A 183,550-nucleotide genomic window follows, 5' to 3' on the forward strand; every position below is an offset into this window, starting at 1 on the left:
GGGGGCTCCAGCCCGTAGCGGCTCTTGCCCAGGAACACGGTCAGCAGATGGGCCGCGCCGTCCTGGCGGCGCAGCTTCTCCGCCGCGCGCGACGCGAACGCGCTCACGGCCCCCGTCACGTCGGGAAAGGCGCTCAGGGGCCGGCCGAACGTGCGCGAGCAGCATAGGCTGCGGCGGGCGAGCGTGCCGTCCTCGCTGGGAGCCAGCCCGAGGCACGGGTAGCCCCGCAGCTCGCGCACCAGCCGGGCCCCGACCACCCCGCCCAGGTGCCGGCGGGCGTAGGCCTCCGTGCACCCGGCCAGCGCCGCCGCGGTGGTGATGCCCGCCGCGTGCAGCTGGGTGGCGTACTGCCGGCCGATGCCCCACACGTCCTCGACGGCCACCTGCTCCAGCGCCCAGCGGCGGCGGTCCTCCGAGTCGAGGTGCAGCACCCCGCCCAGGGCCGGCAGTTTCTTGGCCAGCCGGTTGGCCAGCTTGGCCAGGGTTTTGGTGGGCGCAATGCCCACGCAGGTGGGGATGCCCGTGCGGGCCAGTACGTTGGCGCGCACGGTGCGGGCGTAGGCATCCAAACTCTCGACCACGAAGGGCACCAGCCCGTGCAGGTCCAGGAAGGCCTCGTCGATGGAGTACACCTCCACCGCCGGGGCAACCTGCCCCAGGTACCACATCACCCGGCGCGACATGTCGCCGTAGAGGGCGTAGTTGCTGGAGAATACGGTGACGTGGTGTTGCTCGAGCAAGGGCTTGACCTGGAAGTAGGGGTCGCCCATGCGCAGGCCCAGGGCCTTGGCCTCGGCGCTGCGCGCAATCAGGCAGCCGTCGTTGTTGCTGAGCACCACCACGGGCCGGCCGTCGAGCCGGGGCTGGAAGACCCGCTCGCAGGACACGTAGAAATTGTTGCAGTCGACCAGGGCGTACACGGGGCAGGGGAGGGGGAGAGAACCGGAGAAAATTAGTCGCGGGTGCGCAGCAGGGCGGCCAGCTTGCCGGGAATCAGCTCGTGCAGGACGTGGGTGACCACGCCCCAGATTTTCACGTCGCCGGCGTCGTGGATTTCCCAGGGCTGGTAGGCCGGGTTCTCGGGCTTGAGCCACCAGGTGCCGTGCTCGCAGACCAGGCGCTTGACGGTGCACTCGCCCTCCACCACCGCGACCACGATGTGGTTATGGTCGGCTTCGAGCTGCTTGTCGACGGCCAGCAGGTCGCCCTCGTGAATCTCGGCGTCTTTCATGCTCTCCCCGCTGACGCGCACCAGGTACGTGGCGTCGGGGTGGCGCAGCAGCAGGCGGTTGAGGTCAAAGACTTCGTCCGTGTAATCGGAGGCCGGCGAGGGGAAGCCGGCGGAGACCGTGCAGCTGAAGAGTGGGAGCAAAAAGGGCGTTTGGTGGGCGTGAACGGGAATTAACTGGACGCTTCGCATAGGGGTACTGAATAGGGCAACTCCACAATAATACGCGCTACTAATAAATTTAGTATGAAAAATGGCTAAAATAAATAGTTAGCACAGTGGCCGTTCGATAAAAAAGGATGGATAAGATGCGGGAACGGCGGCGCCGGATGGCCTGGCGAGCACGACCCCACGGCCGGGTAGCGCGTATGGCAGTAACTTGATTCTCAATTCGCCCCCTCTCGCATGATTCCTTCTCTTACTCTTCGCCGCTGGCTGGTCAGTGGCCTGGCACTCCTGGCCCCGACCGCCGTTTTAGCGCAAGCCCCGGCTCCCACCTTGCTGGATGATTTTAACCGGCCAGATAGCCCCACGGTGGGTGCGGGCTGGCTGGAAACCGAAACCACGGCCGGCACGGGCGCTTCCATTGTGAGCAACCAACTCAAGCTCAGCAGCGGCGTGCAGGGCAAGGATTTTGTTTCGCGGGACGTGTCGAGTCGCTACAGTCCGGTGCTGCGCCAGAACGCCGACCAGCTGACCTGGCTTTTTAACATGCAGCAGTCGCGGCCGAACCCCTCGGGGTTCGGGCCCAACAACTACGGGGCGGCCTTCGTGCTGGCCGGCAGCGCGGCGGATTTCACGACCGGCAACGGGTACGCCGTGGTGTACGGCAATTCGGGCGCGCCCGACAGCCTGAAGCTGGTGCGCTACACCGGCGGGCTGGTGGGCCCCACCAACCTGCGCACGCTGGCGGCGGTGAGCGTGCCGGTGGCGGCCGGGGCGACGACCGGCCCGGCCCATACGGTGCGGGTGCTCTACGCCCCAGACGAGGACAACTGGACGCTGGAAGTGAGCGCCAACACGGCCACGTTCGACGACCCCACCACGGCCACGTTCGTGCGCATTGGCGTGCGCAAGGACTCGGCCTTTGCTACCACGCCCCTGCCCTGGGTGGGCTGCTTCTGGAACCATGCCACCACGGCGACGGAGAATGCCGTGTTTGACAACCTCTACGTGACGGCCCCCTGTACGCTGGGACCGGAGCCCACGCAGGGCGCGACGGCCGCGGCGGCCGCCAACCTGACCACCACGGGCGTCACGCTCAGCTGGACGGCGGGCAACGGCACGGGGCGACTCGTGGTCGTGCGGCGGGCCAGCGCGGCGGCCACCGCGCCGACGGACGGCAGTGTGTACAACGGCAACACGGCGTTTGGCAGCGGCTCGCCGCTGGGCACGGGCGGCTTCGTGGTGTATGCCGGGACGGGCACGACGGTGAACGTGACCAACCTGCAGCCCAATACGGCCTACGCCTACCAGGTGTACGAGCTGCTGGGTACGGGCTGCACGACCAACTACCGGCAGGCGGCGCCGGCGAGTGGCACGTTTACTACGGCGCCGTGCGTGCTGGCCAGCCCCCCGACGCAGGACGCGACCAATGCCACGGCCGTGGCGGCGGGGCGCACGGCGGCCACCGTGAGCTGGACGCCGGGCAACGGCACCAATCACCTGGTGGTGGTGCGGCCGAGTTCCTCGACGCTGACGCTGCCGAGCTCGGGCACGGGTTACACGGGCAACGCGGCCTATGGCGGCGGGAGTGCGCTGGGCGGCGGCTTCGTGGTGTACGCGGGGGCCGGGGCCAGCAGTGTGACGGTGACCAATCTGGTGCCCGGGCAGTCGTACCGCATCGAGGTGTATACCTACAACGGCACCGGCTGCTCGGCGGCATATACCACGTCCTTCTTTGCCAATACAACTTACACCGTGCCGGTGCCGCCGGTGGGCACGCTGCTGCCCTTCCGTGGCAACATTCACGCGCACAGCAGCTACTCGGACGGCAACCAGGACGGGCTGGCCACCACGCCGCTGCAGGACTTCCAGTACGCCGACGCCTCGCTCCACACCGACTTTCTGGGCATCTCGGAGCACAACCACGCCGGGGCGGGCATGAGCCTGCCCAACTACGCGCGCGGCCTGCAGCAGGCCGACCAGGCGACGACGGGCAGCTTCGTGGCGCTGTACGGGATGGAGTGGGGCGTCATCTCCGGCGGGGGCCACGTGGTGGTGTACGGCGTGAACCAGCTGCTGGGCTGGGAGCCGGGCAACTACGACGTGCTCACGCCCCGCAACGACTACCAGGCCCTGTTCCGGGAAATCAACCGGCGGCCAGGCGCCTTTGCCACGCTGGCCCACCCCAACCGGACGGACTACGGCAACCTGGCCGGCACGGCGTTCAGCCCGCGGGCCGACTCGGCCATCGTGGGCACGGTCCTGCGCTCGGGGCCGGCCACGTCGACCAACACCAGCTACACCAACCCCTCGCGGGGCAGCTACACGCCCTACTTCCAGACGCTATTGGCCAAGGGGTACCACGCCGGCATCAGCATCGACCACGACAACCACAACACGACCTTCCTGCGCACGACCCAGGCCCGGCTGGTGGTGCTGGCCCCGGCGCTGACCAAGGCCGACATCATGGACGCGCTGCGGCAGCGGCACTTTTATGCCTCGGACGACTGGAACGCGGAGGTGAGCTTCACCCTCAATAGCCAGCCCATGGGCTCGATTTACGCCGACCAGGCGCCGGCCTCGATGAGCGTGAGCGTGAGCGATGCGGATAACGAGCCGGTCAGCTCGGTGCAGGTGCTGCGCGGGGTGCCCGGCAACGGGGCCAAGCCGGTAGTGGTGGCCACGGCCGCGGCCGGCGCCACGGCGCTGAGCTACGTGGACCCGCAGAGGGTGAACACCACGGCGTATTACTACGCGGTGGTGGCGCAGGCCGATGGCGATAGCATCGTTACTTCGCCCATCTGGTACACGCGGCGCATTATCACGGCCACGACGCCAGGAGCCGAGGAAGTGGCATTGACGGTGTTCCCGAATCCGACGGCGGGCACGGCAACATTGTCCTACTACCTACCGGCGGCCAGTGCAGTGCATGCAGAAGTAGTGGACGCAATAGGCCGAAAGGTGGTGAGCCTAGCAACTGGCCAGCAGCAGGTGGCTGGGCCACACACGTTGGCAGTGCCAGCGCTGGCACCAGGGCTTTATACGGTGCAGCTTACCTACAACGCCGGCACCGCTCACCGCAAGCTGATAGTGGAATAACGTTTCTGGTCAAAACTGAACAGCCCCGTCTTCTATGGTGAAGCCGGGGCTGTGTGTTTTACGACCAAGACATACCGCCCGCTTTTGCGGCTTGCAACGCCATATGAGGTATGAGCGCTGTCCTATATTCGCCTTCCTTCGTAAACCAAGCACACTGGCAGTCTTGTGTATTGCCGTAGGCAGCGTTTAGCACAACTAAAGCCGGCCCGCCGGTTGTTAATTGAACTTTGTCTCCTGCTAAGTGTAGGATTGCGCTGGCCATACAAGAACGAGTTGGTAAAGTGAGCCGCCAAGCTACGAAAAAGCCCCGGCTGGTGGTCCGGGCCCTTTTGGTTGGCAGAGGGGATATTAGTAAATCAGTGAGAAATTGGGCAAATGGTCCAGATTATCCGTCAAACTACTGTCTGGTTTTGAACGCAAATACTTGCTACTCCCACTACCAACAACGTGGACGATTTCCCCATGGTACCAAGCCTTGTTTGTAGAATTCCATACCAATGTTGTTACTGTATTGCTGGCCTGCTCTACAAGCCGAATAGCATCCGCTTTAGACGTTTTGCTCGCCAGCGTGACAGTGTTCTTAGTAGTGTCTGCTACTGTATGAACAGCGTAATGTGTAATTACACCACCTGAGCCTGTCCAAACGCCGGATATTCTGTATGTAGCCACGATTTTGGTTTTTTAAGCGAAAAAATGAGTTGAAGTGAGTGCGTTGCGCAGAATGAACACCGCGGCTAGTATGTCTCGGTTTCCGACAGGTAGGCCCGCGATAAGTACCCTTCTACTTCGCCCTCGGCCGTCGTCGTGCTCACCTTCACCCACTTCGCGTTGGTGAGTTCCTGCACCGTCACCACATCGTTGCGTTCCAGGACGCGAACAACCGCAGAATCAGCAGATGGCGCTGCCCGCAGGTTAAGCGTCGTAGCGGCCACGTAGTAGTCTCCACTCACTCCGAACTCTGCCTTGGAGGGCGCCGGCGCTGATACATGGCCTGAGCCCCCACCTCGGTAAGAGCGGCTTGTCTTGGTGGCTGTTCGGGAAGGAGAGCGATACATACGCCGCGGTGTTGAAGGAGCGCACACGCCGCAGGTCCCCCCGCCACCAGCGCAGTGGCCACAGTAGTTGCAATTGGAGCAAGCACGGCAGGAGGCGTCGCCAGAGCATCGGGCCAGTTTGGCTAATGGATTCGCAAGACGGAACGAGGCCTTACGAGGAGTGGAGTGGCTTGCTTTTCCACCGCCATCGTTCGATGGTATGGCCCCGGTGAAGAGCAGAGAAAGGAACAGTAAGAGCAGTTTCATTCGGTAGAACCTGTTAAAAGATGAATTAGTCGATAGCCGTCGCGCCAGCAATGCCAATGCTTACGGTGGCCACTTCGTTGGGCGCAGCCGTTTTCAGCTTGTAATGCGTCATGCCTTGCGGGCGCACGAACTCGTAGATGGGGTACTGCTGGGTGCCCAATTCGGTCTGGGTTTGGGAGTACCAGGTGACCGATAAGACCGGGTCTTTGAATCGGGCCAGCGTGGCCTGGTTCGTGATGTCGCCTTCGAGCACGAGCTGGTTGATGAAGTTGCGGTGGTGCGTGCCCTGTACTTGCAAGTACTCCTGCGGTGCCGACTGCTCGCGCTGGAGTAATTCGGCGCGTAACTCCGCGGCGGTTTTGGGACGGGCTGCTGGCACTTCAACGGTGTAGTCGTTGCCGTGGGAGTTGGCTTGGGAGCAGGATTGAGTTAGCGCGAGAAAGATAAGCGCAGAGATAGGCAGTAGCGGTTTGAGCATTAGATGTCGAATGATTAGTGACTGCGACGCTGAAAATTGATGATAGCCTCCTTGTCTCGGAGGTGGCCTTCCAATTCTTGAATCCGGACGTGTGCGGCCTCAAGAGGTTGGCGGGCATTTTTATGCCCTTTGCGGATGCCGCTGGTGTAGGCAATAATGAGCAGTGCGGCCAATGTTAGCAGCAGCAGGCCGCTAACTATGATTGGGGAGTAGAACATGTCGCGTAAAGTGAATTAGACTGCCTGTGCCTCGCTCAGCAGTGCCATGGTCTTGCGGTATTCCTGCGCTTCGGCTTCGTGCAGAAAGTCTATCTCCCCGTGATTCGCGTTCACGGCTTCCGCAATCTCGGTCAGCGTCACCCGGAAGAATTCCTTCCGCTCGTTGATGCGATTCAACCGGCGGTGATGAAACAGCCGGTGCAGGGTATTTTCCAGCTTCGGGGCATCGTCGCAGTAGATGACGGCATGCACATCAAACTGAAACGGAACCGACGCATCACCGAGCTCCTTGACCCGGTCGAGCGGCTCCAAGCGGCGCGTCATGCCGATTTTGTACACGTCTTCGCCGAACGAGCCGATGTTGGAAATGACGTAGACGTGGCCAGAGCGCGTCAATTGCGCTTGCGAGATGGCCCGTTGCTTCACTTGCTGGGCCTGGGTGAGTTGTTGCTGGAGTTGCGCAATCTGCGCCAAGAGCTTCTGCTGCTTTTCGCCGGTCGCCTGCTCTACCTCTATTTGGGCTTTGCGCAAGGCATCGGCGTAGCGCTTTTCCTCCTTCTCGGCATCGGTGCGGGCTTTCTCCAACTCGCGCTGCGCAATTTCCTCCTCGCGCATCTGCTCCCGGACTTGCCGCTGCACCTCTTTCTCCTCCTGAATCTTTTCCTGGACCTCGTGAATGAGATACAGTTCCCGCAAGCGCAGGTCTAAATAGCTCTCCGAAAGGCTGCTGTGTTGAGACTTGCTAATCTTGTTGATGGCCTCGTACGACTTGCGAATGCGGGACTCCATCACCCCCACGTTGTTGAACTTTACCCGCGCAATGGCGGCATCGCACTCGCCATTAAAGGCCCGTAAGATGAGTTTGAGGTACTGTGCGGTATTCTTGCGTCCCTCCACGACACTGCCGTTGACGGTCCATTCGGTGGAACAGGTAGCCGCCGTGCCCGCCGTGATGAGGTTCTTCTGGGCGATGCGCGTGTGCTCCAGCTTCTGCTGGTACTCGACCGAGGTCACGAAGTCGAACTTGGGCTTGTAGAAGCCAAACGACTGCAGATTGGATTGTTCATCCAACGCGGCAAACTCGGCCTGCAATTCGTTGATGCGTTTTTGTAAGTCACGCTGCTCCTGCTGCTGGATTTCCTGCTGGTCGGCCAGGGTCGAGATGTTTTGCGTTAACCGGTCGCGGGTATCGGCTAACTCTTGGGTGATGCGCGCCCGCTCGGCAGTCGCTTCGCGAACGATTCGCTGGCCTTCGGCATCCGCATCGACAACCGGCCGGAACCGTTCCTCCAGCGCGCCAATTTGCGCCCGGGCCGCGTCACGCTCCTGGCGAGCCGCATCGCGGTCAGCGACATGCAACTTCCCTTTTTTCCAGATGAGATAAAGCCCAATGGCTAAGGCCGCGCAAACGAGGCCTAGGATGAGTGCGGTGTTCATTGCTTCGCCGCTTACCCTTTATTCTTGAGGAGGATGACGCCAAGAATGTTGGTGCTTTCCTGCTCATCCAAACCTAACGCTTGCGCAATCTGCTCGAGGATAACTTGCTCGGCGGTGCCTACGATGCCATCGGAAGCAGCGAAGTCCACACAGTTCGCAAAGAGGGTTGCGCGCAAGTCAACGGGTACATGAGGTGCTGCCAGGGTCACAGTTTCTTTACGGGCGCCCAAGGCCAGTACTTTGGGCGCAAGGCGGCGATACATATCCAACACGTTAACGCCCCGGAACAATGCCTTCTGTTGGGTTAGCGCCACCAAGGCATTAATTTCTTCATCGTCCACGTTTCCATCGGCCGACATACAGGCATAGAGAACCGCAAAGAAGGCTTCGCGTGGGTCAGTAAAAGGGTTAGTCTGAACAGCATTGCTGCTGAATACTTTGTCAAAGAGGCCCATAGGTTGCGGGGAGATTTTGATAATGTGAGAACTGTAAGTAGGTATTCAATAGAAAAGAAATACACTCTTTTACTATATCAGCGAAACCTACACATATTCCATTGTAGTACCAAATTATCTCAAAATAGGACAATATCTCATTGTGGGATAATGAGAATTATTCTGATATTAAGCTCATTGCAACGGCACCGATACGACACGCCGGGAGCCGTCCTCTTAATGGCAACCCCAACGTTGTCGTAGCATGGTAGCCGCTCATGGCCTTTATCGTATTTACTTGATTCCCGCAGGTGCACAGCGCGACGTGGTTTTGGCGCAGCGCCCGGCAAGGATAGGTATGGGCACCGGTGGTGGTAAGTCTGACAGGCTTTGCCCTGTTCTGCGTGTATGCGGGCATTCACGGCGGCAATTCGACTGACCATTACGCCACGCAAGTCCACAACGCGACTAAGCTTAATCATTGAGCGAAACGGCCCGAATAGGATGAGCGTGTCTAGAAAAGACAAAGCCCTGACCACTGAGCCCGGGCTTTGTTGATGCTTCTGGGGTTTCCGCAGCTTGGCCAGCAGCTGGTGAACGCATTCGCGGGGGCAAGGAGCAATTCGGCGACGGCATTCGCAAATGAGGCTATTGTGACGGTTTCGGAAAACCTGTCCGTCGGCAGCGTTCAAACGCCACCGTTACAGCGGCGTTAGGGCCGCACCTTAGCCGTTCGGAATTAGGTAGAATTTCGAATAGCAATCAGTAAGATAACAGGAAGAATTTACCATTTGGTAAATTAGCCTTGCGTCGGCTCCAACAGGATTTGGTAGTGACGTCCCTTGAAATTTATTGGACCTGCTTATGCTTTGCTATCTATCTCGTCCACAGATTGTGATTGCTGCCATAGTGAAGGTTGATATGTATTCGCAGTGCACAATTAAATAAATAGATGGAATAAAGAGGACATTATTTCAGCAATCCTTTTGCGACGGCTTGCTCATAGATTGCCTCCAATTCAGACCGATATTGGTGCGCTTCCTCTAAGTAATCGGTTACGACAACCACGTATTCCTCGAAATCCAATTCCTCCAATACCCATGTTCTACGAGCGCATAAATCGGGAGCTTTGGTAAGGAAGTGCCGGTAATGCTCATAGAAAACGCCCGCGCTGGGCAGGGGCGTCATGCGCCCATATAGCCGTGACCGTAACCAATCCCGCACGGCTTTTATCATTCCCTTTTCCGTATTGCCGTGGATACTGGGGTCCTCGCCGCCGAGGTCGGTGATGTGTTTTTTGTAGCGATGCGGCTTACTGTCCAGCACCAGATAGTCTTTTTCGTAGTCATACTCGGTCCCGAAATGGCGGCAGCCAATGAACACGCCCAACTCTAGGGGCATGTTATTGCGGGGCATCTTGCCCGGTTCAATGCGGGAGAGGTCGTGGATGCCATAGCGGCACTCGCCGATGATATCTAAAATACGGGAAAACCGGAGGTTCTGGTCGCTATCCTCCAGCGCACACCGCGCAATGAGCCCGCAGGTGTGGATAGTAAAAATAGCAGCGTGCAGCAATGGCTGGAACGTGGCATCGAAAGGGCAGTTGATGAAAACGTTGAAATCGTAGTCCACATGCTTTACGCGCTCGGGACGGGGCGGGCGAACAGCTTTCATGGGCTACGCTTTTCGACTTTTTTTAGGTACCACCTTTGTGGCAGTGGATTTGGCAGCAGTCGCCTTTTTCGGCGCTTTTGGCTTTGCTTTGCTCGCCGACGCTTTTGCTTTAGGGGCCGCGGGAGTTGCCTTCTTAGCTGCTGGTTTGGCGGGCGAATTGGTCTTAATAGAGCTGGTTTTTTTAGGGGACAGAGCGGCGGCAATGATGGCGGAATTCTTGCGGACGGGGGCCCCGTACATAGACTGATATTCCGCCCGGAGCTTCCCCAACCGCTTGTCGCTGCGCGCATCCGTGCCATCCGGGTTGCGAATGGCTCCCTTGTCGAGGCCGAGTCGCTTTTCCAGCGTGCCAATTTTTATATCGGAACGTACTTTCCGTGGAGGCATGTGACAATCAGAAACGAAAGAGGTATTTCTCAGTGATAATCAGTCAAGAAGACGTACCCTGTTGTGGCAGTCTGCGAAGGTAAGATTTATATTAGGAAGCGTTGCTAGTGACATTGGGAAAGATTAAAGAGTAATCGAGTGGCTGCTTGAAAACGCCTGAGTTGGCCGAAAGCTCTCTTACTTGCTATCTGGTATTACCAGCCCACTACCATGACTGACTCTTTACAGCCCGCAGAATTCCTTACCTCCACGAATTCACCGGATGCCTTTATTCTGTTCAATGAACAGGAAATCGAGGTTAAACAGGTGGTCGAGGCCTTAGAAGCGCTAGGTGTGCGAACATTTTTCTGGCGGCGCGACATTCCCTACGGCAAATCGTGGCAAGATGTGGAGGCGCAACACTTAAGTGCCGCGCGTGTGGTACTGCTGTTTCTGGGCAAGGCGGGCTGGGGACCTACCCATATGCGGCTGGCCCGGGAGGCGGAAAGATTGGATAAACGCATCATCCCGGTTCTGCTGGCCGAGCTTCCCCCAGGAGCGAAAACAGATACCGACGGGTTATTCAACCGCCTTCGCTACTTCGACCTACGGAACCGAAACGCTGAAACGATTGGCCATTTGGCGCAGGCCATCTTACGTGCCGATGAGCAAACTAATAGCGTTTTGGTTGCCCCCCAAGTATCCGAAATTTCGACTCCACCGGTTGGGGCGCAGCTTTCCGCTGACCCACCAAGTAGTCCGCCCAACGCATTGTCGTCGCTGAATTCAGCGGCAGATGGCCGCTTTGACTACATTGTTGACGTTTTCGTCAACGGCGACCAACCTGCGCAATTCCGGGAACTGGAAGTGATTCGCACCTCTCCATCCCTGGATCGGCAAGCATTAGCCCGTCGATTGCGGGAAGAAATCGAAGGGCGTTTCAGTCCGAACCGTGAAGTAGAATTCAGCTCGGCCATCCGGGCACCAAATGAAATTCCCCTTATCCGCTCTTGGCTGCTGAGTGCCCTGGTGTGGTGCGATGCGGAAGGGGCCGATAGCCGAGTGCTATTGATGAAGCACCTAGATGTGCTAGTGGAAGCGTATTCGAATGCCCGGTTCTGGACCTTAGGTGGACTGTACGAACGCGGGGCCAGCTACGTGGGTGAAGCTGCAGTCCAATGTCTCCGGGACCCGGAAGCCCAAGTTGCAACCCTGGCCCAGGTTATTCACTTGCCCCCCGACGCCGAAAAGGCGGATGCCTTTGCCCAACTCCTGCAACGGCTCGAATCGCCTGATGCCGTTACGGCTTGGCCGGTCCTGCGGGCCTTGCGGGTGGTGCCCGTGCCCGCACTGGCAGCCGCCGTCTGCCAGCAGTTTGTGCGGATGGAAGCCGGCTCCGCGCACGGCTACGATGCGCTGTACGCGTTGGCTTCCCCGTCGATGGCACAACCTGCTGCCGCTTTGTTGCTAGGGCCATTCAAGCTGACCCTGGAACAGGTCGTGCAACGCGTGGTATCGCACACGCGCAGTGCGAACGCCACGGCTATTGAAAATTTTGCCGGATTCCTGGCTGTCTTTGACCGGGCCGAGGTGGAACGCCTGTTGGCCCAAACCCAGCGCGACCCCAATACAGGTCCCGCGGCGCGCGAATTACAACGTTTTTTACGCGACCACCGCCCCACATTAGCGACGCCAGTGTCCTCGTACTTGCCCGGCTACCAAGCCGATACCAACGATACCGCCAATGACCAGTTAAATATTCAGGAAGACGTCCAAACTCTAACCGCAGTGATGTTGGCCCGGGATATTCAGCCCCCGCTGGCCATTGGTCTGTTTGGCGACTGGGGCTCGGGCAAAAGCTTCTTCATGAAGTCTATGCGGCAGGTAACCCAGCAACTGACGCAACAGGCAACCTTAGACCCGAACTCGCCCTTCTGCGCCGATGTGGTCTCGATAGAATTCAATGCTTGGCATTACGTCGACACCAATCTGTGGGCGAGCTTGGTCAGTTTCATTCTGGAAAAACTCGATGCCCATGTCTCACCGGTGTTATCCGCCGGGGAGGAAATGGCGGCGACCAGCCTAGAATTAGAATTAGCGAAAGGGGCGGTCACCAAGGCAGAAGGGGAAAAGGAACGGGTAGAGGAACAGATTACAGAGCGTCGGCACAAGCTTGTTCAGTTGCAGCAAGACCGGGAAAGCAAGCAGATAGCATTAAGCGAACTACGCTGGCAGGATTTTAAAAAAGTTTTATCAGCGGAAGACAAGCAAACCATCGAAAGTGCTTCGGAACGATTGGGTATACCTAGTGCGCTCACCAGCTTAGATAAGCTGACCCAAGCTGTGGCGGAATCGGCGACACTTTGGGCACGGATACAAGCCTTATTACGCGCAATTATTAGCTTTCGCAGCATGTGGTGGCTCCTCGGCCTGCTGGTGGGGGTGCTAGTCGTGATTCCCATACTGCTTCATAAAATACAGGAGCATCTGCCAGTGGGCAGCCTGCTGGATTGGGGTGCTGCCCGAATAGCGAATTGGATTGCATTCGTGGCGGGCTTGACCGGCATTGTACAAAGTGCAATCAAAAAAGTAGGGGCGTATGTGCGAACAGTAGTGGGTGCCAAAGAACGCGTCGAGCGGTTTTTGACCAACAGAAATCAAGTACCCAACCCGGAGGCGTTGGCTTTGCAACAGAAAATCGAAGTGCTAGTCACGCAGGAACAAACGGCGGCCGCTGGGTTGTCGGCGGCAGAAGCGCGCGTTGTTGCCTTGGAAGAGCGAATCCGGGCGCTACAGGAACGCCAGAGCTTAGCACACTTCCTAACTGAACGGTCCCATTCCGACGATTACCGCAAGCACTTAGGGCTTATCTCCACCATCCGGCGGGACTTTGAGCACCTCGCGGACCGGCTGAAGAAGGGCAGCCGGTCCGAGCACTCTGCGGGAAGCGTTGACCGCATTGTGTTATACATCGATGACCTTGACCGGTGCCCCACGCACAAAGTCATTGAAGTACTACAGGCCATTCACTTGCTGCTAGCGCACGAGTTGTTTGTGGTCGTCGTAGGGGTAGACCCCCGCTGGCTGCTTCATTCGTTGCACCGGAATTTCACCCCATTCCAATCCGAAGAAGAACATCCAGCCTCTCCCCTTGATGATTGGCAGACGACGCCGCAGAATTATTTGGAAAAGATATTTCAGATTCCCTTCAGCCTGCGGCCAATGGCCCAAGGCGGATACCGCCAACTGATGAGCAGCCTGTTTGAGCCTTCCGGATTAGAGCCCGTAACTGCAACCCTCACAAGCCCTGTTGGCCCGGCCACCAGCATACCGCCAACTGTCGACAAAGCAGCGGGGGGCACCGCGCAACCAACGACGACGCCGGCGTTAGATGCTGCTGTAGCGCCCTTGCTACCCCCAACGCCAGCGCGCGAGACCCTGGTCGAGCCCCAGACTGCGTCAGCAATGCGTATTCCCAGTATTGCTTTGGCTATTCGTTCGTGGGAAACCCAGTTTGCTGGTGAATTATTTGAGTTAATTCCTACCCCACGCGCCGCCAAGCGCTTTACTAACATCTACCGACTGCTAAAAGCACAGGTGCGTCCAATCCAGCTTCTTCAATTTGAGGGCAGTGCGGCCCAGCCAGGCGACTTTCAGGTGGCAATGCTATTACTAGCCATTCTAATCGGCTGCCCCGGCGAGGCTGCTACTATTTTTCTGCAGCTACAGGAATGTGCAAGGGCGCAAAGCACGATGAACGAGGTCTGGACAGGGATAAGTCAAACAGCAATAAAACCAAATGAGCTCCAGCGAATAACAGCGTGTATGGACTCTCTAATGGCGATGCCGCATTTTCCGCAAAATTCAGTCACTTATCAAGAGTGGTTGCCCAGGGTTGCGCGGTTTTCCTTTGAATTAGGTCGTTTAATCCTACCCTTACCGGTTGCACATCATTCTATTGACGCGACACTATCAGTGAGGGTGGCGAATAGGACATTCTGAGCTAGTTCAGTACTCTTTTTGAAATGCACTATTAAATTGACGCCGTTCGATAGCTCGTTAGCTAACGTCCGGTGATTCGCTTTCCAGTCGTCTAATTCTTCGCGTAAGTTCGTCTCCCGTACGGTGGCTGCAGCTTTCCAGTTAGCGACCACCCTGGGCAAGGTGCTCCCTTTTATATGCTCCACTTTCATAAATGGCAACTATGTCACCTTCAGTCCGATATAAGATAGTGATTAGTGGAGAGTAGTTCCCTTAACTCAGTAGTGTGAGTTCTTAAAAATAAGAGCGTCTGCTTTGCTAGTGCTAAAGACGCTTTACAATGAGGGGAACACGGTAAGTGGCTAATCAAGGAGTCACCTACCAGGTAGCCACTAGGATTGATAAGTTGATAATCGCCGGTAAATTGCCAATGTGCGACCACGGCTGCATAAGCATCAATGCCCGCCTCGGTCATTTGAGCTACTTGCTGACAACAACAGTACGGATAACCTAATACCTGCCCGAACTCCAACTCATGCTGTTCGAATTGAAGGTCTAGGTCTAGGATGACCTGAGCCTGACCCTTTAATGGTGTTACACAGAAATAGCGGTCAGTATCAACGGCAAAATCATAATCTGCTTCCCGGCACCAAGTATGCATACTGGTTACCCCGGCCGGTGTGTCCAATACAGAGCGAATAGCCGGCTTCGTGCCGGCGAAGAGTTGCAAGAAATCTACGGTAGCACTGGCCCGAAGTACTGACACCGGTAATGTGCGTATCCTAGTTAGTAGGCGTTGTTGAGCCAAGAGGGAATTCAACGATGCCATACCATTGCGAACTGTATAAGACCCTCATCAATTGGCCGAAAACCGGCTTCTTCAGCAGCTCGCTGCGAAGCAATGTTTTTCCTGCTCATGTGCGCATATATGACCGGATGAGAACACTGCTCACAGGCCAATCGGTAAGCAGTCCGGCCGATTTGCTTTCCACGCTCTATAACATTAAGGTGAATCTGGATGGATGGATGCTCGCCAAAATGTGCATCGCGAATCACATTAATAAAAATGTAACCGGCGCGCTTCCCTTTCACTTCAATGTGCCAGTAATGGCCGCCTGGCCCTCCTCCCCGCTCAGCGTTGCCGCGAGCCGTCCGCAGCGAGATGTCAGCAGTAGATACAGGTGTCTGCTTCTTTAAGATTCCTGTCCGACTTCCAGCGGATTTCGGCCTTTTTGATGGCTTATTCTTGCTCGTCATGACCTAGAAGACGGTATAGCGCTGGTATTTACTGGCCGAAGTGTGGTGCCACGCAGTCGATAAATGTGAGCCAGCACACGTTCGGCGGCAACGGCCCACATGCTGGCCGGAAAGAAGCCCGGTGAAATAGCTACCGTGTAGTCTACAATGCGCTGCGCAATGTTCGCCGCTTCAAGATTTTCAAATACCTCATCAATACGAACAAGCACGGAGGAGAGCGGGGGATTAAAATCCGGTGTTGTAAGCTTCCAATCAGGATTACCCTCGTAACGATTATTGAAGTAATCTAAGTCAATATGCAGCAGAATGGGGCCCGGGGGCAAATCGGCTAACCAATCAGCAGTATTAGTAGCACACCTGTAAGTGTGCTGTCCAGGTAAAATAATATCAAGACATTCATCCCCTAGCTCCAAAGCCGGACGGGCACATCCTGGGGCAAGCAACGTATCCTCATGCCAGGTAGCGTGTAGTGAGCTTGGGCCTGCATCGTTTGTAGCCCCTGGACTTTGGCGTAGGTGGCGAATATGTAACTCAGGCAGCCAGTGCCCAAGTGGGGCGATGAAGTTTCCGATGCTGATAGCCCCGCTCCGAATAGCGGCTGCGATGGAATCAGGCTCCTGCATGTCTACGGCCGCGCCCGTAATGGCATCTTGCCATTTCTCGTCGGCGACCACCAGCCGCGGCGCCATTAAGTCGTCGTGTTCATCGAGGTGTAGGAGCGTTACGCATGTGGGTACTTGGCCGTCCGACGATACACGGGTAAGCCAACTGCTCCATGCATAGAGCGTCCACGAATCTTCTAGGGCAATTTGTAGGGAACTGTCTCGGTAAACAGCGGCAAAAATATCCTCTACCCCAATGGTACTGAAAGTCTTTGACCACCAATCCAGGCCCTCCGCCAACTCGGGGTCAAGGAAAGCCGAGGCAGTAACCGGGCGGCTTAGGGTGAGTTGCCACCCAGACGGCAGTTGGCGACTTTGCACCGTGAGCTGACCAAAATAGCGGGCAAGGTGCTGAGCGCGGGTTAAGTCGTCCTCGGCCAGCAATTCAGATGCAACGATGAGTTCCATGTCCAATAGTCAGTCATGGGTGGAGGATAATATTCTGTCTACTAACTCAACTCCCTGCTCCCAAAACTCGGCGGGAAAAAAACCGGGCGACAAGGCCACTGTAATGTCTTCCAACCGAGCGCACGGCACAGCCGTAATAATCCGCGAGAATACTTCACTAATGCGCTCGTATACGACCCGCGCGGGCGGATTGTGCACAGCTGGCTGGTGGTACCACTCAGAGTCGCCATCGTAGCGGTTGTTAAAGTAGTCCATGTCTACGTGAAGCAACACGGCCGCATGAGGCGGTATCTCGGCCAGAAACTCATCCAACTCGGCGGTGGGAAAGTAGCGACGGCCCGATGGATGCGTCGAGCTAAATTCGACTGCTGGCCGCTGGCCGGTAGGGCACAGTAGCGCGTCGGTTTCGTCGACCGCAGCCACGTAGCCGGCGGGAAACGCGGTGGCTAGGCGGTGCGACGGTATCAGGTGACGCAGCTGCACCTGGGGCAGTTGGTGCAGGAACGGCGGCATAAAGCTGCCCACTGCAATGGCTCCCGACTCGATGGCTTGCTGAACAGTTGCGGGTTCTAATAGATTGACTGGTTTGCTGCTCAGCGCATCGGTATACTGGTTCCCCTGCTTTCGAAACAGCAAGGGCGACATACAGTCCCGATGGTCGTCAACGTGCAGGATGACTACTTCTTCGGGCAGGCCAGGCCCTTGCAGACGGCGCGTTAGCCATTGGCTCCAAGCGTACAGAGTCCAGTTGTCGTTCAGGGAAAGCTGGTAATTATTCCGCCGCACCCACTCCAAAGGAAGCTGGCGGACAGGCATCTCATGACGCCACCAAGCCAGTCCCTGCTCTAAATCCGGGTCGACGTAGCAAGCGGCGTAGTCGGGCCAACTTAAGTGCAGCTGCAAGCCTTCCGGGCCCGGCTCAATATCTACCAACCGTCCCGCAAAGTACTGCTCGACAGCAGTATAGTTCGTTCTGGTGTTTAAGGGTAAGTGGTGATAAGGAATGAATATTTTCATGCCAACAGCAGTTGATAGCGCCGGTGTAGCAAGCCCAGCAGCTGCCGGCCGGCCTCGGTAAGGTTGCAGTCGGCTACTGCCGTGAAGCCAGTTTGCAACTGCCCGCCGATACGCTCGCATTCCCGGTAGGCACGTTGCTGCCAGTTGCTGGCTGAGTCGTTCTTCAAAAAGGACCAAAAATCGAGTAGCTCCACGAAAACAAACAGGGCGTGAAACAAGCCCGTGGGCGGTCGCAACTCTTCGCGCCAGGGCGAAACCACTAACGGAAAATCGGCGTGCACAATGTCGCAGACGCGCTGCAGCAAATAGAGCTTTTGGTGACGGTGCTCGTGGATGAGCGAATCGGCCAAGTCACAGGCTTCAACAAAGCCTGTGCCGTAGGTGAGCTGCACGTAGAGCGCCCCTGGAACACTGTTGTCGCTGAAGGAAACTGTTTTGCCGGGGTCGGCACTCGGGTCGCGGATAAACTGCACCTCGGGTGATATAAGCTGCATCTCCTCTAAAAATGGAGCCTTCCAGCGCGCAATTAAAGTAAGAGCATCGGCCATCACTGTTTCCCCCGCCGTGACAGTTACCGCGTTTTCAAACAGAATCTTGTCCCCAAAGGGTAATCGCAGCCAAGCATCCTCGCGCTGAATACGGGGCCAGCTCATGTCCTGTTCGGCCAGTGAGGCAGCTTGGCGAGCATACTGTGGGGATGGTGCTATGGGCTCGCCATTGATGGAATGCACCGTAATGCCAGCTGCACTCTTTTGTAGCACATCGGCCCAAGCGACAAGCGATGGCTGAATGGCCAAGCGCTGCAACCGCTCTGGTGGCAAAGCTTGAATGGAAGCCACAAACTCACGGGCTGCTGGCTCTTGAGCGGCAATAATCAGGGCCCTAGCCAAACTATTGACCTGCTGTGCCTCAAAGGCGGCCATAACGGCTAGGAAAGCGCTGGAGGCACCCGGCACCTGTTCGAATTGGTCGATGAGCGCCGGGGCTAGCCCGGGAAGCTTGGGCTGGTGCTGGTCAAGCTCGGCCCGTAGCTGCTCAGTTGCCCGGGCATCGGCATGGGTTATCAGTTGCTTCAACTCGGTACAGTAGATACTGGGATTGGCGTAGCCCTCGGCGCTGTAACGGTGGGCCACTGCGCCGCCGCCGCATACGTCCACGACCGCACAGCGCTGACACTGCGCGCTCAGGCCCTCCTTGCGCAACCGCTGCCGGTGTGCCCGCACTGGCTCAGAAGCTGCTGCCATCTGCAGCGGAGCGGAATAAACGCTCTGGCCCGCTAAGCCTGTGCCTTGGCCAGTGATTTTCAGCACATCCAAGTCGTGGTAACTGCCATCGGTTTCAACGATGAGCAAGCTGATATCCCCCAAGCCAAGGCCATCCGTTTCGCTGGGTATACCCATCAGCGATGCCAATATCGTGTCGAAGGTTCGAAGCTTGAGGTGCGGATATTGGTCAAACCATACGTCAAAGCATGTTGTCAGCCAACGACTGTAGCTGTCAGGGTCGGTGTCGCGACCGGGCGGAAGCGTGAGGTAGTTCGCATCAGGCAGCAGAAAATCCAACTGCGGAATAGCATGGCTTGCAAAGTACTCCAGCAGTTCAGCGGGGTCATTAGCTACATCGACAACGGCTATTACACCGGAGAACACATCCGGATAGCGTTCCAGCAGGTGCAAGGCCTGTTCAGTGACGGCAAAGCTTGAGCGGCCTTTGTGGTCCAGTCGGTGACGGTCGTGCGCGGCGGCCGGTCCATCCAAGCTTAGCGACACTTGGATACCATGTTTCTGGAACGCCAGCACATCGGCTTCTCGTAGTAATACGCCGTTCGTTTGCAATGAAAAATCTACCTGCACCGTTGGCAGCAGTTCCTTGAGCAAGGCAGCATGTGCCACCAACCGGTCGGTGCCCAGCAGCAAGGGCTCGCCCCCGTGGTAGACCACGACAATGTGGTCGAGCTGCTGTTGTTGTACGTACTCCTGAATGCGCGCTGCCGCCGCCAGCAGAGTGGCTTCAGACATCAGCTTGGGCTGCGACTTCCAGCTTTGGTCCAAATGGTTGTACATATAACAGTAGTCGCAGTTGATGTTGCAGCGCGAAGCTACTTTCAGTAGGAAACAACGGATAACGGGCGCTTCGGAGAAGTCAGACACAGTGGAGAGAATGAAAATAAGCCTATAAAAAAAGGTGCGCAGTCAATCGTCGACTGCGCACCTTTGCTCAAAGGGTCGGAGGGCTACGACCGGTTATGCCGGTGATACATACGGTCGTAAGCCGATATCACCTGTGTGCCGGAGGATTGCATCAGCTTCGCTCGCATGCGGCTAAGCGCGGGATGCTCCGGGGCATACTGCCGCAGAGAGGGCATCAGCTCTTGGTTGGTGGGGGTAATGGCCTGTTGGGGCGTAGCCCCGGCGAACGTAGTATCCATGTGTGCTGAAAAAATGAAGTTGTGTTTTCGTGGTAGGTGTTGTCACATCTCGGTTGGGAGAAATGCTGGCTAGCGCGCAATATAAGCAAGGAATATTTTCGACACACAAGTTTTTGCAGGCATTATATCTATTATATATAAGCATGTCAGTAATCTACAGACATTAGGGCGCTTAAGGAGTCTTGGATAGCAAATTCGCGGAGGCATTCATATGTCATGTTGTGCACGACGGGAACGAGTAACTAATGATGGGCCAGCAGCACATCAAAAAAAAGCCTCGCTAAAGCAGGTGCTTTTCTTGTCAAATGAAACAGGTGTGTAGAGAGGACGAGGTTAACCTTAGCTATGTTACTTTCTTCGTTCCAGAATAGCAGGGCTGTATACTAACCATTCTTTAAGATGGGTATATTCGATGGGAGAGGCTAAAAAAGTTGTGCCGTTATTGTTCTGCTTTATGGCAAAAACGATGTACCCATCTATCTCCGTTGGCATAGCCGTGACATAAACGCGTCCATCCCCCTCCCAAGAGGTATGCTCAGCAAAAAGATGTTTAGCATAATCTAGCTTCTTCAAGAACTCAGCTATGATTTCTGCTATATCCATGCTAGTTGAGTTGCCCATTATCATGTACTTCCCAGGTTTAGCAAGAGCATCTTCGAGGGGAATCCAGCCAGCCCAAATATCAATAGGGCTCATTTCGTAGATATACATTAGCAGAGATGGTTTTTAGTTACAATATTTTTCGACAAAATACTGCGCTGCTTTCGCGCTTACATGTGCCCCATAAGCTTGATGGGCATCGCCCTTGTGGCCGTTGCCAAAATCTACCACGGATTTAATGCACATACAGACTGGCTTAGGCTGGGGTGCATCCGACACCGCTGTAAAGACACCATAAGCCTCCATCTCAATGCCTAGTAACTTGCGGTGCTGTTCTTTCACGCGTTCCAATGCTCCTTGGCTAGCCAATACCGAGGCACCCGACGCTACAGCCCCAATTTTTAGCTTTAAATCATGCTGCGGTGCATTGGGTCCGAAACTGCGCCGGATACGATACAACTCCTGACCATCGTCTTCCAGCAGCAAAGCCATGCGTTCGAGGCCTTTATCTAACGTAAATTGGAAGGGGTCTGCCTCGAAACTGGCCCCGTCAGCTTCGTTGTTGGGGTCAGCAGACCATTTGCCACTGCCCCAGTCCCATACGGGGCTGGCTACCACCAAATCGCCGAGATTTACGCGGCCCTCTACCCCACCCATGATGCCGGTCATAAATACGTATCGGGGTTTAAAGTGCAGAATTAGTTTCATAGTGGCTGCCGCTGCGGCTGGCATACCCATGCGGGCAGCTACTGCTACGACTGCTTTGCCCAGACGACCATCGGCTTTGGTGTAACCTGCTTGATAATACAGGCTATCATCGCCAACTACCTGTAGTGGAGCCCATTCCCAGCCATTGTTTCGTACGCCTACGCATTCGCTGCGAAGCGCGCAAATGAAGGCGACATCGAAGTCATAATCAGGCGGTGAGGCACTAGCTGATTGCTTGGCTGCCATACGCTGTTCTACTCCGGCCCGCAGTTGCCGCTGCCAAGCGGTCGTACCAACTTGATAGTGAATCAGCGACAGCGCCTGCTCAGCCAGCTTTGGTCCGGCGATAGAGGCAATATCGGCGTGCGCCGTTAATGCTAGAATATGAGTCGGCTTCCGGTACTGGTTCCTCTCCTGAATTTCCTGGAGTAATTGCAGGCCACCTTCGGGCTGAGCTTCAGCAGATTTGCGTGGAGGAATGGATATGTCCAGAATCATCAGGTCGTAAGCCTGACGAAGCAGTCGCAACTTGGCACTGTGTGCATCTAACTCTGTAGTAATATCCTCTTCGGTCAAACCAGGTACCTGCTCAAGCGCCTGCATGATATCGCGGAGCTTGTCGGTATTGTCTTCGACGATTAAAATAGAAAAGCGCATGTAATTACCTTATTCCCGAAAACCTGCTTGTTGCACCACGGACCGCAGGTTTTCGCGCCAGCCAGCATATCCCACGTTATAATAGATGGCCCCTACATAGGTGTCTGGAAATGCTGCTTCCAGCTGCGCATCCAGCACTGGCAACGTAACCTCATCCTCGGCCGGACCAAACCGGTCAAATTGCGTAACCACTACCGCTTTCGTGTGAATACCGCGCCGCTCCATCTGCTGCAGTATATCCCGCCCCGCGTACGCCTGTGACCGGCCACCATCTTCGGTAGGAGTCACATCGTAAGTTGGCATGGTCATGTCCAAAATTATCAAATCGTATTGGTCGCGCAAGAGGGCGCCTACTCCGCTCTGCCTGGAGCGGGCCTCCGTTACTTGTGCTCCAAACTCTTCCTGCATGAAAAGGCTTAGCTGCTGGCGCTTTTCCTCATCGTCTTCAACAAGTAAAATTTTCATGCTATAGGTTGAGTAAAGCATCTATGTGGTCGTAACTAGTTTCTGTGTCGTCCTCTACCACATGGGTACGCCACCTGAGCGGTAATTGAACGTCGACAAAAAACTCATCTTCCTCAATGCCGAAAGTCAGCGTTGCCTCTGGCTCCTTATCGGAAGCCCGTAGGTCTCGCAAGCTACGGTGTATCTTAAAAAAACCGCTGCCACCCTCCTTAGCGATGGACGAGGCATACTTGCCTTCGTCCAGTTCACGATGCTTTTGCGCGAGTTGCTCGCGAAGTTCATCGCGATTGATGGACGGACCCAATGCGTTGCGCGTGATGATGCTAATAACCGAATGTTCAGGCGAGATAGGCTTATTTACCAGTTCTATTCGCGCGATGGGTGTTTCCAGCCCCGAGCGGCGAATCACATTTTCAAAGACATTTACGAATATATCAACCAGCGTCGTAAGGCCATGCCGCAAAATTACTTGGCTAAACTCATCGTCAGCAGGGGCCATCAGCGGGGCTTGGAAAGTTGGGGCAGCTTCCCGTACCAATGCCTCAGCCACGCTTAACACGTCCTCCAGAAAATAAGGAGAGTTACCTACTTCCTGAGTTGGCCGAAACCAAGCCGCAACACGCTCGAATACCGCCGCCGTTTCGGTGCGGGCTAAATTAATAGCTGCATCCAATTCACTGAACATGTAAGACAGATTGAGTGCTTGCACGTTGTGCTGTAAGCTACTAAGTAGTTCTCTAGCAGCCGGCAAGGCCTCTGTGCGCAAGCGCTGCCGAATCAGGCTCAAACTAGTCGTCAGCCGCTGGCCAAGATGGTCAACCACAATATCTATAAACTCCTTGAACGAAGTGTCGGGCGTTACCTGGGCTGCCAACCAGGCAATTTCTCCACCGGCTAACGCAAAGTGGAACATTCCATCTTGTTCAGGGCGGCTCCGAATCTGCACCCATTCCGTTCGAATAGTGGTAATAAGCTGGTCATAAGCTGCAGAGAAGTCGGCGAAAACGTCGTTCAGCGCTATGCTTTCAGCGGGGCCGAGGCCTAGTTGGTTAGGCCAGTAGGTAGTTTGCTGGTATGGTCCATTTTCGCTTTCCCGCTGCGTAATAAGATGGTGGGCTGTAACTGGCCACCGAAGCTGGGTTTCGAGCGTGCCGTGCCGGATTCGAGTGCTCAAATATCGGTTAAGACCAAATTCGGCGCTGGAAGTATAAGCGGTGCTGATTTCCAGAACTAGATTACTGAACAGGTCAAGCGTTTCGTTACTAGGCACACTCATCGCCAACAAGCCATCAAAATCCTGCTCACTGGCTCTGGCTGCCGCTTCGGCTCGGATGGCGGTCGTTTCAGCGTCTAGTCCCGCCCGAATGAAGGTGATGTAACGGTTGAATGCCTCCTGAAGCTGGTCGGCGGCCCAGTGATGCAGCTTGGGTAGTTCAATGTGGATGCGGCTTTGTTCAACTTCGCGTTTGCGGTTGCTAATGACCTGCCGACGCACCAAATCTCGAATTTCTAAGCGATAATCTGCTTCGTTCTCAGGGTCAAGTTCTACTAACAGACGACATACTTTCAGCCGCTCTTCGGATACTTCGTGCGAGCCCTGGTAAGCAATGGATGCATCCATGATAGCCTCTACACACACGTAGCGTAAATAATAGACAAGTTGGGGTAAGTCGAACCGGTCGCGCAGTGTTTTAAGTTGAGAAGGGCGCTCCAGCCCGTTAGCTGTCAAAAAGTCTTCATAAGCATAGCCGCATAGCTGTTCGGTAGCCCGGTTGATATATTTGGTATGGGCATCTAATAGAATTGGCAGTGCCAAAGATGCTTGTAATGCTCGCCACTGTGCTTGGCTGGGGCGCAAATCACCCACAACCTCTACAATGGGTAAGAGTGGATGCAATTCTGTATCCCGGACATACATTTCAGCGATATAAGTGCAGGTTGCCAGTAGGTCGCCTGCTTTTAGTAGACTATTGGCAATCAGTCGATGCCCGCGTCGCTGGAAATAGGAATGACTAGAAGTCGTTAGGCTGCGTCCAGCCATCTCGGCTTCCGCATACTGCTGCGCAAGAAAACGCTGCTGGCCGATTAACAATTGTCCTGCTTCAGCGCTGAGGCTCTTTACGGGCACAGGTCGTTTATCGAGGCTAGCGAGGGCATATTCTAGGCTCAGTGAGCCGTTGCTCCAAGCCGTTACAGCAGATATGTAAGCGGCTGTAGCATAGTTATGACCAATTGAAGCCAACAGTAGCGGATGCCAAGTCGGCACACGCAGTGCAGCGGCGGCGGGCTCCACGGTGGGCTGCGAAGAGGTTTCATCAGCAACCAACAACTGAAACGCTGCTGTCCATTCCAATGAGGCAAAGTTGGCGGTCAACTTACTCAATTCGCGGATTTCCTGGTGTGCAGCAGTTCCACTTCGGACGATTGCCTGTAAACCTTTCTGAACTGTTGCCTGCACAGTAGGTGGTATGGTTGCTGAGTTATCAGATTCAACTACTAACTCCATACTAGGTGCGGTGTTAGGGCCAGCTAAGCCACTGCTCAATGCGCTTATGGCTAGGGAAGTTGCATCATCGGGAGCAGCAGTCAAGTTACGCTGTGCATTAGCATAGGCGGACAAATAATTGCCGCTGCACCAAGCATCATAACTATCGGTTAATGCAACGACTGGTTCGTTGTTAAATATCGGTTGGCCTAGGGCCGTTAAAAGGACCGGAAGCCGAGAATCGGAAAGGCGAGCCAATAATTTGCGCAGTGCATAAAGAAGCGAATTCCGTTGCGTTACCGAACCAAGTAATGCGACAGCCCGGCCATAAGCAACGAATGCTTCGTAAAAGTCGATTAAAGCCCGCGCTGACTCCACGCGAAGCACGTGCAAGGCTGCTTCTGGAGAAACAGTTGCGGGGGCGAGAATATGATGACGTAGGTAATCAGGGAGGACTTCAGGAATATGCGGTGCAATACGCGCCAAAAATTGCTCGAAGTCGGCTTCAAAACGTGGTAACGTAACAGTGCTCTCGTTCCTAACGCTTACCCATTGCGTAACAACCGCGATGGGACCAATATATTCTACGGCCTCTTTTAGTTGTTGGGCATACCGTTTTTGTGGCTCTAAACCTTGCGAAAGCTGCAGAAGGGCCAACCGGTTTTTGATGAGCCAGAACGACTGGCCAAAGTTGGCCTCTACACGGTCCAAGCTAGACTTGGCCTCAACATATTCCCCCACTAGGATAGCTTGAGAGAAGGACTGCTTCAACGCTAGAAATGCCGTTATTTCCGGTGCGTAGCGAATAAGCACGGCTCTCGTCCACTTCAATTCCCGCTCAGGCTCTAGCATCTTGGAGTAGGTGATGCGGCCAAGTTGAGCCAGCGTGGGAGCCAGTAATGTTGCCGCTACACGCACAGTACCTCGCTGTACCCGCCGAAGCTCATCTTGAAAGGGGCCATATGCGCTAGGGTCCAGTGTTTCACGAATTGTAGCCAAGTCACCCTCTACCGTACGACTGCGGACAAGTTGAAGTGCAAGTTGTCGGCTAAGTATACCATTATTGGAAGAAAAAAACATATCGCTCAGGCCGTTATATGGCCAATATTCCTACATTATTAGATAACACGAATTTAGTGTTGTTTAGCTAAAAAATTTAGGGTACATCATCTTAACACATCGTTCGCGAACGATTATTTGGGATGAGGGCAGCTAACTAACTTGGAAGTATTTGGACTTTGTCAGTAAGTCGTCTTTAAAATGATAGGTCAAGGTGCCTTGAAAATGAACAATTGATAGCACTTGATATCGTATGAGGTGGTCAGCTTGGAAAATAGACTGCTCTAAAAGGCATGAGTCCGATGGGATATAATCTAATTAAGTGAATGGTTTAGCAACCTTTTGAGAACTGATAAAGCATATTTTACATATTGTAAAGGAACGTCAGCATAACGTTACAAGCCCAGTTTCTGGGCCGCATTGTGTTGCTGCACGTTGTCAAGGCGAGTGTAACGGCGAATCATCTCGCTTGTCTTGTGCTTGGTTTGGTTCATGATTTCGCTGTCATCGGCCCCGTTAAGCTTGGCCACGGTTACGAAGGAGGCCCGTAGAGAGTGGGCTGTGTAGCCTGGCCCCAGGTAGCGTTGCACCAGGATATTGACGCTCTGGTCAGAAAGGCGATTCCCCGTAATCCGGCTGCCCTTGCGTAGCATCACGAATACCGGGCCCTCGGCACGCTCCAGTTGTTCCAGCCAAGCCCGCAGGGAGCGTATAGGGCACACCGCCGGCTCGGGCGAGTAGAAAATGGCCTTTTCCTCGTAGTAGCCCAGCTGGTTGGTTTTGCTCTTGCCCAGCGAGACAATGAGGCAGTCTTCGGTAAAGCGCAGGTCCTGCACGTTGAGCGCCGTGAGCTCGGAGCGGCGAAATGCCCCCGTGAAGCCCAGCAGCAAAATGGCCCGGTCGCGCAGGCCGGCCACGGTTTTGGTGTCCAGGCCCCGCACCAGCCGCTTGAGCTGGGCCAGCGAAAATGCCGGGGCCTGCTTCTGGCGCACGCCGTGCACGCGCCGCACGCCGTCCATAAAAATCTTGAACTGCTTGTCGTCCGTGGGCGAGGTGACGCCGCGTACGGCGTGGGCCTTGCTGATGGCTGCGTAATGCCGTTCGATGGTGGCCACTTTCTTGCCGGCTTCGGCCAGGTGGGTAACGAAGCCCACGAGCGCATCCACCGACGCGGGCAACACCTCGAAGCCCTGGTCGGCGCACCAGGCCCCGAACCGCCGCAGGTCAGCGGCGTACGCCCGGGCCGTGTTGGCCGCCCCGGACAGGCCGGCCTCGACGTAACGGGCGGCCGCGCCGGTGTGGTGGGCGAGGCCGTGGCCGACGGAATGCAGAGTTACCGTGTCGGGCTTTTTCATGTAGCATATATATAAGGAGTAAACGACTTTTTTTCGTTTCAACAGCAAGATAGTGCATAGGTAGTGATAATTCTTACTTATCGCTACCTATGGGATGAAATTCAAATTCGGCTTATCGGAAGGACATCTGGAAAATCAGGCCGACGGATTACGTGGCGGCTTGGTGGGGCTAAACCGATGCAGACATCAAAATAAGCTTACTTATGATGTCTGTTCAATCGAATGGGAAATTGGTGAGGCCTAAAATCGAGCAAACATTAAAACAAGGCCTGTATTAATGTTTGCTTGCAAAGCGGTACGTTTGTGCTACCCAATCGTCCTAGCCCAACTCCAAGTAAAGCCCCGATGAGCTATCCAATCAACCCGGACCGGAACAAGCCCTGGAATGCGCTGCCGGAATTACCCCTGGCGCCGGAGCTGGTGGAAACCGTCGAGATTTTAAGCCAGCTGGTCAAGGCCCGCGCCGCGCTGGGCCGGCTGCAGGGCCGCAGCGCAGTGATTCCCAATCAGGGCCTACTCATCAATAGCATCAGCCTGCAGGAGGCCAAAGCTTCCAGCGCCATTGAGAACATCTTCACCACCGACGACGAACTCTACAAAGCCTACAGCGAGCAGGCCGCCGGTGCGGGAGAAGGTGCGCCGAAGGAAGTGCTGCGCTACCGGGAGGCCCTCTGGCACGGGCACGAATACCTGCGGGACCGGCCCGCCTTTGACCTGGAGTATTTCCCGCAGATTTACCGGCAAATCACGCAGGCTACCGATGGCATTCGGCCGCCGGTAGCGCAGATTTACATCAAGCAGGGCGGCTCTGGACCCAACGCCGGCAAAGCGGCCTACACGCCGCCCCGGGGTGCGGGCCTGCTGGAATCGAAGCTGGCCAACCTGCTCGACTTCATGAACGACGACGAGCGCTACCCGCTGGACCCGGTGCTGAAGATGGCCATCGGCCATTTTCAGTTCGAAGCCATTCACCCGTTTCGGGACGGCAACGGCCGCACGGGCCGGGTATTCAACATCCATTACCTGACCCAGAAAGGACTGCTGGATTATCCCATCCTGTTTCTGAGCCGCTACATCATGGACCACAAGGCGGACTACTACGCCTTGCTGGCCGGCGTATCGCAGCGGGGCGACTGGAAGTCCTGGGTGTTGTACATGCTCCGAGCCGTCGAGGCCACGGCGAACCTCACCTACGATAAAATCAACGACGTAATGGCCGCCAAGGATGCTATTCTGCAGGCTATTGTAGCGGATACCCAGATGGAGCGCCCGGAGCAGCTGGTCAACAGCCTGTTCACGCAGCCCTTCACCAAGGTGAAGCACCTGACCGATGAGCGCCTGTACGTCGAGAATACCGCCCGCAAATACCTCAACCAGCTAGTTGACATGGGAATTTTAGCCAAGAAGGTCATCTCCGGTCACCACTACTATCAGAATCTGGAGCTGCACCGCATCTTGAGTGAATAGCCGGTAGCCGGAAGTGGTTACATGCGCTTCGGCCAGGGATGGTAAAACGGGCTACTGCAGGACTTCGCAAATTGCCAGGTACTCCACGCGGAGTTGAGGGGCGGGTGTGACTAGCCGTTAACTACCCGGTGTGCTATAAACCGGCGGCCTCTTTAAATGAGGCACTACGGGAGGGGCCGCGGCGTACGGGCGAATGGACTCATCAAGAGCTCAATTCCGGTTGCTGCTTTGGTGGGCAAAAGTCAGTAAAGGCTACTGACGAGCTGGAAATGGCTTCTTTGGTAATTGCCTGCGCAGGGATAAAGGGTTCATAATGAACGATTATGGAACCTAATTCGTGATTAATGTTGAAAGAAAAAACCTTAATGCTGCATAAACCAAAATGCAGTCCCGCACTTTGCTTTGAGCGCGGGACTGCATCCACAGAAAGAATCTATATTTATTGAATCGGTTTAGCGGAGCAGCGTCAGGCGCTGGTGCTGGCCATTCAATTCGGCAACGTACACGCCAGCAGCAAGGGACTGGCCTTGGTTGTCGCACCCATTCCACTCCACCGAACTCCGGCCGGCGGCCGAGGCTACCACAGTACGGGTAGCTACGAGTTGGCCGGTTGCCGAGAAGATGTGCAGAGCGTACGTCCCCGGCCGGGCTGCCTCATAGCCCAGCGTAAAGCCGGTTAAGGAAGGGTTCGGATAAGCAGCCAGCGGCGCATCAGTCTGCGCGTTGCGGGTGGCCGTAGTAGTGCCGTTGGCCACGGTCACAAACTGATTGCCGGCCACGGTGGTAAAGTCTACCACGGCCACGGCGAAGGTGGAGGTGCCGGCCGGAGCACCGGCCAGAATCTGGTTGGAAATATAGTCGTGGCCACCGCCGTTGATGAAGGCCATTACTTTGATATCGCCCCCGCCTGCGGTGGTGCCGAGGGCAGTAAGTGGAATCATGTACTCGATGCCCGTGCTGACAGCAGTAGCGGCCGCCGTGTTAGCGGCTGCGGTGCCGCCGGTCACGCCGGCAGTGTTCGAATCGTCAATCGACACCGAGCCCGTGCCAGCCCCGGCTACGACGGCACTGAAGTTCAGGGAGGCGCTGAAATTGGTGCTGCTGCTGCCGATGCCGGTTGCGGTGATGGTACTGCCCGCCGGGATGGGCGCGTAGTCGGCATATAGCTTGAGGGCCCCGGTGCCACAGGCCAGCGAAAGCGCGTAGTCGGCCGTGAAACCAGCATCGAACTTGATGCCGTTCATGGTGGTGAGGTAGTTGGTGTTGCCGGCCAACTGGTTCTGGCCCCCGGTCTTCGAATCGAAGAAGATATCCAGCTTGTTGTAGTTGCTTTCCAGGTTGCCCCCAATGAAGAGGTAGAGGTTAGCCCCCACAATTCGCGCGTGGATGTTATCCAGTTCCGAACCGTTTGCGGCCGTGGGCGAGCCGGTGGTTGCGTCGCCAAAACCAGTCTGGACGGTTTGGACAGCCAGTGCGGTGGGATACGAGGCATCACGGGTGCCGTCGATGGTGGGAGCTTGCGCCTGCGCGGCAGCGCCAGCCAGGCAAAGTGCGGCCGACAGGCCCAGACGAGTAAAAAATGTGTTCATGTGGGGTTAGGGAAAAAAGTGAGAATTGAAAAATGGCCGCCGTAGCCCAAGCGTTGGTCGACCGGGAAAATCTGTTGCGGTGAACCCTAATCCGTTTGGGCGCGGCTGCCAACCAAGCCGTACCAGCCGATGTAAGCGTAGCAGCACAGCGGCAGCAGAAAGGCCCAGCGCAGAGAGCTGGCATCGGCCACCGCGCCGAAGAGCAAGGGCACCACGGCCCCGCCCACGATGGCCACGTTCAGCAGCCCGGATGCCTCTTCGGTGCGGCGGCCCAGACCGGCCACGGCCAGCGTGAAAATGGTGGCGAACATGAGGGAGTTCATCAGGCCCACGGCCAGCAGGCTCCACACGGCCACTGCGCCGGTGGTGCTCACCGACAGCAGCACCAGCAGCACCGCGCCCACGGCATTGCCTGCCAGCAGCCGGCCGGGATTGAAGCGGCTCAGGAGGTAGGCGCCGAGGAACCGCCCCACCATGGCTCCACCCCAGTAAAAAGCGACTTTTTCGCCCGCCACTTTGGGTACCAGGCCGGCCACCTCGGGCAGGCCCAGGTAGTTCACAATGTGCGAGCCGATGGCGACCTCGCCCCCTACGTAAGCAAAGATTCCCACCATGCCCAGTACCAGGTGGCGGTAATGCCAGGCCCGACGGCCGACGTGTTCGGCCTGTTCGGCCGGGTGCTCAACGCGCGGCAGCCGCAGCCGCGTCAGCAGCCCGCTGATGAGCAGCAGCAGTCCGCCGATAACCAGGTAGGGTACCTGCACGGCCCGCACGTCAATGGCGGCACCGGAAGTCGTTTGCAGGTCCGGCAGGTGGGAGAGAATCAGGGCAGAGCCCACAAAGGGAGCCACAAAAGTGCCCAGGGAGTTGAAGGCCTGCGTGAGCGAGAGCCGGGCCGATGCCGACCGGGCGGGCCCCAGAATCGCCACGTAAGGATTGCCCGATACCTGCAGCAGCACCACCCCCGTGGCCAGCACAAACAGCGCCCCCAGAAACAGCGGGTAGCTGCGGCTGCTGGCCGCCGGGTAGAACAACAAGCAGCCCACGGCGGCCACCAGAAAGCCCACCAGCATCCCGCCTTTGTAGCCGGCGCGCTGCACCAGCTTGCTGGCCGGAACGCCCATCACGAAGTAAGCCCCGAAAAAGCAGAGATTGATGAGGTTGGCTTGCGTGTAGCTCAAGCCAAAGATGGCTTTCAGGAAAGGTATCAGGATGTCATTCAGACAGGTAATAAACCCCATCATGAAAAACAGCACCGTGAGCGAGGACAGCGCCGACGTGTAGCGCGGTGCTTCCGTCAGGTCGCCGGTCGGGTGCGGGGCAAAGGAAGGAAGGACGGGAGCAGCCACGGGAAAAGTCTGAAAAGGGGATAATGGAATACTATTGCAGGGGGCGTAGGCGCACGCAGTCCAGCATGGCTTGGTTGACTTCGCCGTTCATGTTCTCATTGGCCGGGTCCAGCGCCAGCGTAAGCGCTTGGCGACCCTGGTCGAGGCGCACCAGCACGGGGTTGGAATACCCCCAGTTCGACCACTCGCCCGTGCCGCGCTGCGGCAATACCACGGTGCCCAGCAGTTGCTGCTTGGTATCACGCAGCGTGCGGATGGCGCATTTGTTCTGCGTGTTGGTGGGGCCGTTGCCATTGGCGTAGCGGAAGTCCACCGCGTACAAGCCGGGCTTGGTCACGGTGATGGGAATGGTCAGGCGGGTGTTGCGGGTGCGGCTGATTTCCACGAAGCCGGCTCCCGTGAAACCCTGATAAGCCAGAGTGGCTTTGGGGACGACCGTTTCCAGCTGCACCTGCTGACCCGCGGCGGTTGAGCCGACCAGCAGCGGCTCGCTGGCGAAGGATTCCAAGCCGGCCGCATCCACGGCAATTACCTGATAGGCGGCGGCCTCGTTGGGCACGGCCGCTGCCAGCTGCGTGGTGGCGGTGAGACGCTTGCCGTTGCGCAGCAGTTGGTACGACTGCGCCCCACTCACGGCCGGCCAGTTTAGGCGGCCATCCTGGTAGGTGACGGCGGGCGTTTCGGGCGCGAAGGAATTAGCCACTCGATTCACCGGTTGGGTCGCCGGAGCCTGGCTCTTCAGCTGAATCAGTACCTCGTGCCGGCCGGTGAGGCTAGCTGGCACAGTCGCCCCGGCCAGCGGCTGGCCGTCGAGGGTGATGCTGCTGACTTCATTGCCGAAGCCTTCCAGCGCAATGTCCAGCACGGCCCTGCGGTAGCGAAAGCCGGTGAGCCGGCGCGAGCCCTGCAACGCCTGCGGCACGAACGGCCGGAACACCAGCTGGTCGGCTTCAAACTGCATCCCAAACAATACTTTATACACTAGGCTCAGACTGCCCGACAGGCTCCAGAGCATGTTGCTGCTGTTGATTTGGGTGCCGGCGTAGTCACCGGTTTCGGCCACGAAATTCTCCTTATTGGTCAGGAACAGCGCCGCCGGCCGATAGATGGCGGCCATGCTTTCCAGTACCGATTGCTCGTTGCCAGCCTTAGCCGCAGCCAGCGCCCAGTAGCTCTGCACGAAGGGCCACACGGCATTGTTATGATAAGGCGGCAGGCCCGAAATCTGCGGATAAAGGCAAGTAATGCCGTAGGGCGTGGTGGGCGTGTGGCTAACCACCTGGCTGGCCCGCTCGCCCTCGGCCACGTCAAAAAGCACACTCAGCGCTTCGCCCAAAGCCTCGGCTTTGGGCGAGCGCGTGAGGGCCGTGCGGCCGTAGAGGTACTGGCCGTAGTAGCCCTTGTCGGCCTGCCACAGCTGGGCGTTCAGGCCCTGCTTGATTCGCTGAGCCAGCTGCTCGTGTCGCGTAGCAACGGCATTTTCGCCCAGGCGGCGGGCCATTTGCGCCAGCACCACGTTGGCCTGAAAGTGCACGGCGTTGGTGCCCAGGTTTTCCGACTGGTAGATGTCCACCGGCTGCATCCAGCGCGGGTAAGTTTGCTCGCGCCAGTCGAGGAACGACGACTCGCCGCGCACCAAGCCGGTAGCCGGGTCGTAGGCATTCTGCACGTCGTCGGCAATGCTTTGCTTGATGATGGGGTACACCTGGCGCAGCCAGGCCTCGTCGCCGGTCACCTTATAGATTTCCCAGGCCGCCACGGCCCACACAATGCGGTCGGTGGAGCACGGGTAGGCGCCACCCGTGCCGGTATCCTGGATGATGCGGCCGCTCGGGCTCACCTTGCGCAGCAGGCTTTTCATGGCCACGCGGGGCTGCAGGCTGGCCTGGGCCAGTATGATGCTGTAGCTGATGTCACGGGTCCAGACGCCGGCCCACTCTTTGCCGGTGCGGAACGTGCTGTCGGGCTCCACGGCGCGGCGAGCCTCTTCCAGCGCCAGGTTGTAGAGCGCGTCGGTCAGCGGATAGGGCGAGGTGTACTGTGGAAAGTCCGTCGTATTGATGGACTGCTCCCAGCGGCCGGCGGTGTTTTTGGCAGCCTGGGGCTGGTTCAGCATCAGCGTCACTTCGTAAATCCCGTCGCCGTCGGCATCCTTTAGCTCCAGCTCGGGCTTGTTCACCAGGTTGTCAAAATCCCAGCTGAGGGGTGCCGTACCGCCGGCTACGAACACCTGCTTAAAATCCTGCTGGTAAATCTTCTCCCCTTTGAAGGTGGTGTAAAAGCCTTGCTTTTTGAACGCCGCCAGCACCGGCCGGAGGTCCACCCGGATTTTTAGCCGCGTGTTGGGGGCCAGGTAGGTATTGGCCAGCACCGGGCGCGGGTCCACGTAGCGCTGCCCAAATACCAGCACGGGCGTTTCCAGCGGCTCGCCGGCGGCCGTGGGCACGGCCAGGAACAGGTTGTCCTGGCCTGGAGCCACGCTGTTGTCCTTGCCATTGATGCTGAATTTGAACCCAATGCGCGGGTCCTGAAAGGCGTTGGCGGGGCTTTGGTAGTTCGACGTCAGCTGGGTGCGCGACAAGGCGCGGGCCACGTACTGGCCCTGCACGATGCTGTCGGGATACACGGTGTAAGCTGCCGATTGCCAGATGGGCGTGGCTGGACGGGCAGGCCCGGCAACGGGGGCTGTGGGCACTGCTACCGCGCTGCCCGCCGCTGGTTTAGGCGTTTGGTAGGCCGTGAATTCGGCCAGGCTTAGCGCCAACCTGACCGTTAGAATAGGGTATTTCATGAAAAAGCTAGGGCGTAGCAGTCCCGGGATTGCCGTTGAAGGCAACCTAAAGACTTGTTTCAAAGAAGAAATAGCGGCGCTTAGTCGAGCTTCACCAGCCGCTGCACGGCGGTGCCCGAAGCCGATTGCAGGCGGCACAGGTACACGCCGGGGGCCACGGCTTGCTCCGGCAGTTCCACCGCGTGCGGGCCGGCCGGCAACACCCCTTGCCGGAGCGTGGTGACGAGGCGGCCGCTCAGGTCATACACTCCCAGGTCCACTGCCTCGCGCACGGGCAGGGTGAAGTGGATGGTCGTAGCGCCGTGGAAGGGGTTGGGTGCGTTGCTGAAAGCAAATGCCGCCTTGGCCGCTGCCGCGGTGGCCGTGATGTTGCCGGTTTCGGCCACCACCATCGTCCAGTAGTTCAACTCCGGCAGCTGGAACGTCACCGTGCCCCCTGATTGTGTGAAGGTGAGCTGCTGGGGCAGGCCGCGGTTGATGTCGGGCGAGGCCATCCACAGCTTGGTGACGGGGGTGCCCAGCGGAAAGCTCAGGTTGAGATTGGTGACGGGGTTTGGGATGGGCTGCACCTGGCCGTTGTCGCGCCAGTTCAAGGTGCGGGCATTGCGGAAGTTAAGCAGGTGAAACACCTGACTGCTGCCCACGCTGGTACTCAGCGTTGTCACTTTGCCCAGGGCCGGCGGCCAGGCCTGCACGTTGGGGCCCGTCATGGCCACGTTGGTGAACGTGCGGTTCTGGTCGCGCAGCACGTTTTCGTAGGCTGTCAGGAAGTCGTAATAAGAAGTCAGGTTGTATTGCAGCAAGGCCGACATCTGCAGGTTACTGTTGGGGAAATACTCGTTGCCGAGCATGTGTTCGCCCAACTCGATGTGCGAGCCACCATTGGCAAAAATTACGGCATCGGCCATCAGCACGCTGGCATCGTTGAAGTAGCCCGTACTGTTTGACAGGCCCTTGTTGACGTAGGCGGCCAGTACGTTGCGCTTGCCGGGCGCGGTGGCTTCATTGTCACGAATCACCTGCCCGAGCTGGATGTAATCCTCGTTGCCAGTCCACATTTCCGTGTACACGATGTCCACCGGCCCGGGGGCAATCTGACTCTGACCAAACTGGTTCACCGCATTCATCACCACCGACTTGGTGGGCCGGGCCGCTTTGGCGGCATTCACCATGCTGCGAAAGCCCGTGGGCAGGTTAGCCACCGCTCCGCCGTAGGCGTACACCGTGCCGGGGTCGCCCACCTGGTCCATGTGCCAGCCATCGAAATTCAGCCCGGTGGCGTTGTATACCTTGTTGTTTTCGGCCAGCAGGTAGTTCTGCCAGGACGTATTGGCAGGGTCCAGTACGCTGAGGCTGCTGGCCTCCCAGCTGCTGGGCAGCCCGCCGATGGTGTAGCGGTTGTTATGATTAGCATCCAGGTAGAGGCCCCAACTGTCGCTCACGCCGTCGGCCGAAGCATTCGGATAAGCCCCGTACACGAGGTTGTAGAACAGGGACTTCATGTTGCGGTCGTGGCCGCGGTCGATATAACCGGCCAGGGTCGCCAGCGAAGTCGGCCGGTTGGCCAGGTCGTTCCAAGTAGCGGCCGGGGCCTGCGCCGTACCGGGCAGCGGCTGGTGGTGCTTGTCCATCCAGTCGTAGAATTGCAAACCGTTCAGGTGGTAGCGGTTCAACTGCTGCATCATGGCATCGAGCTGCGCGCTGGTCTTGGGGCCGAATTCAGACAGGAATCCGTAGCGCGGAAAGCGCGCCCAGTCCGATGAAACGTCCACGCCCAGCGTGGCCTCGTCGAGCACGTTCGTGCCGCTTTTCAAGGTCAGGCCCACCAGGTAGCCCTGATAGTCGGTCGACGGCGGCGTCCAGGTCCAGGTAGCGGCCGTGGTGTTGGCGGCTACCGTTTGCTGGCTTACCAGGGCGTGGGTGTGGTAGTACTTCACTTCCAGCGTCAGGCCGGCCTGCGGCTGGTCGATGGCGACAGAGAAGGTAACCGGCTGACCCGGGGCATACCGGGCTTTGTCTGACTGCACCAGCCCCAGGTTCTGGGCCTTGCTGGCCGGAACGGCCGCCAGCAGCAGCCCGGCGCTCAACAGTGTCAGCGGCCAGCGGCGGGCCAGCGTTTTTTTACGGAGAGGAAGGAAATAGGACATCACAACGGTGGGAATTGAAAAGGTGGGCAACAACTGGCTGGCGGCTCCCTTGCACGGGATGCCGCCAGCGCTCAGCTTATTGGATGCTAATGGTTTTGCTGAACGTATCCAGTGTGATGGTGTAATTGCGCGCCACCGTCACCTGCCATTTCTTGTCGGGGCTGCCGCCGCGCACGAAGTCTACGCCGGTATCAGTCAGGGGCTGGTGGTCCACCACGGGCATATAGTAGTCGGTGCCCCAGTTGCCGGTGGCCACCGGAAACTTGAACTCGCCGGGGGTCAGCGGGCCGGTGTAGGTGAAAACGTTCGGGTTGGTGGTGCTGCGCGTCATGGGCGTGGGCGCGTTGATGTTCCAGCCGGCGGGCGTAGCATCGCCCACCATCCAGAGTGCCGCCGGTGGCGTGAAGGCTACGATGGAAATGGTCATCGTGCGAACATTCAGCGTGATGGTGTAGGCCCCCGCCGTGGTGATGCGCCATTTGTTGTCGGGGGTACCAGCCGAGAGCTGCACCGTGGTAGCTGTCAGGGGCGGGTTGTTGGTCGTGGGGCGGTAGAACGGCGCGTTGAAGTCCTTAACCGTGGCAATCTTAAACTCCCCGGCCGTCAGCAAGCCCGTGTAAGTGAACACCGAAGCATCAGTGGCGCTGCGCACCAGCGGCGTGGCGTTATTGATATCCCAGCCGTTAGGCGTGGCATCGCCTACCAGCCACAGGTTGGTCAGCGGCTGGTAAGGCGTGGCTGTCACTGTCACCACGTTCGAATAGGTCGGGGCTTTCTGGTTGGTGGCCTCCTGGCCCTTCACGCGCACCTCAATATCCTTGCTCGTACCAACAGGCAAATTCAGCTGGTTCAGCAGCAAGGTCGTGAAGGCGTTGCTGGTGTAGGTCTGCGAGGTGGTGCCCCGCGCCATGGTCACGTTCACCGGGGTGGCGAAATTGGTGCCCTTCACGGCCAGTTGCAAGGTGTAGTCGATGGCCGCTTGGGTGCCTTCGTTGGTGCCGATAGTCCAGGTGAAGGCAATGGCCTGGTTGTCGGCATTGGCTTGGTTAAGCGTCGGGGTGGTGGTCGAGGCGCTCAGCGTCTGCACCGTGGCGGGCGTGGGCACATAGTCGTCGTATTTCTGGCAGCCCGCCAGCAGCCCGGTGGAAAATAAGGTCAGTAGGGCCAGGCAGCAGGTGTACACCAGGCGGGGCAAGCCCGCGCGGGAAAAAGTATTCGTGTTCATGATAAATAAGCTTGAGGTTGAGTGGGAAATCGTGAGAAGGCTTATTCCAGGACCAGCATGGTCCAGTAGTGAAGCGCGGGCACAGTGAGCGTCACTTGCCCATTTTTTTGCGTGAAGGGAAGTTCCTGGGGAGCACCCTGCGCCACATCGGGCGAGGCCACCCAGGCTTTGGTGATTTTGGTTGGGGCGGCCAGCTGCACCGCCACGTTGCGGCGCACGGTGGGCACGGGCTGCCGGGACTGGTTGTCGCGCCATTCCAGCGTTTTGGCGTCGGCGAAGTTGAGCAGGTGCACGATGCGGCGGCTTTCTGCCGTGGTGCCCAGGGCCGCCACGCGCCCCAGCTGCGGCGGCCAGGTAGCCAGCGCGGCATCACCGCCAATGGTGACCGGGGTAAACGTGCGGTCGGGCCCGCGCAGTAGGTTCTCGTAGGCCACCGCAAAGTCGTAGTAAGCCTGCACCTGCCGTTGCAGCTCGGGGGTGAGCTGCAACTTGCCGTTGGGGAAATATTCGGTGTCAAGCATGTGCTCGCCCAACTCGATGTGCGCCCCGCCGAAGGCAAAAATCACGGCGTCGGCCATCAGCACGCTGGCCGGGTTGAACTGACCGGGCTGCTTGGATTTGTCGCGGTTGATATAGGCCGCCAAGACTGTGCGCTTGCCCGGCGCCAGCGACTCGTTGTACCGAATGGCCTGCCCCAGGCTGCTGTACTGCTCGTTATCTGTCCACAGCTCGGCGTAGAGAAAGTCCACCGGGGCCTTCGCAATTTGCTCCTGGCCCCATTGGTTTACGGCGTTCATCACCAGCGGGCGCGTGGGCTGGGATTTCTTGGCTTCCGTGACAAAGGTGCCAAAGGCTTTACTGGGGTCAGTGCGCTGGCCAGCGTAGGTGTAGAGCTTGCCGGGGTCGCCCACCTGGTCGATGTGCCAGCCGTCGAAATCCAGGCCTTTGGCGGCGTACACGTCGTTCACTCCCTGGGACAGGTAGTTGCGCCACTCAGGGTTACCGGGGTCTTCCATGTCGAGGCCGGGCGCTTCCCAGCTCGCTGGAAAGCCGTCGAAGGCGTAGCGCTTCTGGTGCAGGCTGTCGCGGTAGAGGCCCCATTCGGGCTTCACGCCGGGGGTATTGGGGTAGGCCCCGTAAAGCAGGTTGTAAAACATGGCCTTCATGCCGTGCTGATGGGCGCGGCTGATGTAGCCCTGCACGGTGGCGAAGTAGCTGGGCCGGTTGGCCAAATCGCGCCATTCGGCGGCGGGCTGGGCGGGTGTGCCGGCCAGCGAGCGGTGGTGCGTGTCGCCCCAGTCGTAGAACTGCAGGCCGTTGAGGTGGTAGCGGTTGAGCTGCTGCATCACCCCGTCCATCTCCGCGCCCGAGAGCTTGCCGAACTTCGACAGGAAGCCGTAGCGCGGAAACTGCTTCCAGTCCGAGGACACGTCCACGGCCGTGGTGGCTTCGTCCAGCAGCTGCTGGCCGGCCCGCACCTCCACCCTCACCAGGTAGCCCTGGTAGTCGGCTTTGGGCGGTTGCCAGGTCCAGCGGGCCGCCGTGCCGGTCACGGCCACGGTCTGCTGGCTGAGCTTTTTCGCCAGGTGGTAGTAGCTCACCACCAGTTGCGTACCGGGCCGGGCTTGCCGCAGGGTAGTAGTAAAATGTACCGGCGCCCCGGGCCCGTAGGCCGCCCGGTCAGTATCCAGCCGGCCGAGCACGTCGCCGGGGGCAGCCCAGGCCGGTGCCGCCAGTAGCAGGCCGCCCAGCAACCCACAAATGAAACGCAGCGCAGTTGTCATGAGTAAAGTGGCTAAGCCAGCCGGCGCATTCCTGTTTTCCAATATTCCCACCACTAGAAAACTGTCGGAATGGCCGGACTGACCGCCTTTATCGTTAATAGCCAGGGTTCTGGTCGATGACCGAGTTGTTGTCGCGCTCGTTTTGGGGCACGGGCAGCAGCAGGTATTTCTCGCTGATGTTGCCGCGGCCCACGCCGTACTGGTCGTTGGGCGAGCCCAGGGCGCGCAGGAAAGACAAGGCCCGGATGGTGCCGCTGTTGTCTTTGGTCCGAATCAGGTCAAACCACCGCTCGCCGTTCTCAAACGCCAGCTCGATGCGGCGCTCCTTCATGATGGCGTCGCGCATGGTCGTCTGGCTGGAGGTATTGACCGGCAGCAGGCCGGCGCGGGCGCGCACCAGGTTGAGCGGGCCGCGGGCATCGGTGGTCCGACCTTGCTCGTTGAGGGCTTCGGCCTGCATGAGTAACACATCAGCGTAGCGCAGCACCACGGTATTGAGTGGGTCGTTGGCGAAACCGGTTTGCAGGCCAGCGCTCAGCGGCACGATGAATTTGCGGGTATTGAAGCCCGTAATTGAGCTGTTCGACGAATAGGTATAGCCGCCCAGCTGGTCGCCGTTGGAGAAGACGGTGAGGGCCTTACGGCGGTCGCCAGCCTCAAACTGACCCACAAACTCGGCCGTGGGCTGGTTCCAGCCAAAGCCGCCGCCCGAGGTGATGTTGGAGCTGCGCGGGGCCATGAACTCGCTGCGCAGGTTGCACACCGCATCGCCGCCAAAGCCGTTGTTGTTGGGGTCGTAGGCGTACTGTATCTCAAACAGCGATTCCGAGCCGTTTTCGGCGTTGGGGTCGAAGTTGCCGCTGAAAGAGCCCAGCGAATATTTGCCCAAACCGGTTACTTCCTGCGCTTTGGTGGCGGCATCGGCCCACTTATTCTGGGTGAGGTACACTTTGGCCAGCAGGCCTTTGGCTGCGCCCTTGGTGGCGTGGCCCGCGATGGCCGCCGTTTCCGGCAGCACCAGCTCGGCGCTCGTGAGGTCCTGCTCAATCTGGCGGTACACGTCGGCGACGGGATTGCGGGCCACGTTCAGGCTTTCGCGGGTAGTCTGTGGCGTGAGAATGAGGGGCACTTTGCCGAACAGACGCACCAAGTTAAAGTAGCTCAGCGCCCGGATAAAGTGGGCCTCGCCGAGAATGATGTCGCGCTTGGTGGCGTCCATGTTAATGGCGGGTACGCGGTTCAACACCACGTTCACGGCCAGAATGGTTTGGTAGTGCGTGCTCCAGATGTCGGCCACGCCGGGGTTGGCCGTGGTGGTCGAGAAGTTGGCCAGCTGCTGGGTTTCGAGGCCGTCGCTGGCGCCGCCCGCACCCACGATGCTGTTGCCGGCCATGATGTCGAGCGTCCACATCCGCAGGCGGTAGCAGCCCGACTTCTGCAGGCCGTGGTAGGCCCCGTTTAGGGCGCGCTGGGCATCGGCTTCGTCCTTGTAAAAATTCTCTGCCGCCAAATCATTGCTTGGCTGCTTCTCCAAAAACTCCTTATTGCAGCCCGTGCCGAGCGTCAGCAGCAGGCCCAACCCGAAAAGGGAAACTATCTTTTTCATGTGAATACGAGAATGCAGGGTGGGAATTGGCAGCATTAGAAGCCCACGTTCAGGCCCAGAGTGAGGACGCGCGACACCGGGTAAGCGCCGTTGTCGATGCCGGTGCTCAGGCTGCTTTGCCCAAACGAGCCGATTTCGGGGTCAAAGCCCTTGTATTTGGTGAACGTGACTAGGTTTTGGGCCGTGGCGTAGAGGCGTAGGCTCTGGGCGTGCACGTTAGTGGTGCCCAGCCATTTGGCCGGCAGCGTGTAGCCCAGCGACACGTTTTTGATGCGTAGGAATGAGCCGTCTTCGATGTAGCGGTCGGACACGCGGGCGTTGATGTTGGGGTCGCCAAATACGGCGCGGGGCGTTACGCCATCGCCCGGCTCAGCAGCGGATTTCCAGCGGTTGAGCGTCTCGGTGGTTTGGTTGGCCGCCCCCGACATGGCTTCCGTGAAAATGCGGTTGGCGTTGAAAATCTTGTTGCCGTACACCGCGTACAGGAATACGCTCAAATCGAAGCCCTTGTAGGCGAAGGTGTTGGTCAGGCCGGCCGTGAACTTCGGGATGGGGCTACCGATGTAGGCGCGGTCCTGGTCGTTGATGACACCGTCATTGTTCAGGTCTTTGTAGCGGATGTCGCCGGCGGCCGTACCCGGCTGCTGCGTGGCGTGGGTCCGTACCTCGTCGCCGGTCTGGAAAATGCCATCGGTCACGTAGCCGAAGAAGGCCCCAATGGGCTGGCCCACCGCCGTGCGCGTCACCGACTGTGTGAGGATGCCGCCGGAAATAATCGGCCGGTCATTAATCAATTCCAGCACCTTGTTACGGGTGAAGCTGATGTTGAAGTTGGTGTTCCAGGTGAACGCGCCCGTGAAGTTGCGGGTGTTCAGGGCCAGCTCCAGGCCCTGGTTGCGCACCTGGCCGGCGTTCACCGTGGCCGCGCCCAGGTAGCCGCTTGAGGGCGTCACGGGAGGGCTCAGCAGCATTTTGGTGGTGAGGCGGTCGTAGATGTCGGCCGTGAAGACGAGGCGGTTATCCAGCAGGCCCAGGTCGAGACCGAAGTCCAGCTGCTTGTTGGGCTCCCACTGCACGGCCGGGTTGGGCAGTGAGGTCGGCACTACGCCCGGCACGATGCTGTTGCCCTGCACGTAGCGCTGGGTGCCGCTGAGCAACGTCGCGTACTCATACAGCCCGATGTTCTGGTTGCCGGTGATGCCGTAGCTGGCGCGCAGCTTCAGGTCGCTCACCTGGCTCACATCCTTCAGGAAGGATTCCTGATTCACGCGCCAGGCGACCGAGCCCGACGGGAATACGCCGTACTTGTTTTCCGGGCCGAAGCGCGAGGAGCCATCGGTCCGCACCGTGCCCGTAAACAGGTACTTGTCGGCAAAGCTGTAGTTCACGCGCCCGATGTAGGATACCAGCGACCAGCCAAACTCGCCCGACGTGGCCGAGTACGTGCCGCTGCCCGAACTGAGCGCCTGTAGCGTGTTGTAGGGATAGGCGTTGTCGCTGCCGCCCAGGTAGCGGTTCTGCGAGTTCTGGGCCGACTGGCCCACCAATACCGTCAGGGCGTGGTTCTCGCCAAACGTGCGGTTGTACGTCAGGGTATTTTCCGTCAGCCACACAAGCTCCCGGGCCTGGCCCTGGCCGAGCGAGGCCGTAGGATGCACGATGCTGCCCCAGGTGTAGGAAGGCTCGAAGAAGGAGTTTTCGCGGAACGAGGCATCCAAACCCAGATTGGTGCGGAAGCGCAGTCCTTTTATAATTTCTACTTCCGCATAAGTGCTGCTCAGCAACCGATTGCGGTAGAGGTGATTATCAAGCGTCATGGCTCGGCCCACGGGATTCGACCGGTCGCCCACGAACTGGATGCGTCCCACCGGCCCGGCAAACGTGCCGGTGCGGTACACCGGTAGCGTCGGCAGTTGGGTCTGGGCCAGAAAGACGAGGCCGCTCTGCGTGTCCTCGTCCGTCGTCACGATGCGCGACTCCGTGCGGCTCAGGCCCGTGCTGGTGCCAATTTTGATGCGGCTGTTGAGCTGGTGGTCCAGGTTCAGGCGCAGCGAGTAGCGCTTAAAGTTGGAGCCGATGATGGTGCCGTCCTGTTGGAAAAAGCCGCCGGAGAGCGAAAACTGCGTTTTCTCGCTCCCGCCGTTCACGTTCAGGTTGTAGTTCTGAATGGGCGCGGTGCGGAAAATCTCCTTGAGCCAGTCGGTGCCCTGGCCCAAAGCGGCGGGGTTGCTGTAGTCGGGCGTCGTCGCCGCCGAGCCGGCCGAGGCCACGCTGTTCACCTGCTGCCCGCCGTTGGCCAGCAGCTCGTTGCTGAGCTGCGCGAACTGCGAGGCGTTCAGCAGATTTACTTTGTGCGCCACCTGCTGCACCCCATAATAAGTATCAAACCCAATGTTTGAGCGGCCCGATTTCCCGCGCTTGGTGGTGATGATGACCACGCCATTGGCCCCGCGCGAGCCGTAAATGGCCGTCGCCGAGGCATCCTTCAGAATGTCAATCGAGGCAATGTCGCTGGGGTTAATCAGGTTCAGGTAGTTGCCGTTCTGCCCGTCGCCGTCGCTGTAGAAGGGCACGCCATCTACCACGTACAATGGCTCGGCATTGCCCACGGTACCCACGCCGCGCACCCGGATGGACACGCCACCGCCCGGCGCGCCGCTGTTCTGCGATACCTGCACGCCGGCCGCCCGGCCCTGCATGGCCTGGTCGAGGCCCGTGACGGGTTGGGTTTTGATTTCCTGCTCCGTAACCGAGGCAATGGCCCCCGTCACGTCTTCGCGGCGCTGGGTGCCGTAGCCCACTACGACTACTTCATTCAGGGCTTGCGTATCCCCGCGCAGTACTACTGCGAGCGGGGCAGCCGTGGCCGCCACTTCCTGGGTCGTGAAGCCCACGAAGCTGAACACCAGCGTGCTGCCTTCCGGGGCCGTCAGCGTAAAGTTTCCGTTGATGTCCGTGCTGGTGCCCGTGGTAGAACCTTTCACCACCACCGTCACGCCGGGCAAGCCTTCGCCGTTGGCCTGGGTTACCCGGCCGGAAACGGGGATGGGCGCAGCTGCCGTAACAACCGGACCACTCACCGCCTGCGGCTGCGCGGGCGCAGCGGGCACGGGGGATATGACGTAGGTGTTGTCGGCTACCTTCTCATAGCGTAGCTGGCTCTGCGTTAGTACGTACTGCAGCTCTTCCTGCCAGGTGCTGAACGTGGGGCGCGCCGCGGGCAGCGACTTGCCTTCTACCAGTTGGTCGCTGTAGAAGAACTGGATGCCGTGCGTGGCTTTCAGCTCTTCCAGTACACTTTTCAGCGATTGCGAAGCGGGCTGAGCGGGGGCACTTTGGGGCGACTGGGAGGCGCCAGCGGCTTGCTGAGGCGCAAGGGAAGCGTATGCCGCCTGCGCGGTCACCGGGCCGGAATAAGTGCCCAGCAGCAGCAACAAACCCATTGCTTTTGTAGAGTTTGACATGTGGGAATTGTGGTGGGAGTTGAAAAACAGGTGACGTGGAGCCGGGCCCAGCTCCGGTTGAAAAGCTAGTTGAGGGGCAGCAGGTGCACCTGGTTGCCGTGGCGTTCGGTTCGGATGCCCATCGATTTAGACAGGGCCTTTAGCAGCACATCGGCGCTTTTATTTGGCAGGGTGCCCGTCACCGTCTGGCGCAGCAGGGCGGGGTCGGCCACCACTACTTCCAGCCCGTAGGTGTCGCGGAACAGGCGAATGATTTCCGGCATGGGCGTATGGTCAAACACCAGGGTGCCGCTGGCCCAGGCCGAAAAGGCTTCCGGCGCGACGGCGTGTTTTGCCAGCGTATGCCGGACTGGGGTAAACTCCACCAACTCCCCGGGAGCCATCAGCAACGCATCGTGGCTGAGCAGGGACGTATGTTCTACCAGAACCTTGCCTGAGTTCAGGGTAACCTTGTTGAACCCGTCGGGCCGGTTGATGACGTTGAACGTGGTGCCCAGCACCGACACATTCAGCTCGCCGGCGTGTACCACGAATTTGGCGTTGCCCGTGGCCTGGGCCACCGGCAGGTTCGGCACGCGGGTCAGGTGGCTTACCCGGAAGAAGGCCTCGCCTTCCAGCCACACTTCGCGGGGGCTTTGCGCATCCCAGTTGGCGGCCGTGGTCAGGCGTGAGTTGCCATTGAGCACCACTACCGAGCCATCGGGCAGCTGCACCGCGCGCTGCTCGCCGCCCAGCGTGGCGTATTGTACCCGCTGCAAGCCGGCCGCTGGCCACAGCCAGAATCCGGCTCCCAGTACGAGCAGAAAGAGCAGCGCGCCCGCAACCAAACGTTTGCGGCGTAGGCCCTGCGTCCGCAGCATGGGGGCTGGCTGCGGCTGGCGGATGGCGCGGCGCAGCCGCTGCAAGTCCTGTGCCTTGCGCTGCGCCGAGGTCACGGGTTGCCGGGCCTGGCCCAGCATCAGTACCAGTTGTTGAGCCTGCTCGGCTGCCGGCTGCTGAGCGGGGTGCTCGGCCAGCCAGCGCTGCCAGAATTGCACCGCCGCTGCATCGGAGCCGGCTACGAATGCCTGAAAGGATTCGTCGAGAACAAAATCCTCAGTTTGAAAAGTAGTATAGTCAGGAGCCATGGCGGCAGAAGAGTCAAATGGGAGTACTTACTCACCTATCACGACGACCCCCGCTATTTGTACCCACGTACTGAAAAATATTTTCAAACTTTTTTTCGTCCGCACCGTAAGGGCGCGTCTGTGTAGTCAGGAGACGGCCCTTTCTGAGCCATTCGCCGCCGATAAGAGAGACTATAGACTTGGCTGTGTGAACCTACCAGTAGCGGACCTGCGCTTGAAACAGCAGGTATGCCAGCATCATCAGCAGCAGCTCTTTCAACGCTTTGATAGCCCGGTAAATAAGGTTGCGCACCGATTGCGCCGTCAGGCTCATTACCTCGGAAATCTTCTCGTAGGAAAAGCCGTCGAAGTATTTCAGGTAGAGTACTTCCCGCTGCCGCTGCGGCAGCTGATTCAGCACGGCCAGTAGCTGTGCGTGCTGCTCGCTGCTGAGCTGTTCAGCCGTCAAAAAATCATCGGGAACATACACGACCTCAAACTCCTCCTCGTGGTACGACTGCTGTCGGGCGCTGCGGCGGCTGGCCATCTTAAGGTTGTCGCTGATGCGGTTGCGCAGGACCTTGAACAGGTAAGGTTTGATGGTTTCGACTGCTTCCAGGACCGCCCGCCGCTCCCACAGCTTCTGAAATAGCTCCTGAATGCTGTCGCGCACCAGCTCTTCGTCGCCCACCAGCTTCATCCCATAGTTGTAGAGCGCCTCGTAGTGCTCCACGAAAATGGTGGTAAACGCCTGCTCGTCGCCTTGACGAAACGCGTCCCAAAGTGGCTGGGCTGGCAAGGAATGAGGAAATTAGATGGAATGCAGGAAATAGCTGCGTTTACGCAAGTGACGACGAAACGGGGCAAAAGTACTCGTCTTCATGATAGTAGATTTTTCAGAATTTAGTGTAAAATCTATTCGATTAATTCAGCATAGCACTTGTAGATATCAGGCAAGTTATTTTCTGGTAATAAGTAATAATTGGTATTCAATTTCATCAATTGAGCTCCGCCAGACTCTATTGCTTTTCGTCACGGGCGAGCCCTCTGGGCCAGGCTATGCAGAGGTCCGCTACACTACTGTGCTGCGCACCTCTCCCGCTGGTCGCACCCTTCCTATCCTGCTCGCAAAAGCCTGCCGCGCCGGCCCGGCCCAGGCAGCGGCGCTTACTTGGGGAAGGGACCGGCTCTCTTCTGCTCCCGCTGGTCGCGCCGGAATGCCGGTTCCTTCACCGGTGCGCTTTGCAGCCCTGGCCGGGCCTCCCCCTGCACAGCGGCTGCTGGCCGAACCGGCAAGGGCCGGTACCGCCAGCGGAGTGTTTGAGCTGGCGTACCGCCGGCAGTCTTTTTATAAGGAACAAGGGGGAAGAAGGGGTTGGCGCGGTCAAAACGGCAAGATTATTTTAATTAAATATTGTTGTCTTTTTAGCAACAAAAAAGCCTAAAATTGCGTTTAATAGGATAAGCAAGTGGTTGTTCACTATCACCTTATCCCCCGTAAGCGTCATGCTAAATCCTGAATTCTTTCCTACCCCGGCCGCCGTCATTCAGCGCATGCTCGACCCGTTTTTCAACCCCGCTCCCACTGGTGACGAAACTACGGGCAGCGACCGGTACCGCCGCTACAACCCGGCCGCGGCAGCCCTGCGCAAGCTTACCATTCTGGAGCCCAGCGCCGGCAGCGGGGCTATCGTGGACGAGCTGACGGCCTGGCTGGACCGGGAGGACTATCACAGCCGCAGCGGCAAGCAAAGCGTGTACTGCTGCGAGGCCGACCCCGAACTGCGGGCCGTGCTGCATGACAAGGGCTATAAGGTCATTGCCAACGACTTTCTGAATTACCGGGGCGACCATTTTTTCGACCTTATCGTGATGAATCCGCCCTTCTCCAACGGTGACCGGCATCTGCTAAAGGCCTGGGACGTGATAGCCGCCGGCGGCGACGTGGTGTGCCTGCTCAACACCGAAACGCTGGCCAATCCCTACACCGAAACCCGGCAGCTGCTGGCCCGCCTCATCGAGGACCACGGCACCAGTGAGGAGCTGGGGGCTGTTTTTGCTGAGGCCGAGCGCCCCACCAACGTAGGGGTGAGTATGGTTCGGCTGCACAAGCCCGCCAAGGCCGACCGCCTCACGTTTGAGTTCACCAGCCGGGGCCGCCGGGGGCCGGAGCTAAACGAAAACCTCTTCGCTAATGCCGTGACCACCCGCGACGTTATCGGCAACATGGCGGCCGAATATGAGGGCCTGAAAGCGCAGTACGCCGCCTATTTGCAGGCCCGCGAAGGGATGAAGTTCTACGCCAAAAGTCTGCTGCGCAACGACTACCAGGACGTGCTTAAACTGGCCGAGGCCAGCTTGGAGCGCGGCAGCTTGCGCACGAGCTACAACAACTTCGCCGACGAGATGAACCAGCAAATCTGGGGGCTGGTACTCGATAAGGTGAACATTCAGAAGCTGATGACGGCTGACGTGCGCCGCAACTTCGCGGCCTTCAGCAAGGCCCAAGGCTACCAAGAGTTCACCCATGAGGCAGTGGCTGAGCTGGTGGCGCTGGTGCTCGACAACTGCGAAACCATCATGGAACAGGCCGTGGAATCGGTATTCGACACCTTTACCAAGTACCACAAGGAAAACCGCCTGCACGTCGAGGGCTGGGTAACCAACTCGCAATGGAAAGTGAACCGCAAGGTGATTCTGCCCTACGCGGTGGAAGAAAGCTTCTCCGGCAAGGGCTTTCGGGTGAACTGGAGCCACCGCGACGACTACGCCGACATCGACCGGGTGATGTGCTACCTGACGGGTGAGAACTACGATACCTGCGTGGGCATCGATACCGCCCTTGACCGCTACGGCAATCAGAACCCCAACCCGAACGGCGTGTACACGGTCTACAGCCGGTTCTTTGAAATCCGGGCCTTTAAGAAGGGCACGGTGCACCTGATTTTCCGCGAGGAATTTCTCTGGCAGGAGTTCAACCTTTGGGCCTGCGCCGGCAAGCAGTGGCTGCCCGGCCCCGAAATGGCCGCCTACCGCGCTCGGCAGGCCAAAGCCGCCACCGCCAAGACGCACCCCCTGTTGCCCGAGGCGGAGCAGCTGGCCGCGCCCGGCACCCAAATGCACCTGCAGCTTGCGGCCTGAGCACCGTTGCCAGCGGGTGGGTTGCCGCCCGCTGGCAACGGTGGGGGCAGTAGCGCATTATCCTGCTGCTGCTGCTGCTCCCGTAATGCCGGGAAGCGTTATACTGCCTGCATGAAAACCCCACCTCCCTCTTCTCCGCCCGGTGCTACCGCGCCGGTGGGCCAGCAATTCAGCTACCTGCTGCGGCACGGCCGCTTCTCCTTCACCGAGCGCGAACTACAGGAACACCTGCAAATGACCTATCGCACCATCAAGCAGCGTGAAGCCGACCCCTCCGGCCTGACCGTGGCCGAGGCGCTCCGGGTGGCCGAGCTGCTGGCCGTGCCCGTGCAGACAGTGCTGGCTGCGGCCCTGGCCGATGCGCAGGTGGCCGGAGCGAAGCAGTAGCCCGGTTTGGCACATTTTTGCCTAACTTTCGTTTGCCATAGTAGACCACTCAGGCGAAACAGCATGGATACCCTCGTAAAATTTGGCCCCAAGGAAGCAACCCGCGAGCAGCGCCAGACGCTGTCGGACCGGGCGGCCGCGCTGAACGCGACCCAGGACCGCCAGCTGAGCCCCTTTGCCGAGCAGCTGAGCCAGCGCTACATCAACGGCGAGCTGAGCCTGGCCGAGGTAAATACCCAGCTTGATGCCTATTACCAAGCCCAGAGCCAGACGCCGGTCCCCACGCGGGGTGCCGATGGCATCCTGGCAGTGGCGCCCCGGCCGGCTCCCGCCGTGACCAAGACCCGCTCTTTATCGCACTAGCCCTTCGCTTCTTAATCTATTCGCTAACGCCCTGCCGGTTGGTGGGGCGTTTTGCTTGCTTACCCAGTTCCCGCGCGGCTTTTTTTTATGACTGACGGTTTAACCGACCCCCACACCGGTGTCCTGATTAACAAGCTCAACATCACCGATGAGGACAAGCTGGCCGAGGTCGAAGGTAACCGCTTCCACTTCCGCCTGCTGGAGGTGCTCGCCGGCCACGTGGAAGTAGCGCCTCACAACGCCCAGGGCTTGCAGGCATTGCACCGCCACCTTTTTCAGGATGTTTACCAGTGGGCTGGCGAAACGCGCGTCTGGGGCGAGTTCCAGGCCACCAAGTCAACTTCGGCCGACAAGGAGGGCCCCGGTTTGTACACCATGTACTTTGGCAGCTACCAGCAACTGCCCGCGCACCTGGATGCCATCGGGCAGCAGCTGGCCGCTGAGCGCTTTCTGAAGGGGCTGGACAAAGACCAGTTCGTGGCGCGGGCCGCCTACTACTTCGACCAGTACAACTACGCCCACGCCTTTCGGGAGGGTAATGGCCGGACCCTGGGCGCGGCATTTCAAGTGCTGGCGGAAAATGCCGGCTACGACGTGAACCTTGTTGCGCAGTCGCACCCCAAGCAATACAACCAGGCCCGGGACTACGCTATTCTACGGCCTGCCGGGAACCCGGAAACGGATTTGCAGCCGCTCCGCACCTTCTTTGGCCAGATTACCACGTCCCTCCCGGAGCTAGTGTTAGCCCCTGCCGCGCCCGTGGCAGTGTCTGATTTTCTGCAGCGCGTGGATGCTATGCGCGAGATACAGCAGAGCCAGGAGCTTATCTGGCGGGCGCTGCTGGGAGGGCGCCACACCGCAATAGCCCGGCAGATTATGCAGGGCACCCGCGGCGTGGTGCACCCCGACGCGCAGCAGCCGGCGCGGCTGGCCATCCTAATAACCGGAGCCGAGCTATTGGAGCAAATGCCGGCCAAGATGGAAGATGCCCGCCTGCGCCAGCGCGTGGCGCGTTTGCTAAAGGCGTTGCCCCTGGTTACGGTGGTGCTGCTGGTAGTCGGGCCCCCGCTGCAGGCCGCGCCATCCGCCGGCCCGGAACCATCGAAAATACCGGTAGCCAGCAAAGATGAGCCAGTGCAAAAAGCACCGGAGTTGAAGCGTCGAGGCCCAAAGTTGTGAGTTCGAAAGCGAGATGATTCAGGGCCGCTCAGGTCGGCCGATGCAAGCTTTTATACGTATCTTGTAATGGTGGAACAGGCCCTCTATTTCTCCGAAAACGAGCAAACCAAGCAGCAGCGTCGCGAGGTGGTGAAGTTTGCGGTTGGCGTGTCAATGAGCCAAAATCGCCCGCCCTCAGCGTTCTTGGTGGAACTGCAGGACCAATACATTGCTGGGCAGATTGACCTGGAGCAGTTGTCGGCCGCGCTCGACGCAGAGTACCAGCCAGCCCCTGGCCCTGACCCCTTCGCCAGGTATGCGCTGGGAGCCGGTCCGCAAGGGGAGTCGGCCCATCGGTACGAGCCATATCTGCACTTTGATGAATCGAGCGTAGGCCCTCACCTGCCGTAATGGTAGCTTTACTAAATCCGGCTGATTCAGCGCAACTATAGGCCCTGAAAAGGTGTTTAAATAGACTAGGGACTGCTATTGGCTTTCTCCCTCTGGTTAATCCAGCTTTCGGGAATATGCTTCCCGGTCACACGAAAGGCGAATAGCCCCGGCTCACACATCCTGTACTCATGGAAAAGCTCACCCCTTCTGCTACGGTTGCAACGCCCGAGCCACAGGTCGTACCGGCCCCCCTGGCCGAGCACCTGCCCACGCTATTGTGGGACGTAGACCCCGACACCATCGACCCGCAGGCCATGGCGCGTACCATCGTGCAGCGCGTCATTCAGCGCGGGAGCAAAGAAGACTGGGCCGCTATGCTGGAATACTACGGCCGGCCCCGCGTGCAGGAAATCGTTGAAACGGTACCCTATATGTCGGATGCCGCCATTGCGGCCGTATGCCAGTTCTTCCACATCGAAAAGGAAACGCTTAGATGCTACCAGCGCAAGCAGTCGATACCGCAAACCTTCAACTCCTAGCGCAGCTCATGCAGGAGCCCTTGCTGAAGCCGTTCGTCCTGGTAGGGGGAACGGCTTTGGCGTTACATCTGGGGCACCGTCGCAGCCGCGACCTCGACCTTTTTTCGGACGGCCCGACGCCGATTGACGGAGAAATCAAGGACCTGCTGATAAGCAAATATGAGATGCGGGCCGACGGCGCGCTCCAGCGAATGCGGGCCCAGGAGCCGGAATGGGACAAAGCCGCCATCCAGGGCGTCATCGGCCAGGTCAAAACCGATGTGGTGAATTATGGCTTCCCGTTGTTACGACCGCCCGTGCTCTATCCCGACTCCAACATTCGCTTGGCCTCGCTCGAAGACCTGGGCGCTATGAAGCTGGCCGGTGTGGTGATGAGCGGCGAAAGGCTCCGCGACTTCGTGGACGTGGCCGCGCTGAGCGAAAAGCTCACTCTGAACCAGATGCGCCAAGCCTATGAAGGCCGCTTTAATACATCATCATCCGAAGTGCCCCGCGCCCTGGCCTTCCACGGCGACATCGACTTTAACATGAAGCCCGAAATGCAGGGTTACCGCTGGCCGGCCATTGCCGCGCGCCTGGAGCAGATGCAGCGCAGCCCCGACCGCCTGTTTCCACCCATCGTGGAGCAGCGGCTAGTGATGCCGGTGCTGGGGCCAATGGCAGAGAAAAATGCCAAAGCCTTACTGCCAGACCAGCAAAAAGCCCCCGAGCCGAAGCGCCGGGGGCTTAAGTTATAAGCAGCAGATATAGCCTAGAAAGGCTTGTACCGCTCGTAGGGATTGTACGGATTGCGGTTGGGCGGCGTGACCTTACTGGAAAGTCCCCAGAACTTGCTTAGGCCAAAGAGCACCAGCCCCCAGGTGGCGGCAGTGCTGCCCCAACTGGGAGCCCAAGACGAATACAGAAAGGCGATAATCGCCGCGAAAATCAGGAAGCTACGCATACCAACACGGGTTAAATCTTCACGCTAACTAGGCAGGCAACGCAGTGTGGGCACTTTTCGTTGCTTCTGCCCAGCTGCTGAGCTTGACAATGCCTATTTGAAAGTCCGGGCTTTGAGCAGGTCGGCGTTGGTAAGCTTGAGCTTGACGTTGCGCCCGCCGCCCTTTTCGTACACCTCGATGATGAGCTGCTTTTGCTCGGGGATGGTGAATTTCTTGAAGATGTAGACCTGTTCGAGCTGGCCTTTGGCGTCAATCTTTTTCAGGCCCCCATTGAAGACGTAAATGGGCGTGATTTCTAAGGCCTGCTCGGCCGTGCGCTTGGCCACCTGCTTATCCTGAATGTAGAATTTGACGAAGTCCACGTCGTAAGTCACGTTCGATTTGTTGGCAACGTGCAGCGGAAAAAACAGGGTTTCCTGCTTGTAGCCCACGTTGCCGGCGCGCACGCTGAGTTGGTTGGCACTCTCGCTGGCCGAGGTACCGCCCGCCGCCAGCGCTTGCCGGGAGTAGGCATCCAGATTGCCCTGCGGGATGGGCGAGTTCGATAAAATGGCTTCCCCTTGCGCCGACGAAGCCGAGCCGGCCGCGCCCAGGTCGAGGCTGAGCACCTTAGGGTCGTGCTGGTAGTTCACCACGAAGGAGTACAGCTTTCCATCCGAGGTGAGCACCGTCATGTTCGATTCCGGAAAGCCGGCCGAAGCGGCTTTCACCCGCACGATATTTTCCGCGCCGGTGGCCTTGGCCGCAATCAGGCCCGAGCTGCCCAGGTCGACGTAAGTGACAGGAAAAGGGAACACTAGATGAGTTGTTTTCTGGTCGCTGATATAGAGCGGATAGGTCGGCAGCTTATTGGCTTCCGAGTATTGCAGCATCCGGGCGGCCGAGGTCTGGGCCTGCACCGGAACAGCCGCTAGGCCGAGTAAAAGGGCGCTGGTAGCAAATAGGGTGGTTTTCATGGGAAGGAGTCGTTAGTCTTTATCTACTTTGAGCATCACGTTGTAGCCGGCCTTCAGGCGGACTTTGACCAAGCGGATTTTCTTCTGGCCAATGCCTTTCACGGCGCTAACCGCCACGCCTGCCGCGGCCATGGCTGGGTCGGCGCTCATCGTCATCATGTCGGCCGCACCGAGTCCTTCGGCACCAGCCTGTTTTGCGGCATCGCGGGTAATGGCGCCGGGAATGTGCAGGCCTTCCAGCCCATCCACGTCGTACACTTCCAGCGCCGCCGGAAACACACTGTTGCCCGATTTGAGGGTTTCAATGGCAATGCTGAGCCGCTCGCCAGCCAGGCTGCACTTGCCATAGATAAAGGTGTTGGCTGGCAGAGAGTGGCCATTGATGACGGCCGACTCGGTGAGGCGCATTTTCACCAGTGAGCCACTGACCACTTCCTGCGATTCGTGGATGACGGCCGGTAGGGTGTTTCCGTCGCCACCCGTGCCGGTTTCAGCATCAAAGCCCTGAAAAGAGGCCGTGTGCTTGCGCCCCGGCCCGTTGGAGCCCAGGCGTGACACCACGGCATCATCATCGATGGCCCGCAACCGGGTGGTAGGTTTCTTCTTTTTCGGTAGGGCTGCAACCGTGCGCGGGGCCGCTCCTCCCCCACCGGCACTGTTCGATTGGGCCAGCAGTGCCGCCATTTGCAGCTGGGCTTTCTGCTCGGCCAGGTCGCGTTCGTGCTGGCTGCGCATTAGCTCCATTTGTTCCTGCGGGGTGAGGGCCCCTGGGGCTGTTGTGGCAGGGACTACGGTGCCGGGCGCAACTCCGCCGTTCATCTGGGCCTGCTGTGCGGCAATGAGCTGCTGCTGGGCCTCAACCACCGACTTATCGACGGAGCCGTTGGGGCCCGCCTTGCCATCGGCCCCCACCGCGTAGGAAAGGCCCGAGCCCGAAGTCGTATCGAGGCGGGCATCGACCAGGCCCCGGTTGCGCAGGGTATCAACCGGGCTGGCGTAGGCTTCGAGCTTGCTGCTGGTAATGGTGCCCTTCTCGGCTTTGGGTAAGTTGGTGTTGAAGCCGGTTTCGGTGTTCTGCGCTGCCGCCGGCGTGCCCTGGCCGCCCCCGCCCAGGTAGAACATCACGGCCAGAAAGGGCACGCCTACCACCGGCAGAAAGGTGGCCATCTTGCGGGTGCGAAGAAATTGCGCGTCGTGCGGCGCGTTGGTTGCCGTTGCCATAACAGGGGAGGATTAGCGAGGAAGCGTATTCAGGTCTTCATTCTTGAGCACCCGCCAGTTTTCCATCAGAAAGCCGTGGGGATTATTTTCCGAGCGGGTCACGTCGCGCAGGGAGCACTCGGAAAGGAAATTGCGGGTGGTAACCGAGGTGGCCCGAATGACGCGCTGGTGCCCGTAGCACCGCGCCACCATCGGGCGCGAATTGGACACTACCACGCTATCCACCGTCATTTCCAGGCTGATGTTGGCGGCAATCAGGTCGTTATAGAAGCCCTTCTCCTTGAAGTTCTCGTACTGCCGTTTGGCCGAGTTATCAGCCAGGTATAGGGCCTTATTGACGTTGCTGTCGATGGCTTTCTGGTCAGGGTCGAGCGTGAAAAACAACTCGTGGAAGCGCGTGACGTGGCTGCGTGCCTCCACCGGCCGGTTAGCTCGCGCATCCCGCGCCCCAGCCGTGAGCAGCTGCCCACCTTCCAGCACATAGATGCGATTGGCCGCGGCGTTGGTGGTTTGGAAGGCGAAGTAGGCGATGGTGCCGGCCAGCACCAGCACGGCCACAATGAAAATAAGCGCCAGGGTTTTTACCTGCTGAAAAGCCGAATCAATGGTTTTGAGGGAAGCAAACATGGGAAAAGGAAATAGTGGGAAATCACCGCGCAACCAGGGCTAGCCCCGTAGCCGGTTGACGAAGCTGGCCGCCCGTTCGCGCACCGCCGTGCCAGCCCGGTGACCTGCGGCCTCACTCCGCGTCATGTTGCCCGAGGCAGCATTGCCAGCTAACGCCTGCCCGGCCCCAACTGCCGCCCCAAGGCCCGATGCGGCCCCGGATACGCCGGCCGCGCCCGCCCGCCCGGCTGAACCTGCCGCCGCGCCAGCCATAGCCGCCCCACCACTCATAGCCGATTGCATGGCCCGGGCGGCCTGGCCTGCCCCGGAAGCCGCAATCATCATATCGGTGATGAAGGGAATAATCATGTACCCCGTGATGGCAATGCACAGAAACACGAGGTAGCCGAAGTCGGCCGAGTCAACGCCTTGGTTAGAGGTCAGGCGGGTGATGTCGCCCTGTAGCATCATTATCTGAAACTGGCCCATAATGGCTCCGAAAATGTTGGCCACGGGCACCCACAGGCTGATGGTGATGAATTGCCCCAGCCATTTAGGAATGGAGTTGCCGAAGCCTGGGAAGATGGCCAGCCCAAAAGTGAGCGGTCCTAGCACCGACAGCACGATGAGCAGGAAGGTGGCCAGCACGTTGATGAGCAGCCGGGCCGCGACATGGAACAGCTCCAACGTGTTCTTCATCCACTCGCGGAAGTTCTGGTTCACATCGTACTTGAGCTTATCAAACGAGAGCGACAGCTGCTGGCCCATGTTCATCATGCCCAGTTCGTCGAGCCGCTTCTCGTAGGCCTCGTCCGTGGCGAAGTACTTGTTTTCGGGCCGGGCGGCCAACAACGCCTTTTTCTGGTCCTGCAAGGCCGCAATCTGGGTGGTCTGGTCTACCCGGACCGAATCCGTGCTTGATGCCAGCGCGCCGGTGATGCCGCGCAGGCCGCCGAGCAGCTGCGGAAACAGCAGGATGGCCAGCCCAATTAGAAATGGGCGCAGCAACGGATACAGGTCGATAGGCTCGGCGCGGGCAATGTGGCCCCACACCCGGGAGCTGATGAAAATGAGGGCTCCCACCCCGCCCACGGCCCGGCCCAGGGTGACGAACTGCGCCACCAGGGGCAGCATGGAATCATAAAGCCGGCTGAGCATCTGCTCCATTTCGAGCATTTGCGCGGTGATGGAATTCATTTCCATAGTCGGGTGATTTGGGGCTGGTGAATGAAAGCGAAAGGGCTACTGCTTAGCGCCCACGAGGGTGAGCACCGACGCCCGGTCCTGAATGGCCTGCTGCTGGGAGAGGGCCACAGCGCGGCATTTATTGGTGTAATAGGTCATCAGGTATTGCTGCTGCTGCATCTTGTCGCCAATCTTGTTGATGAATTTGATGCGTTGCGGGTCCGTCATTTCCGCCCGGTTCGTAGTCATAATGGTGGCCAGCTCGCCAATCAGGGCCACGTTTTCCTGCAGCAGCACCTGGTATACCTGTGCCGCTTCGGTTACCTGATTTGGGGAGAGGCCGCGCCCGCGCAGGTCGGCCACGCCCGAGCTGAACTGCGAAATCATCGAGGCCTGCGCGGCGTAGATTTCCCGCACCCGGCGGTAGTTGCGCACCCCCGCGCTTATCTGTAGCAAACTGCTGTACCACTGCGCGTGCAGGGCCTGCGTCTGGTCCACGATGCCCTTAATCTTGCCGCTTACCACTTGCATATCGCCGGCCAGGGCCTTGCCCCGCCCCAATAGGGTGGTTGAAACGCCCTGGTGCACAATCTGCTTGCGCGAGCTGGATTCAGCGATGGGCGCGGAAATAACGGCCGGAGCTTGGGCAAAGCCCTGCTGTGCGCTCAGCCCCAGGCCAAGCAGCAACATGGTGGTGAATGCTTTCATCGGGAGAGGAAGGGTTAGTGCGCGCCCATGAGGCTGAGCAGCGCCTGGTGGTCCTGTTCGACCTGCTGGGCGGTCTTGAGTACCATCATGTTGCGCCGGGTGAAGTAGTTGACTAGGCCCAGCTGGTCAGTGATTTTGGCGTCCAGCGTGTCGATGAATTCCATTCGTTCCGCGTCGGTCATCTTGAGCATGGACGGGCTGGTAATGGTGGCCAGGTCGGACACCGTGTTGGCTCCTTCGGCCAGCATCTTCGTGTAGATGGATACCATCTCCGTCAGCTGGGCCGGCGTGATGTAGCGCGAGGTGCGCAACACATTGATGGCCGAGGAGTAGGTCGAGATAATCTGGGTTTGCTTGGCGTAAATGGCCCGCACCCGGCGGTAGTCGCGCACTGCGCTGCTCACTTTCAGCAGCCCGTCGTACCAGGCCTTGTGCTGCTCCATGTTCTTGAGCGAATAGGTCTTGGTCAACTCCTGTTCTTTCACGCCCAGGGCTACCAGCTTGTTGGCCGCCGCTTCCAGCCCCTTCATGGTGTTCTGCAGGCCGGTTTGTACGCCGCTTTGCACTTCCAGCACCGGGGCCGTTACTACCAGCTGGGCTGACGCTTTCGAGGCGCTGAAGCCCAGCAGCGCCAGGCTGAGGATGCCAATCTTCGTTTTCATAGGGAAGGCAAGTGGTTGAAGGAGGTGACGCTAGAGTGTCCGCGTGTAGGGGTGTTCCAAATACATCATGTGCCGTTCGGCCGCGAAGCGCACCCGACCGATGCTAGAATCCACGCTCTGCAGCGTCGGCAGGGCCTGGGTGGCCGTCACGTTGGGCTCCTGGATGAGCGGCAGCAGCATTTTCATGGCTTCTTCGCACTGCGGCGTAAAGCCGTTCCAAGTGACCACATCTTCGGGCTTCACGCGATTCATGCCCCGCGAGCGGACTACCGTGCGCAGCACGTAGCGGTAGCGCTTCCAGATGTTGGCCACCACGGGGTGCTCCTTCACCGCACCGTTCAGGTCACTGGTCTCCCAGGTATTCACGGCCTGCGCGAAAGCCCGGGCGGCGGTGATGTCAGCTTTTTCGGCTTTGGGAGCCGACGCTAAGCTATCGGCAAACGCCACGGCGGCCACGGCCACGGGGGAGGTGGAAACGGTTGGAGGAGCTGTTTCGACGGCTCTATTGTCCATCGCCGTCGTAGCCTTGTCGGAGCCGCAGCCAATTAGCAAAGTGGCCAAGCCTAGTATTGGAAGCGTGATTTTCGTTTTCATGATTTTTCCCTTTGGTTGAAATCAGCCGCCCTACCCTTCGCGCAGCTCATTGGCGAAAAGCTTGATGGCCGTGGGCATGTCGCCGGTCTGCTTGAGCTTCTCAAACAGCCGCACTTTCTCGGTTTCCTCGGTGGTGTAGGTCACATATTCTTCCTTGGACACCTCGATGGCGTACACCTTCGACACGACCCCGCCCAGGCTGATGAATACCTCCGTGTAGCGGCCCCGCGTGGCTTTGTTGTCGCGGTTGATGCTCAGCACCAGGTCTTTTTCCTTGGGCGTGAGCGAGAGCAGCGCCTGAATCTCATCGAAGCGGTTGATGAACTTGCGCTGGTCAAGCAGAATCTTACAGTCCGAGTTGTTGATGATGGCATCCTTGACAATCTCGTTGCCGATGATGTCGTCAATTTCCTGCGTCACCACGATGGCCTCGCCGAAGAACTTGCGCACCGTCTTAAAGAGGTACTTGATGTAGGCGGCCATGCCCGGCGTGGTCAGCGCCTTCCAGGCCTCCTCAATCAGAATCATCTTCCGCACCCCTTTCAGCTTGCGCATCTTGGAGATGAAGGTTTCCATGATGATGAGCGTGACCACCGGAAACAGGATGGGATGGTCCTTGATGTTGTCGAGCTCGAACACGATGAAGGGCGCCTGCACCAGGTCCAGCTCTTTCTCGGAGTTCAGCAGGTAGTCATACTCGCCGCCCCGGTAGTAGGGCTTGAGCACGTAGATGAAGTTGTCGATGTCGAAATCCTTCTCCCGGACCTTCTCCTCCTCCAGAATCGTGCGATACGGCCCTTTAACAAACTCGTAGAACGTGTTGAAGCTCGGCTTGATAAGCGCGTTAGCTTCCAGCATCACGTAATACAGACTCACGGCCGTGGAGAGCGATACGTACTCCGACTGGCTTACGCTTTCGTCATCCTTTTTCCAGAGCGCCTGCAGCAGCGTTTTGATGGATTCCTTCTTTTCGACGTCCAGCTTGCCCGAAATCAGGAAGGGGTTGAAGGCAATCGGGTCGTCCTCCTCGTAGGTGAAATACACCCCGCCCACCAGCTCGCAGAGGCCCTTGTAGGAGTTGCCGGTATCCACCAGCAGCACGTGCGCGCCCTGCTCGTAGTACTGGCGCACCATGTGGTTGGTGAAAAACGATTTGCCCGAGCCCGAGGGGCCAAGCACGAACTTGTTGCGGTTGAAGATGATTTGCTTCTTCATCGGCTCATCCGAAATGTCCACCAGCACGGGCTTGCCCGTGAGGCGGTCGGAGAGCTTGATGCCCTTGGTGGCCCCGGTGCTGCGGTAGTTGGTTTCCGAGGCCCAGAAGCAGACGGCCTGCTCGATGAAGGTGTAGAAGGTTTCCTCGCTGGGAAAGTCGCCGGCGTTGCCCGGAATGCCGCCCCAGTAGAGCGCGGCGATGTCCACGGTGTTCTGCCGGGGTTTACAGTTCATGGCGTTGAAGGCCGCGTTGACCAGCTTGCGCACTTCAGTCAGCTCCTCCTCGTGCCGGCCCCAGGTGAGCACGTTGCAGTGCACCCGCACTGGCCGGCGCTTGTGGGCAATCAGCTCGTTGAGAAAGGCATTGTAGTACTCGAAGTTGATGGCGTTCTGCCGCGAGTAGAGCGAGAGCGAGTTGAGCCGGTCCTTCTTCTGCTCAAAGGTTTTGACCGTCTTGGTGGTGTTATCCAGAAACACATACTGGTTCAGGATATGATTCGCGCCGAGCAGCAGCCCCAGCGGGGCGGCGAAGCTGATGGGGAAGTCTGAGTATTCGGTGCTGTATTGCTCGTAGCGGATGTCGGTTTCCACCGACGTAGGCAAGTCATCGAGGTTGGCCACCGAGAACATCTGGCAGAACTCCGCCCCCACTTTCAGCCCTTCGGTCAGGTCCAGGTCCACTTGCAACGCTTGGTCGGACAGGTCCAGCGCCAGATACTTTTCCAGCAGCCCGGCCTTTTCAGCCGTGCCGGCCAGCTCATCCGAGGTCAGCCGGTGCGAGCGGATGTAGGGCGCGTTGGTGGGCCCCACCCCTTCCAGCGTGCGCACGAACTGGCCCACGTTGTCGAAGAAGCTTTCCAGCTCCTTGGTGTCGAGCATGTCCTTGGGCACGATGTTGCGCCGGGCCAGCAGCCCCGAGGTGCTGCCCCAGTTGGGCCGCTCCGACGAAGTTTTGGTGATGTAGAGGTAGCAGAAGTGGTTGAGGAACGGCCGCTCGTTGAAATGGCGCTCGTAAGCCGAGGAGAGCAGCGTGCGCTCAGCCTCGAAGCCGGGCGCATACTTATCCTCCACGTACCAGTCCTGCTTGTGCACCACGCAGTGGTCGGGCAGCAGGCGTACGGCCTTCACGAAGGCGGCCTGCAGCTGGGCGTAATCCTCCCGCGAGAGGGTGAAAATTTCCGGTAAATCCAGCCGGAACGCCACCGTCACGTCCGCATTCTTCGAGATGAGACAATCCTTTTCCACCTTGTAGATGGGCTGCTTGGATTCGAGGGAAACGGAGGGCAGAACCTTATTGCTCATAAGCTGAAGAAAGCACCCAAAACCAGCCGCTAGGCGCGGCTGGTCGGGTCCTCGTTGAGGCGTTGGAAAAGGCGGCTGTGCCGGTTGGTGATGTAGCGGGGCGAGGAGCGCCGGGCGGCGGCCTTCATCAGCCCGTGCTCGCCGTAGCGGCGGTTCAGGGCGAAGACCCCGGCCCACATGCCGCCCCCGGCCAGGAAGGTGACCAGCACGGTGAGCACCAGCGGCAGGCCCAGCAGGTAGCAGGTCACAAACAGGGCGAACACCAGCCCGATGCCGGCGGCTAGGAAGTAGATGTTGCTGCCCACCAGTCCCTTGAATTCGACGGGCTTGTTGATGCCGCGATTGAGGTCATAAATGGGCATGGGCGGCGGCTTAGAGGAAGAACGAGCGCACCACCGTGGCCACGATAACCAGGAAAATCATCGAGCCAAACCACGAGACGGCCGTTTTCTGGGTGTCCTGGTCGCCGGCATTCCACTTGCCGTAGACCTTGATGGCCCCCACCAGGCCCAGTACCGCGCCGATGGCGTACATGAGTTTGGTGAGCGGGTCGAAGTAGCTGGTGACCTGAGTAGTGGCATCCTGAATGCCGGCCGTGCCGTTGCCGCCCCCGGTCTGGGCGTAAAGCAGTTGTGAGCTGAATAGCAGGACCACGAGGGCCAGCGAGGTAACGAAAGGTTTCTTAGTCATGGCAAGGGAAAAGGAATCGGGAATCAATGATTAGGAAGAAGGCCGCGCTACTCATCGTCGGGGCCGAAGAGGTCATCCAGTTCGGCGTGGTTGAGGGCCATCTGTTGGGCCATTTGCTCGGCCAGGGTGGTGCCGGCCAGCTCGACCGGCGGCGCGGGCTGCTGGCCGGCTTGCAGCAGGGTCAGGTATTCAGCAACCGAAGCGGCGGCCACCAGCCGGGGCGGGTCCACGGGGGCGATGTCCAGCCGCGAAGCCACCGGCTCCTCGAACGTGGCCAGCGGCTCGTAGCTATCCGCTACCAGGGGCAGCTGCACGGTTTCGGGCTCCAGAACCCCATCAACCGGCGTATCCGCCGCCACAGAATCCGGGGCCAGGTTATGGGCTTCGCGCCGGACCAGCGCGGCCAGGTGCTCATCGGCCTGGTCGGCTTCTTCGGTGCGATTCTCATCCTGCGCCTGCGCCTCGTCACCCGCGGCGGCCGATGCCTCCATCGGGGCGGTATCGCTGGTGCTTTCGTCGTGGCCAGTGGCCGTGCCGGTGGAATCAGGCAGTGCCCCGCTGACCAGTGGCTCGGCGGCGGCCGGCAGGTTCTGGTCCGCGCCGGCTTCGGGACGTTCCGCGTCATCGGTTTCTTCCCGGGCTTCGGTGGCCGCTGGCGTGGCTTTGACAAAGGCCGAGGTGGGACGCACCAGTGAGGGCGGAGCCGCCGCGCTGCCGCCTGCGCCGGCGAGCTGGGCACCGGCCATCTTTTTGCCCGGCGTCAGCAGGGCCGTGAGCTCCACCCGGTAGTAGAGCAGGCCCACCATCAGGTAGTAGAGAATAACTACAACCAGAACGAAAAGGCCAAACTGGCCCCAGGAATAGGCGCTGAGCATCGCGGGGAAATAGCGTGGCACCCCAGGCCGACCGGCCCGGGCGTAAACTTGCCAAACCGTGATTTGACGCTACAAACCTATCCGGGCTATAAACCGCTTGGGTAGAAAGTTGACGAATGGTTGGAATTCGATGGTGAGGTGCAGCCCCGACACACGAACAGCACGCAGCTCCGGGGGCAAAACCGGGGCTGCGTGCCAGTCAACCCACCGTTACGGTGAACCACTTTAGCGTGCTTTACCATCTACCGGAAGTGACGTGTACCAGGACAGGCGCCGCTAGCAGAGCAGGTCAGTTACGGGGCGGTGCGGCCGGTGTAGCCGAATGACTGGGCGGAGCAGTCACCGGTACCACGGGAGCGGGTGCCCCGGCAGGGCTTTCCGTTTTAGACGCACCACCGGGGGCGGGTGACGGGGCGGCCAGAGCGGGCCGGACGGCGTCGGGGGTGCGGCCGGTGCCTTGGCTGCCTCCGCCGTTTTCTTCGGTTTTGAGGTCGTTGTTTTGCACGTTGCGGTGCGGGCGGGGTTCGGCGGTCAGCTTGCCGATGCGGTAGCTGAAATAGACTTTGAAGCTGGTGAGGTGCTGGATGGTGCTGCTGTTTTGGCGGAGCAGCGGGCTCGTGATTTCGCTGCGCACGGTGTTGCTCGGCGAAAACAAATTCTCGGCCCCAAAGCCCAGGGCGCCCTTTTTCTGGGCAAACTCGTGCTTCAGGCTGAAGCTGTAGACGAAAAAGTTGCTTTGGTCGCCCTGCAGCTGCACCTGCTGGCCCCGGTAGAAGCCGAACACCTGCAAGCCCCAGTGCCTGGGCAGCGCGTAGCTGCCGTACAGCCGGCCGGCCACCACCAGCCCCGCGTTGCGGGCGGCGTAGAGGGGGTCGGCCACGTTGTTGCGCAGCACCAAATAGTAGGTGTCCACGCCCCCGCTGAAGCTGAGCTTCTCGCCGATGTCCAGCCCGGCGTACACGCTGCCGCCCGAGGCGGTTTCCTGCCCGATGTTCTGGTAGGTAACCAGCACCGCGCCGGGGTAATTCGCGTCGCCCAGCGGCGTGCGCACCGACTGGATGGAGCCCGTGGTAGTGCGCACGAAAGCGCTGAAATTCAGGCTGGCCTGCTGGAGCAGCGTGCTGTAGCCTAGCTCGTAGTTGTTGGTGTATTCGGGGCGCAGCACGGGGTTGCCCTGCGTTTGCAGCAAGGGGTTGGCAGCCTGCAGATTGGGGTTCAGGAATTGCAGCGAGGGGCGCTGGATGCGGCGGTTGTAGGCCAAGCGCAGGGCGTTGCCGTTGGCGAGCTTGTGCAGCAGGTTCAGGCTGGGTACCAGCACCCCGTAACTGGGAATTTCCCCCACCGTGCCCGTGCCAAAATCGGCCGCAATGCCGGTGTATTCGTAGCGCAAACCCGGTTTCAGGGTGATGCGCAGCGGCAGGGCCAGGGTGTAGGCCACGTAGCCCGATGCCACGTTCTGGTCGTAGTGAAACGAGTTGTTGGCCTGCGAAAGCGCCAGCTGGCCGAAGTAGCGGTAGTCACTCTGCACGGTCCGCCGGATTTCCTTCACCCCCAGTTCCAAGAGCTGGTTTTTACCGGTCGGCGTCTGGTAGTCCACCTGGGCCGTTACCTCCTGGTTGGCGCTGGGGTTGTCGTTGCCCGAAACACCAATGGCGCGGGCGTCGCTGGCGGCGTAAATGTCGTTGGTGAAGTCGTAGGTGCGGTTGTTGCGGCTGAACAAGGCCAGCACGCTCAGCTCGCGCTGGGCTGTGTCATAGGTGTGGGCGTAGCTCAGGCTGGCGTCCACCGTGCCCGATTCGTCGCGGGTTTTCACGTTGCGCAGCGAGGTGGCAGCGGCGCCCGTGGCCAGGGGCGTGGTGCTGGTGGCCAGGTCGTCCTGGTAAGTGGTGGCGTCGCGGGTGCCGTAGGCCAGCGAGGCGGCGAGGGAGTTGCGGGCGTTCAGGTCGTAGTCCCAGCCCAGGGTGTAGCGGCCGAACAGCTGCTGCTGGCGCGTGGCGGCGGCCTGGGTGGTGCGGGTTTGCCGGCCGGTGGCGGGGTTGGTGGTCAGTTGGGTGTTGGTGAAGCGGCCCGGCGTGTTGTAGCCGGCCCGCCCGAAGCCGCCCAGCGCGAAGCCCATCCGGCCGGTGCGGTAGCCGCCGCTCAGGTTGAGCGTGCCCGAGCGGGTGCCGCCGCTGCCGTCCACGCCTAGCTGGCCGCCGCGCAGGGTGTTGGTTTTGGTAACAATGTTGATAATGCCGCCCGAGCCTTCCGCGTCGTACTTCGCGGAGGGCGAAGTAATGACCTCCACCGCCTTAATCTGGTCGGCCGGCAGCTGCCGCAGCCCATCGGCAATGCTGTTGGCCATGATGGTAGAAGGCTTGTTGTTAATCAGCACCCGGATGTTCTGGCTGCCGCGCAAGCTCACGTTGCCGTCCAGGTCCACGCTCAGCAGGGGCACGCGCTTGAGCACGTCGGTGGCATCGCCGCCGCGGGTCGTCTCGTCGTTTTCGGCGTTGTACACCGTGCGGTCCACCTTTTCCTCCATCAGCGGCTTGCGGGCCGTTACCACCACTTCACCCAGCTTCTGGGTGGTAGGCGTGAGGGGCAGCGCACCCAGCGGCAGTGTCCCGCCGGTTTCGGGCACCACAATGCCCGGCCGGGTGAGGTCCTGATAACCCAGGAAACTGATGCGCAACGCATACGCGCCCGGCGCGAGGCCCGGCAGCACAAAAGCGCCGTCGTCGCCACAAACGCCCCCGCTCACCGGGCTCCCGGCGGCATTGAGCACCGCCACGGAGGCGTACGCAATGGGCTTGCCGGTGCTGCCATCGGTCACGGTGCCGGTGAGGCGGCCGGTGGCCCGGGCCGGCGTGCCGGGCAAGGTGGTTGCGGGAGGGGCAGGATTTTGCTGACCTTGGGCGTGAGCAATAGCATTTCCGAAACCAAGGGTGGCGAACAAGACTGCGGTGGTGGTCCGTGGGGGCATAAGCAGTGATTGGCTCCCCATAGGCGGATTTAACCGCCTACGGTTGCGTCCGCGAATCCTGTTGTGGGTAGTCCACTTCGTTTTAACGCTCCTTTCGGTAAACACCGAGTAGCTGGTCAGCACCAAGTAGCCAGCTGGCCTCAAAAGGACAGGGCGAGTTTAAGAAACTCGTCTACGAATCAAAGTTTACGAAATGCACTGAGGGGATGAGTTTCGTAAATTCCCAAACCGGTAGCTAGTCCCCCGGCAAAGTACCACGCCGGCCGCGCCCCGGCCGGGAGCGAAACCCCGTACTTATTCCGAGAATTGTCCGAGAGGTGGATTTCTGTTAAAAACAGCATCTAATAGGGTAAAAACACGGTTTTTGGCGTATCTTGTAGCATGACAGGAAGCCAGAAAAAGCAGGCCCGCCAACGGTTTCGCGACCACCGCAACCCAGTTAGAACCTTCCAGGGCGACCCTAATCGGCCAGCCTACACCTTGTACTGCTTATGGAAGTACCCGACTTACCTAGCTGCGGCGAACGAGTTGGACGAACTGGTGGAGCAATGGCCCCGGAACCAAGCGCGCACCCTTGCGCTGCTGGCCGTGCGTGCTGCCTTCTTCGAGAACGGGGCCGTGCATTGGGAAGTAGAGATGGTACACGAAGAAGACCAGACCAACATTCACGCCCGGATGCTCCGCGAGCACCAGTGGGTGCGGCGACTCGACCCGACGCAAGACGCTAGTCACGCGCAGAACCTGATACAGGCCGAGGCTGCCTTAGTCGAAAGTCAGCGCCGGAAACAAGGCCCCCAAACCGGAAAAGTACCACACCGGCAGCGGCGACCGGGCGGGCCAAAACCCGTACTAATTCCAAGAAGTGTCCGACAAGGAATCTTATGTTAAGTAACAAAAGGGAGAAAAGGCCCCGCCTCGTCGCGGCGGCCTTTTCTCCCTTTTGTTCAATAAACCGAGGACCATCGGGGACGGTCGCCAGAATAAATCTTTTGACTTCTGTACTAAAAATGCGAAAATGTTGAGATAGCCCAAGCAATTAAGGTTCAATGCGCTAAGTCGCCCCTATTTACTACTGACACCCTGTCTAGCTAAGGAGTCGCCAGAGAGCGCACTCACTACTTAATAGATAAGGGAAAAGTCGGAGTAAGTAAATGAACCCCACACCCTTTAACCAATTCCTGAGTAATAATCAGAAAGAAATCATCGCTGGCGTAGTCGCCATCATCGTTGCCATTATCGGCGGCGTGTTCCTGTTGATATCCGTCGCCATGAACAAGGATACCCCCGCGCCCGTGGTCCACAACTACACCTATCGCCCCACCTACAACGTGGTGGTGAACGAGGCGGCTCCCCCCGTCGCCCATGAGCCCCGAGCCGCCCGAGCCCACAAGCGGCCCCGCAAGCAGCACCCGAAGCCGGCCACCCAGCCGTTGCCCCGGCCCAGCTGCCCGTGCGCCGATTCCACGAAAGCCGGCGTGTAAGGTCTGGCGGGAGGGCCAGGCCCTCCCGCAAAGGCGTATGATGCACCGTTTACTATCATTCCCCGATGTCCAAAATTCAACTTGCCAGCCGGGGAACCGAGCACGGCCCCGGCTACGACCCACGCACCACCCACTTGCGCCCCGTCATCGAGTACCTGCTGGCCCAGGGCAACACGCCGGCCGGCTGGCGGGGCGATGCGTTCACGTTCGACCAGGGTGGCGAAGGGCATTACCTCTTTGCCGGCCCGCTCGATGCGGCCGAGCTGCGCGAGCGGTTTGCGTTCCCGGCCTCTATTCAGGTGCAGGCCGATGGTTCGATTAAGGACAGCCTGAACCGGGTGGACATTAGCCAGGCGCTCCCGCCCCGGCCGTTCAGCTTTGAGCTACCCGAACAGGAGAAGTAGCGTATTTTCGGTATTGGTAAATTATTTTCGATATTGGTAAATTTATCGTATCTTTGTGGTGTTAGCCACGAAAGAGTCAACTATGAGATAGGAAATAAATAAACTAGAAAACAGATTATGAGTGTATTAAGTAAAGAAAAAATTAGGAGATATGCTATTGAACACCTCGACGTAGCGAATGCCATTCTGGAACTCTATGACGACATGAAGGCGGCGAAGTGGGCCAACGCGGCCGAGGTAAAGGCGTTTGACCCCAGCGCTACCCATGTGGGAAATAACCGTTGGGTGTTTAACCTGCTTCGCAACCGCTACCGCATGGTGGTGAAGATTAACTACTCGCAGCTGCCGGCCTTTACCGGCCAGATTTTTATCCGCTTCATTGGCACCCACGCGGAGTATGACCGCATTGCCAATATCACGGACCTATGACGCAGGCGCGGGCTGCTGAAAAATTGTAAAACTCTAAAACTGTACAAAATGACTATCCAAAATGATGCAGAGTACCAAGCCGGTATGAGCCGCTTGGAAGCCCTCACTAGTGATAACCCCACCCATCTGGCGGAAATGGAAGCGCTGGGCAACGCCCTCGAAGCCTACGAAGACAGCCACGGCCACGCGCCCGTGCGGCCGGATTCGCTCGTTTTCCGCATCGAGCGTTATATGTTCGAGCACCGCCTGAAAAAGCAGGAGCTGGCGCAGCTGCTGGGTATCACCAACAGCCGCCTGAGCGAAGTGCTCAACGGCAAGCGGGCCGTGAACATGGACTTGGGCCGGCGCTTGTACACCAAGTTGCACATTCCCGCCGAGTTTGTGCTGATGCACGCCTAGCCGCCACGCGGTAGCCAGTGAAAAGCCTCGCCCACCAAGCGGGGCTTTTTTGATGGGGCCGTACTATGGGGAATTGGCGGGCTTTTCGGCCGTGTGCTGTTTGAGGAAGCCAGCCAGGGCCGTTACCGGCTTGTCCGCGACCCGGCTGACCCCGAAGCAGGCAATGGCGGCGAACAACAGGGCCGAGATGCACACGATTACGGTGAACGGGAGCAGGTGCTTTTGCGGAAGGCGCTCCGCGATAATGGCGAGCACTTTCCACAGGCCGGTCGGCGCGGGGGTGGGGAGTTTAGAGGGGCGAGTAGCGGTAGGCGTATTCATCTGGTTTGGGGTTGGTTTAGCGGTTGGGGAGCAAGGCGGATGAAACCGCCGCTACTGAAGCGGTGGTGCAAGACTAGCAAGCCCCGCAAAGCACGAATTCAGGGTTTGTAAAAAATAGGACAAGGTGCAATGCATCGTTTCCAGCCAGTAGAAGCACTTTTTTGGGAATTGGGCTTCGGTGGTGTAGGTAGGTTGTCATCATTGATGGAGAAAAAAGGAGGGGGAGCCGTGCGCGCATTGTCAGCACAAAGAGCTGGCGCGGTCGTAGGGAGAGCGCCCTTGCTAGGGCCGGGAACAGGTCGGATAAGTGGTGCAGTTAAGTCGGCCCCACATATAGGAAAGCGGGGAGGTCGATTTTGTGGCTAATTCCTAGCTATCAAATTTCCAAATCGAGGCCCTTTCAAAAAAGGACACAAAAAAGCCCCTTCAAAAAGGGGCTTTCTATGCTGTATGGGCGCTTTTCAGAATTTGGCCAAAATGGCGGGGCCGCTGAGGCGTTAAAAAATACCCGCCGCCCGGGGAAATCCGGAGCAGCGGGCGAGGCTGTATTGGGTAGCGTTGAAGCTGAGGAAGAAGGCTGGATTTTGCGCCGTGCAATACCTCGATTTTGAAAACCGCTGGCTGAAATCAAAGAGAGTTGAACGCGCCATCGTGCAGCCGGCAGCCGGTGAGGCCTTGAGCAGCGCCCAGGTAGCGGCCCGTTTCCGGCGCACGAAGGCCGATAAGGTGAAGCCGCTACACACTGGCCATGATGTCGCTAGTGCGCTACTTGGAGACAGAAGACACTTACGCTGCTCAAATTAACCCTTTTATTTTATTACAATAGAAGCCACATTTCTCCCATGAACTACGAAATGTTCATTCGGCGTGCCCACGGTTGCGAACGGGACTTTATTCCCCCGCTGCTGTAAGAAGGCCGCTTAGGAACCGCTTACAAAGCCAGAAAGGCCGTCATCCTGAAGAAGGGTGACGGCCTTTCTGGCTTCTGTCGTAAGAAAACAGGCTATACCACTTGAAGTTTCCTGCGTCTATGGATTGATACACGGGCATTTGTTGGGAACGAAATAGCGGCCGGCGCTGGCGAAGTTCTCAACCGGGCTACCCCCACAAGAGGGCGTCACGCGCACGCCGAACGTGACCTGCGGCTGACACGGATTGATTTCCAGGGTGACCGATGAAAAACCATCGTAGTCGGCCTCGTAGACGCCGTTGATGGTCCACTTGAAATCGGTGCCTAGGTTCGGGCCCGTCGCGGTGGCCGTGGCCAGGGTGGCGCAGTCGCCGGTGGGCGCGTTGGCAATGCCCACGGCCAGCGAGGAGCAAGGGTTGCCGTCTACCTGCACCACCTGCCCCTCGGAGGGCACCCCGTTGCTGTTGAGCACGAAGAGCAGGTAGTGGCCCGGCGGGCAGTCGTTATTGCTGCCGGGCGCGGCCACTGCCACCGAAGCCGTGCCGCCGGCCACGGTATTGGTGGTAATGGGCAACTCCAGGAAGCGCTGGTTCATGTTGAAGGAGTGCGTGACCGACGAGAGGCGCACCAGCGTGACGCGGGCCACCGTGCCGCTGCCCGGCGTGGCTACCACCGTGAACGCCTGTCCATAACCCACGTGCGTGGGTGCCCCGCTGATGCGGGGCCGCGCCCCTTTAAACAAGTAGGGCGGGCTGAATATTTCGGCTGTGGGGTGGTCGGTGTATTCGGCCCCGCCGCCGCCGCCGGCCGAGAGCACACGCCCATCGGGTAGTAGCACGGCCGTGGAGTGGTAGAGGCGGGGCTCGCTCATGGGGTTCAGGGTGGTCCAGGTACCGGGGCCGCTGCCCGAGGCTGGGGGCGTCCAAAGCTCGGCCGGCAGAATGGCGTCGAGGTCGTTTTTGCCAATGTTGGGGATGCCGCCCGTCACGAGCACTGTGCCGTCGGGCAAAATGGTGCCGTTGACGTGAAAGCGGGCAAACTGCATGGGCGCGTCGTACTGAAACTGCGCGGTGGTGCCAGCATTCAGGTCAATGCGCTCCACGGTGTTGGTGACGCCGGTGGGCGTGGCGGCCGTGGCTGGCCCGCCGCCACCTATGACCAGAATTTTCCCCGGCGCGTACATCACGGCCGTGCCCGCCTCGCGGTCAACGTAGGCGTAGTCTCCAACCGGTGCCACGGTGGTTCCCGCAAGGCCATTGCTAAGCCGATGCAATGGGCCATTGGTCCAACTCCCCCCGTTGGCCGTGGTAAGGAAGCCGGTACGCGGATTGGGACCAGCTTCAAATAAACTGCCGTTAGGTGCCAAAAACATTTGTGGGTAGAGGGGAAGCTTGCGGGGGGCACCAGTCAACCAACTCCAAACCCCATTTTGCAATAGTTCAGGTTGGTATGAATTAGGGGGAGGAGACATTGGGTCTACCGGTTCTGTTTCCCCAGATATGGCCAATACACTGCCATCAGCGAGCGTGGTGACGGTAGGGTACCATCTTTTCCGACCCATATTCGGTTCGCGTTGCCAGTTGCCAGTGGAAAAGTTGAATGTATTCACAACATCTAGGCCGCCGATATAGGTTGGGTAATACATATCATGGCCACCAGCCACTAGCAACTTACCGTCGGATAGGAAAGTGTGACCGCTGCAAAAAATATTGTCATTCATATAATTCGGGGGGCTGAGTAAGCCCGAACTGGGGTCCCACATGTAAGTTTCTGTTCCCATTGGCATGGGCATTGATGGTGAGCCGTCGTTGTGTCCCTGCCAGGTCACTACCTTACCAGTAGGCAACACGCTTGTATGAATAGCCACGAGCGGCCAGTTGAAAGTGCCCTGCCACTGCCCGGCGGTGGCATACGGCTTGCCCAGGGCCGCGAAGAATCCGGGCGTACTCACGGCAAACCCCGGCAACAGTTCTACGCTGTGTTCCGCCAGCAGTGATTTGTTCTCGTAAATGTCTTTGGTGATGTCGTAGTAGGTAATTGGATTGTTGCCTTGTGCGGCCACCGAGGGCATAAGCCCTAGCCCGAGGGCCATTGTAAAATAAGCGTTGCGCATGAGCTAGTGAGATAATGAATGGCTTAGAAAGCGTTGCGATTGTGTTTAGGCCGCTACTCCACTAATAAGCGTTGCGCCTGACTGCCGCTGCGTACCACGTACAGCCCCGGCGGCAGTGCGTGGGGCAGGGCCAAGTAAAGGGGGCCCTGCAACGGCACGTGTCCCCCGGCCACGCGGCGGCCCAGCGCATCCAGCACCTCCACCACCTGCTCGGGTGGTAGACCTTCCACCGTGAAGGCTGAGTGAGCCGGGTTGGGGTAGAGAGCAAAGGGCGCCTGCCCCGCCAAGGGCCGGGCCGCCAGCGGCCCGCCAGCCAGCCGGGCCATGAAGAACGTGGGATATACACCCGCATAAGGATTGGCTACCACATTGAAAGAGCCAAATTGTGCAGCAGGGCCATTAAATATGCCGGTTATATGCAATCGCCCTGTTGCGTCTAATGCTACCCGACCTGTTCTATCTTGTCCAGAGCCGCCGGCGCGTAAGGCCCATTGCCAAGTGCCGGCCGTGTCCAGGGCGGCTACTACAATGTCCTCTTGGCCGACGCTGACCAGCGCGTTAGTGCCGAATACACTACCCGCAGGGCTGGGTGTGCCGGTGGCGGGCACCCGACCAAAAGCGCCACCCGTGTATATCCGGTTGCCGCGTACCACGAGCTGGCCCAAGGATTCATCGTCGGAGCCGCCGGCGCGCACGGCCCACTGCCAGGCGCCGGTGGCCGCGTTGAGCCGGGCCACGAAGGCATCATTCAACTGAATAGTCCCCAGCGCCTGGCCCTGGTAAGTGGCGCTGGCATTGGTTAGGGTGGTGGCACCAAATGTGGCCGTGGCGCCGCCGAAAGCACCGCATATGTACAAGTGCCCGCGTTCGTCGGCGGCTAGGCCACTACAAGTTGTACCACCGAAACCGCCGGGGAAGGTGCCGGTACCGGCGGTGCCGGTCAGCGCCTGCGCCCACTGCCAGGCACCGAGGCGGTTGATTTTGGCGAGGTAGCTGCCGCGCTGCTGGGTGAGGGGAAACAGGGCCGAGAAGGCGATGCCCGAGCCAAACTCGCCGGTCAGGTAGGCGTTGCCCTGCGCGTCGGCGGCCAGGTCGGCCACGGTACCGTGGCCGGTGCTCACGGCCCAGCCCCAGGCGCCGGTGGCCGCGTCGAGGCGGGCGACGAAGAGGTCGGTGCCATTGCCCACGTTTTGCAGCACGGTGGCGCCCACGCGCAGGGCGGGCCCGTCGAAGGTGCCGGCCACGAGCACGCCGCCGGCCCCGTCGGGGGCCACGGCCCGGCCGATGTCGGTGCCGGTATTAGCATTGCCGAAGCCGGCCTGCTGCACCCACAGCCAGGCCCCGGTGGCGCCATCGAGCTTGGCCACGAGCACGTCGGAGTAGCCGGCCGAAGTGATGGTGAAGCCGCCGAAAGTGGCCGTGACCGGCACGTTGCGCGAGCCTTGCGCGAACGAGCCGACCACGTACACCTGGCCTTGCGCATCGAGGGCCACGTCGGCGATTTGGTCGCCCTCAGCGCCGCCGCCGTTGGCAACCCATAGCCACGCACCGGCGGCGTTGCGTTTGGCCACGAAGGCATCAAGGCTCCCCACGCTCGTGAGCGTAGTAGCGCCAAAGACAACTGTTCCGCTAAAAGAACCCGCGATTATCGTATTTCCTGAATTGTCGGTTACAATAGAAGTTGTAGCTCCGAAACTATTCTGTGCAATAGCGTTACCGCATGTGACTGCCTCGTCAAACACCGGAACTTGAGCGAGTGTTGAATTAATCAGGGCAAGCAGCAGCCCCAATGCGAGGCTGCCGCGTAGAAAATGGGAGAAGAAAGGGTTCATGGCGTTGCGCGAAAAATTAGGAAAGGAACAGACTGCCCTGGGATGGCCGCCCGACTACTCCACCAGTAACCGGTGCGCCTGACTGCCGTTGCGTACCACATACATCCCCGGTGGCAGCGCGGGTGGTAAAACCAGGTGGAGAGGGCCGTGCGACGGCATGTGGCCCCCGGCCATGCGGCGGCCCAACGCGTCGAGGAGTTGAACCGGCTGCCCGGGCGCCAAGCCCTCTACCGTGACGGTCGAGCGGGCCGGGTTGGGGTAGAGGGCAAAGGGCGCCTGCCCCGCCAAGGGCCGGGCCGCCAGGGGAGCGCCGGACAGCCGGGCCAGGTAAGCGAGGGTCGTGACCGTAAACGGGCCGAATTGCGCGCCGCCGCAGGTGCCGGCAAGGTGCAGGCGGTTGTTCGCATCCAAAACCAATCCTGTTACCGCATCCTGATACCCCCCACCTGCACGCAGGGCCCACTGCGGAGCACCGGCCGTGTCCAGCGCCACCACCACAATGTCTTCGTTGCCAGTACTAACCAAAGCCGTGGTGCCAAAAGTACTGCCGGCGGCTGAGGGAGTTCCTGTAACGGGCTCACGGCCAAAAGTGCCGGCGGCGTACACGCGATTGCCGCGCACGGCCAGCTGGCTCAGGAATTCGTCATCCGGGCCGCTGCCGGCGCGTACGGCCCATTGCCAGCCGCCGGTGGCCGCATCCAGCCGGCCTACGAAGGCGTCGCCCAGCTGAAATGTGCCTGGCGCGCTGGGACCGGGCCAATAGGTGCCGCTAGTGTTAGTGAGCGTGGTGGCGCCAAACGCGGCCGTGCCCCCGCTAAATTTTCCGCAGGCGTAGAGGTGGCCCGCGTTGTCCGTGGCCAGCCCCGCGCAGTACGTGAACCCGGCACCACCGGGGAAGGTGCCGGTGCCGGGCGTGGCGGTGAGGTTGCGGGCCCACTGCCAGTTGCCGAGGCGGTCGATTTTGGCGATGTAGCTGCCGCTTTGTTGGGTGAGGGGGAACAAGGCGGAAAAGGCGATGCCCGAGCCGAAATCGCCGGTCAGGTAGGCGTTGCCCTGCGCGTCGGCGGCCAGGTCGGCCACGGTGCCGTGGCCCGTGCTCACGGCCCAGCCCCAGGCGCCGGTGGCCGCGTCGAGGCGAGCCACGAACAGGTCGGTGCCGCGGCCCACGTTTTGCAGCACGGTGGCGCCCACGCGCAGGGCGGGCCCGTCGAAGGTACCGGCCACGAGCACGCCGCCGGCCCCGTCGGGGGCCACGGCCCGGCCGAAATCCCGGCCGTCGTTGGCGTTGCCGAAGCCGGCCTGCTGCACCCACAGCCAAGCGCCGGTGGCGCCATCGAGCTTGGCCACGAGCACGTCGGAATAGCCGGCCGAGGTAATGGTGAAGCCGCCGAAAGTAGCTGTGACCGGTACGTTGCGCGAGCCTTGCGCGAACGAGCCCACAGCATACACCTGGCCTTGCGCGTCAACGGCCACGTCGGTGAACTGGTCGCTCTCGCCGCCGCCGCCGCCGCTGGCCCAGAGCCAGGCCCCGCTGGCGTCGCGCTTAGCTACGAAGGCGTCATTAAAACCTGTTTCGGTTAGGGTGGTGGCGCCGAAGCGCACGGAACCGTTGAACTGGCCCACCACGTAAGTGTTGCCCTGTGCATCGGCCGTCACCATGTTAACGCGGGAACTGCTGGGCGTTGTGCCTACGCCGCACCCGCCCGCTTGGTCAAACACCGGAACTTGCGCGCGGGTTGAATTAGCCAGGGCGAGCAGCAGGCACAGTGTCAGGCTGCCGCGTAGAAAATAGAAGTAGAAAGGGTTCATGGTGTTGCGCAAAAAGGAGGAGTGAACGGAGCGGCTGGCGCCGGGGGGCACTAGCGGAATTACTTCTTCGCGGCCAGCGCGGTTATTTCGGCCTGCAGCCGCTGGTTCTGCTTATCCAGCTCAATCACCCGCAGGGTCAGCTCCTCCAACTGTTGCAATAGCCGGGCCTGCATGGTCCCCACGTCGATGCCGTTGGCCTGCACTTCCCCCGCCGACGGAATGGTGGGCAGGTGCTTGTTGAGCTGCAGGTAGCGTTCCAGCTCCGGCAGCGGCATCAGCCGGTAGGTGGGCTCGAAAACGAAATCGGCCCAGTCGGTGGCGCTCATCACGTACACCGACTGGGCCACCAGCTTGCCGTCCACGGCCAGCTTGTAGTTGGCGTAGTGCGGCGAGGCACTGGTCAGCCCCCGCCCGATTTGTACCTTGCCATCGGGGCTAATGCGCAGGCGCTGATAAGCGCCCATGATATTGGCCGGAGATTGATAGCTCGCGCCGGCGCCGCCGTTCGACGCCACCGTGCTGAAGGCCAAGGCGCCGTCCATATCGGCCCAGATGACGGCCCCGCCGTTTTTGTTATTATTCAAACCAAACCGAAAAGGGCCGTCACCCTGGCGAATGGCGTTGAATCCCAGACAAGTACTGCCGTTGGCGAGGGCTTGGGCGCCAAGCCCAAGGTCATCAACCGAAAAATTGGCCCGCCCGCTGTACACGCCTAACACCGATTCGTCGTGTTGCTTATGTGCATCAAGACCAATACCCAAGCCAACATGCCCATTGCGCGTAATTTTAAATATGGTCGGATACCCTGTCTGATTGAGCATGAAGTTATGGGCCATCTGGCCGGCTGCAGTGGAACTGTTGCTCAGCCCTGCCAAGTAGCCAATGCTGCCATCACTAGCCAAAGTGCCCAGTTGGAGGTAGGCCCCGTTGGGGTTGGTAGCGTCGCCACTGAGAAAAAGGTGCCTCCGTTTCGGGCCCCGCCGTCCAGCGTATTATTTTGGCCAACGGCCGACGTTGCCAGGAGCAGCCCTGCAACTAGTAATAGGTATGTGTAGATAACCTTCATGGAAAACAGGTAAGGAAGTGGAAATTTCCGGATACCGGGTGTGTTGAGCAAAGTAAGAAAATACAGTCAATAAACCTATTTATTATGAGGGTCTTAACTTTTTGCGGCGCGGGTCCAGTAGTTAAGCATGCCCTGGCTGCTGAGCTGGCATTGAGTGGCGACTGAACGGGGTTTCGAAACGAGGTGATTAAAAAATGAGTAGTGCTTGGACAAGTTCTTTACCCGCTGCCTAGCTTAGTGCTATAAAGCAAGGGACTAAACACGCAAAAACGCCCCGTCGCCACCGCCGCTGGCTGGGCTTGGGGCTGCTGGAAGTGTTCACCGAGCTGAGCCAGCCGCAATTGCTTACGCGGTGCGCTACGGGGCTGAGGCGTGCACGGAGTGGTTGCGGCGGGGCGAATTGTAGGCAATACTGTGTGGCGTTTTACCACCTTACTGCGACCCAGATAGCTTGCGACCCACCGGCCCAGCCCAGTACCTAACGCTGTCGCCGAGCTAGCACGGCGAGCGTTTCCTTGTGGCGTTTTTCGGCCAGATTCTGACGGCGTGTTGCCACGGCCCAGATGGCCACGGGTATCCAGCGTCAGCCTTCATTTGATTGGTAATCGACCTCTTTTTCTTCGTCTATCCGATGTCCGCCCAGAAAGAAATCATCTTATTCATCTTCCTGACCGCTGGCATGCTCGCGCTGCCGTATTTCTATGCCCGGTACCTGATGCTCAAGTCTGTGTTCGTCCAGCAATTGAACGTGATGCACGCGCGGATGGCCCAGGAGCAGCCCTTGGAATGCGTCGAGTTGGAACCGGAGTCTATTCTTTGGCAAACTGCGCTAGGTGAGGCCAGCATACGAGCGCGCAGCCGGGTTGTTTGGCACCATCTGGCGCACCCCGTGTACCGAGATGCTGTGATTGCCTATGAGGCTCTAGAAGCCCGCATCCACATCGGCATGTTGCTCACCGTCCTGGCCAGCGGCGTCCTGATAGCCCTGGTTTAGCTGGTTATCAATGCGAGTCAGCCGCACAGAGGCGTTCAGTCAAAGGGTGGTTTTCACAACAAGAACAGAGAGTGTCTTTAATAACAAAATCGCCCTACCCTACTAAGTGAATGCGACTTTTGAGCTCATCCTTCAACGAGCGGCTGACCGGCACATAATCATCGCCGAGCAAGACGCTGCTTTCCTCGTAGGCCTGCACCCGGTCCAGATTCACAATGTAGGAGCGGTGGGTTTTGAGAAACTGGTCGGGCAGCTTCTGCTCCAGCTCTTTCATCGTGGAGTCAAACACAAATTTCTCCCGCAGCGTGTGCAACCGCACAAAGTTCTGCAGGGCCTCGAAGTAGAGAATGTCGGCCAGCAGTACCTTGACGTGGCCGGAGCCCTTGCGCACGAACAGGTAGTCCTTGAACTTGGGGCAGCGCTCAGCTGGCCCCAGCACCTCCATGCCGACGCCATTGGCGGCATCCAATACGGGGCCGGTTGGGCCGGCCTGATAGGCGTTGTAGAGCGCCAGCTCAACCTGCACCCGCAGCGAATCATCGGTAAAGGGCTTGACCAGGTAGCCGTAGGGCTGGGCCAGCTTGGCCCGGTTCAGGGTGTCGGCATCGGAGCGGGCCGTGAGAAACACCACCGGCACGGCAAACTGCCGGCGAATAAGCAATGCCGCCGCAATGCCGTCGCAGTCACCGGCAATGTTGATGTCCATGAGCACCAACTCCACGGGCTGCGTGGCCAGCACGCGCAGGGCCTCATCGCTGTTGTCGACGGGTTCGAGTGGGGTATGCCCCAGCCGAACCAGCGTGCGTTCTATCTCGGCGGCAATAAGCAATTCATCTTCAACTATGAGAATGGTAGACATAGGGTGGGATAAGGGGCACACCGCGAGTCTCGTCATTCACGAGTTACCTCCATGCGTGTGCCCGTGGGAAAGGAACGTGTCACCGACAGCTTCGCTTTCAGCTGTTTGGTGAGCGTGCGGACCAGCTGCATGCCCAGGGAGTGGGCCTTCGCTGGCGCGTCCTGGGCCGGCATTCCGGCCCCGTCATCGGAGATGGTAAGCTGGAAGCCGGTGGGGCGGCTGGCGAAGGAAACGTGCAGGTGGCCCTGGGCAAGGCCCTGAAAAGCGTGCTTGTACGCATTGGTCACCATTTCGTTCACCACTAGTCCCACCGTGCTGGCCTCTTTGGGGCTCATAATTACCGGGGCCAGGTCCATGCTCAGCTCGATGTTTTGCTCGGACGTGGCGAGGGCGATTTTCAGAGAGTCAAGCAGTTCGCGCAGGTACTGGTCCATGCGCACTTCGGCCAGATTGTCGGCTTGATATAAGAACTCATGTACCATGGCCATGCTCTGAATTCTGTCCCGGCTGGCGGTTAGCGCGGCCACCAGGGCGGGCTCGGGCAGGGTGCTTGCCTGCCAGCCCAGCAGGCCGCTTACCAGTTGCAGGTTGTTCTTCACACGGTGGTGAATTTCCTGCAGCAGCACCTCCTTTTCGGCTACGGACCGGCAGTTGGCCTGATTGGCCACGGCCAGCAGGGCTTTTTGCCGCCGCAGCCGCCAGTACAGCCAGCTGCCCACCCCGATGGTCGTGGTCAGCCCGCCTAGCAGCAGCCACAGCGAGTGCAGTTGCGCCCGCTGGCTGCGCTGCTCAAACTCGGCGGCCCGCTTCTGCTCCGTCAGCAGCTTCACGTCGTAGCGCACCTGCAGCTGGGCCAGTGCCTGCGCCTTGTCGCCGTTGAACAGGGAGTCGCGCAGGTGCTGCGCCCGGTTGTCGAGGTCGAAGGAGCGGCGCATCCGGCCCTGGTCGGCGTGCGCCCAGGCCAGGTTGGCCAGCGCGTCCGCCTCGTAGTCGGGCATCTTTAGCTCGCGGGCCAGGATGAGGGCCAGTTCCGCCATGCGCTGCGAAACGGCCGGCTGCCCCTGCAACCGGTACACGCGGGCCAGCGCCAGCGCCGAGCTGGCCGTCTGGGGCCGAAACCCGTGACGCTGCATGATGCGCAGGGCCCGGTTCATGTTTGTGGCCGCTGAATCCAGCGTGACCCTGGTCTGGGGCTGAATCATGGCGTACACCTCGCCCCGGAACTGGTACACGTAGCCCAAGCCCCGGGCGTCTTTCGCCCGCTGCATGTAGGGGAGCGCCCGGGTCGCGTAGTGCAGCACCGAGTCGTAGCGCTGCATTACCAGAAAGGTGTTGGCCAGGTTGAGCAGCAGGCCGCCCCGCTCCCGGGGTGGAACGTTGCCCACGGCTCCTTGCTGCTGGTAGGCCTGGCGCATATACTTTAGGCCCCCGGTCACGTCTTTGGTATCAACTGATACCAGGCCCATACACTGCGTGAAGCGCCATTCGTCGGGTAGCTGGTGCACCCTGGCCACGCCGACACCTTCCTGGCTGTACTGCATGGCGGCTACGTAGTCGGCGGCCCGCTCACAGTTCACCACCAGCTGGTACAAGCCATCGGCCACGCGCGGCCAGTCCCGCCGGTGACGGGCCAGCTGCACGGCCTGCTCCCCTATCCGGCGGGCCTCCGGCTCATCCTGCGCAAATAGCGCGTCACTTAAAGCGCGCAGCGTCTGAAACCGGACCGAGTCCGGTAGTTGCCGCCGCCGGGCCACTTCGCGCAGCGAGTCAACGGTGGCGCTGTCCCCGGGCGAGGTTAGGCTGCTTTCGCCCGGCAAACAGGTTGCGCGGGCTACCGTACCGGCCAACAGCAGGGCCAGCACGGTCAAATGCTTACCGCCCGCCACGTCGCTTCGACGCACCTTGGGGGCTGGGAATGAAAGGACTGCTGCTGCGCATTGCTGGTAGAAAATAGGGCCCCTCCCCTACCCTGCCCAGGTGGGCCGGCAGCGGAGGAGATAGTTTGAAATAGGGAAGGAAGAACCGCCCGGCCCGGAATAGAGCCGCGCCGGCGAAATAGCCCCTAACGGATACGCTTACTTTTTGGGCGACATCATCTGGCGCAGCTGCCGCTGAAACGCTTTCTGAATCTGGGCCTCGTTCGCCGCCTTGAACTGGGCAAGGATGTTGTGAATAACATCAGTCGAGGAGGCTCCCCCACCCAGCAGCAGGCCCATCTGCTGGAAAAACTGCTGGTGGCTGGCCGTGATGCGAATCTGAAAGGTTTTCTTCTCCGCCGAATCGGCAAAGAGTGAAGTCAGGTCCAGCTTATCCTTGCCGTCCCCCGTGGCAGCTGGCATCGGCGCAGCTTCCACCTCCACCGCCTCTTCTTCCTCCCGGTCATCTACAACGGGCAACTCGGCAGCCGGAGCGGCCAGCGGTGCCGGTGCCACGACGGTCGATGCTTTTTCTCCCTTCGGTTCTAACGGGGCTGCACTGGTGGCTGGCGCGGGAACAGCCGCCGACGGCGGCGCGGGCTCTGTGGCGGTAACGGGTACGGCCGGCACCGACGGTTCCGTTTTTACTGCTTCCACCGGGGGCGCGGCTTCGACGGGCGCCGTGGCCGGCTCCGGAGCCGAAGCCGCCGGTGTGGGCGTAGGCTCCGGGGCCGGTGTGGGCAGTACGAAGGGCTGGCTGGTCCCCATGTGGCTGATGGCCGCGACGGAGCCCGTCAGGCGGGCCAGCTCAGCCATTTGTTCTTCCGGGGTGAGTTTGGGTTTCTTGGTGGAGGCTTTGGCCATGACAAAGAAGAATACAGGCTTGAAGTTTTAGAGGAAAAGCAGCGGTGGATGAGCCGTAGGGCTACGCGCCGGGGGCTGACTCGACGGCCGGGGCCGTAAACGCAATGGTTTTACCCGAGGGCGTGACCGCCCCCTCCCCTACCACGAGGGTCAGAATTTCCAGGATGAGCTGACCCAGGCCGAGGCGGTTGAGGTCACGCTCCGGCAGCGGAAACATCGTGGAGCGGTTTTCTTTGTAGGTCATCAGCAGCTCCACCCGGCTCTTGAGCAAGGGCAGCCCTTTCTCCTGAAACAGCTCCTCCGTCTTGTCATAAATCCCCTTTTTCTCGGACTTTACGAACTTGTTCCAAAAGGCGTAGAAGCCCAGCAGATTGGAATCCTCATCGCGCGCCTGCACAAACTGGCCCAGGATGCCCATGTAGGACATGGTGGAGGCAATTGAGCCTTTGTCCGGCTCAATCGGCAGGAAGATGTAATCCACCAGCCTGAGCAACTCCGGAAGCCCCACCACGTTCACCGTGCCGGGCGTATCCACCAAGATGAAATCATAGTCCTGCTCAAACAACCCTTCGATGGAGCTCACGGCTTTCTCCACACTGGAAATAATGACTGGGTACGGCGGGATACCCTGCTTCAGCAGGCGGGCCTGGAACGGCGCTTCCGACTGCAACCGGTTCTGCTCTTCGAGGCGGTAGGCATGCAGGGAGTTCTGCGGATAGTCGCAGTCCACCATGGCCACCTTGTAGCCATAGTAGTAACACAGCGCCGAGGCCATGTGCGTGCCGATAGTCGACTTACCAGCGCCCCCCTTCTGGGTGGCAAATGCGAGTACGTGGGGTTGATTCATGCGTGGGACCGGGAGATTGATAAAGGCGGGGTTGCTAGTTGTAAAGTGGCTTTGTTGCAATGCCGCAAAGTTGTATTGTGTGATTGCAACAAAGTTTCATTAGAGCATAGCAACAAAGTTGTGTTATGGTATTGCACCTATACAACTTTGTTGCATTGATAAAAAGGTGTCTAGGTGCAAAGTTGCAAAACAACAATGAGCTAATGTGGTGTTGTTGCTTAGTTGCAATGTGGCGAAGATAGTATGCTGCGTTGTTGCAAAGCAACATTATGGCAAATAATTTGAAGCGCAAAATGCTGTAAAGTTGCAAAGTTGCTTTGGTGAACTGTTGCATCTCATCCAGTAGGCCATGCTTCTCTATGTTGGTTAATTATGTTGCAAAGGGGCAAAGTTGTAACGGTGCAATGTGGCAATATTAAAACATTAAATGCCACGAATGGCATCATTCCTGAATGATGGCTGTGGAGGTGTAAAGTTGCATTGTGTCAAAGTTGCAATATGGCATGAGTGCTAAGCTATAGTTCTAGCCCTATCCCCGGGTAACGCCCTCGTTCCATAAGCCCGTTCATCGTTTAGCAAGCCATGTCATTGTCCGGACAAACTTCGTTTGTCCGGACAATGACATGGCCAAGTTCGCGGGCTCACATGGCTTGGCTTGCTAGTTTAGCGTATAGCATTTAGCGTTTCGCAATTCTAAAGTAGATTTAGCAAACCTGGGTAAGCTAACGTCCCCAGAATCATCATGGAACCAGAGAAGCAAGCTGAGAATGCCGTTGAAGCAGCCCGTACTTTGCGCATTGATGTGCGGGTGAGCCCGGATGAGAAAAAGGATTTGCAGGTAAAAGCTGCAGCCGCTGGCTACAAGAAAGTATCGGCTTATTTGCGTGATGTAGGCCGGGAGGTGGAGGTCAAAGAAAGTATCCCGCCGGAACTGCGGCGGCAGCTGGTAGGCATCGGCACCAACCTGAATCAGATAGCGCGACTGGCGCAGGCAGGTAAGTCTTTTAGCAGCCACGAAGCACAGCTGGTGCAGGCGCTGGCTATTATTAGAGGCTATCTGGTATGATTGCAAAGACCACCACCGGCAATGACTTCGAGGGGGCGCTAACCTACGGCGCGGGGCAGCGTCAGGGCCGGGGCAAGGAGCCGGGGAAGGCCCCGCTTCTGGTCGTGGCTAATTTGATTCCGGGCACTCCCAGGGAGATGGCGAAGGATATGCGGGCCGTGGCGGCGCAGAGCAAAAGGATTCAGAAGCCGGTGTGGCATACCGTGCTCTCGTGGAAGGCGGGGGAGGTGGTGAGCCAGGCCCAGAAAGTGGCCGCCGCCCAGCGGTATTGTGAGCTGATTGGCGCGCCCGTTGACCGGCATCAGGTGGTGGTGTATGAGCACCGGGATAAGAAGCACGCGCACGTTCATATCTACCTGAACCGGGTGCCGATTGATGGAGGACCAGCGCTGCGGACGGATAATAACTTCTACCGGCAGCCGGCCATCACGCGGCAGATAAGCCAGGAGTTAGGCATGGACCCCATCCCCGAGCGGCGGCGCAGCCTGCGGGCGCTGGACCCCACGAAGGAGGACGCGCGGGAGCAGGTGAGCCGGGCGTTGCAGCACTTACTCGCGCAAGCCGATAGGGGAGGGGAGGAGTGGCTGGCTTTGCAATTGCAAAAAGAACTGATTGAGGTTCGGTATACCCACGACAAGGGTGGCGTCCTGCGGGGCGTGAGCTTTGAACTGAACGGCGTAGCCGTGCGGGGGCAGGAGGTGGGCTACAAAGGAGCGCAACTTCGCGAAGCATTTTCCTCGCCTGTAGTTCAGGCCGTAAACGCACCTGAAGTCGAAAGCCCGCTCGGCGCCGAAACGTCTATTAAACCCCTAGAACTTACATTGTCAGAGGTGCAAAAGCGGAAACACAGTAAAGGTCCTGGGCCTGCTCTGTAGTCATGTATAAGAATTGACTCAGTAAGTATGGTTCACAAAACCAACCCGCTAAATCTTCCAGAGCCCACTTTTTGAGCCATTAAAAAGCGTCTTTTCGGCCTGCTCGCCTGGAGTAGGGGAGGGGTATCAGAAAGGCGCGCCTTTTGGCGTCGCTTCAAGTGTTACTTGTGTCCAGCTTATGCAGACCATCCCACCATGGGCCGCCTCAGCGCTATTGCACCTAGCAGAGCCTAGAGCGTGTTAATGACTTAGCAGGTTGATATGATTTGCTTTGACGAGCATCAAGCAGGCAAAGACGAGGTAGTGAATGCCTTCGAGGGTGGTGGTCAGACGTTCATAATCCCGCGCCAAGCGTCGGAAACGGGCCGCCCAGGCGAAGGAGCGTTCCACGACCCAGCGTTTGGGCAGCAACACAAAGCCGCGTTTGGCCTGCGGCAACTTAACGACGTGCAATTCGATGCCCTGAGCGGCCGCGGCCTGCGCCGGTTCCTGCCCGGTGTAGCCCTGGTCGACATAGGCCAGCGTCACGGCTTGGCCCGTAATGGCTTGCACTTCCTAGGCCAGGGCCCTCACCTGGGCCCGGTCTTGTTCGTTGGCCGGCGTGACCAGCGCCGCCAGCAAGTGCCCGAGCGTATCCACGGCGATGTGCACCTTGCTGCCTTTGCGCCGCTTGGCCCCGTCGTAGCCGGCCCGGTGCCCGCTTTCGGGTGTGCTTTGCAGCGTGCGGCTGTTCAACAGGATGGCCGAAGGCTCGGCCGGGCGGCCCTGGGCCGTGCGCAGCAGCTGGCGCAAATCGTCGACCATCGTTTCGAAACACTGCGCGTCAAGCCAGCGGCGCAGCTGCTGGTAGACCGCCGGCCAAGCCGGAAAATCGCCCGGCAGGTAGCGCCAAGGCACCCCGGTGCGGGCCAGGTACCGCACGGCGTTGAATAACGAGCGCAGCGGGTATTCCCGTTGCGGGGCCGCTTCGCTCATCAATGTCAGGTAGGGTGCGGCAAACGCCCATTCTTCGTCGCTTACATCGCTCGGATATCCAGGGTGGGGCTTTTTCATCCCCGAATTTGCTCAACAAGTCATTAACACGCTCTAGCCCCATCTTATGCGTGGCGGTAGCGCTGAATGCAGGCGGCCTCGGCGGGCAATAAGACACCGGCCCCCTGTTGGTGAGCCCCTGTTGAGCAACCTACAGTCTGTACAGCCATCTAAAAAAATCGCCCTGGGTATCCATGCAGAAGCAAGCGTACGAAAAACAGGCCATCATGCTTATGAACGATTATTTTATTGCCGCCCATGACCGTTTCCGAGGGGCTTGGCATTGGTCGGAGCGGCTACAGCAGTTGCAGGCGTTCCAGCAACTTGTCCCGATAGACCAAACCAATGGGCAGCAAATGCCCATCCACCTGCACAATGTTGCGAACTGTGTCGATTCGCTCAATAAACTTGGCGTTAATCAGGTAGCTGCGCTGGATTTGCACGAACTGCCCGGCGAGCAAGTGCTGACCCAGTTTCTGCAACGATTGGCGCACCTGCACCACGCGTCCTTTGCTGAGGGTTAGCTGGCAATGCTTGCCCTCGGCCATGACCCAGGTAATCTCATCCATCCCAACTTTTACCAACAGTCCGTTTTCTTTGACGAACAGGGTTTTGGGAAGCAAGATGCCGGTATTGGGTATAATGAACGTTTGGTTATCGATTGAGGGGGAGGTGATTTCTAGCCGGTCAGCCTCGCGGATAGAAAAGTTTATAATGGCCAGCTCAATGGCCCGCTGCAAGGCGGCAACGTCGGTGGGCTTCACCAGATAGGCGGCGGGGCCGAGCTGGCGCGCCCGCGCGAACGACGACGCATCGGCGTGCGAGGTGAGGAAGATAACGGGGAGGGGCCGCTCGGCTAATAACCGCTTGGCCAAATCGATGCCGTCGGGGCCACGGGGGCCCAGGTGAATGTCGAGCAGGGCAATGTCGGGGGGCGGGCTGGAAGTTTGAAACAACTGCAGCGCGGTGGCCGGGTCGAGGGCAGGTCCAACAACTTCGTAGGACAAACTGGTGAGTGCCTGCTTTAACTGAGCGGCAAATAGGGGTTCATCCTCGACGATTAGGATGCGGAGCGGAGAGTAAGAGTCAGCCATAGCCGGCAGGTACTTTAATATCAGAAAGAGAATAGATGGAAGGCCGGTAGCAGAAAGAAACCGGTAGCAGAAAGAGAATAGAAAGGAGGCCGGCAGTAGTTAGGAGATGGCTGGCAGGTCCAACTGCGCGCACACGCCCAGCCCGGTCGCATCGTTGGCTAGCCGGAGGGTGCCCCCCTGCGCCCGTGCAAACGCCCGGCTCAGCAGCAGCCCCAGGCCCACGCTATGCGTGAGGTCGGCCACGCGTAGCCGGGCGGCGTCCATTTCCAGCTGGCTGAGCATCTCCGGCGATAGTTTGCCGCCGGTATCGGTTACCTGCAAATGAATGCGGTTGGTTTCCCGACGGGCGCGCAGCGTCACCTTGCCGTCCTTGGGAGTGGCCTTGAGCGCGTTGCTCACCAGATTGCGCAAAATGGTGCGCGTCATGTTGGGGTCGGCGAGTATCCCTAGCTCCACCGGTGCCTCAATGGCCAGCCGGATGCGGGCTTCAGCCGCGCTGTGCTGGTACATAGCCGCTGTTTCTGCCAGCAGCTCCTGCACGCGCACGGGCTGCAGCACGGGCAACAACTCGCCTCGTTGGCTCAGGGCCCAGTTCAGCAGGTTGTCCAGCAACTCGCTCAGGTTCCGGGCCGCCTGTCGGATGTAGCCACCCAGGTTAGTCAGTGCTTCGGTATCCTGCTGCTGCACGTAGCTGTGCAGCAAGTCGGCCAAGCCGGCAAATGCCACCACCGGCGAACGCAAGTCGTGGGCCACCAAGGCATACAGGCGGTCCTGAGTGGCGCGGGTGTGGGTCAGCTCCTCGTGTTGCGCCGCGAGCTGGTGGTGCTGCATGGCCAGCTGCGCTCGCGAGCGGCGCAGGCGCAGGGCCAACACGCTCACCGCCGCCGCCCCCACGGCCACTATGGTTAGCGCAATACCCAGAAACCACAGTTGCTGCTGCTGCGCCCGCGCACGGCTGCGCTGTGCCGCTTGCTGCTGGGTCAAGGCCTGAATCCGACCGTCTTTTTGTTGCGTGTCGAACTGGACCTGAAGAGCTTGAAGCTGGGCGTTATTATTTAGCTGCGTCGCCGAATCGTGGAGTTGATGGGCGCGTTTGGCCTGGCGGTAGGCTTCGGCTCCCCGGCCGGTGGCTACCAGCGCTTCGGCTAGTATGTCGCGCACTTCAGACTCCTGAATCGGGTCCGGTGCCGAGTGGGTTAAGGCCAGCGCCTGGCGTGCCTTGGTTTCGGCCAGCAGGTACTGTCGGTTGAGCAAAGCCATATCCGCCCAAACGGCATAAGCATAGCTTTCTTTGCCCAAATGGCTCATGGCCCGGTATAGCCCGACGGCCCGGCTTAAGTAGTAGGCCGCAGAGTCAGTTTGGTGGCTTAAGCGTCCCAACGACAAATAGGCATTGGCCAGCATGTCCTTGTGGCCACACTGCCGGGCCTGGGCGGCGAAATTTCCCGCATATAAGCGCGCGAGTCGCGTCAGCGAGTCGGCAGGGTGAGGCAGGTTTGTTACGCGGCTGGTATAAATTTCGCTCAGCCCGTAGTAAGTAAGCAGCGACAGCAGCGGAAACCGCCCCTGCGGGTCGACTTTCGGCAGCAGGGCCAGCGCCTGCCGTAAATACACCAGGGCCCGGGGCTCGTTTTGCTGCGCCACGGCTACGGTCGCGAGGGTTTGCAAGGCCACGATGCGAAAGCTTTGCAGCGCCGGGGAGGTGGCCCACGCGCGACGCTGCAGTTCCTGGGCCCAGCGCTCGGCCTGCGGCAGGTCTTGCAAGCTGGAGCTAACCCGCGACAAGTCACTCAGCACCATCAGCTCACCGCGCTCAAATCCGTGCCGACGGGCCAGGGCCAGCGCCTGCCGGGCCAGGCGTAGCGCGGTAGCATCGTCGTTCATGTGGTATTCCTGCTCAAGTGAAATCAGCGTGAGCACCCGTTGCGAATCAGGCAGGACGGCCTGCCGCAACACTGCCCGCAGTGAGTCGATAGCTGGGCTGCGGTAGCGAGCCGGAGTGCTGGCCTGCGCACCCCTTATAGTCAGCCATATGCACACTAGAAGGAAGAGCTTGGCGCTTAAATTTTGTCGGCAAAAATAGGGTATTGAACGGGCCATAGTCCTTGTTTACAGGCTAATAAGGCCGTTTACAAAGGTAGGGTGCTGTTTTAAATTCATTCTCAACATCCTGCTATTGCTACCCGCTGAACACCCGGTAAAGCGTGTTTTTCACACACTTCAGCCGGGTTAGCGCTGCAGCTTATTATCGGTTGAGGACGCTATTCGATTGGTTCAAGCCTTTTTTGGGTCAACTCAGGCTAAACCGCTACCCGGTGGCGCAACCACAACAGTAGTTTTGCAATAAAACCAGTCGAAACAGTACATAATCGGCCTGTTTACCGGCCCCCTGTTTCGCTGAACAGAAGTTGCTTGCCGTTTTTGCTACGGACCAAAAACTCGGCACGGCAATCCAGGCTCCCCCCTCACGCCCCACAGGCGCAGAGATGCAACCATTGCCCCTACTAATCAGGGCGGGCCGCCATATTCCTCTCGTCACCTTTTTAACTGTCGGTATCATGGAAACAATTGCCGTCGCTCACACGGACATACCGCCCCGCGTCTTGGTGGTGGAGGATAACCCCATTCAAGCAAACATCCTCGCCGCATTCGTTCAGCAGATGGGCTTTAGTCCGGTTGGCCCCGTGTCCACGGCGCGGGAGGCCCTGGAACTATGCCGCTATGATTTGCCGCACCTGGCCATTCTGGACATTAAGCTGGCGGGTGAGATGGACGGTATTGACCTGGCCATCAACCTGCGCTCGCTGGGCAAAATACCGTTGGTCTTTGTATCAGGCAATAGCGACTATTTAGTGTTGCAGCGGATACAAAAGGTGCGCCCGGTAGCCTTGCTCTCGAAACCCTACCAACCGAGTCTGTTGCAACAGGCAATCAGCCAAGGAGTCTTGATGAACACGGCCTTGTTCTCGCTCACGCCCGCTGGTTTCACCCAATTGCCCACCGAAAGCAGTTTGTTCGTGCGCGAGAGCAACCTCCTGGTGCGGCTGGATGTAACCAACGTCGTGAGTGTACAGGCGGTGCAAAAACACGCCATGATAACCATGGCTTCCGGGCGGCGGCACTCCGTGCGCCTCACCCTGGCCGAGGTGCTGGCGCATCTCCCTCCTGCCGATTTTGTGCAGTGCCACCGGGCCTGGATTGTCAGTCTGCGGCACGTCGAACACGTTGAGTTGAGTGCCAACCTGGTGCACTTGAGTGATGGCACCACTGCCCTCTTGGGCCGGGCTTACCGGCAAAACATCCAGCAGTTTCTGCGCATCATTGGGTAGGCCCCGCTGCTCACGGTGCCGGGCAGGCAAGCCGCCTAGAATAGTCAAGCCAAGCTCTCCGAAGCCGCATTCCCATCAGATGCCTCAGATGGCATAATGGAAACGCTTCGGTATAACCGGCCCGAGCGTTAGCGGTATCAGCCACTGCCCGTTATACGGGCCGGGCTCCCGCACAAGCGGGGACCAGCCCAACGACTGCCAGCTGTGGACTTTTCCTAATCCGGGAAAATTATTCGCAAAATGCTCCCTCCGCACCGGCGATTGCCGGTGCGGAGGGAGCATTTTGCTTTAGGCTGAGCCGCAAATGGCCTACTGAGCGCTGGCCACCTACCAGCCACCTTTTTTGGTAGTTCAGCCACGGAATTCGGTCGTTCAGGCAAAATCCACACAATCGGTATTATCCAATTTATGTACCCAATGCGTAGTCGGTTAATTTTGTCCAATCAGACTGATTATTGATTGATTTAGTTACACCAATGATGATTTTAGATTATATGCAAATGCGTCGTAAATACGCGCTTTTATAAAAAAAGTTTAATTAAAAAAGTAGCCCCGCCTTTTCCGAAGCGTCACAACCAATCCGAGTCAGGCTAACTGATTCTTCTCTGCCAAGCCCTCATTAGCTGCTCATTCAGCGGAGAATGCCAGCCACCAATATCTTCATTATTTACCCCCGCCTACTCCTTATGAAAGGATACCCTCTTTCCGCCCTATGCCACCTGGGCAAAGCCGGAGCGCTGCTGGCCGTGATGCTGCTGGCGCTGGCTGGTCCGGCCCGCGCCCAGCAAACGCCCGTGGCTTTCGATAGCGTTTACACCACCCAGCCCGTGGAGCTTGTGTATTTCACCGCCGAACTCTACTACGGGGGCGGCCAGCTCCATTGGACTACCCTGCGAGAAGGCAACATCCTAACCTACGTGATTGAGCAGAGCCGCGACGCTCGCACCTGGGAAACCCTCTCGACCATGGAGGCTCACCCCGGCTATGCCGCCCGCTACGACTACGTGTACATGGACCTGCACATCCACCGCTACGGGGTGCCCCGCGTGTACTATCGTCTGCGGCAGCTGGCCCAGGATGGCACCTTCACTTACTCCCCGGTGCGCTGCATCCGGCTCGATGAGCCGGCGGCCAGGGTAGCCCAGTCGCCTCCGGCCCAAAAGCCTGAATAGTGGGCAAGCGCATCTCATCTTTTTTTTCTATTATCAAAGATAAACCTCTCATTACCAATAATTTACTAATGAAGCAATTCAACTCAATCTTCTTGGCCACGCTCGGCTTAGGACTGCTTGCGGGCGGTTCGGCCTACGCCCAAACCGGCATAGGCACGGGCAGCATTGCGCCGCGCACCATGCTCGACGTGAACGGGGCCGTCTCGGTTTCCGAAACCACGGCCGCCGTGAGCGGCAACGCCGCTACCGTGCCCACGGGCTTCAGCCTGGTGCGCCTTACTGGCACGGCCACGGCTGCCGTGGCACTCACGGCCGCTACCACGCCGGCCGCCGTAGCGGGCCAGCTGATGGCCATCTACAACACGACTACCTTCCCGGCCACGTTCGCGGGGCAAACCATTGCGGCGGGTACCAACAGCCTGTTCATGTACTCGAACAGCGGCTGGCGCGCTACCGGCGACGGCGGCAACAACTTCACGGCCAACAATGGCCTGACCAAAAGTGGCAGCAACGTGGCACTGGGCGGCACGCTGGGCGGAGCTACCGACGTGGCCACCGCTGGCAATAACCTAACGTTCAGCGGCACGGGTAACGTGGGCATTGGCACCACCGCGCCCGCCGCCAAGCTGGATGTGAACGGCACGGCCCGCGTGGCCGGAGCCACCACCCTGGGCACCGGCGTTGCGGCCAACACCTCGGGCCTGAGACTGGCCCAGATGACCAATGCCACGGGCTACGCGGCCGACGGGGCCCGCGACCTGGGCCTGGATGCCAGCGGCAACGTGGTGAACGTTCCGCCGGTGAACCAGCGGGGCTACTCGGCCGCACCCACCGTGCCGACGGACTGGGGCTTCTACACGGCGGCTAATGGGTCCTACAGTGCGGCGGTTTCTTTGTCGTCGGGCAGCGGGCGCATCAACGAAGTGGGCACCTTTATTAGCGATGCCTCCTTCACCTACAACGTGCAGACGGCGAACACCGATATGAACGGGGTTCTGGCGATGAACAGAGGCAAAGCGGCGTCCTTCGTCTCGGATGGCACCAACTGGCACATGCTCTTCACCCCCAACAGCCTGGCTTACTATGCGGGTATGGTGGGGATTGGCACGAACGCCACCGCCCCGGCCGCTACGCTGGACGTGAACGGCACGGCCCGCATTGCCACCCTGGCCGCCGGCGCTGCGACCGACCAGCTGGTGACCTACAACGCCACCACCGGCCTGCTCAACCAGCGCACGGCCGCCTCGATTGCCGCCGATGGCGGGGCCGTGACCACGGCCAACAACGGACTGACCAAAACCGGTAACAACGTGGCTTTGGGCGGCCCTCTGACGGGAGCTACCGAAATTGCCACGGCGGGCAACAACCTGACGGTAACCGGTACGGGCAACGTGGGCATCGGCACCAACGCGCCAACCACCAAGCTGGATGTGAACGGCAACGGCCTGTTTCGCAACGGCGGGGTGAGCAATGCCACCACGGGCAACGAGCAGTTGCTCTTCGGCTATGCCGGGACCAACAACTACCAGCACGCCATCCGCTCGCGCCACAACAACGGCGCGCAGGTGGGCAACTCGCTGGACTTCTACCTGTGGAACCAGGGCACCGATGCCGTTACGGCGGCGGGCACCCGGCAGGCGATGACGCTGGATGGCAACGGCCGGGTTGGCTTCGGCACAGCTTCGCCCGTTGGCAAGATGCACATTGTCACCGATGCCTCGGCGGGTGGGGTCGAGGACGATACCTACGTCGACTCGTACGGCACGCCGGGCATTGGCTACTTCACGCGGGCCGCACGGGGCACGGCGGCCAGCCCCACCAACTTGGCCAATGGCGACCTGCTAGCGATAAATGCTAATCAGGGCCGAGTGAATGGCAGCTTCGCCACCCTATCATCTTTAAGCTCCTACTACCTGGGCGATGGAACCACGGCGCTGTCGGACTTCCGCATCAGCACCAGCAATGCCGAGCGGGTGCGCATCAGCGCGTCCGGCAACGTAGGCATCGGCAACACGACCCCGTTTGCGCCCTTGCAGTTCAGCACTTCTTTAGCCAACCGCAAGCTGGTGCTTTGGGATAACTACAACTCGGCGACCGTTACCAACGACAATCAGTTCTACGGATTTGGTGTTCAGCAAAATACACTACGCTACCAGACTGACCTGCCAACTTCTGACCACGTTTTCTATTCCGGTATTAACGCCACCTCTTCCAAAGAGCTGATGCGCGTAACCGGCGACGGGCTGGTGGGCATCGGCGTCAGCGCGCCGGCCGCTACGCTGGACGTGAACGGCACGGCCCGCATTGCCACCCTGGCCGCCGGCGCTGCGACCGACCAACTGGTGACCTACAACGCCACCACCGGCCTGCTCAACCAGCGCACGGCCGCCTCGATTGCCGCCGATGGCGGGGCCGTGACCACGGCCGGCAACGGCCTGACCAAAAGCACCAATAATGTGGTGCTGGGCGGCGCGCTTACGCAAGCCACCACCGTCAACGCCAGCAATTTCCCGCTGTCCGTAACGGGGCTCAACAATACCTCGACCACCTTCGGCACGGGCGGCGGCCTGGTGATGGGCGCCACGCTGGCTGCTACGGGCAGCACGGGGGTGCAGCGGGTGGAGTTTGCCTCGCAGGGCGACCCCAACGCGGCCATCGGCCACACTACGCAAAACCAGGAGGTGAACGACCTATACCTCTACTCGGGCGATAACCTCGATGCCACGAACGGCCCGGACCGCATCCGCCTGGTGGCACCGAGCATCATGTTCCAGAGCATCAACGCCAACGGCGGCGTGAATACCCTGGCCAATGCCGAGAGCAACACGAATACCACGACCAACATGTTTATCGGTGCCAATGGCAATGTGGGCATCGGCACGAGCACGCCAGGGTACAAAATCCATACCGTTACGCCGAATGGAAGTGGCGGTACCGAGGATGACTATACCTATGACTCATATTCAGGAACAGGTACCGCTGCCAGCGGCATCTACTACCGCCACGCCCGCGGCACGCAGGGTGCACCGACCAATCTATCTAGCGGTGACCTCATTTACACTCAAGTGGGCATGGGTTACATTAACGGTGGGTTTGCCCAGACGACGTTCTTTGACTCCTACTACACGGGCTCAGGCACTACCAACTCCAGCTTCATGCGCTTTGGTACCTCGAACACCGAGCAAATGCGCCTCGACCAAAACGGCAACCTGGGCATCGGCACCACCGCCCCCAATACCACGCTTAGCATCACCCCGAGCACTTTAGAACCTAAAATCACCCTCTGGGATGGTGGTACGGCCGGCGCTACCACGCATTTTGGCTTCGGCATCAGCGGTAGCCAGCTCAACTACGATGTAATGAACGGGGCTAGCCACGTATTCTACGTGAACAGCAAGAACGGCAGCGGCTCAGAAGTGTTGCGCGCTAACGCCACGAGCGTAAGAACGACGGTGCCACTCGATGTCAACAACACCTTCAGCATGGGTGCTACCGGCTCCACCCTGAACGCCATCATCCGTGCTACGGCTGTGGCTCCAGCCGCTGCCATTTCGGTAGCGGCTTCGGGCACGACCACGGCCACGGCCAGCTTCAACGTGGCTAACACGGTCGTAGCTGGTAGCATCGTCAATGTATCGCCTACGGCGGCGCTGCCCGCCGGCGTGTCGATTGCTTACGCCCGCGTTTCGGCCGCTAACACGGTCACTGTTAGCTTCGTGAACGCCAGTGCCACAGCCCAAACCATCCCAGTTAGCACTACTTTCAATATCATCGTAACGCAATAAGCAGCCGGGCAGGCAGCCGGGCTTCCCAGTTGCCTGCCCTTGCTTCGGCTCCTCGTTTAAGTCGATATGAACAAGTTTTTCCTGAGCTTCGCCGCCGCTACGCTCCTGCTCGGTACCGCCGCCCACGCCCAAACTGCTACCCCGGCCAAAATCGGCCACCTCTCAGGCCAGGCGCTACTTGCCGCCCTGCCCGAAACCAGCGTGGCCGAGGCCGAGCTCACGGCCTTCACCAAAACCTGGCAAAGCCAGTACGACGACCTCAACGCCCGCTACACCAAGCTGGTGAAGGACTACCAGCTAAACGCCAAAACCCTGGCCGACACTGCCAAAGCCAACCGCAATGCCCGCGCCGAAGCCCTGCAGCAGCAGATTCAGGTCATCCAGCAGCAGGCCCAGCAGGCCATTGACAAGAAGCGCCAGTCCCTGTACCAGCCCATCAACCAAAAGGCCCAGCAGGCCGTCGAAGCCGTGGCCATGGCCAAAGGCTACGACTACGTGGTGGACGACCAGACCGGCCAGTTTCTCTACATCCGCAAGGCCACCAACGACCTGCTCCCGGCCACCAAAGCCCGGCTGGGCCTGAAGTAGCCGGCCCGCACTGCCGAAGCCCGAGAGTGCATCCCTCCATTTTAAATTCTTACCCATGTCATTACGCTACTTCACCACTTTTCCCCGCTGGCCCTGGGCCGTGGGTGGCCTGCTGAGTTTGCTGGGGCTGGCCACGAGCAGCCAGGCCCAAACCACCACGCTCTATAACGCCGCCGGCAATTCTCTGTACCAGAACGGCGACATCTACAACACCGGCACCGTGCAGAACGCCGGCACCTACGTGCCTGCCACGGGCACGCTGCTGGTGGTGGGCGGCAACTTTCTCAATTCCGGCACCATCAGCGCCAGCCCCGCCGCCGCCACCGTCAAGCTGCTCGAAAGCGTGGCCACCACCGACCACACCCTCACGCTGGGCGGCCAGGCCCTGCCCAACCTCGTGCTGGACGTGCCGGCCGGCACCACCATGGGCAGCAACGGGGCCATCAGCGGCACCTTGTCGCTGCTCAATGGCCACCTGCTCACCTCGCCCGCTACCACCACCGACTACGTCCTCACCCTGGGCGCGGCGGCCACGCTGGTGGGCGAAACCGATGCCCACTACGTGAAAGGCCGCGTGGCCCAGGCCCGCAACTTGAGCGGCAGCTCGGCCGTGGATTTCGGCAACATGGGCTTCACCCTGAACCCCGGCGGCAACAGCTTTCCCCTCACCGTGGAGCGCCGCGCCGGCCTCACCCGCGCCGGCGTCAGCTTCGGCGTGAACCCGCTGGTGACCACCAACCAGGGCATCGACCGGGTGTGGGCGCTGAGCAGTACCACCCCCACCGCCAGCGCCGCCACCATGACGCTGTCCTGGCTTTCGGCCGACGACCACGGCCTCACCTTCTCGGGCGCCAATGCCCAGGTGTGGCGCTCCGACAACGGCGGCAGTACCTGGGTGAAGCAGGGCGCGGTGCAAAACGGCACCAGCCGCACGGTATCGGTCGACATTACCAGCCTCAATGCCCTCTACACCGTGAGCACCACGGCCGCGCCGCTGCCCGTGGAGCTGCTGCTGTTCACCGCCATCAAAAAGGCCGGGGACGGCCTGCTGAGTTGGAAAACGGCCTCGGAGAAGAACAGCGCCTACTTTGAAGTGCAGGCCAGTGCCGACGGCCGCACCTGGCAGAAGCTGGGCCAGGTAACGGCCGCGGGCAACAGCAGCACCCAGCAAAGCTACCAGTATCTTGACCGCACCATTGCCCGCTACGGCGTCCCCGTGGTGTACTACCGCCTGCGGCAGGTCGACCTCGACGGCACGGCCCAATTCTCCCCCCTCGTCACGCTCAACCCCGATGCGCTGGCCTGGCAGGTGACGGCTTACCCCAACCCCTACGAAACGGACCTGACGGCCCAGCTCCTAACCAGCGAAGCCGGTCCCGTGACCCTCACCGTGCTCGATGCCGCCGGCCGCGTGGTGCTACGGCGCGAACAGGCCGCCACCCCCGGCCGCCAGATTGTAGCGCTTGACGAAGCCCGGACCTTAGCCACCGGCACCTACACGCTGCTCGTGCGTCAGAACGCCCATACCGGTACCGTGCGCATTGTGCGCAGGTAGCGCCCGTTCGCGCCATCCACTATTTCTGTTTGCCTTCCTAGCAGGCTCTACCCGCGAGAGCCTGCTAGGAAGGCAAACAGAAATAGTTGTTTAGCAGGAGTTCTGGTTCCGCCATTCCATCGTGGATTATGCGAGGCTTTACGCTGCTAAACAGGCAGTTGCTGAAATGTATTCGAGGTTAAGTTAACTGACTAATCGTCCCCCGCAACCCATTTCCCATACCCAAGCCATGCCCAGTTTATTAGCTTCCCCTGCTGCTGAAGTTGCGCCCCTGCGCTGCGTCATCATCGACGATGACCCGGCCGCCATCCAAATCATTGCGCGGTGCGTGGCCCGCACGCCCACGCTGCAACTGGACGGCACCTTCACCGACGGGCACGAGGCCTTGGCATTTCTGCGCAATCAGCTCGTGGAGGTCCTTTTTCTGGACGTAGAAATGCCTCTGCTCTCCGGGCTCGACTTGCTGCAGTTGCTCTTGTTCCAACTCCCGGCGCAGCCGTATACCGTGCTTATTACCAGCAGCCCGCGGCACGCCGTCCAAGCGTTTGACTATGCTGTGGTCGACTACCTACTCAAGCCGGTTACTTTTGCCCGCTTCACGCAAGCGGTGCGCAAAGTGGAGGCGTTAGCCACTACGCCCAAAGCGACCCAAGCACTGCTTGCCAACGAGTTGGATTCCGAAACCCAGACGTTTATGTTCGTCAAAAACGGTGCTCAGTTGGTACGGGTGGATTATGCCGATATTGGCTACCTGGAAGCCAGTCACGGTTACGTTACCATCGCAACTAACCAGCAAAAATTGTCGATTCCCGGGACTTTACAAGCTTTGCGACAACGACTGCCCGTGGCCGGGTTTCTATTAGTTCACCGCTCCTTTGTGGTTAATGTAAGCCATATCGAATCGGTAATGGAGAAGGAATTGGTTGTATTAGGCAGACGTTTGCCCGTCAGCATGGCCTTGCGCAAGCAACTGCTGGCTCAACTCAATCTTCTGTAATCCCTTAATTAAGTATAATGAGCCAGACTGCAAGCAGCACGGATTATCTGTTGTATGCCAAGCAGTTGCCCTGATACTTGTTGCTGGCTACTGCATATGTGGGATTTGCCGTTTCCTGAACGCTCCTAGGCCTGACCGCTGCTGCTGGGTGGTTTCTCGACAGCAGGTAGCAGGAAAAGCACCGCTTTCCACGATACTTCAGGGAAGCGTCTGCTGGTGCTGGGCCGCCAGTTGTCGCTCAATAACGGCGAAGGGCAGGCCCGTTAGCGCCAGGTAGGCGGCGTGAAAGCGATGCACATCGAAGCCGGGCTGCCGCCCCATACGCGCCCGCAACTCCTCCAGCCGGACGGCTCCCACCTTGTAATTCAGGCATTGCCCTGGCCATTGCGTCACATGCCGAATTTCGCGCTCGGCAATAGCCTGCTGGCCGGGCACGTTAGCCTGCCAGTAAACAAGCGCCTGCGCGGCGCTCCAGCCCCGCGCGTGAATGCTCACATCAAGCACTACCCGTGCCGAGCACACCAGGTCCCACTCCCAACGCCCTAGCTCATCAAGCGGTGTGGATTAGGCCCCGAGCGCCTAATCCAGATGTAAGCTTCCCAATAAAATGGACCATTCACTATTAGAGGAAAGTCTTTGCTAGGCCCAACAAGGCACGCCATATGGAGTCTAGTTGAGGTGGTCTAAGTTGGGCGGACAGAAGATGAGGTGGTTTATTTAAGGCGCACAGAAGCAGGACGTATTTTTCCTGAGTCATGACCGCAAAAAAGAGCAAGGCCATGCCGGATGAGCGGCGCATTACGACGAGTCGTTCAAGGCTAACGGCCTGCGCGCCCAGCAGCCCCGCTCGTTTGTGCCCCGCACCATGGATTCCGACCTGAGCGTGCGGGCGGCTCCGAACCGCTTGCTGGGCCGACAGGCCCCCACGGCCCCGAACCAGGTCTGGGTGGGTGACATCACGTATTTGCCCAAACAGGAAGGGGCTGGCTCTACTTAGCCACTTGGCTGGACCACTGCTCGCGCAAAGTCGTGGGCTGGGACGTGCCGAATCCATGCCCGAAGATTTGGTCAGCGAAGCCTTGCGCCAGGTATTGGCCGTACGCAAGTCAGCAGGTGGGCTGGTAGTTAATTCCGACCAAGGCAGCCAATACGCGGCCACCAGTTTTAAGGCCTTGCTGGCCCGCCACGAGGCCGTGCAACGCATGAGCCGTCGGGGCAATTGCTATCCATGATAACGCCTACGCCGAATTGTTTTGGAGTCGACTTAAAATGGAACTGCTCGACGGCGGCAGTTTCCGCAACCCAGCGGATGCACGCTCGGAAATCAGCCACTATCTCGCAAATTACAACGCCGAACGACGGCATTCGGTGCTCGGCTACTTCGCCCCAAACCACTTCGAAACTCACTTTCAAACCACGTCTCAACTCTGTGCAGCTTATTTAGACCACCTCACTGCTATTTTGCTGCACAAGCTCTGGGAGAGCCTAATGGTCCCGGAAGGTACACCTTGCTGGGCCGTTAGTAAAAATGTCCAAGGTATTGCATAAATATTTGAAATATAAGCTGTTAAATAAATATATTCAGAAATCATTGTATTATTGATACTGGGTTTCTGAGCCTACCTACTTGAGTGCTCGCTGGAATTAGCACGCACAAGCGAACTGCAGGTAGGCTTCTGGGTTTCGACCCTCTGCTCGATGGTCAGTGGATGCAACTTTTGCAATAAACTTCTCTAGATAATCGCTGCTCACTAGCTAGCAAGCTTTGCGCTTCGTGTACTCCCTGTGCACCTCACCGCTGACATTGGACCGCTCGTCAAATATTCCACCTTTAGCTCTGCCGGCGGGGGTAAGTTGCTTGATTCACCAAGCGTTTCAAGCGATGGAAGACGAGAAAGGACTGCGCAAAATCATGGAGTTTATGCGCCTGTTTGCCATTGTGCTGATGGGTATCAACATCTATTACTACTGCTTCGGCTACTTCAAAAGCATGGGCTGGACGCCGGCCGTGGTCGGGCATATTCTGGAGAGCTTTACCCGGAACACGTTTCTGTTTAAGGCCAGCTGGGTGAGTAAGACGCTGGCCGTGGTGTTCCTGCTGCTGAGCTGCCTGGGCACGCGGGGGCGAGCCAATGAAAAGCTCAAAGGGGCTTTGGTAGTGGGCTACGCGGCCATCGGGCTGGCGCTGATTTATGGGTCGGACGTGGTGCGCAGCTTCTCGCTGGGAGCCGGGCTGACGACGGCGCTCTACACTGGGCTGCTGTCGGCGGGCTTTCTGCTGCTGCTGAGCGCCGGGGCCTGGCTAAGCCGGCTGTTTAACAACGACCTGATGAAGGACATCTTCAACAAGGCCAATGAGAGTTTCCCGCAGGAAGAGCGGCTGATGGAAAACGAGTATTCGGTAAACCTGCGCACCGAGTACCAGCTGCGGGGCAAGCCGCACCACGGCTGGCTGAACGTGGTGAATCCGTTTCGGGCCACGATGGTGCTCGGCACCCCGGGCTCGGGCAAGTCGTTTGCCATCATCAACGAGTTCATCCGGCAGCACCTGGCCAAGGGCTTCTGCATGTACATCTATGACTACAAGTTTGACGATTTGAGCCGCATCTGCTACAACACGCTGCTGCGCCACCAGGACAAGTTTGACAAGCCGGTGGGATTCTACGTTATCAACTTCGACAACCCGCGCAAAAGCCACCGCTGCAATCCGCTGCTGCCCGAGCTGATGACCGACATCGTGGATGCCTACGAAAGCGCCTCGACCATCATGCTCAACCTTAACAAGAGCTGGATTCAGAAGCAGGGGGACTTTTTTGTGGAGTCGCCCATCAACTTCGTGGCCGCCATCATCTGGTTTCTGAAGCTGTTCGAGAAGGGCAAATACTGCACCTTCCCCCACGTCATCGAGTTTCTAAGCCGTGACTACGAGGAGATTTTTCCGGTGCTGGCCTCGTACCCCGAGATTGAGAACCTGGTGAAGCCGTTCGTGTCGGCCTTCCAGAAGGATGCCATTGAGCAATTGGAAGGGCAGATTGCCTCGGCCCGCATTCCACTGGGCCGGCTGGCCTCGCCGCAGCTCTACTGGGTGATGTCCGGCAATGACTTTACGCTCGACATCAACAGCAACGAGGAGCCCAAGGTGTTGTGCGTGGGCAACAACCCCGAGCGCCAGGCCATTTACGGGGCGGCGCTGGGTCTTTACAATGCCCGGCTGGTGAAGCTGGTGAACCAGAAGGGCAAGCGCAAATCGTCCATCATCATCGACGAGCTGCCTACCATCTACTTCAAGGGGCTGGATAACCTCATTGCCACGGCCCGCAGCAACAAGGTGAGCACCTGCCTGGGCTTTCAGGACTTCTCGCAACTGGAGCGCGATTACGGCCAGAAGGAAGCCGAAGTCATCAAGAACACCGTGGGCAACGTGTTCAGCGGGCAGGTGTCGGGCAACAGCGGCAAGTGGCTGAGCGAGCGGTTTGGCAAGATTCTGCAGCAGCGCCAGAGCCTGAGCATCAACATGCGCGAAACCAGCACCAGCCTGTCCACCCAGATGGATAGCATGATTCCGGCCAGCACCATTGCCAACCTCACGCAGGGCAACTTCGTGGGGGCCGTAGCCGACAACTTCGGCGAGGAAATCGACCAGAAGGTGTTTCACGCCCGGATTCAGGTGGACGTGAAGGCGGTGGCCGCCGAGGCCCAGGCCTTCCAGCCCATCCCCGACATTACCAGTTTCATCAACCCGGCTACGGGCAAGGACGAAGCCGAAGAGATGATTAAGGCCAACTTCAACCGGGTAAAAACCGAAGTGAAGGAACTGTGCGCCCGCGAGCTGCTGCGCATCGGGCAGGACCCCACGCTACGGCACCTCATCAAGGAGAAAGTAGAAAAGTAAGGCATCGACAGGTGGCCAAGCTGGACGGCACGGAATCGGGTTTTACGCCCCGGCTTCGTGCCGTTCGTGTGTCGGGACAGCACCTCACAGCCCTATTTCGGCCACTCGTCAACTTTCTCCCCGGGGCCTGATGGAGGCCGGTAGGTTTGCAGCGTCAAATTCCGGGCTGGCCGCGCCTGCGCCGGCCGGAAGGGCAGCTTTTATTCACCTACCCATTCCTCCTATGGCTGAGCAAGATGAAGTGAATACCCCCACGCCGGAGCGCTGGTACCTGAGTGCGGTACCGACCTCCAACGGCAACCTCAGCGGCCAAGGCTTGCAGCGGGAGCCCGCCGGGCATACCCTTTATGAGATTCAGATTAATCTCGCTAATCCTGACCAAGCGGCCATGCTGCCGGCGCCCGGCGCAGATGGCCGCCTACTAAATGCCTTTGACCACGCGCTGATGCGGGCCTTTACCACCAACCGGCTCCCCGGTCGGGAGGATAAGTTTCTCACGGTGGAAAAGCCCACGATGCTGGAAAAGGTGGGCGACAACTGGAAAATTACCGAGCAGGGCCGCGTGGGGTTCAGTGCCACCGCGCCAGAGCGGCAGGTACAGGTATTTGGCCCGCTAACTCCACAAACCACCCAGCAAGCCGAACTGACGACCCGGGCCGAGGAATTGGCCGGCGAGGTGGCCACCACTACGGGCGCTACCCGCACCGAGGCGGAAGCGGAACTGGAAGCGGTGGCCAACCGCGCGCAGCAAGGACCAGACGATAGCCAAGCTACTTACGCGGATGCATTACGAGACGAGGCACGGGCGGAAGTAGGCGAAAGCACCGCCGCGCCGAAGACGCAACAACCAGTAGGGGAGGGGCAGAGCCACGAGCAGCCGTTGGTCGCGCCAGCCCCAGATGCAGCGACTAACGCGGAGCCGGTCGGAGAGGTGCGCATCACCTGGCAGCAGAAGGGCGACGAAGTGGCCCCGCTGCTGGAAATGCGGGCTTACCTCGACCAGCTAAAGAAAGCCGGCGTAGCCGTGGGCGCTTTGCAATTGGAGCGCGACCCGGCCGGCAAGCTCAGCGGCGGCTTCGCGGTGAGCTATGACCCCGAGTCGCACAAGCTGGGCCAGCTCGAAGCGGCTCTGCAGGGCTTTCGGCAAGTGGGAAATGGGGTGGCCGTGGTAGAAAAGCCGGAGCAAGCCGTCGCCCGACGGCAGGAAGTGGGCTACGATTACGACTACGAGCCGCAGCGCAGCAAACAGGTGCGCGAGGCCTTCGGCGTGAAGCAGTGGGATGCGCTCAGTGCTCAGCTCTCGGCGGTGCCCAAGCATGCCCTCACCGCCCCGGAACAGGTGCAGCAGGCGGCGGCCGGGCAGCGGGTGCAGCAGCTGGCCCAGCAGCAGGGCAAAACCACCGAGCAGGTCATTCGCGACGGCAAGAGCATTTTTGACATCGACACCAGCGGCAATCCCGCGTCGGCGTTTCTGAAAAACTTTTACGCCCACCTGAACGGCGGCCCGAAGACCCGGCAGAATCTGGAAGTCGACTACGAGAAAACCCGCCAGCACCTGCAGGCCCGCCTGACCCGGCAGGCCGGAGCGGCCCAGCCGGAGCTTTCACCTGGCCCACCTGTCCCGGACGGCAAGACCCCCAGCGTGGCCGCTGAACCCGGCATGGGGAAGGCCGCCCGCCATGCCATAGCAGTGCCGGCCCGGCCGGCGGCACTGTTCAAAGCCGATGAGGTGCCGCAAAAAGTGTTGGCCTCCCTCGGTTTGAATATGGCCGAACTAACGAGCAGCGGCCAACTACAAAAGCTGCTCAGCGGCGAGAAAACCGACCTTTTGCCTATGCAGGTAGCGAGGAAGGAAGGGCAGGAGGCGGTGAAGTTCGAGGCCAAGATGGTGCTTCACCGCGAGGCCGACGGCACGGCCACGCTCAAAATGGAATTGCCTCAGGAAAAGCTGGTCATTCCCAACGAAATCGGCGGGCAGCCCTTCACGCCCGAACAGCGCCAGCGTCTCGAAACCGAGGGCAACGCCGGCCTGATACGGGGCCTCAAAGACGAGCAGGGGCGGGAATTCAACGGCTACGTGGCCGTGGATAAGGCCATGAACAAAGTGGTGGTGCTGCCCGAAGACAAAGTGACGCTACACGACACCGTGGCCGGCGTCAAGCTCACCCCCGAGCAAAGTCACGACCTGCACGAAGGCAAGGTGGTGGCGCTGGCCAACATGGCCAGCGGCAATGGCGGGCAGAAGTTCGACGGCACCGTGCAGGTGAATGCCGCCAAAGCCTGCATCGAGGTGAAACCGGCCGCCCACGAATTGCGCCAGCGCCAGGCCCCGCAGGCCGAGCAAACGGTGGAGACCACCACCCAGACCGTGGCCCCGGCCCCCGTGAAAGCCGAAGCGCCCCAGGTGAAAACCCGAGGTCCCCGCCACTAGGCCGGGCCATTCAAAATCCACTTTTTCTCTCCCTACAAGCCCGGAAGCCTGCTTCCGGGCTTCTTTTTTCTGCCTTCCATTCTTCGCAATAATCCGATTCATTATGGAACACGAACTCACCTTCTAGAAGATTAAGGAGCAGGTTGAGCTGCCCGAGCTGCTGAGCCACTTTGGCTATAACCTCCGTAAAGGCGAGCACTTGGGCAAAGGCAAGTGGCACGTTTTCGAGGGCGATGACACGCTGGTGGTCTTCAAAGGCCGGGGCGGCGACTGGATGTATTTCAACGCTCAAGACGACCGCGACAAGGGCAGTGTCATCGACTGGATGAAGAACCGGGTCAGCTCCGACCGAATCGCCGGCCTTGGTCCGCTGCCGGGCCGCAACCTCTGGCAATCGGTCAACGACCACTTCCGCGCCTACCTCAACCTGCCCGAAGAGCAGCGGCCCCGGCTCGATTTGCCGCCCATCGTGGAAACCGCGCCCGGGGAGAAATTCCACAGCATCTACACCCAGCACTGCCGGCCGCTTGAAAACACGGCCTACCTGGAAGGGCGCGGTATTACCAAAAGCACGATTGCCAACCCGCAGTTCGCGGGCCGCATCCTCAATCAGCTCTACACGGTGCAGAAGGAGGGAATGCTAGCCAAAACCTACGTCAACACGGCTTTCCCGGCCTACCATGAGGGGCGGGTAGTGGGGTTAGAACTGAAGGGCGAAGGCTTTAAGGGCCAGGCCCCCGAAAGCCAGTTCACCCGTTCGCTGTGGCTGAGCAAGCCGCCCGAGGGCCAGCCGGCGGCGGTGCTGGTGGTCAGCGAATCGGCCCTCGATACGCTCTCCTACGCGCAGCTGCACCCCGGTGAAAGCGCCCTGTATGCCTCGACGGCCGGCACACTCACGCAAAACAAGATTTTCGAACTGAAGCGACTGCTCAGCGAGGAAGGCATTCCGGCTATTCGGGCCGCTTTTGACAACGATACGCAAGGCCACCACTTCGATACCCGGCTGCTAGCGGGCGTGGCCAGCGAGCAGAACCCCATGAAAGTGGTCCGGGAGCACGAGCAACTGCTGACCGTCGAAATCACGGCCGCCCATCCGGCCGGTGTGCAGGCGCTCGGCCAGCACCTCAAAAGCTACAATGACCAGGCTACCCGGCAGTACGCCCAGGAAAACGGGGAGCCAGGCAATCCGGCCAGCAGTCAGACCCTGCGCGACGAGCTGATTCACTCCAATAAGCTGGGCGCCCACACCTACCAGTTTCACGTGCCGATGAGCCGCGAGGCGCTGGCGGCCTTTAACCAGGCGGCCAGCCAGGCATTGGTCTTTGAGCACCGCGTGGAGATTGTGAAAAGCCAGGGAAAGGACTGGAACCAGGACCTCAAGCAGGACCAACTGCAGCGGGTGGTGCAGCGCGAGCTGGGCGGCATCGACGAAGACCAGTACGGCTTCGGCCAGCAGCACTGGGACAACCCACCCATCGAAGGCCAGGGCAAAATTGCGCAGCTGCACGAGGCGCAGGTCCAGGCCCGCTGCCAAGGCGAGCGGCTGCTCATAGTCGAGCTGCGCGAAAGCCGCGATGCCGTGGCGCTGCTGCCCGCCCTGCGGGAGAAGCTCGAAAAAGTCGGGCTTACCATTGACCACGCCGTGAAGCTGGAATCAACTGCGCCCCGGGAAATTGCCACGGAGCTAACCCTGCGCTACCGGTTGGATTCGCCGCAACTGCCGGCTATCAGCGACGCGCTGGATGCGCTGCGACTGAATCCCAGGGCCACGGTCATTGAGCCGGGGCCGGATGCGACGGAACGCCGGCAGCTGGCCGCCGCGCAGGAGCAGCAGCGTCAGACGGGGCCTCAACTGGTGCCCAGTGATTCTCCCGCCCACGACCAGGCCCGGCAATCGTTTATCGAAGCGGCGGGCCTGGTGGCTCGGGAGCTGCGCGCGAGCACTGCCCTGCTGGATGCGGCCCGCCTGCAGGAAGTCAGCCGGCAGCTACTGACCAGGCCGGCGCTGCAGGGCCTGAACCGGGAGAACGTGGAGAAAGTGCTGGCCGTGGTCGATAAGCTTAACACGTTGAAGGATAATCCCGCCGTGCAGCAGCTACGCCAAGCTGTGCAGCAATTGGAGCAGCTTGCCCAGGCGCAGCCAGTACCGCAAAAAAACCGGCCCGGCCCCCGCTTGTAGGCCGGCAATGCTGGTAGAACGGCTTCCTCTTTTTCAGCTGCTCCTTAACCAGGGCGGCTTTTTTGTGTGCGGCAAGGCAGTGCTTACGTCGCCGGCGGCAGGAGCAAGGCCAGCAGCTGCTGCTGCAGTTGTTCCATGGCCGTCATGCGCCCAGCCAGCTGCCCGATGGCGGCCAGGATTTCTTCCGTAGCCGGCGATGCTTGGGCGGTGGCCACGGCGGTGGGCGTGCGCCCGCGCTCCTTGCGCCGGCGGGCTTTGGTAGCCGATTGGCTTTCGAGCGGGTGGGCCCGCCCGGCCCGCTCGTTACAGGCCGCTACCCGGCAGGGGCTGCCGCAGTATTTCTGGACCCACCGCTTCTTGGGAACAAACTTTCGCCGGCAGTATTCGCAGGCAATCTGGGAGGTGTCAAGCAGGGACAAGGGCGTTTCGCGTTAATACCAATTGCAAGTAACGAAAACGCATTTTGTGTCCTATGATTCGCTGCCCGGCGGTCGCAGGTTTGCAGCGATGAACCTGCTCCGAATTCTTGCTCCGACCCTCCGGCGGGCTGCTGCCCGGCCGCCCCGTGATGGAGTTGTATCTGCTCCCCCGGCCAAATCACACTTGCAGCCCCCATAAGCCGGCTATAAATGAGCGCGCATTTCGGGTAAGATGCTGACTTAAATAAAGTTGGATTTCTGATAGCATCAGATAAACCGCTCGCCGGCTTCGCTCACCTTTGCGAGCGTCCGAGCTGGTCAGCCCCAATATTCCCCGGCTTAAAAAAAGGTTTGCCATTCACCCCCATTTTGACTGCCGACGATGTGGCAGGGGGGCTACTTAGTCTTGTCGGAGCGGCTTGACGCCCCCCGCGCAAATCTGGTTTCCCACTACATACCCCCGGGCCTGATGCCCGGCTTTTTAAACACCTAGCATGAGTACAATGAACATTGCCGTTTACACGGGCCCGCTAACCTTGGTGGCTGCCGGTCTATACGTTGTATACCGATTCGTACAGCTTTACCGCGAAGTGACCCGGCCCTTGGTGCCGGTGTCGGCCCCGGCGGCCCCGTTCGCGCACCCCGGAAAGAAGGTTACGACCTACACCTTTTCGGTTATTCAGGAAGTGGTAGTGCCGCCCGCCCCGGTGTCCAGGCCCCGTTCCGCGTCACGACCTGCACATTAGATGGGCGGGCAGGCTTACTTACGGGGTGTAATACTGGCTCAGCAGCACCAGCACCCCTACGGCCAGGTAGATGCCGAAGCGTTGGAGTCTGAGGGCGGGCTTGTGGTGATGGCACATGCGGGGCCAACACGGCCCCCGGTCATTGCGTTGCATTTGGGCGGCGTCCCGTATAATTCGGCTTTCCCACTACTTGGTTATGGCCCATGCCGAAGACGATACTGCCGGCATGACGCAACTCATGCACTACGTGCTTACCATCGACAACATGTGCGCGCCGGACTGCATCGTGTGGGTACGCGAGCAACTGGTGGGCCTGGGCCCGGTGGTGGACCGCGTGGCCGTGGGCGAAGCCGAAGTGGCCACGGCCCACGCCAACGGCCCCGACCTGAAAGCCATTCAGGCCGCGCTGGAAAGCGGTGGTTACCAATTGGTAAGTGCCGTTACCAAAGTTGGTTAGCGGATGGTGGAAAGGGTCACAACGCCCGGTTGTTAATTAGGCCACGGTGGTGCTGACTACGTTGCTGCGGGCTTCCGGCTCGCCCTGCTGGGTTTCATGCTGCACGTAGTATTCCAGCAAGGTGCCGGGCGCGAAGGTGTCGGTGTCAAGGAAGGGCGAGCGGGCGTTGACGGCCATCCGCTGCCAGGGGGAGGCCTCGCCCCCGACGCGGCGAAAGACGTGGGCGACATCTAGCAGCTCCTTCGAGAAAGCCAGGTGGCGGCCGGTGGGCTCCAGGGTCAGGTCAATTTTGGCGGTGTGCATGCGTTGCATATTCGAAAAGGACAGGTCAGGCGACCATGCCCAGAATCAGAAATAGGAGAAAGCCCACAAAAAAGGCCAGCGTGAGCAGCGGCGTTTCGGTTTCCTCGTGCGCTTCGGTCAGTAGCTCCTCGGTGACCAGAAACAGCAGTGCGGCTAGGCCAAAGGAAAGCACGATTTCCAGCATATTGCCGGTGGCCCCGCGCAGCACCGTGGTGCCGATGCCCGCCCCGACCAGCAGCATGAGCGAAGTGCCGGCCACAATGGCGACGGCCCGCCTCTTGCCGTGGCCATCCTGCCGCAACTCGATGGCCGTGGCCAGGCCCAGCGACAGCAGCTCAATGGTGAGAGCAATGGCCAGCAGGGTGCCTTCCTTCGCGCCCGCCGCAAAGCCGATGCCCAGCAGCAGCCCGTCGATAAGGATATCAATGCCGATGGCCACCAGCAGGCCCCAGGGCAGAGTGGCAGCGCCGGCCGGGGCGGTTGAACCACCGCTTTCCGCCTTCGCATTGCCGGCTTCTCCGGTCTCCTCTTTCTTTTCGAGGCGCTGGGTGAAGTAGCGCAAGCCTAGCATGGTGGCCACGCCCAGCCCGAAGCCCAACGTCACTTCGTAGGGCGCATGGTGCTGCACAATGTCGGGCAGTAGCTCGACGGCCACAACCGAGAAGATGACGCCCGCCGCGAAGTGCAGAATGGCGCTGCGCAGCTTCGGGCCAGGGGCTCGCCACACGGCCAGGGCGGCGCCGGCAATCATGACCACGGCCGGCAGCAGCGAGAAGCCCAGCATGGTGGACCAGAGCGGCGTGACGGCGGTGGGAATAATAAGCAGCATAGTAGCGGCAGGTAAAAGTATTAATGGGTGGAGGTTGTCGCGTGGGTCTTGAGCCAACGCTGGTGCTGCTTGATTTCGGCCTGCTCATCACGCACAATCAGGCGGGCGGCGCTTTTTACTTCCGCGTCTTTGCCAAAAGCCAGCTCCGTTTGGGCCAGGGCCACCCCCGTTTGGTGGTGCACCTGCATGAGCGTGGCAAAATCGGCATCGAGGGTGCCGGGCAGGGGGTGCGGCTGGCGCAGGGGAGCCAGCGCGGCCGTGATGCGGCGCACAAACGGGTCCCGGGCGTTGCCCGGCCGATACTCCTGGCCCGTAGGCGGCTGCCGGGTAAGGGCCAGCGTCAGCACGTGGTTGTCGCGCTCATGCCCTTTAAGCACGTGCTGGGCCAGGGCGCGCAGGGTCGAGTCCTGGCCATGGGCGACTTCCACCGCCGCCAGCCGCTGGGCCCCGCCGTGGTGCACGCTCATCAGGCGGGCAAAGTCCTCGTCCCAGCACCCGAGGCGGCGCACCGTATCGAGCTGCTGCGCGAGCAACTGCAGGGTGTCGCCCAGAGCCGGGGGCGCGGCCACCGGAGCGGGTTTGGGCTTCGCGCCGGCGTGCACCTCCAGCTCGTGTCAGTGTCGTGCCGGGAGCTACAGCTGCCCATAGCTAGGCTGACAACAAGCAGCAGCGTAGAAAAAGGAGGGTGCATCTTCATGGCAGTAGATGGTTAGGGGTGCACTCCATTGGCTCGATGTGGACCAGCACGTTGTACACGGCCGGCTTGGCCCTGATGATAGCGGCCTTGACGGCGCCGGAAATAAAGTGCCCGTCCCGTACGCTGATGTCGCCGTCAACAATCACGTGGAGGTCAGCAAAGTACTCAAAGCCCATTTTGCGCACGAAGCACTTTTCGGTGGCCAGCACACCTGGCACCGCTTCGGCCAGGGCGCGAATATCCTCGGTCCAGGTTCCTTCGGGGGCCTCATCCATGATTTCGCCAAAGGCCGGCCGGAAAATGTGGTAGGCATTGTAGACGATGAAGCAGCAGGCCACCAGCGCGGCCCAATCGTCGGCGGCTTCCCACCCTTTGCCGCCGAGCAGGGCAACGCTGATGCCCACGAAGGCCGTGCAGGAGGTAATAACGTCGGCCCGGTGGTGCCAGGCGTCGGCTTTCACGGCGTTGCTGTCGACCTCCTCGCCGACTTTGTTGACGCGCCGATAAAGCGTTTCCTTGATGATAATCACTACCGCCAGCACCGCCAGCGTGAAGGGCGCGGGCAGTTGGTGGGGCGTAATGATGTGAATGATGCCTTCAGTGGCGATGTAGGCCGCAGCCCCCAGCAGGGCCACGGCGACCATGATGGCGGCTAGCGGCTCAGCTTTGCCGTGGCCGTAGGGGTGGTTTTCGTCGGGCTCGCGGGCGGCAGTGCGCAGGCCAAGCCACACGATGAGGGAGCTGAAAATATCGGTGCCGGACTCGATGGCTTCGGCTATGAGGGCATAGGAGTGGCCTACGATGCCGGCCGTGCCCTTGCCGAGGACCAAGGCGATGTTGGCCCCAATCCCGATGAGTGTGGAGGTCTGGCCTTTTTCGGCTCGTTCGCGGTTGGTGGGCTGAATAGGTTGTTCCATTTATTGCGTTAATGAAGTAATAACTGCCTTACGGCTTGCTGGTGAAGTCCATGCGCTGAATCCGCACGGCGTTGAGGATAGCTAGCAGGGCCACACCCACGTCGGCGAACACAGCTTCCCACATGGTGGCCACGCCGCCGGCCCCCAGCGCCAGCACGATGCCCTTCACGATAAAGGCCAGCCAGATGTTCTGCCACACCACGTTGTGGGTGGCGCGGGCGATGCGCCGGGCGGTGGCAATCTTGCTTGGGTGGTCGGTCTGAATCACCACGTCGGCGGTTTCGATGGTAGCATCTGAACCCAGGCCGCCCATGGCAATGCCCACGTCGGCCAGGGCTACCACCGGCGCATCGTTCACGCCGTCGCCCACGAAGGCCAGCTTACGGCCCTCGCTCAGGTACTGCTGCACGTACTTGGCTTTGTCTTCGGGCAGCAGGCCGCCGTGGGCTTCGGTAATGCCTAGCTCTTGGGCCACGCGCTGCACGATGCTGTCTTTGTCGCCGGAGAGCATAACCACCTTGCTGATGCCATCGGCTCGCAGCTCCTGCACGGCGCGGGCCGCGTCCTCTTTCGGGGCGTCAGCCACGGTGAGGTAGCCGGCATATTTCCCGTCCACGGCCGCCACCACAATGCTGTCCACCAACTGGTCTACTTCGGGCGGGTAGGCCACGCTGAACCTGGCTAGCAGCTTGGTGTTGCCCGCCAGCACGTCGCGGCCGTCCACCTTGCCGCGCAGGCCGTGGCCGGCGATTTCCTCCACATTATCGACAGGCACGCCCGCCGCAGCCGCCCCAACGTGGGTCACGACGGCTTTGGCGATGGGGTGGGTTGATTTGGTTTCCAGCGCCCCCACCAGGCGCAGCAGCTGCTCGGGGGTGGTGCCGGCCGCAGGCTGCACCTGCTGCACGGCAAACACGCCCTGGGTGAGCGTGCCGGTTTTGTCCATCACCACGGTATCAATTTCGCGCAGCACGTCCAAGAAGTTGGAGCCCTTGAAGAGGATGCCGGCTTTGGAAGCCGCACCGATGCCGCCGAAGTAGCCCAGCGGGATGCTGATAACCAGCGCGCAGGGGCATGAAATGACCAGAAATACCAGCGCCCGGTAGAGCCAGTCGCGGAACACGTAGTCGCTCACCACGAAGTAGGGCACCACGATGAGCAGCACGGCCAGCCCCACGACGATGGGCGTGTAGATTTTGGCAAACTTGGTTATGAACTGCTGCGTTTTGGCCTTGCGGCCCACCGCGTCCTGCACCATGGCCAGGATTTTCGACAGCTTGGTGTCCTTGAAAGCTGCGGTCACGGTCACCTGAACCAGGGATTCCAGGTTAATCATGCCGGCCAGCACGGCCTCGCCCGGCTGCTTGGTTTGCGGGGCCGACTCGCCGGTGAGCGCGGCTGTGTTGAAGTTGGCCGCCGTGGTGTTCAGCGTGCCGTCGAGGGCTACTTTCTCGCCGGACTTCACTTCCATCACGTCGCCTACCTGCACCGCTTTGGGGTCGAGCACCATGCTTTGCCCGTTGCGCACCACGGTCACTTCGGTGGCCTGGATTTCGAGCAGGGCCTTGATGCTGCGCTTGGCGCGGTTCACGGCCGCGTCCTGGAACAGCTCGCCCACGGTGTAGAACAGCATCACGGCCACGCCCTCCGGGTACTCGCCGATGGCAAAAGCCCCGATGGTAGCGATGCTCATCAGCAGAAACTCGTTGAAGATGTTGCCGCTGGGAATGCTGAGCACGGCGGCTTTCACTACCTTCCAGCCCACCAGCCCGAAGGCCAGCCCGTACCAAGCCAGGCGCACGTAGCCGCTGAAAAAGCCGATTTTGTAGTAGTCCAGCGCGATGCCAGTCAGAAGCAGCGCAAAGCTGATGCCCGGCACCAGGTAGGGGTTATCGCCGGCCGGGCCGTGGTCGTGCCCGTCGTGGTCGTGGCCCGCGTGGTCGCCCTCCTCCTCATCTTCCAGGCTCAGCTCGCCGGGGTGGTGGTCGTGGCCGGCGTGGTCGTGGGGCGCTCCGGCCGGGGCATGGTCGTGGCCGGGCACGTCGTGGCCCTGGGGGGCCGCCGCCGCATTGGGCGTGAGCTGCGCCCGGGTGAGCGCGCCCGCGTTTTCTGGCTGCGCCTGCTTGGCGGTGTTCAGCTCCTCGTCGAGGTTATTGGATGATGGGTCAGGCATGGAGTCGGAAATAAGCGTTCAGAATGGGAAAGGGACAGGGCGCTGCCAGCGCTACCAGTCCACGAAAAAGCCGGTCACGCCCACCAGCACCAGCACCGCGCCGGTAAGCTGCCGCTCGTGCCGGGCCAGACCGTCGAGCCGGAGGCGGCCGAGGCCCCGGTGCGCCAGCGCCACCAGCGCGCACATGGCCGATACCGAAGCCAGCAGGTACACGCCCATAAGCCCAGCCAGCGCCGCCGGGCCGTGGGTGCCGGCGCCCAGGAAAAAGGTTTGGATTTCCAGGCAGGGTGCCAGGAACATGGTGGCCGCCAGCCCCAGCACCACCCGGCGGCGGGACCGGCGGAGCCGCACGGGGGAGGAGTCTGGATGCGTGTGGCCCCGCCCTGAAAAGGCATAAAGCACCCCGATACCCATCAGCAGCCCGGGCCCCACCCAGCCCGCGGCCCGCGCAAACCGCCCGGACAGCTGCCAGCCCAGCAGGCCCAGCGCCAGCCCGATGCCCACCGTGCTCAGCACATGAGCCAGCCCAGCCACCGCCGTCACGCCCACGGCCCGCCGCAGGGGCCACTTTTCGGCGCGGGCCACCGCCAGCACCGGGGCCCAGTGGTTGGGGATGGTGGCGTGCAGCAGGCTCAGCAGCAGGGCTCCGGTGAATAATTCGAGCATGGGGCAGATTGTCAGGCGTTACTCTTCTTCCTCGGCGTTTTTGAGCTTACCCAGCAGGGCGTAAGCTCCCTCTACGACAAAGCGCAGCGGTTTGCCCTGTTCGGCCGCCGGCAGGTGAAACTCGGTATATCCATCTTCGCTCACGCCCCGCGTCACGGGCACGAGGCGGTAGGTTGCCCGGTCGGCGGCCGTGGCCGAATCGGTGGCCACAAACACGTAGGACTGAGCCCCGTACTGCACCACCGCTTTTTCCGGCAGCGTGGGCACGGTCACGCGGTTGGTTTCGATAACGGCCCGCACGAAGGTGCCCGGCAATAGCTGCTCATCTTCGCGGTCCAGGTGAGCGTGCACCCGCACGGTGCGCTCATCGCTGATGGTCTTGCTGATGAGGTACACGTGGGCCGTGCGCTCCCGGCTCAGCGAGTCGTTGCCGAGGGAAAAGCGGACCAGCTGGTTTTCCTTCACCTGCGGAATGTCCTTTTCAAACACCGTCAGCTCGACGTGCAGGTGCTCGGGGTTGACGATTTCAAACAGCACATCGGTAGGCGTCACGCTCTGGCCGATGCTCACGTTCACCGCTTTCACGAAGCCGCCCTTGGGCGCGCGCAGCGTGGCCGTGCTCACGATGGCCCCGCCAATAGGCAGGCCGGCCAGGCGCAGGCGGGCGGCCTGGGCGTTGGTTTTCACTTGCAGGGCCTCGTACTCGGCCTGGGCGCGCTGGAAGTTCTTCTGGGGGGCGACCTCCTGCCGGTACAACTCGCCCTGGCGCTCGTATTCGGCGCGGGCCAGCTTGAGCTGGCTGCGGGTTTCAAGGTAATCCTGCTGGAGCTGCACGAAATCGGGGTTGCGGATGACGACCAGCACCTGGCCGGCGCGCACCCGCGAGCCCTGCAGCAGGTCAGTCCGGTCCACGAAGCCACCGAGCGGGGCACTGACCGATACCAGGTTTTCGGGCGGGACGTCGAGCACGCCGTTCACTTTCAGTCCCCCGCTCATGGGGCGCTGGGTGAGCGAGCCTAGGCGCACGCCACCCACCTGCTGCTCGGCAGCGGTGAGCGTGACGCGGTCGGCGGGGCCTTTTTCGGCTGCTTCGCCGACGGGGGCGGCCGTTTCTTCTTTTTCCGTGGGGGCTTCCTGGGAGCCGCAGCCGCTTAGCAGGCCGAGCAGCACCAGGGAGAGGGGGATATATCGCATGATGGTTCTGAAGTTGAGGGGAAAAGGCGGCGCGCGGTATGGGCCGGGCTACTGGCTGCCCAGCAGGTATTCCAGCTCGATAACGGTCTGGTTGTGTTGCAGCAGCGCATCGAGATAGTCGAGGCGCAGGCGGCGGGCGCGCTCCAGGTTGAGCAGGTATTCCGAATAGCCGGTTTCGCCCGCTTTGTAGGCGATGGTGGACAGGCGGGTGATGACCGTGGCCTGCGGCAGGGCGGTGCTTTCGAAGTAGGCCAAGCGCTGCTGCTGCTCGCTGCGCCGCAGCAGCAGCTCATCGAGCTGGCCGGCCAGCTCAGCCCGGTAGCGCTCGTAGCCGGCCTGGGCCACCTGCTCCTGCAGGCGGGCGGCCTGCACCCGCGCTTTCTGGGGCCGCCGCCACAGCGGTACGGCTACCCCGGCCTGCACGCCCTGAAAGCGCGCGCCGCCGCCAAAGTAGCGTTCTGTGCCGGCCGCGTCGAGGCGCTGGTAGCCGATGATGCTCTGGTTGAAGTAGCCAACGGTGAACTCGGGCAGCCCGGCCGCCTGCGCCACGCGGGTTTCGGCGCGGCGCTCGGCTACCTGCTGGGCCAGCACCAGCGCCTGCGGGTTGGTGAGCTTCAGCAGCGTGTCGGCCAGGGCCGGGGCCGTGGTGTCGGCCAGCTGGGCGGCCCCCAGCAGCGCGAGCGGCCGAAGCACGCTGTCGGCCAGGGCGACGGCGGCCGGCACTTGCAGCAGCGCCTGCAGCTGGCGCTGCGCCACCCGGAAGTCGGTGCGGGCCGCCCGCAGCTGGGTGCGGACTTCGCCCTGCTGCACCAGCGCCGTGGCGGGTTCGAGCCGGGCCGCCTCGCCGGTCTTGAAGCGCAGGTTGGCCGAGCGCAGAAATTCTGAGTAGAGGCTGTCCTGGCCCCGCAGCACCCGCAGGCGGTGCCGGGCGTGCACGGCCTGCTCGTAGCTCCGGCGCACCTGCCGGCGCAGCTCGGCTTGCACCTGCGCCAACTGGGCCCGCTGCCCGGCAATGCGGGCATCGGCCAGCCCGGCGGCACTGCGGTACACGCCGGGCAGGGCCAGCGACTGTGTGAGCGTGAACTGGTTGTCGCGGTTCAGGGAGTTGTACTGCCCGTAGCTGCCGGTTAGCGTGGTGCGGCCGAAGTCGTAGGCCGTGCGGCGAATGGCCTGCTGGGCTTCCAGCGCCCGCGTGCCGGCCAGTACGGTGCCGTTGGTTTGCAGGGCCTGGCTCACGGCCTGCGCGGCGGTGAGCGGACCCTGCGCCCGGCTCAGCAGGGGCAGGCCGAGCAGCAACAGAAGCAGCGCCGAGGCCACGGGCAGGCTTTGCCCGGGGGGCGCCGGGGTAGCGGTGGGCTGCGGCTCCTCAGGAGGGCTACCGGCTTTCACGCGCTCGGACAGGGCGTAGAGCACCGGCAGCACCAGCAGCGTGAGCAGCGTGGCCGACACCAGCCCCCCGATGACGACGGTGGCCAGCGGGCGCTGCACTTCGGCTCCGGCCGAGGTGGCGAGGGCCATGGGCAGGAAGCCCAGCGAGGCCACGGTGGCCGTCATCAGCACCGGCCGCAGGCGCACTTCGGTGCCGCGCAGGATGCGCTCCATTAGGTCGGTTACGCCTTCGGCCTTGAGTTGATTAAAATAGCCGATGAGCACGATGCCGTTGAGCACGGCCACCCCGAACAGGGCAATGAAGCCCACCCCGGCCGAGATGCTGAACGGCATCCCGCGCAGCCACAGGGCCGCGATGCCGCCGATGGCCGAGAGCGGAATAGCCGTAAAAATCATCACCGACTGCTTGAAGGAGCGGAAGGTGAAAAACAGCAGCACGAAGATGAGCACCAGCGCCACCGGCACGGCCACGCTCAGGCGGTCAGTGGCTTGGCGCAGGTTCTCAAACTGACCGCCGTAGGTGGTGTAGTAGCCGGGGGCAAAGTTGAGCTGCCGGTCTATTTTGCCCTGCAGCTCCTCGACTACGGTTTCCACGTCGCGGCCCCGCACGTTGAAGGCCACGCTGATGCGCCGCTTAGCGTCGTCGCGCTGAATCTGGTTGGGGCCTTCGCGCAGCTCGACGCTGGCCACCTGCTCCAGGGGCACCTGCCGGCCGTTGGGGGCGGCGATGAACAGGCGGCGCACGCTGTTGATGTCCTTGCGCAAATCCTGGCGCAGGCGCAGGACCAAATCGAAGCGGCGTTCCTGCTCGAAGACCTGGCCGGCGGTTTCGCCGGCGAAGGCCGTTTGCACCGTGCGGTTCACGTCCGAGACGTTCAGCCCGAACTGGGCGAGGCGGTTGCGGTCGAGCGCCACCACAATCTGGGGCAGGCCCGTTACCTGCTCCACGTACACGTCTTCGGCCCCCTTCACCTGGCGCACGAGCCGCCCGGCCTGCTGGGCGTAGTCGGCCAGCTGCTGGAGGTCTTCACCGTAAATCTTGAGCACCACGTCCTGCTTAGCCCCCGAAATCAACTCGTTAAAGCGCATCTGGATGGGTTGCTGGAAGCCGAACGTGACGCCCGGCATCACGCTCAACGCCTTCGCCATCTTATCGGCCAGCTCCTCGCGGTTCGGGGCGGAGGTCCATTCCTTCTGGTCCTTGAGAATGACCATCACATCGGCCGCTTCCACCGGCATGGGGTCGGTGGGAATCTCGCCGGCCCCTATTTTGGCGACTACTTCCTTGACCTCGGGAAACTGCTTTTTGAGAATGCCGCCGGCCTTTTGGGCCTGCTCGATGGTGTAGCTCAGCGAGGAACCGGTCAGCACCCGCATCTCCACCGCAAAGTCCCCTTCGGTCAGGGTCGGGATGAACTCGCCGCCCAGGGTGCGAAACAGGAAAAAGCCGCCCACCAGCAGGCCCGCCGCCGTAAGCAGCACCGCCGCCTGGCGGCGCAGCGCTCCCTTGAGTAGTGGGTGGTAGAGGCGGATGTAAAAGGCCATCATCCGGTCGGAAAAGGTCTTTTTGGTTGTAGTCGACCGGCTCAGGGCCAGCGCCGACATCATCGGCACGTAAGTCAGACTCAGAATAAAAGCCCCGAGAATGGCGAAGGCCACGGTTTCGGCCATGGGCCGGAACATCTTGCCCTCGATGCCGGCCAGGGCCAGCAGCGGCAGGTACACGATGAGGATGATGATTTCCCCGAACGCGGCCGATGAGCGGATTTTGCTGGCCGCGTGGTAGGTTTCCTCGTTCATCTGCTCGGTACTCAGGCGGTTGCCCGGCACCACCAGTTGGCCGCCGTGCAGGCGGTGAATGATGGCCTCGACGATGATGACGGCCCCGTCGACAATCAGCCCGAAGTCGATGGCCCCGAGGCTCATCAGGTTGCCCGACACTCCGAACAGGCGCATCATGCTCACGGCAAAGAGCATGGCCAGCGGAATGACCGAGGCTACGACCAGCCCGGCCCGCCAGTTGCCCAGAAATAGCACCAACACGAACACTACAATCAGGGCCCCTTCCAGCAGGTTCTTGCTCACGGTATGAATAGCGCGGTCCACTAGGCTGGAGCGGTCGAGGAAGGGCTCCACACTCACCCCTTCCGGCAGGGTTTTGCGGATGGTAGCCATGCGCTTCTGCACGTCCTTGATAACCTCCGCCGCGTTGGCTCCCTTGAGCATGAGCACCAGTCCGCCGGTCACTTCGCCCTGGTCGTTCAGCGTCATGGCCCCGTAGCGCACGGCCGCGCCGTAGCGCACCTCGGCTACGTCGCGCACCAGCACGGGCAGGCCGGTGCTCGTGCTGCGGATGACGATGTTGCCGATGTCGGCGGGCGAGGTGGCCAGGCCCTCAGTGCGGATAAAGGCGGCCGTGGGGTTCTGGTCGAGGTAGGCCCCGCCGGCGTTCTGGTTGTTGCTGGCCACGGCCTGGTACACCTCGTTCACGGTCACACCCAACGAGCGCAGCCGCTCAGGGTCCAGGGCCACTTCATACTGCTTGAGCAGCCCGCCGAAGCTGCTCACGTCGGCCACGCCGGGCGTGCCCAGCAGCTGCCGACGCACTATCCAGTCCTGAATGGTGCGCAGCTCGGTGGCGTTGTATTTCTTTTCGAAGCCGGGCTTCGCGCGCACCAGGTACTGGTACACCTCGCCCAGGCCGGTGCTGAGCGGGGCCAGCTCGGGACGGCCCGTGCCGGCCGGAATCTGGCTTTCGGCCTCCTGCAGCCGCTGCGAGACTTGCGTGCGGGCCCAGTAAATGTCGGTCTGGTCCTCGAATACGACCGTGACCACCGAGAGGCCAAACCGCGAGAAGGAACGCACCTCGACCTGCCCGGGAATGGTGGCCATGGCCTGCTCCACCGGAAAGGACACCAGCCGCTCAATCTCCTGGGCGGCCAGGGAGGGGGCCACCGTGTAGACCACGACCTGGTTGCTGGTAATGTCAGGCAGCGCGTCAATCGGCAGCCGACTGAGCGAGTAGCCGCCCCAAGCCACCAGGGCCAGGGTCAGCAGCCCGATGATGAGTTTGTTGTGAATGGAAAAATGAATCAGCCGGTCGAACATCCGCTGGTTGGGGGTTAGGTCTAACGCTTCCGTGAAACCCTGCGGCCCGCTGGCCCCGGCACGGGTGGCGGGAGCACAAGGGGCATAACCGATTCAGCGCCAAGCGCCAAATCGCCCGTCACGCACCGCGACGGGCCACCCGGAGGGGGTGGTCAGCAGGAAAAAAGGGGGAAGGGTTAGGCCTGGGGCGGCTGCCACACGGACCCGAGCGCCCGCGTCGGGGCGGCCACGACCAGCCGGCTGTGCCGGGGGCTGGTGGCCCACTCAGCGGGCGGCGAGTATGCCATCGGGTTTGCCAGGGGCATGAGAACTACGGCCCCGCCGCAGCAATGGCACTGGCACAGCGGCGAGCACCAGTCGCCCAGCGCGCCGGCTCCGCAATCAGAGTGGTAGGCGGCCACGGTGGTCTGCTGCTGGTCTTTGCACACGGTCGCCTCGTCCGTGCAGGAAAGGCACGAGAGGCAGGCAAAGTAGAAGGCAAAAAACAGGGCTAGCAGGCGCATGTGCTGGCAAAGGTAGCGAATATGGGTAAACGAGCCGGAATTCTGGGGCCGGGCACTTACCGCGTAACGTCCCCAAAGGGGGGCTCCCCGCTAGATACTGGGAACCGATGCGGACAGCTGATACGTCAGGGATTTTCCGTGCTGACCCCGCATGAAGTCCATAAATACCGCCAGGTCCTCCGCTACCCGGCTCTGCTCCAAGGCCTCGAAATACGCATGGCGGTCCTCGCGGAACACGATGGTCAGCGGCTGGCCGTAGTAGCGCTGCACGTAGTTCATGAGCAGCCGCGAGGTGCGCCCGTTGCCGTCGTTGAAGGGGTGAATGCTCACCAGCCGCTGGTGGGCTTCGAAGGCTCGTTCCAGCTGCTCGCGCAGGGTAGCCGCCGCGGGCATCCGTTCGCGCAGCTCCCCGACCAGGGCCGCGACCAGGGCCGGCACCTTTTGCGCGTTGGGGAACGAGCTGGCCCCAACGATAAACACGTTGTTGCGGCGCAGGTCGCCCTGTGTGGGGTCCACGGTGCCCAGGGCGGTGTTGGTGAGCCGGCCAGTGCTGCGCATCACGGCTCCCGCCAACTCCCGCAGAAAGGCCGGGCCGGGCAGCTGCCGCGCGTCGGCTCGCTCCAACGCGAGGTCGAGGGCGCGGGCGTGGTCGCCCAGCATGTCGTAGCCCTCCAGGGGCTTGCCCGGTCCCAGCACGGGCGCTTCGCCCAGCAGAAAATCCATTGCTTCGAGACCGTCACGCGGGAGCCCTCAATCATGGTGGAGTGCGCCGAAACCATCACCTGGCTGAGCTGCTGGCTCGTTTGCTGGCGCACCGGGGGCAGCTGCTTCGCCAGCTCGGTCAGGCGAACAATCTCGGCCCACGTCATGCGGCCTGCCGCCAGGTGGCCGCCCGAAGTGCCGCCACGTCCACCGTGGCCAGGGGCAGGGGCGTGGCCAGGCCCGCCCCGTGAATCAGGTCACTGGCCCAGGCCGCCAGGTCGTGGGCGTAAATCATGCGCCGCCCCGCCTCGTCCTGGTACTCGGTTTTGCCGCGCATGAAGGCTTCCAGGCTTGGGCGCAGTGCCGCCGGCACCTCCACCAACGCCTGGTCGGGGTGGGTGGGGCTGAGCAGCGAGTTCAGGTAATCCCGCAGGGCCTGATAAGCAGCTTGGCTGGCAGAAGTCATGGATTGTGGGATAGTGAGCAAGCGGCTGAAAGCGTTACCAAAAGTAGCAAATCCACGGCTAATGCCCATGCCGGGCGGTGCGGTAGCTGCTTTTGCGGAGGAAAGTAGCGGGGCGAACCCCTCCGGGCCTGGCTGTGCGGGGCTCCGGCGATGCCTGCGGTCCTGCGGACTAAACCTCTTCCATCCCTTTCGCGAACCAAAGGAAAAAACCGGCCGGTCAATTCAAGGCGACGTCAGCGAACAGCGGGCGGAAAATGCCTGAGCGGAGCAAATAAAGAACAAAAGGGAAAAATCAGAATCCGTGCCAACTACACAGGTATAACGCTCAATAATTGACACTTTAATTTAAATATTATTGAAACATTAATGCGGATTTTTGCGTTTAAATAGTATAAGCAGAAATCATAAAACCAACCTGTTAAGCCATGAATAAGCCCGCTCCTTTTGCTCCCCGCCCCGACGTGTACGAAATCATCACCAACCGCATTATTCTGGCGTTGGAGAACGGCGTAACCCCATGGAAGCAGCCGTGGAACGCCGCCCACGGCGCGCCCCGCAACTACCGCAGAAAGCACGTGTATCAGGGCGTAAATGCCCTGCTGTTGGGGATGTTGGAGTATGAGCACCCGTATTTCCTGACCTACAACCAAGCCAAGGAGCTAGGCGGGCAGGTGCGCCGGGGCGAGAAGGGCATGCCGGTGGTGTTCTTCACCGTGACCAAGAAGGAGGATGGCACAGGAGAGGAGAAGAAAAAGGCTTTCCTGAAATACTCCACGGTGTTCAACGTGGCCCAGATTGATGGCGTGGCGTGGACGTTTCCCGTGCTGCCGAGCCGCGAGCACACGCCCGAGCAGGCCGCCGAGCAGGTGCTGGCCGGCTACGTGGGTGGCCCCCAAGTGCTGCATAAAGGCAGTGAAGCCATGTACCGCACCAGCACCGACACCGTGACCATGCCCGCAGCCAGCGACTTCCACACGGCCGAGGACTATTACCACACCCTGTTTCACGAACTGACCCATTCCACCGGCCACGCCAAGCGGCTGGACCGGACCACGCTCACCGAATTAGCCGCCTTTGGCAGTGAAACCTACGCTAAGGAAGAGCTAGTGGCCGAGTTGGGCGCCTCGTTCCTGAGCCACGCGGCCGGGCTGGACTTAACCCGCACCGAGCCCAGCAGCGCCAGCTACGTAGCCAACTGGCTGCAAGCCCTGCGCAACGACAAGCAATTGATTATTTCGGCAGCCAGTCAGGGCCAGAAAGCCGCCAACCACATTCTGGGCATCGTGCCCAGCTACGAAGCGGAAGAAGCCCCCTGCGCCGAAGCCACTCCGCAGTAAGGCCAACGGCCGCCCGATGGAGCTATTCCGTCGGGCGGCCACGGGGGCGGGTAACAAAAGGAAATTGCAATTGCAAAATAGAAATTGTTAAATATATACAAGTGGGAAAAATTCGACAGTAATACTATCGCCGTACTCAACTTAAACAATCAATAATTATCACTTTAATTTAAATAAAATTGAAACATTATTGCTGGGTTTTGCGTTTAATAGGTATAAGCAACGAACGATAAAACAGCTCTTTATCCATGGTTAACGAAGCTTTTGATTTAGTCCCCGGCGAGGTTTGGGCCGACCGATTTGACCCCGCCGACAAAGCGCCTAGCGCACCTCAGGTAGTATCCGCCGCTGAACTCGCGGCATGGGAGGCCGCCCCGTGGTTCTAGCCGCACTTTTCACCTCAAACCCGTTTTCCAGTATGAACGCCCCCGCCACTTTCCGCCCCGCCCGTCGCATTCCCGACGCCCGCCTAGCCCGGCTCCGCGCTGCCAACGCCGCCAAACGTCAGGCCCGCGAGGATGCTTGGCAAGCCCGTCAGGATGCCGCCGCGCAGCTGACCAACCCGGTGCCCGAGTTCGAGGCCGCGCCCCGCTTAACGATGCTGCCCGGTGGGCTGCATTGGTCGGCCCAGCAGCCCGTGCCCGCAGTAGGGGCCACGGTAACGGTGAACCGCGACGGCCACCCGGAGCGGGCCGAGGTAAAGGGCTACACCCATGCCGCCGGCTTTTTGGGACTGGTAACCGAAACCACCAACTACGCCAAGTCCGCCAGCCGCCGGATGCGCAGCAGCCCCCGCGCCGGTGTGGTATTCGGCAGCCAGTTAGCCCTTGCCGCTTAGCCCCCGGCTCATCTTCTCACTACCCCTTTTGCCTTACGATATGATGACCCCAGCCCCCGCCGCCAAGCAGCCCCAAATTAGCTCCCTCGATTGGGCCGGTGACCCGCAGCAGTGCCCGCAGTGGGTAGGATTTCCCTCCCGCGTCGGTTTACCGGCTGGCCTCCAATGGTCCGGCAACGGCGAGGTGCCCGCCATCAGTGCCCGGGTTCACATCTACCTGAACGGCATCGGACCGGCCGAAGTGAAAGCGTACTTTCACGGCGAGGGGTGGCTAGGCGTGCTTTGCCAGCCAGCCACGATGCCGGAGCACCTACGGGGCTCGGGCGTAACGCTGGGGCATTTTTTCGGCCGGGAGTTGGAGCCCTACACGCCCGGTCCAGCGGCCCCCGCCCAGGTGCCCGAAGTGGTAGAAATCATCTCGCAGGACTACCGGGTAATTTCGGCCCCGCTTTACTACCGCAACCTTCACACCGGCCGCATTACCGTGGTGTACGGAGGACTGGCCGACTACTACGGCTTTTATGAGATAGAAGCTTTCACCGGCACAGACCGGCAGGACGCGGCCCAGCTGGCCGACCCGGCCAATTGGCAGGAGATTCCCGAGCACCATTACCTAGAGGTTCACGAGAACAGCCACGAGCGCAAGGAGCCGCAGCTTTTCGCCCTTCGCGCCGGTACGGCCGACCAAGTGGACTACCTGACCGCGCAGTTTTCCGGACCATTCCGAATCCCCGGCCGCGAACCGTACACGTTCGAGCAGTACGACACGCTCAGCGCCTTAGCCGAGGAAATGAAGCAGCAGGGCGCGCAGTACCGGGGCCGCATCGTGGAGAAAAACGAGTGGCGAACCTGGGTTGCGTTCGAGGAAGAAATGGGGGGTAGCGGGGAGTGCCCTTGGGAGCGCATAGAGCTTGACTTGGGCCAGCTGCCGCTGGACAGCTATGCCTACATTTCCGGCCGGCGGGCCACGCCCGGGGAAGGGGAGGGCAACGGCCGGCTAACGCTTTGGCAGCAGCCCAGCGGGCAGTACTACGTGGAAATCGAGCCCCGCTTTCACTACGGCCCGAACTATCCGACACTGACCCCGCTAACGCTGGCCGAGGTGCAGGAGCGGTATTCGTTCGACTTCACGCCCAACGGCCAGGAGCCCGCGCCGGCTGAGCAAGGCGACTGGATTCAGGAGTACCCGCCTCAGGAATGCGACGAGCTGGCCGACAACCAGGACAGCACCGACTACCCGGAATACCCGGCCGACGAGCAGCGCGACTAGCTGATACTCCCGGTTTTCAGCGTCCACGCCCACCGGCTGCCGCACGGTGGGCGTGGAAAATGCGCCAAGGCCGGTAGCCCCGCCCGCCTGAGTACTTAACGAAAGCGCCCCGGTCAGCTGGCCGGGGCGCTTTCATTTGGGGACCGGTGGCCGCCGACAAAAGGAAAAACCAGCGTGTTGTTTGTTGTTTAACAACACCCCTACTACTGAAGCAGGCCATCAGGTAGACTGCAGCGGCTAGGCCAGGTACGGTTTCAGGGCCTTCGAGCGCGTGGTGTGCTTGAGGCGGCGAATGGCCTTTTCCTTAATCTGCCGCACCCGCTCCCTCGTCAAGCCGAACTGCTCGCCAATCTCCTCCAGCGTTCGCGCCGCGTGCCCATTCAGCCCGAAGTGGAGCGTCACGACGTCCGCCTCGCGCAGGGTCAGGGTCGATAGGGCCCGCTGCACCTCCCGGCGCAGGGAGTCGTCTAGCAAGCCGGCATCGGGGCTTTCGGCGTCCTCGTTCGCCATCACATCGAGCAGGCGGTTTTCCTCGCCCTGCACGAAGGGCGCATCCATCGAGACGTGGCGCCCCCCAATTTTGAGTGTGTCAGTCACCTCGGACGTGCTCAGTTCCAGGAGCTCGGCAATCTCGTCCGCCGAGGGCTCGCGCTCGAACTTTTGCTCCAGCTCCGAGAATGAGCGGCTGATTTTGTTAAGCGAGCCCACCCGATTCAGGGGCAGGCGCACGATGCGGCTCTGCTCGGCCAGCGCCTGCAGAATGCTCTGGCGAATCCACCACACGGCGTAGGAAATGAACTTGAAGCCCTTGGTCTCATCAAAGCGCTTGGCGGCTTTAATCAGCCCCAGGTTGCCCTCGTTGATGAGGTCGCCCAAGGTCAGGCCCTGGTTCTGGTACTGCTTGGACACCGACACGACGAAGCGCAGGTTGGCTTTGGTCAGCTTTTCGAGGGCCATCTGGTCGCACTCGCGAATACGCTGGGCCAGCTCTACTTCCTCGTCTATCGACACCATGCTCACCTTACTAATCTCCTGGAGGTACTTGTCGAGCGACTGGCTTTCACGGTTGGTAATCTGCTTGCTGATTTTAAGCTGTCTCATGCGGTAACGCTGCTACTTGTTTTGGTTTCAAAGGGGGGTAATGACCAGCCCCCGGCGCTTGGCGATAAGGCTGGGCCCAATGGGTACCAAGATGCTGGGCGGCAGAAAGGTTCACGACGAGTGTAAACCGGGGCACTTTCACGTTTCGAACCGGAGGCGGCGCGTAAGAGGAATGCTCGTCGTTGAGAAATAGCCGGGTTGACACCAGCAGGCACTTCTTGGCCTGAGGCGTCAATGGCAACGTGCCCCGGTTACCTCGGAACCAAGGCATCAAGCCATTAACCTTAAGGCAAAAAGGCCGGCCAGAAATTGCTTTCTGGCCGGCCTTGCCGGGTATTACCGCATTTTTAAGCACCAGGGCCAATTATGGACAACTAACGCTCAACAAGCTAGCCAATCAGGCTGTCCGTCTCCACATTCCAGAACTTGCCGCTTTCGGGCCGGGCCTCGATGCCGCGGAAAAGGCCGGCGGCCGACTGCTCCACGGTGAAGGGGGCGCTGCTGCCACCCATGCGGGTCTGCACCCAGCCGGGGTGCATGGGCGTCACGGCAATGTTGCGCTCGGCCACGCGCTCGGCCAGAACGGCGGCATACATGGTGATGGCGGCTTTGGAAACGCGGTAGGCCGGGCTGTCGGACGCGGCAAAGGCGGGCAGGCCCATCTTGGAGGAGAGGAAGATAATCTGGCCGCCGTCGCGCACCAAGGGCAGCATGGGCTCGGTGAAGAGAATGGTGCCGTCCACGTTGGTAGCGAAGGTTTCGCGTAGGGACTGGCGCTCGGGTACGAGGGTGCCCAGGTCGGAACCCACGCCGGCGTTGTTCACCAGCAAGTCAATGCTGGGGGCCAGCTGGCTAACGGCGGCCACGGCCTGCTCGATGCTGGCATCGTTGGTCACGTCGAGGGTGACGACGGTCAGGTTGGGGTGGCTGAAATCGGCAATCTGGCCCGAGCGGGACGTACCAATAACGCGGTAGCCTTCGGCCAGGAGCTTCTGGGTGAGAGCCAGGCCAATACCACTGTTCGCACCGGTTACGAGGGCTGTTTTTTCGGGTGTGTTCATCAAGTTTGGGGTAAGAAAAAGGGGAAATATTAGGTGGTGACGACGATTTTACCGCCGGCCGCATTGCTGTCCATGAGTTGGTGCGCGGCCACGATGTCGTCGAGCGGGAAGGTGGCCCCAATGCCCAGGCGTATCCGCCCGGCTTCTACCGAGTCGATAAATTCCTGCAGCGCGGCGGCCGGGGCGGTGACCTGGCCGCTGTCATAGATGGTCAGGCCCACGGTGGCGGGAATGAATTCCATCGGGGCAAAGTCGGGGATGGACCAGCTTTCGGAGAGCATGCCGGTCATGCAGCCTAGCCCGCCGGGCTTTAGGCAGCTGAGCGTATCGCGCAGCGTGGTGGCCCCTACCAACTCCAGTGCCCGGTCTACGCCCTGCGGAAACAAGGCCCGCACCGGCTCGCGCAGCTTACCGTCATCAACCAGCACGTGGGTGGCGCCGTTGGCCATGAGCAGGTCGGCCTTCGCGGCATTGCGGGTGGTGGCCAGTACTGTGAGGCCAGCCTGGCTGGCCAGCTGCGCGGCGAGCAGCCCAATGGACGAGGTGCCGCCCCGAATGAGCAAGGTTTCGCCGGCCTGGATTTTCAGGGCCAGGTGCAGGGAGCCGTACACCGTCTGGAACATCTCGGGGATGGCCCCGAGCTGCGCCCAGGGCAGCTGGCTGCGGAAGGGGTAGAGGATGGTTTTGGGCATCACGGCATACTCGGCGTAGCTGCCGTCGAAATCGCGGCCCAGCCCACCCATCAGGGCCGCGACCTGCTGGCCGGGCGGGTACTCGCCCGAGGGGTCCTGCACCACTTCGCCCACGCATTCGATGCCCAGGATGCGCGGAAACTGCACGCCCGGTGACAGGCCCTTGCGGGTCATCAGCTCGGAGCGATTTAGCCCAAAGGCGCGCACCCGCAGCAGCACCTGCCCGGCTGCGGGCACCGGCACGGGCCGTTCTTCGAGGCGAAATTGGCCAGGGACGCCGGGGCTATACAAAACAGCAGCTTTCATGGCATAAAGGAGAAAAAGAGGAGCAAAAGACCCGCGCGGCCAGTATGCAACGGCCGTTCTCTACCGCTCGCGCACGCTGTTGAACAAGTAACGGTAGATTTTCCAGTCCTGGCTTTCCTGGCGCAGCACGAAGAATTCGCGGCTGGTGCGGGCCACTTGCTGCCCCGTGGCCAAGTCAGTGGTGGCGGTGCGGGCGGTGGCCTGCACGAAAGCATACTCGCCGCCTACGGTCACATCCTCCACCGCGTAGCTGATGTGAAAGCGCGTTTTGGCGAAGAAGTTTTCGCCCTTGCCCGGCAGCGTTCCGGCGGGCAGGGAGGTCACGCCATCGGGCATGAACACGCCGTCTGTGGTGTAGAGGGCGGGGAGCAGGGCAGGGTTGGCCGCGTTCAGGGCCTCGGCGTACTGGATTAGCAGCTGCTCGGCAGCCTGCGTGGGGGAGTGCGGTTGCATGGTTCTGGTCTCGGGGCTGGTGAAAGTTATTTGGTTAACTCCGGGTCGATGATGGCGGCGTCGAATTCGGTATTGAGCTTTTTGTAGAGTGGGGTGGGCTCGACCTTCAGTATCAACTCGATGGTGGGGCCGGAGAACAGTTCGAACAGGTGGCCGCCGTGAATAAGGCCGTCGAAGGTGGCCAGGTTGACGTGGGTGTGGGCTACCGGCTTGCCGTTGTACACGGCGATGTCGCCCGTTAGCGAGGTTACTTCGATTGGGTCCGGAAAGGGGATGACTTTGAAGGCTTTGCGGTCGTAGTCGAATATGCCCACCTTGGCCGACAAGGCATCGCCGATGGCCTGGTAATGGGCACTTTTGACGTTGTGCTTCTGGGCAAACTCGGTGAGCCCCGATACGACTTCATCGCCCTTGGCAAAAATCAGCACGTAGGTTTTTACCGGCCCGCTGGTGCTCAGCAGCTTCACTTTCAGGCCAGGAGCTTTGCCCAGCTGCACGGGCTTGCCCGTGGTCAGTGAAATGTATTCCGGGGCCTGAGCCTGGGCAGCCAGGGCGGTACCGGCCACGAGCAGGGCCGTGGCGGCGAGGCGTTTAAAGAAGGCAGGACGCATCGGGCTGATTATTTAATGAATGGTGCCACATCGGCCCACACGGCCGGGAAGTTGCTGAGAAAGGCCCCGTGCCCGGCATTGGGGATGATGCCCAGCTGGCCCCGGCGCAGGTCCCGGACCGTGGGGAGCATCCGCTCCAAGGGGTTGCCCTCGTCGCGGTCGCCGGCCATCACCAGCACGGGGCACTGGATGGTCTGCATCAGGGCGCGGTCCACGGTCAGGTGGTTGTACATGGTGGCCACCTGGGTAAACATCTCGCCTAGGCGCTGCGGCTGCGGCATCAGCGCCTGCTGCTGGCGCACGTAGGCGCTGTCGAGCGCCAGGGCCTGCTGGGGGCTGAAATCAAATTTGCGCTGGCCGGCCGTCACCTCACTGGCCCCAATAGTGATGAGCTTGCGCACCCGCTCGGGGTACATACTGGCCAGCTTGTAGCCGGCAAAGCCCCCGTCGCTGAAACCCAGCACAATGGCGCTGTCGCGGGCGGTGGCCTTGAGCACGGCCAGCACGTCGTTGGCCCGCTGCTCGTAGGTGAGCGGCGCGGTGCCCAGCTCCGACTTGCCGTGGCCGCGCGTCGAGATGGCAATCACCTGGTATTTGCGCGAGAGGCTGTCGATGAACTGGTGCATCTCGTAGGTCGAGCCCAGCAGGCCGCCGTGCAGCAGCACGAATGGCCGGCCCTTGCCGTACACCTCGTAGTAGATTTTGGCGTCGCCGGCCTGGACGTAGTGCCCGGCTTTGGGGTTGTTGCCGTAGGGAATGGCGCCTTTCGGCGAGGGCGTGGCCTGCATAAAAGCCCGCAAGGGCTTCGTGGGCCGCTGCTGGCCGAAGGCGGCGGTGGTCAGCAGGAGGAAAAGGAACAGCAGTTGCCGGGTCATGAGTGCATTGTTTTGAACAATGCAAAGGTCCCCCAGTCGCGTAGCCGATGCCCTTAACCTAGCGTAAGAAATACCCTTAATCTAGGTTAAGCCTTGCCGGGTTTCGTGACCCGGTCCTTGCGGATTTTGCTCAGAAACTCCGGCGTGATGCCGAGGTAGGAGGCAATCTGGGTATTGGGCAGGCGGCGGGCCCAGTGCGGGTACTGCGTCAGGAAATTCTGGTACCGCTCCTCGGCCGGGGTGCTAATGCTTTGCAGCAGCCGGTCCTGCAGGTCGATGTACCCCCGCTCGACGAGGATGCGAAAGTTGCGGTCGAACTTGTGGTAGTGGGTGAACAGGTCAAGCAGGTCGTCGTGCCGGATTTGCAGCACCGTGGCCGGCTCCAGGGCCTCGATGTACACCCGGCTGGGCTGCTCGGCGTAGAAGCTGGCCAGGTCGGTCATCCACTCATTCTCCACCGCAAACAGCAGGTTGTGCTCCTTGCCACTTTTGTCCACGGTGTAGAGCCGGAAGCAGCCGGCCACCACGAAGCTGGCGTACCGGCACACTTCACCCTCCTGCAGCAGGAAAGCGCGGCGCTTTACCTTCCGCTCCGTGAAACGCCGCGTCAGCGCCTCCTCTTCCTCTCCGGTGAGGGGGAAATAATCCTGCTTGAAATACTGGCGGAGCGCCTCTAACGGGGCAAGGGTTGTATCCACGTTTACGGGCTAAATGGGCGCCGGCAAGTTACCAAAAGCTAGCCTACCTGAAACGTGCGCATGCTGATGCCCCCAAACGTCACGCCCTCAAACGTGTGGGTGAGGGCCTCGGTTGGGCGGGCCAGCCCGGCGGTGTAGAGCAGCGGCAGGTAGTGGTCGAGCGTGGGCACGGCCAGCGCGCCGCTACGGCCGGTTTGCTGGTAGGCAAGCAGGCCCTTGAAGTCGCGCTGGTCGAGCCGGCCCTTCACCCAGTGGTCAAACTGCGTGGCCCAGTCGAAGGCGCTCTCGTCGCCGGCCATGAGCTTGGGCATGCTTAGTTGCAGGTTGTGGACCACGTTGCCGCTGCCGATGATGAGCACGCCTCGTTCGCGCAGGAACTGCAGCTGCCGGGCAAAGTCGAAGTGCCAGGCCAGCGGCTTGCTGTAGTCGAGGCTGAGCTGCACCACCGGAATGTTGGCCTGCGGATAGAGGTGATGCAGAATGGACCAGGTGCCGTGGTCGAGGCCCCAGTCGGCCGCGCCGTGCACGTCGTGGATGTGCTCCACGATGGCCTGGGCCAGGTCGGGCTTGCCGGGGGCCGGGTACTGCATCCGTTCCAGCGCCGGCGGGAAGCCCTCAAAGTCGTGGATGGTGGGCGGGCGCTGGTTGTTGGTCACGAACGTGCCCTTGGTCTGCCAGTGCGCCGAGATGACGACAATGGCCTTGGGCGGCGTGAGGCGCGCCCGCAGCTGGTGCAGGCTGCGTGTAAACGCATTGTCCTCAATGGCATTCATCGGCGAGCCGTGGCCCACGAAGAGCACCGGCATCAGCTTCGTGCGGGGCAAGCCGGCCGCGGCCGCGAACAGCTTTTGCAGGTTCAGGGCCGGCGGCAGCAACGGGGCCAGGGCCAGGGCTTTGAGAACGGAACGGCGTTGCATAAGGGGGCAGGGGGAGGATTGAGCCAAAGCCCCAAAACTACCGGCCCCCGCTGGCCACGGCATTGACCTAGGATAAGAAAGCAGGAGCGGAGCAACAAAAAGCCCCCGACGGCGTGCTTCCACTGCCCCTGCCGGGAAGTAAGAGCGCGCCGCCAGGGGCTGGCAGCTAATCGGCCTGAGCGCCGGTTATTTGGTCTTGTTGTACATGTAGCGGGCGATTTTCCACTGGCCGCTCACCTTCTGGAAAACGAACAGCTCGCGGTTTTCTTCCGGCCCGGTCTGGCCGTTGGCATTGACCGTGGCCGTGCCTTTGTAAGTGGAGCGCACGAAGGCCGTATTGCCATTCACCACGACTTCGTCAATGGTAAAATTGATGTCCAGCTTGATGGCCCCGAACACGTACTCGTAGGTGCCTTTCACCTGGGCCTGGCCCACGGCGGTGGGGGCGCCGGGCGGCATGAGCACGGCATCCTTGGTGTAGAGGGCCACGACTTTGCCGACGTTGGCTTCCTTGAGCGCGTCGCGGTAAGCCGTAATGACTTTCTCGATGGCGGCTTTGTCGTTGTCGGCAACGCTTGCCGCAATAAGGCGCTTATCCGAACGACCTTCGGCCTGGCTGAGGGTGGCCGTCAGGGACAGGAAAAGCGCGGCTGCAACGAATGATTTCTTCATCTGGGGGTGCGTGTTAGGGGTTGATTTGAACACTGCAAAGGTCCCGTCCCCGAGCCCGCCGTGCCCTTGAACTAACATAAGAAATCGGCTTAATCTAGGTTAAGTCAAGTCCTCCCCGGCATCGAATGAGAATGGTAAAAATCCCCGCTACGCCGCCCTACAACGGCCGCGACCGGAACGTGACGGCCTGCCGGTGTAGCGGGGGCAGCACCAGCAGCACTACGAGCAGGGCGATGAGCCCCAGGCTGACCAGCCCGAAGTAGTTGAGGCAGTAGCGGAGCAGCGTTTGGGTTTCGAGGGTGCGGGCCAGCAGGCTGGCCGCACCGCGCTGGGCCGTTTCCAGGGCCAGGCCCTTGCCCTGCAGGGTTTGCTGCAGGCTCTGCACGCGGGCCGCCACCTCGCTGGTGCCGGGTAGCAAATCGGCCCGAAACCGGTCGAGCTGCGCCGTGCGCCAGTAGGGCTGCAATACGCTGGTGACGGCCAGCGAGCCCACGAAGCCCAGGTTGCGAAACGCCACCGCCGCGAACGTGCCGGCCGCCGTCAGCTGCGGGGGCAGCCCGCCCATGGTGAACAGCGCCAGTGGCACCAGCACGAAGCCCACGGCCAAGCCTTGCAGGAGCAGCGGCAGCCAGAACACGGCCAGCTGCTGCGCCGGTCCGAAGAGCAGATACATCCACACATGGTGCACCAGCAGCAACGCAAAGCCCACCGCCAGCAGCCAGCGCAGGGGCGTGCCCAGCAGTACGAAGCGCACCACGATGCTCACGCCCAGTACAATGCCGACCAGCGTAGCCGCCTGCAAACCCACCATTTGCCCAGCATCGACGTGCAGCACGCCCGTGAAATAGGCCAGGGCGATGTTGGTGGTGCCCCGGAAAAAGTAGAACACGCAGAACAGCGCCAGCCCCACGCAAAAGTTGCGGTGGCGAAACACACCAAAGTCGATATAGGGCCGCTTCAGATGCACTTGCCGCCAGCCGAAGGCGACGCTGCCCACCACGGCCAGCCCTAGGGCCCGCCACATGGCCGGGCTTTCCAGCCAGTACTGCTGCTGACCGTACGAGGCCAGATAGGACAGGCCCAGCAGCAGGGCGCTCAGCAGCACCCAGCTGGGCCATTCCAACTGCGTGAGCGGCAGCCGCCGCCGGGTGCGCACGTCGTTGAGAATGAGCAGTAGTAGCAGCGCGCCGGGCAGCGCCACCAGCAGGTAGGCGTGGAACACCGCCGGCACGGCGTAGTGGTCGAGCACTGTCCAGCTCAGCATGGTGCCCAGCGGCGCCGAGGCCAGCAGCCCGCCGTAAAACACGGCGTAGCCCATGGCCCGCGCCCGGGTGGAATGCAGGCGCGAAAAAATCAGCGACAGCAGCGGCGTGACGATGGTGCAGGCCACCGTACCCTGCAAAAAGCGCAGCCCCAGCAACAGGCGAAAATCGCGCACCCCGCCAGCCAGGCCCACCAGGGCGGCCAGCAGCACCACGCTCAACAGCAGGGAATTGCGCAGGCGCAGGTAGCTGCCCAGGTGCGGGTCGAAGGGCAGAAACGCCACCAGCCCCGCGTAGAACAGCAGGATGGAAAACTGCACGTCGGCCGGCTCCACACCGTAGTAGCCCGCCATCTCGGCTCCGCTACCGGCATAAAGGCCCAGCAACAGAAACGGCGGCAGCAGCGCCCAAAACAGCACGGCCCGAATGGCCCATTCGGGCACCCAGGCCTTAAAAACCGGCGGCAGTTCCGTGTTTTTCATTGGTCGGTAGCGCTTACTTGGCCACCGTCACGGTGGCGTTCATGCCGGCCGCGAGCTGGGCGGTTTTCGCCGGCTGGTCGGTGAGCTGAATGCGGATGGGCAGGCGCTGAATCACCTTGATGAAGTTGCCCGTCGCGTTGTCGGGCGGCAGCAGCGAAAACCGCGCCCCCATAGCCGGCGACAACGACTCGATGCGCCCCGCAAATGCCTGGTCGGGGTAGGCGTCAGTGGTGATGCGCACCGGCTGGCCCACGTGCAGGTGCGGCAATTGGGTTTCCTTGAAGTTGGCCGTTATCCACTTGCCCGCCTGGCGGTTCACGATGTAGGCCAGCGGCTGGCCGGCCTGAATCAATTGGCCTTCCTGAATGGTCTGGCGGCCCATCACACCGGCGTAGGGCGCCGTCACGACGGTGTAAGAAAGGTCGAGCCGGGCCTTGCGCAGCAGTGCCTGCCGCCGCCGGATTTCGGCTTGCAGCACCGCCCGCTGCCCTTGACTTTCGTCCACCCGCGAGAGGGCCGTCTGGTAGCCGCCGGCCAGGGCCGCGTAATCAGAGCGGGCCACATCGAGGGCCGACTGCTGGCGCTCGAACTGCTGGCGCGTCACGGCTTCATCGGCCAATAGCTGTTTGTAGCGGGCAAAATCCTGCTCCTGCTGCACCAGCCGGGCCTTGGCCGCCCCAATCTGGCTTTGGCTTACCTGCGAGCTGCGCTGCGAGGTCTGCACGGTGCTGGCCAGGTTCAGCAGCTGGGCCTGAGTATTGGCCAGCGCCGCTTCGGCCTCGGCCACGGGCACTTCAAAGTCGCGGTTGTCGAGCACGACCAGCGTGTCGCCGGCCTTAACGGCCTGGTTTTCGGCGTAATGAATCCGGCGAATGTAGCCGCTGACCTTGCTGTTAATCGGGTTAATGTATTCTTCCACCTGAGCATCGTCGGTGCTTTCAAAGTGCAGCATCTGCCAGCCGATGCGGCCGCCCCAGATGAACAGGGCCAGCACCAGCAGGCTGGCTAACGTGGTGGTGATGCGCGCCACCAGGCGGTCGGTGCGCTGCGCGGGATGTTGCGGCGAGGTCGTCGGCTGGGTCATGACTATAGGAGGCCGATGGCTTTTTGCAGTTGATAGTATTGCGTGGCGGCCAGTGTCCGGGCCGTCACGAGGTCGAAGCGGGCCTGCAGGAGCTGATTATCCGCATCTAGCAAATCGGTGAGCAGCGCCAGCTGGTTGAAATAGGTGCTGTTGACGATGCGATAGTTTTCGGTGGCCTGCCCAATGCTCTGCTCCGCGATGCGGATGCGCTCCAGGGTTTCCTGGTAGCGCACGTAAGCCGTTTTGACTTCCTGGCGCTTGTCGTCCAGCACCTTTTCTTCGCCCAGTCGCTGGCGCTCAATGCCGATTTCGGCGGCCTTTTCGGCGTGACGGTCCAGCCAGCGGGCGGTGATGTTGTAGGAAACGCGCACGCCCACCTCGCCCACGCTGTATATCTGCGACACGTTGGGGAACACCAGTCGGTTGGGGTAGGTGTAGGCGTAGCCTGAAAACAGGCTCACCTGCGGACGCTTGCTTACTTCCGTGGCCGCCAGCCGCAGCTCGCTGAGGTGGGTTTGCAGCCCGGCTACCCGCAGCTCGGGCGCTTTGGCCTGCGCCTGACCGAGGTAGTCGGCGTAGGCATTGTCGAGCACCACCGCCGGGCTCACCGGGGCCAGTTGGTTCACCTGGTCTTCGGGGGCACCCAGCAGCAGGTTCAAGCGCTGGTTGGTGAGGGTGAGGGTATTGCCGATTTCGGTTAGCAGCAGCTGTTGCCGCGAGAGCTGCAGCTCGGCCCGCAGCAGGTCGGAGCGTAGCACCACGCCGTTCTTATACAGCGAGCGAATCTGAGTCAGTCGCCGTTCCGATTCTTTGACGTTGTTGGCCGTCAGGGCTTGGTACTCGCGGTTGCGCTGCACGTCGAGGTAGGCCGTGGCCACGCGCAGACGGACCTCGCTGGCGGTCAAAGCCAGCCGCTCGGTTTCCAAGAGTTCGTTGGTTGCCTGGGTGGCAATCTGATTGGTGATGCGCCCGCCGGTGTATACTTCCCAGTCGGCTTCGAGGCCTACGTGGTACGCGTGGGGGCTGGGCGGTACGGCGACGCGCTCGGGGTTTTGCAGGCCGGCGCGGGGCTCGTAAGCCACCAGCCCGCCCAGGTAGGCGTAGCTGCCGCCCGTTGTCACGCGGGGCAGGCGCTCGCTCTTGCGGTCCTTCACCAGTTCAGCGCTGAGGTCCACCTGCTGGCGCTGCATCCGGATTTCCTTGTTGTGCGCCGTGGCCAGCGCCCAGGCCTGCTCCAGCGTCAGGGGCTCGGCCGGACTGCCAGCCGTTTGCGCAGTCACCGGATAAGTGACTGATAATAAAAAAGCTGCGGCGCCGGTCCGCAGCCAACTTCGACCGTTCATGATGGGCTTTTTGTAGGAGCTCAAAATTACGGGGGCACTGCTCGGCCTATTTTATCACGTTAGTCAATATATTGTTCAAACCAGCCATTGTTGTTCAAGCCTTGCGAAATCTTACCTATTGCTCGAAATGATGCTTCAGCGCAGTCCAATAGCAAGCCGGTTATCCCGTTTCCAAAATGGAGTAACCGGCTTGCTATTGGGCCGTCACCTTTACTTCCTGCCTAATGCTTGATAACGGGCGCTGCCGCAATCGGGAAGCCCTGCTGGGCCAGCCACGCGCCGAAGCGGTCAAGCCAGGAATCGACGGGCAGGTGCTGGGTTTTCGTGCCGAAGCCGTGGCCGCCCTTGGCGTACACGTGCAACTCGGCGGGCTTGCCGGCCGCTTGCCAGCCGCTGTAGAGCTGCACGCTCTGCGGGGCCAGGCCTAGGTCGTCGTCGGAAGCCGCGGCCACGAACAGGGGCGGGGCATCGGCGGGCACGGGCTGCTTGGGCAATACCGCCAGGTAGGCGTATTGCGAGGCCAGAAAATCGGGGCGGTTAGCGGCCGAGTAGCCGTAGCCCACCCCGGCCGTTACGGTGCCGCCCGCCGAAAAGCCCATCAGGCCCACGCGGTTGGGCTGCACGCCCAGCTCCCGGGCGTGGCTGCGCACGTACTCAATGGCCCTTTTGCCATCGGCGATGTCCATCGCCACCACGGGCGCCACCACGGCGTTGAACTGATTCCAGTCCTTGAGCAGCGGCATCATCTGCTGGGCCGGGTCGGGGCCCGTAATGTGCACCAGCCGGTATTTGAGCACGAAGGCGGCCACGCCCCGCGCCTGCAGCCATTTGGCCACGTTGGTGCCCTCGTTATCGATGTCGAGCAGGTGGAAGCCGCCCCCGGGGCACACCACCACGGCCGTACCCGTGGCCGTGCCCGGCGCGGGCAGGTAGGCCGTGAGCGTGGGCGTGGTCACGTTGTACACGAAGCGGGCCCCGGACTGGCTGGTTTCCTTTTCTGGCCAGGTCGAGCTTTCCGAGCCAGGGGCCTTGCCCTGATAGAGCGGAATAACCCGCTGGGCGTGGACGCTAAGGGTGCAGGCCAGCGCAAGTACCAAATAAATGATTTTCATTGGCCTACGCTGCATTTTTCTTGAACCACACGATGTAGGCATCAATAGCTCCCTGCAGAAACTGCTTGGTGCCGGCTTTCAACTCGCCGTTTTCGTCAAACAGTTCATTCACCTTCGCCAGGTACACTTCGGGCTGCTGCATGGTGGGCACGTTGAGAAAAACCAGGCTTTGCCGCAGGTGGTGGTTGGCCCCGAAAGCCGATACGTTGCCCGGCGAGTTACTGAAAACCGCGCCCGGCTTGCCGTCCCACACGCTTTGGCCATAAGGCCGGGAGCCCACATCGAGCGCGTTTTTCAGCACGCCCGGCACCGACCGGTTGTATTCCGGCGTCACGAAAAGCACACCGTCCAGCGCCTTCACCTCGTTGCGGAACGTGGTATAGATTTCCGGTACTTCGTTATGGTCGTCGAAGTCCTGGTTGTAGACGGGCAGGCCGTCCAACGAAACCAGCTTGAACTCGAACCCTTCCGGAGCCATGGGCACCAGGGTATTGGCTATTTTCTTAGAGAAGGATTCTTTGCGCAGGCTGCCGACGAGGATGCCAATTACTTTTTTCATGGGGTTGCGGATTAAGATTTGAATTAAAGTTGAGGTCGGCCGTTAGCGCAGCAATGGCGCCACGCGGCTGCCGATAAGCTCGGTGGCCTGCAGAATTTTCTCGTGCGGCAGCACGGCCACGTCCATCTGGAACGTCACCCGCGAAATGCCGCCCAGTGCCTCGCTGTGGCGCCGAATCTTGGCGGCTACTTCCTCGGGGCTGCCCACCAGCAGCGCGCCCATCGGGCCGGCCTGGGCCTCCACGTGGGCTCGCGTGGGCGGAAAGCCGCCCCGCTCACGGGCGCGCTGGCCGAAAGTCTGGATGTAGCCGGGTGCGAAGCCGTTCAGGGCTTCTTCGGTGGTGGGGGCCACGTAGCCCAGCGAGTGCAGGCCCACTTTGAGCTGCTCGGGCGCGTGCCCGGCCCGGCGGCCGGCTTCGCGGTAAAGGTCGACCAGGGGGCGGAAGCGGCGGGTTTCGCCCCCGATGATGGCCACCATCAGCGGCAGGCCCAGCGTGCCGGCCCGCGCAAACGACTCGGGCGTGCCGCCCACGCCCAGCCAGATGGGCAGCTGCGCCTGCGCCGGGCGCGGGTACACGCCCTGGCCCGTCAGGGCCGGCCGGAACCGACCCTGCCAGCTGATTTTTTCGCTGGCCCGAATGGCCAGCAGCAGGTCCAGCTTCTCGGCGAACAGTTCGTCATAGTCATTGAGGCTGTAGCCGAAAAGTGGGAAGGCTTCGGTGGAGGAGCCCCGGCCCACCACCATTTCGGCCCGGCCCTGCGAAATCAAATCCAAGGTGGCGAACTCCTGGAACACGCGCACCGGGTCGGCGGCCGAGAGCACCGTGACGGCGCTGGTGAGGCGGATGCGCTGGGTGCGGGCGGCCGCCGCGGCCAAAATCACGGCCGTGGCCGAGTCGAGGTATTCGGCCCGGTGGTGCTCGCCGATGCCGAACACGTCGAGCCCGACCTCGTCGGCGCGCTCAATGCGCTCAAGCAGCAGGCGCATCGCCTCGGGGCCGCTGAGGTGGTCGCCGCCATTTTGGAGCAGGTGCGAGGCAAAGCTGTCAATTCCAACTTCCATAGCAGTAACAAGAAAGTAAAAAGTGTTCTACCAAAACGCCCGGCTCCACGCGGAAGCCGGGCGCTTGAAGGCCAACCGGGCCGGGCTGCCAATGGTTGGCTATGCCCCGACCTTGCCGATGCGCAGGATGGGCTTGATGGTGATGCCCTTCTCCGAGTCTTCGGCGGCTTCGTTTATTTGGTCGAACTCGTAGAACTTCACCAGCTTATCGAAGGGAAACTGACCTTTCTTATACAGCGCAATCAGGCGCGGAATAAAGATGCTGGGTACCGAGTCGCCTTGCAGGATGCCCTTGAGGGTGCGGCCGGCTACCATGATGTCGTTGGGGCCGAAGGTTATTTCCTTGTCGGGGGCCGTGACGCCTACCATGCCGCACACGCCGTGGGTGCGCAGGCCCTGCACGGCCGTGCGAATGATTTCGGGCCGGCCGGTGGTGTCGAAGGCGAAATGGGTGCCCTTGCCAGTGATTTTCTGGATTTCCTCCACCACGTTGCCCGTCTTGCTGTTGATGGTATGGGTGGCCCCCAGTTCCTTGGCCAGCGCCAGACGTGCGTCGTTGATGTCGATGGCGATGATGGTGGTGGCTTCAGCCACGCCGGCGGCCATGACGGCGGCCAGGCCCACGGCCCCGGTACCGAAAATGGCGATGCTGGACCCGGCCGGCACATTCAGGCTATTGAGTACGGCGCCCGCCCCAGTCTGGATGCCGCAGCCTAGCGGCCCGAGCAGTTCCAGCGGCACGTCCTTGGGCACCTTGATGGTGTTGTTTTCGTGGGCCACGGCGTAGGTGGCAAACGACGACTGCGAGAAGAAGCTGTCGTGCAAATCGGGCGTGGCGTGCTGGTGGATGCGGTGGCTGCCATCGGGGCGGCTGCCGGCGAAGTTGTGCTCCAGCATGTGCTCGCAGTAGGTGGGAAAGCCCTCGCGGCAGCTGTCGCACTTGCCGCAGTAGCCGAAGGTGAGCACCACGTGGTCGCCCACGGCCACCTCGGTCACTTCATGCCCAATGGCCTCGACCACGCCCGCGCCCTCGTGGCCGAGCACCATGGGCAGGGGGGCGGCCATCTGCTGGTTGCGAATCACCATATCGGTGTGGCAGATGCCGGTGGCCACGATGCGCACCAGCACTTCCTGGGGTTGGGGCTGGTCGAGTTCGGCTTCTTCGAGCACGAACGGAGTACCTTTTTCTCTAACGACGGCGGCGGTAATCTTCATGGGAGTTGGGGATTAGGGGAGGGAATGATAAAGGAATGGCCGTGCAGCAGGCCGTGCTCGGCGGCAGGACGGGCCGTTTTTAGCGCTGACGGCAAGGGAGCCTTTCAGTAACTCAAAAGTAGAAAGCACCTTGCCTGGTAACTTTGGCAATCAAGTCAACTATTTGTTCAAACCAGCCAAGCGCAATGCTCACGTCCGAAGACTTTGTAGCGGAACTTGAAAACATCGATAGCCGGCCCGAAACTATGTTTGTGCTGGAGCAGCACAGCGAGGAAAACTACCCCCTGCACCAGCACCAGAAAACCCAGCTGGTGTATGTGCGCAGCGGCGTGGCTTACCTCGTCACGCCCAGCAAAACGTACTTCCTGCCGGCCCGGCACTACGTGCTCATTCCGCCCCGACTGGAACACCGCGTGCTGTTTCATTCGCCCCAGCACGTCGTTACCGGGTTGTGCTTTGCGGAGGCCCGCGACGCCGACCATCCGTTCTTTAGTCAGCTGGGCATCTACCCGGTGACGGACCTGCTCTACGAACTGCTGCGCTATACCGAGAGCTGGCACGGGCACTATGGCCCCGCGCAGTACGAGCCCTACCTGTTCCTACTGAACCTTAAGCTCGTGCTGCCGCACATCAGCCACCACCCGCTGCCGCTGGCCCTGCCCACCACCGAAGACCCGCGCCTGGTGCCGGTGCTGCGCCACATCTACGAGCACATCGGCGAGCTGCTGGAACTGGGCAGCCTAGCCCGGCACTTCGGCTTCAGCCCGCGCAGCTTGTCGCGCCTGTTTCAGGAGTGTCTGAGCATTTCCTTCGGGCAGTACCTGAAGCTGCGCCGCATGATGGCGGCGATGGAAATGATGCTGAAAACCCGCCAGACCATCAGCGAGGTGGCCTACGCGGTGGGCTACAACAGCCTGGCCTCGTTCAGCAACACCTTCAACAAGCTGGTGGGCCAGCGCCCCTCCGAGTTTGCCGCCCGCGAGCAGTAGGCAGCGGGGCAGAGGTGGGCCGGGACCCAACACCAAGGCCGCCCCGGCATTCCCTCTGCAAAGAGAAACCGGGGCGACCGGTGGGCTTAACGCTTGGCCACGCCGTCGGCTTTGGCGATGACGTTGAAGGTCAGTGTGAAATTGTCGTCGATGGCCTTGTCAGCGGCCGCGCCGAAGAAGGTCGAGCCGTACTTCACGTCGTACTTGCTGCGGTCGATGGTGGCCGTGCCCGAAGCCGCGGCCACGCCGTTTTTCACGCCCACTTTGGCCGGGAAGCTCAGCGGGTTGGTTTTGCCCTTGATGGTGAGGTTGCCGGTAACGGTGGCGTTATTACCGGCCGCGTCCCCCTTCAGCGGCTTGATGCTGGTGATGACGAAAGTGGCCGTTGGGTTCTTTTCCACGCCGAAGAAGTCGTCCGACTTCAGGTGGCCCACCAGCTTGGCGTTGTAGTCGGCATCGGTCAGGTCGGTGTTTTTAAGGGAAGCCATGTCGGCCACGAACGTGCCGCCCACAATCTGGCTGCCCTTCACCTGCACAGTGCCCTCTTTCAGGTTGATGGTGCCGGTGTGCTGGCCGCCTACCTTCTTACCCAGCCAGCCCAACGAGCTCAGCTGCGGCTGCACTTTGTAAGTTTCAATGGCGGCCGTGGCCGTAGCGGGTTAGCGGGCGGCGGGGCCTTTAGCGGCTTGCGCAGGAGCCGACAGCACGGTGGCGGCCAGCAGCAGGGGAAACAGGAATTTTTTCATGGTTTCTTAAGTGAAGAGTTGTTGATTTAAAATGATTTATGGACAGTGCTGGCTGCCGAGTTAAGGCTGTTTAGCCAGCCACTGGTGGGCGGCGTCCAATCCGCTGGCCGAGATTTCGTGCCCGCCCTCGAAGGCTTCGTAGTGCGGGGCGATGCCCAGCGTCTTTAGAAACGTCACGGCCTCGTCGGCGTAGAAAGCGGGCAGCTTGTCGTCGTGGCGTCCGTGGCTGAGGAAGAAGTGGACCTTCTTCACGTCGGCCGCCGGAGCGTGGCGCTGACGCGACTCCATCAGCATGCGGCCGCTGAAGGCCAGCACGCCACGCACCTGCGACGGGTGGGTCAGGGCCACGTCGTAGGCCATGATGGCCCCCTGACTGAAGCCCAGCAGGTACACCTGCCCGGCCGGAATGCCATACTTTATGCAGGCTTCGTGGATGAAGCGGAGCAGCAGGCGCTGTCCGTCCAGCTGCTGGCTTTGGTTGAAGACGGGCTTGCCCGACGAGAAATCCACCTCGTAGAAGCCGAAACCCATTGGCCCAAAGATTAGCGGAGCGCGCACCGAGAGTACCAGCGTGTGGGCATCGGCCAGCTGCTCGCCCACGGGCAGCAGGTTCAGCTCGTTGCCGCCCACACCGTGCAGCATCAGCAGGAGTCGTTTGGCGCCGGTGGCCTGGGCCGGGTTCACTACGCGGTAGGACAGGGATAAGTCAGTAAGCAGCGCGGGCTGCGTAGCAGAAGCAATAGTCATGGAAGTAGTTAGATAAAACGGGAGAAAAAAGGCCAGCCACGCCCAGCGTTGGCGTTTCCAGGGGCGGCTCACGCTTGTGGCTGCGGCTCGGCGCGCAGCAGCACCCGGATGCCCCACGGGTCGGTGGCAATGGGGCCTTTGGGTGTTGGCTCCACGGCGTAGCCGGCGGCTTGCAGGCGGGTAGCAGCCGCGTCGCGGGTGACGGCATCGGGCACCCAGAGCTCCCAGCGCAGCAGACGGGCATCGGCGGTGGTGGCGGCGGGTGAGCCGGCGGCCCACACGTTCAGGCCCAGGTGGTGGTGGTAGCCGCCGGCCCCCACGAACAGGGCCCCCGACAGGCTCCAGGTTTCGATGTCGAAGCCCAGCGCCTTGTGGTAGAAGGCCGCCGCGGCCCGCAGGTCGCCGGTATAAAAGTGCAGGTGGCCGATGGTCGTGCCGGCGGGCAGGCCCTGCCAGTGGTTTGTGCCGGCCGCTTGCAGCACCCCGGCCTCGTCAAGCGGGTCGAGGGCCGACTGGATTTCGCCCTGCTCGCTCACCTGCCACTCCGAGCGGGGCCGGTCGCGGTATACCTCGATGGTAAAGCCGTCAGGGTCGGTCAGGTAAGTGGCTTCGCTGTAGTTGTGGTCAGAGGAGCCCAGGTTGACCCCCAGGGAATGCACGTGCTTGATAAAGCAGCCTAAGTCGGCGCGGGTGGGCAGCAGCACGGCCAGGTGATAGATGCCCAGCCGGCCGCGCCGGGGAATGGGATTTGCCCCCGGCTGCTCCTGCAGGCGCACCAGCACTGCTGGACTACCGGCCACGCCCAACTCGGCTACGGCGGCCTGGCCTTCGGTGGCCGGCGTCTGACGGAGCAGCGCAAACCCCAGCACGCGCTGGTAAAAGTCCAGCGAGCGGGTTAGGTTGGCCACCGTCAGGTACACGGTGCCCAGACGAATGTTGGCCGGCAATTCCGTCGGCGGGTGGACCCCAATGCGTTCAGCGGGCAGCGAAGAATAAGGAAGCAGGGCAGTGGTCATAACAGCGGGGATGGTAGTAGCGGTTAAGAGTAGTTGAAGCGGCGGCCGCGAAGCTGCTTATTTAGCCAAGCCGAGCTGCTTCATGTAGGATTGGTTATCCCAGTAGAGGTATTCCTCCACCATCACACCGTCCTTCCACACGCCCAGGGTGGACATGGGTAGCACGAACTTCTTGCCGTTGGGCTGAATGAATTTGCCGTCGCCGGTGGGCATGGGCTTGGTGAAGGTGCCGGTCATGATGCCCGATACCGACGTCAGATTGCCCTGACCAATCTTGAAGGGGTGCTGCTTGATTTTCGTGTCGGGGGCGTACACGAACATGGCTTTCAGGTCCGAGATGTGGCGGGCGATGCCGGTGGTGGTGTGGCCATCGGGCCAATGCACGATGATGTTCTGGGCGTGGCTCTCGTGCAGGCGGTCCCACTTCTCGTTGCTGAACACGTCGTAGTCCAACTCATCGAAGGTTTTCAGGTGCTGGGCCACGAGGTCGCTGGTTTTAGGGGCGGGCTTGGCGGCGGGTTTCTGGGCGGCGGCGGTCAGCGAGGCCGCGAACAGGGCAAGGGGCAGCAGGATTTTTTTCATCGGGGAGACAACGACTTGTCAGGATTCTCTCACCGCGAGAGAACAAGACAAAGGTCCCCCAGCGCCTATCCCCAGCACATTATCATAGGATAAGAAACGCGGGCGGTGGGGCCTAAAAACAAAATGCCAACCCAGGGGCTGGCGCTTCACAGTAAGCAAGCAGAATTAGCCCCCCAAGCATTCGTCTAAGGGCCGGAGAAGCATCGGACCAAGGTTGCGCTACAACCGCCGCCGCGCCCGACAGCAACTGCTTTCGGTAGCGGCCTTCCCCAGCCGGCGGGCCACTAGCACTATCCTCGCAAAGTGCAGCATAATCCTAGCAATCAAGTGAATTAGCGCAACCGGCTGGCCGGAAGCACGGTTACTCCAGCGACCTGCTACTCCGGCTGGCCCGTTTTCATTTCTTCCTTATCCCCTCCAAACCCATGGGTATTTCCCTCGAACAGGCGCAAACTGCCGTGCAAGCTGCCCACCAAAAAGCGCTCGAAATAAACGTTAAGATGAACATCGCCATCGTCGATGCCGGCGCCAACCTCGTAGCCTTCGCCCGCATGGACGACGCCTGGCTCGGCTCGCTCGACATCTCGATTAAGAAGGCCAAGACGGCCCGCTTCTTCGACATGCCCACGGGGGCTATCGGCGGCCTTTCGCAGCCGGGCGGCCCGCTCTTCAATATTGAGGTGTCGAACGGCGGCCTCATCACCTTCCCCGGGGGCCTGCCCATTAAGGACGGCAGTGGTAAAGTCATCGGTGCCATCGGGGTATCGGGCGACTCGGTCGAAAACGACCACACCGTCGCCGAAGCGGGCTTGAACGCCGTGGCCGGCAAATAAGCAGCGCTTGCGAGCACCACGTACTTTTTAGCGTGACGCATTGGGCCCGGCTGGCTGGGCCCGATGCTTTTTTCTTCCTAACTCTAAAACACCCCCATTATGGCTAGCAACAGAGGCGTTGTTTACCTAGGCCCCGGCAAAGTCGAGGTGCAAAGCATTGATTTTCCCGAACTGAAAAACCCCAAGGGCAAGAAGATTGTCCACGGCGTGATTCTAAAAGTGGTGTCCACCAACATCTGTGGCTCCGACCAGCACATGGTGCGCGGGCGCACCACCGCCCCCGCCGGCCTAGTGCTGGGCCACGAAATCACGGGCGAAGTCATCGAAATAGGGGCTGACGTGGAGTTCCTCAAGGTGGGCGACCTCGTATCGGTGCCCTTCAACGTGGCCTGCGGCCGCTGCCGCACCTGCAAGGAGCAGCAAACCGGCATCTGCCTGACCGTGAACGAGGGCCGCGCGGGTGGCGCCTACGGCTACGTGGACATGGGCGGCTGGGTCGGCGGCCAGGCTGAATACGTCATGGTGCCCTACGCCGATTTCAACCTGCTCAAGTTCCCAAACAAAGACCAGGCGATGGAGAAAATCCGCGACCTGACCATGCTGAGCGATATTTTTCCGACCGGTTTCCACGGGGCCGTGAAGGCGGGTGTGGGCCCCGGCACGACGGTGTACGTAGCCGGGGCGGGCCCCGTGGGCCTGGCCGCCGCTGCTTCGGCGCAACTGTTGGGGGCCGCGGTGGTGATAGTAGGCGACATGAACAAGGCGCGCCTGGCGCACGCCCGCTCCTTCGGCTGCGAAACGGTGGACCTGAACGAGGACGCCAGCCTGGCCGACCAGATTACCCAGATTCTGGGCGTACCCGAAATCGACTGCTCCATCGACTGCGTGGGCTTTGAAGCCAGCGGCCACGGCTCGCAGGCCAAAGTAGAGGTGCCTGCCGCGGTGCTCAACTCGCTCATGGAAATTACCCGCGCAGGCGGCTCCATCGGCATTCCCGGCCTGTACGTCACCGACGACCCCGGCGCTACGGATAAAGCGGCCAAAACCGGTAACCTGAGCATCCGCTTCGGCCTGGGCTGGGCCAAGAGCCATTCCTTCCACACCGGCCAGACGCCCGTGATGAGCTACAACCGCCAGCTCATGCAGGCTATTCTGTACGATAAAATTCAGATTGCCAAGGCCGTCAACGTGGAAATCATCAGTCTCGACGACGCGCCAAAAGGCTACGCGGAATTTGACAAAGGCGTGGCCCGCAAGTTTGTGATTAACCCCCACAACCTGATTCCGAGCGCCAAGCCGAAAGCTAAAAGAGAAACGGCTGCCGTCTAGGTAGCCCCGTCCCCGCCGCTTGCAGCCGGACTGCCCGTAGGGGTGGTCCGGCTGTTTTGGTGATGCGAAATTGGGGGCTTGCCCAATGCTGGCAATCGGGGGCAGTGTCCTCGCAAAGAACATTTTTGGCCAGTTGACAGGTTGTTAGGGCAACTGCTGTTGAGTTAGCTTCACCGTAGCCGCTGGTACCGGCTTTCTTTTTCCGCCTTTTTCCGCTCCGTTCCCTTGCTACCTTCCGCTCACCGACCCCCACGAGCTGACCACGCTCATCGACCACCGTCGGGTGCAGACGCTGGAGAAGTATGAGCTGAGTATTCTCGAAACGCTGGCCCCCGGCGACCAGGTGGCGCAGTCCTTCAGCGACTTGGTGCTTACCAATATGCTGCGCGGCAAGAAGGTGATGCACCTGTGCGACCAGCAGGCGTTCAGTTACCTACCCGGCCACACCATGGTGGTGCCCCCGAACCTGAAGATGCTGATTGATTTCCCCGAGGCCTCGGACGCAACCCCGACCCAGTGCGTGGCCCTGGCCATCGACCAGTTGCAGGTCATCGACACGGTCAACTACCTCAACGAGTTCTACCCGCGCACCGAGGGCGAAAAGTGGCACTTCGGCCTCAGCCAGCACGCTTTTTACAACAACGAGGACATCACGGCCCTCATTTACAAGCTGGTCCGCATTGGCTTCGACGCCTCGCAGAACAAGGATATGCTGGCCGACTTCGCGGTGAAGGAGCTATTGCTGCGCCTCATGCAGCTGCAGCGCCTGCACCTGACCGAGCACAACACGGCCGTGCTGGCCACCTCCAACCGCTTTGCCCACACGCTGCACTACATTAAGGAGCACATCGCCGAGAAAATCAGCGTCGAAAAGCTGAGCGCGCAGGCCTGCATGAGCCAGGCCAATTTCTTCCGCGCCTTCAAACAGGAGTTTGGCTTGTCGCCCATCGACTACATCATCAAGGCCCGGATGCGGCTGGCCAAGCGCTGCCTGCAAAACCCCGCGCTTAGCATCACCGAGATTTGCTTCAAGGCTGGCTTCAGCAATTTGGCGTACTTCACCCGCATGTTCCGGCAGCTGGAGCACATGACGCCCACCGAGTACCGGGCGCTCTGCCAGGGGCAGGCGTGATATTAGCCGGGCCAGAAAGAGCAGGCGCAACAAGCTTGGTCCCCAATCATTGGGGAGCTATAGCTGCCGCCGCACCCGGCTCAGCGACTCGGGCGTAATCCCCAGGTAAGAAGCAATGATGTGCTGCGGCACCCGCTGCACAATGGTGGGGTACTTGCGCTGAAAATGCTGGTACTTATCCGCCGCCGTTTGGCTCAGGGCCGCATTCACGCGCTCCTGCAGCACCACGTAGCGGCTCTGCATCAGCAGCCGGAAGTAGCGCTCGAACACCGGACACTGGGCGTAGATGGTTTCCAGGTCGGCCTGGTCCAGCAGCAGCAGCAGCGAATCTTCCAGCGCGTCAATGCTCATGGTGCTGGGCTGCCGCGTGAGCAGGCTGTAGAGGTCCGATATCCACCAGTCTTCGGGCGCAAATTGCAGCGTGTGCTCGTGCCCTTCCGCCGTGAGCGAGTAGCTGCGCAGGCAGCCCTGGGTTACGAAAGCGTAGTAGTTACACACCTCGCCGGCCTGGAGCAAGTGCTGGCGCTTGCGCAAGGCCAGCGGGCGCAGGTAGCTACAGAATGTGGCAAAATCGGCGTCGTTCAGCGGCACGCGCACTTGCAGGTGGGCCCGCAGCAGTTCATAAGCGGCACTAAGGTCGGGTGGGGAAGGAATTACAGTCACGGTCCTTGTATCTTGGCTGAATTGGCGGACGGGCGCAGCGTAATTAACGACGGCCGCTATTTGCTATTCTCCACCGTATCACAAAGAAAACACCCTTGCTTCCCCAAACCACTCGTTCGCTCCTGAGAGGTGCGTTGCTGTCTTTTACCTTCAGTGCCGCCGTGGCTCAGCCCGCCCAGACTCCTTTGAAGCTGTGGTACAAGCAACCCGCCACCAACTGGAACGAGGCGCTACCCATCGGCAACGGGCGCCTGGGCGCAATGGTATTCGGCGGGCCGGCCCAGGAGCGGCTGCAGCTCAACGAAAGCACCATCTGGGCTGGCGGGCCGAACAACAACGTCAAGCCCGACGCCCTGCCTGTCATCCGTCAGTTGAGGCAGCAGTTGCTGAGCGGCCAAGAGGTAGAAGCGCAGCAGCTGGCGAATGAAAAAATGCAGCCCTACGGCAACAGCGGCATGCCCTACCAGCTGGCCGCCAACCTCTACCTCGACTTCCCCGGCCACGAGAAGGCCACCAACTATTACCGCGACCTAGACATCGGCCGGGCCGTGGCCACGGTCAGCTATCAGCTCGATGGGGTGACCTACCGCCGCGAGGTGTTCAGTTCCCTGCCCGACCAAGTGCTCATCGTACGACTAACCGCCAGCAAGCCCGGTCGCCTCAGTTTTAACCTCAGCGAAAACACCCTGGTGAAGTACAGCCTGCGGGCCGAAAACGGGCAGTTGGTGCTCGATGGCAGCGGCAGTGAGCACGAAGGCCAGGAGGGCAAAATTCGCTTCCAGACACGCGTGCAGCCGTTGGTGGAAGGCGGCACGGTGCAGGCCGATGCCCAGGGCATTCGGGTGCAGCATGCCACCAGCGCCACGCTCTACGTTTCCATCGCCACCAATTTTGTCAATTACCACGACGTGAGCGGCAATGCTGCCGAGCGGGCCACCGCCTACCTCCGGCAGGCCGTCGGCCGTAAATATGAGTCGGCGCTCAAAAACCACGTAGCAGCTTACCAGCGCTACTTCAACCGGGTGAGCTTAACCCTAGGCGTGACCGATGCCGCCCAACAGCCCATGGACGTGCGCCTGGAGAACTTCTCCAAAGGCCAGGACCCGGCGCTGGCGGCCCTGTACTTTCAGTACGGCCGCTACCTGCTGATTTCCAGTTCACAGCCAGGCGGCCAGCCAGCCAACCTGCAGGGCATTTGGAACGACAAGCTGAAAGGACCCTGGGACAGCAAGTACACGGTGAACATCAACACCGAAATGAACTACTGGCCGGCCGAAGTAACCAACCTGAGCGAGCTGCACGAGCCCTTGTTTTCCATGCTCAAAGACCTGAGCGTAACCGGCCAGCAGAGTGCCCGGCAGATGTACGGCGCGCGAGGCTGGGTGCTGCACCACAACACCGACCTCTGGCGCATCACCGGGCAGGTCGATGCCTACAACTACGGCCTCTGGCCCATGGGCGGGGCCTGGCTCTCGCAGCACCTCTGGGACCATTACCAATTCACCGGCGACCAGCAGTTCCTGCGCGAGTATTACCCCGTGCTGAAGGGCGCGGCCACCTACTACGTCGATGCCCTGCAGGAAGAGCCGACCCATAAGTGGCTGGTCGTGGCCCCGTCAATGTCGCCGGAAAACTCCTACCAGATTGACGGGAAGAAAATTGCCATTGTAGCCGGTACCACCATGGACAACCAGCTGGTCACGGACCTGTTCTCGAAAACCATCCGGGCCGCCGAGCTGCTGGGAACCGATAAACCGTTTGCCGACACGCTCCGCACCCTACGCGAGCGGCTGGCCCCCATGCAGATTGGCCAGTACGGGCAATTGCAGGAATGGCTGCAGGACAAAGACGACCCGACCAGCACCCACCGCCACATCTCGCACCTCTACGGGTTGTTTCCCAGCGGGCAGATTTCGCCCTACCGCACGCCCGAGCTGTACGAGGCCGCCCGCGTGACCCTGACCCAGCGCGGGGATGTGTCCACGGGCTGGTCGATGGGCTGGAAGGTAAATTTCTGGGCCCGCATGCTCGACGGCAACCACGCCTACAAACTCCTCACCAACCAGCTGCGCCTGCTGCCCGGCACCACGGTCAACATGAGCGAAGCCAGCGGCGGGGGCACCTACCCCAACCTGCTCGACGCCCACCCGCCCTTCCAGATTGACGGCAATTTCGGCTGCACCGCGGGCCTTGCCGAGCTGTTCGTGCAGAGCTACGACGGCGCCATCGATGTCCTGCCGGCCCTGCCCGACGCCTGGCCTACTGGCGAAGTAAAGGGCCTGGTAGCGCGGGGCGGCTACGTGGTGGACGTCGCCTGGGACAAAGGCAAGGTGACGCGCTTGCACATTACCTCCCGCCTGGGCGGCAACTGCCGGGTACGCGTGCACAGCCCCCTGAAAGCCACTGGCAACCTAGTGTTTACAGTTGCTAAGGGCAACAACCAGAACCCGCTGTACCAGACGTTCCTTGTGAAAACCCCGCTAATATCCGCCAAAACGACGGCTGCAAAAGCCAGCTTGCCGTCTTCAGCGGTGTATGACTTTCCGACAAAAGCGGGCAAGGAATACCTGCTCCAAGCGCCCTGACATGGAGCTGCCTGCTCAGCCGGTGCGCGCGTTTAGCGCGTGTATGCATCAATATACTCGTAGCGGTTGGCTGAATCTTCCATCCCGGTGGTTATTTCCAGGCGGCTGGCAGTCAGTTCGGTGATAGTGGACGTCAGGGAGGCACTTGTCGTCACGGTAAGGAGAGTTCCGCTCACGCTGTAGGTACCGGTGCTTTGCACAACGCCATTAAAAGCCGATTGGTAGCTTCCGTTGGTGCCGTAGGTGACGGTGATGCTGCCCGGCGTCACGGGCTGGACGGACGTAGTCACGGCACCTCCGTTTTTGGGCGTGACAACATGGCGTCGAGCTGCAATCGACCACGTGCCCTGCAAGGAAACGGGAGGCGTCGGCGCCGGGTCGTCGGAAGCAGTGGAACAAGCCCCCACCGACAAACTGGCTGCTAATAAGATAGGTAGAATCTTTTTCATGCTGGTAATTTACGCCATCTTATCAACAGACCTCGTGCGATATGGCAGTTTTGCTGGATTATTAGCCTAGGCTATAAGGCGCAAGCACGCGTCTTTACCCACCTCAGTTCGATGCTGGTAATCACATAAAGAACCTCTGTTATTCGTTCCTCGCCTTCCGTGCTCTCGTGCAATCGCTTCGAGTCGGGAGACAGTTTATCCCCCGACGAGTTGGCCTTTATCCGCGACCAGAGTCTGTTTGCTAAAGGGGAAATCATACAGCGGTTTTCTTCGAATTTCACCCGCCGAAAGGCTGGCAGCTTCTTTACGGACAAACGAATAATCCGGCCCTAAAAACAAGCCCCTGCCAGAACTGGCAGGGGCTGTTGCATGATAAAAAACGGACGAATTTGGCAGTAAAGAACCTACTTGTGGACTCGCCGCTGACGCAGGCGGCGCAGGCCATAGGCCACGCCTCCGGCTAAGAGCAGGCTCGCTCCGCCATCGAGCGGCACGTCGGTGGGGGCTTGCGGGGTTTGCGGCGCGGGGCCGCCCGAGCTGGGTTGGGCATGGACCACCAGTGTGCCCAGACTCATCAAAAAACAAAACAAAACGAGAAGACGCATGAGCATAAGGAAGAAATGGTGAGGCCCGGCCCCGCGGGCAGGAGCAGGGCCAGCCACCAACGGTGGCTGGCCGGCAAGCTTCCGGGCGGTTTGCAGAATAGTTGCCTTTACTCAATAACCAGCTTCTTCACCACCGTGCCCGCTTCCGAAACGAGGCGCAAGGAGTAGAGGCCCGGCGCAACGCTGGGCAGCGTGAAAGCGTGGCTGCTCAGGCTGGCGGGCAGCACCTGCTGGCGCACCGTCCGACCCAGCGCGTCAACCAGTGCGGCCGTTACCGGCTGGCGGCTCATGCCTGCCGGCAGCTCCACCGTCACCTGGGTTTTGGCGGGGTTGGGGTACACGGCCACTTGCTGGGCCAGGGCGGCCGGGGCCGCTGCCAGCACCTGCTGTTGCGAGAAGACCAGCTCGAAACGGGTCGTGTTGAGCGCGGCGGCGTTGGCCACGGTAAACGAGTAGCTCGGCTGCTGGCGCAGGTCGGTGAGGGTACCCAGCTGCAGGTCGCGCAGGTACACGTGCACGGCGTTCAGGTTCAGCAGCTGGCCGACGGCGAGCGTGTAGCGGCCCGCCGCGGGAACGCCAATAGCCAGCGGCACCACGCGCGGATTCGTGTCGAGCTCGGCCTGGCCGTTGATGCTGAACTGGAGCCCGGTCTGGGTAGTCGAAAGGTTGAGGCCCGTGGGATTGGGAAGCTTTTCGGCATCATAAGCAGCATCGAAGCCAGTGGTAGCGCCCCGCTCGAAGTAAACGGTGGCTTCATCCAGCAAGGAACTGCCGGCTCCTTGCAGGGTAAGCTGCACCAGCGGGCGGGTTTCTGCCGTAGTGCGCTGGAACGTGGTGCCGGAGGCATCGGTCAGGCGCTGGCTGCTGCGCAAGACCAGCGAGCCGGACGTTTGACCAGCCGACACGCGCATGAAGAATGCCTGGCCAACGGGCAGTATCGGGTTGCCGATGCCGTTGACGTAGGTGCGGTATTGGCCCGCGTATTGACTGGTGCTGCTGTACACGTAGATGGCGTTTTCCAGGTTGCCCCGGTCGCCGCCGCTCACCAGCGAATAGTTGATAGGCGCGGGGAAAGGGTTGCCCAGCAGTTGCCAGCCCCCGTCGGTATAGGTAGTGCGGGTGCTAGTCAGGGGCATGAAAAAATCGCCGTTGTTGAGCGGGCCCTGAAAATTTACGACTTCGCCCGCTCCGATGTTGACGGTATAGCCCCGGCCCACGGTCAGCGCATCGCTCAGCGCGGAAGGCGAGAACCAGCCTTTATCGAAGCTGCTCATGTTATTGGTCAGGCTAAGCCGGCTGTTGTCGTACCCGTAAACCGTGGGGAAGGGCTGCACCGTGTTTGGCGCGGCAGCCGAATTGTAGGCGGGGTTCACCACCGGGGTGAAGCCCGTGGTAGCCAGGCTGGCCACGGTCGTGCCGCTTACCGGTGTGCTGTAGTGGCGGTAGCCCAGGCCCGGGTTCAGGCTCGGGTCAACGGCGCGCTGCACCGTGACCGGTCCAACTACCCCGCCGCCGCTGTTCACCACCAGCGCATCATTAGCCACCCCGCCGCTCACGCTGGAAAGCAGGGTCAGGGTCTGCCCCGTGCTAGTCAGGTTGCCCGTCAGGGTCAGCATGCGCTGCACGCTGGTTGCCGTGCCCAACACCGCCCCGGCCGAGCCGACGGTCAGGTTGTAGAAGGCCACCGGGTTACTGCCGCCCAGCGTCTGGGAAGCATCGCCGACGAGTGCCACGGTACCCCCGTTGGGGGCGAAGGTGCCCTGATTGGTCAGGTTACCGACCAGGTTAAGCGTGCCCGCAGTTTGTCTGAGGGTCGCGCCGGGGGCGATGGTCAGGCTGAAAGCGCTGGCCGTGCCGCTGGCAATGGTGGGGTAGGCGGGGCTGCCGCCGGCAATGACAACATCCGTTCCAGCGGTGGGAACCCCTCCGGTCCAGTTGCCGGCTGCGAACCAGTCGGTGCCGGCTGCGCCCGTCCAGGTTGTGAGCGGCCGGGTAACGCTGAATGCGGTAGCCGAAGTGACGGTGCCACCGGGCGTCGTCACGGCCACCGGGCCCGTGCTGGCACCTGCCGGCACGCTGACCGTGAGCTGGGTAGCGGAGTTCACCACGAAGCCGGGGGCCGCGGTGCCGTTGAAGGTCACGGCCGTAGCGCCGGTCAGGTTGATGCCCGTAATGACGACGCTCGTGCCCACCGTCCCACTGGCCGGCGTGAAGCTAAGACTGCTCGGAGCAGGGGCCAGCACGATTTGGGCCGTGGCTGTGCAGCCGCTGAGCGGGGCCGTTACCAGCACAGTGTACGTGCCCGGTGCCACACCCGTCAGGTCCTCGGTGGTGGCCGTGAAGCCGTTGGGACCAGTCCACTGGTACGTATAGTTAGCCGTACCGCCGCCCTGCGCCATCAGGTTAATGGCACCGTTAGCGGAGCCGCTGGTAGCCGGGCTGGTCAGGCGGTAGGTCAGGTTCATGTTGCAGGGTAGGGTGGTGCCGCGCACGTAGCCCTTGAGCCACACTAGGGCGGGGCGTTCGGCCCCGTTGGCGTAGGCAATCTGCGAGTTGGCATCGGTGCCGGGCAGGTAGCCAAACAGCGATACGCCTTTCACACCGGGATGCTCCCAGAACAAGGGAAACAGGCGCTGGTACTCGGCCAGCTGCGTGGCGTCGTCGTTGGTGGTGCCGTCGCCGTGAATATCCAGCTCGGTGATGTACACCGGCAGGCCCGTCGACGCAAACAAAGTCAGGCTGTTGCTCAGCGTGGCGTTCGACGCCGTCTGGGTGGAGAAGGAGTGCGCCTGCACCCCCACGGCATCAATTAGATTTTCGCGCTGCAGCAGCTGCACAATGCTGAAGTAGCGGGCGGCGTTAGCGGCCGAGTTTTCCACGCTGTAGTCGTTGAGCATCAGGCGGGCATTGGGAAAATACTGGCGCGCCAACCGGAAGGAGGTCAGCACCCAATCGTAGCCCGTCACGCCGTTGCCGCCGAGGGCGTTGATGTAGTTGCCGCCGCCGTTGCCCGGCGAGGACGGTGGGTCGTGGGTCGGCTCGTTCACCACTTCCAGAAAGTCAATGTCGGGGTAGCGCAACGCCACCAACGAAAACCATTCCTCAATCTCGGCACGCTGGTCGGCCGGGGAAAGGGTTTCCATCCAGGTGGGCTGCTGGTTGCCCCATATCAGCACGTGCATGCGGAAAGGGAAGCCGTTGGTTTTGGCCAGCTGGTAGGCGGCGTCCAGGCTGGTCCAGTTCATCACGTTGCGGGTCGCTTCCACGCTGCCCCACTTGCCCACGTTGCTCGGCACCACCTGGTTCCAGTAGGCGGTGAAGTTGTTCAGCTGGGCCGGGCTCCAGATGCCACCCAGGAATTTCGATTTGCCCGTGGCCAAAGGCGGCCCCGTGGGCGTGTAGGGCTGCGGCGGCGGGGTCGAGGAGCCCGCCTGGCCGTTATCGAGGTTGGTGACCGTGTAGTACTGGGTGGTAGGAGCGAAGGCAAACTTGTCAAACTGCAGGCCGTCTTCACGGGCCCCGATTTGAAAGGTCTGCGTGAGTCCCCCTGCCGGTACCACAAACGTGATGGGCGCTTCGCTGCCCGTGCCGGTCAGGCTGAACTTCGAAAGGTTAATCCACTTCCACACCGAGTTGCCAGCCGTGCCCGCGCCCAGCACCACGTCACTGGCAACGGTGTAACTAGAGGCGCTCAGGCCGTTCACGGTCATCCAGTCGTTGTCGTTGGTGGGCGATTTGGTGCCGAAGCCGTTACCGTAGTAAAAGCTGTCGTCGTTGAAGCCCCCCGAGCCCACGCGGATGCGGGCGTACAAATCGTAGGTATCCGCCGCCGGAAACGTGACCGAGTAGGTGATGACCCGAGCCGCCGTCCCTGGATTCTGGGCGTTGATGGTCGGCGTGGTCTTGATGGTTATGAAGTTGACCCCGGCCGTGGCGTCGGTGCCGGTAAGCCAGTCGGCCCCCGCTACGCCCGCTTCGGCCTGTTGGGTAACGGCTACAGTCTGAGCATTCGCCAGCAGGCTGCTCAGGCCGAGCCCAAGCCCGAAAAATAAGTGTTTAAAGTGTTTCATACGCTAAATGGTTGAGTGGGATTTTTGAGAGGTAATAGCAGTGGAAGTTGTAGCGGCCAGCCGTTTTAGCCTGGTCAGTACTGTGGGTCGGCAACTCCGGCAGGCGGAAGGGAGAAGCGGTATATCGGCCGAATGACTGACAGCCGGCCTGCGACTAGTGCGGGGTCCTTTGCTGGTAATGGTGCTTATGAGAAAAGTTCAAATAAGTATCGGTCATTAACTCAGGTCAAATGGCTGCTCAAGTGCAGTGTCTACAGCCTGATTTGGCGGTTCTCTAACTAAATTAGAGCAGCATCACGCAGATGCAATAGGAAAAAACGTGTCAAATGTGAAAATTTGGGCGGTTTTCTATCGTAATCGTTTGCGCAATCGATTACGATAGAAAACTGTCTAATTGTTTTTTCGCTAATTAGTTAATTGCGCTTGTAAAATGAGTGAGCACTCACCATAGAAGTTAAAGCTCTTTGCAAAACACCATTTATTGTTTTTGCAATATTTGATTCATGCTCATTGGACAGGCTTGCTTGCACGCTGCGCTGCTATGATGCAGCATTAAGTGCAGTACAAAGGCCGAAACTTGACATAGTGCCGCTTAAAGACATACGTTTAAACGCTTAGCCACTGTGAATGGCTTCGGAGCCAGCAGTAGCCGTCGCCTGTGGCATTTTGAAAACAGACCTTCCCGCCAATGCATAAAGTCAGATTTTCCATTGCTGTTTAAACACTGATTCTATGCTGCCCTGCTAAAAGCAGGAACACAAAAAAGGGCAGCCCAAGCTATGATGTGTTTGTTCCACCGCCCCGTTCTGGCCCGTGTAGCAGTGCATCAGCGCCGAGATTGTAATGAAAGGACTTACAGTTAGTTAAACTAAAGCAGCCAGTAGTCGGATGGTCATTTTCTGATTTAGAGAAAACGACCATCCTACCACCGGCTGCTTTGGTTTAACTGGCTATTCAACAGCTGTTCCTCTGGGGGCTGGCCGGGCTTGCGTGGCAGCCCGCTCCGCTGGCTATTGCTTCAGTAGTTTGCAGGTGCTGGTTTGGCCTTGCTGGTTGCTAATCCGCAGTAGGTACAGCCCCGTGCTCAAGGCGGCAGCGTCAAACGCCTCGGTGGGGCCGCTGATGGTGCGCGAATAAAGCAGCTGGCCGGTGCTGGAGTAAAGGGCCAGTTGGTCGCCCGACTTCCAGGCACTGCCCAACTCTACGCGCAGGCGACCGGTAGCAGGGTTGGGCACGGCCACGATGGCGCGGTCGGCACTTGGCGTGGCTGCGGATATCGCGGCAAGTGCCGTGCCCGTCGCCAGGCGGATGTTGTCGAAGTACACCGGGCTGGCGCCGGCGGCGGTGGCCCGCCACTCGATGCTGTTGGAGCCGCTGCTCAGCACAATGGTGCGGGTGTCGGTGGCCCAGGTGGCGGGGCTGCCGGTGGGCGCGAAAGTAGGGGTTGCCACCAGCGTACCGTTGACGTACAGCGCAATCGTGTTAACGCTGGCACTGCCACTAAGCAGGTAGCGGGTTTGCAGCGTGTAGGTGCCGGCGGGCAGCACCAGATTGTTCTTGCGCAGCGCGGCCGCCGCGTTGGTGCCAAAGTTGACGTAGCCCTGGCCCTGGTAGTCGCGCAAGGTGCCGGAAAAGCCATTGGTAACGAGGCTGCCCAGGCTCTTATAGTCCAGTACCTCGGCCTCGTACTGCCAGGGACCGGCGTAGGTGGCGGGCTGGGCCGGGGGCGTGATGGTGGCCGCGGTGAACGCGGTGAGGCGGCCGGAGTTGGTACCGGCGCAGTTCAGGGTGATGTCGAGGGGGCCGTTGTGCTGCACGGTGAGCGTGTACACGCCGCCCACCCAGGTTGCCGATAGTACGCTGGCCTGGTGCGTGCCGCGCTCGACGAAGGAGTAGGTGGGCTGGGCGGTGCTGCCATACACGCGGATAATGTTCGTTTTCAGGCCGGTGCGCAGCAGATTGTCGTAGTTGTTAAGGTATAGCTGCACCTGGTTGGCCGTTTCCTTCACCACGCCGGCCGAGTATTGCGACAGCTCAAATCCCAGGCTGTCGCACGTGTTGTATTTCAGCCCGATGCGGCCGGTGGCTACCTGGCGACCGGGGGCTATCTGCCGGGTTTTGTAGGGGTTATACACTACCCAGCCGTTCTCGTGGCGTCCGGCGTAGATGTCGCCCCGCGACTCGGCCGGAAACAAGGCGTCCAGCTCGGCCCGCTTGGCCGCCACGGTGGGCCAGCGCGTGGCGTAAGCCGATTTGTTGATTCGGATATTGAACGCGCTGGCCGCCGCCGCTGAGAGCTGGTACACGGTTGGGATGGCCGGGTAGCGGCCCGTGCTCTTGTAGAAGCTTTTGTTGGTTTGGTACTGCCCGTCGCCGGGCATCAGGTACAGGCCATCGAACAAGGTAGCCGGGGAGCTGTACTTGTCGTCGTTGTTCCCCGTGGTCACGTCGTTGATGATGGCCACTTTGGTGCGAGCAATCACCTCCTGTCGGGTCGGGATGCGCACGGTGCCATCGAGCACCTTCCGAAAGAGGTCGAGCGATACGTTGTACCACTGCGGAACATTGGTCCACGTCCGCGCCGAATAGCCGTTCGATACGGCGGTGGCGCTGACCTCCCGCGTTTGGTCAACGAAAATAAGCTCGGGGCCGTCGACGACGGTTTGGCCGGTGAGCATGATATGCTCCAGGTTGGGGGCCAGCCCCGTCGCGGGCACGTACGTGGCGCTCTGGGTCGTGTTCGAGCCCGTGCTGTCGGTCCATCCCGTGCGGTCATAGCGAATGCCGTAGTTGCCGCTATACCCTGAGAGGTAGGCCCCTAAGCTGGTGCTCTCCTTATCAAACTGGTACGATACCGTCGTGTATTTCTCGCACAGGATAAAGTTGGCCGCGTATTGCTGAGCGGCGGCGGCCATGGCTGGCACCCGCTTGAGCATGGCTATCGGGTTGTACAAGTTGCTAAACTGGTTGCCGCACCAGCTCACCGTCAGGTAGCCGCCGTACTGGTTGCTCAGGGCCAGCAGGTTGGCTAAGTTCTCCATTCGACCCGTCCACGACTGCGAGAGCGGGTTGGTGGCATCGTCGAAGCCCCAGAACGGTTCCGCGTAGTTAAACCCCAAAAAGTTGGGGTAGCGGCGGAAGAACTGCCGGTATACCGTCGTGTCGGTATTGGAAAAATGGGCATAGCCGCCGCTGGAGCACTGTACCATGGCCCACATGTTGTTTTGGGCACACACCGTCAGCCAGGAGTTGGCTACGGAACCCCCGTATTCGGCTATGTTAAAGCGGCTGACGCCATCGTTGCTGATGGACAGCGACAGATTCAGCACCACATAGGGGCGCACGTCGGTCGGTATCAGGTCGATTATCTTCTGGGGGTCGGCGTAGTTCCGCGTATCCACGTGCACCAGCCACATGGGTTGGGAGGGGGAGATGGGACGGCGCAGGGGCGTCTGCGCCGCCGCGTGCCCGCACCACGCCCACATTACCAGCAGCCAGCCCGCCAGCTTAATCTTCTTGCCCGAAAGTAAATTTTGTAACTTCATGTCATACAGTTTTTTAATTTGAAAATGTGAGCCCCGAAATCACCTTAGGGACTAACCAGGCCCGTAGCTATTGCGCTGGCAGGAAGTGGGTAAGGCCCCCTGCCAAATCTGCTCCCTGCGCAAATGCACTTAGGAACTGTCTCGGTAGTGTGGCGGCCGTCGCCAGTTGAACATAAACCGTTTACCTGCGGCGTGCGCATAGCTTTTCTGGTTTTCAGCAGAGCGCCAAGGGTGGAATGAGTAGATTGGCTGGCTTAGTAAGCAGAGCCCTGACCAAGTGCATTTTTTCGGAGCCAGCTGTACTTCATCGCTACCTCGTCCATGATGAATGACCGCATTGAGGGGCGACGTCGGGCAGGGAGAAGGATTTATCTGCGAACGTGCTGCTCCTTTCCGGCGGGGGCAGTTGCACCCGTTCCGGTTGGCAAAGGCTTGCCCGTCTTGCAGCGGCCGCAACAGCGCAGACACCCCGTAAAGCACCCCCACACTGAACTGGCTGGCCACCACCAAATTCTTGTCCTGCGAAGAAAAGCGAAATCCCTCCCGGCCCTTCAACCTCCCGGTAACGTTTGCGGGAGATTCTGCCAAAAGGAGAATGCCGGGGTGAGTCTCGACAGCAACTGTTTTTACCAGCACGTTGTTGCGGACCGCAGCCATACATTGCAGGGCGACACGGTGTTGCGCCCGCTGGCTGGCAACGGCAACCTGGGCGAATTTGAGCCCCAGGCGGTAGCCCTGGTCAGCCCGGCTGGGGGCGGCAGTAGCTGCCAGCAGCACCAGCAGCAGGAACACGTTGGGTAGCAACATGAGCGGGGTGGGTGGGATAAAATCGGAAGAGCAAGCAGAATAGAAGCGGTGACGCTAGCAAGCGGCTAGGGCCGCCACGCCGGGCTAGGCGACCTCAGTAAAGGCGCGGTGCAGGCCTTTCAGGGCCGCGCAACCCGGCCAAGCTGAGCAGGCCGTTAGCAGGCTGGATGCCGGGTTAGCCGATGTAAGGCGTCAGGCCAACGGCGCATAGAATGGCTATGTGTGCCGTGATACTTTGCAAATGGAGCAGACCTGGAAGCGCACAAGGTTGGGCGTGTGGTTTGAGCCACCGCATCGAGTGCGACATCCCCGAGTGTTAATAAAACACAATTATGTTCAACAGTTAGCGCGTGCTTTGCGAAGTGCTATCGTGAAATCAATCGTGATTGGTTCACCAAATATAAAGGAGGAATCAACCGTATTTCAATGGTTAACAACTTGCTAAACAGCAAATTTGCGGTGATTTTCTATCGAAATCGATGCCGCAATCGATACCGATATTATTTTTAATGCAAAAACTTGTGAAATACTTTTGTTAGTAGCGGTTTCCCCGCCCTTACCATACTTAATAGTGTATCTCTGCTCTTAGCCACCCACGTCAAGTCGCACCCAATGCGGCGCATTCTACACCGTGCTGGAAGCTGGTTTACCCTCTGTAGCCAAGGTGTCGTTTCCGTTGGCAATAGCTTTTCACCTAGTTGATGGGCTTCGGAGCACCGGTGAGCAACAAATCGGCTTTCCGCACGCGGCCGGCAGCCACAGCAGCGGCCAACGGCTGGCTGCCGCCCGCGAAGAGCTGGACTTTGCCGGGCGCTTCGACGCGTTGCGCCTGTGCATTAAGCCGCGAGAGCTGGCGCGGTGATAAGGTAAAAGTGACCGTCTTTTTCTGCCCCGCCGACAGACTCACCCGGCGGAAACCGGCCAGCGCATGCCGGGCCACGCGGCCCGTGGCGCCGGGGTGGCGCACGTAGAGCTGCACCACTTCGTCGCCGGCACGCGAACCGGTATTCTGCACCTGTACGCTTACGGTGACGGGCTGCCCGGTTACGGCTTTGGACAGCACTTTGAAGCCGCTGTACTGGAAGGTGGTGTAGCTCAGGCCATGGCCAAACGGAAACAGCGGCTCGCCGGTGAAATAGCGGTAGGTGCGGCCGGCCATGCTGTAGTTGTCGAAGGCCGGCAGTTGGGTTTCCGACTTATAAAACGTGACGGGCAGGCGGCCGGCGGGGTTGTAGTCGCCAAACAGCACATCGGCCAGGGCCGTGCCGGCGGCCTGTCCGCCGTACCAGGTGTTGAGGATGGCCGGCAGGTGGGCCACCTCCCAAGGGCAGGCAATGGCGCTGCCCGTCATCAGGGCCAGCACCACGGGCTTGCCGCTGCTGTGCAATACCTTAAGCAGTTCGGTCTGCACGGCGGGCAGGCCGATGGTGGTGCGGTCGCCGCCGCTGAAGCCGGGCACTTTCACGTTCATTTCCTCGCCTTCGAGCTTGGGCGAGATGCCCCCCACGAAGACGATGGCGTCGGCATCCTGCACCCGGGCCAGGATGTTGGCCGCGTTCATGGGCACCACCTTGGCGCCGCTGAACTTGAGAATGGTGCGCCGGTCAACTTGGAAGTACTCCAGGCGCAGGGCCAGCGGCTGGCCCTTGGTCACGTTCAGCACGTGCTGGTTGCTGGAGAAGCCGCGCCCGGTCCAGTGGTCCAGCACCAGCTTGTCGTCGACGTACAGGCGGTAGCCGTCGTCGCCGCTGATTTGCAGGGCCAGCTCCTCGGTTTTTTCGGGGGTGAAGGTAGCCAGATAGCGTGCCGACACATTTTCGGCCAATAGCCCGGGCGCAATCTCCATCTTCACATTGGCCAGGTAGCGGTCGAGGCCGGCTTCCTGGCGGATGGCCACGGCCGGACCTTCCAGGCTGGTGCCCCGGAAGTATTCGGCGTGCCAGCCGGGCTGGCCGTTGTAGGCCAACTGCTTATTGATATCCAGCGGCTCGTATACGATGTTGCTGGCGTAGTCCACGCCTTGCACGTACACCACTTCCGTGCTCGGACCCACCTTGGCCCGGATGCCTTCAAGTGGAGTTACAATATCGGTCGGGAAGCCATTGTAGTTGCCCAACTGCACGCTTTCGTTGTCGGCATTGGGGCCGAGCACCGCAATTTTCTTCAAGCCTTGGCGGAGCGGCAGCGTGTGCTGCTCGTTTTTGAGCAGCACAATGGACTCGCGCGCCATTTTCAGCGCGTGGGCCTGGTGGGGGGCGCTTTCCACTACGCTCAGCGGAATCCGGGCGTACTTCACCCGCTCCACGGGGTCGAACATGCCCAGCTGAAAGCGGATTTTGTAGAGTCGCTTCACCGACACATTCAGCTGCTCTTCGGTGATGAGCTTTTTCTGCACCGATTCTAGCAAGGAATTATAGGTAAATAGCTTGCCGGTGGCGCACTCAATGTCGGTGCCGTGCAGCACGGCATTGGCGGCGGCGGTGGCCGCGTCGGGGTCGGTTTTGTGGTGCTGCCAGAAGTCGTTCAGGCCGTCGCAGTCGGAGGTGACGTAGCCCTTGAACTTCCATTTCGCATACAAGATGTCGTTCATCAGCTTGTCGCTGCCGCAGCAGGGCTGGCCGGCGTAGGCGTTGTAGGCGCACATCACGCCGGCCACTTTGGCGTCCACTATCAGGTCGCGGAAGGCCGGCAAATACGTGTCCCACAGGTCGTAGTCGCTGATTTGGGCGTTGAACTCGTGGCGCGTCGACTCCGGCCCGCTGTGCACGGCGAAGTGCTTGGCGCAGGCCGTAATCTTCAAATACTTGGGGTCGTCGCCCTGAAAACCCTTCACCAGCGCCGAACCCAACTGGCCGGTCAGGTAGGGGTCTTCGCCGTAGGTCTCCTGGCCGCGGCCCCAGCGCGGGTCGCGGAAGATGTTGATGTTGGGCGTCCAGAACGTGAGCCCCTGGTAAATGCCCCGCTCGCCGCGCCGCACGTACTCCTGGTGCACGGCGCGGGCCTCGTCGGAGGTGATGGTGGCCATCTGCAGCATGGCATCTTTATCGAAAGTGGCCGCCATGCCAATGGCCTGCGGAAACACCGTCGTTTTCATGCTCGTGCGGGCCACGCCGTGCAGGGCCTCGTTCCACCAATTGTAGGCCGGCACGCCCAGCCGGTCGATGGCCGGCGAGGCGTTCAGCATCTGCGACACCTTTTCGGGCAAGGTCAGCCGGCTCACTAGGTCATCCACCCGCTGGTCGATGGGCAGGTCGGGGTTCTGGAAAGGGAATTCCGCTGCGTTGCCCGCCGCCGGGGGAGTGGGCCGCTGCTGGGCCCCGCTGGTGGTGAGCAGGAGCAGGCCTAGTAAGGTGGTAACGAGCTTCATGGGAGAAGGGGAAATAAGTCGGTATGGAGCGGTTCGGGGGCTAGGCAGACGAGTGGACTGGCATAGTCTACTGTCGGAGCACTTTGCGACTGACTTTAACTAGCCAATAAGCAGGGTGCAAAAAAATGCGAACCCACTAGAAATAGCGGGAGAATCTCAATTATCTGCTCCACTTCGACGTTGGGAGTTGGCTGCCACAACCTGCGCCCAACGGCTTGGTTTCACGGGGTAGGAGTAAAAGGTATTGCTTTCCATTCCGTTGCCTTCAGTCAGACGAATACGCTCGAAAACGCCATTTCTCAATTCATTTAGGAGAGCGTCGCCCTCAGCCGTTAATAGGCCGACGAGCTTATCTGCTAACGTCTCGAAGTCCGATAGTTGAGCTGCCGCTAGTAAAGCCTGCGGGTATAGTTTGGCCTTATCTAGTTCCTGGATAGTTTCCCAGAAAGTCTTGGCGCGTTTGGTTACGGTTTGATATAGCGCAAGCATCAGTTGGATTTCTCCCGATGCCTGGGTACTGACCCCATCAAATTGTTGAAGAAAATACGGGTAAAATTCGGGACGAAAGGGAGCATCCGTGAATAGCTGATTGGCCCAGGCGGTGGGCATGTGCCGCGCGTGGTCTTGGCTGGTGAGCAGAAGTACCGCCTCGCCCTCCAGGTCATGAGGATGGTCGACGCGAAATACATCGGGCCCGTGCTTAACTAAAACGGGGCCATTGGACCATTCCTCAAGCAACTCATAATCGGAGGCCCTCCAGCCGAAATGCTGTTGCACGGCAGCGTGATAGCTACGGAGCGGAACGGGATGCGTACGCTCCGTGGTCATCGTGCCCTCGGGTGCAGATTGCGGCGCGTTAAGTTGCGTGGCCATGATGATAGAGTTAATTGGCTGGTCTTGGAAAAGCCGCCAGCCAGCCGTTTACTTCTTATACACCGGGTCGTTGCCCGCGTACTTCAGCCACTTGTAGGAGGCCGAATTGGTGGTGGGCTTGCCCGATGAGGTGGCGTAGAACCCGATGAGGCAGCCAATGAAGCCGCCGGCCTCTTGGGTGCTCAGGAAATGGGCGTCCACTTTGTCCTTCAGGGTCGTCCAGGTTTTGCCATCTTCCGAGAAACCAAAGCCGTAGGTATCACCTTCGGCCCTAATGCGCAGCTGAACTTTCGCGGTGGCCGATTTTAGCGGAGCTTCGGCCAGCAGCGACATTATTTTCGGCTCGTTGGTGCTCTGGTACAGCGTAAGCACCGGTCGGCCATGAGCCATCGATTTGCAGAGGAAATAGAAGTGCTTTTCGTCTTGAAACGCGACCAAGCCAGCCTGTTCAGCATCTCCTTTCGGGCTGAATGTCAGCTCCGTCTCGGTGGTGCAGTACTGGTGCTGCTGGCGCTTGCCGATGAAGGCCGGGCTGCCCAGTTCCGCGCAGGTTTCCGGCTTTAGCTTCAGCGTGAGGCCCTTGGCTTTGCTCAGCGAAAAGCTGGTGCTGTCGACGGTGCGCATAAACAAAAGCGACGGGTCGAGCTGCTTTTCAAAGGTCAGGGTGTAGGCAAAATTGCCGCTCTGGGGCAGGGCGCCCGGCTGCTTCACCTCGCGGTAGCTAGCCTTGTATTCGTACTGCACGCCGTTGGCGCCGGTGTCGATAATGGGCCATTCGTCTTTCCAGACGACGGGGGCGATAAACGTCTCGCGGCCCGTGTTGTAGTAGTTGCCTTCGTAGGGCCGCACGGCTAGGAACACGGCGTAGGTTTTCCCGTCCGGCCCTTCCACAAACTGCGCGTGGCCGGCCGAGGTGATGGGGTTCTTGCGGTCGGCGAGCAGGCTGCGCTGGGTCAGAATGGGGTTTTTCTCGTAGGGCACGAATGGCCCCAGCGGTGAGTGGCTGCGGAAAACCACCTCGCTGTGGTTGACCGACGTGCCGCCCTCGGCCGCGTAGAGGTAGTACCAGCCGTTGGCCTGCATCAGGTGGGGGCCTTCAATCCAGACGGGTTTCTGGCTGATATCAACGCCGCCGTTCACCAGGATTTTAGCCTCGCCGCGCGTTGCCAGTTTCTCCGGGTCCAGCTCGATGATTTTGATGGTGCGGTGGCCGGAATACAGCGACTTGTTGTCCGGCGGGTCGCTGTTGTACACGACGTAGGCCTTATTCTCCTCAAAAAACAGCGAAGGGTCGATGCCCTTCACTTCGGGCAGATAAACCGGGTCGCTCCAGGGGCCGGCGGGGTTTTTGGCCGTCACCACGAAGTTGCCCTTGCGGTCGATGAGCGTGCAGGTAACGTAGTAAATGCCGTTGTGGTAGTGAATGGCCGGCGCGAATAAGCCCCGCGTCATGCGGTCGCCCAGGAAATTCATCTGCGAGGGCCGGCTGATGACGCTGCCCACCTGCTCCCAGTTTTTGAGGTCGCGGCTGTGCATCACCGGGATGCCGGGGAAGTAGGAAAACGTGGAATTGACCAGATAGTAGTCCGGGCCCACTTTCACAATACTGGGGTCGGGGTAAAAGCCACTCAGGATGGGATTGGTCAGGGTAATCGACTGAGCCGCCCCAACCGTTGGGCTAAGGAAGGCGCCCAGCAGGGCCGCTGGCAGCAAGAGCCGGCGTTTCAGGTTTTCAACTATCATTCCGGTTTTCGTTGTCTGATAACTAGTTGGCTTCAGCGCGCTGGGCCGGGCTGCCTGCGGCGCGCTTGCCGCTTTCCGCCGTGGTGGCCGGTGGGCCGAGATAAGTGGGGGTCAAACCGCCGAAGTCAACGACCAGCTTTTCCAGCACCACGCCGGGGTCCACGCGCCAGAACTTGAGCACGTGCGCGCCGGGCTTGGCCAGCGTGTGCTTTGTATCCCGGAGAATGATGTTTTCGGCCACGGCTTTTTCCCAGGGCTTGTTGCCATTATCCGCCACCAGGCCCGTGTGCAGGTTCACCAGCTGTGGTGCTTCCTCGTCGATGGACACGGCGTAGCGCAACCCCGGGCCGCCCAGAAAATTGAGCGTCGGGGCCAGGTACGCCCGCACGGTTACGGCCCCGGCCTGAGCTAGCGTGAAGCGGTATTCCAGGTGCGGGCTAGCGCCACCGGGCGCGGCCGTGGCCGCCGCCGTGACCGGAAAGGTGGTAACGGCCCCCGCCGTGCGGCCCAGGTCGGGGAGGCGCTGCCAGGTGATGGGCCCGGCATTCACCGCCTTAGTGTATTGCTCGGCCTCCACGGCAAAGAACGGCTTGCCATCGTTGGCGGCCTGATTATATGGCGCTGCACTGGCGGTGGCTTGGTCAGCGGGCAAAGTCACTACCTCCGGAATCTTGTCCACCGGCGGTTGCTGCCAGTAGGTGTAGCCGATGTGCGTCTGGTCCATCATGTGGTTCCACTTGCCGCCGGCCAGGGCGTGGTAGCGCTGCTTGATTTCGGCGTCCTTCGCGTACAGAGCCTTCGCTTTGTCGGCCAGCGCATTGGTTGTCGCCGCGCCTTTTTTGGCTGCTTCCCGGTTCTGGGCCACGGTGTAGTACAGCTCGTTGAGGTTGGCGCAGGCCTGCACGGGGTGCAGCACCAGCTGGTAGTAGGCGTCGCGAGCTTCGGCGGGCAGTTGCTTTTCAATGGCTTCAGCGCGGGTCAGCAGCGCGTTGTAGTCCGTTACCACGGTGGCCCACTCGCCGGTCGCCAGACTGTAGGTATTGGCGTCGAGAAGCTCCGGCTTGCGGCGGGCGTTGTACTTGGCGTACTTGGCCAAGATGTCGGCAATGTCCGGGGCGTGTTGCTCGCCGAACTGCCGGGCGGCCCACTGCTGCGTGTAAGCCGCCACCTGGTCAGCCTTGATTTTGTCGGGGTTCCAGGCATAATCAAGGAAAAAGCTTATGGGCAGCTCCATGGGCTTGAGGTCGCCCACGTTCACAATCCAAATCTGGTTGGCTCCGTACTCATGCGCCAAGTGCATCTGCTCCCAGATGCGTGGCAGCGGGTTGGTGTTAAGCCATTTGTAGTTGCGCGGGCCGCCCACATAGTCGAAGTGGTAGTAGATGCCGTAGCCGCCGGCGCGGGGCTTCTCGCCCGGTTTGGGCAGCTTGCGCAGGTTGCCCCAGTTGTCGTCGCACAGCAGCAGGGTCACATCGTCGGGCACGCGCATGCCCTTGTCGTAGTAATCCTGCACCTCTTTGTAAAGGGCCCAAAGCTGGGGCGTTTGCGCGGCCGGCTTGTGCGTTTCTTCAGCCAGAATCTGGCGCTGGTCGGCCACAATTTTCTCCAGCAGGGCAATGTTACTGCCCTCGCTCATGGGCTCGTCGCCGTCGCCGCGCATGCCCACGGTTACCAGACTTTCCTTGGTGCCCATGTTGCGGATGCCCTGCCGCCAGAAATCCTGGAGCGTCTTTTCGTTGGTCTGGTAGTTCCAGGGCCCGGAGCCGTAGCGCTTCCATTCCTGCTGCGAGCGCACCATGGGCTCGTGGTGCGAGGTGCCCATCACGATGCCGTACTCATCGGCCAGCACCGGACTTTGCTTGTCGTCGTCGTTGAAGGCGTTGCCCCACATGGCGGGCCACAGGTAGTTGCCCTTCAGGCGCAGCAGCAGCTCAAACACGTGCACGTACATCTTGGAGTTGATGCCGCCGAACTTCTCCTTGGCCCAGCCGCTGAGCGCGGGTGCTTCGTCGTTGAGGAAAATGCCGCGGTACTTCACCTGGGGCTCGCCCTGGGTGTGGCGCCCGGCCGATACGTAGAGGGCCTTTTGCAGCTTGGTGGGCACGTCGGCCCACCAGTACCAGGGCGACACGCCCATCTGCTGCGAGAGGTCGTAGATGCCGTAAATCGTGCCGCGCTTGTCGCTGCCGGCAATCACCAAAGCCCGCTCCACGCCGGGCAGGGGGTGCTCCACAATCTGTTCCACAAATACTTCCCACTTGCCCGCCACTGCCGATACGTCGAGCTTTTTGTCGCGCACCAGCTGGTCGATGAGCGGGCTCTTGCCCAGCGTGCCGATGAGCACCACCTCTTTGCCCCTGGGGGCCTGGTCGGTGGTCAGCGTCGGGGTCACGCGCGTGACGCGGTTGATGTCGGCCTGCAAGTCTTTGGCGGCGCGCAGCACGCCCGGCCAGTCGCTGGCGCTGGCGAATAGCGGGGCCGCTTTGCCGTCTGCTTCCAGCGTAAAGCTGTCCTTCTGCTTTTTTGAGGTCACGTACGACGGGCCATCAAGGGCGTGGGCGGGTTGACTGGCTCCCAGGGCCAGGACTACCAGCAGCAGGGCCAAGAGACGAGGCAGGAAGCAGTTTACGGGTGGGAAAATCATAGACGTGTGTTTAAAAAAAACGAGGTAGAGACGCGACACTTCGCGTCGCGTCATTGCTGATGTTAGGTAAACTGCGCGGTCCCGACTCGCAAAGGCACGGCTGCATTTATCCGCAGGCCGTTCAACGACGAGACGCGAAGTGTCGCGTCTCTACATCTGTCAACCGGCCCTACTTGGCGGCTTGCACCACTGCCCGGAAAGCTGGTTTTGGCTGGTAGTCGCGGCCGAACAGCAGCGGGTAGCTCGTGCGGCCTTTGATGGGCCAGTCGTTGAGCCAGGAGTCGGCATCCGTCACGCCCCAGAGGGTAATGCGGTCGATAACGTCGCGGTGCTTGTGAAATAGCGCGAACAGGTCGGCGTAGCGCCGGGTCAGCTTTTGCTGCACCGAGTCGGGCAGGCCGGTGGTGTACACGTTGTATTTGGCGTCGGCGCCGAAGGTTTCGGCAATGTCGGCGCCCTGCCGCCGGCTGGGGTTGGGCAGCACGTCGATGTCAAGCTCGGTAAAGTTGACGTGAACGCCCAGCTTGGCGAAGGCCACGATGCTGGCCTCCACCTGCGCAATTGTGGGCACCGTGAGGCCGTAGTGGCCCTGCATGCCAATGGCCGCCACCTTGATGCCTTTGGCCTGCAGGCTTTTCACGAGCTTAATCACGCCCTCCCGCTTTTCGGGGCGGTAGAGGCTGTAGTCGTTGTAGTACAGCTCGGCTTTGGGGTCGGCTTTGTGGGCGTATTCGAATGCCTTGGCGGCGAAATCCTCGCCGAGAATTTCCAGCCACTTGGTTTTGCGCAGGTTGCCCTGCTGGTCGTCGATGGCCTCGTTCACCACGTCCCAGCCCCCGATTTTACCCTTGTAGCGCCCCACCACCGCATTGATGTGGTCTTCGAGACGCTTGAGCAGCACTTCCCGGCTGGCCGGTTTGCCATCGGCGTCCTCAAACACCCACTTGGGCGTTTGCTGGTGCCACATGAGCGTGTGGCCGACCACGAACATCTGGTTCTGCTGCCCAAACGCCACGTAGTCGTCGGCCGGCTTGAAGTTGTACTTGTCGGGCTGCGGGTGCACGGCCTCCCACTTCAGCAGGTTTTCGGGACTGATGGTGTTGAACTGCTGCTTAATCAGGGCCGTCGCCCGGGCATCCTGGCCGCTAATCTGCCGGTAGCTCAGGGCCGCGCCCACATAAAAATCCTTCTTGAAAGCATCCTTCAGCGGCTGGTCAGCCTTCGGCCCGAAGGCCAGACCCATTCCAGCTAACGCAATGCCCAGTAATGGTTTAATCGTTTTCATAAGCTTGGTATGGCACAAGGATTCCGGCGCACACCGCCGCTTCCGAAATTTCAGGGTTGACCCGGGCGCCGCCGCCGCCGTGAGCGATAGGGGAGGGGGCCGCCTTGCAAGCAAGCGGAGAGGCGTTTCGGTGTCCGGGCAACTTACCCGGGGTGTACGGCGGCCCACTCACCATTGAGCCGCAATACCAACCGAAACGCCTCAGAGGCCCGCTCAGCTATTGCAGTAGCCGGGTAGGCCCTTCCGCCCGCTCAAAAATTATAAAACGCCCCGGCCAGCTGCTTCTTTGTCCCACCATTTCACAGCTGGCCGGTTTGTTTTAGTTATTAATCATTCGCAGTTGTTAGTCGCCTTTGGCCACTACCTGCTTCTTTTCTTCTTCTTGGCCTTCGTCTTCGGGGTGGCCGGCAAGCACGCCTTTGGCGCGTTTCACCACATTTTCCACCGTGAAGCCGAATTTCTCAAACAGCAACTCAGCCGGGGCCGAAGCGCCGAAGCGGCTCATGGCCACGATGCCGCCCTCGTCGGTTGTGTATTTGTGCCAGCCGATGGGCGAGCCCGCCTCGATGGCGAGACGCTTGCGCACAGCCTTCGGCAACACCGTTTCGCGGTAAGCTTTATCCTGGTGCTCAAACAGCTCCCAGCTCGGCATGCTCACCACGCGGGTGGGCGTGCCGTCCTGCTCCAGCACCTTTTGCGCTTCCATGGCCAGGGCCACTTCTGAACCGGTACCGATGAGAATGAGCTGGGGCTGGCCACCCCGCGCCTCGCTCAGAATGTAAGCGCCTTTGGCTACGCCCTCGCGGGCCGAGCCCAGCTTGGTTTGGTCGAGAACGGGCAGCTTCTGGCGCGAGAACACCAGCACCACCGGCGACTTGGGCGTGGTCAGGGCAATGCGCCAGGCCTCGGTGCTTTCGTTGGCATCGGCCGGGCGCAGCACCACGATGTTCGGGATGCTGCGCAAAGCCAGCACTTGCTCCACCGGCTGATGGGTGGGGCCGTCCTCGCCCAGGCCAATGCTGTCGTGGGTGAAGACGAAGGTGGCCGTGCTCTCGGCCAGGGCCGTGAGGCGGATGGCCGCCCGCATGTAGTCCGAGAACGTGAGGAAGGTGCCGCCGTAGGTGCGCAGGCCGCCATGGTGGGCGATGCCGTTCATGGCCGCGCCCATGGCGTGCTCGCGCACGCCCCACCACACGTTGCGGTTGGCCGGGTGCGCGGGCTGGAAGCTGTCGCTGCCCGACTTGTCCATCTCGTTCGAAGAAGCCAAATCAGCCGAGCCACCAAACAGGAAGGGCACCGCTTTCTTGATGGCATCCAGGGCTTTGCCCGAGGCCTGCCTAGTGGCCAGCTCACCGTCGGCGGGCGTGTACACGGGCAGGTTGGCGTCCCAGCCTTCGGGCAGTTCGCCTTTGAAGGAGAGCTGAAACATTTTCGCATCATCGGGAAAGGCTTCGGCATATTTGGCGAAGTCCGCGTCCCACTGTTTTTGCAGCTCGGCCCCATTTTGGCCGGGCTGCCGGAGGTGCTCGTACACTTCGCCCGATACCTGGAACGACTGCTCGGGGTCGAAGCCGTAAAACTTTTTGGTGGCCTTTACATTATCGGGCCCCAGCGGCGAGCCATGCGACTTGCTGGTGCCCGCCAGCGGCGAACCGAAGCCGATAATGGTGCGCACCGCGATAATTGAAGGCCGGTCGGTCACCGATTGCGCCACCTTGATGGCATTCTCGATGGCGTCGAGGTCGTTGCCGTCCGTGACGTGCTGCGTGTGCCAGTAGTAGGCATCGAAGCGCCGCATCGGGTTCTCGGTGTAGGTCAGGCTGGTGGGGCCGTCGAGCGAGATGTTGTTATCGTCGTAGAGATAAATCATCTTGCTCAATTGCAGATGGCCGGCCAGCGAGGCCGCCTCCGCCGCGATGCCTTCCATCAGGTCGCCGTCGCTCACCAGCACGTAGGTGTAGTGGTCCTGCACCGGCGCGTGGCCTTCCTTATTGTAGAGCGCGCCGAGGTGCGCCTCGGCCATGGCCATGCCCAGGCCGTTGGCAAAGCCCTGGCCCAGCGGGCCGGTGGTCACCTCCACGCCGGGCGTGAGGTGCGACTCAGGGTGGCCCGGTGTTTTGGAATCAAGCTGCCGAAACTGCTTCAAATCGTCGAGCGACAAATCGTAGCCGTAAAGGTGCAGCAGGCTGTAGAGCAGTGCCGACCCGTGGCCAGCCGACAGGATGAACCGGTCGCGGTTGGGCCACTTCGGGTCCTGCGGGTTAAAGCGCAGGAAGCGCGACCACAATACGTAGGCCATGGGCGCGGCGCCCAGCGGCAGGCCGGGGTGGCCGGAGTTGGCCTGCTGCACCATGTCGACCGATAACAGCCGGATGGTGTTGACACTCAGCTCGTCAATAGAAACTTGAGGATTGCTCATAAGCGTGGTAAAACTTCCCCGGTCAGCCGCGTCACTGTTCCCACCATTCCACGGCCGACCGGTTCGGTTTTCCCTAGATGTATTGGTTAATGATGCTTTCCAGCCACTCCTGCTTGCCACTGCGGGGCGTGGGCTCGCCCGACTTATGGGCGATGGTGCGCAGGTCTTCCAGTGTGAGGTGACCTTTCTCGAAGGCCGCGCCTTCGCCCGCGTCGAACGAGGCGTAGCGCTCGGAGCGGAACTTGCGGTAGGCCGATTTTTCAAGGATGGCATCGGCCGTGACGAGGGCGCGGGCGAAGGTGTCCATGCCGGCAATGTGGGCGATGAAGATGTCCTCCAGGTCGGTCGAGTTGCGGCGGGTTTTGGCGTCGAAGTTGATGCCGCCCTGGGTGATGCCGCCCGCTTCGAGGATGATGAGCATGCTCTCCGTCAGCTCATTCAGGTTGTTGGGAAACTGGTCGGTATCCCAGCCGTTCTGGTAGTCGCCGCGGTTGGCATCCATGCTGCCGAGCATGCCGGCATCGGCGGCCACCTGCAGCTCGTGCTGGAAGGTGTGGCCGGCCAGCGTGGCGTGGTTCACCTCCAGGTTCAGCTGGAAATCGTCCTGCAGGCCGTGCTCTTTCAGGAAGCCAATGACGGTGGCCGCGTCGAAGTCATACTGGTGCTTGGTGGGCTCGGCCGGCTTGGGCTCGATGAAGAACTTGCCGGTAAAGCCCTGCTTGCGGGCGTAGTCGCGGGCCATCGTCAGGAACTTCGCCATGTGGGCCTGCTCGCGCTTCATATCGGTGTTGAGCAGGGTCATGTAGCCCTCGCGGCCGCCCCAGAACACGTAGTTCTCGCCGCCCAGCGCAATGGTGGCGTCGATGGCATTGAGTACCTGAGTGCCGGCGTGGGCCACCACCTGGAAATCGGGGTTGGTGCTGGCGCCGTTCATGTAGCGCGGGTTCGAGAATACGTTGGCCGTGCCCCAGAGCAACTTCACGCCGCTTTCGGCCTGGTGCTGTTTCAGGTAGTCGACGATGGTAGCCAGGTTGCGCTCGTACTCGGCCAGCGAGTTGCCCTCATCCACCAAGTCAATGTCGTGGAAGCAGTAGTAGGGCGTGCCGAGTTTGGTGAAAAACTCAAACGCGGCGTCGGCCTTGTCCTTGGCGCGGCCCACAATTTCGTGGTGCGAGTCCCAGGCGAAGTTCTTGGTGCCGGGGCCGAAGGGGTCGCCGCCCGTGCCGGTGAAGGTGTGCCAGTAGGCTGTGGCGAAGCGCAGGTGCTCCTTCATGGTCTTTCCGGCCACTACGCGGTTTCCGTCGTACCACTTAAAGGCGAGGGGGTTATCCGATTCGCGGCCTTCGTAGCGAATGGTGTCGATGCCCGTAAAAAATTCTGTCTTCGAGAGCGTGTTGCTAGACATGAGCTAAAGTGGTTGATTGGGGAATAAGTTGGGATAAAGCGTCTTGCCAGCGGGCATAAGCCGTTTGGTATTGTTCACGGAGCCCGGCAGTGGGCTCCACGGTAAGAATGCGTTCGAGGCCGCCGAATGCTTCAGCCGGGCTGGCGTACACGCCCGCGCCAATGCCGGCGCCGCGGGCCGCGCCTTGGGCCGCGTCGGTGTTGTAGAGCTCCAGCGTCACGTCGCCGGCGTTCACGAAGGCCTCGCGGAACACGGGGCTCAGGAACATGTTGGCGTTACCGGCGCGCACCGTGCGTACCTGCACGCCCATCTGGCGCATGATGTTCATGCCGTAAATTAGGGCGAACACAATGCCTTCCTGGGCGGCGCGCAGCAGGTGGGCCTGGCTGTGAATGTTGAAGTTCAGGCCGCGCAATTCGGCGTCGGTGGGCTGGTTTTCGAGGATGCGCTCGGCGCCGTTGCCGAAGGGCAAAAACACGAGGCCCTCCGCTCCAACGGGTGCGGTAGCGGCGCGGCGGTTCATCTCGTCATAGGGCATTTCGCCCACCATTTTGCGCAGCCAGCTGTTGAGGATGCCGGTGCCGTTCATGCACATCAGCACGCCGTTTCGCGGCGCGGCCTCCGTGTGATTAACGTGCACAAAGGCATTCACCCGCGAGGCCGGGTCGGAAGCCGGGGCAGCGGTGATGCCGTAGACCACGCCCGAGGTGCCAGCCGTGGCGGCGATTTCGCCGGGGTTCAGCACGTTGAGGGAAAAGGCATTGTTGGGCTGGTCGCCGGCCCGGTAGCTGATGGGCGTGCCGGCCGTGAGGCCCAGCTCCTGCGCGGCCTCGGCGCTCAGGTGGCCTTGTACCGAGAAGGTTTCCACCACCTCCGGCAGCAAGTCGGTGCTGATGCCGTAGTAGTCCAGCAGCTCCTGGGCGATGGCCTGCTGCTTGAAATTCCAGAATACGCCTTCCGACAGGCCCGACACGGTGGTTAGCAGCCGGCCGCTCATTTTAAAGGCGATGTAGTCGCCCGGCAGCTGAATCTTGTGGATTTGCGCGTACACCCCGGGTTCGTTTTCGCGCACCCACTTCAGCTTGGAGGCGGTGAAGTTGCCGGGCGAGTTCAGGAAGTTTTCCAGGCAATATTCCTCGCCCAATTCAGCAAACGCCTGGTTGCCGAGGTCCACGGCCCGGCTGTCGCACCAGATGATGGCGGGACGCAGCACTTTGCCGTCTTTGTCGATGAGCACGAGGCCGTGCATCTGGTAGGTGATACCGATGCCGGCGACTAAGTCGGCATCGAAGCCGTAGGCAGCTTTGAGCTCGGCAGTGGCGTTCACGCATTCCTGCCACCAGCGCTCGGGGCTTTGCTCGGCCCAACCGGCCCGGGGCACGCTGATTTCCATCTCCTGCCGGGGCGAGATGGCCGTGGCCACGGCTTTGCCGGTGGTCACGTCGAGCAGCGAGACTTTGATGGAAGAGCTACCGATGTCGTAGCCGAGGAGGTATTTCATAGTTGAGCAGCAATGGAAGGTTATTTGGCAAGCTCCGTCGTGAAAGTGGAGGCCGGCAGGCCCTCCTGGTTATATAGATTAGCGCCTTCCGGATTATCGGCCCAAGCATAGCGTACCACTGCGGGGCTCGGCACCTGGTCATTCCAGACCACCACTTTGCTGCCCTCAATGCGCGCCTGAGCCGGCACGAACTTCCGGTCCGGCCCGGCCACCGTGAAGCCATTCAACGGCCCACCGCCTTTGGCCACCAAGCCGCTGCCCACGCCCGCGAACGTCAGCGTCGCCTTGTTGCCGGCCGCCTTCATGGCCTGAAAAAGTGGGCCGGATGATACCAATTTGGCATCGCCATAAGCCACTTTCTGGGCGGCCAGGGCCAGGCGGTGGCCCACCGTCTGCTTGTCAAGGGGGTGAATATCGTTCCACTCGCCCACGTCCGTAATCACGGCCATGCCGGTGCGGGGCAGGGCCAGCAGGCGGCGCTGGGCGTCGCGCACCTGCGCCTGGTTGCTCTCGCCGGGCTCCTTGCGGGCGGCGTTGATGTTGGCCAGCTGCACGTAGAGAAACGGCAGGCCGGGCTGGCGGAAGTTCGTGCGCCAGTCCTGCACCAGGGTTGAGGTCAGGGCGTAATAATCGTCGGGCCGGCCGGTATTGCTCTCGCCCTGGTACCAGAGCACGCCCTTGAGAGCGTAGGGCAGGGCCGGGGCCACTAGTCCGTTATACAGCACGCCGGGCTGGTACTGGAAAGTGGTGGTGCCGGGGGTGGGCGGCATCGTAGCGCCCAGCTTGTACTGCCAAGGGCCGCGCAGGTCGAGCGTCTGGCCGCCGGCCGTAAGCTGGTAGTTACGGTCCAGGGTGAACCCGCCGCGCCCACCGTTGCTGATGAGGCGCACCGTCACTACGTTTTTGCCCGGCTTCAGCACGCCGATACCGAAATCGTACTTGCGGGGCGGGTAGCGGTAGGCGGTGCTGCCCACGAGTTGCCCATTGATGTAGGTCGAATCAGCATCGACGAGCGTACCCAGCTCCAGGCGGGCCGGCTGGCCGGTCATGGCGGCCGGTACTTCGATTTCCTTGCGGAACCAGAGCACGCCGTTCACCGGACCCAGCGGGGTTTGGCCGGCCCACTCGCCGGGCACGTTCATGGTGGCCCAGCCGCTGGCATCGTAGCCGGGCGCCGACCACTTCGGCTGGCCGGGCGCTTCGCCCAGGTCGGCCCGGTGCAGCTGCTTATACCAGTCGCTCACGGCGGCGCTCTCGCGCTGTTTGGTCGTCACCACCAGCAGGCTGTCTTTGTATTTGGCGCTTTGCTGCTCGTATTTCGGAAACTGCTTCAGCGCGTCGGCGCTCAGCCAGGCTTCGGCGGGCGAGCCGCCCACGGCGACTTTAATCAGGCCGACGGGCACCTGGTATTTGGCATTGATTTCCTTGGCGAAGAAGTAGCCCACGGCCGTGAAGCCGAGCACGGTTTCGGGCGTGGCGGCTACCCAGCTGCCGCCCGTTACATCGGCCTTGGGGCCGGTGAAGGCGTAGCGCATGGGCACGTCGAACTGCCGGATGCGCGGGTTGGTGGCCTGGGCAATTTCCTGGGGGTACTTGTCGCGCACGCGGCGCATGGGCAGCTCCATGTTCGACTGGCCGGCGCAAAACCACACGTCGCCCACCAGAATGTCTTTTAGTTCAAGCTGGTTGCTGGCCCTGATGCTCATCTCAAACGGCCCGCCGGCTTTCATCGGCGGGAGCTTTACGGACCATTTGCCCTCGGCTCCGGCGGTAGCGCGGTAGGTTTTGCCCAGGAAGGCCACCGTGACGGCCTCGCCGGGCCGGGCCCAGCCCCACACCTGCACGTCGGCATCGCGCTGCAGCACCATGCCGCTGCTCACCAGGCGCGGCAGGCGCACCTGGGCGTAACCGGCCCGGCCGGCCAGCAGCGCCAGTCCTAAGCTTAGTAAAAAAAATGGTGATGCGCTGTTTTTCAAATATTTACCCGGTATAACGGGCATTTACAGTACCCCTTCATAAATAGGCCCTGGTTTCGTAGTGAAACCAGGGCCTGTTTTAACCAGTCAGCAGCCAGGGGTTAGTACCCTGGATTCTGGGTGATTTTACCGCTGGTGCGGTCAATCTCCTGCTGCGGAATGGGGCGCAGCATGTGATAGGGCTGAACGTTGGCCGCGGCGGCCGAGCCGTAGCTATCCGTAGTGTTGGGGATAGGAGAGGGCTTTGAGCTTACCAGCGGGGGCGAGAACCTTCTCACCCGGTCTACCAGCGTGTTGGTGCGCACCAGGTCGTACCAGCGCGTGAATTCGCCGCACAGCTCCCGCGTGCGCTCTTCCAGAATAAAGTCGATGCTCACCTGCGCCGTGGTAATTTCCATTTGCGCAGCGCGGCCGCTTGCTGCCGCCCGCCGGCGCACCACGTTGATGAAGTCGCGGGCTTTCGGGAGGTTGCCCAGGTACATCTCGGCCTCGGCGGCAATCAGGTAGGTCTCGGCCAGACGGAAGAGGATGACCGGCCGGTCGGAGCTAACGTTCAGGGATGAACGGGTGGCGTCGTCGTATTTGTTGATGTAGGGCGAAAACTGGGTGGTGTAGGTGCTGGGCGTGCCCACCACAAAGCGGCCACCCGGACGGGCGTTGATGCGCGTCTGCTCGGCTGGGGTAATCTCACGGCCGGCGTACCAGGCGGCGGTGTCACCCACCACGGCCCGGGGGTTGAAGGTCGTGCCGCTGTTCTGCCCAATTTTATTCACCAGCCACAGCGTGGTGAACCACTTGTTGTAGCGCGTGTCGGTGGTGCGCCACTGCCGTGGGGTGGTTTCGGAAGGCAGAATGTACGAGGTCAGCAGGTAGGGCGTGGACGTGAGGCGTCCGAAAGGCCGGCCAAGGGCCACGGTGCGCTCCACGTTGGGCAGCAAATCGTAGCGGTTGCGGTACAGAAAGGAAACCTGGTTCTGGCCGGCCAGGCCGGCGCCGTTGTCGGAAAGCCCCGTGAAGGTGGGGTCCCCGTTGAACTGGATGTTCATCAGCACTTCCTTGTCGTTCTCTTTGCCTTCCTTGAAGATGTCGGCGGGGTCGGCCTCCAGGGCGCGGCCGTACTTGCCGCCGGGGGTCGTGCCGGAGTTCGTGGCCGGACTGGGGTTGGAGTCGGCGATGAGCTCTTCGGAGAACTGCGCGGCTTTGGCGTAGTCGTCGGTCTGCCGGGCCGAGGAGGTGGCCCGGGTCAGGTAGACTTTGGCCAGCAGGTGCAGCGCAGTGGCCCGGGTCACGCGGCCCGGCTGGGCAGCGACGTTGGCAATGCCCGGCGTGGTGGCGGTGCCCAAGGCATCGTTCAGGTCCGCAATGATGGCGTTATACACGTCGGCCAGGGGCGCGCGCGCAATGTCCTTCGTGGGCGCATCCACGAACTTGAGCGTTAAGGGAACATCGCCGAAAGCCCGTACCAGCATGAAGTAATAGAAAGCCCGCAGCACCTTGGCCTCGGCCGTAATCTGGGTAACGGCCGAGGGGGTCAGGCCCTGCACCGAGCCCGCGTACTGGATAACGCCGTTGGCTCCGTTGATAAATCGGTAGCACTGGGTCCACATGCCGGTGGAGGTGGAGTTGCTGTTGTTGAGCTGCCCCCGGTTATAGTCCTCGAGCCCGTCAGAGCCCGAGGCGCCCCGCATAAACTCGTCAGTTCCCTGCGAGGTAAAGTTCGAGCCGCCCTGGTCGGTGTGAACGTTGCGCAAACCGGAATACACGCCGGTCAGGCCCGACTGCACCCCGTCGGGCGTGCCCAGGAACGAAGGGACCAGGACCGAGCGTGGATTCTCATCCAGAATGTCCTTGCTGCAACCGCTGGCCGCAACGATTAAAGCCAAAGCAACCGAGCTGCTGAGAAAAATCCTTTTCATATAGAAGTGAGGACGCTTGTAAGCGTCTGGAAAGTTGAAGAATATTAAAAGCCCAGGTTCACGCCCACAATGAAGGAGCGGTAAACGGGGAGGTTGGTGCCGTAGTCAAAGGAAACTCCGCCGTTGTTGGTGGTGCTGCCGTTAAACCGGGTTGAGTACGACAGCGCGTCGGGGTCAATGGCTTTGTTGTTCTTGTAATACTCCTCGGGCGACCAGATGAGGGGGTTCTGCACCTGCACGTAAATGCGGGCCGAGCTCATCAGGGCCGTTTTGGCCCACGCCGCCGGAATGGTGTAGCCTAGGTCGATGCTGCGCACCTTGATAAACGTGCCGCTCAGGTAAGCCAGTGACTGCGCGTTGGGCACGAAGTCGTTGAAATAAAACTGGTTGGGCTGCGGAAAGCGGTTGTCAGGCGTTTCGGGCGTCCAGTAGGGGAGGTTGAGCTGGTTGCGGCGCCCGCCGAACGTGGTGAGGTAGTTGGACGGGAACAGCAGCGGGTCCACCACGGTAGCGCCCACCCGGCTCACGGCCACAGCCGTCAGGTCGAAGCCCTTGAAGCGGAAGCGCTGGGTCATGCCGGCCTCAAACTTGGGCTGGCGCGTGCCGATGATTTGGCGGTCGGCCGCATCCACGGTGCCGCTGTTGTTGAGGTCCTCAATCTTCACCTGGCCCACTTTCAGGCCGGCCTTGGCGGCAGCGGCGATGTCAGCCGGCGTGTTCTGGTAAATGCCGGCGTACTTGTAGTCGTAGAAAACGTACAGCGGCGAGCCGATGAAGCGCTGGTTGGCGATGTCGCTGCGCTGATTGCCGTTTTCGTCCGTGCCCAGGCCCAGGTCAAGCACCTTTTCGCGGTTGATGGTGAAGTTCCAGTCGGTGCTCCACTCAAAGCCACTGGCCGTGCGCACGTTCACCGTCGTCAGGCTAACTTCCAGGCCGCGGTTTTGGGTTTTGCCAATGTTGCGGGTGAAGGAGCTATAGCCGGTCGAAGTGGGCAGCGCGTCGGGCAACAGCAAATCGCTGGTCTTCTGCTCGTACACTTCGACCGAACCGGTGACCCGGTTGTTAAAGAAGCCAAAGTCAAGGCCGAAGTTGGCGGTGGCCGTGTACTCCCAGCCCAGGTTGGGGTTGGGAATCGAGGAAGGCACCGAACCCACGGCGCCCGTGGCGCCGAAGTTGTAGTAGCCGCCGCCCAGGCCGCTGCCCAGCGAACCCAGGGTTTGGTATGGGTTCACGGCGGTGCTGCCCGTGCGGCCGTAGCTGGCACGCAGCTTGAGGTTGCTTACCCACGCCCGTTCCTTGAGGAAGGACTCATTGGCGATGTTCCAGGCCACGGCGGCCGAGGGGAAAGGTTTGTACTTGTTGCCGGGCGCGAGGCGCGACGAGCCGTCCACCCGCACCGTCAGCGTGGCCGAGTAGCGGTTGTCGAACGCGTAGTTCAGGCGGCCCATGTACGAGATGATGTCCCACTGGCTTTCGGTGCTACTGGGCGCGGTGGGCGTGCCGGCGCCCAGGTTGGAAGCCAGCTGGTAGTTCGTGGGCAGGTTTTGCGAACCTGCGCCGAAGCCATCGGTCCGGAATTCCTGCCAGCTGTACAAGCCGGTGAAGTTAATGTCATGCAGGCCAATCGTGCGATTGTAGGTCAGCACGTTTTCCGCCAGTAGATTGAAGGCAAGGCTATTCGAGCGGCTGGCGGAGTTCTGCCCGCCGTTACGGGCCGGCGTGTTGGACGCGAAAAAGCTTTCGTCGTTCTGCGTGCGGCCGTCGAGGCCTAGGTTGAGGCGGTAGTCCAACCCTTTTAGAATGTTGACCTGCCCGTAGAGGCTGTTGAAGGTGCGCAGGCGCCGGCGTTGTTCCAGGTGCGCGTTCGGCGTGTAGTACGTGAGCGCGTTGGCCTGCGCGTTGTCGGTGTTGGGATAGAGAATCGGAATGCCGTTGGCATCAAAGGGAGAAGCCAGCGGGCTGCTCGTAATGACGCTGTACATGATGCCCAGGTTCGGGTCATCCTGCTTGGTGAAGGTGTTCAGCGTGTTCAAGCCGATTTTCACCCGCGTGCCAATCTGCTGGTCCAGGGTGCCGCGCAGGGAGTAGCGCTGAATGCGCTGCACGGGCTGGATGCCGGTTTCGTCGTAATAGCCCAGCGAGGCCGAATACTGCGTCTGGTCGGTGCCGCCGCTCACGCCCAGGGCGTGGTTCTGGATATGACCATTCTGGAACAGCAAGTCCTGGTAGTCGAAGGTTTTGCCGGCGGTGTAGTTGGCCAGCTCCTCGGTGGTCAGGAAGCCCGCAGCCGTGGCCGGGTTCTGCCCATTGGCCCGGTAGGCTTCCGCCCGGTATTTGTAATACTCCTGCCCGTCCTGCAGGTCGTAGTAGCCATAGGCTCTCTTCGTTCCATAATAGCCGCTGTAAGTGGCTTTGGGAGCACCCGATTTGCCGCGCTTGGTCGTAATCAGGATAACGCCATTAGCGCCGCGGGCCCCGTAGATGGCCGTCGAGCTGGCATCTTTCAGCACTTCCACGCCCGTGATGTCGTCGGGGTTCAGGTCGTTGAGGCTGCCGTCGTAGGGCACGCCGTCTACCACCAGCAGCGGGTCGTTGGAGCCGGCAAACGAGCGGTTGCCCCGGATGCGGATAACCGGGGCCTGGCCCGGGGAGTTGGTGGTGCTGGAGATGTTAACGCCCGCCGCGCGGCCCTGCAGGGCTTGGCCGATGTTGGCCACCGGCACGTCGCGCAACTGCTGCTCGCTCACCGACGAGATGGCGCCCGTCACCTGGCTTTTTCGCTGGCTGCCGTAGCCCACTACCTGCACCTCGCTCAGCGACTGGGCCTCAGTGGTCAGCCGGACGTTTACACTACCCGAAGCACCTATCGGCACCTCCTTCTTTTCATAGCCAATTGAGCTGATAACCAAAGTAGTGGCATCAGCCGGCACATTCAGCGAGTATTCACCCGCCGCGTTGGTGGTGGCCCCAATAGTGGTGCCTTTCACAATGACGGTAACCCCCGGCAGCGTTTCGCCCGAATCGGACTTGATGGTGCCGGTGACGGTGCGACCGGCCTGAGCCCAGGCTGCACCGGGAAGCATGGCTCCCAATAGCAGCGCCGACCCCAGGGCGGGAATCCAGCGCCGTTCCCGGCGCGGCGCAATGACAGATAAATGTGCTTGCATGGTAATGAGTGGGTTTTTGTGGTGGGTATGTAAGGTTTGATTGAGGCGCGATGGGTGGGTTAAAAGCCGATGGAATTGCCGCCGTCCACGGGCAGGGAGGCGCCGGTGATGTAGCGGGCCGCATCGGAAGACAGGAAAACGGCCGCGTTGCCGATGTCTTCGGGTTGGCCAAACTTGCCCATGGGCGTGCGGCGCATGGCGCGGTCGCGGCGGTCGGGGTCGGAGTTCATGGCCGTGCGGCTCATGGCGGTTTCGATGAAGCCCGGCGCGATGGCATTCACCCGCACGCCGTGGCCCGAGAACTCCGAGGCCAGCACCTTCACCATGCCCTCCACCGCCGACTTGGAGGCCGCGTAGGCCACCACGCGGTCGATGCCGTAGTAGGCGGCCATCGAGGAAATCATCAGGATGCAGCCTTTTTGGCGGGCCATCATGCGGCTGGCACAGGCCCGTGTGAGGGCAAATACCGAGTGCAGGTTGGTGTGCAGAATGCGGCTGAAGTCCTCGTCGGTTACTTCCAGCGCGGGCTTTTTCAGGTTGATGCCGGCGTTGTTCACCAGGATGTCGAGCGGACCGTGGGTGGCTTCCACCTCGGCCACCATGGCATCGATGGCTGATAAGTCAGTCACGTCGTTCACCACGTACTGCACCGATTCGCCGATGGACTCGGCCGCCTCGCGCAGCACCGCCTCGCGCCGGCCCGTGATGATGACCGTGGCCCCGGCCGCCGCCATGCACTGCGCAATGGCCAGCCCAATGCCCGTGCCGCCGCCGGTTATCAGCGCCCGCTTGCCCGCGAGCGAAAACACGTCGGCGTGCTGCGGCTGTGTTTGGCTGGTGGTTGTTTCGGCGGGGCCGTTTTGGCCGTTGGAAAACAGGTTTTGCATCTTAGGGGGGAGCGGTTTTGCTAGATTGAATTATTTGAGCTGGTAGAGGTCGACCAGGGTTTTAACCTCGGCCAGGGTGCGCGCGGGCGGCGCGAAAGGGGCTGGCAGCGGCTGCTTGGCGTAGGTCTGGAAGTAGAGCACGCAGGCATCGCGCCACCACAGCGCCTCGCGCCGCTGAATGGCCAGCCGGGCCGCCACGTCGGCGTGCAGGGCCGGGTCTACGGCGGGCTTGGCGGCGGCCCACTGCTGCTGCATCCAGGTCACCGAGTCGGCGCCGGTGTAGTAGCGCGTCACCAGTTCGTTCCAGAGGGTGCGGCCGGTGGGCAGCGGCTGCGTCCAGCCCACGTGGTGGAACCAGAGCAGGTAGTTGAGCGGAGTGGTTTTGGCATCGCCCCACTGCTTTTGCACACCCGGCGAATAGAGCGCCAGCGCGTTGGAGCCGGTGGCGGTGCGGTCGAAGCCCAGGCCCACGGCGTCGGCTTTGTGGTAGTACACGGCGGTCCAGTCGGGGCGGCCGGCTTCGGCCAGCCAGGGCTCGGGGCCGTAGTGAATGTTCTGGCCCATGATGTGGTGCAGGCCCAGCGGCGTGGTGTAGCG

146 protein-coding genes and 3 pseudogenes (1 of these 149 running past the window's edge) are annotated in these 183,550 nt (G+C 60.8%); 39 read left to right on the forward strand and 110 right to left on the reverse strand.

The window, feature by feature from the left end; genetic code table 11:
* Both Q5H92_RS19220 and Q5H92_RS19225 read right to left on the reverse strand, forming a co-directional pair.
* Positions 1 to 920, reverse strand: partial view of a Y-family DNA polymerase gene (locus tag Q5H92_RS19220; RefSeq protein ID WP_305013184.1) — the 5' portion only. 379 nt of this gene lie to the left of the window's left edge; only the first 920 of its 1,299 coding nucleotides appear in the window; it begins with the start codon at positions 918 to 920; the stop codon falls past the left edge of the window.
* A 32-nt stretch (positions 921 to 952) separates the two neighbouring features.
* Positions 953 to 1,372, reverse strand: coding sequence for a LexA family protein (locus Q5H92_RS19225; RefSeq protein WP_305013185.1), 420 nt, complete (start codon positions 1,370 to 1,372; stop codon positions 953 to 955).
* A gap of 261 nt (positions 1,373 to 1,633) precedes the next feature.
* Here Q5H92_RS19225 and Q5H92_RS19230 point away from each other — a divergent pair, with 261 nt between their 5' ends.
* The gene (locus Q5H92_RS19230) at positions 1,634 to 4,492 is read left to right on the forward strand and encodes a CehA/McbA family metallohydrolase (RefSeq protein ID WP_305013186.1); all 2,859 of its coding nucleotides are present in this window, start codon (positions 1,634 to 1,636) and stop codon (positions 4,490 to 4,492) included.
* Between the two features lie 58 nt (positions 4,493 to 4,550).
* Here Q5H92_RS19230 and Q5H92_RS26700 read toward each other — a convergent pair whose 3' ends face one another.
* The 9 genes from Q5H92_RS26700 to Q5H92_RS19265 all read right to left on the reverse strand — a co-directional run bounded on the left by Q5H92_RS26700 (position 4,551) and on the right by Q5H92_RS19265 (position 10,421).
* Positions 4,551 to 4,754: a DUF2158 domain-containing protein gene (locus Q5H92_RS26700; RefSeq protein ID WP_369811165.1), complete on the reverse strand. Its 204-nt coding sequence runs from the start codon at positions 4,752 to 4,754 to the stop codon at positions 4,551 to 4,553.
* A gap of 86 nt (positions 4,755 to 4,840) precedes the next feature.
* Positions 4,841 to 5,161: a DUF3892 domain-containing protein gene (locus tag Q5H92_RS26705; protein ID WP_369811166.1), complete on the reverse strand. Its 321-nt coding sequence runs from the start codon at positions 5,159 to 5,161 to the stop codon at positions 4,841 to 4,843.
* A gap of 65 nt (positions 5,162 to 5,226) precedes the next feature.
* Positions 5,227 to 5,442: an SH3 domain-containing protein gene (locus Q5H92_RS19235; RefSeq protein WP_243520365.1), complete on the reverse strand. Its 216-nt coding sequence runs from the start codon at positions 5,440 to 5,442 to the stop codon at positions 5,227 to 5,229.
* Between the two features lie 376 nt (positions 5,443 to 5,818).
* Complete coding sequence (locus Q5H92_RS19240; RefSeq protein WP_305013187.1) at positions 5,819 to 6,271, reverse strand: hypothetical protein; 453 nt, start codon at positions 6,269 to 6,271, stop codon at positions 5,819 to 5,821.
* A 14-nt stretch (positions 6,272 to 6,285) separates the two neighbouring features.
* On the reverse strand, positions 6,286 to 6,489 hold the full coding sequence (locus Q5H92_RS19245; RefSeq protein ID WP_305013188.1) for a hypothetical protein: 204 nt from the start codon (positions 6,487 to 6,489) through the stop codon (positions 6,286 to 6,288).
* Positions 6,490 to 6,504: 15 nt separating this feature from the next.
* Complete coding sequence (locus Q5H92_RS19250; protein WP_305013189.1) at positions 6,505 to 7,926, reverse strand: SNIPE associated domain-containing protein; 1,422 nt, start codon at positions 7,924 to 7,926, stop codon at positions 6,505 to 6,507.
* 11 nt (positions 7,927 to 7,937) lie between these two features.
* Positions 7,938 to 8,381 (reverse strand): tellurite resistance TerB family protein, encoded by a 444-nt coding sequence (locus tag Q5H92_RS19255; protein WP_305013190.1) that lies wholly within the window; start codon positions 8,379 to 8,381, stop codon positions 7,938 to 7,940.
* Positions 8,382 to 9,329: 948 nt separating this feature from the next.
* Complete coding sequence (locus Q5H92_RS19260; RefSeq protein ID WP_305013191.1) at positions 9,330 to 10,034, reverse strand: hypothetical protein; 705 nt, start codon at positions 10,032 to 10,034, stop codon at positions 9,330 to 9,332.
* A gap of 3 nt (positions 10,035 to 10,037) precedes the next feature.
* On the reverse strand, positions 10,038 to 10,421 hold the full coding sequence (locus Q5H92_RS19265) for a hypothetical protein (RefSeq protein ID WP_305013192.1): 384 nt from the start codon (positions 10,419 to 10,421) through the stop codon (positions 10,038 to 10,040).
* Between the two features lie 210 nt (positions 10,422 to 10,631).
* Between Q5H92_RS19265 and Q5H92_RS19270 the strand changes: the two genes are divergently transcribed.
* Positions 10,632 to 14,402: a P-loop NTPase fold protein gene (locus Q5H92_RS19270; protein WP_305013193.1), complete on the forward strand. Its 3,771-nt coding sequence runs from the start codon at positions 10,632 to 10,634 to the stop codon at positions 14,400 to 14,402.
* Positions 14,403 to 14,613: 211 nt separating this feature from the next.
* Here the strand turns inward: Q5H92_RS19270 and Q5H92_RS19275 are convergent, their stop codons facing one another.
* The 11 genes from Q5H92_RS19275 to Q5H92_RS19325 all read right to left on the reverse strand — a co-directional run bounded on the left by Q5H92_RS19275 (position 14,614) and on the right by Q5H92_RS19325 (position 27,482).
* Positions 14,614 to 15,111 (reverse strand): hypothetical protein, encoded by a 498-nt coding sequence (locus Q5H92_RS19275; RefSeq protein ID WP_305013194.1) that lies wholly within the window; start codon positions 15,109 to 15,111, stop codon positions 14,614 to 14,616.
* 86 nt (positions 15,112 to 15,197) lie between these two features.
* Complete coding sequence (locus Q5H92_RS19280) at positions 15,198 to 15,638, reverse strand: GNAT family N-acetyltransferase (RefSeq protein ID WP_305013195.1); 441 nt, start codon at positions 15,636 to 15,638, stop codon at positions 15,198 to 15,200.
* Positions 15,635 to 16,708: a hypothetical protein gene (locus Q5H92_RS19285; RefSeq protein ID WP_305013196.1), complete on the reverse strand. Its 1,074-nt coding sequence runs from the start codon at positions 16,706 to 16,708 to the stop codon at positions 15,635 to 15,637. Before Q5H92_RS19285 ends, Q5H92_RS19280 begins: the two co-directional genes overlap by 4 nt.
* Before the next feature lie 9 nt (positions 16,709 to 16,717).
* Positions 16,718 to 17,725 carry a hypothetical protein gene (locus Q5H92_RS19290; protein WP_305013197.1) on the reverse strand — a complete coding sequence of 336 codons (1,008 nt, stop codon included), beginning with the start codon at positions 17,723 to 17,725 and terminating at the stop codon, positions 16,718 to 16,720.
* Positions 17,722 to 19,875 carry a cyclophane-forming radical SAM/SPASM peptide maturase YhhB gene (yhhB, locus tag Q5H92_RS19295; RefSeq protein WP_305013198.1) on the reverse strand — a complete coding sequence of 718 codons (2,154 nt, stop codon included), beginning with the start codon at positions 19,873 to 19,875 and terminating at the stop codon, positions 17,722 to 17,724. The genes Q5H92_RS19290 and yhhB overlap by 4 nt, the downstream gene beginning before the upstream one ends.
* An 83-nt stretch (positions 19,876 to 19,958) precedes the next feature.
* Positions 19,959 to 20,153, reverse strand: a complete 195-nt coding sequence (gene yhhA / locus Q5H92_RS19300) for a YhhA family cyclophane-containing RiPP (protein WP_305013199.1) — start codon at positions 20,151 to 20,153, stop codon at positions 19,959 to 19,961.
* A gap of 348 nt (positions 20,154 to 20,501) precedes the next feature.
* On the reverse strand, positions 20,502 to 20,864 hold the full coding sequence (locus Q5H92_RS19305; RefSeq protein WP_305013200.1) for a hypothetical protein: 363 nt from the start codon (positions 20,862 to 20,864) through the stop codon (positions 20,502 to 20,504).
* Positions 20,865 to 20,879: 15 nt separating this feature from the next.
* Positions 20,880 to 22,118 (reverse strand): phosphorylase family protein, encoded by a 1,239-nt coding sequence (locus Q5H92_RS19310; RefSeq protein ID WP_305013201.1) that lies wholly within the window; start codon positions 22,116 to 22,118, stop codon positions 20,880 to 20,882.
* 9 nt (positions 22,119 to 22,127) lie between these two features.
* Positions 22,128 to 22,583 (reverse strand): response regulator, encoded by a 456-nt coding sequence (locus Q5H92_RS19315; protein WP_305013202.1) that lies wholly within the window; start codon positions 22,581 to 22,583, stop codon positions 22,128 to 22,130.
* A gap of 1 nt (position 22,584) precedes the next feature.
* The gene (locus tag Q5H92_RS19320) at positions 22,585 to 26,148 is read right to left on the reverse strand and encodes a hypothetical protein (RefSeq protein WP_305013203.1); all 3,564 of its coding nucleotides are present in this window, start codon (positions 26,146 to 26,148) and stop codon (positions 22,585 to 22,587) included.
* A 374-nt stretch (positions 26,149 to 26,522) separates the two neighbouring features.
* A complete protein-coding gene (locus Q5H92_RS19325; protein WP_305013204.1) occupies positions 26,523 to 27,482 on the reverse strand; it encodes a site-specific integrase in 960 nt (319 codons plus the stop codon).
* 345 nt (positions 27,483 to 27,827) lie between these two features.
* Here Q5H92_RS19325 and Q5H92_RS19330 point away from each other — a divergent pair, with 345 nt between their 5' ends.
* The gene (locus Q5H92_RS19330; protein WP_305013205.1) at positions 27,828 to 28,949 is read left to right on the forward strand and encodes a Fic family protein; all 1,122 of its coding nucleotides are present in this window, start codon (positions 27,828 to 27,830) and stop codon (positions 28,947 to 28,949) included.
* Between the two features lie 452 nt (positions 28,950 to 29,401).
* Here the strand turns inward: Q5H92_RS19330 and Q5H92_RS19335 are convergent, their stop codons facing one another.
* The 10 genes from Q5H92_RS19335 to Q5H92_RS19380 all read right to left on the reverse strand — a co-directional run bounded on the left by Q5H92_RS19335 (position 29,402) and on the right by Q5H92_RS19380 (position 46,809).
* Positions 29,402 to 30,538, reverse strand: a complete 1,137-nt coding sequence (locus tag Q5H92_RS19335) for a FlgD immunoglobulin-like domain containing protein (protein WP_305013206.1) — start codon at positions 30,536 to 30,538, stop codon at positions 29,402 to 29,404.
* An 86-nt stretch (positions 30,539 to 30,624) separates the two neighbouring features.
* Positions 30,625 to 31,887 carry a sugar MFS transporter gene (locus Q5H92_RS19340; protein ID WP_305013207.1) on the reverse strand — a complete coding sequence of 421 codons (1,263 nt, stop codon included), beginning with the start codon at positions 31,885 to 31,887 and terminating at the stop codon, positions 30,625 to 30,627.
* 31 nt (positions 31,888 to 31,918) lie between these two features.
* A complete protein-coding gene (locus Q5H92_RS19345; RefSeq protein WP_305013208.1) occupies positions 31,919 to 34,678 on the reverse strand; it encodes an alpha-L-rhamnosidase-related protein in 2,760 nt (919 codons plus the stop codon).
* 80 nt (positions 34,679 to 34,758) lie between these two features.
* Positions 34,759 to 36,825, reverse strand: coding sequence for a glycoside hydrolase family 66 protein (locus tag Q5H92_RS19350; protein WP_305013209.1), 2,067 nt, complete (start codon positions 36,823 to 36,825; stop codon positions 34,759 to 34,761).
* Between the two features lie 76 nt (positions 36,826 to 36,901).
* Positions 36,902 to 38,050 (reverse strand): SusE domain-containing protein, encoded by a 1,149-nt coding sequence (locus Q5H92_RS19355; protein WP_305013210.1) that lies wholly within the window; start codon positions 38,048 to 38,050, stop codon positions 36,902 to 36,904.
* Between the two features lie 41 nt (positions 38,051 to 38,091).
* Entirely contained in the window at positions 38,092 to 39,834 is a 1,743-nt protein-coding gene (locus Q5H92_RS19360) for a glycoside hydrolase family 66 protein (protein ID WP_305013211.1), read from the reverse strand.
* Between the two features lie 94 nt (positions 39,835 to 39,928).
* A complete protein-coding gene (locus Q5H92_RS19365) occupies positions 39,929 to 41,440 on the reverse strand; it encodes a RagB/SusD family nutrient uptake outer membrane protein (RefSeq protein ID WP_305013212.1) in 1,512 nt (503 codons plus the stop codon).
* A gap of 35 nt (positions 41,441 to 41,475) precedes the next feature.
* Entirely contained in the window at positions 41,476 to 44,904 is a 3,429-nt protein-coding gene (locus Q5H92_RS19370) for a SusC/RagA family TonB-linked outer membrane protein (protein ID WP_305013213.1), read from the reverse strand.
* A gap of 65 nt (positions 44,905 to 44,969) precedes the next feature.
* A complete protein-coding gene (locus Q5H92_RS19375; RefSeq protein WP_305013214.1) occupies positions 44,970 to 46,031 on the reverse strand; it encodes a FecR family protein in 1,062 nt (353 codons plus the stop codon).
* 193 nt (positions 46,032 to 46,224) lie between these two features.
* On the reverse strand, positions 46,225 to 46,809 hold the full coding sequence (locus tag Q5H92_RS19380) for an RNA polymerase sigma factor (protein ID WP_305013215.1): 585 nt from the start codon (positions 46,807 to 46,809) through the stop codon (positions 46,225 to 46,227).
* 82 nt (positions 46,810 to 46,891) lie between these two features.
* Here Q5H92_RS19380 and Q5H92_RS19385 point away from each other — a divergent pair, with 82 nt between their 5' ends.
* The 8 genes from Q5H92_RS19385 to Q5H92_RS19420 all read left to right on the forward strand — a co-directional run bounded on the left by Q5H92_RS19385 (position 46,892) and on the right by Q5H92_RS19420 (position 52,728).
* Positions 46,892 to 47,455: a hypothetical protein gene (locus Q5H92_RS19385; protein ID WP_305013216.1), complete on the forward strand. Its 564-nt coding sequence runs from the start codon at positions 46,892 to 46,894 to the stop codon at positions 47,453 to 47,455.
* 61 nt (positions 47,456 to 47,516) lie between these two features.
* Positions 47,517 to 49,151, forward strand: a complete 1,635-nt coding sequence (locus Q5H92_RS19390) for a class I SAM-dependent methyltransferase (RefSeq protein WP_305013217.1) — start codon at positions 47,517 to 47,519, stop codon at positions 49,149 to 49,151.
* Positions 49,152 to 49,262: 111 nt separating this feature from the next.
* A complete protein-coding gene (locus tag Q5H92_RS19395) occupies positions 49,263 to 49,538 on the forward strand; it encodes a hypothetical protein (protein ID WP_305013218.1) in 276 nt (91 codons plus the stop codon).
* A 63-nt stretch (positions 49,539 to 49,601) separates the two neighbouring features.
* Entirely contained in the window at positions 49,602 to 49,901 is a 300-nt protein-coding gene (locus Q5H92_RS19400; protein ID WP_305013219.1) for an antitoxin VbhA family protein, read from the forward strand.
* An 87-nt stretch (positions 49,902 to 49,988) separates the two neighbouring features.
* Positions 49,989 to 51,080: a Fic/DOC family protein gene (locus Q5H92_RS19405; RefSeq protein WP_305013220.1), complete on the forward strand. Its 1,092-nt coding sequence runs from the start codon at positions 49,989 to 49,991 to the stop codon at positions 51,078 to 51,080.
* Between the two features lie 66 nt (positions 51,081 to 51,146).
* Positions 51,147 to 51,470: an antitoxin VbhA family protein gene (locus Q5H92_RS19410; protein ID WP_305013221.1), complete on the forward strand. Its 324-nt coding sequence runs from the start codon at positions 51,147 to 51,149 to the stop codon at positions 51,468 to 51,470.
* A 170-nt stretch (positions 51,471 to 51,640) separates the two neighbouring features.
* The gene (locus Q5H92_RS19415) at positions 51,641 to 51,991 is read left to right on the forward strand and encodes a DUF6922 domain-containing protein (RefSeq protein ID WP_196294763.1); all 351 of its coding nucleotides are present in this window, start codon (positions 51,641 to 51,643) and stop codon (positions 51,989 to 51,991) included.
* Positions 51,992 to 51,999: 8 nt separating this feature from the next.
* Positions 52,000 to 52,728, forward strand: coding sequence for a nucleotidyl transferase AbiEii/AbiGii toxin family protein (locus tag Q5H92_RS19420; protein ID WP_305013222.1), 729 nt, complete (start codon positions 52,000 to 52,002; stop codon positions 52,726 to 52,728).
* Positions 52,729 to 52,742: 14 nt separating this feature from the next.
* Here Q5H92_RS19420 and Q5H92_RS19425 read toward each other — a convergent pair whose 3' ends face one another.
* The 13 genes from Q5H92_RS19425 to Q5H92_RS19485 all read right to left on the reverse strand — a co-directional run bounded on the left by Q5H92_RS19425 (position 52,743) and on the right by Q5H92_RS19485 (position 65,914).
* Positions 52,743 to 52,934 carry a hypothetical protein gene (locus Q5H92_RS19425; protein WP_198076838.1) on the reverse strand — a complete coding sequence of 64 codons (192 nt, stop codon included), beginning with the start codon at positions 52,932 to 52,934 and terminating at the stop codon, positions 52,743 to 52,745.
* Positions 52,935 to 53,027: 93 nt separating this feature from the next.
* On the reverse strand, positions 53,028 to 53,891 hold the full coding sequence (gene traN / locus Q5H92_RS19430) for a conjugative transposon protein TraN (protein WP_201982562.1): 864 nt from the start codon (positions 53,889 to 53,891) through the stop codon (positions 53,028 to 53,030).
* A 12-nt stretch (positions 53,892 to 53,903) separates the two neighbouring features.
* The gene (traM, locus tag Q5H92_RS19435) at positions 53,904 to 55,112 is read right to left on the reverse strand and encodes a conjugative transposon protein TraM (protein WP_305013223.1); all 1,209 of its coding nucleotides are present in this window, start codon (positions 55,110 to 55,112) and stop codon (positions 53,904 to 53,906) included.
* 12 nt (positions 55,113 to 55,124) lie between these two features.
* Positions 55,125 to 55,739: a conjugative transposon protein TraK gene (traK, locus tag Q5H92_RS19440; RefSeq protein WP_196294758.1), complete on the reverse strand. Its 615-nt coding sequence runs from the start codon at positions 55,737 to 55,739 to the stop codon at positions 55,125 to 55,127.
* A 39-nt stretch (positions 55,740 to 55,778) separates the two neighbouring features.
* Positions 55,779 to 56,915: a conjugative transposon protein TraJ gene (gene traJ / locus Q5H92_RS19445; protein WP_305013224.1), complete on the reverse strand. Its 1,137-nt coding sequence runs from the start codon at positions 56,913 to 56,915 to the stop codon at positions 55,779 to 55,781.
* Between the two features lie 45 nt (positions 56,916 to 56,960).
* Positions 56,961 to 57,611 carry a hypothetical protein gene (locus Q5H92_RS19450; protein WP_198070538.1) on the reverse strand — a complete coding sequence of 217 codons (651 nt, stop codon included), beginning with the start codon at positions 57,609 to 57,611 and terminating at the stop codon, positions 56,961 to 56,963.
* 14 nt (positions 57,612 to 57,625) lie between these two features.
* Positions 57,626 to 58,273 (reverse strand): hypothetical protein, encoded by a 648-nt coding sequence (locus tag Q5H92_RS19455; protein WP_198070539.1) that lies wholly within the window; start codon positions 58,271 to 58,273, stop codon positions 57,626 to 57,628.
* Positions 58,274 to 58,303: 30 nt separating this feature from the next.
* Complete coding sequence (locus Q5H92_RS19460) at positions 58,304 to 58,867, reverse strand: hypothetical protein (RefSeq protein WP_305013225.1); 564 nt, start codon at positions 58,865 to 58,867, stop codon at positions 58,304 to 58,306.
* 30 nt (positions 58,868 to 58,897) lie between these two features.
* On the reverse strand, positions 58,898 to 61,384 hold the full coding sequence (locus Q5H92_RS19465; RefSeq protein ID WP_305013226.1) for a TraG family conjugative transposon ATPase: 2,487 nt from the start codon (positions 61,382 to 61,384) through the stop codon (positions 58,898 to 58,900).
* 29 nt (positions 61,385 to 61,413) lie between these two features.
* Positions 61,414 to 61,746: a DUF4133 domain-containing protein gene (locus tag Q5H92_RS19470; RefSeq protein ID WP_196288820.1), complete on the reverse strand. Its 333-nt coding sequence runs from the start codon at positions 61,744 to 61,746 to the stop codon at positions 61,414 to 61,416.
* Positions 61,747 to 61,756: 10 nt separating this feature from the next.
* The gene (locus tag Q5H92_RS19475; protein ID WP_305013227.1) at positions 61,757 to 62,074 is read right to left on the reverse strand and encodes a DUF4134 domain-containing protein; all 318 of its coding nucleotides are present in this window, start codon (positions 62,072 to 62,074) and stop codon (positions 61,757 to 61,759) included.
* A gap of 47 nt (positions 62,075 to 62,121) precedes the next feature.
* Complete coding sequence (locus tag Q5H92_RS19480) at positions 62,122 to 62,949, reverse strand: hypothetical protein (protein ID WP_305013228.1); 828 nt, start codon at positions 62,947 to 62,949, stop codon at positions 62,122 to 62,124.
* Between the two features lie 289 nt (positions 62,950 to 63,238).
* Positions 63,239 to 65,914 carry a TonB-dependent receptor domain-containing protein gene (locus Q5H92_RS19485; RefSeq protein WP_305013229.1) on the reverse strand — a complete coding sequence of 892 codons (2,676 nt, stop codon included), beginning with the start codon at positions 65,912 to 65,914 and terminating at the stop codon, positions 63,239 to 63,241.
* A 1,151-nt stretch (positions 65,915 to 67,065) separates the two neighbouring features.
* Here Q5H92_RS19485 and Q5H92_RS19490 point away from each other — a divergent pair.
* The 4 genes from Q5H92_RS19490 (at position 67,066) to Q5H92_RS19505 (ending at position 68,627) form a co-directional block, all read left to right on the forward strand.
* Positions 67,066 to 67,395 carry a hypothetical protein gene (locus Q5H92_RS19490; RefSeq protein ID WP_305013230.1) on the forward strand — a complete coding sequence of 110 codons (330 nt, stop codon included), beginning with the start codon at positions 67,066 to 67,068 and terminating at the stop codon, positions 67,393 to 67,395.
* A 65-nt stretch (positions 67,396 to 67,460) separates the two neighbouring features.
* A complete protein-coding gene (locus Q5H92_RS19495; protein WP_305013231.1) occupies positions 67,461 to 67,799 on the forward strand; it encodes a hypothetical protein in 339 nt (112 codons plus the stop codon).
* A gap of 117 nt (positions 67,800 to 67,916) precedes the next feature.
* Positions 67,917 to 68,228 carry a type II toxin-antitoxin system HigB family toxin gene (locus Q5H92_RS19500; RefSeq protein ID WP_305013232.1) on the forward strand — a complete coding sequence of 104 codons (312 nt, stop codon included), beginning with the start codon at positions 67,917 to 67,919 and terminating at the stop codon, positions 68,226 to 68,228.
* 48 nt (positions 68,229 to 68,276) lie between these two features.
* A complete protein-coding gene (locus Q5H92_RS19505; RefSeq protein ID WP_305013233.1) occupies positions 68,277 to 68,627 on the forward strand; it encodes a helix-turn-helix domain-containing protein in 351 nt (116 codons plus the stop codon).
* A 63-nt stretch (positions 68,628 to 68,690) separates the two neighbouring features.
* Here the strand turns inward: Q5H92_RS19505 and Q5H92_RS19510 are convergent, their stop codons facing one another.
* From Q5H92_RS19510 to Q5H92_RS19530, 5 genes are all read right to left on the reverse strand, one after another.
* On the reverse strand, positions 68,691 to 68,948 hold the full coding sequence (locus Q5H92_RS19510) for a hypothetical protein (protein WP_305013234.1): 258 nt from the start codon (positions 68,946 to 68,948) through the stop codon (positions 68,691 to 68,693).
* 1,028 nt (positions 68,949 to 69,976) lie between these two features.
* On the reverse strand, positions 69,977 to 71,095 hold the full coding sequence (locus Q5H92_RS19515) for a galactose oxidase early set domain-containing protein (RefSeq protein ID WP_305013235.1): 1,119 nt from the start codon (positions 71,093 to 71,095) through the stop codon (positions 69,977 to 69,979).
* 929 nt (positions 71,096 to 72,024) lie between these two features.
* Positions 72,025 to 73,542, reverse strand: coding sequence for a T9SS type A sorting domain-containing protein (locus tag Q5H92_RS19520; protein ID WP_305013236.1), 1,518 nt, complete (start codon positions 73,540 to 73,542; stop codon positions 72,025 to 72,027).
* A gap of 315 nt (positions 73,543 to 73,857) precedes the next feature.
* The gene (locus tag Q5H92_RS19525) at positions 73,858 to 75,612 is read right to left on the reverse strand and encodes a T9SS type A sorting domain-containing protein (RefSeq protein ID WP_305013237.1); all 1,755 of its coding nucleotides are present in this window, start codon (positions 75,610 to 75,612) and stop codon (positions 73,858 to 73,860) included.
* A 59-nt stretch (positions 75,613 to 75,671) separates the two neighbouring features.
* Positions 75,672 to 76,196 carry a hypothetical protein gene (locus Q5H92_RS19530; RefSeq protein ID WP_305013238.1) on the reverse strand — a complete coding sequence of 175 codons (525 nt, stop codon included), beginning with the start codon at positions 76,194 to 76,196 and terminating at the stop codon, positions 75,672 to 75,674.
* A 1,080-nt stretch (positions 76,197 to 77,276) separates the two neighbouring features.
* Here Q5H92_RS19530 and Q5H92_RS19535 point away from each other — a divergent pair.
* Positions 77,277 to 77,672 (forward strand): hypothetical protein, encoded by a 396-nt coding sequence (locus Q5H92_RS19535; RefSeq protein ID WP_305013239.1) that lies wholly within the window; start codon positions 77,277 to 77,279, stop codon positions 77,670 to 77,672.
* Between the two features lie 94 nt (positions 77,673 to 77,766).
* On the opposite strand, the gene Q5H92_RS19540 is transcribed toward Q5H92_RS19535, so the two are convergent.
* The 4 genes from Q5H92_RS19540 to Q5H92_RS19555 all read right to left on the reverse strand — a co-directional run bounded on the left by Q5H92_RS19540 (position 77,767) and on the right by Q5H92_RS19555 (position 82,158).
* Complete coding sequence (locus tag Q5H92_RS19540; protein ID WP_305013240.1) at positions 77,767 to 78,531, reverse strand: LytTR family transcriptional regulator DNA-binding domain-containing protein; 765 nt, start codon at positions 78,529 to 78,531, stop codon at positions 77,767 to 77,769.
* Positions 78,532 to 78,563: 32 nt separating this feature from the next.
* Entirely contained in the window at positions 78,564 to 80,432 is a 1,869-nt protein-coding gene (locus tag Q5H92_RS19545; protein WP_305013241.1) for a sensor histidine kinase, read from the reverse strand.
* A 174-nt stretch (positions 80,433 to 80,606) separates the two neighbouring features.
* Positions 80,607 to 81,311, reverse strand: coding sequence for a hypothetical protein (locus Q5H92_RS19550; RefSeq protein WP_305013242.1), 705 nt, complete (start codon positions 81,309 to 81,311; stop codon positions 80,607 to 80,609).
* Positions 81,312 to 81,372: 61 nt separating this feature from the next.
* Complete coding sequence (locus Q5H92_RS19555; protein ID WP_169533839.1) at positions 81,373 to 82,158, reverse strand: ParA family protein; 786 nt, start codon at positions 82,156 to 82,158, stop codon at positions 81,373 to 81,375.
* Between the two features lie 742 nt (positions 82,159 to 82,900).
* Between Q5H92_RS19555 and Q5H92_RS19560 the strand changes: the two genes are divergently transcribed.
* Together Q5H92_RS19560 and Q5H92_RS19565 are read left to right on the forward strand one after the other, a co-directional pair.
* The gene (locus tag Q5H92_RS19560; protein ID WP_305013243.1) at positions 82,901 to 83,224 is read left to right on the forward strand and encodes a plasmid mobilization protein; all 324 of its coding nucleotides are present in this window, start codon (positions 82,901 to 82,903) and stop codon (positions 83,222 to 83,224) included.
* Positions 83,221 to 84,099 (forward strand): relaxase/mobilization nuclease domain-containing protein, encoded by an 879-nt coding sequence (locus Q5H92_RS19565; RefSeq protein ID WP_305013244.1) that lies wholly within the window; start codon positions 83,221 to 83,223, stop codon positions 84,097 to 84,099. The genes Q5H92_RS19560 and Q5H92_RS19565 overlap by 4 nt, the downstream gene beginning before the upstream one ends.
* A gap of 240 nt (positions 84,100 to 84,339) precedes the next feature.
* On the opposite strand, the pseudogene Q5H92_RS19570 reads toward Q5H92_RS19565, so the two are convergent.
* The 3 genes and pseudogenes from Q5H92_RS19570 to Q5H92_RS19580 form a co-directional block, all read right to left on the reverse strand.
* Positions 84,340 to 85,152: pseudogene (locus Q5H92_RS19570) on the reverse strand (IS5 family transposase).
* A 275-nt stretch (positions 85,153 to 85,427) separates the two neighbouring features.
* Entirely contained in the window at positions 85,428 to 86,225 is a 798-nt protein-coding gene (locus tag Q5H92_RS19575; protein WP_305013246.1) for a LytR/AlgR family response regulator transcription factor, read from the reverse strand.
* Between the two features lie 99 nt (positions 86,226 to 86,324).
* Entirely contained in the window at positions 86,325 to 88,109 is a 1,785-nt protein-coding gene (locus tag Q5H92_RS19580) for a sensor histidine kinase (RefSeq protein WP_305013247.1), read from the reverse strand.
* 674 nt (positions 88,110 to 88,783) lie between these two features.
* Here Q5H92_RS19580 and Q5H92_RS19585 point away from each other — a divergent pair.
* The 6 genes from Q5H92_RS19585 (at position 88,784) to Q5H92_RS19610 (ending at position 97,651) form a co-directional block, all read left to right on the forward strand.
* On the forward strand, positions 88,784 to 89,554 hold the full coding sequence (locus Q5H92_RS19585) for a LytR/AlgR family response regulator transcription factor (protein ID WP_305013248.1): 771 nt from the start codon (positions 88,784 to 88,786) through the stop codon (positions 89,552 to 89,554).
* 686 nt (positions 89,555 to 90,240) lie between these two features.
* Positions 90,241 to 90,726 carry a hypothetical protein gene (locus Q5H92_RS19590; protein WP_305013249.1) on the forward strand — a complete coding sequence of 162 codons (486 nt, stop codon included), beginning with the start codon at positions 90,241 to 90,243 and terminating at the stop codon, positions 90,724 to 90,726.
* Between the two features lie 68 nt (positions 90,727 to 90,794).
* A complete protein-coding gene (locus tag Q5H92_RS19595) occupies positions 90,795 to 94,511 on the forward strand; it encodes a beta strand repeat-containing protein (protein WP_305013250.1) in 3,717 nt (1,238 codons plus the stop codon).
* A 66-nt stretch (positions 94,512 to 94,577) separates the two neighbouring features.
* Positions 94,578 to 95,099, forward strand: a complete 522-nt coding sequence (locus Q5H92_RS19600) for an OmpH/Skp family outer membrane protein (protein ID WP_305013251.1) — start codon at positions 94,578 to 94,580, stop codon at positions 95,097 to 95,099.
* Positions 95,100 to 95,154: 55 nt separating this feature from the next.
* Complete coding sequence (locus Q5H92_RS19605) at positions 95,155 to 96,654, forward strand: T9SS type A sorting domain-containing protein (RefSeq protein ID WP_305013252.1); 1,500 nt, start codon at positions 95,155 to 95,157, stop codon at positions 96,652 to 96,654.
* Between the two features lie 229 nt (positions 96,655 to 96,883).
* Positions 96,884 to 97,651, forward strand: coding sequence for a LytR/AlgR family response regulator transcription factor (locus Q5H92_RS19610; RefSeq protein WP_305013253.1), 768 nt, complete (start codon positions 96,884 to 96,886; stop codon positions 97,649 to 97,651).
* Between the two features lie 198 nt (positions 97,652 to 97,849).
* Here the strand turns inward: Q5H92_RS19610 and Q5H92_RS19615 are convergent.
* Positions 97,850 to 98,200: pseudogene (locus Q5H92_RS19615) on the reverse strand (DUF885 family protein); the annotation flags it as partial.
* Positions 98,201 to 98,516: 316 nt separating this feature from the next.
* Between Q5H92_RS19615 and Q5H92_RS19620 the strand changes: the two are divergent.
* From Q5H92_RS19620 to Q5H92_RS19645, 6 genes are all read left to right on the forward strand, one after another.
* A complete protein-coding gene (locus Q5H92_RS19620) occupies positions 98,517 to 98,648 on the forward strand; it encodes a hypothetical protein (protein ID WP_305013254.1) in 132 nt (43 codons plus the stop codon).
* Between the two features lie 55 nt (positions 98,649 to 98,703).
* Positions 98,704 to 98,883: a DDE-type integrase/transposase/recombinase gene (locus Q5H92_RS19625; protein ID WP_305013255.1), complete on the forward strand. Its 180-nt coding sequence runs from the start codon at positions 98,704 to 98,706 to the stop codon at positions 98,881 to 98,883.
* Positions 98,884 to 98,899: 16 nt separating this feature from the next.
* Positions 98,900 to 99,199, forward strand: coding sequence for an integrase core domain-containing protein (locus Q5H92_RS19630; protein WP_305013256.1), 300 nt, complete (start codon positions 98,900 to 98,902; stop codon positions 99,197 to 99,199).
* Positions 99,200 to 99,533: 334 nt separating this feature from the next.
* The gene (mobC, locus tag Q5H92_RS19635; protein WP_305013257.1) at positions 99,534 to 101,543 is read left to right on the forward strand and encodes a conjugal transfer protein MobC; all 2,010 of its coding nucleotides are present in this window, start codon (positions 99,534 to 99,536) and stop codon (positions 101,541 to 101,543) included.
* Between the two features lie 223 nt (positions 101,544 to 101,766).
* On the forward strand, positions 101,767 to 103,974 hold the full coding sequence (locus Q5H92_RS19640) for a DUF3945 domain-containing protein (RefSeq protein ID WP_305013258.1): 2,208 nt from the start codon (positions 101,767 to 101,769) through the stop codon (positions 103,972 to 103,974).
* Between the two features lie 199 nt (positions 103,975 to 104,173).
* The gene (locus tag Q5H92_RS19645; RefSeq protein ID WP_305013259.1) at positions 104,174 to 106,153 is read left to right on the forward strand and encodes a toprim domain-containing protein; all 1,980 of its coding nucleotides are present in this window, start codon (positions 104,174 to 104,176) and stop codon (positions 106,151 to 106,153) included.
* An 83-nt stretch (positions 106,154 to 106,236) separates the two neighbouring features.
* On the opposite strand, the gene Q5H92_RS19650 is transcribed toward Q5H92_RS19645, so the two are convergent.
* Together Q5H92_RS19650 and Q5H92_RS19655 are read right to left on the reverse strand one after the other, a co-directional pair.
* Positions 106,237 to 106,572: a hypothetical protein gene (locus Q5H92_RS19650; RefSeq protein ID WP_305013260.1), complete on the reverse strand. Its 336-nt coding sequence runs from the start codon at positions 106,570 to 106,572 to the stop codon at positions 106,237 to 106,239.
* Between the two features lie 764 nt (positions 106,573 to 107,336).
* The gene (locus Q5H92_RS19655) at positions 107,337 to 107,471 is read right to left on the reverse strand and encodes a hypothetical protein (RefSeq protein WP_305013261.1); all 135 of its coding nucleotides are present in this window, start codon (positions 107,469 to 107,471) and stop codon (positions 107,337 to 107,339) included.
* 43 nt (positions 107,472 to 107,514) lie between these two features.
* Between Q5H92_RS19655 and Q5H92_RS19660 the strand changes: the two genes are divergently transcribed.
* On the forward strand, positions 107,515 to 107,775 hold the full coding sequence (locus tag Q5H92_RS19660) for a hypothetical protein (RefSeq protein WP_305013262.1): 261 nt from the start codon (positions 107,515 to 107,517) through the stop codon (positions 107,773 to 107,775).
* Between the two features lie 36 nt (positions 107,776 to 107,811).
* On the opposite strand, the gene Q5H92_RS19665 is transcribed toward Q5H92_RS19660, so the two are convergent.
* From Q5H92_RS19665 to Q5H92_RS19715, 11 genes are all read right to left on the reverse strand, one after another.
* A complete protein-coding gene (locus Q5H92_RS19665; RefSeq protein WP_305013263.1) occupies positions 107,812 to 108,078 on the reverse strand; it encodes a hypothetical protein in 267 nt (88 codons plus the stop codon).
* A 25-nt stretch (positions 108,079 to 108,103) separates the two neighbouring features.
* Positions 108,104 to 108,907 (reverse strand): ZIP family metal transporter, encoded by an 804-nt coding sequence (locus Q5H92_RS19670; protein ID WP_305013264.1) that lies wholly within the window; start codon positions 108,905 to 108,907, stop codon positions 108,104 to 108,106.
* A gap of 20 nt (positions 108,908 to 108,927) precedes the next feature.
* Positions 108,928 to 109,476 carry a DUF305 domain-containing protein gene (locus Q5H92_RS19675; RefSeq protein ID WP_305013265.1) on the reverse strand — a complete coding sequence of 183 codons (549 nt, stop codon included), beginning with the start codon at positions 109,474 to 109,476 and terminating at the stop codon, positions 108,928 to 108,930.
* A gap of 124 nt (positions 109,477 to 109,600) precedes the next feature.
* Positions 109,601 to 110,521 (reverse strand): cation diffusion facilitator family transporter, encoded by a 921-nt coding sequence (locus tag Q5H92_RS19680; RefSeq protein ID WP_305013266.1) that lies wholly within the window; start codon positions 110,519 to 110,521, stop codon positions 109,601 to 109,603.
* A gap of 28 nt (positions 110,522 to 110,549) precedes the next feature.
* Complete coding sequence (locus tag Q5H92_RS19685) at positions 110,550 to 112,694, reverse strand: heavy metal translocating P-type ATPase (RefSeq protein ID WP_305013267.1); 2,145 nt, start codon at positions 112,692 to 112,694, stop codon at positions 110,550 to 110,552.
* Between the two features lie 51 nt (positions 112,695 to 112,745).
* A complete protein-coding gene (locus tag Q5H92_RS19690; RefSeq protein ID WP_305013268.1) occupies positions 112,746 to 113,360 on the reverse strand; it encodes a hypothetical protein in 615 nt (204 codons plus the stop codon).
* Positions 113,361 to 113,378: 18 nt separating this feature from the next.
* Positions 113,379 to 114,554, reverse strand: a complete 1,176-nt coding sequence (locus Q5H92_RS19695; protein WP_305013269.1) for an efflux RND transporter periplasmic adaptor subunit — start codon at positions 114,552 to 114,554, stop codon at positions 113,379 to 113,381.
* Between the two features lie 48 nt (positions 114,555 to 114,602).
* Positions 114,603 to 119,051, reverse strand: a complete 4,449-nt coding sequence (locus Q5H92_RS19700) for a CusA/CzcA family heavy metal efflux RND transporter (protein ID WP_305013270.1) — start codon at positions 119,049 to 119,051, stop codon at positions 114,603 to 114,605.
* A 176-nt stretch (positions 119,052 to 119,227) separates the two neighbouring features.
* Positions 119,228 to 119,554 carry a DUF6660 family protein gene (locus Q5H92_RS19705; RefSeq protein ID WP_305013271.1) on the reverse strand — a complete coding sequence of 109 codons (327 nt, stop codon included), beginning with the start codon at positions 119,552 to 119,554 and terminating at the stop codon, positions 119,228 to 119,230.
* A 90-nt stretch (positions 119,555 to 119,644) separates the two neighbouring features.
* A complete protein-coding gene (locus tag Q5H92_RS19710) occupies positions 119,645 to 120,277 on the reverse strand; it encodes a Fic family protein (RefSeq protein ID WP_305013272.1) in 633 nt (210 codons plus the stop codon).
* 142 nt (positions 120,278 to 120,419) lie between these two features.
* Positions 120,420 to 120,722 carry a hypothetical protein gene (locus Q5H92_RS19715; protein WP_305013273.1) on the reverse strand — a complete coding sequence of 101 codons (303 nt, stop codon included), beginning with the start codon at positions 120,720 to 120,722 and terminating at the stop codon, positions 120,420 to 120,422.
* A 425-nt stretch (positions 120,723 to 121,147) separates the two neighbouring features.
* Between Q5H92_RS19715 and Q5H92_RS19720 the strand changes: the two genes are divergently transcribed.
* From Q5H92_RS19720 to Q5H92_RS19730, 3 genes are all read left to right on the forward strand, one after another.
* Entirely contained in the window at positions 121,148 to 122,059 is a 912-nt protein-coding gene (locus tag Q5H92_RS19720) for an ArdC family protein (protein ID WP_305013274.1), read from the forward strand.
* A 418-nt stretch (positions 122,060 to 122,477) separates the two neighbouring features.
* Positions 122,478 to 122,897, forward strand: a complete 420-nt coding sequence (locus Q5H92_RS19725; protein ID WP_305013275.1) for a hypothetical protein — start codon at positions 122,478 to 122,480, stop codon at positions 122,895 to 122,897.
* Positions 122,898 to 122,937: 40 nt separating this feature from the next.
* Positions 122,938 to 124,167: a hypothetical protein gene (locus Q5H92_RS19730; RefSeq protein WP_305013276.1), complete on the forward strand. Its 1,230-nt coding sequence runs from the start codon at positions 122,938 to 122,940 to the stop codon at positions 124,165 to 124,167.
* Positions 124,168 to 124,404: 237 nt separating this feature from the next.
* Here Q5H92_RS19730 and Q5H92_RS19735 read toward each other — a convergent pair whose 3' ends face one another.
* The 16 genes from Q5H92_RS19735 to Q5H92_RS19810 form a co-directional block, all read right to left on the reverse strand.
* On the reverse strand, positions 124,405 to 125,268 hold the full coding sequence (locus tag Q5H92_RS19735) for a sigma-70 family RNA polymerase sigma factor (RefSeq protein ID WP_305013277.1): 864 nt from the start codon (positions 125,266 to 125,268) through the stop codon (positions 124,405 to 124,407).
* 389 nt (positions 125,269 to 125,657) lie between these two features.
* Complete coding sequence (locus tag Q5H92_RS19740) at positions 125,658 to 126,329, reverse strand: SDR family NAD(P)-dependent oxidoreductase (protein WP_305013278.1); 672 nt, start codon at positions 126,327 to 126,329, stop codon at positions 125,658 to 125,660.
* A gap of 29 nt (positions 126,330 to 126,358) precedes the next feature.
* Entirely contained in the window at positions 126,359 to 127,327 is a 969-nt protein-coding gene (locus Q5H92_RS19745; protein WP_305013279.1) for a zinc-binding alcohol dehydrogenase family protein, read from the reverse strand.
* A 60-nt stretch (positions 127,328 to 127,387) separates the two neighbouring features.
* Positions 127,388 to 127,780: a YybH family protein gene (locus Q5H92_RS19750; RefSeq protein WP_305013280.1), complete on the reverse strand. Its 393-nt coding sequence runs from the start codon at positions 127,778 to 127,780 to the stop codon at positions 127,388 to 127,390.
* Between the two features lie 26 nt (positions 127,781 to 127,806).
* Positions 127,807 to 128,391, reverse strand: coding sequence for a PPC domain-containing DNA-binding protein (locus Q5H92_RS19755; protein WP_305013281.1), 585 nt, complete (start codon positions 128,389 to 128,391; stop codon positions 127,807 to 127,809).
* Positions 128,392 to 128,399: 8 nt separating this feature from the next.
* Positions 128,400 to 129,266 (reverse strand): alpha/beta fold hydrolase, encoded by an 867-nt coding sequence (locus Q5H92_RS19760; RefSeq protein ID WP_305013282.1) that lies wholly within the window; start codon positions 129,264 to 129,266, stop codon positions 128,400 to 128,402.
* A gap of 86 nt (positions 129,267 to 129,352) precedes the next feature.
* Complete coding sequence (locus Q5H92_RS19765; RefSeq protein WP_305013283.1) at positions 129,353 to 129,964, reverse strand: Crp/Fnr family transcriptional regulator; 612 nt, start codon at positions 129,962 to 129,964, stop codon at positions 129,353 to 129,355.
* Between the two features lie 38 nt (positions 129,965 to 130,002).
* Positions 130,003 to 130,881, reverse strand: coding sequence for a 4,5-DOPA-extradiol-dioxygenase (gene ygiD / locus Q5H92_RS19770; RefSeq protein ID WP_305013284.1), 879 nt, complete (start codon positions 130,879 to 130,881; stop codon positions 130,003 to 130,005).
* 186 nt (positions 130,882 to 131,067) lie between these two features.
* Positions 131,068 to 131,553: a YybH family protein gene (locus Q5H92_RS19775; protein WP_305013285.1), complete on the reverse strand. Its 486-nt coding sequence runs from the start codon at positions 131,551 to 131,553 to the stop codon at positions 131,068 to 131,070.
* A gap of 157 nt (positions 131,554 to 131,710) precedes the next feature.
* Positions 131,711 to 133,297, reverse strand: coding sequence for an MFS transporter (locus Q5H92_RS19780; RefSeq protein ID WP_305013286.1), 1,587 nt, complete (start codon positions 133,295 to 133,297; stop codon positions 131,711 to 131,713).
* A 13-nt stretch (positions 133,298 to 133,310) separates the two neighbouring features.
* On the reverse strand, positions 133,311 to 134,381 hold the full coding sequence (locus Q5H92_RS19785) for an HlyD family secretion protein (protein WP_305013287.1): 1,071 nt from the start codon (positions 134,379 to 134,381) through the stop codon (positions 133,311 to 133,313).
* Positions 134,382 to 134,383: 2 nt separating this feature from the next.
* Positions 134,384 to 135,661 carry a TolC family protein gene (locus tag Q5H92_RS19790; protein ID WP_305013288.1) on the reverse strand — a complete coding sequence of 426 codons (1,278 nt, stop codon included), beginning with the start codon at positions 135,659 to 135,661 and terminating at the stop codon, positions 134,384 to 134,386.
* A gap of 284 nt (positions 135,662 to 135,945) precedes the next feature.
* The gene (locus Q5H92_RS19795; RefSeq protein WP_305013289.1) at positions 135,946 to 136,836 is read right to left on the reverse strand and encodes an alpha/beta hydrolase; all 891 of its coding nucleotides are present in this window, start codon (positions 136,834 to 136,836) and stop codon (positions 135,946 to 135,948) included.
* Positions 136,837 to 136,840: 4 nt separating this feature from the next.
* Entirely contained in the window at positions 136,841 to 137,395 is a 555-nt protein-coding gene (locus Q5H92_RS19800; protein ID WP_305013290.1) for an NADPH-dependent FMN reductase, read from the reverse strand.
* A gap of 42 nt (positions 137,396 to 137,437) precedes the next feature.
* On the reverse strand, positions 137,438 to 138,457 hold the full coding sequence (locus Q5H92_RS19805) for an Atu2307/SP_0267 family LLM class monooxygenase (protein ID WP_305013291.1): 1,020 nt from the start codon (positions 138,455 to 138,457) through the stop codon (positions 137,438 to 137,440).
* A 99-nt stretch (positions 138,458 to 138,556) separates the two neighbouring features.
* The gene (locus Q5H92_RS19810; RefSeq protein WP_305013292.1) at positions 138,557 to 139,672 is read right to left on the reverse strand and encodes an NAD(P)-dependent alcohol dehydrogenase; all 1,116 of its coding nucleotides are present in this window, start codon (positions 139,670 to 139,672) and stop codon (positions 138,557 to 138,559) included.
* A gap of 185 nt (positions 139,673 to 139,857) precedes the next feature.
* On the opposite strand from Q5H92_RS19810, the gene Q5H92_RS19815 reads away from it, so the two are divergent.
* A complete protein-coding gene (locus tag Q5H92_RS19815; RefSeq protein ID WP_305013293.1) occupies positions 139,858 to 140,661 on the forward strand; it encodes an AraC family transcriptional regulator in 804 nt (267 codons plus the stop codon).
* A gap of 86 nt (positions 140,662 to 140,747) precedes the next feature.
* On the opposite strand, the gene Q5H92_RS19820 is transcribed toward Q5H92_RS19815, so the two are convergent.
* The 4 genes from Q5H92_RS19820 to Q5H92_RS19835 form a co-directional block, all read right to left on the reverse strand.
* Entirely contained in the window at positions 140,748 to 141,284 is a 537-nt protein-coding gene (locus tag Q5H92_RS19820; RefSeq protein WP_305013294.1) for a YceI family protein, read from the reverse strand.
* Between the two features lie 183 nt (positions 141,285 to 141,467).
* The gene (locus Q5H92_RS19825; protein ID WP_305013295.1) at positions 141,468 to 142,154 is read right to left on the reverse strand and encodes an alpha/beta hydrolase; all 687 of its coding nucleotides are present in this window, start codon (positions 142,152 to 142,154) and stop codon (positions 141,468 to 141,470) included.
* Positions 142,155 to 142,222: 68 nt separating this feature from the next.
* Positions 142,223 to 143,170, reverse strand: a complete 948-nt coding sequence (locus Q5H92_RS19830) for a VOC family protein (RefSeq protein WP_305013296.1) — start codon at positions 143,168 to 143,170, stop codon at positions 142,223 to 142,225.
* A gap of 57 nt (positions 143,171 to 143,227) precedes the next feature.
* The gene (locus Q5H92_RS19835; protein ID WP_305013297.1) at positions 143,228 to 143,752 is read right to left on the reverse strand and encodes an ester cyclase; all 525 of its coding nucleotides are present in this window, start codon (positions 143,750 to 143,752) and stop codon (positions 143,228 to 143,230) included.
* 425 nt (positions 143,753 to 144,177) lie between these two features.
* Here Q5H92_RS19835 and Q5H92_RS19840 point away from each other — a divergent pair, with 425 nt between their 5' ends.
* The 3 genes from Q5H92_RS19840 (at position 144,178) to Q5H92_RS19850 (ending at position 147,046) form a co-directional block, all read left to right on the forward strand.
* Positions 144,178 to 144,585, forward strand: a complete 408-nt coding sequence (locus Q5H92_RS19840; protein WP_305013298.1) for a GlcG/HbpS family heme-binding protein — start codon at positions 144,178 to 144,180, stop codon at positions 144,583 to 144,585.
* A 99-nt stretch (positions 144,586 to 144,684) separates the two neighbouring features.
* On the forward strand, positions 144,685 to 145,914 hold the full coding sequence (fdhA, locus tag Q5H92_RS19845; RefSeq protein ID WP_305013299.1) for a formaldehyde dehydrogenase, glutathione-independent: 1,230 nt from the start codon (positions 144,685 to 144,687) through the stop codon (positions 145,912 to 145,914).
* 283 nt (positions 145,915 to 146,197) lie between these two features.
* A complete protein-coding gene (locus Q5H92_RS19850) occupies positions 146,198 to 147,046 on the forward strand; it encodes an AraC family transcriptional regulator (protein ID WP_305013300.1) in 849 nt (282 codons plus the stop codon).
* A gap of 57 nt (positions 147,047 to 147,103) precedes the next feature.
* Here the strand turns inward: Q5H92_RS19850 and Q5H92_RS19855 are convergent, their stop codons facing one another.
* Positions 147,104 to 147,709 (reverse strand): Crp/Fnr family transcriptional regulator, encoded by a 606-nt coding sequence (locus Q5H92_RS19855; protein WP_305013301.1) that lies wholly within the window; start codon positions 147,707 to 147,709, stop codon positions 147,104 to 147,106.
* A gap of 134 nt (positions 147,710 to 147,843) precedes the next feature.
* Here Q5H92_RS19855 and Q5H92_RS19860 point away from each other — a divergent pair, with 134 nt between their 5' ends.
* Positions 147,844 to 150,294 (forward strand): glycoside hydrolase family 95 protein, encoded by a 2,451-nt coding sequence (locus Q5H92_RS19860; RefSeq protein ID WP_305013302.1) that lies wholly within the window; start codon positions 147,844 to 147,846, stop codon positions 150,292 to 150,294.
* Between the two features lie 32 nt (positions 150,295 to 150,326).
* On the opposite strand, the gene Q5H92_RS19865 is transcribed toward Q5H92_RS19860, so the two are convergent.
* The 18 genes and pseudogenes from Q5H92_RS19865 to Q5H92_RS19950 form a co-directional block, all read right to left on the reverse strand.
* A complete protein-coding gene (locus Q5H92_RS19865; protein ID WP_305013303.1) occupies positions 150,327 to 150,584 on the reverse strand; it encodes a lipocalin family protein in 258 nt (85 codons plus the stop codon).
* A 563-nt stretch (positions 150,585 to 151,147) separates the two neighbouring features.
* Complete coding sequence (locus tag Q5H92_RS19870) at positions 151,148 to 151,348, reverse strand: PID-CTERM protein-sorting domain-containing protein (RefSeq protein WP_305013304.1); 201 nt, start codon at positions 151,346 to 151,348, stop codon at positions 151,148 to 151,150.
* 107 nt (positions 151,349 to 151,455) lie between these two features.
* Positions 151,456 to 155,418, reverse strand: a complete 3,963-nt coding sequence (locus Q5H92_RS19875) for an endo-1,4-beta-xylanase (RefSeq protein WP_305013305.1) — start codon at positions 155,416 to 155,418, stop codon at positions 151,456 to 151,458.
* A gap of 1,010 nt (positions 155,419 to 156,428) precedes the next feature.
* Entirely contained in the window at positions 156,429 to 158,963 is a 2,535-nt protein-coding gene (locus Q5H92_RS19880) for a glycoside hydrolase family 98 domain-containing protein (protein ID WP_305013306.1), read from the reverse strand.
* Between the two features lie 129 nt (positions 158,964 to 159,092).
* The gene (locus Q5H92_RS19885; protein WP_305013307.1) at positions 159,093 to 159,770 is read right to left on the reverse strand and encodes a hypothetical protein; all 678 of its coding nucleotides are present in this window, start codon (positions 159,768 to 159,770) and stop codon (positions 159,093 to 159,095) included.
* A 694-nt stretch (positions 159,771 to 160,464) separates the two neighbouring features.
* Positions 160,465 to 163,137 carry a glycoside hydrolase family 3 C-terminal domain-containing protein gene (locus Q5H92_RS19890; protein ID WP_305013308.1) on the reverse strand — a complete coding sequence of 891 codons (2,673 nt, stop codon included), beginning with the start codon at positions 163,135 to 163,137 and terminating at the stop codon, positions 160,465 to 160,467.
* Positions 163,138 to 163,293: 156 nt separating this feature from the next.
* Positions 163,294 to 164,010, reverse strand: a complete 717-nt coding sequence (locus Q5H92_RS19895) for a hypothetical protein (RefSeq protein ID WP_305013309.1) — start codon at positions 164,008 to 164,010, stop codon at positions 163,294 to 163,296.
* A gap of 48 nt (positions 164,011 to 164,058) precedes the next feature.
* On the reverse strand, positions 164,059 to 165,753 hold the full coding sequence (locus Q5H92_RS19900; RefSeq protein WP_305013310.1) for a glycoside hydrolase family 43 protein: 1,695 nt from the start codon (positions 165,751 to 165,753) through the stop codon (positions 164,059 to 164,061).
* Between the two features lie 22 nt (positions 165,754 to 165,775).
* A complete protein-coding gene (locus tag Q5H92_RS19905) occupies positions 165,776 to 168,397 on the reverse strand; it encodes a glycosyl hydrolase 115 family protein (RefSeq protein ID WP_305013311.1) in 2,622 nt (873 codons plus the stop codon).
* Positions 168,398 to 168,566: 169 nt separating this feature from the next.
* On the reverse strand, positions 168,567 to 169,682 hold the full coding sequence (locus tag Q5H92_RS19910; protein WP_305013312.1) for an endo-1,4-beta-xylanase: 1,116 nt from the start codon (positions 169,680 to 169,682) through the stop codon (positions 168,567 to 168,569).
* A 343-nt stretch (positions 169,683 to 170,025) separates the two neighbouring features.
* Positions 170,026 to 172,101 (reverse strand): transketolase, encoded by a 2,076-nt coding sequence (gene tkt / locus Q5H92_RS19915; RefSeq protein WP_305013313.1) that lies wholly within the window; start codon positions 172,099 to 172,101, stop codon positions 170,026 to 170,028.
* A 73-nt stretch (positions 172,102 to 172,174) separates the two neighbouring features.
* Complete coding sequence (xylA, locus tag Q5H92_RS19920) at positions 172,175 to 173,506, reverse strand: xylose isomerase (protein WP_305013314.1); 1,332 nt, start codon at positions 173,504 to 173,506, stop codon at positions 172,175 to 172,177.
* Entirely contained in the window at positions 173,499 to 175,007 is a 1,509-nt protein-coding gene (locus Q5H92_RS19925) for a xylulokinase (protein WP_305013315.1), read from the reverse strand. Before Q5H92_RS19925 ends, xylA begins: the two co-directional genes overlap by 8 nt.
* 20 nt (positions 175,008 to 175,027) lie before the next feature.
* Complete coding sequence (locus tag Q5H92_RS19930) at positions 175,028 to 176,983, reverse strand: sialate O-acetylesterase (RefSeq protein ID WP_305013316.1); 1,956 nt, start codon at positions 176,981 to 176,983, stop codon at positions 175,028 to 175,030.
* Between the two features lie 101 nt (positions 176,984 to 177,084).
* Entirely contained in the window at positions 177,085 to 178,866 is a 1,782-nt protein-coding gene (locus Q5H92_RS19935) for a RagB/SusD family nutrient uptake outer membrane protein (RefSeq protein ID WP_305013317.1), read from the reverse strand.
* A gap of 77 nt (positions 178,867 to 178,943) precedes the next feature.
* Positions 178,944 to 182,066 carry a SusC/RagA family TonB-linked outer membrane protein gene (locus Q5H92_RS19940; protein ID WP_305013318.1) on the reverse strand — a complete coding sequence of 1,041 codons (3,123 nt, stop codon included), beginning with the start codon at positions 182,064 to 182,066 and terminating at the stop codon, positions 178,944 to 178,946.
* A 59-nt stretch (positions 182,067 to 182,125) separates the two neighbouring features.
* Positions 182,126 to 182,953: an SDR family NAD(P)-dependent oxidoreductase gene (locus Q5H92_RS19945; RefSeq protein ID WP_305013319.1), complete on the reverse strand. Its 828-nt coding sequence runs from the start codon at positions 182,951 to 182,953 to the stop codon at positions 182,126 to 182,128.
* 30 nt (positions 182,954 to 182,983) lie between these two features.
* Positions 182,984 to 183,550 (reverse strand): annotated as a pseudogene (locus tag Q5H92_RS19950) (alpha-glucuronidase); the annotation flags it as partial.

The organism is Hymenobacter mellowenesis (assembly GCF_030581005.1).
GTDB classification, from domain to species: domain Bacteria; phylum Bacteroidota; class Bacteroidia; order Cytophagales; family Hymenobacteraceae; genus Hymenobacter; species Hymenobacter mellowenesis.

Bases quoted from the DNA above. Each gene is read 5' to 3' on its own strand.
- Q5H92_RS19230 (WP_305013186.1), top strand. From the start codon at position 1,634: ATGATTCCTTCTCTTACTCTTCGCCGCTGGCTGGTCAGTGGCCTGGCA.
- Q5H92_RS26700 (WP_369811165.1), bottom strand. From the start codon at position 4,754: ATGGCCAGCGCAATCCTACACTTAGCAGGAGACAAAGTTCAATTAACA.
- Q5H92_RS19240 (WP_305013187.1), bottom strand. From the start codon at position 6,271: ATGCTCAAACCGCTACTGCCTATCTCTGCGCTTATCTTTCTCGCGCTA.
- Q5H92_RS19245 (WP_305013188.1), bottom strand. From the start codon at position 6,489: ATGTTCTACTCCCCAATCATAGTTAGCGGCCTGCTGCTGCTAACATTG.
- Q5H92_RS19250 (WP_305013189.1), bottom strand. From the start codon at position 7,926: ATGAACACCGCACTCATCCTAGGCCTCGTTTGCGCGGCCTTAGCCATT.
- Q5H92_RS19255 (WP_305013190.1), bottom strand. From the start codon at position 8,381: ATGGGCCTCTTTGACAAAGTATTCAGCAGCAATGCTGTTCAGACTAAC.
- Q5H92_RS19260 (WP_305013191.1), bottom strand. From the start codon at position 10,034: ATGAAAGCTGTTCGCCCGCCCCGTCCCGAGCGCGTAAAGCATGTGGAC.
- Q5H92_RS19265 (WP_305013192.1), bottom strand. From the start codon at position 10,421: ATGCCTCCACGGAAAGTACGTTCCGATATAAAAATTGGCACGCTGGAA.
- Q5H92_RS19270 (WP_305013193.1), top strand. From the start codon at position 10,632: ATGACTGACTCTTTACAGCCCGCAGAATTCCTTACCTCCACGAATTCA.
- Q5H92_RS19280 (WP_305013195.1), bottom strand. From the start codon at position 15,638: ATGACGAGCAAGAATAAGCCATCAAAAAGGCCGAAATCCGCTGGAAGT.
- Q5H92_RS19285 (WP_305013196.1), bottom strand. From the start codon at position 16,708: ATGGAACTCATCGTTGCATCTGAATTGCTGGCCGAGGACGACTTAACC.
- Q5H92_RS19290 (WP_305013197.1), bottom strand. From the start codon at position 17,725: ATGAAAATATTCATTCCTTATCACCACTTACCCTTAAACACCAGAACG.
- yhhA (WP_305013199.1), bottom strand. From the start codon at position 20,153: ATGGATACTACGTTCGCCGGGGCTACGCCCCAACAGGCCATTACCCCC.
- Q5H92_RS19305 (WP_305013200.1), bottom strand. From the start codon at position 20,864: ATGTATATCTACGAAATGAGCCCTATTGATATTTGGGCTGGCTGGATT.
- Q5H92_RS19310 (WP_305013201.1), bottom strand. From the start codon at position 22,118: ATGCGCTTTTCTATTTTAATCGTCGAAGACAATACCGACAAGCTCCGC.
- Q5H92_RS19315 (WP_305013202.1), bottom strand. From the start codon at position 22,583: ATGAAAATTTTACTTGTTGAAGACGATGAGGAAAAGCGCCAGCAGCTA.
- Q5H92_RS19320 (WP_305013203.1), bottom strand. From the start codon at position 26,148: ATGTTTTTTTCTTCCAATAATGGTATACTTAGCCGACAACTTGCACTT.
- Q5H92_RS19325 (WP_305013204.1), bottom strand. From the start codon at position 27,482: ATGAAAAAGCCCGACACGGTAACTCTGCATTCCGTCGGCCACGGCCTC.
- Q5H92_RS19330 (WP_305013205.1), top strand. From the start codon at position 27,828: ATGAGCTATCCAATCAACCCGGACCGGAACAAGCCCTGGAATGCGCTG.
- Q5H92_RS19335 (WP_305013206.1), bottom strand. From the start codon at position 30,538: ATGAACACATTTTTTACTCGTCTGGGCCTGTCGGCCGCACTTTGCCTG.
- Q5H92_RS19345 (WP_305013208.1), bottom strand. From the start codon at position 34,678: ATGAAATACCCTATTCTAACGGTCAGGTTGGCGCTAAGCCTGGCCGAA.
- Q5H92_RS19350 (WP_305013209.1), bottom strand. From the start codon at position 36,825: ATGTCCTATTTCCTTCCTCTCCGTAAAAAAACGCTGGCCCGCCGCTGG.
- Q5H92_RS19355 (WP_305013210.1), bottom strand. From the start codon at position 38,050: ATGAACACGAATACTTTTTCCCGCGCGGGCTTGCCCCGCCTGGTGTAC.
- Q5H92_RS19360 (WP_305013211.1), bottom strand. From the start codon at position 39,834: ATGACAACTGCGCTGCGTTTCATTTGTGGGTTGCTGGGCGGCCTGCTA.
- Q5H92_RS19365 (WP_305013212.1), bottom strand. From the start codon at position 41,440: ATGAAAAAGATAGTTTCCCTTTTCGGGTTGGGCCTGCTGCTGACGCTC.
- Q5H92_RS19370 (WP_305013213.1), bottom strand. From the start codon at position 44,904: ATGTCAAACTCTACAAAAGCAATGGGTTTGTTGCTGCTGCTGGGCACT.
- Q5H92_RS19375 (WP_305013214.1), bottom strand. From the start codon at position 46,031: ATGGCTCCTGACTATACTACTTTTCAAACTGAGGATTTTGTTCTCGAC.
- Q5H92_RS19385 (WP_305013216.1), top strand. From the start codon at position 46,892: ATGATAGTAGATTTTTCAGAATTTAGTGTAAAATCTATTCGATTAATT.
- Q5H92_RS19390 (WP_305013217.1), top strand. From the start codon at position 47,517: ATGCTAAATCCTGAATTCTTTCCTACCCCGGCCGCCGTCATTCAGCGC.
- Q5H92_RS19395 (WP_305013218.1), top strand. From the start codon at position 49,263: ATGAAAACCCCACCTCCCTCTTCTCCGCCCGGTGCTACCGCGCCGGTG.
- Q5H92_RS19400 (WP_305013219.1), top strand. From the start codon at position 49,602: ATGGATACCCTCGTAAAATTTGGCCCCAAGGAAGCAACCCGCGAGCAG.
- Q5H92_RS19405 (WP_305013220.1), top strand. From the start codon at position 49,989: ATGACTGACGGTTTAACCGACCCCCACACCGGTGTCCTGATTAACAAG.
- Q5H92_RS19410 (WP_305013221.1), top strand. From the start codon at position 51,147: ATGGTGGAACAGGCCCTCTATTTCTCCGAAAACGAGCAAACCAAGCAG.
- Q5H92_RS19415 (WP_196294763.1), top strand. From the start codon at position 51,641: ATGGAAAAGCTCACCCCTTCTGCTACGGTTGCAACGCCCGAGCCACAG.
- Q5H92_RS19420 (WP_305013222.1), top strand. From the start codon at position 52,000: ATGCAGGAGCCCTTGCTGAAGCCGTTCGTCCTGGTAGGGGGAACGGCT.
- Q5H92_RS19425 (WP_198076838.1), bottom strand. From the start codon at position 52,934: ATGCGTAGCTTCCTGATTTTCGCGGCGATTATCGCCTTTCTGTATTCG.
- traN (WP_201982562.1), bottom strand. From the start codon at position 53,891: ATGAAAACCACCCTATTTGCTACCAGCGCCCTTTTACTCGGCCTAGCG.
- traM (WP_305013223.1), bottom strand. From the start codon at position 55,112: ATGGCAACGGCAACCAACGCGCCGCACGACGCGCAATTTCTTCGCACC.
- traK (WP_196294758.1), bottom strand. From the start codon at position 55,739: ATGTTTGCTTCCCTCAAAACCATTGATTCGGCTTTTCAGCAGGTAAAA.
- traJ (WP_305013224.1), bottom strand. From the start codon at position 56,915: ATGAATTCCATCACCGCGCAAATGCTCGAAATGGAGCAGATGCTCAGC.
- Q5H92_RS19450 (WP_198070538.1), bottom strand. From the start codon at position 57,611: ATGAAAGCATTCACCACCATGTTGCTGCTTGGCCTGGGGCTGAGCGCA.
- Q5H92_RS19455 (WP_198070539.1), bottom strand. From the start codon at position 58,273: ATGAAAACGAAGATTGGCATCCTCAGCCTGGCGCTGCTGGGCTTCAGC.
- Q5H92_RS19460 (WP_305013225.1), bottom strand. From the start codon at position 58,867: ATGAAAACGAAAATCACGCTTCCAATACTAGGCTTGGCCACTTTGCTA.
- Q5H92_RS19465 (WP_305013226.1), bottom strand. From the start codon at position 61,384: ATGAGCAATAAGGTTCTGCCCTCCGTTTCCCTCGAATCCAAGCAGCCC.
- Q5H92_RS19470 (WP_196288820.1), bottom strand. From the start codon at position 61,746: ATGCCCATTTATGACCTCAATCGCGGCATCAACAAGCCCGTCGAATTC.
- Q5H92_RS19475 (WP_305013227.1), bottom strand. From the start codon at position 62,074: ATGACTAAGAAACCTTTCGTTACCTCGCTGGCCCTCGTGGTCCTGCTA.
- Q5H92_RS19480 (WP_305013228.1), bottom strand. From the start codon at position 62,949: ATGCTCAGCGCCTATTCCTGGGGCCAGTTTGGCCTTTTCGTTCTGGTT.
- Q5H92_RS19485 (WP_305013229.1), bottom strand. From the start codon at position 65,914: ATGCCCCCACGGACCACCACCGCAGTCTTGTTCGCCACCCTTGGTTTC.
- Q5H92_RS19490 (WP_305013230.1), top strand. From the start codon at position 67,066: ATGAACCCCACACCCTTTAACCAATTCCTGAGTAATAATCAGAAAGAA.
- Q5H92_RS19495 (WP_305013231.1), top strand. From the start codon at position 67,461: ATGTCCAAAATTCAACTTGCCAGCCGGGGAACCGAGCACGGCCCCGGC.
- Q5H92_RS19500 (WP_305013232.1), top strand. From the start codon at position 67,917: ATGAGTGTATTAAGTAAAGAAAAAATTAGGAGATATGCTATTGAACAC.
- Q5H92_RS19505 (WP_305013233.1), top strand. From the start codon at position 68,277: ATGACTATCCAAAATGATGCAGAGTACCAAGCCGGTATGAGCCGCTTG.
- Q5H92_RS19510 (WP_305013234.1), bottom strand. From the start codon at position 68,948: ATGAATACGCCTACCGCTACTCGCCCCTCTAAACTCCCCACCCCCGCG.
- Q5H92_RS19525 (WP_305013237.1), bottom strand. From the start codon at position 75,612: ATGAACCCTTTCTACTTCTATTTTCTACGCGGCAGCCTGACACTGTGC.
- Q5H92_RS19540 (WP_305013240.1), bottom strand. From the start codon at position 78,531: ATGTCTACCATTCTCATAGTTGAAGATGAATTGCTTATTGCCGCCGAG.
- Q5H92_RS19550 (WP_305013242.1), bottom strand. From the start codon at position 81,311: ATGGCCAAAGCCTCCACCAAGAAACCCAAACTCACCCCGGAAGAACAA.
- Q5H92_RS19555 (WP_169533839.1), bottom strand. From the start codon at position 82,158: ATGAATCAACCCCACGTACTCGCATTTGCCACCCAGAAGGGGGGCGCT.
- Q5H92_RS19560 (WP_305013243.1), top strand. From the start codon at position 82,901: ATGGAACCAGAGAAGCAAGCTGAGAATGCCGTTGAAGCAGCCCGTACT.
- Q5H92_RS19565 (WP_305013244.1), top strand. From the start codon at position 83,221: ATGATTGCAAAGACCACCACCGGCAATGACTTCGAGGGGGCGCTAACC.
- Q5H92_RS19575 (WP_305013246.1), bottom strand. From the start codon at position 86,225: ATGGCTGACTCTTACTCTCCGCTCCGCATCCTAATCGTCGAGGATGAA.
- Q5H92_RS19580 (WP_305013247.1), bottom strand. From the start codon at position 88,109: ATGAACGACGATGCTACCGCGCTACGCCTGGCCCGGCAGGCGCTGGCC.
- Q5H92_RS19585 (WP_305013248.1), top strand. From the start codon at position 88,784: ATGGAAACAATTGCCGTCGCTCACACGGACATACCGCCCCGCGTCTTG.
- Q5H92_RS19590 (WP_305013249.1), top strand. From the start codon at position 90,241: ATGAAAGGATACCCTCTTTCCGCCCTATGCCACCTGGGCAAAGCCGGA.
- Q5H92_RS19595 (WP_305013250.1), top strand. From the start codon at position 90,795: ATGAAGCAATTCAACTCAATCTTCTTGGCCACGCTCGGCTTAGGACTG.
- Q5H92_RS19600 (WP_305013251.1), top strand. From the start codon at position 94,578: ATGAACAAGTTTTTCCTGAGCTTCGCCGCCGCTACGCTCCTGCTCGGT.
- Q5H92_RS19605 (WP_305013252.1), top strand. From the start codon at position 95,155: ATGTCATTACGCTACTTCACCACTTTTCCCCGCTGGCCCTGGGCCGTG.
- Q5H92_RS19610 (WP_305013253.1), top strand. From the start codon at position 96,884: ATGCCCAGTTTATTAGCTTCCCCTGCTGCTGAAGTTGCGCCCCTGCGC.
- Q5H92_RS19620 (WP_305013254.1), top strand. From the start codon at position 98,517: ATGGATTCCGACCTGAGCGTGCGGGCGGCTCCGAACCGCTTGCTGGGC.
- Q5H92_RS19625 (WP_305013255.1), top strand. From the start codon at position 98,704: ATGCCCGAAGATTTGGTCAGCGAAGCCTTGCGCCAGGTATTGGCCGTA.
- mobC (WP_305013257.1), top strand. From the start codon at position 99,534: ATGGAAGACGAGAAAGGACTGCGCAAAATCATGGAGTTTATGCGCCTG.
- Q5H92_RS19640 (WP_305013258.1), top strand. From the start codon at position 101,767: ATGGCTGAGCAAGATGAAGTGAATACCCCCACGCCGGAGCGCTGGTAC.
- Q5H92_RS19655 (WP_305013261.1), bottom strand. From the start codon at position 107,471: ATGCAACGCAATGACCGGGGGCCGTGTTGGCCCCGCATGTGCCATCAC.
- Q5H92_RS19660 (WP_305013262.1), top strand. From the start codon at position 107,515: ATGGCCCATGCCGAAGACGATACTGCCGGCATGACGCAACTCATGCAC.
- Q5H92_RS19665 (WP_305013263.1), bottom strand. From the start codon at position 108,078: ATGCACACCGCCAAAATTGACCTGACCCTGGAGCCCACCGGCCGCCAC.
- Q5H92_RS19670 (WP_305013264.1), bottom strand. From the start codon at position 108,907: ATGCTGCTTATTATTCCCACCGCCGTCACGCCGCTCTGGTCCACCATG.
- Q5H92_RS19680 (WP_305013266.1), bottom strand. From the start codon at position 110,521: ATGGAACAACCTATTCAGCCCACCAACCGCGAACGAGCCGAAAAAGGC.
- Q5H92_RS19685 (WP_305013267.1), bottom strand. From the start codon at position 112,694: ATGCCTGACCCATCATCCAATAACCTCGACGAGGAGCTGAACACCGCC.
- Q5H92_RS19690 (WP_305013268.1), bottom strand. From the start codon at position 113,360: ATGCTCGAATTATTCACCGGAGCCCTGCTGCTGAGCCTGCTGCACGCC.
- Q5H92_RS19695 (WP_305013269.1), bottom strand. From the start codon at position 114,554: ATGCGATATATCCCCCTCTCCCTGGTGCTGCTCGGCCTGCTAAGCGGC.
- Q5H92_RS19700 (WP_305013270.1), bottom strand. From the start codon at position 119,051: ATGTTCGACCGGCTGATTCATTTTTCCATTCACAACAAACTCATCATC.
- Q5H92_RS19705 (WP_305013271.1), bottom strand. From the start codon at position 119,554: ATGCGCCTGCTAGCCCTGTTTTTTGCCTTCTACTTTGCCTGCCTCTCG.
- Q5H92_RS19710 (WP_305013272.1), bottom strand. From the start codon at position 120,277: ATGGATTTTCTGCTGGGCGAAGCGCCCGTGCTGGGACCGGGCAAGCCC.
- Q5H92_RS19715 (WP_305013273.1), bottom strand. From the start codon at position 120,722: ATGACTTCTGCCAGCCAAGCTGCTTATCAGGCCCTGCGGGATTACCTG.
- Q5H92_RS19720 (WP_305013274.1), top strand. From the start codon at position 121,148: ATGAATAAGCCCGCTCCTTTTGCTCCCCGCCCCGACGTGTACGAAATC.
- Q5H92_RS19725 (WP_305013275.1), top strand. From the start codon at position 122,478: ATGAACGCCCCCGCCACTTTCCGCCCCGCCCGTCGCATTCCCGACGCC.
- Q5H92_RS19730 (WP_305013276.1), top strand. From the start codon at position 122,938: ATGATGACCCCAGCCCCCGCCGCCAAGCAGCCCCAAATTAGCTCCCTC.
- Q5H92_RS19735 (WP_305013277.1), bottom strand. From the start codon at position 125,268: ATGAGACAGCTTAAAATCAGCAAGCAGATTACCAACCGTGAAAGCCAG.
- Q5H92_RS19740 (WP_305013278.1), bottom strand. From the start codon at position 126,329: ATGAACACACCCGAAAAAACAGCCCTCGTAACCGGTGCGAACAGTGGT.
- Q5H92_RS19745 (WP_305013279.1), bottom strand. From the start codon at position 127,327: ATGAAAGCTGCTGTTTTGTATAGCCCCGGCGTCCCTGGCCAATTTCGC.
- Q5H92_RS19750 (WP_305013280.1), bottom strand. From the start codon at position 127,780: ATGCAACCGCACTCCCCCACGCAGGCTGCCGAGCAGCTGCTAATCCAG.
- Q5H92_RS19755 (WP_305013281.1), bottom strand. From the start codon at position 128,391: ATGCGTCCTGCCTTCTTTAAACGCCTCGCCGCCACGGCCCTGCTCGTG.
- Q5H92_RS19760 (WP_305013282.1), bottom strand. From the start codon at position 129,266: ATGACCCGGCAACTGCTGTTCCTTTTCCTCCTGCTGACCACCGCCGCC.
- ygiD (WP_305013284.1), bottom strand. From the start codon at position 130,881: ATGCAACGCCGTTCCGTTCTCAAAGCCCTGGCCCTGGCCCCGTTGCTG.
- Q5H92_RS19775 (WP_305013285.1), bottom strand. From the start codon at position 131,553: ATGAAGAAATCATTCGTTGCAGCCGCGCTTTTCCTGTCCCTGACGGCC.
- Q5H92_RS19780 (WP_305013286.1), bottom strand. From the start codon at position 133,297: ATGAAAAACACGGAACTGCCGCCGGTTTTTAAGGCCTGGGTGCCCGAA.
- Q5H92_RS19785 (WP_305013287.1), bottom strand. From the start codon at position 134,381: ATGACCCAGCCGACGACCTCGCCGCAACATCCCGCGCAGCGCACCGAC.
- Q5H92_RS19795 (WP_305013289.1), bottom strand. From the start codon at position 136,836: ATGAAAATCATTTATTTGGTACTTGCGCTGGCCTGCACCCTTAGCGTC.
- Q5H92_RS19800 (WP_305013290.1), bottom strand. From the start codon at position 137,395: ATGAAAAAAGTAATTGGCATCCTCGTCGGCAGCCTGCGCAAAGAATCC.
- Q5H92_RS19805 (WP_305013291.1), bottom strand. From the start codon at position 138,457: ATGGAAGTTGGAATTGACAGCTTTGCCTCGCACCTGCTCCAAAATGGC.
- Q5H92_RS19810 (WP_305013292.1), bottom strand. From the start codon at position 139,672: ATGAAGATTACCGCCGCCGTCGTTAGAGAAAAAGGTACTCCGTTCGTG.
- Q5H92_RS19815 (WP_305013293.1), top strand. From the start codon at position 139,858: ATGCTCACGTCCGAAGACTTTGTAGCGGAACTTGAAAACATCGATAGC.
- Q5H92_RS19825 (WP_305013295.1), bottom strand. From the start codon at position 142,154: ATGACTATTGCTTCTGCTACGCAGCCCGCGCTGCTTACTGACTTATCC.
- Q5H92_RS19830 (WP_305013296.1), bottom strand. From the start codon at position 143,170: ATGACCACTGCCCTGCTTCCTTATTCTTCGCTGCCCGCTGAACGCATT.
- Q5H92_RS19835 (WP_305013297.1), bottom strand. From the start codon at position 143,752: ATGAAAAAAATCCTGCTGCCCCTTGCCCTGTTCGCGGCCTCGCTGACC.
- Q5H92_RS19840 (WP_305013298.1), top strand. From the start codon at position 144,178: ATGGGTATTTCCCTCGAACAGGCGCAAACTGCCGTGCAAGCTGCCCAC.
- fdhA (WP_305013299.1), top strand. From the start codon at position 144,685: ATGGCTAGCAACAGAGGCGTTGTTTACCTAGGCCCCGGCAAAGTCGAG.
- Q5H92_RS19870 (WP_305013304.1), bottom strand. From the start codon at position 151,348: ATGCGTCTTCTCGTTTTGTTTTGTTTTTTGATGAGTCTGGGCACACTG.
- Q5H92_RS19875 (WP_305013305.1), bottom strand. From the start codon at position 155,418: ATGAAACACTTTAAACACTTATTTTTCGGGCTTGGGCTCGGCCTGAGC.
- Q5H92_RS19880 (WP_305013306.1), bottom strand. From the start codon at position 158,963: ATGAAGTTACAAAATTTACTTTCGGGCAAGAAGATTAAGCTGGCGGGC.
- Q5H92_RS19885 (WP_305013307.1), bottom strand. From the start codon at position 159,770: ATGTTGCTACCCAACGTGTTCCTGCTGCTGGTGCTGCTGGCAGCTACT.
- Q5H92_RS19890 (WP_305013308.1), bottom strand. From the start codon at position 163,137: ATGAAGCTCGTTACCACCTTACTAGGCCTGCTCCTGCTCACCACCAGC.
- Q5H92_RS19895 (WP_305013309.1), bottom strand. From the start codon at position 164,010: ATGGCCACGCAACTTAACGCGCCGCAATCTGCACCCGAGGGCACGATG.
- Q5H92_RS19900 (WP_305013310.1), bottom strand. From the start codon at position 165,753: ATGATAGTTGAAAACCTGAAACGCCGGCTCTTGCTGCCAGCGGCCCTG.
- Q5H92_RS19905 (WP_305013311.1), bottom strand. From the start codon at position 168,397: ATGATTTTCCCACCCGTAAACTGCTTCCTGCCTCGTCTCTTGGCCCTG.
- Q5H92_RS19910 (WP_305013312.1), bottom strand. From the start codon at position 169,682: ATGAAAACGATTAAACCATTACTGGGCATTGCGTTAGCTGGAATGGGT.
- tkt (WP_305013313.1), bottom strand. From the start codon at position 172,101: ATGAGCAATCCTCAAGTTTCTATTGACGAGCTGAGTGTCAACACCATC.
- xylA (WP_305013314.1), bottom strand. From the start codon at position 173,506: ATGTCTAGCAACACGCTCTCGAAGACAGAATTTTTTACGGGCATCGAC.
- Q5H92_RS19925 (WP_305013315.1), bottom strand. From the start codon at position 175,007: ATGAAATACCTCCTCGGCTACGACATCGGTAGCTCTTCCATCAAAGTC.
- Q5H92_RS19940 (WP_305013318.1), bottom strand. From the start codon at position 182,066: ATGCAAGCACATTTATCTGTCATTGCGCCGCGCCGGGAACGGCGCTGG.
- Q5H92_RS19945 (WP_305013319.1), bottom strand. From the start codon at position 182,953: ATGCAAAACCTGTTTTCCAACGGCCAAAACGGCCCCGCCGAAACAACC.